This window comes from Streptomyces sp. SL06, assembly GCF_058244745.1.
Genome location: NZ_JBSYOT010000002.1, coordinates 6,049,032 through 6,275,157 on the forward strand (window position 1 = coordinate 6,049,032; position 226,126 = coordinate 6,275,157).

At 72.2% G+C, this 226,126-nt stretch carries 196 protein-coding genes, 3 rRNA genes, 16 pseudogenes and 3 riboswitches (2 of these 218 only partly in view); of the genes and pseudogenes, 114 read left to right on the forward strand and 101 right to left on the reverse strand.

The window, feature by feature from the left end:
* Nucleotides 1–238 (reverse strand): annotated as a pseudogene (locus AC4IHM_RS27785) (nitrate reductase) (its annotated part extends 95 nt beyond the left edge of the window); the annotation flags it as partial.
* A 153-nt stretch (nt 239–391) separates the two neighbouring features.
* On the opposite strand from AC4IHM_RS27785, the gene AC4IHM_RS27790 reads away from it, so the two are divergent.
* The 5 genes from AC4IHM_RS27790 (at nt 392) to AC4IHM_RS27810 (ending at nt 3,612) form a co-directional block, all read left to right on the forward strand.
* The gene (locus AC4IHM_RS27790) at nt 392–856 is read left to right on the forward strand and encodes a hypothetical protein (protein ID WP_490869708.1); all 465 of its coding nucleotides are present in this window, start codon (nt 392–394) and stop codon (nt 854–856) included.
* Between the two features lie 116 nt (nt 857–972).
* Nucleotides 973–2,208: a helix-turn-helix domain-containing protein gene (locus AC4IHM_RS27795; RefSeq protein ID WP_490869709.1), complete on the forward strand. Its 1,236-nt coding sequence runs from the start codon at nt 973–975 to the stop codon at nt 2,206–2,208.
* A 107-nt stretch (nt 2,209–2,315) separates the two neighbouring features.
* Entirely contained in the window at nt 2,316–2,543 is a 228-nt protein-coding gene (locus tag AC4IHM_RS27800) for a hypothetical protein (RefSeq protein ID WP_490869710.1), read from the forward strand.
* Nucleotides 2,540–2,884, forward strand: coding sequence for a DUF6415 family natural product biosynthesis protein (locus AC4IHM_RS27805; protein ID WP_490869711.1), 345 nt, complete (start codon nt 2,540–2,542; stop codon nt 2,882–2,884). The genes AC4IHM_RS27800 and AC4IHM_RS27805 overlap by 4 nt, the downstream gene beginning before the upstream one ends.
* Nucleotides 2,881–3,612, forward strand: coding sequence for a hypothetical protein (locus tag AC4IHM_RS27810; RefSeq protein WP_490869712.1), 732 nt, complete (start codon nt 2,881–2,883; stop codon nt 3,610–3,612). The genes AC4IHM_RS27805 and AC4IHM_RS27810 overlap by 4 nt, the downstream gene beginning before the upstream one ends.
* Nucleotides 3,613–4,297: 685 nt before the next feature.
* Here the strand turns inward: AC4IHM_RS27810 and AC4IHM_RS27815 are convergent.
* The gene (locus AC4IHM_RS27815) at nt 4,298–5,509 is read right to left on the reverse strand and encodes an MFS transporter (RefSeq protein ID WP_490869713.1); all 1,212 of its coding nucleotides are present in this window, start codon (nt 5,507–5,509) and stop codon (nt 4,298–4,300) included.
* 131 nt (nt 5,510–5,640) lie between these two features.
* Between AC4IHM_RS27815 and AC4IHM_RS27820 the strand changes: the two genes are divergently transcribed.
* The 10 genes from AC4IHM_RS27820 to AC4IHM_RS27865 all read left to right on the forward strand — a co-directional run bounded on the left by AC4IHM_RS27820 (nt 5,641) and on the right by AC4IHM_RS27865 (nt 14,872).
* Nucleotides 5,641–6,840, forward strand: coding sequence for an ROK family transcriptional regulator (locus AC4IHM_RS27820; protein WP_490869714.1), 1,200 nt, complete (start codon nt 5,641–5,643; stop codon nt 6,838–6,840).
* Nucleotides 6,841–7,188: 348 nt separating this feature from the next.
* A riboswitch (FMN riboswitch) is annotated at nt 7,189–7,319 on the forward strand.
* Between the two features lie 150 nt (nt 7,320–7,469).
* Nucleotides 7,470–8,072: a riboflavin synthase gene (locus tag AC4IHM_RS27825; RefSeq protein WP_490869715.1), complete on the forward strand. Its 603-nt coding sequence runs from the start codon at nt 7,470–7,472 to the stop codon at nt 8,070–8,072.
* A complete protein-coding gene (locus AC4IHM_RS27830) occupies nt 8,069–8,713 on the forward strand; it encodes a nicotinamide mononucleotide transporter family protein (protein ID WP_490869716.1) in 645 nt (214 codons plus the stop codon). Before AC4IHM_RS27825 ends, AC4IHM_RS27830 begins: the two co-directional genes overlap by 4 nt.
* Entirely contained in the window at nt 8,710–9,999 is a 1,290-nt protein-coding gene (locus AC4IHM_RS27835) for a bifunctional 3,4-dihydroxy-2-butanone-4-phosphate synthase/GTP cyclohydrolase II (RefSeq protein ID WP_490869717.1), read from the forward strand. Before AC4IHM_RS27830 ends, AC4IHM_RS27835 begins: the two co-directional genes overlap by 4 nt.
* A gap of 47 nt (nt 10,000–10,046) precedes the next feature.
* A complete protein-coding gene (gene ribH, locus AC4IHM_RS27840) occupies nt 10,047–10,532 on the forward strand; it encodes a 6,7-dimethyl-8-ribityllumazine synthase (RefSeq protein WP_490869718.1) in 486 nt (161 codons plus the stop codon).
* 33 nt (nt 10,533–10,565) lie between these two features.
* Nucleotides 10,566–10,838, forward strand: coding sequence for a phosphoribosyl-ATP diphosphatase (locus AC4IHM_RS27845; RefSeq protein ID WP_490869719.1), 273 nt, complete (start codon nt 10,566–10,568; stop codon nt 10,836–10,838).
* Nucleotides 10,839–10,913: 75 nt separating this feature from the next.
* The gene (hisG, locus tag AC4IHM_RS27850) at nt 10,914–11,771 is read left to right on the forward strand and encodes an ATP phosphoribosyltransferase (RefSeq protein WP_490869720.1); all 858 of its coding nucleotides are present in this window, start codon (nt 10,914–10,916) and stop codon (nt 11,769–11,771) included.
* A 20-nt stretch (nt 11,772–11,791) separates the two neighbouring features.
* The gene (locus AC4IHM_RS27855; RefSeq protein ID WP_490869721.1) at nt 11,792–12,259 is read left to right on the forward strand and encodes a PH domain-containing protein; all 468 of its coding nucleotides are present in this window, start codon (nt 11,792–11,794) and stop codon (nt 12,257–12,259) included.
* A gap of 247 nt (nt 12,260–12,506) precedes the next feature.
* Nucleotides 12,507–13,838: a hemolysin family protein gene (locus AC4IHM_RS27860; protein WP_490869722.1), complete on the forward strand. Its 1,332-nt coding sequence runs from the start codon at nt 12,507–12,509 to the stop codon at nt 13,836–13,838.
* Nucleotides 13,835–14,872 (forward strand): hemolysin family protein, encoded by a 1,038-nt coding sequence (locus AC4IHM_RS27865; RefSeq protein WP_490869723.1) that lies wholly within the window; start codon nt 13,835–13,837, stop codon nt 14,870–14,872. The genes AC4IHM_RS27860 and AC4IHM_RS27865 overlap by 4 nt, the downstream gene beginning before the upstream one ends.
* A 26-nt stretch (nt 14,873–14,898) precedes the next feature.
* Here the strand turns inward: AC4IHM_RS27865 and AC4IHM_RS27870 are convergent, their stop codons facing one another.
* A complete protein-coding gene (locus tag AC4IHM_RS27870; protein WP_490870961.1) occupies nt 14,899–16,755 on the reverse strand; it encodes an AAA family ATPase in 1,857 nt (618 codons plus the stop codon).
* A 447-nt stretch (nt 16,756–17,202) separates the two neighbouring features.
* Nucleotides 17,203–17,805: a uridine kinase family protein gene (locus AC4IHM_RS27875; RefSeq protein ID WP_490870962.1), complete on the reverse strand. Its 603-nt coding sequence runs from the start codon at nt 17,803–17,805 to the stop codon at nt 17,203–17,205.
* 200 nt (nt 17,806–18,005) lie between these two features.
* On the opposite strand from AC4IHM_RS27875, the gene AC4IHM_RS27880 reads away from it, so the two are divergent.
* The 3 genes from AC4IHM_RS27880 to AC4IHM_RS27890 all read left to right on the forward strand — a co-directional run bounded on the left by AC4IHM_RS27880 (nt 18,006) and on the right by AC4IHM_RS27890 (nt 20,452).
* Nucleotides 18,006–19,403 carry a C39 family peptidase gene (locus tag AC4IHM_RS27880; protein WP_490869724.1) on the forward strand — a complete coding sequence of 466 codons (1,398 nt, stop codon included), beginning with the start codon at nt 18,006–18,008 and terminating at the stop codon, nt 19,401–19,403.
* A 166-nt stretch (nt 19,404–19,569) separates the two neighbouring features.
* The gene (locus AC4IHM_RS27885) at nt 19,570–19,710 is read left to right on the forward strand and encodes an SCO1431 family membrane protein (protein WP_490869725.1); all 141 of its coding nucleotides are present in this window, start codon (nt 19,570–19,572) and stop codon (nt 19,708–19,710) included.
* 82 nt (nt 19,711–19,792) lie between these two features.
* Nucleotides 19,793–20,452: a TetR/AcrR family transcriptional regulator gene (locus AC4IHM_RS27890; protein ID WP_490869726.1), complete on the forward strand. Its 660-nt coding sequence runs from the start codon at nt 19,793–19,795 to the stop codon at nt 20,450–20,452.
* An 87-nt stretch (nt 20,453–20,539) separates the two neighbouring features.
* Here AC4IHM_RS27890 and AC4IHM_RS27895 read toward each other — a convergent pair whose 3' ends face one another.
* Entirely contained in the window at nt 20,540–21,784 is a 1,245-nt protein-coding gene (locus AC4IHM_RS27895) for a glycoside hydrolase family 18 protein (protein ID WP_490869727.1), read from the reverse strand.
* A 359-nt stretch (nt 21,785–22,143) separates the two neighbouring features.
* Between AC4IHM_RS27895 and AC4IHM_RS27900 the strand changes: the two genes are divergently transcribed.
* Nucleotides 22,144–23,316 carry an acyl-CoA dehydrogenase family protein gene (locus tag AC4IHM_RS27900; protein WP_490869728.1) on the forward strand — a complete coding sequence of 391 codons (1,173 nt, stop codon included), beginning with the start codon at nt 22,144–22,146 and terminating at the stop codon, nt 23,314–23,316.
* Here the strand turns inward: AC4IHM_RS27900 and AC4IHM_RS27905 are convergent.
* Nucleotides 23,279–23,560 (reverse strand): hypothetical protein, encoded by a 282-nt coding sequence (locus tag AC4IHM_RS27905; protein ID WP_490869729.1) that lies wholly within the window; start codon nt 23,558–23,560, stop codon nt 23,279–23,281. The genes AC4IHM_RS27900 and AC4IHM_RS27905 overlap by 38 nt on opposite strands.
* A 235-nt stretch (nt 23,561–23,795) precedes the next feature.
* On the reverse strand, nt 23,796–24,233 hold the full coding sequence (locus AC4IHM_RS27910) for a hypothetical protein (protein ID WP_490869730.1): 438 nt from the start codon (nt 24,231–24,233) through the stop codon (nt 23,796–23,798).
* 267 nt (nt 24,234–24,500) lie between these two features.
* Between AC4IHM_RS27910 and AC4IHM_RS27915 the strand changes: the two genes are divergently transcribed.
* The 4 genes from AC4IHM_RS27915 (at nt 24,501) to fxsA (ending at nt 28,688) form a co-directional block, all read left to right on the forward strand.
* Complete coding sequence (locus tag AC4IHM_RS27915; RefSeq protein ID WP_030867874.1) at nt 24,501–24,941, forward strand: Lrp/AsnC family transcriptional regulator; 441 nt, start codon at nt 24,501–24,503, stop codon at nt 24,939–24,941.
* A gap of 100 nt (nt 24,942–25,041) precedes the next feature.
* A complete protein-coding gene (locus AC4IHM_RS27920) occupies nt 25,042–26,646 on the forward strand; it encodes an amidohydrolase (RefSeq protein ID WP_490869731.1) in 1,605 nt (534 codons plus the stop codon).
* A gap of 526 nt (nt 26,647–27,172) precedes the next feature.
* On the forward strand, nt 27,173–28,069 hold the full coding sequence (locus AC4IHM_RS27925) for a polyprenol monophosphomannose synthase (protein WP_490869732.1): 897 nt from the start codon (nt 27,173–27,175) through the stop codon (nt 28,067–28,069).
* A gap of 46 nt (nt 28,070–28,115) precedes the next feature.
* A complete protein-coding gene (gene fxsA / locus AC4IHM_RS27930; RefSeq protein ID WP_490869733.1) occupies nt 28,116–28,688 on the forward strand; it encodes an FxsA family membrane protein in 573 nt (190 codons plus the stop codon).
* Nucleotides 28,689–28,786: 98 nt separating this feature from the next.
* Here the strand turns inward: fxsA and AC4IHM_RS27935 are convergent, their stop codons facing one another.
* The 4 genes from AC4IHM_RS27935 to yczE all read right to left on the reverse strand — a co-directional run bounded on the left by AC4IHM_RS27935 (nt 28,787) and on the right by yczE (nt 32,293).
* Nucleotides 28,787–29,161, reverse strand: coding sequence for an RNA polymerase-binding protein RbpA (locus tag AC4IHM_RS27935; protein ID WP_003977404.1), 375 nt, complete (start codon nt 29,159–29,161; stop codon nt 28,787–28,789).
* Between the two features lie 277 nt (nt 29,162–29,438).
* The gene (locus tag AC4IHM_RS27940; RefSeq protein ID WP_490869734.1) at nt 29,439–30,785 is read right to left on the reverse strand and encodes an MFS transporter; all 1,347 of its coding nucleotides are present in this window, start codon (nt 30,783–30,785) and stop codon (nt 29,439–29,441) included.
* A gap of 81 nt (nt 30,786–30,866) precedes the next feature.
* Nucleotides 30,867–31,634, reverse strand: coding sequence for a glycerophosphodiester phosphodiesterase family protein (locus AC4IHM_RS27945; protein ID WP_490869735.1), 768 nt, complete (start codon nt 31,632–31,634; stop codon nt 30,867–30,869).
* Nucleotides 31,631–32,293, reverse strand: coding sequence for a membrane protein YczE (gene yczE / locus AC4IHM_RS27950; RefSeq protein WP_490869736.1), 663 nt, complete (start codon nt 32,291–32,293; stop codon nt 31,631–31,633). The genes AC4IHM_RS27945 and yczE overlap by 4 nt, the downstream gene beginning before the upstream one ends.
* Before the next feature lie 101 nt (nt 32,294–32,394).
* Here yczE and AC4IHM_RS27955 point away from each other — a divergent pair, with 101 nt between their 5' ends.
* Nucleotides 32,395–33,894 (forward strand): SCO1417 family PLP biosynthesis transcription factor, encoded by a 1,500-nt coding sequence (locus tag AC4IHM_RS27955; protein WP_490869737.1) that lies wholly within the window; start codon nt 32,395–32,397, stop codon nt 33,892–33,894.
* Nucleotides 33,895–33,958: 64 nt separating this feature from the next.
* Here AC4IHM_RS27955 and AC4IHM_RS27960 read toward each other — a convergent pair whose 3' ends face one another.
* Together AC4IHM_RS27960 and AC4IHM_RS27965 are read right to left on the reverse strand one after the other, a co-directional pair.
* A complete protein-coding gene (locus AC4IHM_RS27960) occupies nt 33,959–35,785 on the reverse strand; it encodes a hypothetical protein (protein WP_490869738.1) in 1,827 nt (608 codons plus the stop codon).
* Nucleotides 35,786–35,837: 52 nt separating this feature from the next.
* Nucleotides 35,838–36,032 (reverse strand): hypothetical protein, encoded by a 195-nt coding sequence (locus tag AC4IHM_RS27965; RefSeq protein ID WP_490869739.1) that lies wholly within the window; start codon nt 36,030–36,032, stop codon nt 35,838–35,840.
* A 340-nt stretch (nt 36,033–36,372) separates the two neighbouring features.
* Between AC4IHM_RS27965 and AC4IHM_RS27970 the strand changes: the two genes are divergently transcribed.
* The 4 genes and pseudogenes from AC4IHM_RS27970 to AC4IHM_RS27985 all read left to right on the forward strand — a co-directional run.
* Nucleotides 36,373–36,765: an ankyrin repeat domain-containing protein gene (locus tag AC4IHM_RS27970; RefSeq protein ID WP_490869740.1), complete on the forward strand. Its 393-nt coding sequence runs from the start codon at nt 36,373–36,375 to the stop codon at nt 36,763–36,765.
* 334 nt (nt 36,766–37,099) lie between these two features.
* On the forward strand, nt 37,100–38,518 hold the full coding sequence (locus AC4IHM_RS27975; protein ID WP_490869741.1) for a HEAT repeat domain-containing protein: 1,419 nt from the start codon (nt 37,100–37,102) through the stop codon (nt 38,516–38,518).
* Nucleotides 38,519–38,740: 222 nt separating this feature from the next.
* On the forward strand, nt 38,741–39,880 hold the full coding sequence (locus AC4IHM_RS27980) for a glycosyltransferase family 4 protein (RefSeq protein WP_490869742.1): 1,140 nt from the start codon (nt 38,741–38,743) through the stop codon (nt 39,878–39,880).
* Nucleotides 39,877–41,013: pseudogene (locus tag AC4IHM_RS27985) on the forward strand (glycosyltransferase); the annotation flags it as partial. The gene AC4IHM_RS27980 and the pseudogene AC4IHM_RS27985, both read left to right, overlap by 4 nt.
* 15 nt (nt 41,014–41,028) lie before the next feature.
* On the opposite strand, the pseudogene AC4IHM_RS27990 reads toward AC4IHM_RS27985, so the two are convergent.
* Nucleotides 41,029–41,319: pseudogene (locus AC4IHM_RS27990) on the reverse strand (MFS transporter); the annotation flags it as partial.
* A gap of 265 nt (nt 41,320–41,584) precedes the next feature.
* Between AC4IHM_RS27990 and AC4IHM_RS27995 the strand changes: the two are divergent.
* The 4 genes from AC4IHM_RS27995 (at nt 41,585) to AC4IHM_RS28010 (ending at nt 49,576) form a co-directional block, all read left to right on the forward strand.
* Nucleotides 41,585–42,280 carry a GntR family transcriptional regulator gene (locus AC4IHM_RS27995; RefSeq protein ID WP_490869743.1) on the forward strand — a complete coding sequence of 232 codons (696 nt, stop codon included), beginning with the start codon at nt 41,585–41,587 and terminating at the stop codon, nt 42,278–42,280.
* A gap of 79 nt (nt 42,281–42,359) precedes the next feature.
* Entirely contained in the window at nt 42,360–43,886 is a 1,527-nt protein-coding gene (locus AC4IHM_RS28000) for a hypothetical protein (RefSeq protein ID WP_490869744.1), read from the forward strand.
* A gap of 82 nt (nt 43,887–43,968) precedes the next feature.
* Nucleotides 43,969–44,850, forward strand: coding sequence for a hypothetical protein (locus tag AC4IHM_RS28005; protein ID WP_490869745.1), 882 nt, complete (start codon nt 43,969–43,971; stop codon nt 44,848–44,850).
* 73 nt (nt 44,851–44,923) lie between these two features.
* Complete coding sequence (locus AC4IHM_RS28010; protein WP_490869746.1) at nt 44,924–49,576, forward strand: hypothetical protein; 4,653 nt, start codon at nt 44,924–44,926, stop codon at nt 49,574–49,576.
* Here AC4IHM_RS28010 and AC4IHM_RS28015 read toward each other — a convergent pair.
* The 5 genes from AC4IHM_RS28015 to AC4IHM_RS28035 all read right to left on the reverse strand — a co-directional run bounded on the left by AC4IHM_RS28015 (nt 49,565) and on the right by AC4IHM_RS28035 (nt 56,512).
* Nucleotides 49,565–50,686, reverse strand: coding sequence for an aromatic ring-hydroxylating oxygenase subunit alpha (locus AC4IHM_RS28015; protein WP_490869747.1), 1,122 nt, complete (start codon nt 50,684–50,686; stop codon nt 49,565–49,567). The two genes, AC4IHM_RS28010 and AC4IHM_RS28015, sit on opposite strands and share 12 nt — an antisense overlap.
* A complete protein-coding gene (solA, locus tag AC4IHM_RS28020; RefSeq protein WP_490869748.1) occupies nt 50,683–51,852 on the reverse strand; it encodes an N-methyl-L-tryptophan oxidase in 1,170 nt (389 codons plus the stop codon). Before solA ends, AC4IHM_RS28015 begins: the two co-directional genes overlap by 4 nt.
* Nucleotides 51,853–51,933: 81 nt before the next feature.
* The gene (locus tag AC4IHM_RS28025; RefSeq protein ID WP_490869749.1) at nt 51,934–54,387 is read right to left on the reverse strand and encodes a GcvT family protein; all 2,454 of its coding nucleotides are present in this window, start codon (nt 54,385–54,387) and stop codon (nt 51,934–51,936) included.
* Nucleotides 54,384–55,469, reverse strand: coding sequence for an S-(hydroxymethyl)mycothiol dehydrogenase (locus AC4IHM_RS28030; protein ID WP_490869750.1), 1,086 nt, complete (start codon nt 55,467–55,469; stop codon nt 54,384–54,386). Before AC4IHM_RS28030 ends, AC4IHM_RS28025 begins: the two co-directional genes overlap by 4 nt.
* A gap of 218 nt (nt 55,470–55,687) precedes the next feature.
* A complete protein-coding gene (locus AC4IHM_RS28035; protein WP_490869751.1) occupies nt 55,688–56,512 on the reverse strand; it encodes an IclR family transcriptional regulator in 825 nt (274 codons plus the stop codon).
* Between the two features lie 234 nt (nt 56,513–56,746).
* On the opposite strand from AC4IHM_RS28035, the gene AC4IHM_RS28040 reads away from it, so the two are divergent.
* Together AC4IHM_RS28040 and AC4IHM_RS28045 are read left to right on the forward strand one after the other, a co-directional pair.
* Nucleotides 56,747–57,070 (forward strand): bifunctional 3-phenylpropionate/cinnamic acid dioxygenase ferredoxin subunit, encoded by a 324-nt coding sequence (locus AC4IHM_RS28040; protein WP_490869752.1) that lies wholly within the window; start codon nt 56,747–56,749, stop codon nt 57,068–57,070.
* Nucleotides 57,067–58,275, forward strand: a complete 1,209-nt coding sequence (locus AC4IHM_RS28045; RefSeq protein WP_490869753.1) for an NAD(P)/FAD-dependent oxidoreductase — start codon at nt 57,067–57,069, stop codon at nt 58,273–58,275. Before AC4IHM_RS28040 ends, AC4IHM_RS28045 begins: the two co-directional genes overlap by 4 nt.
* A 42-nt stretch (nt 58,276–58,317) precedes the next feature.
* On the opposite strand, the gene AC4IHM_RS28050 is transcribed toward AC4IHM_RS28045, so the two are convergent.
* Complete coding sequence (locus AC4IHM_RS28050; RefSeq protein WP_490869754.1) at nt 58,318–58,869, reverse strand: hypothetical protein; 552 nt, start codon at nt 58,867–58,869, stop codon at nt 58,318–58,320.
* Nucleotides 58,870–59,290: 421 nt separating this feature from the next.
* On the opposite strand from AC4IHM_RS28050, the gene AC4IHM_RS28055 reads away from it, so the two are divergent.
* The 6 genes and pseudogenes from AC4IHM_RS28055 to AC4IHM_RS28080 all read left to right on the forward strand — a co-directional run.
* Complete coding sequence (locus tag AC4IHM_RS28055; protein WP_490869755.1) at nt 59,291–62,065, forward strand: nitrate- and nitrite sensing domain-containing protein; 2,775 nt, start codon at nt 59,291–59,293, stop codon at nt 62,063–62,065.
* Entirely contained in the window at nt 62,062–62,496 is a 435-nt protein-coding gene (locus AC4IHM_RS28060) for a roadblock/LC7 domain-containing protein (protein WP_490869756.1), read from the forward strand. Before AC4IHM_RS28055 ends, AC4IHM_RS28060 begins: the two co-directional genes overlap by 4 nt.
* Before the next feature lie 10 nt (nt 62,497–62,506).
* Nucleotides 62,507–62,902 (forward strand): DUF742 domain-containing protein, encoded by a 396-nt coding sequence (locus AC4IHM_RS28065; protein WP_490869757.1) that lies wholly within the window; start codon nt 62,507–62,509, stop codon nt 62,900–62,902.
* Between the two features lie 94 nt (nt 62,903–62,996).
* Complete coding sequence (locus AC4IHM_RS28070; RefSeq protein WP_490869758.1) at nt 62,997–63,602, forward strand: GTP-binding protein; 606 nt, start codon at nt 62,997–62,999, stop codon at nt 63,600–63,602.
* A gap of 115 nt (nt 63,603–63,717) precedes the next feature.
* Nucleotides 63,718–64,528 (forward strand): annotated as a pseudogene (locus AC4IHM_RS28075) (M15 family metallopeptidase).
* A gap of 200 nt (nt 64,529–64,728) precedes the next feature.
* A pseudogene (locus tag AC4IHM_RS28080) lies at nt 64,729–65,112 on the forward strand (NUDIX domain-containing protein); the annotation flags it as partial.
* Here AC4IHM_RS28080 and AC4IHM_RS28085 read toward each other — a convergent pair.
* Nucleotides 65,103–67,481 (reverse strand): glycoside hydrolase family 31 protein, encoded by a 2,379-nt coding sequence (locus AC4IHM_RS28085; protein ID WP_490869759.1) that lies wholly within the window; start codon nt 67,479–67,481, stop codon nt 65,103–65,105. The pseudogene AC4IHM_RS28080 and the gene AC4IHM_RS28085 overlap by 10 nt on opposite strands.
* A gap of 213 nt (nt 67,482–67,694) precedes the next feature.
* On the opposite strand from AC4IHM_RS28085, the pseudogene AC4IHM_RS28090 reads away from it, so the two are divergent.
* A pseudogene (locus AC4IHM_RS28090) lies at nt 67,695–69,672 on the forward strand (acetoacetate--CoA ligase).
* Between the two features lie 120 nt (nt 69,673–69,792).
* A complete protein-coding gene (locus tag AC4IHM_RS28095; RefSeq protein ID WP_490869760.1) occupies nt 69,793–70,683 on the forward strand; it encodes a DUF8829 domain-containing protein in 891 nt (296 codons plus the stop codon).
* Nucleotides 70,684–70,741: 58 nt separating this feature from the next.
* Here AC4IHM_RS28095 and ptsP read toward each other — a convergent pair whose 3' ends face one another.
* Both ptsP and AC4IHM_RS28105 read right to left on the reverse strand, forming a co-directional pair.
* Entirely contained in the window at nt 70,742–72,412 is a 1,671-nt protein-coding gene (ptsP, locus tag AC4IHM_RS28100; protein WP_490869761.1) for a phosphoenolpyruvate--protein phosphotransferase, read from the reverse strand.
* A 77-nt stretch (nt 72,413–72,489) separates the two neighbouring features.
* On the reverse strand, nt 72,490–72,939 hold the full coding sequence (locus tag AC4IHM_RS28105; RefSeq protein WP_490869762.1) for a PTS sugar transporter subunit IIA: 450 nt from the start codon (nt 72,937–72,939) through the stop codon (nt 72,490–72,492).
* Nucleotides 72,940–73,500: 561 nt separating this feature from the next.
* On the opposite strand from AC4IHM_RS28105, the gene AC4IHM_RS28110 reads away from it, so the two are divergent.
* The 13 genes from AC4IHM_RS28110 (at nt 73,501) to AC4IHM_RS28170 (ending at nt 88,890) form a co-directional block, all read left to right on the forward strand.
* A 16S ribosomal RNA gene (locus tag AC4IHM_RS28110) occupies nt 73,501–75,027 on the forward strand.
* Between the two features lie 277 nt (nt 75,028–75,304).
* Nucleotides 75,305–78,427: ribosomal RNA gene (locus AC4IHM_RS28115) — 23S ribosomal RNA — on the forward strand.
* 85 nt (nt 78,428–78,512) lie between these two features.
* Nucleotides 78,513–78,629: ribosomal RNA gene (gene rrf / locus AC4IHM_RS28120) — 5S ribosomal RNA — on the forward strand.
* The 16S, 23S and 5S rRNA genes sit together here, the layout of an rRNA operon.
* A 109-nt stretch (nt 78,630–78,738) precedes the next feature.
* Nucleotides 78,739–79,347 (forward strand): cardiolipin synthase ClsA, encoded by a 609-nt coding sequence (gene clsA, locus AC4IHM_RS28125; protein WP_490869763.1) that lies wholly within the window; start codon nt 78,739–78,741, stop codon nt 79,345–79,347.
* Between the two features lie 113 nt (nt 79,348–79,460).
* Nucleotides 79,461–81,956, forward strand: coding sequence for a sugar phosphate nucleotidyltransferase (locus AC4IHM_RS28130; RefSeq protein ID WP_490869764.1), 2,496 nt, complete (start codon nt 79,461–79,463; stop codon nt 81,954–81,956).
* 98 nt (nt 81,957–82,054) lie between these two features.
* A complete protein-coding gene (locus AC4IHM_RS28135) occupies nt 82,055–82,960 on the forward strand; it encodes a DUF881 domain-containing protein (RefSeq protein WP_490869765.1) in 906 nt (301 codons plus the stop codon).
* Nucleotides 82,957–83,289 carry a small basic family protein gene (locus tag AC4IHM_RS28140; RefSeq protein ID WP_003977440.1) on the forward strand — a complete coding sequence of 111 codons (333 nt, stop codon included), beginning with the start codon at nt 82,957–82,959 and terminating at the stop codon, nt 83,287–83,289. The genes AC4IHM_RS28135 and AC4IHM_RS28140 overlap by 4 nt, the downstream gene beginning before the upstream one ends.
* 5 nt (nt 83,290–83,294) lie before the next feature.
* Nucleotides 83,295–84,167 carry a DUF881 domain-containing protein gene (locus AC4IHM_RS28145; protein ID WP_490869766.1) on the forward strand — a complete coding sequence of 291 codons (873 nt, stop codon included), beginning with the start codon at nt 83,295–83,297 and terminating at the stop codon, nt 84,165–84,167.
* Nucleotides 84,168–84,228: 61 nt separating this feature from the next.
* Nucleotides 84,229–85,188, forward strand: coding sequence for a zinc-ribbon and FHA domain-containing protein (locus AC4IHM_RS28150; RefSeq protein ID WP_490869767.1), 960 nt, complete (start codon nt 84,229–84,231; stop codon nt 85,186–85,188).
* 43 nt (nt 85,189–85,231) lie between these two features.
* A complete protein-coding gene (ftsR, locus tag AC4IHM_RS28155) occupies nt 85,232–85,969 on the forward strand; it encodes a transcriptional regulator FtsR (protein WP_490869768.1) in 738 nt (245 codons plus the stop codon).
* Between the two features lie 84 nt (nt 85,970–86,053).
* Nucleotides 86,054–86,527 carry a bifunctional nuclease family protein gene (locus AC4IHM_RS28160; protein ID WP_052838788.1) on the forward strand — a complete coding sequence of 158 codons (474 nt, stop codon included), beginning with the start codon at nt 86,054–86,056 and terminating at the stop codon, nt 86,525–86,527.
* 181 nt (nt 86,528–86,708) lie between these two features.
* A complete protein-coding gene (locus tag AC4IHM_RS28165; RefSeq protein ID WP_490869769.1) occupies nt 86,709–87,392 on the forward strand; it encodes a MerR family transcriptional regulator in 684 nt (227 codons plus the stop codon).
* 52 nt (nt 87,393–87,444) lie between these two features.
* Entirely contained in the window at nt 87,445–88,890 is a 1,446-nt protein-coding gene (locus AC4IHM_RS28170) for a DNA polymerase IV (RefSeq protein ID WP_490869770.1), read from the forward strand.
* 236 nt (nt 88,891–89,126) lie between these two features.
* On the opposite strand, the gene AC4IHM_RS28175 is transcribed toward AC4IHM_RS28170, so the two are convergent.
* Complete coding sequence (locus AC4IHM_RS28175) at nt 89,127–89,504, reverse strand: PRC-barrel domain-containing protein (protein WP_490869771.1); 378 nt, start codon at nt 89,502–89,504, stop codon at nt 89,127–89,129.
* A gap of 138 nt (nt 89,505–89,642) precedes the next feature.
* A riboswitch (glycine riboswitch) is annotated at nt 89,643–89,738 on the forward strand.
* Nucleotides 89,739–89,914: 176 nt separating this feature from the next.
* Here AC4IHM_RS28175 and gcvP point away from each other — a divergent pair.
* The gene (gene gcvP, locus AC4IHM_RS28180; RefSeq protein ID WP_490869772.1) at nt 89,915–92,800 is read left to right on the forward strand and encodes an aminomethyl-transferring glycine dehydrogenase; all 2,886 of its coding nucleotides are present in this window, start codon (nt 89,915–89,917) and stop codon (nt 92,798–92,800) included.
* A 25-nt stretch (nt 92,801–92,825) separates the two neighbouring features.
* Here the strand turns inward: gcvP and AC4IHM_RS28185 are convergent, their stop codons facing one another.
* From AC4IHM_RS28185 to AC4IHM_RS28195, 3 genes are all read right to left on the reverse strand, one after another.
* On the reverse strand, nt 92,826–93,245 hold the full coding sequence (locus AC4IHM_RS28185) for a TOBE domain-containing protein (protein ID WP_490869773.1): 420 nt from the start codon (nt 93,243–93,245) through the stop codon (nt 92,826–92,828).
* A gap of 188 nt (nt 93,246–93,433) precedes the next feature.
* The gene (locus AC4IHM_RS28190) at nt 93,434–93,637 is read right to left on the reverse strand and encodes a DUF5999 family protein (RefSeq protein WP_311584508.1); all 204 of its coding nucleotides are present in this window, start codon (nt 93,635–93,637) and stop codon (nt 93,434–93,436) included.
* Nucleotides 93,638–93,910: 273 nt separating this feature from the next.
* Complete coding sequence (locus AC4IHM_RS28195) at nt 93,911–94,495, reverse strand: hypothetical protein (protein WP_490869774.1); 585 nt, start codon at nt 94,493–94,495, stop codon at nt 93,911–93,913.
* A gap of 548 nt (nt 94,496–95,043) precedes the next feature.
* Between AC4IHM_RS28195 and AC4IHM_RS28200 the strand changes: the two genes are divergently transcribed.
* Nucleotides 95,044–96,561 carry a glutamate-cysteine ligase family protein gene (locus tag AC4IHM_RS28200; protein ID WP_490869775.1) on the forward strand — a complete coding sequence of 506 codons (1,518 nt, stop codon included), beginning with the start codon at nt 95,044–95,046 and terminating at the stop codon, nt 96,559–96,561.
* 386 nt (nt 96,562–96,947) lie between these two features.
* Nucleotides 96,948–97,772, forward strand: coding sequence for a CPBP family intramembrane glutamic endopeptidase (locus AC4IHM_RS28205; protein ID WP_490869776.1), 825 nt, complete (start codon nt 96,948–96,950; stop codon nt 97,770–97,772).
* Nucleotides 97,773–97,818: 46 nt separating this feature from the next.
* Here the strand turns inward: AC4IHM_RS28205 and AC4IHM_RS28210 are convergent, their stop codons facing one another.
* Nucleotides 97,819–98,628: a PhzF family phenazine biosynthesis protein gene (locus tag AC4IHM_RS28210; protein ID WP_490869777.1), complete on the reverse strand. Its 810-nt coding sequence runs from the start codon at nt 98,626–98,628 to the stop codon at nt 97,819–97,821.
* Between the two features lie 149 nt (nt 98,629–98,777).
* The gene (locus AC4IHM_RS28215; protein WP_490869778.1) at nt 98,778–99,284 is read right to left on the reverse strand and encodes a MarR family winged helix-turn-helix transcriptional regulator; all 507 of its coding nucleotides are present in this window, start codon (nt 99,282–99,284) and stop codon (nt 98,778–98,780) included.
* Between the two features lie 90 nt (nt 99,285–99,374).
* Between AC4IHM_RS28215 and AC4IHM_RS28220 the strand changes: the two genes are divergently transcribed.
* The 3 genes from AC4IHM_RS28220 to AC4IHM_RS28230 are packed head-to-tail and all read left to right on the forward strand — an operon-like array spanning nt 99,375 to nt 101,277.
* A complete protein-coding gene (locus AC4IHM_RS28220) occupies nt 99,375–100,028 on the forward strand; it encodes an SDR family NAD(P)-dependent oxidoreductase (protein ID WP_490869779.1) in 654 nt (217 codons plus the stop codon).
* Nucleotides 100,025–100,219, forward strand: a complete 195-nt coding sequence (locus AC4IHM_RS28225; RefSeq protein ID WP_490869780.1) for a hypothetical protein — start codon at nt 100,025–100,027, stop codon at nt 100,217–100,219. Before AC4IHM_RS28220 ends, AC4IHM_RS28225 begins: the two co-directional genes overlap by 4 nt.
* The gene (locus AC4IHM_RS28230; protein ID WP_490869781.1) at nt 100,216–101,277 is read left to right on the forward strand and encodes an aldo/keto reductase; all 1,062 of its coding nucleotides are present in this window, start codon (nt 100,216–100,218) and stop codon (nt 101,275–101,277) included. The genes AC4IHM_RS28225 and AC4IHM_RS28230 overlap by 4 nt, the downstream gene beginning before the upstream one ends.
* Before the next feature lie 123 nt (nt 101,278–101,400).
* On the opposite strand, the pseudogene AC4IHM_RS28235 reads toward AC4IHM_RS28230, so the two are convergent.
* Nucleotides 101,401–102,414, reverse strand: a pseudogene (locus tag AC4IHM_RS28235) (aminoglycoside phosphotransferase family protein); the annotation flags it as partial.
* Nucleotides 102,415–102,541: 127 nt separating this feature from the next.
* Here AC4IHM_RS28235 and AC4IHM_RS28240 point away from each other — a divergent pair.
* The 4 genes from AC4IHM_RS28240 (at nt 102,542) to AC4IHM_RS28255 (ending at nt 106,170) form a co-directional block, all read left to right on the forward strand.
* Nucleotides 102,542–103,192 (forward strand): PadR family transcriptional regulator, encoded by a 651-nt coding sequence (locus AC4IHM_RS28240; protein WP_490869782.1) that lies wholly within the window; start codon nt 102,542–102,544, stop codon nt 103,190–103,192.
* 213 nt (nt 103,193–103,405) lie between these two features.
* The gene (locus AC4IHM_RS28245) at nt 103,406–103,945 is read left to right on the forward strand and encodes a Clp protease N-terminal domain-containing protein (RefSeq protein WP_490869783.1); all 540 of its coding nucleotides are present in this window, start codon (nt 103,406–103,408) and stop codon (nt 103,943–103,945) included.
* 90 nt (nt 103,946–104,035) lie between these two features.
* Nucleotides 104,036–105,040, forward strand: a complete 1,005-nt coding sequence (locus tag AC4IHM_RS28250; protein ID WP_490870963.1) for an EamA family transporter — start codon at nt 104,036–104,038, stop codon at nt 105,038–105,040.
* A 188-nt stretch (nt 105,041–105,228) separates the two neighbouring features.
* Nucleotides 105,229–106,170, forward strand: coding sequence for a DMT family transporter (locus AC4IHM_RS28255; protein ID WP_490869784.1), 942 nt, complete (start codon nt 105,229–105,231; stop codon nt 106,168–106,170).
* Nucleotides 106,171–106,223: 53 nt separating this feature from the next.
* Here the strand turns inward: AC4IHM_RS28255 and AC4IHM_RS28260 are convergent, their stop codons facing one another.
* Both AC4IHM_RS28260 and AC4IHM_RS28265 read right to left on the reverse strand, forming a co-directional pair.
* A complete protein-coding gene (locus AC4IHM_RS28260; RefSeq protein WP_490870964.1) occupies nt 106,224–106,865 on the reverse strand; it encodes an FMN-binding negative transcriptional regulator in 642 nt (213 codons plus the stop codon).
* Nucleotides 106,865–107,550: pseudogene (locus tag AC4IHM_RS28265) on the reverse strand (pyridoxamine 5'-phosphate oxidase family protein). Before AC4IHM_RS28265 ends, AC4IHM_RS28260 begins: the two are co-directional and overlap by 1 nt.
* Nucleotides 107,551–107,585: 35 nt before the next feature.
* Here AC4IHM_RS28265 and AC4IHM_RS28270 point away from each other — a divergent pair.
* On the forward strand, nt 107,586–108,923 hold the full coding sequence (locus AC4IHM_RS28270) for an aminotransferase class I/II-fold pyridoxal phosphate-dependent enzyme (protein ID WP_490869785.1): 1,338 nt from the start codon (nt 107,586–107,588) through the stop codon (nt 108,921–108,923).
* Between the two features lie 128 nt (nt 108,924–109,051).
* On the opposite strand, the pseudogene AC4IHM_RS28275 reads toward AC4IHM_RS28270, so the two are convergent.
* Nucleotides 109,052–110,031 (reverse strand): annotated as a pseudogene (locus AC4IHM_RS28275) (DMT family transporter).
* Between the two features lie 74 nt (nt 110,032–110,105).
* Between AC4IHM_RS28275 and AC4IHM_RS28280 the strand changes: the two are divergent.
* Nucleotides 110,106–111,017, forward strand: coding sequence for a LysR family transcriptional regulator (locus tag AC4IHM_RS28280; RefSeq protein WP_490869786.1), 912 nt, complete (start codon nt 110,106–110,108; stop codon nt 111,015–111,017).
* Nucleotides 111,018–111,022: 5 nt separating this feature from the next.
* Here AC4IHM_RS28280 and AC4IHM_RS28285 read toward each other — a convergent pair whose 3' ends face one another.
* Together AC4IHM_RS28285 and AC4IHM_RS28290 are read right to left on the reverse strand one after the other, a co-directional pair.
* Nucleotides 111,023–111,490, reverse strand: coding sequence for a pyridoxamine 5'-phosphate oxidase family protein (locus AC4IHM_RS28285; RefSeq protein WP_490870965.1), 468 nt, complete (start codon nt 111,488–111,490; stop codon nt 111,023–111,025).
* A 2-nt stretch (nt 111,491–111,492) separates the two neighbouring features.
* Entirely contained in the window at nt 111,493–111,993 is a 501-nt protein-coding gene (locus tag AC4IHM_RS28290; RefSeq protein WP_490869787.1) for a Rieske (2Fe-2S) protein, read from the reverse strand.
* A gap of 183 nt (nt 111,994–112,176) precedes the next feature.
* On the opposite strand from AC4IHM_RS28290, the gene AC4IHM_RS28295 reads away from it, so the two are divergent.
* Together AC4IHM_RS28295 and AC4IHM_RS28300 are read left to right on the forward strand one after the other, a co-directional pair.
* Nucleotides 112,177–112,932, forward strand: coding sequence for a HipA family kinase (locus AC4IHM_RS28295; protein WP_490869788.1), 756 nt, complete (start codon nt 112,177–112,179; stop codon nt 112,930–112,932).
* Nucleotides 112,929–113,312 carry a DUF3037 domain-containing protein gene (locus AC4IHM_RS28300; protein ID WP_490869789.1) on the forward strand — a complete coding sequence of 128 codons (384 nt, stop codon included), beginning with the start codon at nt 112,929–112,931 and terminating at the stop codon, nt 113,310–113,312. Before AC4IHM_RS28295 ends, AC4IHM_RS28300 begins: the two co-directional genes overlap by 4 nt.
* An 18-nt stretch (nt 113,313–113,330) precedes the next feature.
* Here AC4IHM_RS28300 and AC4IHM_RS28305 read toward each other — a convergent pair whose 3' ends face one another.
* Nucleotides 113,331–113,780, reverse strand: coding sequence for an excalibur calcium-binding protein (locus AC4IHM_RS28305; protein ID WP_490869790.1), 450 nt, complete (start codon nt 113,778–113,780; stop codon nt 113,331–113,333).
* 414 nt (nt 113,781–114,194) lie between these two features.
* Here AC4IHM_RS28305 and fabG point away from each other — a divergent pair, with 414 nt between their 5' ends.
* The 5 genes from fabG (at nt 114,195) to AC4IHM_RS28330 (ending at nt 118,958) form a co-directional block, all read left to right on the forward strand.
* Complete coding sequence (gene fabG, locus AC4IHM_RS28310) at nt 114,195–114,956, forward strand: 3-oxoacyl-ACP reductase FabG (RefSeq protein WP_490869791.1); 762 nt, start codon at nt 114,195–114,197, stop codon at nt 114,954–114,956.
* 11 nt (nt 114,957–114,967) lie between these two features.
* Nucleotides 114,968–115,720, forward strand: coding sequence for an SDR family oxidoreductase (locus AC4IHM_RS28315; protein ID WP_490869792.1), 753 nt, complete (start codon nt 114,968–114,970; stop codon nt 115,718–115,720).
* Nucleotides 115,721–115,929: 209 nt separating this feature from the next.
* Entirely contained in the window at nt 115,930–117,537 is a 1,608-nt protein-coding gene (locus AC4IHM_RS28320) for an ABC transporter substrate-binding protein (RefSeq protein ID WP_490869793.1), read from the forward strand.
* 73 nt (nt 117,538–117,610) lie between these two features.
* A complete protein-coding gene (gene ung, locus AC4IHM_RS28325; RefSeq protein ID WP_490869794.1) occupies nt 117,611–118,294 on the forward strand; it encodes a uracil-DNA glycosylase in 684 nt (227 codons plus the stop codon).
* A gap of 121 nt (nt 118,295–118,415) precedes the next feature.
* Nucleotides 118,416–118,958 (forward strand): hypothetical protein, encoded by a 543-nt coding sequence (locus AC4IHM_RS28330; RefSeq protein ID WP_490870966.1) that lies wholly within the window; start codon nt 118,416–118,418, stop codon nt 118,956–118,958.
* 642 nt (nt 118,959–119,600) lie between these two features.
* Here AC4IHM_RS28330 and AC4IHM_RS28335 read toward each other — a convergent pair.
* Nucleotides 119,601–120,113 (reverse strand): DinB family protein, encoded by a 513-nt coding sequence (locus tag AC4IHM_RS28335; protein WP_490869795.1) that lies wholly within the window; start codon nt 120,111–120,113, stop codon nt 119,601–119,603.
* Nucleotides 120,114–120,268: 155 nt separating this feature from the next.
* On the opposite strand from AC4IHM_RS28335, the gene AC4IHM_RS28340 reads away from it, so the two are divergent.
* Nucleotides 120,269–121,174 (forward strand): Gfo/Idh/MocA family protein, encoded by a 906-nt coding sequence (locus AC4IHM_RS28340; RefSeq protein WP_490869796.1) that lies wholly within the window; start codon nt 120,269–120,271, stop codon nt 121,172–121,174.
* Here AC4IHM_RS28340 and lnt read toward each other — a convergent pair.
* Nucleotides 121,098–122,672 (reverse strand): apolipoprotein N-acyltransferase, encoded by a 1,575-nt coding sequence (gene lnt / locus AC4IHM_RS28345; protein ID WP_490869797.1) that lies wholly within the window; start codon nt 122,670–122,672, stop codon nt 121,098–121,100. The two genes, AC4IHM_RS28340 and lnt, sit on opposite strands and share 77 nt — an antisense overlap.
* A 170-nt stretch (nt 122,673–122,842) precedes the next feature.
* On the opposite strand from lnt, the gene AC4IHM_RS28350 reads away from it, so the two are divergent.
* Nucleotides 122,843–123,583 carry an SDR family oxidoreductase gene (locus AC4IHM_RS28350; protein ID WP_490869798.1) on the forward strand — a complete coding sequence of 247 codons (741 nt, stop codon included), beginning with the start codon at nt 122,843–122,845 and terminating at the stop codon, nt 123,581–123,583.
* A gap of 24 nt (nt 123,584–123,607) precedes the next feature.
* Here the strand turns inward: AC4IHM_RS28350 and AC4IHM_RS28355 are convergent, their stop codons facing one another.
* The 3 genes from AC4IHM_RS28355 to AC4IHM_RS28365 all read right to left on the reverse strand — a co-directional run bounded on the left by AC4IHM_RS28355 (nt 123,608) and on the right by AC4IHM_RS28365 (nt 125,667).
* Entirely contained in the window at nt 123,608–123,787 is a 180-nt protein-coding gene (locus AC4IHM_RS28355) for a hypothetical protein (protein WP_490869799.1), read from the reverse strand.
* A 63-nt stretch (nt 123,788–123,850) separates the two neighbouring features.
* Nucleotides 123,851–124,726: an undecaprenyl-diphosphate phosphatase gene (locus AC4IHM_RS28360; protein ID WP_490869800.1), complete on the reverse strand. Its 876-nt coding sequence runs from the start codon at nt 124,724–124,726 to the stop codon at nt 123,851–123,853.
* Between the two features lie 161 nt (nt 124,727–124,887).
* Entirely contained in the window at nt 124,888–125,667 is a 780-nt protein-coding gene (locus AC4IHM_RS28365; RefSeq protein ID WP_490869801.1) for a TVP38/TMEM64 family protein, read from the reverse strand.
* A gap of 386 nt (nt 125,668–126,053) precedes the next feature.
* Between AC4IHM_RS28365 and tuf the strand changes: the two genes are divergently transcribed.
* Both tuf and AC4IHM_RS28375 read left to right on the forward strand, forming a co-directional pair.
* Nucleotides 126,054–127,223 carry an elongation factor Tu gene (gene tuf, locus AC4IHM_RS28370; RefSeq protein ID WP_490869802.1) on the forward strand — a complete coding sequence of 390 codons (1,170 nt, stop codon included), beginning with the start codon at nt 126,054–126,056 and terminating at the stop codon, nt 127,221–127,223.
* A gap of 99 nt (nt 127,224–127,322) precedes the next feature.
* On the forward strand, nt 127,323–128,168 hold the full coding sequence (locus AC4IHM_RS28375) for a spermidine synthase (protein WP_490869803.1): 846 nt from the start codon (nt 127,323–127,325) through the stop codon (nt 128,166–128,168).
* 22 nt (nt 128,169–128,190) lie between these two features.
* Here AC4IHM_RS28375 and AC4IHM_RS28380 read toward each other — a convergent pair whose 3' ends face one another.
* Both AC4IHM_RS28380 and AC4IHM_RS28385 read right to left on the reverse strand, forming a co-directional pair.
* Nucleotides 128,191–129,210, reverse strand: a complete 1,020-nt coding sequence (locus AC4IHM_RS28380; protein WP_490869804.1) for a DUF8017 domain-containing protein — start codon at nt 129,208–129,210, stop codon at nt 128,191–128,193.
* Between the two features lie 101 nt (nt 129,211–129,311).
* Entirely contained in the window at nt 129,312–130,283 is a 972-nt protein-coding gene (locus AC4IHM_RS28385; protein WP_490869805.1) for a DUF8017 domain-containing protein, read from the reverse strand.
* Nucleotides 130,284–130,381: 98 nt separating this feature from the next.
* Between AC4IHM_RS28385 and AC4IHM_RS28390 the strand changes: the two genes are divergently transcribed.
* Both AC4IHM_RS28390 and AC4IHM_RS28395 read left to right on the forward strand, forming a co-directional pair.
* The gene (locus tag AC4IHM_RS28390) at nt 130,382–130,819 is read left to right on the forward strand and encodes a DUF4442 domain-containing protein (RefSeq protein ID WP_490870967.1); all 438 of its coding nucleotides are present in this window, start codon (nt 130,382–130,384) and stop codon (nt 130,817–130,819) included.
* A 142-nt stretch (nt 130,820–130,961) separates the two neighbouring features.
* Nucleotides 130,962–131,606: a DedA family protein gene (locus AC4IHM_RS28395; RefSeq protein ID WP_490869806.1), complete on the forward strand. Its 645-nt coding sequence runs from the start codon at nt 130,962–130,964 to the stop codon at nt 131,604–131,606.
* 62 nt (nt 131,607–131,668) lie between these two features.
* On the opposite strand, the gene AC4IHM_RS28400 is transcribed toward AC4IHM_RS28395, so the two are convergent.
* Nucleotides 131,669–132,205, reverse strand: coding sequence for a gamma carbonic anhydrase family protein (locus tag AC4IHM_RS28400; RefSeq protein ID WP_490870968.1), 537 nt, complete (start codon nt 132,203–132,205; stop codon nt 131,669–131,671).
* A 107-nt stretch (nt 132,206–132,312) separates the two neighbouring features.
* On the opposite strand from AC4IHM_RS28400, the gene AC4IHM_RS28405 reads away from it, so the two are divergent.
* Nucleotides 132,313–133,077, forward strand: coding sequence for an acyltransferase (locus tag AC4IHM_RS28405; RefSeq protein WP_490870969.1), 765 nt, complete (start codon nt 132,313–132,315; stop codon nt 133,075–133,077).
* 39 nt (nt 133,078–133,116) lie between these two features.
* On the opposite strand, the gene AC4IHM_RS28410 is transcribed toward AC4IHM_RS28405, so the two are convergent.
* Nucleotides 133,117–133,848 carry a TioE family transcriptional regulator gene (locus tag AC4IHM_RS28410; protein WP_490869807.1) on the reverse strand — a complete coding sequence of 244 codons (732 nt, stop codon included), beginning with the start codon at nt 133,846–133,848 and terminating at the stop codon, nt 133,117–133,119.
* Nucleotides 133,849–133,916: 68 nt separating this feature from the next.
* On the opposite strand from AC4IHM_RS28410, the gene AC4IHM_RS28415 reads away from it, so the two are divergent.
* Complete coding sequence (locus tag AC4IHM_RS28415; RefSeq protein WP_490869808.1) at nt 133,917–135,125, forward strand: erythromycin esterase family protein; 1,209 nt, start codon at nt 133,917–133,919, stop codon at nt 135,123–135,125.
* A gap of 73 nt (nt 135,126–135,198) precedes the next feature.
* Nucleotides 135,199–135,757 (forward strand): annotated as a pseudogene (locus tag AC4IHM_RS28420) (YbaK/EbsC family protein).
* A 4-nt stretch (nt 135,758–135,761) separates the two neighbouring features.
* Here the strand turns inward: AC4IHM_RS28420 and AC4IHM_RS28425 are convergent.
* Complete coding sequence (locus AC4IHM_RS28425) at nt 135,762–136,841, reverse strand: cation diffusion facilitator family transporter (protein ID WP_490869809.1); 1,080 nt, start codon at nt 136,839–136,841, stop codon at nt 135,762–135,764.
* A 68-nt stretch (nt 136,842–136,909) separates the two neighbouring features.
* On the opposite strand from AC4IHM_RS28425, the gene AC4IHM_RS28430 reads away from it, so the two are divergent.
* Entirely contained in the window at nt 136,910–137,269 is a 360-nt protein-coding gene (locus AC4IHM_RS28430; protein WP_490869810.1) for an ArsR/SmtB family transcription factor, read from the forward strand.
* Nucleotides 137,270–137,280: 11 nt separating this feature from the next.
* Here AC4IHM_RS28430 and AC4IHM_RS28435 read toward each other — a convergent pair whose 3' ends face one another.
* Both AC4IHM_RS28435 and AC4IHM_RS28440 read right to left on the reverse strand, forming a co-directional pair.
* Nucleotides 137,281–138,504 carry a 4-hydroxybenzoate 3-monooxygenase gene (locus AC4IHM_RS28435; RefSeq protein ID WP_490869811.1) on the reverse strand — a complete coding sequence of 408 codons (1,224 nt, stop codon included), beginning with the start codon at nt 138,502–138,504 and terminating at the stop codon, nt 137,281–137,283.
* A gap of 75 nt (nt 138,505–138,579) precedes the next feature.
* Nucleotides 138,580–138,987: a CoA-binding protein gene (locus AC4IHM_RS28440; protein WP_490869812.1), complete on the reverse strand. Its 408-nt coding sequence runs from the start codon at nt 138,985–138,987 to the stop codon at nt 138,580–138,582.
* Between the two features lie 162 nt (nt 138,988–139,149).
* Here AC4IHM_RS28440 and AC4IHM_RS28445 point away from each other — a divergent pair, with 162 nt between their 5' ends.
* The 6 genes and pseudogenes from AC4IHM_RS28445 to AC4IHM_RS28470 all read left to right on the forward strand — a co-directional run.
* Nucleotides 139,150–139,866, forward strand: coding sequence for a hypothetical protein (locus AC4IHM_RS28445; RefSeq protein ID WP_490869813.1), 717 nt, complete (start codon nt 139,150–139,152; stop codon nt 139,864–139,866).
* A gap of 103 nt (nt 139,867–139,969) precedes the next feature.
* Complete coding sequence (locus tag AC4IHM_RS28450) at nt 139,970–140,596, forward strand: YigZ family protein (protein ID WP_490869814.1); 627 nt, start codon at nt 139,970–139,972, stop codon at nt 140,594–140,596.
* 105 nt (nt 140,597–140,701) lie between these two features.
* Complete coding sequence (locus AC4IHM_RS28455) at nt 140,702–141,865, forward strand: exonuclease SbcCD subunit D (RefSeq protein ID WP_490869815.1); 1,164 nt, start codon at nt 140,702–140,704, stop codon at nt 141,863–141,865.
* Nucleotides 141,862–144,855, forward strand: a complete 2,994-nt coding sequence (locus AC4IHM_RS28460) for an AAA family ATPase (protein ID WP_490869816.1) — start codon at nt 141,862–141,864, stop codon at nt 144,853–144,855. The genes AC4IHM_RS28455 and AC4IHM_RS28460 overlap by 4 nt, the downstream gene beginning before the upstream one ends.
* A gap of 98 nt (nt 144,856–144,953) precedes the next feature.
* Nucleotides 144,954–145,472, forward strand: a complete 519-nt coding sequence (locus tag AC4IHM_RS28465; RefSeq protein ID WP_490869817.1) for an immunity 21 family protein — start codon at nt 144,954–144,956, stop codon at nt 145,470–145,472.
* A 92-nt stretch (nt 145,473–145,564) separates the two neighbouring features.
* Nucleotides 145,565–145,812: pseudogene (locus tag AC4IHM_RS28470) on the forward strand (SDR family oxidoreductase); the annotation flags it as partial.
* Nucleotides 145,813–145,819: 7 nt separating this feature from the next.
* Here AC4IHM_RS28470 and AC4IHM_RS28475 read toward each other — a convergent pair.
* From AC4IHM_RS28475 to AC4IHM_RS28490, 4 genes and pseudogenes are all read right to left on the reverse strand, one after another.
* Entirely contained in the window at nt 145,820–147,508 is a 1,689-nt protein-coding gene (locus AC4IHM_RS28475) for a DUF885 domain-containing protein (protein ID WP_490869818.1), read from the reverse strand.
* Nucleotides 147,509–147,586: 78 nt separating this feature from the next.
* Nucleotides 147,587–147,937, reverse strand: a pseudogene (locus AC4IHM_RS28480) (Lrp/AsnC ligand binding domain-containing protein); the annotation flags it as partial.
* 67 nt (nt 147,938–148,004) lie between these two features.
* Entirely contained in the window at nt 148,005–149,381 is a 1,377-nt protein-coding gene (locus tag AC4IHM_RS28485; RefSeq protein WP_490869819.1) for a GNAT family N-acetyltransferase, read from the reverse strand.
* Nucleotides 149,382–149,644: 263 nt separating this feature from the next.
* Nucleotides 149,645–151,231 (reverse strand): alkaline phosphatase D family protein, encoded by a 1,587-nt coding sequence (locus tag AC4IHM_RS28490; RefSeq protein WP_490869820.1) that lies wholly within the window; start codon nt 151,229–151,231, stop codon nt 149,645–149,647.
* Nucleotides 151,232–151,884: 653 nt separating this feature from the next.
* Here AC4IHM_RS28490 and AC4IHM_RS28495 point away from each other — a divergent pair.
* A complete protein-coding gene (locus AC4IHM_RS28495; RefSeq protein ID WP_490869821.1) occupies nt 151,885–152,772 on the forward strand; it encodes an RNA polymerase sigma-70 factor in 888 nt (295 codons plus the stop codon).
* 156 nt (nt 152,773–152,928) lie between these two features.
* Nucleotides 152,929–153,690: a GntR family transcriptional regulator gene (locus AC4IHM_RS28500; protein WP_490869822.1), complete on the forward strand. Its 762-nt coding sequence runs from the start codon at nt 152,929–152,931 to the stop codon at nt 153,688–153,690.
* 49 nt (nt 153,691–153,739) lie between these two features.
* On the opposite strand, the gene AC4IHM_RS28505 is transcribed toward AC4IHM_RS28500, so the two are convergent.
* The 3 genes from AC4IHM_RS28505 to AC4IHM_RS28515 all read right to left on the reverse strand — a co-directional run bounded on the left by AC4IHM_RS28505 (nt 153,740) and on the right by AC4IHM_RS28515 (nt 156,826).
* Nucleotides 153,740–154,894, reverse strand: a complete 1,155-nt coding sequence (locus AC4IHM_RS28505; RefSeq protein WP_490869823.1) for an ROK family transcriptional regulator — start codon at nt 154,892–154,894, stop codon at nt 153,740–153,742.
* 100 nt (nt 154,895–154,994) lie between these two features.
* Nucleotides 154,995–155,657: a response regulator transcription factor gene (locus AC4IHM_RS28510; protein WP_490869824.1), complete on the reverse strand. Its 663-nt coding sequence runs from the start codon at nt 155,655–155,657 to the stop codon at nt 154,995–154,997.
* 14 nt (nt 155,658–155,671) lie between these two features.
* Nucleotides 155,672–156,826 (reverse strand): sensor histidine kinase, encoded by a 1,155-nt coding sequence (locus tag AC4IHM_RS28515; RefSeq protein ID WP_490869825.1) that lies wholly within the window; start codon nt 156,824–156,826, stop codon nt 155,672–155,674.
* Between the two features lie 108 nt (nt 156,827–156,934).
* Between AC4IHM_RS28515 and AC4IHM_RS28520 the strand changes: the two genes are divergently transcribed.
* The 3 genes from AC4IHM_RS28520 to AC4IHM_RS28530 are packed head-to-tail and all read left to right on the forward strand — an operon-like array spanning nt 156,935 to nt 159,061.
* Nucleotides 156,935–157,855, forward strand: a complete 921-nt coding sequence (locus AC4IHM_RS28520; protein ID WP_490869826.1) for an ATP-binding cassette domain-containing protein — start codon at nt 156,935–156,937, stop codon at nt 157,853–157,855.
* Nucleotides 157,856–157,857: 2 nt separating this feature from the next.
* Entirely contained in the window at nt 157,858–158,583 is a 726-nt protein-coding gene (locus tag AC4IHM_RS28525; RefSeq protein WP_490869827.1) for an ABC transporter permease, read from the forward strand.
* A 58-nt stretch (nt 158,584–158,641) separates the two neighbouring features.
* Entirely contained in the window at nt 158,642–159,061 is a 420-nt protein-coding gene (locus tag AC4IHM_RS28530; RefSeq protein ID WP_490869828.1) for a hypothetical protein, read from the forward strand.
* Nucleotides 159,062–159,339: 278 nt separating this feature from the next.
* On the opposite strand, the gene AC4IHM_RS28535 is transcribed toward AC4IHM_RS28530, so the two are convergent.
* From AC4IHM_RS28535 to AC4IHM_RS28565, 7 genes are all read right to left on the reverse strand, one after another.
* Nucleotides 159,340–159,675 (reverse strand): ATP-dependent nuclease, encoded by a 336-nt coding sequence (locus tag AC4IHM_RS28535; protein ID WP_490869829.1) that lies wholly within the window; start codon nt 159,673–159,675, stop codon nt 159,340–159,342.
* 691 nt (nt 159,676–160,366) lie between these two features.
* A complete protein-coding gene (locus AC4IHM_RS28540) occupies nt 160,367–161,104 on the reverse strand; it encodes an ATP-binding protein (protein ID WP_490869830.1) in 738 nt (245 codons plus the stop codon).
* 179 nt (nt 161,105–161,283) lie between these two features.
* Nucleotides 161,284–161,889 (reverse strand): dTMP kinase, encoded by a 606-nt coding sequence (gene tmk, locus AC4IHM_RS28545; RefSeq protein ID WP_490869831.1) that lies wholly within the window; start codon nt 161,887–161,889, stop codon nt 161,284–161,286.
* Nucleotides 161,890–161,902: 13 nt separating this feature from the next.
* The gene (locus AC4IHM_RS28550) at nt 161,903–162,493 is read right to left on the reverse strand and encodes a 3'-5' exonuclease (RefSeq protein WP_490869832.1); all 591 of its coding nucleotides are present in this window, start codon (nt 162,491–162,493) and stop codon (nt 161,903–161,905) included.
* Nucleotides 162,486–163,643 (reverse strand): radical SAM protein, encoded by a 1,158-nt coding sequence (locus AC4IHM_RS28555; RefSeq protein WP_490869833.1) that lies wholly within the window; start codon nt 163,641–163,643, stop codon nt 162,486–162,488. Before AC4IHM_RS28555 ends, AC4IHM_RS28550 begins: the two co-directional genes overlap by 8 nt.
* A 133-nt stretch (nt 163,644–163,776) precedes the next feature.
* Complete coding sequence (locus AC4IHM_RS28560; RefSeq protein ID WP_490869834.1) at nt 163,777–164,664, reverse strand: helix-turn-helix domain-containing protein; 888 nt, start codon at nt 164,662–164,664, stop codon at nt 163,777–163,779.
* A complete protein-coding gene (locus AC4IHM_RS28565) occupies nt 164,627–164,848 on the reverse strand; it encodes a DUF6879 family protein (protein ID WP_490869835.1) in 222 nt (73 codons plus the stop codon). The genes AC4IHM_RS28560 and AC4IHM_RS28565 overlap by 38 nt, the downstream gene beginning before the upstream one ends.
* An 18-nt stretch (nt 164,849–164,866) precedes the next feature.
* On the opposite strand from AC4IHM_RS28565, the gene AC4IHM_RS28570 reads away from it, so the two are divergent.
* From AC4IHM_RS28570 to AC4IHM_RS28580, 3 genes are all read left to right on the forward strand, one after another.
* A complete protein-coding gene (locus tag AC4IHM_RS28570) occupies nt 164,867–165,637 on the forward strand; it encodes a transposase (RefSeq protein ID WP_490869836.1) in 771 nt (256 codons plus the stop codon).
* A 118-nt stretch (nt 165,638–165,755) separates the two neighbouring features.
* Nucleotides 165,756–165,977: a recombinase gene (locus AC4IHM_RS28575; protein ID WP_490869837.1), complete on the forward strand. Its 222-nt coding sequence runs from the start codon at nt 165,756–165,758 to the stop codon at nt 165,975–165,977.
* A complete protein-coding gene (locus AC4IHM_RS28580; protein WP_490869838.1) occupies nt 165,977–167,023 on the forward strand; it encodes a hypothetical protein in 1,047 nt (348 codons plus the stop codon). The genes AC4IHM_RS28575 and AC4IHM_RS28580 overlap by 1 nt, the downstream gene beginning before the upstream one ends.
* Before the next feature lie 32 nt (nt 167,024–167,055).
* Here AC4IHM_RS28580 and AC4IHM_RS28585 read toward each other — a convergent pair.
* The 9 genes and pseudogenes from AC4IHM_RS28585 to bioB form a co-directional block, all read right to left on the reverse strand.
* A pseudogene (locus AC4IHM_RS28585) lies at nt 167,056–167,223 on the reverse strand (uracil-DNA glycosylase family protein); the annotation flags it as partial.
* Nucleotides 167,220–168,662: an adenylosuccinate lyase gene (gene purB, locus AC4IHM_RS28590; RefSeq protein ID WP_490869839.1), complete on the reverse strand. Its 1,443-nt coding sequence runs from the start codon at nt 168,660–168,662 to the stop codon at nt 167,220–167,222. The pseudogene AC4IHM_RS28585 and the gene purB, both read right to left, overlap by 4 nt.
* An 85-nt stretch (nt 168,663–168,747) precedes the next feature.
* Complete coding sequence (locus tag AC4IHM_RS28595; protein ID WP_490869840.1) at nt 168,748–169,530, reverse strand: SGNH/GDSL hydrolase family protein; 783 nt, start codon at nt 169,528–169,530, stop codon at nt 168,748–168,750.
* A gap of 348 nt (nt 169,531–169,878) precedes the next feature.
* A complete protein-coding gene (locus AC4IHM_RS28600; protein ID WP_490869841.1) occupies nt 169,879–170,892 on the reverse strand; it encodes a hemolysin family protein in 1,014 nt (337 codons plus the stop codon).
* The gene (locus tag AC4IHM_RS28605) at nt 170,889–172,289 is read right to left on the reverse strand and encodes a hemolysin family protein (protein ID WP_490869842.1); all 1,401 of its coding nucleotides are present in this window, start codon (nt 172,287–172,289) and stop codon (nt 170,889–170,891) included. Before AC4IHM_RS28605 ends, AC4IHM_RS28600 begins: the two co-directional genes overlap by 4 nt.
* 92 nt (nt 172,290–172,381) lie before the next feature.
* Nucleotides 172,382–172,807, reverse strand: a complete 426-nt coding sequence (locus AC4IHM_RS28610) for a GNAT family N-acetyltransferase (protein ID WP_490869843.1) — start codon at nt 172,805–172,807, stop codon at nt 172,382–172,384.
* Nucleotides 172,808–172,896: 89 nt separating this feature from the next.
* The gene (gene bioD, locus AC4IHM_RS28615; protein ID WP_490869844.1) at nt 172,897–173,613 is read right to left on the reverse strand and encodes a dethiobiotin synthase; all 717 of its coding nucleotides are present in this window, start codon (nt 173,611–173,613) and stop codon (nt 172,897–172,899) included.
* Nucleotide 173,614: 1 nt separating this feature from the next.
* The gene (locus AC4IHM_RS28620; RefSeq protein ID WP_490869845.1) at nt 173,615–174,901 is read right to left on the reverse strand and encodes an adenosylmethionine--8-amino-7-oxononanoate transaminase; all 1,287 of its coding nucleotides are present in this window, start codon (nt 174,899–174,901) and stop codon (nt 173,615–173,617) included.
* Nucleotides 174,894–176,102, reverse strand: a complete 1,209-nt coding sequence (gene bioB, locus AC4IHM_RS28625) for a biotin synthase BioB (RefSeq protein ID WP_490869846.1) — start codon at nt 176,100–176,102, stop codon at nt 174,894–174,896. The genes AC4IHM_RS28620 and bioB overlap by 8 nt, the downstream gene beginning before the upstream one ends.
* A gap of 150 nt (nt 176,103–176,252) precedes the next feature.
* Here bioB and AC4IHM_RS28630 point away from each other — a divergent pair, with 150 nt between their 5' ends.
* Nucleotides 176,253–177,380 carry an 8-amino-7-oxononanoate synthase gene (locus tag AC4IHM_RS28630; RefSeq protein WP_490869847.1) on the forward strand — a complete coding sequence of 376 codons (1,128 nt, stop codon included), beginning with the start codon at nt 176,253–176,255 and terminating at the stop codon, nt 177,378–177,380.
* 43 nt (nt 177,381–177,423) lie between these two features.
* Here AC4IHM_RS28630 and AC4IHM_RS28635 read toward each other — a convergent pair whose 3' ends face one another.
* Nucleotides 177,424–177,666, reverse strand: a complete 243-nt coding sequence (locus AC4IHM_RS28635) for a DUF397 domain-containing protein (RefSeq protein WP_490869848.1) — start codon at nt 177,664–177,666, stop codon at nt 177,424–177,426.
* A 9-nt stretch (nt 177,667–177,675) separates the two neighbouring features.
* Nucleotides 177,676–178,536 (reverse strand): helix-turn-helix domain-containing protein, encoded by an 861-nt coding sequence (locus AC4IHM_RS28640; RefSeq protein ID WP_490869849.1) that lies wholly within the window; start codon nt 178,534–178,536, stop codon nt 177,676–177,678.
* A 213-nt stretch (nt 178,537–178,749) separates the two neighbouring features.
* On the opposite strand from AC4IHM_RS28640, the gene AC4IHM_RS28645 reads away from it, so the two are divergent.
* A complete protein-coding gene (locus AC4IHM_RS28645; RefSeq protein WP_490869850.1) occupies nt 178,750–179,259 on the forward strand; it encodes an ATP-binding protein in 510 nt (169 codons plus the stop codon).
* Between the two features lie 77 nt (nt 179,260–179,336).
* Here AC4IHM_RS28645 and AC4IHM_RS28650 read toward each other — a convergent pair whose 3' ends face one another.
* Nucleotides 179,337–179,810 (reverse strand): C40 family peptidase, encoded by a 474-nt coding sequence (locus AC4IHM_RS28650; RefSeq protein ID WP_490869851.1) that lies wholly within the window; start codon nt 179,808–179,810, stop codon nt 179,337–179,339.
* A gap of 3 nt (nt 179,811–179,813) precedes the next feature.
* Nucleotides 179,814–179,958: riboswitch (cyclic di-AMP (ydaO/yuaA leader) on the reverse strand.
* A gap of 519 nt (nt 179,959–180,477) precedes the next feature.
* On the opposite strand from AC4IHM_RS28650, the gene AC4IHM_RS28655 reads away from it, so the two are divergent.
* Nucleotides 180,478–182,085, forward strand: a complete 1,608-nt coding sequence (locus AC4IHM_RS28655; protein WP_490869852.1) for an alpha/beta hydrolase — start codon at nt 180,478–180,480, stop codon at nt 182,083–182,085.
* A gap of 37 nt (nt 182,086–182,122) precedes the next feature.
* On the opposite strand, the gene AC4IHM_RS28660 is transcribed toward AC4IHM_RS28655, so the two are convergent.
* The 3 genes from AC4IHM_RS28660 to AC4IHM_RS28670 all read right to left on the reverse strand — a co-directional run bounded on the left by AC4IHM_RS28660 (nt 182,123) and on the right by AC4IHM_RS28670 (nt 185,599).
* Nucleotides 182,123–183,151, reverse strand: coding sequence for an NAD-dependent epimerase/dehydratase family protein (locus tag AC4IHM_RS28660; protein WP_490869853.1), 1,029 nt, complete (start codon nt 183,149–183,151; stop codon nt 182,123–182,125).
* Between the two features lie 67 nt (nt 183,152–183,218).
* Nucleotides 183,219–183,941 (reverse strand): lysophospholipid acyltransferase family protein, encoded by a 723-nt coding sequence (locus AC4IHM_RS28665; RefSeq protein WP_490869854.1) that lies wholly within the window; start codon nt 183,939–183,941, stop codon nt 183,219–183,221.
* A 143-nt stretch (nt 183,942–184,084) separates the two neighbouring features.
* Nucleotides 184,085–185,599 (reverse strand): MFS transporter, encoded by a 1,515-nt coding sequence (locus AC4IHM_RS28670; protein WP_490869855.1) that lies wholly within the window; start codon nt 185,597–185,599, stop codon nt 184,085–184,087.
* A gap of 141 nt (nt 185,600–185,740) precedes the next feature.
* Between AC4IHM_RS28670 and AC4IHM_RS28675 the strand changes: the two genes are divergently transcribed.
* A complete protein-coding gene (locus AC4IHM_RS28675; protein WP_490869856.1) occupies nt 185,741–186,196 on the forward strand; it encodes an RpiB/LacA/LacB family sugar-phosphate isomerase in 456 nt (151 codons plus the stop codon).
* A gap of 9 nt (nt 186,197–186,205) precedes the next feature.
* Here the strand turns inward: AC4IHM_RS28675 and rocD are convergent, their stop codons facing one another.
* The 3 genes from rocD to AC4IHM_RS28690 form a co-directional block, all read right to left on the reverse strand.
* Nucleotides 186,206–187,426: an ornithine--oxo-acid transaminase gene (gene rocD, locus AC4IHM_RS28680; RefSeq protein WP_490869857.1), complete on the reverse strand. Its 1,221-nt coding sequence runs from the start codon at nt 187,424–187,426 to the stop codon at nt 186,206–186,208.
* Nucleotides 187,423–188,280, reverse strand: coding sequence for a dimethylargininase (ddaH, locus tag AC4IHM_RS28685; protein ID WP_490869858.1), 858 nt, complete (start codon nt 188,278–188,280; stop codon nt 187,423–187,425). The genes rocD and ddaH overlap by 4 nt, the downstream gene beginning before the upstream one ends.
* A gap of 126 nt (nt 188,281–188,406) precedes the next feature.
* Entirely contained in the window at nt 188,407–188,922 is a 516-nt protein-coding gene (locus AC4IHM_RS28690) for an Lrp/AsnC family transcriptional regulator (RefSeq protein WP_490869859.1), read from the reverse strand.
* A gap of 77 nt (nt 188,923–188,999) precedes the next feature.
* Here AC4IHM_RS28690 and AC4IHM_RS28695 point away from each other — a divergent pair, with 77 nt between their 5' ends.
* Genes AC4IHM_RS28695 through AC4IHM_RS28710 form a run of 4 tightly spaced genes read left to right on the forward strand, consistent with a single transcriptional unit; the run spans nt 189,000 to nt 193,177 of the window.
* Nucleotides 189,000–189,758: a LytR/AlgR family response regulator transcription factor gene (locus AC4IHM_RS28695; protein WP_490869860.1), complete on the forward strand. Its 759-nt coding sequence runs from the start codon at nt 189,000–189,002 to the stop codon at nt 189,756–189,758.
* A gap of 2 nt (nt 189,759–189,760) precedes the next feature.
* Complete coding sequence (locus tag AC4IHM_RS28700) at nt 189,761–190,120, forward strand: hypothetical protein (protein WP_490869861.1); 360 nt, start codon at nt 189,761–189,763, stop codon at nt 190,118–190,120.
* A gap of 37 nt (nt 190,121–190,157) precedes the next feature.
* On the forward strand, nt 190,158–191,963 hold the full coding sequence (locus tag AC4IHM_RS28705; RefSeq protein WP_490869862.1) for a sodium/solute symporter: 1,806 nt from the start codon (nt 190,158–190,160) through the stop codon (nt 191,961–191,963).
* Between the two features lie 8 nt (nt 191,964–191,971).
* Complete coding sequence (locus AC4IHM_RS28710) at nt 191,972–193,177, forward strand: sensor histidine kinase (RefSeq protein WP_490870970.1); 1,206 nt, start codon at nt 191,972–191,974, stop codon at nt 193,175–193,177.
* Nucleotides 193,178–193,201: 24 nt separating this feature from the next.
* Here AC4IHM_RS28710 and AC4IHM_RS28715 read toward each other — a convergent pair whose 3' ends face one another.
* The 5 genes from AC4IHM_RS28715 to AC4IHM_RS28735 form a co-directional block, all read right to left on the reverse strand.
* On the reverse strand, nt 193,202–193,372 hold the full coding sequence (locus AC4IHM_RS28715; protein WP_016325678.1) for a hypothetical protein: 171 nt from the start codon (nt 193,370–193,372) through the stop codon (nt 193,202–193,204).
* Between the two features lie 173 nt (nt 193,373–193,545).
* The gene (locus tag AC4IHM_RS28720; protein WP_490869863.1) at nt 193,546–194,496 is read right to left on the reverse strand and encodes a cytochrome c oxidase assembly protein; all 951 of its coding nucleotides are present in this window, start codon (nt 194,494–194,496) and stop codon (nt 193,546–193,548) included.
* 115 nt (nt 194,497–194,611) lie between these two features.
* Nucleotides 194,612–195,637 (reverse strand): 6-phosphofructokinase, encoded by a 1,026-nt coding sequence (locus AC4IHM_RS28725; protein ID WP_490869864.1) that lies wholly within the window; start codon nt 195,635–195,637, stop codon nt 194,612–194,614.
* Between the two features lie 164 nt (nt 195,638–195,801).
* Nucleotides 195,802–196,530, reverse strand: a complete 729-nt coding sequence (locus tag AC4IHM_RS28730) for a type 1 glutamine amidotransferase (protein ID WP_490869865.1) — start codon at nt 196,528–196,530, stop codon at nt 195,802–195,804.
* A 23-nt stretch (nt 196,531–196,553) separates the two neighbouring features.
* Nucleotides 196,554–197,792, reverse strand: a complete 1,239-nt coding sequence (locus AC4IHM_RS28735; RefSeq protein ID WP_490869866.1) for a Mur ligase family protein — start codon at nt 197,790–197,792, stop codon at nt 196,554–196,556.
* A 169-nt stretch (nt 197,793–197,961) separates the two neighbouring features.
* On the opposite strand from AC4IHM_RS28735, the gene def reads away from it, so the two are divergent.
* Nucleotides 197,962–198,501, forward strand: coding sequence for a peptide deformylase (gene def / locus AC4IHM_RS28740; RefSeq protein ID WP_490869867.1), 540 nt, complete (start codon nt 197,962–197,964; stop codon nt 198,499–198,501).
* Nucleotides 198,502–198,522: 21 nt separating this feature from the next.
* On the opposite strand, the gene AC4IHM_RS28745 is transcribed toward def, so the two are convergent.
* The gene (locus tag AC4IHM_RS28745; protein ID WP_490869868.1) at nt 198,523–199,185 is read right to left on the reverse strand and encodes a TetR/AcrR family transcriptional regulator; all 663 of its coding nucleotides are present in this window, start codon (nt 199,183–199,185) and stop codon (nt 198,523–198,525) included.
* 168 nt (nt 199,186–199,353) lie between these two features.
* Here AC4IHM_RS28745 and AC4IHM_RS28750 point away from each other — a divergent pair, with 168 nt between their 5' ends.
* Nucleotides 199,354–200,580 carry an acyl-CoA dehydrogenase family protein gene (locus AC4IHM_RS28750; protein WP_490869869.1) on the forward strand — a complete coding sequence of 409 codons (1,227 nt, stop codon included), beginning with the start codon at nt 199,354–199,356 and terminating at the stop codon, nt 200,578–200,580.
* A 123-nt stretch (nt 200,581–200,703) separates the two neighbouring features.
* Here AC4IHM_RS28750 and AC4IHM_RS28755 read toward each other — a convergent pair whose 3' ends face one another.
* The 6 genes from AC4IHM_RS28755 to AC4IHM_RS28780 form a co-directional block, all read right to left on the reverse strand.
* Complete coding sequence (locus AC4IHM_RS28755) at nt 200,704–201,918, reverse strand: cytochrome P450 (protein ID WP_490869870.1); 1,215 nt, start codon at nt 201,916–201,918, stop codon at nt 200,704–200,706.
* 317 nt (nt 201,919–202,235) lie between these two features.
* Nucleotides 202,236–202,472 carry a DUF6213 family protein gene (locus tag AC4IHM_RS28760; protein WP_490869871.1) on the reverse strand — a complete coding sequence of 79 codons (237 nt, stop codon included), beginning with the start codon at nt 202,470–202,472 and terminating at the stop codon, nt 202,236–202,238.
* A 25-nt stretch (nt 202,473–202,497) separates the two neighbouring features.
* Nucleotides 202,498–203,883 carry an NADP-dependent succinic semialdehyde dehydrogenase gene (locus tag AC4IHM_RS28765; RefSeq protein WP_490869872.1) on the reverse strand — a complete coding sequence of 462 codons (1,386 nt, stop codon included), beginning with the start codon at nt 203,881–203,883 and terminating at the stop codon, nt 202,498–202,500.
* Nucleotides 203,884–203,995: 112 nt separating this feature from the next.
* Nucleotides 203,996–204,457 (reverse strand): NUDIX hydrolase, encoded by a 462-nt coding sequence (locus AC4IHM_RS28770; protein WP_490869873.1) that lies wholly within the window; start codon nt 204,455–204,457, stop codon nt 203,996–203,998.
* Nucleotides 204,454–205,992, reverse strand: coding sequence for an ATP-dependent DNA ligase (locus AC4IHM_RS28775; RefSeq protein WP_490869874.1), 1,539 nt, complete (start codon nt 205,990–205,992; stop codon nt 204,454–204,456). Before AC4IHM_RS28775 ends, AC4IHM_RS28770 begins: the two co-directional genes overlap by 4 nt.
* A gap of 147 nt (nt 205,993–206,139) precedes the next feature.
* Nucleotides 206,140–207,123, reverse strand: a complete 984-nt coding sequence (locus AC4IHM_RS28780) for an NAD(P)/FAD-dependent oxidoreductase (protein ID WP_490869875.1) — start codon at nt 207,121–207,123, stop codon at nt 206,140–206,142.
* 76 nt (nt 207,124–207,199) lie between these two features.
* Here AC4IHM_RS28780 and AC4IHM_RS28785 point away from each other — a divergent pair, with 76 nt between their 5' ends.
* The 6 genes from AC4IHM_RS28785 to AC4IHM_RS28810 all read left to right on the forward strand — a co-directional run bounded on the left by AC4IHM_RS28785 (nt 207,200) and on the right by AC4IHM_RS28810 (nt 212,520).
* Complete coding sequence (locus AC4IHM_RS28785) at nt 207,200–207,778, forward strand: helix-turn-helix domain-containing protein (RefSeq protein WP_490869876.1); 579 nt, start codon at nt 207,200–207,202, stop codon at nt 207,776–207,778.
* A gap of 128 nt (nt 207,779–207,906) precedes the next feature.
* A complete protein-coding gene (locus tag AC4IHM_RS28790; RefSeq protein WP_490869877.1) occupies nt 207,907–208,878 on the forward strand; it encodes an NADPH:quinone oxidoreductase family protein in 972 nt (323 codons plus the stop codon).
* On the forward strand, nt 208,875–210,056 hold the full coding sequence (locus AC4IHM_RS28795; RefSeq protein WP_490869878.1) for an acyl-CoA dehydrogenase family protein: 1,182 nt from the start codon (nt 208,875–208,877) through the stop codon (nt 210,054–210,056). The genes AC4IHM_RS28790 and AC4IHM_RS28795 overlap by 4 nt, the downstream gene beginning before the upstream one ends.
* Nucleotides 210,053–211,141 carry an acyl-CoA dehydrogenase family protein gene (locus AC4IHM_RS28800; protein WP_490869879.1) on the forward strand — a complete coding sequence of 363 codons (1,089 nt, stop codon included), beginning with the start codon at nt 210,053–210,055 and terminating at the stop codon, nt 211,139–211,141. The genes AC4IHM_RS28795 and AC4IHM_RS28800 overlap by 4 nt, the downstream gene beginning before the upstream one ends.
* Nucleotides 211,142–211,347: 206 nt before the next feature.
* Complete coding sequence (locus AC4IHM_RS28805; RefSeq protein ID WP_490869880.1) at nt 211,348–212,211, forward strand: phosphatidylinositol-specific phospholipase C/glycerophosphodiester phosphodiesterase family protein; 864 nt, start codon at nt 211,348–211,350, stop codon at nt 212,209–212,211.
* A gap of 114 nt (nt 212,212–212,325) precedes the next feature.
* Nucleotides 212,326–212,520 carry a hypothetical protein gene (locus AC4IHM_RS28810; RefSeq protein ID WP_490869881.1) on the forward strand — a complete coding sequence of 65 codons (195 nt, stop codon included), beginning with the start codon at nt 212,326–212,328 and terminating at the stop codon, nt 212,518–212,520.
* Between the two features lie 27 nt (nt 212,521–212,547).
* Here the strand turns inward: AC4IHM_RS28810 and AC4IHM_RS28815 are convergent, their stop codons facing one another.
* The 9 genes and pseudogenes from AC4IHM_RS28815 to AC4IHM_RS28855 form a co-directional block, all read right to left on the reverse strand.
* On the reverse strand, nt 212,548–212,916 hold the full coding sequence (locus AC4IHM_RS28815; RefSeq protein WP_490869882.1) for a DUF779 domain-containing protein: 369 nt from the start codon (nt 212,914–212,916) through the stop codon (nt 212,548–212,550).
* Nucleotides 212,917–212,971: 55 nt separating this feature from the next.
* Nucleotides 212,972–213,361, reverse strand: a complete 390-nt coding sequence (locus AC4IHM_RS28820) for a luciferase domain-containing protein (protein ID WP_490869883.1) — start codon at nt 213,359–213,361, stop codon at nt 212,972–212,974.
* 113 nt (nt 213,362–213,474) lie between these two features.
* On the reverse strand, nt 213,475–214,563 hold the full coding sequence (locus tag AC4IHM_RS28825; protein ID WP_490869884.1) for a lytic polysaccharide monooxygenase auxiliary activity family 9 protein: 1,089 nt from the start codon (nt 214,561–214,563) through the stop codon (nt 213,475–213,477).
* Nucleotides 214,564–214,791: 228 nt separating this feature from the next.
* Nucleotides 214,792–215,571, reverse strand: a pseudogene (locus tag AC4IHM_RS28830) (GH12 family glycosyl hydrolase domain-containing protein); the annotation flags it as partial.
* A 215-nt stretch (nt 215,572–215,786) separates the two neighbouring features.
* Nucleotides 215,787–216,812 (reverse strand): LacI family DNA-binding transcriptional regulator, encoded by a 1,026-nt coding sequence (locus AC4IHM_RS28835; protein ID WP_490869885.1) that lies wholly within the window; start codon nt 216,810–216,812, stop codon nt 215,787–215,789.
* Nucleotides 216,813–216,885: 73 nt separating this feature from the next.
* Nucleotides 216,886–218,877: a hypothetical protein gene (locus AC4IHM_RS28840; RefSeq protein ID WP_490869886.1), complete on the reverse strand. Its 1,992-nt coding sequence runs from the start codon at nt 218,875–218,877 to the stop codon at nt 216,886–216,888.
* Nucleotides 218,874–222,726: pseudogene (locus AC4IHM_RS28845) on the reverse strand (vWA domain-containing protein). Before AC4IHM_RS28845 ends, AC4IHM_RS28840 begins: the two are co-directional and overlap by 4 nt.
* A 5-nt stretch (nt 222,727–222,731) precedes the next feature.
* Nucleotides 222,732–223,901 (reverse strand): ATP-binding protein, encoded by a 1,170-nt coding sequence (locus tag AC4IHM_RS28850; RefSeq protein ID WP_490869887.1) that lies wholly within the window; start codon nt 223,899–223,901, stop codon nt 222,732–222,734.
* A gap of 56 nt (nt 223,902–223,957) precedes the next feature.
* Nucleotides 223,958–226,126, reverse strand: a pseudogene (locus tag AC4IHM_RS28855) (hypothetical protein) (it continues 3,025 nt past the right edge of the window).

Sequence of the window (226,126 nt, forward strand, 5' to 3'; positions counted from 1 at the left end):
GGGCCGGGGCGAAGGCGCGCAGCGCGTGGTAGCCGGTGATGACGACCACGGTGCCGAGCGCGATGCCGCTGAGGGAGAAGGTGTCGGTGAACTCCATGCTGACGTTGCCGACGCCGATGATGATGCCCGCGGCGGCCGGCACCAGGTTGAGCGGATTGCGCAGGTCCACCTTGGCGTTGATCCAGATCTGGGCGCCGAGCAGGCCGATCATGCCGTAGAGGATGACCGTGATGCCGCCGAAGCGGGCCGCGCGGAAGCTCTCGCTACCGAGGCGAACAAACGCGGCGACGCCGTGTCGACCCTCGCGCGTGATGTGCAGGTGCTGCGGCAGCAGGTGCAATCCGAGGGGAAGACGCCGGCGGCACCGGACCCGGCGAGTGCGGTCGAGGACTTGCCCGACCGTGCCGAGGTGCCGGTGCCGGTGCCGGTGCCGATCCCGGGCCCGGCCGGTCCGCGCGGGCCGAAGGGGGAGCCGGGAGAGGACGCCCCGTCGCCGTCACCTGGCCCGCCCGGTCCGGCGGGCGAGGGCGGCGACGAGGGTGCGCCGGGCGAGCCGGGGGCGACGGTCACCGGTCCGCCCGGTCCGCCCGGTCCGCCCGGTCCGATCGGTCTGCAGGGGCCGCAGGGGCCGCAGGGGCCGGCCGGGCCAGCGGGCCCGGCGGGGAAGGACGGGGCCGACGGCAAGGACGGTCGCGACGGGCAGACGTGCCCGGACGGGTACAGCTTGCAGGCGCCGCCCGACGATCCCGACGCGCTCGTCTGCCGCCGCACCGGCGCACCGCAGCCCGAACAGCCCGACCCGGGCCTGTCGGCGGGCCCGCTCGCGCTGCCCGCCGAACGCCGCCGCATCGTATGAACATCACGCCCCTGTCTGGCCACTGGCCGGGCAGGGGCGCTTTCGCCGTTCCCGGGGGCAGGCGTTGACGCCCGCCATACTCTGGCGATAGGCACCCCTCACCCGAACGGAGCGCCATGGACACGTCCGACGAACTCAGCAGCGGCGAGCGAATCCGGATGCTCCGCGAGTCCCGCGGGCTCACCCGCGCCGCCCTCGCGCAGATGTGTGGCCGCGGCCCCGACTGGCTCAAGAAGATCGAGTCAGGCGAGCGTGAGCTGCGCTCCCACGACATGCTGATGCGGCTCGGCGCTGCCCTGCAGCTCTCCGACCTGTCCGCGATCGCCGGCAGCAGCGGCCCCTCGCAGCCCGTACCGTCCGGCCGGCTCGCACACCCCGTACTGCCCGACGTTTGGGCCGCCGTCATGAACCGGCCCATGTCCATCGCTCCGCCGACTGCCCGCTACACCGACCCGGCCGTGTTGCAGGGGCGCGTCGACCAGTCTTGGCGCCTGTGGCACACCTCCGAGCACAACCGCACCGAGGTCGGCGCACTGCTGCCCGACCTGATCCGCGACGCCGAAGCAGCGGTCCGCGCCCTCGACGGAGCCGAGCGGCGGGCCGCCCTGGTCGCCCTGTCCGACGTATACCGGCTCACCGGCCAGGCCACCGCCTACGTCGCCCCCGCCGAACTCGCGTGGGTGGTGGCCGACCGGGCGCTCACCGCCGCGCAGGACGCCGACCAGCCGGCCGCGATAGCTGCCGCCGCCTGGAATTTGGGCAACATCCTGCGGGAGACGGCGTATCCCGACGAGGCGCTGCGCGTCGTTGTCGAGGCCGCCGAACTGATCCGCCCCCACCTCGACGACGCCCCCGACGACTGGCGGGGCATCTACGGCGCGCTGCAGCTGCACGCCGCGGTGACCGAGGCCCGTGAGGGGCACGACGGGACGGCGTGGCGGTACTGGGACAAGGGCGACCACGTCGCAAAGTCCCTGCCCGCAACCTACGTGCACCCGTCGACCGTGTTCGGCCGCGCCAACGTCGATTTCCACGCCGTGAGCGTGGCCTGCGATCTCCGCAAGAGCGCTCGAGCGATCGGCCTCGCCGACGACATCGACCCCGATGCCATGCCGTCGATAGAGCGCCGCGCCCGGCTGTGGGTCGAGGTTGCCCGCGGGCACCTGCAGCGCGGCGAGCGCACAGCCGCACTCAAGACGATGCAGATGGCGTACGAGATCGGCGCCGAGACCGTCGCGTACACCCCGTCGGCCCGCTCGGTTGCCGCCGACCTCTGGCGGCACGCACCGCGGGCGATGCGGCCCGAGGCGAGCCGGCTCGCTGAGGCGATCGGTGTGCCGACGGCGAGTTGAGGAGTTGAGCAAGGGGGACAGGCTGGGACAGGGGGACAGACTGTCCCCGTTACCGGTCGGTAGTGGCTCTACGGTGACCCTCCACCGACTACCGCCCGGGGGTCCCCATGTGCAGCCTTGCCCGCTTACACGCGTCGCTGCGCCGCGACGAGCCGCCCACCCGCGATGCCACAACCGGCGAGATCCGCGTGCCCGTCGCCCTCTACGACCTCGACGAGCACCGGAGCGACGCCCCGCTCGTCATGTCCCGCGCCGAGGCCGAAGCCTTGTTCGCACACCTGCGCGCCGCGCTCGTGCCCGCGCAGCCGGCCAGGGCGACGGAGGCCGCGCGGTGAGCACAACGCAACAGTCCGTCGACGCCGACGAGGTCACCAGACTGATCGCCGAAGCGCTCAGCGCGACCGGCATCCTGCCGCCCATGGCCCGGCTTGAGGAACTCGACCAGGCGCTGCGCACCGAGATCGAGCGGCTCGTGCCGGTCGTGCAGCGGCAGGCCGATGCCGCGCCGCTGCGCTCCCGCGAGTGGTACGCCCTCATTCAGGCAGCCGACCACGCCGAGGACGCGCTGAAGTATCAGATCGGGGCAGCGCCGCTCGCCGGTGCGATCCACGTCGGTGAACTCGCCCGCCGGGTGTGCGAGCTGCGCAACGCGGCAGCGGGGGGTGCCGCGCGGTGAACTGCACGATCTGCGATCTGCCGATCGAGGACGGGCAGCCGTTCAGGCGGCACGCGCGCCGCGATCTGCAGGGGCGCGCCCTGCCGGCCACGCACACCCACAAGGCATGCCGCGAACGGCCGCGAACGGTCCCGTTCATCGCCCAGTGGTCGGGGGAGATCATGCCCGAGCCGCTCGTCGCGCTGCGCCTGTTCGGCGGGGTCCGCTACGCCGGCGAGCAGCCCGACGACCGAGACGACCGCGGGGTGCTGTGGAAGCGAACCGTCGACCGCTCGGGCTCCGGGAAACCGCTGTACGGCAAGGTGCACGGCGGACGGCAGCGGCGCGCCATGGCGGAGCTGCTGTGCCAGGTGTGCGGCGAGCCGGCCGACCAGGACGACCGGGGCGTGCTGTGGCTGCTCGAAGACGACCGGGCCGACTACCCGACGTGGCCCGAGGACCTGCTGACGACGCATCCGCCGACGTGCCTGCGCTGTGTCCGGGCCGCGCGGCAGCAGTGCCCGCACCTGTGGGCGGGCAGCGTCGCCGTGCGGGTGAAGGCGTCCGAGGTGTGCGCGGTGTACGGCAACCGGTACACGCCGAGCCGGCTCGGGCCGATCGTCGCAGAGAAGGGGCCGATCACCTTCGAGTCGCCGCTACTGTCGTACGTGGTCGCGGCGCAGCTCGTGCGGTCGCTGTACGCGTGCACGTTCGTGAGCCTCGACGACGAACTCGCGGTGCACCCATGAGACGGGCGCCCGGCGGGTGTGAGCGTTCCCCCCGTCGATCCCCGCCGGGCGTCCTCACGACGTGATGCGCACGAGTTCTTCCACAGGCACGCCGATCGCGCAGGCGATACGCCGCACGGTCCGCAAGGTGGGGTTCGCCGGCCGGCCTCAACGTCCTGATAGTGGGCCCGGTTCATCGGCACGGAGAGAAACACGCGCTCTTGGGTGAGGCCGTGCTGCTCGCTGACGTCGCGGATACGGCGGCCGATACGCTGCGCTTCGCGTGACGAATATGCCCTCTGCACTCATTGACCCTGAGTCAGGGGGAGAATGGATCCCGCTCCCCTCGGCACGGGTGCGGTACCGCCGTCACCGATCCCGTGCCCCACACAGGGGGAGGTGACAGCCGCGGCCCCGGTCTCTCGTCTCCGCAAAAGACGGACCGGGGCCGCTGCACGTTCAGGGCGCGCATACCTGCACGTCACACGCGGTGTGCTTTTGAATGAGCGTCATGCAGCTTCCAGCGCACGCCGAGGTCCATGGTGAGGTTTCGCTCTCTCTGTACGTGAGGACTGTCCGGACCATTGTCGGGGGTACCGGACGGTCCTCCGACGCGCACCCCCCCCCGCTGACCAGTGCGTTCCCGGCCGCCGCCGGGGGCGCGGCCCGGCGGGAGTGCCGCGCCCGGCGTCGTGGACCGACGCCTTCAGGACTGGCGGTCGGGCACTTCCGCGTTCGACGCACTGATCCTCGGGCGGTTCCGGTCACCGGCGCGCAGCACCCTCGCGAACACCACCAGGCAGGACGCCAGCACGGTCACCAGAGCGAACGACACCACCAGGCTGGTCGCCTCGGCCAGACCGCCGATCGCGCTCGGCGCGATCAGACCGGAGGTGTAGGTGATGGTGGCGACGCCCGCGATGGCCAGGCTGGGGTTGGAGCCGGCGCGGCCGGCGGCGGCGAAGCACAGCGGGACGACCACGGCGATCCCGAGGCCCATCAGCGCGAAGCCCGCCATTGCCGCCGCCGGACGGTCCGCGACGACGACGAGCAGACCGCCGAGGGTGGCCAGCACACCGCTCACCCGCACCGTGCGTACCGCGCCGAAGCGGTCCACCACCTTGTCGCCGACGAGCCTGGCCACCGCCATGGTGAGCGTGAATCCCGTCGTGCACGCCGCCGCCAGACCGGCCGAGGTCTCCAGCTCGCCGCGCAGATAGACCGCCGACCAGTCCAGGCTCGCGCCCTCCGCGAACACCGCGCAGAACCCGACCGCGCCGATCAGCAGCGCCGACCTCGGCGGCAGTGCGAACCGCGGCGGCGGATCCTCGTCCTCGGCGGGCTGGAGGTCCAGCACCCAGGTGCAGGCGACCAGGCCCGCCAGGGTCAGCACCGCGGCGGCCAGGGCGTGGTGCAGCCGGGCGTCCGTGCCCAGGTGGGCGGCGAGCGTGCCGGCCGCCGAGCCGATCAGGGCGCCCACGCTCCACAGCCCGTGCAGGCCGGACATGATCGAACGGTCGAGACGGTTCTCGACCTCGACGCCGAGCGCGTTCATCGCCACGTCCGACATGCCCGCGGTGGCACCGAAGGCGAACAGGGCGAGGCACAGGGTGAGCAGGTTCGGCGCGAGGGAGGGCAGCACCAGCGCCAGCGTCCACAGGGCCAGCAGACCGCGCAGGGCGGTGCGGGCGCCGAAACGGTGGCTGACGCTGCCGGCCAGCGGCATGGCGAGCGACGCGCCGAGCGCCGGGAACGCGAGCGCCAGTCCCAACTGGCCCGCGCTCACCGCGGCGTGGTCCTGGATCCACGGCACGCGGGTCGCGAACGAGCCGGTGACGGCGCCGTGCACGGCGAACACGGCCGCCACGGCGTACCGGGCGCGCCGCACCTCGCGTTGTCCGTACACCACTGTGCTCATTTCGAAACCCCCCGTCGGGTCCGCCGCCCCGCTCGACGCCATTGCGTCGCGTAAACTATCAGGAACCCTGCCTGATAGATAGGCGATTATCGGCGCGGGCCCCCGCGCCGCCGATCTGGAAGGATCCCGGCATGCCCGCATCCCCGAGCACAGTCCGGGCCATCAACGACCGGCTCGCCCTCCATCTGCTCCAGCGGGAGGGCCCGTTGACGGCAGGACGGTTGAAACAACTGACCGGCCTGTCCCGGCCCACCGTGGCCGACCTCGTCGAACGCCTCACCGCCTCCGGTCTGGTCGAGGTCGTGGGGGAGTCGGGCGAGCAGCGCCGCGGCCCGAACGCCAAGCTGTACGGCATCGTCGCGGGCCGCGCCCATCTCGCCGCCCTCGACGTGCGCACCGAGGGCGTCGCCGTGCTGGTGTCCGACCTGCTCGGCCGGGTGCTCGCCGAGGGGTCCGTGCCGATCGGCGACGACACCGGCACCGGTCCCGCGGTGGAGCAGGCGGTGAGCCTGGTCGAGCGGGCGGCGAAGGAGGCCGGCGCCGACCGGCTGCACACCGTCGGCATCGGCGCGCCCGGCCTGATCGACCCGGCCGGCGGCGAACTCCGCGACTCCTCCGGCCTGCCCGAGTGGCACCGCCGGCTGATGGCCGCGTTGCGGGAGAAGTTCCCCGAGGCGCGCATCGGCGTCGAGAACGAGACGAACCTCGCCGCGCTGGCCGAGCAGCGCGACGGGGTGGCCCGGGACCGGGACACGTTCGTCCTGCTGTGGCTCGGCCTCGGCATCGGCGCCGCCGTCGTCCTCGACGGCACGCTGCGCAGGGGCGTGTCCGGCGGTGCGGGCGAGATCGGCTTCATGCCGGTGCCGGGCACCTCGGGGCTGCCGTCCGCCACCGACTGCGACGGCGGCTTCCACTCCGTGGCCGGGGCGGCGGCGGTGACCGCCCTCGCGGCGCAGCACGGGCTGACGGCGCCCCCCGGCGGCCCCGGACCGCACGCGGCCCGGCTGGTCCTGGAGGCGGTACGCCGGTCGGCCCCCGGGGGAGACCCGGCCGCCGAGGGCTTCCTGGACGCGCTGGCCGACCGGGTCGTCCTGGGCGCCGCCGCCGTCGTCTCCGTCCTCGACCCCGGTTGCCTGGTGCTGGCCGGCGAGATCGGCCGGGCCGGCGCCGACGCCCTCGCCACCCGCGTCCAGCACCGCCTCACCCGGATGTCGCCGCTCGCCACCGAGGTGCGGCCCAGCGCACTGGGCGGCGGCGCCGTGCTCCGCGGCGCGCTTCTGACCGCCCGCGACCGCGCCCAGGACGACCTGTTCGGACCACCGGAGCGGTAGCCCGCGGCGGCATCCGACCGGGTCCGCGGGCCGGGCGCGGCTCCGCGGAGGGCAGCCCCGACCACGGGTGGGCGCGATGGGGTGGCCCGGCGGCGGGCAAGGGCCGTCGTCACCGCCGCCGGGCCGGTCTCGCCGCGGGGCATCTCTCCACGGAAGTTGCGCAGACCCTAAAGAGGACTAGACCATTAAGTCAATAGGTATGAACCAACCTCAAGAGCCGTGACGGGCCCACGAGTTGGAACCCCGTCCGGTGGCGGCCGGATTCGCCGGGGCGCTCTGTGATCCACCCCACACCCGCTGCCCCTATGAGTGCCGAGCAGGCGTGGCACACTGGCCCTGTACCAGAAGCAGCGCACTCCGGGGTCGGTGAAAGTCCGAACCGGCGGTTACAGTCCGCGACCCGGTCGCTTCCAGCGGCCGGTTGACCAGGTGAAATTCCTGGACCGACGGTTAAAGTCCGGATGGGAGGCAGTGCGCGGCGGGCGAGCACAGGTGCGCGCCGCCGATTTCTGGGCTCGCCCCTCGCGGGCAGGGCCCGTCCGGCGTCGCCCCCCGGAGCCTCGTCCGTGAGTTCTGTCGCTCTCGACAGCCCCGGAGTCCGTGCCCGAAGAGGCAGGAGGACCCGGGAAGTGTTCACCGGAATCGTCGAAGAGCTGGGCGAGGTCACCGCTGTCGAGACCCTCGACGACGCCTGTCGCTTCCGCCTGCGCGGCCCCGCGGTCACCGAAGGGGCACGGCACGGCGACTCCATCGCCGTCAACGGCGTCTGCCTCACCGTCGTCGACCACGAGGGAGACGAGTTCACCGCCGACGTGATGGCCGAGACCCTCAACCGCTCCAGCCTGGGCGCCCTCACCGTCGGCTCCCGCGTCAACCTGGAACGCCCCACCGCAGTCGGCGCCCGCCTCGGCGGCCACATCGTGCAGGGGCACGTCGACGGCACCGGCGAGATCCTGGAGCGCGAGCCCTCCGAGCACTGGGAACTCGTCAGGATCTCCCTGCCCGCCGAACTCGCCCGCTACGTCGTGGAGAAGGGCTCCGTCACCGTCGACGGCATCAGCCTCACCGTCGTCGACGCCGGCCCCGACTTCTTCACCGTCAGCCTCATCCCCACCACCCTCGCCCTGACCACCCTCGGCCTCAAACAGCCCGGCGACCCGGTCAACCTCGAGGTGGACATCATCGCCAAGTACGTCGAGCGGCTCCTCACCGTCCAGGGGGGCAGCAGGTGAACTGGCTCAACTCCGAGGCGTTCACGCTCTTCGACCAGCACATCAAGTGGTCGGACATGACCGGCAACGTGATCGGCCTGCTCGGCCTCGCACTCGGCTGGCGCCGCTCGATCTGGACCTGGCCCGTCCAGTTTGTCTCCGGGCTGGTCCTCTTCGCCGCCTTCTCCACCGCCCACCTCTCCGGCAGCGCCGGCAAGCAGATCGTCGTCATGGTGGTCGCCGCCTGGGGCTTTTGGCAGTGGAACCGCGGGCGGCGGCAGACCCAGGACGGCACCATCGCCGTCCGGTTCGCCACCTGGCGCGAACGCGGCGTCCTGCTCGGCGCCGCCGCCCTCGGCACCCTCGCGGTCGGCGGCCTGTTCACCGCCTTCCCCACCCTGTCCTGGGACCCCTGGCCGGACGCGTACATCTTCGTCGGCACCGTCGTCGCCATGTACGCCCAGGCGCGCGGCATGGTCGAGTTCTGGTTCGCCTGGCTGCTGGTCGACCTGGTCGGCGTCCCGCTGAACTTCGCCAACGGCTTCGCCTTCTCCGGTTTCGTCTACGTCCTCTACGGCGCGCTCGTCCTGTGGGGCCTGCGCGACTGGTGGCTGCGCTCCCGCGAGGCGACGCGGCCCGTCCTGGAAGGAGCGCCCGCATGAGCACGGCACCCATCCTCTACAGCTCCGACGGCATCGACGACCTCACCCTCGACCCCGTCGAACAGGCCGTCGCCGACATCGCCGCCGGCCGCCCGGTCGTGGTCGTCGACGACGAGAACCGCGAGAACGAGGGCGATCTCGTCATCGCCGCCGAGAAGGCGACCGAGGAGATCGTCGCCTTCATGATGAGCGAGTGCCGCGGTCTGATCTGCGCCCCCATGGAGGGCGACGAACTGGACCGGCTCCGGCTCCCGCAGATGGTCGACGACAACACCGAGTCGATGAAGACCGCCTTCACCGTCTCCGTGGACGCCACCGCCGCCCACGGCGTGAGCACCGGCATCTCGGCCGCCGACCGCGCCACCACCCTGCGGCTCCTGGCGGGCGGCACCGCCGAACCCACCGACCTGGTCCGCCCCGGCCACGTCTTCCCGCTGCGCGCCCGCCCCGGCGGCGTGCTCGTGCGCGACGGCCACACCGAGGCCGCCGTGGACCTGGCCCGCCTCGCCGGCCTGCGCCCGGCCGGCGCCATCGTCGAGATCGCCGGCGAGGACGGCCGCATGCTGCGGCTGCCCGAGCTGATCCCGTTCGCCCGCAAGCACGGCCTGACGATCATCTCCATCGAGGACCTCGTCGCCCACCGCCGCGCCGAGGAGCCCACCGTCCGCCGCGAGGCCGTGGTCCGGCTGCCCACCCGGCACGGCGAGTTCACGGCGTACGGCTACCGCTCCACCGCCGACGGCGTCGAGCACGTCGCCCTCGTGCACGGCGACATCGGCGACGGCACCAACGTCCTGGTGCGCGTCCACTCCGAGTGCCTCACCGGCGACGTCTTCGGCTCCCAGCGCTGCGACTGCGGGCCGCAACTGGACGCCTCCCTCGACCGCGTCCAGGCCGAGGGCAGGGGAGTCGTGGTCTACCTGCGCGGCCACGAGGGACGCGGCATCGGCCTGATGTCCAAGCTGCGCGCCTACGAACTCCAGGAGCGGGGCCGGGACACCCTCGACGCCAACCTGGAACTCGGCCTGCCCGCCGACGCCCGCGACTACGGCGCCGGCGCCCAGATCCTCACCGACCTCGGCGTGCGGACCGTACGCCTCATGACCAACAACCCCGACAAGAGCGACGCGCTCGTCCGGCACGGCATCGAGGTCATTGGCCGCGAGCCGATGCCCGTCCAGGCCGGCGAGCACAACCTCCGCTACCTGCGCACCAAGCGGGACCGGATGGGACACGACCTGCCCTGGCTGGACACGACCCCCGTGTCCACCTGCGGCAACCAGTAGGCCGGCAAGTACAGCAAGCCCAGCGGGCAAGGGATTCGAGGAGAGACGTGAGCGGCAAGGGCGCACCGGAACTGTCCGTACGCAATGTGGGCGATCTCAGGGTCGCCGTCGTCGCGGCGCAGTGGCACGACAAGGTGATGGACGCACTGGTGGACGGCGCCCTGCGCGCCCTGCGTGAACTGGGCATCGACGAGCCGACCCTGCTCCGGGTCCCCGGCAGCTTCGAGCTGCCGGTGGTCGCCAAGGCCCTCGCGGGCCGCGGCTACGACGCGATCGTCGCCCTCGGCGTCGTCATCCGCGGCGGCACCCCCCACTTCGACTACGTGTGCCAGGGCGTCACCCAGGGCCTCACCCAGGTCTCCGTCGAGACCGGCGTCCCCATCGGCTTCGGCGTCCTCACCTGCGACACCGAGGAACAGGCCCTCGACCGGGCCGGACTGGAGGGCTCCCGCGAGGACAAGGGGCACGAGGCGGTGACCGCGGCCGTCGCCACCGCGGCCACGCTTCGCTCAGTATCCGAACCGTGGCGCTAGCCCGCCCGGCACACGCGTAAAGTGGGGCCCACCATGTCCAAGAAGACGTTCGAGGAGCTGTTCACCGAGCTCCAGCACAAGGCCGCCAACGGCGATCCCGCCACCTCCCGCACCGCCGAACTGGTCGACAAGGGCGTCCATGCCATCGGCAAGAAGGTCGTCGAGGAGGCCGCGGAGGTCTGGATGGCCGCGGAGCACGAGGGCAAGGACGCCGCCGCCGAGGAGATCTCGCAGCTGCTCTACCACGTCCAGGTGATGATGGTCGCCCGCGGCATCTCCCTGGACAACGTCTACGCCCACCTGTAGAGAACGGCTCGTACAGAGCCCAGCTTTCCCCTCACCCCCCTTCACGCACCCCTTCACGCAAAGGAAGCCGACCTCATGCTGCGCATCGCCGTCCCCAACAAGGGTTCCCTGTCAGGCCCCGCGGGGGAGATGCTGCATGAGGCCGGCTACCAGCAGCGCCGCGAGGCCAAGGAACTGCGGATCGTCGACCCGGCGAACGAGGTCGAGTTCTTCTACCTGCGCCCCCGCGACATCGCGATCTACGTCTCCTCCGGCAGGCTCGACATCGGCATCACCGGCCGCGACCTGCTGATCGACTCCGGCGCCGACGCCGAGGAGATCCTCCCGCTCGGCTTCGCCCGCTCCACCTTCCGCTTCGCCGCCAAGCCGGGCACCGCGCGGGGCGTCGAGGACCTCAAGGGCAGGACGGTCGCCACCTCCTACGAGGGCATCGTCGCCGGACACCTGGCCGACCAGGGCGTCGACGCCTCCGTCGTACACCTCGACGGCGCCGTCGAGACCGCCATCGAACTCGGCGTCGCCGAGGTCATCGCGGACATCGTCGAGACCGGGACCTCCCTGCGCAACGCGGGCCTGGAGGTCTTCGGCGAGCCCATCACGAAGTCCGAGGCCATCGTGATCCGCCGCTCCGGCGCGGAGCCCGACGCGACCACCGAGCCCAAGGTCCAGCAGTTCCTGCGCCGCCTCCAGGGCGTCCTGGTGGCCCGCACCTACGTGATGATGGACTACGACTGCCGTGTCGAGCAGTTGGAGAAGGCCGTGGCGCTCACCCCCGGCCTGGAGTCGCCGACCGTCTCCCCGCTGCACAACGAGGGCTGGGTCGCCGTCCGCGCGATGGTCCCGGCCAAGGAGGCCCAGCGGATCATGGACGACCTGTACGACATCGGCGCTCGGGCCATCCTGACCACGGCCATCCACGCCTGCCGTCTGTGAGCACCACCCGGAGCGACGCCATGCCAGAGACCACGCCGGACCCGCCCGCCCTGCCCGTCACCCTCCGGCCCGGCCGCACCCGGGCCGTCCTGACCGGCCTCGCCGTCGTCACCTTCGTGACCATCACGGCGGTCGGGATGCTGCTGAGCGGCCTCGGCACCGGGGAACGCCTCAGCTTCGTGGCCACCGCCCTCGCCCTGGCCGGCGTGCTCCTCCTGCTGGCCCGGCCCCGGGTCGTCGCCGACGAGACGGGCGTCACCGTCGTCAACCTCACCACCCGTCGGCACCTGGCCTGGCCCGAGATCCTCCGGGTCAACCTCCGCCACGGCGACCCCTGGGTGTTCCTCGACCTCAGCGACGGCACCAGCCTGCCCGCGCTCGGCATCCAGCCGGGCATCGCCAGGCAGCACGCCATCGCCGACGCGCGCGTCCTGCGTGCCCTCGTCGAGGCCCGCTCCGGCGCGGGCCCCGAGGTCTCGCGCCCCTGACCGAAAGCGCCCCGATGTCCGTCTCCGGGACCTGCCGGGGACGGCACGGGGCCATCGCCCCTGCCGCGGGCACCCTTTTCGTGATTAATCTGGGAACGCTGACGCGGCCCTCGCGTCCGCGCCCTGTCGCTCCGCCCGGTGCGCGGGGCTTCCTGCTACCCGAGGAGTGACTCCCTCCGGCGATGGACGGATCGTCCTGCAGTACCTGCGCCGCCCCTTGCTGTGACACCCCACAGGCGGCGGCATCATGACCATCCCCCTGCTGCTCCTGGCAGCCGCGCTCCTGCTGATCCTCGCCAACGGCTTCTTCGTCGCGGCCGAGTTCGGCCTGGTGACCGTCGAACGACAGGACGCCGAGCAGGCCGCCGCCGACGGCGACCGGCGCGCCCGGCGCGTCGTCGAGTCCCTCAAGGAGCTGTCCTTCCAGCTCTCCGGCACCCAGCTGGGCATCACCATCACCTCCCTCGTCGTCGGCATGCTCGCCGAACCGGCGCTCGCCCAGCTCCTGGACGGCCCGTTCGCGGCGGTCGGCGTTCCCGACGGAGCCGTTTCCGGTGTGTCCGTCGTCGTCGGCATGCTGCTGGCCTCGGCGGTGCAGATGGTGATCGGCGAACTGGTGCCCAAGAACTGGGCGGTGTCCAAGCCCCTCCAGGTCGCGCGCTTCGTCGCGGGCCCGCAGCACGCCTTCGCCCGGCTGTTCCACCCGGTGATCGCCGCGCTGAACGCCGTGGCCAACCGCCTGGTGCGGGCACTGGGCATCGAACCCGCCGAAGAACTGGCCTCCGCCCGCACCCCCGGCGAACTGGTCTCCCTGGCCCGGCACTCCGCCCGCGCCGGCGCCCTGGAACAGGACACCGCCGACCTCTTCGTACGGACCCTGTCGCTGGGCGAACTGACCACGCAGCACGTCATGACCCCGCGCGTGAAGGTCAGCGCCCTGCACTCCTCGGCCACCGCCGAGGACGTGGTCAACCTGACCCGCGCCACCGGTCTGTCCCGCTTCCCCGTCTACCGGGAGAAGATCGACGAGATCGTCGGCATGGTCCACCTCAAGGACGCCCTCGCGGTCCCCGCGAACGACCGGCTGCGCACCCCCGTCGGCCGGATCGCCCGCCCCGCGCTGCTCGTCCCCGAGACCCTGCCCGTACGACCGCTGCTCACCCGCCTGCGCAGCGAGCAGCCCATCGCGGTCGTCGTCGACGAGTACGGCGGCACGGCCGGCGTCGTCACCCTGGAGGACATCGTCGAGGAGATCGTCGGCGAGGTCCGCGACGAACACGACGGCCTGGACGTGCCCGAACTCGCCCCCGCCCCGCCCGAGGAGGGCCGCCCCGCCTGGGACGTCGAGGGCAGTTGCCGGGTCGACGCCCTGCGGCGCATCGGCCTCCAGGCGCCCGAGGGACCGTACGAGACCGTGGCCGGACTGGTCGCCGACCTGCTCGGCCGCATCCCGGCCGTCGGCGACCGGGCGGAGCTGCCCGGCTGGCGGCTCTCCGTGCGCCAGGTCGGCCACTACCGCGCCGAACGGATACGACTGGTGCGGACGGCGCCGGTCTCCGTGCTGGAGGCCGCCCGATGAGTGTCCTGCAACTCCTGTTCGCCGCGCTGCTCGTGCTCGCCAACGGCTTCTTCGTCGGCGCCGAGTTCGCACTCGTCTCCGTGCGCCGCAGCCAGGTCGAGCCGCTCGGCACCGCCCGCGCCCGCCAGGTGCTGTACGGCCTGGAGCGGCTGCCGCAGATGATGGCCGCCGCCCAGTTCGGCATCACCGTCTGCTCGCTGACGCTCGGCGCGGTCGCCGAGCCGACCGTCGCCCACCTCCTGGAGCCGGTCTTCGAGTGGGTCCGGCTGCCGCACGGCGTCATCCACCCGCTCGGCTATGTGATCGCGCTGGCCGCCGTGGTCTTCTGCCACCTCGTCATCGGCGAGATGGTCCCGAAGAACCTCGCCATGGCCGCGCCCGAGAAGGCCGCGCTGTGGCTCAGCCCCGGGCTGGTCGCCTTCGCCCGCCTGTGCAGGCCGATCACCGCCGCACTCGGCGCCTGCGCGCAGGGCATCCTCCGGCTGTTCCACGTCGAGCCGAAGGACGAGGTCGAGGCCGTCTTCACCAGTGAACAGCTCAACCGGCTGGTGGAGGACGCCGGTCAGGCCGGCCTCCTCGACCCGGAGGAGCAGGAACGCCTGGAGGACGCCCTGGAACTGGGCTCCCGCCCGGTGACGGACGTGCTCCTCGGGCGCGACTGCCTCGTGACGGTCAGCCCCTCGGTCACACCGGGGGAGATCGTCGCCCTCACCGCCCGCACCGGGTACTCGCGCTTCCCGGTCGCGGCCGGGCAGGGCGCCTTCATGGGCTACCTCCACGTCAAGGACGTCCTCGACCTGGAGGAGTCCGACCGGGCCGTCCCGCAGCACCTGTGGCGCCCGATGACGACGCTGCGCCCCGAACTGCCCCTGGACGACGCCCTCACGGTGATGCGCCGGGCCGCGACCCACCTGGCCCAGGTCACGGACGCGTCCGGGAAGGTACTGGGCCTGGTCGCCCTGGAGGACGTGCTGGAACTACTGGTCGGCGAGGTCAGGGACCCGGCCCACCGGGAGGTGACCCTGGCGACGTGATCCCGGCCGCGGGCGGTGCCGGGCCCTCACAGGCCCGGAGGATCCTGCGGCCCGCGGCCCGACAGGACCTCGCCGTACGCCTGCATCAGGTCCGGCAGCCGCAACGTCGCCAGGTCGTCCCGGGTCAGCACCCCCGGATACACCGACAACCGCAGATCCCGGTACGCACAGCTCTTCTCGTACAGCGTCCGCAGGAACCGCCCGTTGCCCAACTCGTCGATCCACCCCTGGTCCACCACGTGCCCGGCGATCGACCGCAGCTCGTCGAGCGCCTCCTCGTCCCACACGTCGCCGTTCTCGGCCGCCAGGACCTCACCGATCGAGGTGAGTTCCAGCGGCCGGTACGACGGGAAGTCGACGCGGGTGGTGAAGCGGGAGGACAGCCCGGGGTTGGCGCCCAGCAGCCGGTCCATGCCCTCCGGATAGCCGGCCAGGATCACCACCAGGTGGTCGCGGTTGTCCTCGGCCCGCTTCAGCAGCACCTGGAGCGCCTCGTCGCCGTACGCGTCGCCCTTGTTGTAACCGGTGTTGGACAGGGAGTACGCCTCGTCGACGAAGAGGACGCCGCCGAGCGCCGAGTCGATCAGCTCGTTCGCCTTCACGGCGGTCTGGCCGAGGTACTCGCCGACCAGGTCGGCCCGCTGCGCCTCCACGAGGTGGTCGCCGCCGAGCAGGCCGAGGGCGTAGAAGACCCGGCCCAGGATGCGCGCCACGGTGGTCTTGCCGGTGCCGGAGGGGCCGGAGAAGACGAAGTGACGTTTGGGCGGCTGCACCGGGAGGCCCTGCCCGGCCCGCAGCCGCGCCATGTTCAGCTGCGCCGACAGGGCCTTGACCTGCCGCTTCACCGGCTCCAGCCCCACCATGCGCTCCAGCTCGGCGAGCGCCTCCTCCAGTAACGCGGGGTCGGTGGGTCCGGTCGGCAGGGTCGGGTCCGGTCCGTTGGTCCTCTCGCGCACCGACGATCCGCTCAGCGAGGGCAGCGGGGCGGCCGGCGGGGGACCGGGCGCGGAGAGCTTGAGGTCGTGCTCCTCGGTGCCGAAGAGCGGGTCGAGCCCGTCCAGGCCGTCCGGTCCCAGTCCGGACTGCGCGAGTCCCGCGAGGTCGGTGGAGTCGTCGTAGCCGTCGCTCTCGGCGATCGCCGCCAGCCGGGCCGAGGTGTCCATGAACGCGGGATCGACACGGTGCACGGCCCGGTACAGGGGGAGCGCCGCGGCGCTGCGGCCCGTCCCCTCGTGGGCCCGCGCCAGCCAGTAGCGCAGCTCCTTGCGCTGCGGCTGCTCGCTGCGGCAGCGCATGAGGGCCGCCGAGAGCAGCGGCTCGGCCTGCCCGTACATCTCCAGGCGGACCCGGGCCATGCCGCTGAACAGACCGGCCTCGATGCCCAGCAGGGGGTCGCCGAGCAGCGGGTCGGTGTGCCGGACGAGCTGCTCCCAGTCCTTGACGAGGTAGGCGCGGCAGGCGTGCAGGAAGCGGACCTGGGGGTCGGTGTCCACGGGCGGCAGCCCGGCCAGGGCCCGGTCCAGCTCCGGGACATGGCGGCCGTCCAGCCAGTGGGAGGCGTGCGCCAGCAGCAGGTCCCGGGGATTCTCCAGCACGGGCTGCACCCACCAGCCCAGCCAGTACCAGGAGTTGAGCGTCCTGCGATGGCGGGAGCGCTGCTCGCCGAAGCGCTCGCGGTGCCGGAACATCTTCAGCAGCGCGTTCGTGGTGTCGACGCGCAGCGCGTGCAGTCCCAGCCAGCCGTCGGCCATCCCGGGATCCACGCGCACCGCGGTGCGGAACTCCTCCTCCGCCTGTGGGTAGGCCCCCATGGTGTAGGCGTCCACGCCGCGCAGCCAGGCGAGGTCGGCCGGGGCCTGCGGGCCCTGCGTGCCGAAGTCCATCCCGTCCCCCACCTGCCGTGCCCCCGTCGGTATGCCGCCGAGCCGCTGCCCGTCGGCCGCCTCGGCCAACGGCTGTGCCGAGGACCGGAGTTGCCAGGTGCGCGCGGCAACCGCCCGTGGTCGCACCGATGGCATCGTACCCGCGGTGGTCTTTCCTCCGAAGAGTGCCGGGAGGGTCGTTCGACGAGGTGGGAGCGGGCGGGGCGCGCGACGGGGCGGTGACCGAGCGTGATCGGTTGGCGCCGCCGGGCGGCCGGGAAACGCGCTCAGGGCAGAACGAAGCCCCCGATCACGGGGGAACAACCGGGGGCTTCGCGTCTGCCGGCGACCTCGAACGGCCGCACATTCAGAACGTAAGACCTGTACGGCCCCTGGGTCAAGCGCAGTTGGGGCCGGCTGCCCGGTTGCCGGATCGCGATCTTCACAAGTTCAGCACATTGCGGAAGGTCAGTCACCCTGGGTGAGAAAGCGGCACTCGGAGTCGGTTCCCGCGGGTCCCGGCAGCACCTCGTAACCCGGCCCGCTCTCCCGCACCAGAAGGTGCGCGTGGGGGCGCGAGGGGTCGTCGGCGAAGTGCAGGCGCTCGGCCGGGATCCATCCGTCCCAGAACGTCCGCTGCTCCGCTCCGTCGCGCGCCCGGCCGCGTGCCCACGCCTCCTCGCGGGGCAGCTCCATCCACAGCAGCCGGGCCAGGTGCGGGCGCAGTGCCGCCCGGCCGGCCCCGACGCCCTCGACCAGGACCACCGGCGCGGCCGGCAGCGGGCGCGGCGCTCCGAAACGCCGGGCCCGCCAGTCGTAGGGGGCGTAATGCGCCGTCTCGCCGCGCCGCAGAGGCTCGATCACCTGGGTGAGCAGCCGGCCGGTCCAGCCGAAGAGTTCGCCGTGACTGGCGATGTCGTCGAGGTGCAGCACCGGCACGCCGCCCAGCCGGGCCGCCAGCCGCCCGGCGAACGTGGACTTCCCGGAACCGGCGGGCCCGTCCACACCGACCAGGCGCACGGGCCCGCACGAAGGGGGAAGCCGGCGGAACCGGGCTGCGAGGTCGTGGATGACGCATCCTGGACAAACGAAGAGAAGAACACCGATCCCGCGAAGCCTAACCCCACCCACCCCGCACGCCACTGGTCCACACCAATATTCATGGCGTGGCGCAGGCAGAAAGTGCTGGCAGGAGCGGGCGTCGGCGGCCATAGTTGGCGCACGACCGTGCAAGGAGCCGCCCGACTCGGACACCTGGGGGTCTTCCGCCCATGAGCAGAGCTGAACAGCCGTCCCGCAGAACCGTCCTGGCCGCGGCCGTCACCGCCGCCGTGGCGGCCGGCGCGGTCTCGGCCACCGCCAAAGCCGCGCCGGACCCGAGCGCCGGCGGTGGCACTGCGGATCCCGACCGAGCCCCCGACCGAGCCCCCGCCCGGCAGGCCGACTACTGCGCCTGGACCACGTTCAGCGACTGGCGGCGCGGCAGCGCCCGAGGGGCCCGCCCCGTCGCGGGCACCCGGCCCGGTGTGGTGATCGGCGCCCCGGCGGGCACCACCGACTACACCGACCCGCACACCGACACCACCGCCACCTGGGAGTACGCGACCTGGACCTCGCCCGTCCACCGGCTCGCCGTACCCTCGACGGAGATCATCGCCTCCTGGAACGCGCACACCCCGAGCGGCACCTGGATCCAGGTCGAACTCAAGGCCACCTACTCCGACGGCACGGACACACCGTGGTACGTGATGGGCCGCTGGGCGTCCGGCGACGGCGACCAGGACATCAGGCGGACCTCGGTCGACGGCCAGCGCGACGGCACGAGCAGCGTCTGGACGGACACCCTCGCCATCGACGACGCGTCCACGGGCCTGCGCCTCGCCTCCTGCCGGCTCAGGCTCACCCTCCACCGCCGCCCCGGCACGAGGGCCACACCCACCGTCTGGCGGCTGGGCGCGATGGGCTCCGACGTCCCCGACCGCTTCACCGTGCCGGCCTCCACCCCGGGCCTCGCCCAGGAGCTGCGTGTCCCGCGCTACTCGCAGGAGATCCACAAGGGCCAGTACCCCGAGTACGACAACGGCGGCGAGGCCTGGTGCAGCCCCACCTCCTCGCAGATGATCGTCGAGTACTGGGGCGGTCGCCTCACCGAGGACCAGCTCGCCTGGGTCGACCCCTCCTACGCCGACCCACAGGTCTGCCACGCCGCCAGGTACACGTACGACCACCAGTACGACGGCTGCGGCAACTGGCCCTTCAACGCCGCCTACGCGGCCACCTTCAAGGACCTCCAGGGCGTGGTCACCCGCCTCGGTTCGCTCACCGACCTGGAGACACTGATCGCGGCGGGCATCCCGGCCATCACGTCCCAGTCCTTCCTGAAGGAGGAGCTGACGGGCGCGGGATACGGCACCTCGGGCCACCTGATGACCGTGATCGGCTTCACCGCCGACGGCGACGTGATCGCCAACGACCCCGCCTCCGACGACAACGAGGCCGTGCGCCGCGTCTACCAGCGGCGCGAGTGGGAGAACATCTGGCTCAGGACGAAGCGGTACAACGCCGAGGGCAAGGTCGCCTCCGGCACCGGCGGCGTCTGCTACCTGTACTTCCCGGCCCACCCGAACCCCCGCCAGCGCAAGGCCCTCGCGGCGGTGGGCGTGCGCTGACCCGCACCACGACGACGGCCCCCGGCGACGCGCACCGCGCACCGCCGGGGGCCGTCCGCTGTGACCGACATCTCGGCCGCGAAAGCCGCTCACGGTGGCAAGGTGGACAGGGTTACCGGGAGGGGAGCCGGGGGAGTCCGCCCAACGTCGAGATCAGCGAGATGCCATGACCGCACACACCGCCGCCGCAGCCCGTGCCCGCACCGGCGGACCCAAGGACGACGGCCCGAAGATCCTCGAACACGTCATGGGCTGGACCCTCGTCGTGGTGGTCGCGATGCTCGTGGTGCAGCTGGGTCTTCTATGACGTGATCCGCGAGTGACCTGTCCCACGTTTCGACCTGCCATACTGCGGATGTCCCGCTGCCCGTAGGAGACCAGGGTCGAAATTGAATATCAGTCAACAGCGTGCCGACGCCCGTCCCCGGGCGCGCGGCACCGAGCGCTCGCTCGCACGCCGCGCCGAACTCATCGCCATCGGGCGGAGGTTGTTCGCCGACACGTCGTACGACGCGCTCTCGATGGACGACATCGCCCGCCAGGCGCATGTCGCCAAGGGGCTGATCTACTACTACTTCCAGTCAAAACGGGGCTACTACCTGGCGATCATCCAGGACTCCGTCGCCGATCTCGTCACCACCGCCGCACGCGGCACCGAACTGCCGCAGGTGGACCGCGTCCACCGCACCATCGACGGCTATCTGCGCTACGCCGAGCACAACCAGGCCGCCTACCGCACGATCGTCAGCGGCGGGGTCGGCTTCGACGCGGAGGTGCACGCCATCCGGGACGGGGTGCGCGAGGCCATCGTCGCCACCATCGCCGAAGGGGCGTACGGCCGTTCAGAGATCGGACCGCTGGCCCGCATGGGCCTGCTCGCCTGGGTGTGCAGCGTCGAGGGCGCCACCCTGGACTGGATCGGCCGCCCCGCACTGCCCCGCGAGACCATGCGCGACCTGCTGGTGAGGTCGCTCGGCGGTACCCTGCGCGCCATCGAGGAGCTGGACCCCGCCTACCCGGCCCCGGCCCCCGCCCGCCGGGACACCTGACGAGGAAAGACACGACGGCGCAGGACGAGGAGGACGAGGGGGCGGAGGCCCGGTCGGCCTCCGCCCCACGTCCCCGCGTGCATCGGGTCAGTCGATCGCCCGGATCAGCTCACCGTCCGCGGTGTCGCCACTCAGCTCCCAGAGGAACGTGCCCCCCAGACCCTGCTCGTCCTTGTAGGCCATCTTGGTCGCGATGGTCTGCGGAGTGTCGTAACTCCACCAGTCGCTCCCGCACTTGGCGTACGCGGTGCCCGCCACCGTGCCGGTCGCCGGGCAACTGCCCTTCAGCACCTTGTAGTCCTCGATGCCGTCCTCGTACGTGCCCTTCGCCGGGCCGGTCGCGCTGCCGCCGGGCTCCGACTGGGTGACGCCGGTCCAGCCGCGGCCGTAGAAGCCGATGCCGAGCAGCAGCTTCGAGGACGGGACGCCGAGGCCCTTGAGCTTCGCGATCGTCGCCGACGTGTCGTAACCCTCCAACGGGATACCGGAGTAGGAGGTCAGCGGCGAGTGCGGCGCGGTCGGTCCTGTGGTGTCCCAGGCGCCGAAGAAGTCGTACGTCATCGGGTTGTACCAGTCGACGTACTCGGCGGCGCCCGCGTAGTCGGCGGCGTCGATCTTGCCGCCCGCCGTCGCGTCGGCCGGGATCGCCGCGGTGACCAGGTTCTCGGAGCCGAACTTGGCGCGCAGGGCGCTCATCAGCTTCGGGAACGCGTCCGGGTCGCTGGTGTCGCAGCTCAGGCCGCAGGCGCCCGGGTACTCCCAGTCGATGTCGATGCCGTCGAAGACATCGGCCCACTGCGAGTTCTCGACCAGGTCGTAGCAGGACTGGGCGAACGCCTCCGGGTCCTGTGCGGCCTCCGTGAAGCCGCCGGACCAGGTCCAGCCGCCGAAGGACCAAAGGATCTTGAGGTCGGGGTGCTTCTGCTTCAGCTTCAGCAGCTGGTTGAAGTTGCCGCGCAGCGGCTGGTCCCAGGTGTCGGCGACCCCGTCGACGGACTCGGCCTCGGTGTACGCGCGGTCGGTCGCCGCGTAGGCGTCGCCCATCGCGCACCTGCCGCCGGTGACGTTGCCGAACGCGTAGTTGATGTGGGTGAGTTCGGCGCCGGAACCGGAGGTCTCGATGTTCTTGACGTAGTACTGGCGGTCGTAGGTGCCCCATTCGGTGAAGTAACCGACGACCTTGGAGCCGGCCGCGGCCGAAGCGGGGGGCGCCTCGGGCGCGGCCGTGGCCGGGCCGGCGCCGGCCAGCAGTCCCGCGCCGAGGGCGGCGGAACACAGTGCGGCGAGGAGTGCCCGCACGGGGCGGACACGGGAGAGGTGCGGGACGTGCATCGGGTGTCTCCTCGTGGGGGGAAGAGGGAACGCGCGCCGATTGGCATGAACGCGGTGAGGCGTTCGGTCCGTCACCGTAGGAGGACTAGACCAGTGAGGTCAATGGTTCGGACCATTTTCGGCCCCCGGGCATCGGAATCCGGTCCGCCGGCACCGGTCGTGGCCCTTCCCCGAAGTAAGCGCTCGTTAACTGGTGACTCCATGCCTCCGATCGGGCATACTCACAGCGCACAGCCGCTGGTCAGCCGCTTCCGCGACCCGGGAGTGCGAGCATCGACCAGGCCCGAACGACCCGGCGGAACCGCCTCCACCCAAGGCTCGCGTCCGCCGATGTGCCCGACAGGGAGGAGAGCGTCGCCATGCCCGACCGCGCCCCGCAGCCGGTGGACCGGCAACTGCCCACGGACGAGGCCCGGGAGCTGATCTCGCTCGTCCGCGACATCGCGCAGCGTGAGATCGCCCCGAACGCGGCCGAGGAGGAGGACGCCGGACGCTTCCCGCGCGAGGTCTTCGCCCTGCTCTCCGCGTCCGGACTGCTCGGCCTGCCCTACGACGCCCAGTTCGGCGGCGGCGAGCAGCCGTACGAGGTCTATCTGCAAGTGCTGGAGGAACTGGCCGCGGCCCGGCTCACCGTCGGCCTCGGCGTCAGCGTGCACACCCTCGCCTCCTACGCGCTCGCCGCCCACGGCACCAAGGAGCAGCAGCTCGAACACCTGCCCGCGATGCTCGGCGACGGTCTGCTCGGCGCCTACTGCCTCTCCGAACCCGCCTCCGGCTCGGACGCCGCCTCGCTGCGCACCAAGGCCGTGCGGGAGGGCGACGACTGGGTGATCACCGGCACCAAGGCGTGGATCACCCACGGCGGCATCGCCGACTTCTACACCGTCATGGCGCGCACGGGGGAGGAGGGGCCGCGCGGGATCACCGCCTTCCTGGTGCCCGGCGACGCCGAGGGGGTGAGCGCCGCGGTGCCGGAGAAGAAGATGGGCCTGAAGGGCTCGCCCACCGCGCAGGTCCACTTCGACGGCGTGCGGGTCCCCGACGCCCGCCGCCTCGGCGACGAGGGCCAGGGCTTCGCGATCGCCCTGTCCGCGCTGGAGTCCGGGCGGCTCGGCATCGCGGCCTGCGCGATCGGCGTGGCCCAGGCGGCGCTGGACGAGGCGTTGTCCTACGCCACCGAGCGGCGGCAGTTCGGCAAGCCGATCTCCGACTTCCAGGGGCTGCGCTTCATGCTCGCCGACATGGCCACCCAGATCGAGGCCGGCCGCGCGCTGTATCTGACGGCAGCGCGGTTGCGCGACGCCGGGCTGCCGTTCGCCAAGCAGGCCGCCATGGCCAAGCTGCACTGCACCGACACGGCCATGCGGGTCACCACCGACGCCGTGCAGATCCTCGGCGGCTACGGCTACACCGCGGACTTCCCGGCCGAGCGGTACATGCGCGAGGCCAAGGTGCTGCAGATCGTCGAGGGCACCAATCAGATCCAGCGGATGGTCATCGCCCGTCACCTCGCGGGTCCCGAGGAACGGTGAAGTCACCGGAGACGCGGAAGTCACCGGTGGTGAAGAAGTCCTCGAGGTCGCGCGGGGGTTCCGCGAGCCTGACCCACTCCGGGTCGTGGCGGCCGGGCAGGGTGCGGCCGCGGTCGGCCCAGGTCCGCATCAGCTCACGGTAGATCGGCGGGTCGGGGATCTGCGGGGCCGGTGGAACCGGCCCCGCGGGCACCGGGACGAACACGCGGCGCCGACTCCCGGCCGCCGAGTACGTGGTGGTCATACCAGGGCAACGCGGCAGAGGGCGGACAGGTCACCGGCCCGCCCAATCGGGCGTCAGTTCGTGGGCATCCACCGCCGGTCCGCCGTTGCCGCACCCGGTCCGGCATCCCGGCCCGCACGGGGCGGCATGTACCGGCCCGTGCCACGGCCTCCTGCGTGTCGTGGCACGGACGGGACTGCGGGAGCCGGGGGTGGGGCGATCGGGTGACGCCCCGGAAGGGGGGCGCCCGGGTGTCTCAGGCCGCTTCGTGCCGCATCGTCGGCATCCGCATCGGGCGCGAGCCCGGACCGCCGACGTGGGAGAAGGGCTGGGTCCGCCAGTCGAGGCTCCCCGGGAGCGTCAACAGCAGGGCGGTGTCCTGCTCGTGGGGCTTGGACGACTCGTCCGCGGAGCGGGCCTCGGTGGCCCGGCGGCCGGTGCCGGCGCAGACCGTGAGCCCGAACGGGTTCCACGGCGAGGCGCACAGCGCGTGCTCCGGCAGGACCTCCTCGTCCGCCAGCAGTGCGATGGGCTGCGCGCAGTCCGGGCAGATCACCCGGTACATCTCGAAGGTGTCGTAGGCGTCGAGTTCCTCGTCGTCGAAGGCGTCGGGTTCGACGCCCTCCGGTACGGGCTCGACGATCTGCTGCTGCCGCCTGGGTGCGGTACGACCAGGGCGCTTAAGACTCTGCATGGGATTCTCCCCCTCGGGCTGGGCCGTGAAGGCACTGCGGCCTCGACCACAGCAAGCACTTCCCGTCCCCCCTCCGGGGTAATCACGAGAGCATCACGGAGACTGTTCGAAGAGTGTGGTCTTCGTCACATGCCGTGCGCGGATGCCCCGTGCGACGGGTTTGTCCCCGCCCTGCCCCGGACCGACCCACCGTCACATCACGAACCGGGCATGACCTGGACCGCTCAGGTATCCGAGGAGTTCAGCCGCACTGTAGGTTCTTGCGTCATGGAGGAGCTGGACCGACAGATCGTGCAGCTGCTCGTCAAGGACGGGCGAATGAGCTACACAGACCTGGGCAAGGCCACGGGCCTGTCCACGTCGGCCGTGCACCAGCGGGTGCGGCGGCTGGAACAGCGGGGCGTCATCCGCGGTTACGCCGCGGTCGTCGACCCGGAAGCCGTCGGGCTGCCGATGACCGCCTTCATCTCGGTGAAACCGTTCGACCCCAGCGCCCCCGACGACATCGCGGACCGCCTGGCCGGCGTCCCCGAGATCGAGGCCTGCCACAGCGTGGCGGGCGACGAGAACTACATCCTCAAGGTGCGCGTGTCCACCCCGCACGAGCTGGAGGAACTGCTCGCCCGGGTGCGCTCCCTCGCCGGGGTGTCGACCCGGACCACCGTGGTGCTGTCCACGCCGTACGAGGCCCGGCCGCCGCGGATCTGACCGGCGGCCCCGGGCCCGGCGCCCCGAACGGCCCGCCCCGCCCCGCGAAAGGCCCGCCCCGGGCGCCGGGCGGTCCCCGCGAGGGGCGAGACTGGTGTCCATGAGCGAGTCCACCACCCCGTCCACGACCGTCCTGCTGCGCCGCGGCGAGGTCCACAGTCCCGCCGACCCCTTCGCGACGGCCATGGTCGTCGAACGCGGCCAGGTCGCCTGGGTCGGCTCCGAGGGCGCCGCGGACGCGTTCACGGACGGGGTGGACGAGGTGATCGACCTGGACGGCGCGCTGGTCACCCCGGCGTTCACCGACGCACATGTGCACACCACGGCCACGGGCCTCGCCCGCACCGGCCTGGACCTGTCCGACGCCCCCACGCGCGAGCGCGCCCTCGCCCTCGTACGGGACTTCGCCGCGGCCCGCCCGCACGACCGCGTCCTCCTCGGCCACGGCTGGGACGCCTCCCGCTGGCCCGACGGCCTGCCGCCGACCCGCGCCGAACTGGACGAGGCCACCGGCGGACGGCCCCTCTACCTCAGCCGTATCGACGTCCACTCGGCCGTCGTCACCACCGCCCTGCTCGACCTGGTGCCCGGTGACACCGCCCGCGAGGACGGCCCGCTCACCGGCGACGCCCACCACGCCGTACGCGCCACCGCCCTCGCGGCCGTCACCCCCGCCCAGCGCACCGAGGCCCAGCGCGCCGCCCTCGCGCACGCCGCCTCGCTCGGCATCGGAACCGTTCACGAATGCGCAGGCCCGGAGATCTCCTCCGAGGACGACTTCACCGGCCTGCTGCGCCTGGCGGCCGGGGGGCACGGGCCCCGGGTGATCGGCTACTGGGCCGAGCAGAACGTCGACAAGGCCCGGGAACTGGGCGCGGCCGGAGCCGCCGGCGACCTCTTCGCCGACGGCGCCCTCGGCTCGCACACCGCCTGCCTGCACCGGCCCTACGCCGACGCCGGCCACACCGGCACCGCCCACCTGGACGCCGCCGCCGTCGCCGCGCACGTCGTCGCCTGCACCGAGGCCGGTCTCCAGGCGGGCTTCCACGCCATCGGAGACGCCGCCGTGACCACCGTCGTGGAGGGCGTGCGCGCCGCCGCCGACAAGCTCGGCCCCGCCCGCCTCCGCGCCGCCCGGCACCGCGTCGAGCACGCCGAGATGCTCACCCCCGAGACCGTGGCGGCCTTCGCCGAACTGGGCCTGACCGCCTCCGTCCAGCCGGCCTTCGACGCGCTCTGGGGCGGTACGGACGGCATGTACGCGCGGCGGCTCGGCGTCGAGCGGGCCCGCACCCTCAATCCCTTCGCGGCCCTGCTGCGCGCCGGTGTCCCGCTCGCCTTCGGCTCCGACAGCCCGGTCACGCCCCTCGACCCCTGGGGCACCGTCCGCGCCGCGGCCTTCCACCGCACGCCGGAGCACCGCGTCTCCGTGCGGGCGGCGTTCACCGCGCACACGCGCGGCGGCTGGCGGGCGGTCGGACGCGACGACGCGGGCGTCCTGGTGCCGGGCGCGCCCGCGGACTACGCCGTGTGGCGCACCGGCGAACTCGTGGTCCAGGCCCCCGACGACCGGGTGGCCCGCTGGTCGACCGACCCCCGCTCCGGCACCCCCGGCCTGCCCGATCTGACTCCGGGCCGGGACCTGCCCGTCTGTCTGCGCACCGTGGTGGGCGGCCGCACGGTCTTCGTACGGCCGGGCGAGTGATCTCGACGGCCGACGGGGCGATGATCTTCGCCCGGCCACGACCTGCGCGTCCTCCGCGCTGACCTGGGCATTGAGGAGAAAGCCGCAGGTCGAACGGCTGTTGACAGGCGACTGCGGGGGGCCGGTAGGTTCGGCCGAGTCCACCACCGGACGCCCGACCGGGGAATCTTCCGCGCACGTGTCGCGGCGCCGCTGAGTCAGGGACGCTGCCCCGCACCGGGGCAGCGCCACTGGGAGCCAGGCTCAGCGCTCGCACCGCGACGAGGGAACGTTCCGGCCGGTCGGGAGGTGTGACCCGGGTGGGGCCCGGACGCTCAGTAGACAACGGCTTTCGGTCGATCCGCAGCCAGCGGGTCCCAGGTCGGCCCGAAGGGCGCCGGGCCCCCATCCGCCGTACGAACGGCCTTAATCGGCCATCCCTGCCCCGGCCCCGGGGAAACGACCCCACCGCCCGCACGTCCCGTCATGTCGCCGCAGGCCGCGGCCATTATGGTGGTGCCCTGTGTACGGACACGAAGGGGCAGTGGTGAACGACGGCGACGGGACGCCCGCGGCAGCGGAGCGCGGGAGGCGGTTCGGCCCCCTGGGCACGGCCCTGGTGATCATCCCGACCTACAACGAGGCGGAGAACGTCAAGGCGATCGTCGAGCGCGTGCGCGAGGCGGTCCCCGAGGCGCACGTTCTCGTGGCCGACGACAACAGCCCCGACGGCACCGGCAAGATCGCCGACGAACTGGCCGTCGGGGACGACCACGTCCAGGTCATGCACCGCAAGGGCAAGGAGGGCCTCGGCGCCGCCTATCTCGCGGGCTTCCGCTGGGGCCTGGAGCACGGTTACGGCGTGCTGATCGAGATGGACGCCGACGGCTCCCACCAGCCCGAGGAACTGCCCCGCCTGCTCACCGCCCTCAAGGGTGCCGACCTGGTGCTCGGCTCCCGGTGGGTGCCCGGCGGCCGGGTGGTCAACTGGCCCAAGTCCCGCGAGTTCATCTCCCGGGGCGGCAGCATGTACTCGCGGCTGGCGCTGGACCTGCCGCTGCGCGACGTCACCGGCGGCTACCGCGCCTTCCGCCGCGAGACCCTGGAGGGGCTCGGCCTGGACGAGGTCTCCTCCCAGGGCTACTGCTTCCAGGTGGACCTCGCCCGCCGGGCGATCAAGGCCGGGTACCACGTCGTCGAGGTGCCGATCACGTTCGTCGAGCGCGAACTCGGCGACTCCAAGATGAGCCGCGACATCCTCGTGGAGGCGCTCTGGCGGGTCACCACGTGGGGGGTGGGGGAGCGGGTCGGCAAGGTCCTGGGCCGCGACCGGCAGCCCGACAGGACGCCCGGTGAGCCGAGCGGCGGCACGCCCGACTCGCCGGTCGGCGAGCCGGCCGCGACGGGCGACAAGTCGACACAGGCGTCGGACAGGAACGCCTGATCATCCCCTTATGCCGCGCTGAGCCGGAGCCAGGCACACTGGGAGTATGACGACTGGCGCTCAGACCCCCAGGCCCCCCGCCCGGCCTCCGCGCTCCCGGCTGCGCACCTTCCTGCCGCTGGGCTTCGCCGCGTGGCTCGTACTGGAGATCTGGCTGCTGACCGTGGTCGCGGGGGCCTCCAGCGGCCTCGTGGTCTTCCTGCTGCTGGTCGCGGGCGTGGTCCTCGGCTCCCTGGTGATCAAGCGGGCGGGCCGCCGGGCCTTCCGCAATCTCACGGAGACCCTGCAACAGCAGCAGTCCGGCGGCGAGCCCGAGACCCGCGCCAACAGCGAGGGCAACGGCCTGATGATGCTGGGCGGGCTGCTGCTGATCCTCCCCGGCCTGATCTCCGACGCGCTGGGCCTGCTCATGCTGCTGCCCCCGGTGCAGAAGGCCGTGAGCCGCTACGCGGAGCGGACGGTGCGGCGCAAGCTCGGCGAGGCCGGTCCGGGCACCCTGGGCGACGCCTTCCGCCAGGCCCGCATGCACCGCCCGGACGGCAAGGTCGTCCAGGGCGAGGTCATACGCGACGACCCGGACGACGCCCCGCAGGACCCCCGCCCTCCGCTGACCCGCTGACCCGGAAGCGGGCACGGACACCCCAAAACCGCGGGTGCCGTACGTGAAGCTCACGTACGGCACCCGCGGTGTTCGGTTGTGCTGCCTACGGTTTCCCGCTACGCACTCTTGCGGCTGTCTCGCGGATGTACCGCGATGTTCATCGCGCCGGAGCGCAGAACGGCCAGCCGCTCCTCAAGGACCTCTTCGAGTTCCTCGCGGGTGCGCCGTTCCATCAGCATGTCCCAGTGTGTACGCGCGGGCTTGGCCTTCTTTTCCTCGGGGCCGTCGCCGTCCACCAGGAGTGCCTGGGCTCCACAGACCTTGCACTCCCACTCCGGCGGGATCTCCGCCTCGACCGAGAAGGGCATTTCGAACCGATGCCCCTTCTCGCATGCGTACTCCACGGCCTGGCGCGGGGCCAGGTCGATGCCGCGGTCCGTCTCGTAGCTGGTCACCACGAGGCGCGTGCCGCGAAGAGCTCGCTCACTCATGAATCGTGCCTCCCGGGCTTGTCGCCCACAGGACAGGTGTCGCTGTCGTCGTCATCCGGTCAACGTCCGGGCGGCGGTAAAGATTCCCGTTCCGACTCCCGATCCGGGCCCTGCGTCGCCGTCGCAGCCGCAGCCTTGCAACCAGTGCAGTACCCGCCGACGTCCGGTTTGTCACCTCCACTGACGGATGTGACAAAGCGTTTCGGCGCCTTTGACGCGCAGTAACGGTACGCCTGGCAGGCCAAACGCGTACACTACAGCCCTTTCGCGCCGAGTGCTAAATCCTTTCGGGCACCGGGTTGCCCGCGTCGCGGATCGCACGCCCCACCGGGACCCGCGCGAGCAGCCCGAAACCGATGACGAAGAAGGCCACCAGCGAGATGATCGCGTCCCGGTAGCTCCCGGTCAGCTGGTAGGTGAGCCCGAACAGCAGCGGCCCGAGCCAGCTCATCCCGCGGTCGCTCATCTCGTACGCCGAGAAGTACTCCGCCTCCTTGCCCCGCGGGACCAGGTGCGAGAACAGGGAGCGGGACAGCGCCTGGCTGCCGCCCAGCACGAGGCCGATCCCGGAGGCCAGCACGAAGAACCACACCGGCGCCCCGGCCGGCAGGAAGTACCCGGCCGCGAGCGTCAGCGTCCAGGCGACCAGCGACCCGAGGATCGTGCGCTTCGCCCCGTACGTCCTGGCCAGCCGGCCCAGCGCCAGCGCGCCCGCCACCGCCAGCACCTGGACCAGCAGTACGGCCACGATGAGCGTGGACTGTCCGAGGCCCAGTTCCTCGGATCCGTAGACCGAGGCCTGGGAGATCACCGTCTGGATGCCGTCGTTGTAGACCAGGTACGCCAGCAGGAAGGCCAGGGTCAGCGGACGGCGGCGCATGTCGCGGACGGTCACCGCGAGCTGCCGGAACCCGGGTAGGGCCGCCTCCCGCGCGGGGACGCGGCGGTCGCGCAGCCGGCGCAGCGGGATGAGCGCGAAGGCGCCCCACCACAGCCCCGCCGACGCGAGGCACACGCGGACCGCGGCGCTCTCGGTCAGCCCGAAGGAGTCGTGGGCCGTGTAGAGGACCAGATTCGCGATCAGCACCAGGGCCCCGGCCGCGTATCCGAAGGCCCAGCCGCGCGAGGAGACCGCGTCGCGTTCCTCGGGCGGGGCGATCTGGGGCAGGTAGGAGTTGTACAGCATCATCGCCACGGACTGCGCGGCATTGGCGACGACCAGGAGCAGGCCGCCCAGCAGATAGCGGTCGCCGTCGAGGAAGAACATGGCGGTCGTGGCCGCGGCCCCGGTGTACGCCGCGGCGGCCAGCAGCGGCTTCTTGCGGCCCGAGCGGTCGGCGGCGGCCCCCACCAGGGGCATCACCAGCACCGCGAGGATCACCGACAGGGACACCGAGTACGCGAAGAACGAGCCGGCGCGCACCGGTATGCCCAAGGGGTGGACGTAGCCGTCCGCGTCCGCCGCCGCCTTGGCCACCGACGTCAGATAGGGCCCCAGGAACACGGTGACCACGCTCGTCGAGTAGACCGAGCACGCCCAGTCGTAGTAGTACCAGCCGCGCTGTTCTCGCCGCCGGTCGTCGGCCCCGTCGGCCGCGTCCGTCCGCAGGGTTTCGGTGCCCACCCGTGCCCTCGCCTCCCCGTGAGCGCGCGACGCCCCGGCGGGCCCGGCCGCGGTCCCGGACGGTCCGAGTCTCGGACGGTCTCAGACCCAGACGCCGCGGTCCTCCATGACCTTGCGCAGTGTGTCGATGTGATCGGTCATGATGCCATCCACTCCCAGGTCCAGGAGCCGGTGCATGCGGCCGGGATCGTTCACCGTCCAGACGTGCACCTGGAGCCCGCGCGCGTGGGCGGCGCGCACGAAGCGGCGGTCCACCACCGGGACGCCCGACTGCGCCTCGGGCACCTGTGCCGCCACCGCCGAGCGGCGCACCGCGGCCGGCACGCCCCAGGAGCGCAGCCGCAGACCGAGGACGCCGCGGGTGCCGTACGAGGTGGCCAGGCGCGGGCCCGCCAGCCGCTGGGCGCGGACCACGCGGGCCTCGGAGAAGGAGCCGACGCAGATCCGGTCCCAGGCGTCGGTCCGCTCGATCAGGTCCAGCAGCGGCAGCAGCGCGGGCTCCGCCTTCACGTCGATGTTCCAGCGCACCCCGGGGAAGGCCTCCAGGAGTTCCTCGAAGAGCGGGACCGGTTCGGCGCCCGCCACGCGCGCGTGGCGCACGTCCTCCCACGGCAGGTCGGCGATCCGCCCGGCCCCGTCGGTCACCCGGTCCAGGGTCGGGTCGTGGAAGGCGACGAGCTTCCCGTCCCGCGTGGCGTGCACATCGGTCTCGATGTACCGGTAGCCCGCCTCGACCGCGCGCCGGAACTGGCGCAGCGTGTTCTCCAGGCCGTCCGCCGCGCCGCCCCGGTGGGCGAAGGCGATCGGACCGGGATGGTCCAGGTAGGGATGGCGTATCGGGGTGGTCACCGACGCAGTATCGCGCGCCGAGGCCGACCGGCGGCAACCACCGTGCTGCCGCCGGGTGCCGGGGGAACGGCGAACAGGCGCAGGAACACCTGGGCGAGCGGACCGATCGACAGGGCGTACAGCAGGGTTCCGACACCGACGGTGCCGCCGAGGGCGAAGCCGGTCGCCACGACGGTGATCTCGACGGCCGTGCGCACCAGGCGCACGGACAGCCCCGTGCGCTGGTTCAGCCCGGTCATCAGGCCGTCGCGCGGGCCGGGACCGAACCGGGCCGCGATGTACAGTCCGGTCGCCGCCCCGTTGAGGACGATCCCCGCCACCAGCACGGCGATGCGCGGCCCCGGGCCCTGGGCTTCGGGGACCAGGGACAGGGCCACGTCCATCGCGGCCCCGATCACCAGCACGTTGGAGACCGTGCCGAGGCCCGGTCGCTGGCGCAGCGGGATCCACAGCAGCAGTACCGCCGCGCCCACGGCGGTCAGCACCACGCCCATCGACAGACCGGTGTGCGCCGCGAGGCCCTGGTGCAGCACGTTCCACGGCTCAAGGCCGAGCCCCGACCTGACCAGCAGCGCCGAACTCGCGCCGTACAGCACGAGGCCGCCGTAGAGCTGTGCCAGTCGCCGTACGAGATGCCGCTGCCCCGATCGCGTGGACAAGATGGTCCCCCTCTGTGGTGGTAGTGGCCTGCCACATGACACCCTGTGGCTTGAGAAGCATGGCCAACCATGGCCAATTCGGGGAAGGTGGACTGATTTTTATGGCGCAGTGGACCTCGGCCGTGGGAGCGGGCCAACTCGCCCGGCTGCTCGGCTCCCAGCAGGACCGCCCGGCCGGGCCCGGGACCCGCCGTCCGCCCGCCTACCGTGCGCTCGCCGACGGCGTCCGGCTCCTGGTGCTCGAAGGGCGCGTGCCGGTCGCGGCCCGGCTGCCCGCCGAACGCGAACTGGCCCTCGCCCTGACCGTCAGCCGCACCACCGTCGCCGCCGCCTACGAGGCTCTGCGCGCCGAAGGCTTCCTGGAGTCACGGCGCGGCGCGGGCAGCTGGACCGCCGTACCGGCCGGGAACCCCTTGCCGGCCCGCGGCCTGGAGCCGCTGCCGCCCGAGGCGCTGGGCTCGATGATCGACCTGGGCTGCGCGGCCCTTCCCGCGCCCGAGCCCTGGCTGACCCGGGCCGTCCAGGGCGCCCTGGAGGAACTGCCCCCCTACGCGCACACCCACGGCGACTACCCGGCCGGACTGCCCGCGCTGCGCGCGATGATCGCCGAGCGCTATACCGCGCGCGGGATCCCGACCATGCCCGAGCAGGTCATGGTGACCACGGGCGCGATGGGCGCGATCGACGCCATCTGCCACCTGTTCGGCGGGCGCGGCGAGCGCATCGCCGTGGAGTCGCCCTCGTACGCCAACATCCTCCAGCTGATGCGGGAGGCCGGTGCCCGGCTGGTCCCCGTCGCGATGGCCGAGGGACTCACCGGCTGGGACGTGGACCGCTGGCGCCAGGTACTGCGCGATGCCGCACCGCGCATCGCCTACGTCGTCGCCGACTTCCACAACCCCACCGGCGCGCTCGCCGACGAGGACCAGCGGCGGCGGCTGGTGGACGCGGCCCGGTCGGCGGGCACGGTGCTCGTGGCCGACGAGACGATGAGCGAACTGTGGCTGGAGGACGAGGTGGAGATGCCGCGTCCCGTGTGCGCCTTCGACCCGGCCGGCTCCACGGTCGTCACCGTCGGCTCCGCGAGCAAGGCCTTCTGGGCCGGGATGCGCATCGGCTGGGTCCGCGCCGCGCCCGACGTGATCCGCAGCCTGGTCGCCGCGCGCGCGTACGCCGACCTGGGCACGCCCGTGCTGGAGCAGCTCGCCGTGAACTGGCTGTTCAGCACCGGCGGCTGGCGGCAGGCCGTCCAGGTGCGGCGCGAGCAGGCCCGGGAGAACCGGGACGCGCTGGTGACCGCGGTACGGCGGGAGCTGCCGGACTGGGAGTTCGAGGTTCCGCGGGGCGGGCTCACCCTGTGGGTGCGGACCGGGGGCCTGTCGGGCTCGCGGCTCGCCGAGGCGGGGGAGCGGGTGGGGGTACGGGTCCCGTCCGGGCCGCGGTTCGGGGTGGACGGCGCCTTCGAGGGCTATGTCCGGCTGCCGTTCACCGTCAGCGGCGCGGTGGCCGAGGAGGCGGCCGTACGACTGGCCGCGGCTGCCCGGCTGGTGGAGAAGGGAGGCGTCGGGGGCGGCGAGGCGCCGCGGACGTTCGTGGCGTAGCCGGAGGGCGGGGCGCCTCGCGGCCCGGGGCGGAACGGTGGGGCGTGCCGCCCCGGCCCCGGGGTCAGGAGGTCTCCGCCGCGACCGCCTTCGCCGGCACCGGCCCGGTCGGGACCGACTCGGCCGCCGCCTCCATCGCGACCGGCACCGGCTCGGCCTGCGCCGTGGCCTCGTCAGGTCCGGGCCCGGCCGCCGCGGGGACGCCGTTCTTCTCGTTCTGCCCGAACTCCCGGGTCTCCTCCGGCTCCCCCGTCTCCTCCTCGGTCCTCTCCTGGGCCTTCTTCTCGGTCTTCTTCTCGGTCTTCTTCTCGATCGAGACGGCCTCCGGCTCCTCCTCCGCCTGCGCCTCCGGGGGAACCGGTGCCCGTTCCCCGTCGGCCGGCGTCGTGCGCGGTGGGAGCAGTTCGAGCACCGCACGCCGGTGGGCGTCGCTCGTCGCGTCGTCGTAGGGGTCCGGCGTGGCGGGGACCTGGAGGCGGTGCACCGGACCGGCGCCCAGGCGGGCGTATCCCCGGCCGGGCGGCACCTGGTCGACGGGCGTGGTGTGCGGGGGAGCGCCCAGCACGGCCGTCAGCTCGTCCACCGTGGCCGGGCCGAGGACAACACGCGCGCGCGTGTGCTGCCGTACGGCGTCGCCCAGGCCGTCCAGGGCGTCCAGCTGGTCGGCGACGACCACCGTCACGTTCGCGGCGCGGCCGTGCCGCAGCGGGACCTGGAGCAGGGTCTGCGGGTCCCTGCGGCCCTCCGCTGCGGCGAGGTGCGTGAACGCGCCGGGACGGTCCAGGAAGACCCACAGCGGCCGACGGGTGTCCTCGGGCGCGGGCCGGCCGTCCTGACGGGCCCGGTTGACGGCGATCAGACGGCGTTCCGTCTCGGCGGCGGCCCACTCCAGGCTGGTCAGCGCCCCGGTGAGGCCGCACTCGACGGCCAGGACGCCGTCCCGGCCCACCAGGCAGGCGTAATCGCCGGTGCCGCCGCCGTCGACGATCAGCAGATCGCCGTGGTTCAGCACCTGGAGGGCGATCGAGCGCAGCAGGGTCGACGTGCCGGTGCCGGGCTGCCCCAGGACCAGCAGATGCGGCTCGGTCGAGCGGATGCCGGTGCGCCAGACCACCGGCGGCACGTCCCGCCGCTGCGCACCGTGGGTGAGCGGGAGGGTGCGCCGGACCCGGGTCGGGTCGGTGAAGCCCAGGACGGTCTCGCCGGGCGCCGTGACGAAGCGCTGGGCGGCGATGTCGGTGGGCAGCGCCGCGAGCACGTCGACGCAGAGGTGGTTGGCCTCCTCGTCCCAGGTGAAGTGGTACTCCCGGCTCCGCCCCGACTTCGCGGTGAGCAGGTGCTCGATCCTGGCCCTGGCCTCGGGCTCCCCGTCGGTGAAATACGCCGGGTAGCGGATCACCAGGTGGAAGAAGCGGCCGTCGTCGTCGAACTCGTACACCGGGAACGCCTTCTCCCACGCGCCCCCGTGGGCGTACAGGGGGTCGGGATCCTCGGCGAGCGAGAAGTACGGGACCAGCGCCTCGTAGAGCGACTGGAGGCGCCTGGCCTGGGAGTCGTCGGGGCCCTCGGGCGCCGACGGGGTGCGGTCCCTGCCCTGCCAGGCCGCCGCCGCCATCAGCACGACGACGGCGAGCAGCGGGCCGTACGGCACGAGGGCCACGACCAGGACCACCGAGGCCACCAGGAACAGCAGCGCGCCGCGCCGGTCCTTGGGCGTCTGGGTCCATCTGCGCCGCGCCGCCGCGGCCAGTCGGCGCAGACCGCGGGCGATCGTGATCAGCGGCTGGAGGACGTTGGTGGCGCCGTCGGCCGCCGTCCGGGCCAGCTCCCGGCTCCGGGCGAGCTGCGCGCCGCCGTTGCTCAGAATGCGGGGGAGGGGCCGCCGGGCCACTGCTGCCTCCTGGAAGTGCGTGGGTGCGGATGTCGGGCGGGAAGGGGGACCGTCAGAACGTGATTCCGCCGAGGAGGCCCGCCAGGCTCTCGCCGCCCGCCTTGATGCTCGGGGCAATGGCCGTACTCGCGAGATAGAACCCGAACAGGACCGCGACCAGCGCGTGCGAGGCCTTGAGGCCGTCCTTGCGGAAGAAGATGAAGACGACGATGCCGAGCAGGACCACGCCTGAGATCGAGAGGATCATGTGAGTTCTCCTGGTTTGCGGGGACAGTCACCATGAGTACTTCCAGGATCACAGGATGTATCCATACGATAAAAGGTGCAAATGGTGGAAATTCTGGGGAATTGACCCACTTGCTCGGGTGGCCGGTGGGCCGGTTGAGCAGCCCTGTTGCGTCCCGCGGTGTCCGTGCCGATCTTTGCCCCGGGCGCGTCGGCCCAGGGGCGGCGCGAGCCAGTACCCTGGCGATTCACTCGCACGGCCGCACCGCTCGCGGCCGTGCGCACACGTAGTCCCCAACGTCCGAGGTCTCGGCGATGCCCCGAGACGCTCGAAACGTTCGTAGTGAGAGGTGGTCCGGCCGATGAGTGAAGCCCCCGACCCCGAGGTCGTGGAGCTGGCGACCAAGATCTTCGATCTGGCCCGGCAGGGGCGGACCGAGGAGCTGGTGGCGTACGTGGACGCCGGCGTCCCGGCCAACCTCACCAACGACCGCGGTGACTGCCTCGTCATGCTCGCCGCCTACCACGGCCACGCCGACGCGGTGCGCGCGCTGCTGGCGCGCGGCGCCGACGCCGACCGCGTCAACGACCGGGGCCAGACCCCGCTCGCCGGGGCCGCCTTCAAGGGTGAGACGGAAGTGACCAAGGCGCTTCTGGAGGCCGGCGCGGATCCCGCCGCCGGTACCCCGTCGGCCGTCGACACCGCGCGGATGTTCGCCCGCACGGAGCTTTTGGAGCTGTTCGCCGCCCAGTGACCGGACGCGGGCCCGGGGCACCGACGGGTCTGCTCCACACTTTCTGACCAGGCAAAACACAAAAAACGGGGGAGGCGGTACCGGGCCGCCGATATTTCGGTCGCGGCAGATGTGACCGCCGGGTCATCATGACGACGTGATTCACGGACACGATGGCCGGGCAGATGTCGCCGCACCGCGCGGGCCGTGAACACGGCCCGCAGGGCCATCGACGAGAGGCAGAGAGACATGGTCTTCAGCAAGCAAGAGACGGCGGGCGCTCCGACGTGTTGGCGCACAGCCAGGTAACGCGTGTTCCCCGGTTGCGTCGACGCTTGATGTGAGGCTGTTTCCCATGTTCGATCCGGTCATAGCGCCCAGCGGTACGCTGCTCGGCCTGCTCCAGCGGGGTCGCGGTGACGGCACGCTGCACGCGCTCACCGCTCCGCGGGCCGAAGCGCTCGCGGCACTGAACCACTGTGTGCTGCACGATCCCCGCCACGACTGGCAGGTGGAGAACCGCTCCCTCTACTACGCCCGCCTCTATCTCGACCTGAACGGGGAGCTGGACGCGATCGCCGCGCACCTCTTCGACCCCGAGGACGTGCTCGACGGCGACGAGTCGCGCACCGGGCTGGCCCTCGCGGTCCTCGGCCACCTCGCCTCCTACGGCAGGCTGGACGCGCTCGAACTGCTGCGCCGCTACGCCGCCCACGGCGTCAACTGGGAGTGGGCCCTGGACGAGCTGGCGCTGCGCGACGACGACGCCGGTCTGCGCGCCCTCGCCGCGCCCGTCCTGGCGCGCTTCCCGCACGACCCCGAGGGCGAGGCGGAGCTTGCCGTCGCCGTGCGGGACGCCTTCGAACCCCGGCCCTGGCGCCTGTGGGCCGACGACCCCCGCGAATCGATCGCCACGCGCGTGCGTGCCGCCCAGGAGGCGGGGTGCTTCGACCGCTGGCAGCGGCAGATGAACCCCACCGGACCCCGGCCCGGCTGGAGCGTGCGGGCCGTGTTCGAGTGGGCCGAGCAGGGCGTCGGGCGCGGCGCCGCGCTCCATGTGCCGGCCGCCCGCTGCCTCACGGCCGTCGCCGGCCCCGGGGACCGCCCCGAGATCGTCGAGGCCGCGCGGTCCGGCACCGAGGGCGCCCGCTGCACCGCCCTGCGCTATCTCGCCGACGGCGACGACCCGGACGCCCTCGACCTGATCGAGGCCGCCGTCTCCGGCGGCCCGGCCCCGGTCGTGGAGGCCGCCGTCGCCGCCTACGAACGCATGCGCGGCCTCGCCGCCGTCGACCGGGCGCGCGGCTGGGTGCACCGGCCCGACGCCCTGGGCGCCGCCGCCGGACGGGTGCTCGCCTGCCGGGGCGCGGCGCAGGACCGCGACCTCGTCCTCGCCGCGGTGCGGGAGGCCGTACGCTGCGAGGGCCCCGACGCGCCGACCCTGTGGACCCTCGTCGACGGCACCGGACGGCTCGGCATCGCCTGCGCCGCCCCCGTACTGCGCCACATCTACCGCGAGACCGCCTCCTCCCACCTGCGCGGCCGGGCCGCCCGCGCGCTGGCCGCCACCGATCCCTCCTTCGCCGCGGGCTTCGCCGTCGAGTGCCTGTGGGACTGCGAGGAGACCACCCGCGAACTGGCCGCCCGCCACGCCGAGACCGGCGACAACCGCGTCGTCGAACGGCTGCGCAGGCTCGCCGCCGATCCGGCCGAGGAGGACGAGGTCCAGACGGCCGTACGCAGCCGCTTCGGACCGGACGCGCCCGCCGTGTGAGCGGTCGGCGCCGGCTCGAACGGGCCGGCTGGGACAAGGGTTTCCGGTGGGTGTGCGCCGTGCCCGGCAGGCCCTGCGTGTGAACGGCGGATGACCCGCGGGGCAGGCCGACATGGCCGTGGCGGGGCCCGCGCGGGCGGGCGGGGCAACGCTCATGGGACGTTCCCCGGCCGGAAAGATCGACGTTGAAGCGAGCACGTCCGGCGCGGCGACAACACCGGTATGCGTGTCGTCATCGTGACCGAATCCTTTCCCCCCGATGTGAACGGCGTGGCCCACTGCGCGCTCCAGACCGCCCGGCACCTCGTCCACCGCGGCCACGACTGCGTCGTCGTCGCCCCGGCCACCGCCACCGCCACCGTCACCGGCGACGAGGCGGACACGTCCGCCCCGTGCCCCCTCGTCCACGTCCCCTCCCTCCCACTTCCCGGCTACCCCCAGGTCCGCGTCGCCCTGCCCAGCCGCCGCGTGGCCGCCGCGATCGCCGGGCACCGAGCCGACATCGTCCACCTGGCGAGCCCCTTCGTCCTCGGCGTGCGGGGCATGGCCGCCGCCGCCCGGCTCGGCGTCCCCGCCGTGGCCGTCTACCAGACCGACCTCGCCGGATACGCCCGTACATACATGGGGGCGGGCGAGGCCACCGCCTGGCGGCGCATCCGCTCCGTGCACGCCGCCGCCGACCTCACCCTCGCCCCCTCCGGCGCCGCCCTGCGCGACCTCAAGGCCCACGGCGTGCCCCGGGTCGGCCTGTGGCCGCGCGGCGTGGACACCGTCCGCTTCCGGCCCGACCGGCGTGACGAGGAACTGCGCCGCGAACTCGCCCCGGGCGGCGAGCTGATCGTCGGCTACGTCGGTCGCCTCGCCCCCGAGAAGCGGGTGGAGCTGCTGTCCGACGCCTGCGCCCTGGACGGCGTACGCGTCGTGGTCGTCGGAGACGGGCCCAGCCGGACCGGCCTCGAACAGGCGCTGCCCGGCGCGGTCTTCCTCGGCCGCCGCACCGGCGACGACCTCGCCCGGGTCTTCGCCTCACTGGACGTCTTCGTGCACACCGGCCCCTTCGAGACGTTCTGCCAGACCGTGCAGGAGGCCATGGCGAGCGGCGTACCGGTCGTCGCGCCCGCCGCGGGCGGTCCGCTGGACCTCGTCGCCCCCGGCCGCACCGGGCTGCTCGTCCCGCCGCACGACGCCGCCGCCGTGCGGGACGCCGTGTGGTCCCTGTCCGCCGACCCCGTGCTGAGGGCCGCGTACGGGGCGGCGGGGCGGGCGACCGTCGAGGGGCGCACCTGGGCGGCCGTCGGCGACCGGCTGATCGGGCACTACACGGACGTGCTCGCCTCCCGGAAGGCGGTGCTGGCGGCATGAGCGCGCTGCGGATCGTCCGCCTCGCCAACTTCGTCGCGCCCTCGTCCGGCGGACTGCGCACCGCGCTGCGCGAGCTGGGCAAGGGCTTCCGCGCGGCCGGACACGACCCCGTCCTCGTCGTCCCCGGCGCCCACCCCGACGACCGGGAGACCGAACAGGGCCGGGTGATCACCCTGGCGGGGCCCCTGCTGCCGGGCACCGGCGGATACCGCGTCCTGACCGACAGACGGCGCGTGGCCGCGCTGCTGGAGGAACTGGCACCCGACCGCCTGGAGGTGTCCGACCGCACCACGCTGCGCTGGACCGGCACATGGGCCAGGCGGGCCAGGGTCCCCGCGGTCATGGTCTCCCACGAGAGCACCGACGGTGTGCTGCGCACCTGGGGGCTGCCCGAGCGGACGGCCAGGCGCACCGCCGACGCCCTCAACATCCGTACGGCACACACCTAGGCGCGCGTGGTGTGCACCACGGAGTACGCCGAGCGGGAGTTCGTCCGCGTCGGGGCGCGCAACGTCGTACGGGCGCCCCTGGGCGTCGACCTGACCGGGCGGCACCCGGCGCTGCGCGATCCGGGACTGCGCGCCCGGTACGCGCGCGTGGACGAGACGCTGCTGGTGACGTGCTCCCGGCTGTCCGTGGAGAAGCGGCCCGGTACGGCGCTCGACGCGCTGGCTGCGCTGCGGCGGCGCGGGCGGCGGGCGGTGCTGGTGGTGGCCGGTCAGGGGCCGTTGCGTGCGCGGCTCGAACAGCGGGCGGGGGAGCGGGGGCTGCCGGTGACCTTCCTCGGCCACGTCACCGACCGCGGGCTGCTCGGCGCGCTCCAGGCGTCCGCCGACGTGTGCCTGGCGCCCGGACCGGCCGAGACCTTCGGGCTGGCCGCGCTGGAGGCGATGGCGTGCGGCACGCCCGTGGTGGCGAGCGCGTCGTCGGCGCTGCCGGAGGTGATCGGCTCCGCCGGGGCCGTCGCCGCCGACCACGGCGAGGCCTTCGCGGACGCCGTGGAACTGCTCCTCGCGCGCCGGGAGGCGGACCGGCGGGAGACGGCACGCGCGCGTGCGGAGTGCTTCGGCTGGGACGTGGCCGTCGGCGCGTTCCTCGCCGCGCACGACGCGGCGGCCCCCACGCGTCCCGTGCCGGCGGAGCCCGGAGTTGGGCGCGAAGCCGCAGGCCACCGTGAACACGGCGTAGGTGATCACGGTGAGCAGCAGCGCCCTGACCCGCCCGACGCGGTCTGCGAGGACACCCGCGAGGGCCCCGCCGACCGCCGAGACGACCAGCGTGACCGTGGTGAGCAGGCCGGTCTGGCCGCTGTCCAGGCCGAAGTAGGCGGCCAGCGCGACCATGGTCAGCGGCAGCGTGAAGTAGTCGTACGAGTCGAGCGCGTAGCCGCCGAACGCACCCCCGAAGGCGCGGCGGCCCCGCGGGCCGAGGGCGCGCAGTCAGCCGAACGGGCCGTCGTCCCAGGCGCGTTCGCCGGTGCCGGGAGGAATGTCGGTGGGCAGGGCCTGCGGTGGAGGGGACGAACTCATGGGCACCTCGCAGTGGGAGGACGGAGGGTGCTGGACGAGAGTGAGCCGTTCGGTGCGGCGGCGGCGCGGTGGGCGGTGGGGGCGCCGGCGGCACTGAAGGCACGGTAGGGGATCGTTCAACGATCCCTCAATACCCATGTTGTTTCGTTCTGGTGTCTGCGGTTGAATTCCGGGCATGGCAGAGCAGCTGACGGGACTGGCCGACGATCGCGCCCTGCTCGGGCGGACCAGCACCGCCGAGCGGGTCTCGGACATCCTCAGAAGTCGGATCGCCGAAGGCTACTTCCCGCCCGGGACCCGCCTGTCGGAGGACAGCATCGGCGGCGCGCTCGGCGTCTCCCGCAACACGCTGCGCGAGTCGTTCCGGCTGCTCACCCACGAACGCCTGCTCGTCCACGAGCTGAACCGGGGCGTCTTCGTCCGGGTCCTGACCGTCGAGGACGTGGAGGACATCTACCGCACCCGCGCCCTCGTCGAGTGCGCCGTCGTCAGAGGTCTCGGAGAGCCGCCGTACGGCCTGGACGCGGTCGCCGGGGCCGTCGAGGAGGGGCGGCTGGCGGCCCGCGAGGGTGACTGGAAAGCGGTCGGTACGGCCAACATCCACTTCCACCGGGAACTGGTGGCCCTCGCCGGCAGCGAACGCACGGACGAGCTGATGCGCAGCGTCTTCGCCGAACTGCGCCTCGCCTTCCACGTCGTGGACGACCCGCGGCGCCTGCACGAGCCCTACATCGCGCGGAACGCGGAGATCCTGGAAACCCTGGAGAGCGGCGGCCGGGAGAAGGCCGAGCGGCTGCTCGCGGTCTACCTGGAGAACTCGCTGCGGCGCGTCGTCGAGGTCTACCTGCGGCGGGTCGGCGACGACGGGTGAACCCCGGCGACGCCTGCCGCGTCGGGGCGCATCTGCGTCGTTTGGGTCGTTGTCGGACCGAGGACCTAGTCTGTGCACCGTGACTTCGCCTGCATCGACGGACAGCGTTCCGCCCCAGCTCAGCGCGGGGCCGCGCCCCGCCCAGGGACCGGCCGCCGACGAGGGACTGGCGCGGCGCCTGCGCGCGCTCGCCTGCACCGCCCCGCTGCACGACCTCGACGCGCGCAAGGCCAACCTCGCCGGTGAGTACTCGGTGTACGGCATGGCGGAAATCGCCCTCGCCGCCATCGACCTCGTCACGCTGAACATGGACTTCGACACGGGCGCCGACCACGACCAGATAGTGGCCAGGCTGATCTCGCGCGTCGCCGCCCAGGCCCCGGCACGGCCCGCCGCCGAGCACGAGCGGGTGGCCCGCTGGGTCCTGGAGAATCTGATCAACGTCGGCAGCGTGGACCGCGGCTTCCGCGCGGTGTACGGCACGTTCGGGCCGGACGGCGCCTATGTGCGGCGCGACTACGACTTCAAGCTGCTCGAAGAGGTCCCCGGGCCCGGCGGCACCGTCTATCTGCGCACCACGGACGAGGCGGTCAACGTCCTCGTCGGAGCCCTGGACACCGATGTCACCAGCGCCCAGATCGCCGCCGAGGTCAAGCTGGAGGTGCTGATCAGCCGCGGCCGCCTCGCCGACGCCCAACTCGCCGCCGAACAGGCCAGGTACCGGACCGTGCAGTACTCCGAGACCCTGCGCAGGGCCCTGGACGCCACCCGGCGCAACGTCCGCGCGGTGGACTGGCTCAGCGCCGTCCCCGACATGATCGCCGAGGCCCTTGACCACGTCGCCGACCGGTATCGCCACGAGAACGCGATCCTGACCAACATCCGCAGGGCCCGCGACGAGTCCGAGGACCCCGAGCACAAGCGCCGCACGGCCGAGCTGGTCGACATCGTCAAGGACTGCATCCGCCGCCACACCCAGCTCCAGTCCCGCCTCCTGGAGGCCGGCCCGCTCTTCCGCGCCGAGCAGGACCGGCAGGCCTTCGGCACGCCCCTGACGACCTCGGGCCTGGACCTGTACGGCCATCTCGTCGCCCCCGTCCTGCCGTTGCCCCTGGAGGGGGCGCTCCGCGTCACCGACGCCTTCTTCGCGCGCGGCACCGGTCTGCGCACGCCGGTCTCGGTCCGGGTCGGCGACCTCGTCGACATCCTCCTGACCCCGCCCGTGGAACGGGAGCACCTGGGCGCCGAGATGCCGGAGCCCGACCTGATCGCCACCCCGGACGACAGCCGCTTCAGCGAGGAGCAGCTCGCCGCGGCCATGGAGCTGCTCGACCTGCCGCACGACGCCCCGCGCCGGCTTTCGGGACTGCTGGCCGACGCCCGCGCCCGGGACGCCGAACTGCCCTACCTCGTCGCCCTGCTGGCCGTCCACGCGGCCAGCCCGCCGGTCGGCACCGCCTACCGGCAGGGCGAGCCGAAGCTGCTGTTCGCCGTGGACGACGGCACCGAGCTGGACGACCCCGAGTTCGGCGGCGCCGACCTCGTCGTCGGCACGGCGCTGCTGGACGCGGCGGGGATGGCCGCGGACCGGACGGAGGCGGCATGAGGACCCGACAGCACCGGCACCGCGGACGAGACCACCGGCACCAGCACCAGCACCAGCACCAGCACAGCGAGGAGTACCGACCGTGACCGAGCACGTCGACCGGAGCGAACCGGAGGCGGGTGCCGCGCCGGCCACCGCCGCCGTCACGCCCGCCGACGCCGCCGACGCGGCGCGGCTCGTCGCCTTCGGCCTCCAGCCCAAGCTGCCGCCCGCCCGCGACCAGGAGTACGCCGACCTGCTGCGCCGGTACCGCGAGGACCCGCCCTTCGCACGGCTCGCCGACGCAGTGGCGGCCGGCCTCGGACTGATCGTGCTGGAGGTGTCCGCGCGCGCGGGAATGGCCGTGACCGCCGCCGAGGACTCCGTGTTCGCCGTCCGCATGGGCGACTACGCGCGGCGCGCCGCCACCGACTCAGGCGACCGCTTCCTGCACGGCCTCGCCCACCTCGCCGTCGCCGCCATGGCCTACCCGCGCCCCGAGGACCTCGCCGACGACGGCTACATCGGCCGCGTCACGGTCAACGGCGTGGACGCCTTCGTCCGCCAGGCCTGCCGCAGGCTGGAGGAGCGCGCGGACCAGCGCGGCGAGAACACCGATCCGGCCACCGACGCCCCCGGCCTGGAGGCCGCCTGGCGGATCTGGGCCCGGCGCAGCTCGACCGGTGCCACCAAGGACGCGCGCAGACTCCCCGGCTCCACCACCGGCATCGTCGGCAAGGCCGCCGCCTTCCTCACCGAGTCCGGCTTCCTCCAGCGCACCGGCGACGACAGCGGCGGCACCTACCGCACGACCGCGCGCTACCAGCTCCAGGTCCGCGACATGGCGGGCAGCGCCGCCATGGCCGAGCTGCTGGAACTGGGCGTCGTCCCGGTGACCGACGGCACCGCGACACTGCTGCCCGCCGAGGAGACGGACGACCTGGAACTGGTCGCCGACGCCGGACTCCCGTTCCACTCGTCCTGATCCACGCCACCGCACCACGCCACCACGCCCCGCACCACGCCCCCGACTTCACGAAGACTTACGAGAGTCCGCCATGTACGAGCTGTCCCGGGTCCGCCTCTACTCCATCGGACCCGCCGGTGCGCGCTACGCCGACACCGTGCTTGACCTGCGCGGTGTGGGCGAGCCCGTGCCCGACCCCGCGCCCACGCAGGCGGAGTTCTTCGAGGAGGAGCCCGTCGGACCGCCGCGCCGGCCCGCCCCCGCCGGCGTGCTCTTCCTGGAGAACGGCGGCGGCAAGTCCGTCCTGCTCAAGCTGATCTTCTCGGTGATGCTGCCCGGCCACCGCAACACCCTGGGCGGCGCCAGCTCCGGCGTGCTGCGCAAGTTCCTGCTCGCCGACGACTGCGGACACGTGGCGCTGGAGTGGCAGCATGTGCAGACCGGCGAGTGCGTCGTCGTCGGCAAGGCCAGCGAGTGGCGCGGGCGCCAGGTCTCCAACGACCCGCGCAAGTTCGCCGAGGCCTGGTACTCCTTCCGACCCGGCCCCGGACTGACCCTGGACAACCTGCCCGTCGCCGAGGCCACCGCCGTCCGCCCGCCCGTCGAGGGCGTCTCCGGCGCCCGGGGCCGGCGGCGCACCATGAAGGGCTTCCGGGACGCGATCACCGAGGCCGGGAAGGCCTACCCGCACCTGGAGGTGCACTGGGAGGAGATCCACGACCGCTGGGTCGAGCACCTCACGGACCTCGGCCTCGACCCCGAACTCTTCCGCTACCAGCGCGAGATGAACGCCGACGAGGGCGAGGCCGCCGGCCTCTTCGCGGTCAAGAAGGACTCCGACTTCACCGACCTGCTGCTGCGCGCCGTCACCGACACCCGCGACACCGACGGACTCGCCGACCTGGTCGGCGGCTTCGGCAACAAGCTGGGCCGGCGCGCCGAGCTGATCGCCGAACGCGACTTCACCGCCGGCTCCGTCGACCTCCTCGGCCGGATCGTCGAGGCCGCCGAGGCCCGCACCCGCGCCCGGGACGTCCACACCGCAGCCGAACGCCGCACCAGGACCCTGGCCCGCAGGCTCTCCGCCCGCGGCGCCCGGGAGCGGCTGCGGGCCGGCGATCTCGCCCAGCGGGTCACCGCCGCGGCGTACGCCGTCACGCACGCCGAGTCGGCCCGGGACCGCAGCGCCCTCATCGCCGCCGAACTGGCCTACCGGCACGCCTCGCTCGCCCTGACCGCCGCCGAGAAGTCGGCCGCCGCGCAAAAGCGTGAACTCGCCGACGCGCGCACCCTGCACTCCGCCTGGCAGGCCGCCGAGGCCGTCCTGCGCCACCGCGCCGCCGCCGACCGCGTCGCCCGCGTGTCCGCCGCCATCCAGGAGGCCGAGCGGGACGCGGCCCCCGCACTCGCCGCCCGCGCCAGGGCCGCCGTCGAACTCGTCCGCGCCCTGCACGCGGCGGCCGGGAAGGCCGAGCACCACGCCAACGAGGGGGAGGAGCGGTCCGCCGCCCTCCAGGAGGTCAGCGACACCGCCCACCGGGACGCCACCACCGCCGCCACCGAGGCGCAGCGGGCCCGCAGCGAGGCCGGACACCTGCGCCAGCGCCTCACCGAGGTCGAGCAGGAGACCGCCGAGGCGGTCCGCGCCGGCTGGCTCGACGACAGCGCGCCCGACGCCGATCCCGCCCGCGCCGCCCTCGCGGCCAGCGACGCCGAGAAGACGACCGTCGCGGCCTGGGACACCGCCCGCGAGGCGGCACGCCGGGCCACCGAGCACGCGCGCGAGGCCGCCGCCGCGGAGAGCCGCGCCGAACTGACGGCGGCCCGCGCCGCCGACGCGGCCACCGCGGCCGAACGCGCCCACGAGGCCGAGCGCCGCACCGCCGAGGCCCTGGCCGCCGAGGAACGGCTCGCCGACCTGCTCGGCCTGGCCACCGGGACCCGGCCGGGCATCCCCCAGCCCCGCCGGGACACGGAACGCGACGGCCGCACCACCGCTCCCCGGGCGCCGGAAGGGGCCCTGACATCCGAGGAACTCGACCGCTTCGCCGACGAACTGCGCGAACTGCTCGACGACACCGTCTCCTGCGCCGAACGCCAGCTGTTCGAACTGCGCACCGCCGCCGCCGACGACTCCCGCATCCTCGGCGCCCTCGGCGACGGCGGACTGCTGCCGCCGGGCCCGGACGTGCTGGCCACCGTGGAGTTCCTCGGCGAGCACGGCATCCCCGCCCTGCCCGGCTGGCGCTACCTCGCGCAGGCCGTCGACCCCGCCGACCACGCGCGCGTGCTGGCCGCCCGGCCCGAACTGGTCGACGGCGTGATCATCACCGACCCCGACTCGCACACCCGCGCACGCGACGCCCTCGGCGACGCCGCCCTGCTGCCGCGCTCCGCCGTGGCCGTGGGCACCGCCGCCGCCCTGCTCGCCCCCACCCCGGCGCCCGGCTCCGGCACCGGGGACGTCTTCCTCGTACCGCCGAACCCCGCCATGCACGACGAGCACGCCGCCGACGAGGAGCGGCACGCGCTGCGCGCGCGGGCGACGGAGCGGGACGAGGAGATCCGCGCCCTCGCCGCCCGCCTCGGCAAGGACCGGGAACTGGCGGCCCGGCTCGCCTCCTGGCGCACCGGCTGCCCCGCCGGAAGCCTCACCGAACTGGCGGCCGCCGCCGAGGAGGCACGCGCCTTCGCCGCGGAGACCGAGGCCGAGCTGACCGAGGCGCGCACCGTGCGGGCCGAGGCCGACGAGAGCGCCGCCGAGGCCGTGGGTGTCCGGGACGAGCGGCAGGAGGCCGCGCAGAAGGCCCGGCGCGCCGCCGACGCCCTCGCCGGACTCGCCTTCCGGCTGCGCGAGCGGGCCGGCTGGCAGGCCAGGCTCCGGGAACTCGCCGACGAGGCCGCCGAGTCCGAGGCCCGCGCCCAGTCCTGCCTGGACCGGGCCCGCGCCGCCGACGAGGACCGGCGCGCCGCCCAGCGCGCCGCCGACGACGCCCGCCGCACCGCACGGGCACTGCGCGCCGAACGCTCCGAGATCGCGGGCGCCCCCGACGACGTACCCGAGGACGGCACCGGCACTCCGCAGCCGTCCCTGCCCGCCCTGCGCGAGGCCTACCGCGCCGCCTCCCAGCTCTACGAGAAGGTCGGCGTCGGCGCCGACCTGCGCGCCGAGCAGGCCCGAGCGGAGAGCGACGAGAGCGCGGGACGCGCGGAGCTGGACCGGCTGAGCAACAAGGTCCGCACCCGGGCCGGGCAACTGCTGGAGTCGCCCGACGGCTCGGACGGACCCTCCCGGCAGGCCGCCGCGGCCCGCGCCGAGGAGCTGGTGCAGCTCCTGGAGACCCGGATGTCGAGCGCGAGCGAACAACTCGGCCGGCTGCGCGGCGAGGCCGAACGGCACGCGCCCGAGGACAGCGACGCCCACACCGAACTCCCCGCGGAACTCCACCCGCGCGACGCCGAACACGCCCAGACCCTGCTGCGCACGGCCACCGCCGAACTCGCCTCCCGCACCGGGGAACTCACCCGGGCCCGCGACGCCCACGGCGAACTGCTCGACGCGCACCGCGCCGCCGAGGACGCGGCAGGCGGCTTCGACGAGATCGCCGCCATGCTCCGCGACCTGCTGCGCGAGCAGGCCGTGGAGGAGGAGCCGGAGGAGCACGAGCCCTACCCGGGTTCGGTGGAGGAGGCCCGCAGGGCCGCCGCCGAGGCCCGCCGCTCCCTGCGCGGCTGCGCCGCCGACCTGTCCGCCGCCGAGACCGCCGTGCGCGAGGCGAGCGACATCCTCGTCCGGCACGCCAACTCCACCCGCTACGAGCAGGTCCGCACCCCCGCGCGCCAGCAGATCCGCGAACTGCCCGCCGCCGCGCTGCCCGAGCACGCGGCCAAGTGGGCGGACGCCTTCGCGCCCCGGCTCCGCGTCCTCACCGACGAACTCGCGCAACTGGAGCGCAACCGCGACTCGATCGTGGACCGGCTGCGCGGCCTGGTCGAGTCGGCCCTCGCCACCCTCCGCTCCGCCCAGCGGCTCTCCCGGCTGCCGGAAGGCCTCGGCGAGTGGTCCGGGCAGGAGTTCCTGCGCATCCGCTTCGAGGAACCCGACCAGGCCACCCTCACCGAACGGCTCGGCGAAGTCGTCGACGAGGCCACCCGCGCGGCCGTGAAGAAGAACTCCGACCTGCGCCGCGACGGCATGTCCCTGCTGCTGCGCGGTGTCGCCGCCGCCCTCGCGCCCAAGGGCGTCGCCGTGGAGATCCTCAAGCCCGACGCCGTGCTGCGCGCCGAGCGCGTCCCTGTCGGGCAGATGGGCGACGTCTTCTCCGGCGGCCAGTTGCTCACCGCGGCCATCGCCCTGTACTGCACGATGGCCGCCCTGCGCGGCAACGACCGGGGCCGCGACCGGCACCGCCACGCGGGCACCCTGTTCCTCGACAATCCCATCGGCCGCGCCAACGCCACCTACCTGCTGGAACTCCAGCGGGCCGTCTCCGACGCGCTCGGCGTGCAGCTCCTTTACACCACCGGTCTGTTCGACACGACCGCGCTCGCGGAGTTCCCGCTGGTCATCCGGCTGCGCAATGACGCCGATCTCAGGGCGGGCCTGAAGTACATCAGCGTGGAGGAGCATCTGCGGCCGGGGCTCCCGCAGCCGACACCGGCCGCCGAGGGGGAGGGCGAGGCGGTGCACAGCGAGATCACGGCGACCCGGATGTACAAACGCCCCGCCCAGTCACCCGCCTAGCCGCTCCAGCAGCCACTCGTGGAAGATCCCGATGTGGTGCTCGGTCGGCACCAGCACCCCGCCCGCGCGGTAGGCCCGGGACGCCATGGCCGGCTGGGTCCGCTCGCAGGCATCGAAGTCCTGCGAGTTGACCCGGTGGAACAGCTCGACCGACTTCGACAGGTCGGCCCCCGACGCCACGACCTCGGGCGCGTACAGCCAGTCGCACTCGACGACCGTGCGGTCCTCGGCGAGCGGGAACATGCGGTGCAGGATCACATGGTCCGGGACGAGGTTGACGAAGACCGTCGGCTTCACGGTGATGGCGTAGTAGCGGCGGTCCTGCTCCGGCGACACCTCGGGCAGCCTGCCGAAGCCCTCGCTGCCGTCCACGGTGAAGCCCCGCACCCCGTCCCCGAACCCGGCGCCGTGGCCCACGTAGTACTGCGCCGCGTAGCCGTCGGCGAACTCCGGTAGCACCTCGGTGAGTTCGGGGTGGATGGTCGCGCAGTGGTAGCACTCCATGAAGTTCTCGACGATGAGCTTCCAGTTGGCCCGCACGTCGTACCTGACGCGCCGGCCGAGGGCCAGCTTTTCGGTCCCGTACTGCTCGATCGCGGCCGGATCGCCGAGCCGTTCGACGGCCGCGCCGCGCACCGTCTCCTCGAAGGAGGGCGGCTCGTCGGCCAGGCACACCCAGGCGTAGCCGAGCCACTCGCGCAGGGCGACCGCGACCAGGCCGTACGCGGAACGGTCGATGTCCGGCATGCTCGTCAGATGGGGCGCGGCCACCAGCCTGCCGTCGAGGCCGTACGTCCACGCGTGGTAGGGGCACTGGAGGGTGCGGCGCACCTCGCCGGACTCCGCCAGGCACAGCCGGGCCCCGCGGTGCCGGCAGATGTTGAGGAAGGCACGCAGGTCGCCCGCGCGGGTGCGGGTGACGACGACGCTCTCGCGGCCCACCTGCACGGTGCGGAAGGCCCCGGGCCGCTCCAGGTCCGCGCCGCGCACGGCGCAGAACCACATCGACTCGAAGACGTGCCGCTGCTCCTCGCGGAAGATCTCCGGATCGGTGTAGTAGTGGCCCGGCAGGGTCGCGATGAGGCTGGGGGAGGGGGGAGTCGTCGTCATGTGCGTGCTCCTCCGGCGGGCGCGGCGGTCGGGCGGGCAGGGTCGAAGAGGGCGATGGGGTGCGCGGTCGCGCCGGTCAGCGCCAAGTCGGCGAGGATCTCCCCGACGACGGGCACGAACTTGAACCCGTGCCCGGAGAAACCGCAGGCCACCGTGACCGATCCGGGGTGCGCGGGATGCCGGGCGATGACGAAGTGCTCATCGGGCGTGGTGGTGTACATGCAGGTCACGGCCTTCAGAAAGGTCCCGGGCAGAGCGGGGACACGGCCGGACATGTGATCCGCCATGGCCTGGATCTCGTGGTCGTGCACGGTCCGGTCGATGGTCTCGGGAGTGGTGGCCCGGCCCTTGCGGAAGAAGGCGACCTTGGCACCGCCGTCGGGGCCGTCGATGGCCGGGAAGCCGTAGACCTGGACGCCGGCCGTGTCCTCCCAGATGTAGATCGGCTGGTGCGCGGGGAGGAAGGGCCGGACCCCGCCCCTCGGCCGGAACCAGTACATGACCTGCCGCTCGACCGTGAACGGCACCCCGAGGTCGGCGAGCAGCCGCGGTGCCCACGCACCCGGGCAGAGCACCAGCTGGGAGGCGGTGTAGGTGTTCTCGGCGGTGTGCACCCGCACGCCGTCCCGGTACGGCTCCCAGCGCGTCATCGGCTCGTCGAAGTGCAGGTCGGCGCCCTGCCGGGTGGCGAGCTGGAGATGGGCGGCGACGGTGTTCTCGGGGCGCAGGAGCCCGGCCCTGGCCTCGTGGAGCGCGACCTCGTCGTCCTCGGGCGTGAGCGTCGGGAAGCGGCGGCGGATCTCCCGGGCGTCCAGCATCTCGTGCGGCAGGTCCCACTCGCGCGCCGAGCGCAGTGAGCCGGAGACGGTCCACGAGTCGGGGCGGCCGACCATCACCCCGCCGCACAGGAGGGCGATCTCCCGGCCGGTGGCCCGCTCCAGGTCCTCGTACAGCTCGTAGGCGCGCAGGAGCAGCGGCACGTACGCCGGGTCCTCGAAGTACGACTGCCGGGTGATGCGGGAACCGCCGTGGCTGGAGCCCCGGTTGTGCACCGGGCCGAACTTCTCCAGGCCGAGCACGCGGGCGCCCCGGGCGGACAGGTGATGGGCGGCGGCGCTGCCCATGCCGCCCAGACCGATGACGATCACGTCGTACGTGGGGGACAACAGGGACCTCCTGGGGGATGTCGGTTCGATCAGGTCGTGGGAGATCGGCGGTGCTCACCGGCATGATCCGAACGACACCCCCTAGCGGCGGATGCGGGTCATCTTCGGATCGAACAGGGGCTCGTCGGCGACCGTGGCGGGCATCTTCTCGCCGAAGTACTCCACGTGCACGCCGGTACCGGTGGCCAGGCCGGCCGGCAGCCAGGCGTACGCGACGCAGCGGCCGAGCGTGTAGCCGTACGAGGCGCTGGTCACGTAACCGGCGGGCGCGCCGTCGACATGGACCGGTTCCTTGCCCATGACCACCGCGGCGGGGTCGTCGAGGAGGAGCGGCGTCAGGCGCCGGACCGGCTCGCCCGCGTGCTCCAGCGCGGCCCGGCCGACGAAGTCCGCCTTGTCCATGCGGACCGCGAAGCCGACCCCCGCCTCCTGGGGACGGTGCTCGACGGTCATGTCGGTGCCCCAGGCCCGGTACCCCTTCTCCAGGCGCAGGGAGTCGAGGGCCGAACGCCCGGCCGCGACCACCCCGAGGTCGCGGCCGGCCTCCCAGAGCGTGTCCCAGAGCCGCAGTCCCAGATCGGCGGTGGTGTACAGCTCCCAGCCGAGTTCACCGACGTAGCTCAGCCGCAGGGCCGTGACCGGGACATGGCCGAGGTAGGTCTGCCTGGCGCGGAAGTAGCCGAACGCCTCGTGCGAGAAGTCGTCCGGGGTCAGCGGCTGGACGAGGTCGCGGGCGAGCGGGCCCCAGACGCCGACGCAGCAGGTGCCGGAGGTGATGTCCCTGACGTGGACGCCGTCCGGGGCGTGGCGCAGCAGGTGGTCGAGGTCGGCGGGCGAGTTGGCGCCGACCTGGAAGCGGTCGGGGGCGAGACGGGCGACGGTGAGGTCGGAGCGGATGCCGCCGGTCTCGTCGAGGAGGAGGGTGTAGGTGACCGCGCCGGGCTTCTTGCGGAGGTTGTTGCTGGTCATGCGGTCCAGGAAGGCGAGGGCCCCGGCGCCGGTGACCTCCAGGCGGCGCAGCGGGGTCATGTCGTAGAGGGCGACCCTCTCGCGGGTGGCCCGTGCCTCCGCCGCCGCGATCGGCGACCAGTGGCGGGCCGACCAGGCGTCGCGGCCGGGCAGGCGCAGCCCTTCGGCAAGCGGGGCGTTCGCCTCGTACCAGTGCGGGCGCTCCCAGCCGCCGCCCTCCAGGAAGTGGGCGCCGAGTGCCCGCTGCCGGGTGTGGAACGGGCTGACCCTGAGCGGGCGCGGCCGGTCCATCGGCTGGAGCGGGTGCAGCACGTCGTACACCTCGACGAACTGCCGCGCACCGCGTTCCCGCACATATGCCGGTGACCGCTGCGCCTCCTCGAACCGCGTGAGGTCGCACTCGTGTACGTCGAGCGAGGGCCGCCCGTCGACCATCCACTCGGCGACGGCCCTGGCGACACCGGCGGAGTGCGTGACCCAGACCGCCTCCGCCAGCCAGAAGCCCCGCAGGGTGCGGGACTCGCCGAGGACCGGCATGCCGTCCGGGGTGAAGGAGAAGACGCCGTTGAACCCCGACTCGATCCCGGCCGCGTGCAGGCCGGGCATGAGCCGGCGGCACTCCTGCCAGCTGGGCGCCCAGTCGTCCGGGGTGAAGGGGTACGACGAGGGCATGGCCATGTTCCGGGCGAGCGCCTCGTCGTAGGCGGGGACGGTGAACGGGTCGACGGGCAGCGGACGGTGGGCGTAGGAGCCGATGCCGAGGCGGTCGGTGTGCTCGCGGAAGTACAGGTCGCGGTCCTGGAAGCGCAGGATCGGCCTCGACGCCTCCGCCGTGGCGCCGCTCAGCTCGGGCAGCGGCCCGGTCCTCGCGTACTGGTGGGCCAGCGGTTGCAGCGGGACGTCGACGCCGGCCATGCGGCCGACGACCGGCCCCCAGAAACCGGCCGCGGAGACGACGTGGTCGGCGGGGAAGGTGCCGCGGTCCGTGACGACCGCGGTGACCCTGCCGTCCCGCCGCTCGATGCCGGTGACCGTGTGCCGGCCGAGGAAGCGGGCGCCCCGTGCGGTGGCGCGGTCCAGTTGGGCGCGGGAGGCGTGCAGGGCGCGGGCCAGACCGTCCCCGGGGGTGTGGAAGCCGCCGAGCACCACCGACTCGTCGAGGAGCGGCCAGAGTTCCTTGCAGCGCGCGGCGTCGACGATCTCCCCGGCCACGCCCCAGACGGCGGCGTGTCCTGCCCTGCGGCGCAGGTCGGCGAGGCGTTCGGGGGTGGTGGCCAGCTCCAGGCCGCCGACCTGCTGGAAACACGGCACGCCGGACGACTTCAGGGAGGTGAACTTCTCGACGGTGTACCGGGCGAAGGCCGTGAGGGTGCGGGAGGGGCTGGTCCGGAAGACGAGGCCGGGCGCGTGCGAGGTGGAGCCGCCGGGGGCGGGCAGCGGGCCCTGGTCGAGGACGGTGACGTTGCGCCAGCCGCGCGCGGTCAGCTCGTCGGCGAGCGAGCAGCCGACGATGCCGGCCCCGATGACGACGACACGGGGGGAGGCGTGGGAGTCCGGGGCGCTCACAGGACCACCACCGAGCGCAGCACCTCGCCGCGGCGCATCTTGGCGAACGCCTCCTCCACCCGGTCGAGCGTCGTCGTCTCGGAGACGAAGGCGCCCAGGTCCAGCAGCCCGTACAGATACTGGTCGATCAGGAACGGGAAGTCGCGGCTCGGCAGACAGTCGCCGTACCAGGACGACTTGACCGCGCCGCCGCGCGAGAACACGTCGAGGAGCGGCAGTTCGACCGTCGCCCGCGGGGTGGGCACCCCGACCTGGACCAGCACGCCCGCGTGGTCGCGCATGTAGAACGCCTGGCGGAACGTCTCCGCGCTGCCCACGGCGTCGATCGCGATGTCCACGCCGTGGCCGTCGGTGAGGGCGCGCACCGCCTCGACCGGGTCCGTGCCCCGCGAGTCGACGGTGTGTGTGGCACCGAACCGCTCCGCGCGGTCCAGTTTCCCGCCGTCGACGTCGATCGCGATGATCTTCATTGCGCCGTTCAGGGCGGCGCCCGCGATCGCCGCGTCGCCGACGCCCCCGCAGCCGATCACCGCGACGGAGTCGCCGCGGCCGACGTTGCCGGTGTTGACGGCGGCGCCGTAACCGGCCATCACCCCGCAGCCGATCAGGCCGGCCGCCTCGGGCCGGGCGGCCGGGTCGACCCGTACCGCCTGGCCGGCCGCGACCAGCGTCTTCTCGGCGAAGGCGCCGATGCCGAGCGCGCCGGTCAGCGGGGTGCCGTCCAGCAGGGTCATCGGCCGGGCCGCGGTGCGGGATTCGAAGCAGTACCAGGGGCGGCCGCGGCGGCAGGAACGGCAGCCCCCGCAGGGCGCCCGCCAGGCCAGGACCACGTAGTCGCCCGGTGCGAGGCCGCTGACGCCCTCGCCGACCGTCTCGATCGTGCCGGCCGCCTCATGGCCGAGCAGGAACGGGAAGCCGTCCGTGATCGCGCCCTCCCGGTAGTGCAGATCCGTGTGGCAGACCCCGCAGGCCTGTACCGCGACGAGCACCTCGCCGGGCCCCGGGTCCGGGACGACGATCGTCTGCACCTCGACGGGTGCGCCCCTCTTCACAGCGACTACGGCACGGACCTCGTGTGGCACGACAAGCTCCTCTGCTGTTGCGCATTGCACGATGGGTTGCGCGATGAGGAACATAGTGGGAACGCCGACAAGTGGCCGTCAAGAGGTACGGGTTAACCCTTGGCAAAAGGAACGCGAAGGCCGAAATCAGCCGGACACACGACGGCGCGGGACCGCTGGACCCCGGCCGGAGTCCCGGTCCCGCGCCGTGCGGCGTACGCCGCCCCGCCCGCGCCGCGTCAGTCGCCGCAGCCCATGCGGCGCGACAGCTCGACGCCCGCCGCCAGGGTGCGCTTGGCCAGATCCGTGAGCCGGTCCGGCGTCAGCCGGTACACCGGCCCCGAGACGCTGAGCGAGGCGATCACCTTGCCTTCGTGGGAACGCACCGGCGCCGCCACCGCGGCCAGTCCGATCTCCAGCTCCTCCCGCGTGATCGCGTAGCCCTGCCCGGCCACGGCCTCCAACTCGCCGCGCAGCACCGCCGCGCCGGTGACGGTGTGCTCGGTGAACCGGTGCAGCGGGCGGGCCAGCAGACCCTCGCGCAAGGTGGGCGGCAGATGGGCGAGCAGCACCTTGCCGCTGGCGGTGGCGTGCAGCGGAGTGCGCCGGCCGAGCCAGTTCTGCGCGGTCACGGAGGCGGTGCCGCGGGCCTGCATGACGTTGACCGCCGCGTCGTCGTCCAGCACGGCGATGTTCGCCGTCTCGCCGAGTTCGTCGGCGAGTTCGCGGCAGACGGGCACGCCCTCCTGTGAGATGTCCAGCCGCACTGCCGCCGCCCCCGCGAGGCGCAGTACGCCGGCACCCAGGTAGTACTTGCCGCGCTCCTTCTCCTGTGCCACCAGACCGCGGTTCTCCAACACGCCGAGCAGGCGGAACGCGGTGGACTTGTGCACCTCCAGCTCGTCGGCGATCTCGGTGACGCCCGCCTCCCCGTGCCGGGCGAGGATCTCCAGCACGCTCACGGCGCGGTCCACCGACTGCACGGAGTTCGCGGCGCCTCGGCCGCCCTGCCTGTTCTCCACGTGGTCCTCACCATGGTCGGGCTGCTTCTGTGTGCGGGTCATGGCTCAAGTCTCACCACCTGGCGGCCCCGTTCGGGCCGCGTCTGCGGGAACCCCTTGACGCCGTGGGCACCCGCCCCGGATTCTGTTGCGCATAGCGCTCTCCAGTGCGCCATGTGAAACATCATGTTACCGAAGCGTCCGGATCCCGGAAGGGTGCGCGCGTCCCGTGCCGGGCCCACCCGCCCGGAGGGGCACGCCGCCCCGCCGCGGGGTTCCGGACCGAGAGGGGAGCCCATGATTCCCGTCTGCCGCATCGAAGACCTCCCCAGGGGCGAGTCCGCCCGCGTCGGGACCAGCCCGCCGATCGCCGTCTTCCACACCGACGACGGCGCTCTCTACGCCATCGACGACACATGCAGCCACCAGGACGCCTCCCTCTCCGCGGGCTGGCTGGAGGGATGCCTGATCGAATGCCCGCTGCACGCCGCCTCGTTCGACCTCCGCACCGGCCTGCCCACCTGTCTCCCGGCCCGCAGGCCCGTGCGCACCCACCGGGTCACCGTCGACGACGGCCTCGTCCACGTCCATCTCACCGCGGAGGAGGGAAACGCCGCATGAGGACCGTGACTGTCGTCGGCGCCTCGCTGTCCGGCCTGTACGCCGCCCGGGAACTGCGGGCCCAGGGGTTCGACGGCCGGCTGGTGATCGTCGGCGACGAACCCCACCGCCCCTACGACCGGCCGCCCCTGTCCAAGGGCTTCCTCACCGGACCGGCCGACGAGGACCGACTTGCGCTCACCGACGCCGAGGAGACCGCGGAACTGGACGCCGAATGGCTGCTCGGCGTCCGCGCCCGTGGCCTGGACGCGCGTGGCCGCAGCGTGCTGCTCGACGACGGCCGCACCGTGTCCACCGACGGAGTCGTCGTCGCCACCGGCGCCTCGGCCAGGCGTCTGGGCGGCGACCGCCTGGCCGGCGTCCACACCCTGCGCACCCTGGACGACGCCCGCGCCCTGCGCGGTGAACTCACCCGCGGCCCACGCCGGGTGGTCGTGGTCGGCGGCGGCTTCATCGGAGCGGAGACCGCCTCCTCGTGCGCCGCCCTCGGCCACGCCGTCACCGTCGTCGAGGCCGCCGCGCTCCCGCTCGTGCCCCAACTCGGCGCCGAGCTGGCCGCCGTGTGCGCCACGCTGCACCACCGGGGCGGCGTCGGCCTGGTCACCGGCGCGTCCGTGGCCGCGCTGCGCGGCACGTCCGCCGTCACCGCGGTGGTGCTCACCGACGGCCGGACCCTGCCCGCCGACGTGGTGATCGTCGGCATCGGTGCCACACCCAACACCGCCTGGCTGGCGGGCTCGTCCCTGGTCCTGAACGACGGCGTCCTGTGCGACGACGGCTGCGTGACCTCCCTGCCGCAGGTGGTCGCCGTCGGCGACGTGGCCCGCGTCGGCGGCACACGCGCGGAGCACTGGACCTCCGCCACACGGCAGCCGCGGGCCGCCGTGGCCAACCTGCTCGCCGGGCACACGGCGCTGAGCGCGCGGTCGGTGCCGTACTTCTGGTCGGACCAGTACGGCGCCCGCCTTCAGTTCGCCGGCCGGCGCCGCGAGGGCGACACCGTCCGCGTCACCGAGGGCGGGGTCGTCGACGGGGCTCCGGCTGAGGGCGGCCTGATCGCCCGGTACGAACGGGACGGCCGTACGACCGCGGTGCTCGCCGTGGACCGGCCCCGATCCTTCATGCGGGCCCGGCGCGAACTCGCCCGCGAGGCCCGGGAAACGCGGCCACCGGCCGAGCCGGCCGTGCGGGCGAGCGCGCGGTGAGGCACGGCCCCCGCCGGTGCCCGCTCGCTCAGGGGTGGGACATCAGGGGTGGGACAGCTGCCCCGCGCCGCCCCGCCGGCGTATCCGTGCCCGACCGCGCTCGGCGGACCGGGCCTGCCGCCTGGCCGCACGACGCTCGCGCCGCATGGCCCGCGCGGTACTGCTCGGCACCGACACCACCCCGTGCCGCTGGTTCCAGACCTGCCGCGTCACCCAAACGTCCAGCACGCCCCAGGTGGCCACCACCGTGCCCGCCACGCTGGCGAGCACCATCGGGAACGCAAGCCAGGACTCCGCCAGCGTGGACAGGAAGGCCACCACCGCCAATATCAGCGTCACGGCGACGACCAGGACCGCGCGCACGGCCGCCGTACGCACCGGATCCGGCAGCCGGCGCCGCCGCGCGGGCTCCTCCGTCCACAACGGCCGGTAGCCCGGCGGCTGCTCCCGCGCCTCCGGCCGCTCCCGTGCCGACGCGTCCCGCCCGCCCGTCGGAATGTCGCGAACCGGTACCTCCGGGACCGATCGCGCGGACGACCCGGCCGTCCCTGCGTCCTCGGGCGCCCTGTGCCGCTCCGCCGTGCCCATCAACATGTCACTCCCCACCGCCGGCAGACAGCTCGACCGTGTCCCACGACACGGCTCCCCTCTGGTTGCCCGGCTTGCTCCGCTTTACGCCACCCGGAGGCGGGATGCGGCTCCTGTGGCCGATTCCGCCTCGATCTCCCGTAGTGAAAGACGCATTACGGGTTCCCAAGATTCCCGAAAACGCACGCAGTCGAAGAATTTCGGCCAACCCGCCCGACGGGCCCGAAGATCACCCTCCCGCGCCCGTCCCCGGATCCCGGGAGGCAATCTCCCGCAATCACCGGACAACTCACCATAGTCGGCCTCCTGTGCGGAGGTTCGGCCTCCGGACGGGTCTTCGAGTTACCTGTGGGTCGGTAGTAGGCTCGCGCCGTTTGTTGACGTACATGTGCGCCCCCTGCCGGTGGGGGTCGAGCTGGGGGAGGCCATGCGCTTTCGCGGGAAGTCGATCCGCCGGAAGATCGTGGCGCTGCTTCTCGTGCCGCTGGTGTCCTTCACCGCGATCTGGGCCTTTGCCACGGTACTGACGGGACGTGAGGCGGCACGGCTGTTCAGCGTCTCGACCGTCGTCGAGGAGATCGGCTACCCGGTCGAGGACGCCGTCCGCGTCCTCCAGCAGGAACGCCGCCAGACCCTCGTCCACCTCGCCGACCCGCGCGCCTCCGACGGCCTCGCGGCCCTGCAGCGCAGCCGTACCGCCACCGACGACGCCGTCGCCGAGATCCGCCGCAACGCCGCGAACGGCGACGTGCGCGACGCACTGGGCCAGGCCGGGGAAGTGCGCCTCACCGCCGTACTGGACGCCCTGGACGGCATCGACTCCCTGCGGCGCAGCGTCGAGGACGGCACCGTCGACCGCGCGCAGGCGCTCGGCCTCTACAACCGCCTGGTCGACCCCTGCCACGATCTGCTCGCCAACCTCCACGTCGTCGACGACGTGGGCCTGGACAAGCAGTACCGCGCCCTCGTCAACATCTCCCGCGCCCGCGAACTGCTCTCCCGCGAGGACGCCCAGCTCGGCTCCGCCCTGATCACCGGCCGGCTCACCCGCGGCGAGATCCGGGACGTCTCCGACCTCGTGGCGCAGCGCACCATGATGTACGACATCAACCTGCCGCTGCTGCCCTCCGCCGAACGCGGCCGCTATGAGCGCTTCTGGAAGAACGCCTCCTCCGCACCCCTGCGGACCGCCGAGGAAGCGGCGGTCGCCGCCGAGTCCGACCTGCCCCGCGGCGTCACCGCCAAGAGCTGGGACACCGCCGCCGGCAGCGTCCTCCAGGAACTCGGCGACCTCGACGACCAGGCGGCCGACAGCTACCAGGACCGGGTGGACCCGGTCGCCACGAACGTCATCGCCAAGGTCGTCGTCGCCGGCGCGCTCGGGCTGATCGCCCTGCTGTACTCCGTCTTCCTGTCCGTACGCGTGGGCCGTTCCCTCATCCGCGACCTCAAGCAGTTGCGCCTTGAGGCCCACGAGGCGTCCGGCGTCCGGCTGCCCAGCGTGATGCGCCGCCTCTCGGCCGGCGAAGAGGTGGACGTTGAGACCGAGGTGCCGCGCCTGGAGTACGACAAGAACGAGATCGGCGAGGTCGGCCAGGCCCTCAACACCCTCCAGCGGGCCGCCGTGGAGGCCGCCGTCAAACAGGCCGAACTCCGCGCGGGTGTCTCCGAGGTCTTCGTCAACCTCGCGCGCCGCAGCCAGGTGCTGCTGCACAAGCAGCTCACCCTGCTCGACACCATGGAGCGCAGGACCGAGGACACCGAGGAACTCGCCGACCTGTTCCGTCTCGACCACCTGACGACCCGTATGCGCCGGCACGCCGAGGGCCTGGTCATCCTCTCCGGCGCCGCCCCCTCCCGGCAGTGGCGCAAGCCCGTGCAGCTCATGGATGTGGTGCGTGCCGCCGTCGCCGAGGTGGAGGACTACGAGCGCATCGAGGTGCGCAGGCTGCCGCGTGTCGCCGTGACCGGACCGGCCGTCGCCGACCTCACCCACCTCGTGGCCGAACTCCTGGAGAACGCCACGGTCTTCTCGCCGCCGCACACCGCGGTGCAGGTCCTGGGCGAGCGCGTCGCCAACGGCTTCACCCTGGAGATCCACGACCGGGGCCTGGGCATGTCCGCCGAATCCCTCCTCGACGCCAACCTCCGGCTCGCCGAGACACCCGAGTTCGAGCTGTCCGACACCGACCGGCTCGGCCTGTTCGTGGTCAGCCGGCTCGCCCAGCGGCAGAACGTCCGGGTGTCGCTTCAGCCCTCCCCCTACGGCGGCACCACCGCCGTCGTCTTCGTGCCCGACGCCCTGCTCACGGACGACGCCCCGGACACCAACGGCGTCGGCTTCCGCCTCGACCGGCCCCAGCAGCTCAAGGAGAAGGAGCGGGAGGAGAGCCGTCGGTCCGCCCTCTCCCAGGTGCCCGCCCGGCTCCCGGAGCGGCCGGCCCCGCTGCTGGACGGCCCGGTCGAACTGGAGGCGCCCGTCGACCTGGACGCCGTCGACGACCGCGAGGGCGAACGAGGCGGCCTGTTCCGCCCGCGCCGCTCGCTCGTCGCGGCGGACGACGACCGGGTGGGCCGCCGCGGCGAACGGCGGCGCCGCGAGCCCGAGCCCGACCACGAGTCGCCCCGGGGGAAGGACGAGGCGGGCACGCCGGCCGCGCTGCCCCGCCGCCGGACCCCCAAGCTGGTCAGTTCGCACGGGCGCCCGGTGCCCGAACGGGCCGCTGCCCGCAACAGCGCGGACGAGACGCCTCCGGCGGACACGGACCGCACGGAGAACCCCTCCGCACCACAGGCACGACCCGGCGAACCGCCCGTCCTGCCCACCCGCCGCCGTCGAGGCGACCGCCCCGACGGCCCTGCACGCGACCGTGCGGACGAGGGCGCCGGCAGCCCCGCCGCAGGTCGCGACGACGGCGGGAACGCGGACGCCGACGCCGAGCCCACGGAGCCCGGCGCGCTGCCCCGGCGCGTACGGCAGGCCAACCTGGCCCCCCAGCTCAGGCAGGGCCCCTCGCCGTCCGCCGGGGGCCGCTCCGACCCCGCCGAGCGCGACGCCGAGGAAGTACGCAGCCGTATGGCCTCCCTCCAACGCGGCTGGCAACGCGGTCGCGAGGAGAGCGCCGCCGGGGACGACGCCCCCGGCGGCACAGCACCACAAGCACCACCAGCACCACAAGGAACGAAGGGGGACGGTCGATGACCGCACCGAAGGCGACCGGCCACAACGCGACCAAGTCCGGAGAGCTGAACTGGCTCCTCGACGACCTGGTGGACCGTGTGGCGAGCATCCGCAAGGCCGTCGTCCTGTCGGGCGACGGCCTGGCCACCGGAGCGTCCCAGGACCTCACCAGAGAGGACAGCGAGCACCTGGCCGCCGTGGCATCCGGTTTCCACAGCCTCGCCAAGGGTGTGGGCCGCCACTTCGAGGCGGGCGGCGTCCGGCAGACGGTCGTCGAACTCGAGGACGCCTTCCTGTTCGTGACCGCCGCCGGCGACGGCAGTTGCCTCGCCGTCCTGTCGGACGCGGACTCGGACGTCGGCCAGGTCGCCTACGAGATGACCCTCCTCGTCAAGCGGGTCGGCGTCCACCTGGCCACCGTCCCGCGCACCGAGCTGCCCTCGGGTGGGTAAGTGGGATGACATGAGCGCAGACGGTCAGGGAAGAAACCACTGGTTCGACGACGAGGCCGGTCCCGTCGTCCGTCCGTACGCCATGACGCGCGGCCGCACGACCAGCGCGGCCCAGCACCGCCTCGACCTGATCGCGGTCGTCGTCACGGAACCCCACGCGGACGACCCGGAGGCGGATGTCACCCTCTCGCCGGAGCACGTGGACATCGTCGGACTGTGCCGGGACACCCCGCAGACGGTGGCCGAACTCGCCGCCGAACTCGACCTGCCCGTCGGGGTCGTACGGGTCCTGGTGGGCGACCTCGTGGACATCGAACTCGTCCATGTGAACCGGCCCGTGCCCCCGGCCGAACTGCCGGACGAGAACATACTGCGCGACGTGATCAGCGGGCTGAGGGCACTGTGAACCGGTCTGCCGGCACAAGAAGCGGCACAAGAAGCGGCACAAGAAGCGGCACGGCAAGTCGCACGGCATGCGGCACGTTAAGGAGAAGAGATCGATGATCTTCGGGCGTTCTCAGCGCGGCAAGCCGCCGGTCGAGCCCGTCACGCTCAAGATCCTGGTGGCCGGCGGCTTCGGCGTCGGCAAGACCACCCTCGTCGGCGCGGTCAGCGAGATCAAGCCGCTGCGCACCGAGGAACTGCTCACCGAGGCCGGGCGGCCCGTCGACGACCTCAGCGGTGTGGAGGGCAAGCACACCACCACGGTCGCCATGGACTTCGGACGGATCACGCTCCGCGAGGACCTGGTGCTGTACCTCTTCGGCACGCCCGGCCAGGAACGGTTCTGGTTCATGTGGGACGAACTCTCCGAGGGCGCCCTGGGTGCCGTCGTCCTGGCCGACACCCGCCGCCTGGAGGACTGCTTCGCCGCCGTCGACTACTTCGAACGCCGCTCCATCCCCTTCGTGGTCGGTGTCAACCGCTTCGAGGGCGCTGCCTGCTACCCCGCCGACACCGTCCGCCAGGCCCTCGACCTCGACGCCGACGTGCCCCTGGTGATGTGCGACGCCCGGGAGCGCGAGTCCGTCAAGGAGGTCCTCATCGGCGTCGTCCAGCACGCGATGACCCAGGCGGCCGACCGCCGACGGGCCGTGCCGACATGAGGACCCGGCCAACGGAGCCCGGGTCGCCGCCCCGGGCCCGGCGGTCACCCCGCGACCACCCGGCCGGCCGGGCCCACTTCCCCCGGGGAACCCGGGACTGATAGACGCAGGGAACATGACACGACTCTCCACCGCGCTCCGCGGTCTGGTCACCGCCTGCGCCGCCCTGCTCGCCGTCACCACCGTCCCCGCCACCGCACAGGCCCGGCCCGAACCGAAGGCCCCCGGGGACTTCGTGGCCCTCAGAGGCGTCGATCCGACGATCATCGAGGAGATGCGCTACGTCACCCCGCACAACTTCGTCGGCGAGCCCGTCGACGGCTACCGGCAGCCCCTGTGCATCCTCACCCGCCCCGCGGCCGAAGCCCTCCACCGGGCCCAGACCCGGCTGCTGCGCCAGGGCTACTCCCTCAAGGTGTACGACTGCTACCGGCCGCAGCGCGCCGTCGACCACTTCGTGCGCTGGGCCGAAGACCTCGACGACCAGGCGATGAAGGCCGAGTTCTACCCGGACGTCGACAAGACCCGTCTGTTCGCCGACGGTTACATCGCGGAGAGGTCGGGCCACAGCCGCGGCTCCACCGTGGACCTCACGATCGTGAAGCTGCCGGCGAAGCCCACCCGGCCCTACCGACCCGGACAGCCCCTGGTGGCCTGCTTCGTGCCGCGGAGCGAGCGCTTCCCCGACAACTCCGTCGACATGGGCACCGGTTTCGACTGCTTCGACACCCTCTCGCACACCCTCGACCCCCGCGTCCAGGGCGTCCAGCGCGCCAACCGGGCGCTGCTCAAGAACACCCTGGAGGACGTTCGGCCTGGACAACCTCCCCGAGGAGTGGTGGCACTTCACGTACAAGCCCGAGCCCCACCCGGACACCTACTTCGACTTCCCGGTCTCCGCGAAGTCGCTCGCCGGCCGTCACTGAGCCGCCTGCCAAAGCCGCCCCCTCCGCGATCGGATACAGTCCGCCGCGTGTCCGAAACTCAAACCTCCGTTCCCAACTCCGCGCCGGGCTCCCACTGTTCGAGCTGCGGATCGCCCTACGGAGAGGGCGTCTCCGGCTGGCCCCGCACCTGCCCCGCGTGCGGCACCGTGGCCTACCGCAACCCGCTGCCGGTCGCGGTCGCCCTCCAGCCCGTGTACGACGGCCAGGGCACCTCCCTGGTCGTCATCACCCGCACCGTGGCACCCGCGCGCGGGGGAGTCGCCCTGCCCGGCGGCTTCATCGACGACCGGGAGGACTGGCGGCAGGCCGTCGTGCGCGAACTCCAGGAGGAGACGGGCATCGACGCGGCGAGCCGCGACGTACGCCTCGCCGACGCCATGAGTTCGCCCGAAGGCCACCTGCTGCTCTTCGGGCTCCTCCCCGAGCGGCCGGCCGAGGGCCTCCCGCCGTACGCCGCCACCGACGAGACCGAGGACCGCCAGCTCCTGCGCAGGGCCGACGAACTCGCCTTCCCCCTCCACACCCGGGCCGTACGGGCCTTCTTCGAGGGCCGCTACATCTGAGCCTGCCGCGGCACGAGCCCGCGCACGCGCACCGGGCAGGACGGCTCGCGCACGCCGTCCTCGCCCTCGCGCTCCACGACCACCCGCAGACCCTCCCAACGGGACACGTACCGCTCGATCTCCGGCTCCGCCCAGCCGTCGCCCCCGTCCGGCACGACCAGCCCGCCCCCGGTCCGCCCCCGCGCGGGCGCCCACACCTCCAGTTCCGGCGCGCCGTCCTCCCCGCGCACCGGAACAACGGCTCCCGCGCGCGCGAACACCGGAATCCGCGCCGCGGGAGCGTCGACGAGAACCTGCCCCGGCCCCTCGTACGCCCGCTCCGTCACCACGTCGTACCAGCGCCCCCGCGGCAGCCGCACCGCACGCCGGTCCGCACCCGGAACGAGCACCGGAGCCACCAGCAGACTGTCGCCCAGCAAGAAGGCGTCCTCGCAGTCCCGCAACGCCCGCTCCTCCGGGGCCGCCCACCACAGCGGACGCACATACGGCGCCCCCGTGCGCCGGGCCAGATGCGCCAGCGTCACGAAGTACGGCGACAGCCGACGCCGCTCGACGAGCGCCACGCGCGCGTGCTCAAGGACCTCGGCCCCGAACTCCCACGGCTCCCGGCGCCCCGCGCGCGGCCCTCCGTGGGTACGGAACAGCGGCAGATAGGCGGCGAGCTGGAACCACCGCAGATACAACTCGGCCGACGGACGCCCGTCGAACCCGCCCACGTCCGGCCCCGAATACGGCACCCCGCACAACCCGAGCCCCATCACCAGCGCCAGCGAGGCCCGCAGCCCCGGCCACCCCGTGGCCACGTCCCCGGACCACGCGCCGCCGTACCGCTGCATACCGGCCCACCCCGAACGCGAGAGCAGGAACGGCCGCTCATCGGGCGTCAGGGACCGCAGCCCCTCGTACCCGGCCCGAGCCATGCACAGCGCGTACACATTGTGCGCCTCCCTGTGATCGCCGCCCCCGCCCTCCAGACAGTGCCGGGCCGACCGGGGCAGCGTCGACTCCCCGAAGGCGGCGTACGACGTGGGCTCGTCCAGGTCGTGCCAGAAACCGGCGAACCCCTGCCCGAGCCGTTCCTCGTAGAGCCCGCCCCACCACGCACGCACACGCGCGTGCGTGAAGTCCGGGAAGACCGCCTCCCCGGGCCGCGCCACACCCCGGACCACCGGCCCGGAGGCGTCCCGCACGAACGCGTCCACGGCCGCCCCGCTCTCGTACACGGCGCTGCCGGGCACGGCCGCGACCGCCGGATCGACGACCGACACCAGCCGGACCCCGTCCCGCCGCAGCTCCTCCGCGAGCACCGGCAGCTTGGGGAACCGCTCCTCGTCCACGGTGAACGCCCGCCGGGCGTCGACGTGCCCGATGCCCAGATGCACCGCGTCCAGCGGCAGATCACGCTCCTGGTAGCCGGCGACGACCTCGCGTACGTCCTGCTCGTCGCCGAAGCCCCACTGCCCGTGATGGTGCCCCAGCGCCCACGAGGGCGGCAGCGCGGGCGCCCCGGTGAGCGAGGCCCAGGCGAGCAGCACGCGCGCGGGGGTGCCCACCATCACCCAGCACCGCAGCGGACCGCCGTCCATCCGCAGCACACTCCGACCCGGCCGGTCATGCCCGGACCCCGCCCCCTCCTCGCCCTCCCGCAACGCCACCGTGCCGTCCCACGAACTGTCGTGGAACACCAGATGCGTCCCCGCGTCGGCCACCACCATCTGCACCGGCATCGTCACCGACAACGGATCCGCCCCCGGCGCGAAGGGCCGGCCGGGAGCCGTGTTCCACAGCCGGTACGTGCCCTCGCGCAACCGGGGACCCGCGGATCGCCCACCGAGCCCGAAGAACCGGGCGTCGGCCGCCACGTGCGACCGCTGCGTCCAGCGGGCCGGCCCGCCACCGACCGGCTCCCACCAACGGGGCGGCAGCTCATGGCGCAGCACCACACCCCCGGGCGTACGGACCTCGATCGCGCCGCGCCGGGACACGGCCACCGTCGCCCGCTCGGCCACCACCCGCCAGCCGCCGTCCTTGTCCGGCTCCAGCACCGCCCGCGGATCCGGCTCCGGGCAACGACCCGCCAACGCGTACGACGGCTCCGGACCGGCCCCGTCCCAGCCCCAGAACACGGCCCCGTTCACGGCGACGAGAACGCGCAGCTCCGAGCGGCCGAACCGCAGGACACCGCCCCCGGGCCCCGGCTCCACCTCCCGCATCGGCCCCGGCACCCGGGCCCGCTCCGCACCCCGCGACGGCAGCCCCGCGGCGTCCGCACGCCGCCTGCGCCACGCCGCCCGTACCGTACGCAACCCCTGCGCGGCCCCCGCGGAACCGAACGCCTTCATCGAACGCACCAGGTCACGACCGTCCATGCTGCTCACCCTGCCATCGACCGCGTCACCCGCGGGCGTCGTTCAACTGCCGTTCACCCATGACCCGACCACATCTTCATGACCCCGATCATGTGAGGTACGCCCTGGTGCGGAAGTCGATCACATGGCATCGTCCGTGTCAGCCGCCCCATGCGCACACCCCAGCCCGTGTGCGCGGGACGCACACCACGCGCACAGTCCGGGAGCCGCCCCATGTCGACCGTGAACCCCCAGCCGCTCTGGCAGCCAGATGCGCAGCGCATCGCCCAGGCACGGATCACCGCATTCCAGACCTGGGCGGCAGAACACCACGCCGCCCCCGCCGAAGGCGGATACGCCGCCCTGCACCGCTGGTCCGTCGACGAGCCGGAAACCTTCTGGAAAGCCGTCACGGAATGGTTCGAACGTCCACTTCTCGACCCCCTACGCGCGCGTACTGGGCGACCGCTCGATGCCCGGCGCCCAGTGGTTCCCCGGCGCCACGCTGAACTACGCCGAACACGCGCTGCGCGCGGCGGCCACCCGCGCGGACGAACCGGCCGTCCTGTACGCCGACGAGACCCATGAACCGACCCCCGTCACCTGGGCCGAGCTGCGCGGGCAGGTCGGCTCGCTCGCCGCCGAACTGCGCGCCCTCGGCGTACGCCCAGGCGACCGCGTCAGCGGCTACCTCCCAAACATCCCGCAGGCCGTGGTCGCCCTCCTCGCCACCGCCGCCGTGGGCGGCGTCTGGACCTCCTGCGCCCCCGACTTCGGCGCCCGCAGCGTCCTGGACCGCTTCCAGCAGGTCGAACCCGTCGTCCTGTTCGCCGTCGACGGCTACCGCTACGGCGGCAAGGAACACGACCGCCGCGACACCGTCGCCGAACTGCGCCGCGAACTGCCCACCCTGCGCGCCGTGATCCACGTCCCGCTCCTCGGCACCGGCGCCCCCGAGGGCGCGCTGGAATGGGAGAGCCTGACAGCCGCGGACACGGAGCCCGTCTACGAGCAGGTGCCCTTCGACCACCCCCTTTGGGTGCTCTACTCCTCCGGCACCACCGGCCTGCCCAAGGCCATCGTCCAGTCCCAGGGCGGCATCCTGGTCGAGCACCTCAAACAGCTCGGCCTGCACTGCGACCTCGGCCCCGGAGACCGCTTCTTCTGGTACACGTCGACCGGCTGGATGATGTGGAACTTCCTCGTCTCCGGCCTGCTCACCGGCACCACGATCGTCCTCTACGACGGCAGCCCCGGCTTCCCCGCCACGGACGCCCAGTGGCGCGTCGCCGAACGCACCGGCGCCACCCTCTTCGGCACCTCCGCCGCCTACGTCATGGCCTGCCGCAAGGCCGGCGTGCACCCCGCTCGCGACCTCGACCTCTCCAGGATCGAGTGCGTCGCCACCACCGGCTCCCCGCTCCCGCCCGACGGCTTCCGCTGGCTGCACGACGAGTTCGCACAGAGCGGTTCGGACCTGTGGATCGCCTCCGTCAGCGGCGGCACCGACGTGTGCTCCTGCTTCGCGGGCGCCGTCCCCACCCTCCCGGTGTACATCGGCGAACTCCAGGCCCCCGGCCTGGGCACCGACCTCCAGTCCTGGGATCCCGCGGGCGAACCCCTGACCGACGAGGTCGGCGAGCTGGTCGTCGCCAACCCCATGCCCTCGATGCCGATCCGCTTCTGGAACGACCCCGACGGCAGCCGCTACCACGACAGCTACTTCGACACCTACCCCGGCGTCTGGCGGCACGGCGACTGGATCACCCTCACCTCCCGCGGATCCGTCGTCATCCACGGCCGCTCCGACTCCACCCTCAACCGGCAGGGCGTCCGCATGGGCTCGGCCGACATCTACGAGGCCGTCGAGCGACTCCCCGAGATCAGGGAATCCCTCGTCATCGGCGTCGAACAGCCCGACGGCGGCTACTGGATGCCCCTGTTCGTGCACCTGGCCCCCGGAGCCGCCCTCGACGAGGCCCTGCTGACCCGCATCAAGCAGACCATCCGCGCCCAGCTCTCCCCGCGCCACGTCCCCGACGAGGTCATCGCGGTACCCGGCATCCCCCACACCCTGACCGGCAAGCGCATCGAGGTCCCGGTCAAGCGCCTCCTCCAGGGCACCCCGCTGGAGAAGGCCGTCAACCCCGGCTCCATCGACAACCTCGACCTGCTCCACTTCTACGAGGACCTCGCCCGCGAACGCACCTGACCAGGACCTCCACGAGCCGGCCGCCCCGAACGCGGCCGGCTCCGCGCGTCCGCCCGACGCCGTTGTCAGTGCCGCCGATTACTGTGAGTGAGCATTGATCGACCGTGCTCAGGGGGAAACATGGCGCACACCGACCAGACCACGCGACGCGTCCTGCACCGCGAAATCGCCGGCACCATCGGACTGCTCACCGACGAACACGACTTCCGCGCCATGCGGCGCTACCGCAGCTTCACCTTCCACGACCACGCCTCCTACCTCCGCCAGGTGGAGGCCCTGCTCAGGGCACGCGCGGCACAGGGCACCCACACCACGGTCGCCCTCTTCGACCCCGAGGAGTACGCCGGCTTCTGCTCGGCGGCGGGCCTCGAACCCGACACCCCCGCCAGCCGCACCCGGTTCACCGCCGAACTCGCCGCCAACGGCCCCACCGTGCCGTACGAGGGCCAGCCCCTCGCCGACCTCCTCCCGGCCCTCGTCGACGAAGCCGTCCGCCAGGCCACCTGGGAGTACACGGCCAACCTGCTCGCCCGCCTCGGCAACTGCGCCACCTGCGGCGAGGACCTCGGCCGAGCCGCCTTCACCCGCGCCTCGCGCCTCCTGTTCCGCGTCCTCGAAACGGCCCCACCCGGCAACCGGCACCTGGTATGCAGCGTCTCGGGCTCCCCGGAGACCCTCGTCTCCGTCCTCCACGCCGACGAGCAGACCGACGGCACCCCGCACGTCGACGAGGCGGAGGCCCTGGAGTTCACCAGCGTCCTCGCCCTCGGCCTGGCCACCCACAGCCCCGGCGGACTCGTCATGCGCGTCAGCCCGACGAGCGGCCCCGACCGCATCCACGGCTGGCGCCTGCGCGGATACGGCCTCGAACCCCTCACCGCCGGTGAGGTCTTCGACGCCTACTGCACCGACGCCGAGTCCGGCGATCTCATCTCCCCGGAGTCCAACGTCGACTACTGCGCACCACCCGACCTCGGAGCCGACGACCTGCCACCGGGACACCACCACTGAACACGTGCGGGGCGCCCCACCCCAAGGTGGAACGCCCCGCACGAATCCCGCCCGGCCGCTACGCGCCCGACAGCACCGACCGAGCGGCGGTCCGCGCCTCCTCGGCACTGTCCGCCGCCCGCGCGGCCACCGCGGCGCGCTCGCACTGCGCCAGCGTGAACTTCGCCAGCGTCGCCCGCACATAGGGCAGCGACGCCGCGCCCATGGACAGGGAGGTGACACCCAGACCGGTCAGCACACACGCCAGCAGCGGATCCGACGCGGCCTCACCACAGACACCGCAGCTCTTGCCCTCGGCCTTCGCCGCCTCGGCGGCCAGCGCGACCAGGTCGAGCAGCGCCGGCTGCCACGGGTCCTGCCACCGGGACACCGCGCCCACCTGACGGTCGGCGGCGAAGGCGTACTGCGCGAGGTCGTTCGTCCCCAGCGACAGGAACTCGACCTCCTGCAGTACCGAGCGCGCCCGCAGAGCGGCGGACGGGATCTCCACCATCGCGCCGAACTTCGCCCGCAGCCCCGCCTCGCGGCACGCGTCCGCGAACGCCTTGGCGTCCGCCCGGTCCGCCACCATCGGCGCCATGACCTCAAGGTGGACCGACGTCCCCTCGGCAGCCTTCGCGAGCGCCGTGAGCTGGGTACGCAGCACGTCCGGGTGGTCCAGCAGCGTCCGCAGACCGCGCACCCCGAGCGCCGGGTTCGGCTCGTCGCCCGGGGTGAGGAAGTCCAGCGGCTTGTCCGCGCCGGCGTCCAGCACCCGCACGACGACCCGGCCCTCCGGGAAGGCCTCGAGCACCTGTCGGTAAGCGGCGACCTGCTTCTCCTGCGACGGTGCGTTCTTGCTGTCGTCGAGGAAGAGGAACTCGGTCCGGAACAGACCGACACCCTCGGCCCCGGCCTCGACCGCGGCGGGCACGTCGGCCGGACCACCGATGTTCGCGAGCAGCGGCACCTTGTGACCGTCCGAGGTCGCACCCGGCCCCGACGACGCGGCCAGCGCCGCCTCGCGCCCGGCGGCCTCGGCCGACAGCCGGGCCGTGGTCTCCTCGCCGGGATTCACGAAGATCTCACCGGTGGCGCCGTCGACGGCGACGACCGTGCCCTCGGCAAGCTCCGTAGCCCCCGGCAGCGCCACCACGGCCGGCACACCGAGCGCCCGCGCGAGGATCGCGCTGTGACTGGTCGGCCCGCCCTCCTCGGTGACGAATCCGAGGACCAGCGCCGGGTCCAGCAGCGCGGTGTCGGCCGGCGCCAGATCCCGCGCGAGCAGCACATAGGGCTCGTCACTGTCCGGAACACCCGGCATCGGCACCCCGAGCAGCCGGGCGACGATACGATTCCGCACGTCGTCGAGGTCCGCCACACGGCCGGCCAGGTACTCACCGGCACCCGCCAACAGCTCGCGATACGCGGCGAAGGCGTCGTACACCGCGCGCTCGGCCGTGCTCCCGGCGGTGATCCGCCGCTCCACGTCCGCCATCAGCTCGGGGTCCTGGGCCATCATGGCCTGCGCCTCGAGCACCGCCTGGGCCTCGCCTCCCGCCAGGTTGCCACGCGCCGTCAGATCGGCGGCCACAGCCTCCACGGCCTTGCGGGCACGCCCCTGCTCACGCTCCGCGTCCTCGGCCTGGATCTGCTTGGCCGGCGGTTCCAGCACCGCCGTACCCATGTGCCGAACCTCGCCGATCGCCACACCGTGGCTCACCCCGACGCCTCGCAGCGTTGTCTCCATCTCACCCGTCCCGATAGAGCGGCGGGCCCCGCCGCCGCGTTGGTTGTCCTACCAGCCGTCATACGACGGCTTCGATGTCACTTCCAGTGAAAGAGACTCTCGCCGGTCTTCACGTCGCCGTCCTCACGGAGGTCGGTGAGGGCCTCGGCCGTCGCCTCCAGAGCCACGACCGGGCAGATCGCCGACTTGCCGGCGGCCTCCACGGCGACCGGGTCCCAACGCACCACGCCCTGGCCGCGCACGACGGTGTCACCCTTGTTCACCAGAAGCTCGAAGCCCTCACCGTTGAGCTGCACGGTGTCGATGCCGAGATGGGTGAGCACACCGTGCCCGCTGTCGTCGACGACGACGAACGCGTGCGGGTGCAGGGAGACGACGACGCCGTCAACAGGAGCGACCGCCTCGGAGGCCTCGCGCACGGGGTCGATGGCAGTACCCGGGCCGACCATGGCCCCGGAGAAGACGGGATCGGGCACTGCGGCCAGTCCGATAACGCGTCCTGCGAGCGGGGACGAGACGGTGGTCATGGGAAGCCTCCCAGGGCGGAGATCTGTACGAGCCGTCGCTGCCTGTCCCGGACGGCACACTGGGCAGCAGCGTATGTCATAGGAAGTACCGGTTCCGCATGAGTGTTCCGATTAGAGGTCTAGACCACAGTCCCCATGGATTTGCACCCGTTCCGCGGCCCCGTGTAGAGTCGCTAGTCCTGTCTGAGGTTGAGCGATGCGAAGCAAGACGTTCTCGCCCCGGCAGTATCCAACTCGTCAGATCCTAACGCTGGATCCCCTTCTGCATGCCCGCAGGATGGTGGTCAGAAGCACCGGGAAAGCCTGCTAGTGTTGGAAACGCAAGACCGAAGGGAAGCGCCCGGAGGAAAGCCTGAGAGATTTTCTCGGGTGAGTACAAAGGAAGCGTCCGTTCCTTGAGAACTCAACAGCGTGCCAAAAGTCAACGCCAGATATGTTGATACCCCGACCTGTATCGGTTGATCCGATCGGGTTGAGGTTCCTTTGAAATACAACAGCGAGGACGCTGTGAACGGTCGGATTATTCCTCCGACGGTTCCGCTCCCGTGATGTTGGAAAGCATTCACGGAGAGTTTGATCCTGGCTCAGGACGAACGCTGGCGGCGTGCTTAACACATGCAAGTCGAACGATGAACCACTTCGGTGGGGATTAGTGGCGAACGGGTGAGTAACACGTGGGCAATCTGCCCTGCACTCTGGGACAAGCCCTGGAAACGGGGTCTAATACCGGATACTGACCTCCACGGGCATCTGTGGGGGTCGAAAGCTCCGGCGGTGCAGGATGAGCCCGCGGCCTATCAGCTTGTTGGTGAGGTAATGGCTCACCAAGGCGACGACGGGTAGCCGGCCTGAGAGGGCGACCGGCCACACTGGGACTGAGACACGGCCCAGACTCCTACGGGAGGCAGCAGTGGGGAATATTGCACAATGGGCGGAAGCCTGATGCAGCGACGCCGCGTGAGGGATGACGGCCTTCGGGTTGTAAACCTCTTTCAGCAGGGAAGAAGCGAAAGTGACGGTACCTGCAGAAGAAGCGCCGGCTAACTACGTGCCAGCAGCCGCGGTAATACGTAGGGCGCAAGCGTTGTCCGGAATTATTGGGCGTAAAGAGCTCGTAGGCGGCTTGTCGCGTCGGTTGTGAAAGCCCGGGGCTTAACCCCGGGTCTGCAGTCGATACGGGCAGGCTAGAGTTCGGTAGGGGAGATCGGAATTCCTGGTGTAGCGGTGAAATGCGCAGATATCAGGAGGAACACCGGTGGCGAAGGCGGATCTCTGGGCCGATACTGACGCTGAGGAGCGAAAGCGTGGGGAGCGAACAGGATTAGATACCCTGGTAGTCCACGCCGTAAACGGTGGGCACTAGGTGTGGGCAACATTCCACGTTGTCCGTGCCGCAGCTAACGCATTAAGTGCCCCGCCTGGGGAGTACGGCCGCAAGGCTAAAACTCAAAGGAATTGACGGGGGCCCGCACAAGCGGCGGAGCATGTGGCTTAATTCGACGCAACGCGAAGAACCTTACCAAGGCTTGACATACACCGGAAACGGCCAGAGATGGTCGCCCCCTTGTGGTCGGTGTACAGGTGGTGCATGGCTGTCGTCAGCTCGTGTCGTGAGATGTTGGGTTAAGTCCCGCAACGAGCGCAACCCTTGTCCCGTGTTGCCAGCAAGCCCTTCGGGGTGTTGGGGACTCACGGGAGACCGCCGGGGTCAACTCGGAGGAAGGTGGGGACGACGTTAAGTCATCATGCCCCTTATGTCTTGGGCTGCACACGTGCTACAATGGCCGGTACAATGAGCTGCGATACCGTGAGGTGGAGCGAATCTCAAAAAGCCGGTCTCAGTTCGGATTGGGGTCTGCAACTCGACCCCATGAAGTCGGAGTCGCTAGTAATCGCAGATCAGCATTGCTGCGGTGAATACGTTCCCGGGCCTTGTACACACCGCCCGTCACGTCACGAAAGTCGGTAACACCCGAAGCCGGTGGCCCAACCCCTTGTGGGAGGGAGCTGTCGAAGGTGGGACTGGCGATTGGGACGAAGTCGTAACAAGGTAGCCGTACCGGAAGGTGCGGCTGGATCACCTCCTTTCTAAGGAGCACATGGCCGACTGCAAGCGCATGTCTTGCACGGTTGCTCATGGGTGGAACGTTGACTATTCGGCACGGTCGGTTTGAAGGATCACTAGTACTGCTTCGGCGTGGAACGTGACTCTGGAGGACGGCCGGTGTCGGGCACGCTGTTGGGTGTCTGAGGGTATGGCCGTGAGGCTGCCTCAGTTGCCGGCCCCAGTGAACTTGCCGTGAGTGGCAGGGTGATGGGTGGTTGGTCGTTGTTTGAGAACTGCACAGTGGACGCGAGCATCTGTGGCCAAGTTTTTAAGGGCGCACGGTGGATGCCTTGGCACCAGGAACCGATGAAGGACGTGGGAGGCCACGATAGGCCCCGGGGAGTCGTCAACCAGGCTTTGATCCGGGGGTGTCCGAATGGGGAAACCCGGCAGTCGTCATGGGCTGTCACCCGCTGCTGAACACATAGGCAGTGTGGAGGGAACGCGGGGAAGTGAAACATCTCAGTACCCGCAGGAAGAGAAAACAACCGTGATTCCGGGAGTAGTGGCGAGCGAAACCGGATGAGGCCAAACCGTATGCGTGTGAGACCCGGCAGGGGTTGCGTGTGCGGGGTTGTGGGATCTCTCTTTTACGGTCTGCCGGCCGTGAGACGAGTCAGAAACCGTTGATGTAGGCGAAGGACATGCGAAAGGTCCGGCGTAGAGGGTAAGACCCCCGTAGTCGAAACATGAGCGGCTCGTTTGAGAGACACCCAAGTAGCACGGGGCCCGAGAAATCCCGTGTGAATCTGGCGGGACCACCCGTTAAGCCTAAATATTCCCTGGTGACCGATAGCGGATAGTACCGTGAGGGAATGGTGAAAAGTACCGCGGGAGCGGAGTGAAATAGTACCTGAAACCGTGTGCCTACAAGCCGTGGGAGCGTCGGACGTCAAGCTTGCTTGGTGTCTCGTGACTGCGTGCCTTTTGAAGAATGAGCCTGCGAGTTTGCGGTGTGTTGCGAGGTTAACCCGGGTGGGGTAGCCGTAGCGAAAGCGAGTCCTAAGAGGGCGTTTGAGTAGCACGCTCAAGACCCGAAGCGGAGTGATCTAGCCATGGGCAGGTTGAAGCGGCTGTAAGAGGTCGTGGAGGACCGAACCCACCAGGGTTGAAAACCTGGGGGATGACCTGTGGTTAGGGGTGAAAGGCCAATCAAACTCCGTGATAGCTGGTTCTCCCCGAAATGCATTTAGGTGCAGCGTCGTGTGTTTCTTGCCGGAGGTAGAGCACTGGATAGGCGATGGGCCCTACCGGGTTACTGACCTTAGCCAAACTCCGAATGCCGGTAAGTGAGAGCGCGGCAGTGAGACTGTGGGGGATAAGCTCCATGGTCGAGAGGGAAACAGCCCAGAGCATCGACTAAGGCCCCTAAGCGTACGCTAAGTGGGAAAGGATGTGGAGTCGCACAGACAACCAGGAGGTTGGCTTAGAAGCAGCCATCCTTGAAAGAGTGCGTAATAGCTCACTGGTCTAGTGATTCCGCGCCGACAATGTAGCGGGGCTCAAGCGTACCGCCGAAGTCGTGTCATTCATACTATAGGGCCAACGCCTGTATGGATGGGTAGGGGAGCGTCGTGTGCCGGGTGAAGCAGCCGTGGAAGCGAGTTGTGGACGGTTCACGAGTGAGAATGCAGGCATGAGTAGCGATACAAACGTGAGAAACGTTTGCGCCGATTGACTAAGGGTTCCTGGGTCAAGCTGATCTGCCCAGGGTAAGTCGGGACCTAAGGCGAGGCCGACAGGCGTAGTCGATGGATAACCGGTTGATATTCCGGTACCCGCTGTAGAGCGTCAAACATCGAGCATCGTGATGCTAAGGCCGTGAAGCCGCCCTGATCTCTTCGGAGTTGAGGGGAGTGGTGGAGCCGCTGAACCGAGCGGTTAGTAGGTGAGTGATGGGGTGACGCAGGAAGGTAGTCCATCCCGGGCGGTGGTTGTCCCGGGGTAAGGGTGTAGCCCGTCATCCAGGTAAATCCGGGTGGCATGTGGGTGAGACCTGATGCCGAGCCGATTGTGGTGAAGTGGATGATCCTATGCTGTCGAGAAAAGCCTCTAGCGAGTTTTATGGCGGCCCGTACCCTAAACCGACTCAGGTGGTCAGGTAGAGAATACCGAGGCGTTCGGGTGAACTATGGTTAAGGAACTCGGCAAAATGCCCCCGTAACTTCGGGAGAAGGGGGGCCACACCTGGTGATGATCTTTACGGTCTGAGCTGGGGGTGGCCGCAGAGACCAGCGAGAAGCGACTGTTTACTAAAAACACAGGTCCGTGCGAAGCCGTAAGGCGATGTATACGGACTGACGCCTGCCCGGTGCTGGAACGTTAAGGGGACCGGTTAGTCATATTTCGGTGTGGCGAAGCTGAGAACTTAAGCGCCAGTAAACGGCGGTGGTAACTATAACCATCCTAAGGTAGCGAAATTCCTTGTCGGGTAAGTTCCGACCTGCACGAATGGCGTAACGACTTCTCGACTGTCTCAACCATAGGCCCGGTGAAATTGCACTACGAGTAAAGATGCTCGTTTCGCGCAGCAGGACGGAAAGACCCCGGGACCTTTACTACAGTTTGATATTGGTGTTCGGTTCGGCTTGTGTAGGATAGCTGGGAGACTGTGAACTTTGGACGCCAGTTCAGGGGGAGTCGTCGTTGAAATACCAGTCTGGTCGTGCTGGATGTCTAACCTGGGTCCGTGATCCGGATCAGGGACAGTGTCTGATGGGTAGTTTAACTGGGGCGGTTGCCTCCTAAAGAGTAACGGAGGCGCCCAAAGGTTCCCTCAGCCTGGTTGGTAATCAGGTGTTGAGTGTAAGTGCACAAGGGAGCTTGACTGTGAGACCGACGGGTCGAGCAGGGACGAAAGTCGGGACTAGTGATCCGGCGGTGGCTTGTGGAAGCGCCGTCGCTCAACGGATAAAAGGTACCCCGGGGATAACAGGCTGATCTTCCCCAAGAGTCCATATCGACGGGATGGTTTGGCACCTCGATGTCGGCTCGTCGCATCCTGGGGCTGGAGTCGGTCCCAAGGGTTGGGCTGTTCGCCCATTAAAGCGGTACGCGAGCTGGGTTTAGAACGTCGTGAGACAGTTCGGTCCCTATCCGCTGTGCGCGTAGGAGTCTTGAGAAGGGCTGTCCCTAGTACGAGAGGACCGGGACGGACGAACCTCTGGTGTGCCAGTTGTCCTGCCAAGGGCATGGCTGGTTGGCTACGTTCGGGAGGGATAACCGCTGAAAGCATCTAAGCGGGAAGCCTGCTTCGAGATGAGGGCTCCCACCCACTTGATGGGGTAAGGCTCCCAGTAGACGACTGGGTTGATAGGCCGGATCTGGAAGCACCGTGAGGTGTGGAGGTGACCGGTACTAATAGGCCGAGGGCTTGTCCTCAGTTGCTCGCGTCCACTGTGTTGGTTCTGAAACCACGAACAATCTGACTGTGTTGGTCACCGGTTGGTTGTCTGTTTCATAGTGTTTCGGTGGTCATGGCGTAGGGGAAACGCCCGGTTACATTTCGAACCCGGAAGCTAAGCCTTACAGCGCCGATGGTACTGCAGGGGGGACCCTGTGGGAGAGTAGGACGCCGCCGAACTCCCTTTGGAGCTCCGGCTCTTGGGCATACAGCCCGAGAGCCGGAGCTTTTTTGCGTTGAGGTAGGGTCGGGGAGCATCATTGGCTCGTTTCCACCAGGAGGCCCCCGCGTGGAGGTCCAGGAGACCCGCGTGCAGACCGACCGGGTCTTCACCATTCCGAACATTCTCAGCATGGCGCGCCTCGCCGGCGTGCCAGTCTTCCTGTGGCTGATCCTCCGGCCCGAGTTCGGCGGTCCGCAGAGCGACGGCTGGGCGCTGTTGGTGCTGGCTCTCAGCGGAGTCAGCGACTACCTGGACGGGAAGCTCGCCCGGCGCTGGAACCAGATCAGCAACCTCGGCCGGCTCCTGGACCCCGCGGCCGACCGGCTCTACATTCTGTCGACGCTGGTCGGCCTCACCTGGCGCGAGATCCTCCCGCTCTGGTTGACCCTTGTACTAGTCGCCAGGGAAGCGGTCCTGCTGGTGATGGTGGTCGTCCTCCGGCGCCACGGCTATCCGCCGCCGCAGGTGAACTTCCTGGGCAAGGCCGCCACGTTCAACCTCATGTATGCCTTCCCGCTGCTGCTGCTCAGTGACGGAAGTGGATGGATCGCGTCACTCGCTGCTGTTTTCGGATGGGCTTTCGCCGGTTGGGGTACAACCCTGTACTGGTGGGCAGGTGTTCTCTACGTGGTACAGGTCCGCCGCCTGGTCCGTGCGGACTCCACAGCCGATTGAACTCGCTGATTGTGCGGCCCCCAGTGGCCGGATGGCCCGCGCTGGAAAAGTGCGGGATCCTGGACGGGTGAAGTCGGCCAAACCGTCGTCTCTCAGAGGAGGACGCTTCCGACATGAAGGCCGTCGTGATGGCTGGAGGCGAAGGCACACGCCTTCGTCCCATGACCTCGAGCATGCCCAAGCCGCTCCTGCCGGTGGCCAACCGGCCGATCATGGAGCACGTTCTGCGGCTGCTCAAAAGGCATGGGCTCAACGAGACCGTCGTCACCGTCCAGTTCCTGGCCTCGTTGGTCAAGAACTACTTCGGTGACGGCGAGGAGCTCGGGATGGAGCTCACCTATGCCAATGAGGAGAAGCCACTCGGTACCGCCGGAAGCGTCAAGAACGCCGAGGAGGCGTTGAAGGACGATGCCTTCCTCGTCATTTCCGGTGACGCCCTGACCGACTTCGACCTCACCGACCTGATCAGCTTCCACAAGGAAAAGGGCGCGCTCGTCACCGTGTGTCTGACACGCGTGCCCAACCCGCTGGAATTCGGCATCACCATCGTCGACGATGAGGGCAAGGTCGAGCGCTTCCTGGAGAAGCCGACCTGGGGGCAGGTCTTCTCGGACACGGTGAACACCGGTATCTACGTCATGGAGCCGGAGGTCTTCGACTACGTCGAGGCCGATGTGTCCGTCGACTGGTCCGGTGATGTCTTCCCTCAGCTGATGAAGGAGGGCAAGCCCGTCTACGGCTACATCGCCGAGGGCTACTGGGAGGATGTCGGCACCCACGAGAGCTATGTGAAGGCGCAGGCCGACGTCCTGGAACGCAAGGTCAACGTCGACATCGACGGCTTCGAGATCTCTCCCGGCGTGTGGGTGGCCGAGGGCGCCGAGGTACACCCCGACGCCGTGCTCCGGGGGCCCCTCTACATCGGCGACTACGCCAAGGTCGAGGCCGATGTCGAGATCCGGGAACACACGGTCGTCGGCTCCAACGTCGTCGTCAAGAGCGGGGCCTTCCTCCACAGAGCCGTCGTGCACGACAACGTGTACGTGGGTCCGCACAGCAACCTGCGGGGCTGTGTCGTGGGCAAGAACACCGACATCATGCGCGCCGCGCGGATCGAGGACGGCGCGGTCATCGGCGACGAGTGCCTGGTCGGTGAAGAATCGATCATCCAGGGGAATGTGCGGGTCTACCCGTTCAAGACCATCGAGGCCGGCGCCTTCGTCAACACCTCGGTCATCTGGGAGTCCCGGGGCCAGGCCCATCTCTTCGGTGCCCGCGGGGTCTCCGGCATCCTCAACGTGGAGATCACGCCGGAACTGGCCGTGCGGCTGGCCGGTGCCTACGCCACGACCCTGAAGAAGGGCTCCACCGTCACCACGGCCCGCGATCACTCCCGCGGAGCGCGGGCACTGAAGCGGGCGGTGATCTCCGCCCTCCAGGCCAGCGCCATCGACGTACGCGACCTGGAGAACGTGCCACTGCCCGTGGCGCGGCAGCAGACCGCGCGCGGAAGTGCCGGCGGGATCATGATCCGGACCACACCCGGGGTGCCGGACTCCGTGGACATCATGTTCTTCGACGGACAGGGCGCCGATCTGTCGCAGGGGAGCCAGCGGAAGCTGGACCGGGTGTTCGCGCGGCAGGAGTACCGGCGGGCCTTCCCCGGCGAGATCGGGGACCTGCACTTCCCGTCCAGCGTGTTCGACTCCTACACCGGGTCCCTGCTGCGGAACGTCGACACCACGGGGATCGCGGAGTCCGGGCTCAAGGTGGTCGTCGATGCCTCCAACGGCAGTGCCGGACTGGTCCTGCCCAGCCTGCTCGGGAAGCTGGGCGTCGACTCGCTGACCATCAACCCCGGTCTCGACGAGTCCAGGCCGACCGAGTCGGCCGACATGCGACGCTCGGGGCTGGTGCGTCTCGGAGAGATCGTGGCGTCCTCGCGGGCCGCGTTCGGCGTGCGGTTCGACCCGGTCGGGGAGCGGCTCTCGCTCGTCGACGAGAAGGGCCGCATCATCGAGGACGACCGCGCGCTGCTGGTGCTGCTCGACCTGATCGCCGCCGAGCGGCGCAGCGGCCGGGTGGCGCTGCCGGTGACGACCACCAGGATCGCCGAGCAGGTCGCGGCGTACCACGGCACGCAGGTCGAGTGGACGACCACCTCTCCCGACGACCTGACGCGGGTCGGGGGCGAGGAAGGGACGATCTTCGGCGGTGACGGCAAGGGTGGCTTCATCGTTCCCGAGTTCAGCAGTGTCTACGACGGTACGGCCGCGTTCGTGCGGCTCATCGGGCTGGTCGCGCGGACACAGCTCACGCTGAGCCAGATCGACGCGCGCATCCCGCGGGCGCATGTCCTCAAGCGTGATCTGGCCACTCCGTGGGCCGTCAAGGGCCTGGTGATGCGGCGGGTCGTCGAGGCGGCCGGGGAACGCTTCGTGGACACCACGGACGGGGTGCGCGTGGTCGAGACCGACGGGCGCTGGGTGATGGTGCTGCCCGACCCGGCCGAGGCGGTCACCCATCTGTGGGCCGAGGGTCCCGACGACGCCTCCGCGCAGGCACTCCTGGACGAGTGGTCCTCGGTGGTGGACAGCGCCGGCCGGTAAAACACACCGCACGCGTGCGTGCCGGACAAGTGTCCCCAAGGGGGCCTGTCCGGCACGCCGGTGGGCCCGTTCGGAGGTAGTGGCGGCGGCGTGCGACGATGTGCGGCATGCCGCAGCAACCCCCCGTTCGGAGCACATTCACGCGGCCCCCGCGCCCCGACGCGTCCATGTCATTGATCACCAATGTGATGGACCACAGCCTCGACGACGGATACGCGGAGGCGGCCGCGCGGAAGAGGGCCGAGGGCGTCGGCGGCATGCCGAGGACCCTGCGGGCCAAGCTCGGACTGGCGGCGGGCCTGGTACTGGCCGCCCTGGTCGTGACGGTCGGCGCGGCCCAGGCGCGGGTCGCGGCTCCCGCCATAGCCAAGGAGCGCGAAGAACTCATCGACCGCATCGAGGGGGAGACCTCGGCGGCCGACAAGCTGGAGAAGAGCGTCGACGAGCTGCGCGACGACGTGAGCGCCCGGCAGCGCGAGGCGCTCGAGAAGAGCGGCGACAGCGACCGGTCCGACCTGGTGGGCGTCCTGTCGGGTGCGGTCGAGGTGCACGGCCCGGGTGTGAAGCTCGTGGTGAACGATGCCAAGGACGCGAGCACGGGCGGTGGCGGGCAGCCGCGCGGCACCTCCGGCTTCTCGGACACCGGCCGGCTCCGGGACCGCGACATGCAGCGCGTGGTCAACGGGCTGTGGGCGTCGGGGGCGGAGGCGGTCTCCATCAACGGGCAGCGCCTGACGGCGCTGTCGGCGATCAGGGCCGCCGGTGACGCGATACTGGTCGACAACAGGCCGCTGGTGCCGCCGTACACGGTGCTCGCGGTGGGCGACGGCGAGCGGCTGAGCAGCGCCTTCCAGGACAGCGCCGACGGGCTGTATCTGCATGCCCTCCAGGAGAGCTATGGCATCCGGACGGCGATCTCCGTCGCGGACGACCTACGGCTGCCGGCCGCACCGAGTGTGATCGTACGAACAGCACAACCGATAACCGAGAAGGGCACATCGTGATCGCCGTACTGGGCCTCGTCGTGGGAGTCGTGGCCGGCCTGTTGGTCCGGCCCGAGGTGCCGGCGGCCGTGGAGCCGTATCTGCCGATCGCCGTCGTGGCGGCGCTCGACGCCGTCTTCGGTGGTCTGCGGGCCATGCTCGACGGCATCTTCGACGACAAGGTCTTCGTGGTGTCGTTCCTGTCGAACGTGGTCGTGGCCGCGCTGATCGTGTTCCTGGGCGACAAGTTGGGCGTCGGGGCCCAGCTGTCCACCGGCGTCGTGGTCGTGCTCGGCATCCGGATCTTCTCCAACGCGGCGGCCATCCGACGCCACGTCTTCCGGGCGTGAGGCGGATGAACGACCACGACGAACAGCCCGCGAACAGGCTGCGCAAGGAGTTGCCCGCCGAGGTGCCGCCGCCGGAGCCCCCGGCCGCGGACGCTGCCGCGGACGACACGCCGACAGGGGGGGCCACCGACGGGAAGCAGGCGGCGCCGTCCGCGTCGACCGGCAGGCAACGGCTGCTCAAAGGGCTGTGGCCGCCCCGTCTCACCCGGGCCCAACTCATCGTCGCCCTGCTCCTGTTCGGCCTCGGATTCGGCCTCGCGGTCCAGGTGGCGTCGAACAGCGACAGCGACAGCGCGCTGCGCGGCGCCCGGCAGGAGGATCTGGTCCGTATCCTCGATGAACTGGACGACCGCACTCAGCGTCTTGAGGACGAGAAGCAGGGCCTGGAGAGGCAGCGGGACGAGCTGGAGAACAGCTCCGACCAGGCCGAGGAGGCCCGCAAGCAGACGCTGGAGAAGGAGCGGCAACTCGGTATTCTCGCGGGCACCGTGGCCGCGCAGGGGCCCGGCATCACGGTGACGGTCGAGGACACGAAGGGGACGGTCGAGGCGGACATGCTGCTCGACGCGATCCAGGAGCTGCGAGCTGCGGGCGCGGAGGCGATCCAGGTGAACGGGGTGCGGGTCGTCGCCGGCACCTACCTCACGGACGCCGACAAGTCCGTGAGCGTCGACGGGAACAAGATCAACGCGCCCTATCGTTTCCAGGTCATCGGCAAGCCGCAGGACCTCGAACCGGCTCTCAACATTCCTGGAGGCGTTGTGCAGACTCTGGAAAAGGAACAGGCCACCGTTACTGTTGAGCGGTCGAGCAAGATCGTCGTGGACGCCTTGCGAGCGGTGAAGCGGCCTGACTACGCTCGGTCGTCCTCGCAGTGAAGCGGCGGTGCATGGGGGTCGTCCGGCGAGGGCATGAGGTTGCGGGGGGTCGGCGCACCGATTGGGTGGTGCGTGGTGGAAACTGTCTGGTGGAGGCGGACGTTGTGAAGATGTCCGGGTCGGCCAGTACGTTCAGTCAGGGTTCGTCCTGCCCCACGGGCGGGTCTGTTTCGGTCAAGGGGAATCGCCCGTGAAGTTGTTTGCGAAGTTGTTCGGCAAGAGCGCGCGAGAGGGCAGCGACAACGCGACCGCTCGCCATCGCGCACAGCCCGACGCGGAGGGCCCACGCCCGATGTTCCGGGACCAGGTGGCCGGCTCGGCCGGTGACATTTCCGGTGGTCAGGGCGCGCCGTCTGTTGACCCTGCGCAGTCCGGCGGCATAGGTTTCGGACAACCGTCAACCTCAGCTACGGGTGGAGGGTTCAGCCCCGATTCGTACGCGTCGAACGCCCCTGGGGCGCAGCCGCGGCAGGAGGATCCGTCCATGTCGGCCCTGGTGTGTACGAGGTGCGGTAACCGCAACGCGGAGAACAGCCGCTTCTGCTCCAACTGCGGCGCGCCGCTGCGGGCCGGGGCGGTTCCGGAGCGTGCGTCCGAGACGACCTCCACGATCTCCATCTCCGGCCTGGAGGCGTACGACTCCGAGGTCACGGGCCAGACGGCGATGCCCGCGCTCTCCCCCGAGGCGCAGGCGGCCGTCGACGCGCTGCCGCCGGGTTCCGCGCTCCTGGTCGTGCGCCGCGGTCCGAACTCGGGCAGCCGCTTCCTGCTGGACGGCGAGCTGACCACCGCCGGACGGCATCCGCAGAGCGACATCTTCCTGGACGACGTGACGGTCTCGCGCCGGCACGTCGAGTTCCGCCGCGGTCCCGACGGTTCGTTCACGGTCGCCGACGTCGGCAGCCTGAACGGCACGTACGTCAACCGTGAGCGCATCGACCAGGTCGCCGTGTCGAACGGTGACGAGGTGCAGATCGGCAAGTACCGGCTGGTGTTCTACGCGAGCCAGCGGGGTTACTGACCCGACCCCGGGCGCCCGTCCGGGCAACCCTCAGGGAAGGTCCATGCTGCAATCACCGAGCGGTGGTGCCACGCCCGGCACCACCGCCGCGGACAGCGGGCTGATGAGCATCGGTGCGGTGCTGAACGCGCTGCGTGACGAGTTCCCCGACATCACCATCTCCAAGATCCGTTTCCTGGAGTCGGAGGGGCTCGTCGAGCCACGCCGGACCCCGGCCGGGTACCGCAAGTTCGGGCCCCACGATGTGGAGCGCCTCGGCCGGGTGCTGCGCATGCAGCGGGACCACTATCTGCCGCTGAAGGTGATCCGGGAGCACCTGGACGCCATGGAGCGCGGCGAGGCCGCGCCGCTGCCGACCCTGGGCAGGCAGCGGGACGGGGAGGCCGTACCGGAGCCCGCCGAGGCGCCGACGGTCGCCCGGATCGGGCGGGACGAGCTGCTCGCCGCGGCCGGTGTCGGCGACCAGGAGCTGAAGGAGTGGGAGTCGTACGGCCTCCTCGCCCCGCTGCCCGACGGGGCGTACGACGCCGAGGCGGTCACCGTGGCGTCGCTGGTGGTCCAGCTGGGGCGGTCCGGGATCGAGCCGCGGCATCTGCGGGTGATGAAGGCGGCCGCCGACCGCGAGGCCGGGCTCGTGGAGCAGGTGGTGGCCCCGCTGAAGCGGCATCGCAACCCTCAGACCAGGGCACATGCGGAAGACCGCACCAAGGAGCTGGCCGGGCTGGCGGTGAAACTGCACGCGGCGCTGGTGCAGACCGCCCTCGGTGTGCGGCTGCCCTGAGACGGGCGGGTCCGAGGACCCGTATCGCCCACCCGATCCCGGCCCGACTACCCAAACGTCCCGGGCACGGCCTAGGGTTGCTGTGTGAACGAGCTCGATGTCGTAGGTGTCCGGGTCGAGATGCCCTCCAACCAACCGATCGTTCTGCTGCGCGAGGTCGGGGGCGACCGTTACCTTCCCATCTGGATCGGGCCTGGGGAGGCGACGGCGATCGCCTTCGCCCAGCAGGGCATGGCCCCCGCACGGCCGCTGACCCACGACCTGTTCAAGGACGTGCTGGAAGCCGTCGGCCAGGAACTCACGGAAGTGCGCATCACGGACCTGCGTGACGGGGTCTTCTACGCCGAGCTGGTATTCGCGAGCGGTGTCGAGGTGAGCGCCAGGCCGTCCGACGCCATAGCGCTGGCCCTGCGCACCGGGACGCCGATCTACGGCAGCGACACGGTGCTCGACGACGCCGGCATCGCCATCCCGGACGAGCAGGAGGACGAGGTGGAGAAGTTCCGCGAGTTCCTCGACCAGATCTCGCCGGAGGACTTCGGGAGCAGCAATCAGTGAGGGCGCGGGGCCGAGGTGCCACGGGGTCCGTTTTGGCACATTCGGCTAGCCTTTCCCCGTGTGAGGGCACGCGAAACCACTCGTAGGGTGATTATCACTCGGCGTGCCGAGTGTGGCGATCGTTGACGCACCCTTGGTGACTGCCTACCTTCGAGGAGGCAGGTCAAGGACGGAGGTCGGCGTGAGAACGAGCGGCGACGGTACGGCTGGGGGTGGCCCCGGGCGCAGTCTCGGGGTGAGCGGTCCGTACCCTCCCCCCAGCTCTCGGCTCCGCGCGAGCGGGGCGTATCCCCAGCACGGTGGCGCGGCCGATCCCGCTGCGCAGCGGTCGGCTGCCGTGCCGAGCAGCAAAGGGGCGACGCCCATGGCGTCCGAGCAGATCGGCTACCGCGGGCCGACGGCCTGCGCAGCCGCCGGTATCACCTACCGGCAGCTCGACTACTGGGCCCGAACCGGCCTCGTCGAGCCCAGCGTGCGGCCCGCGCACGGATCCGGGACACAGCGCCTGTACAGCTTCCGCGACGTGGTCGTGCTGAAGATCGTGAAGCGTTTCCTCGACACCGGCGTGTCCCTGCAGAACATCCGCACCACCGTCCAGCACCTCGGGGAGCGCGGCTTCCGGGACCTGGAGCGGATGACGCTGATGAGCGACGGCGCCACGGTCTACGAGTGCACGTCGCCCGACGAGGTGCACGCCCTGCTCCAGGGCGGCCAGGGCATCTTCGGGATCGCCGTGGGCGTGGTGTGGCGGGACGTCGAGAGCGCGCTGTCCCAGCTGCACGGGGAGCGGATCGACACGGGGGAGACCCTGGTCGGGCACAATCCGGCGGACGAGCTGGCCCGGCGGCGCAACCGGGCGGTCTGACCCGCCGCCGCACACGGGCGCATTGTCAGTGGCGTAGGGCAGCATCGGAGATGTGAGAACCGCGCCCACGATCCTGCATCTCGACATGGATGCCTTCTTCGCCTCGGTGGAGCAGGCGTCCAAGCCGAGCCTGCGCGGGAAGGCGGTCGTCGTGGGTGGCCTCGGACCGCGCGGCGTGGTCGCCACCGCCTCGTACGAGGCGCGGGTCTTCGGCGTCCATTCGGCGATGCCCATGGGCCAGGCCCGGCGGCTGGCGCCCAACGCCGCGTATCTCGTTCCGCGCTTCCAGCTCTACCGGTCGATCAGCGAGCAGGTGATGCGGCTGCTGCGGGAGCTGTCGCCGCTGGTGGAGCCGCTGAGCCTGGACGAGGCCTTCGTGGATCTGGAGGCCGGCGGAGCGGCCCGGGACGCGGAGTCGGCACGGCTGACCGGGGCGAAGCTGCGCGCGGACATCCGCGCCGTCACCGGACTCACCGGATCCGTGGGGCTCGCCGCCTCCAAGATGCTGGCCAAGATCGCCTCCGAGGAGGCCAAGCCCGACGGGCTGGTGCTGATCCCGCCGGGGACGGAGCGGGCCATGCTGGAGCCGATGTCCGTGCGGACGCTGCCCGGGGTGGGACCGGCGACGGGCGACCATCTGCGGCGGGCCGGGATCACCACGGTCGGCGAACTCGCCGAGGCGGGCGAGGACGAGCTGGTTCGGATGGTGGGCAAGGCGCACGGCCACGCCCTGTACGCCATGGCGCTGGCGCTCGACGAGCGGCCCGTGGTGTCCGAGCGGGAGACCAAGTCGGTGTCGGTCGAGGACACCTACGACGTGGACATCCACGACCGGGTGCGGGTCGGCGTGGAGGTGGGGCGGCTGGCCGACCGGTGCGTGCGGCGGCTGCGCGGGTCCGGTCTGTCCGGGCGGACCATCGTCCTCAAGGTGCGCAGATACGACTTCTCCACGCTGACGCGCTCCGAGACCCTGCGCGGGCCCACGGACGACCCGGCGGTGGTGCGGGAGGCCGCCGCCCGGCTGCTGGACTCGGTGGACACCACCGGCGGCGTGCGGCTGCTCGGGGTCGGCGTCAGCGGGCTCGCCGACTACACGCAGGAGGACCTGTTCGCGCAGGCGGCGGGGGACCGGGCCGAGGAACTCGCCGAGGAGCCCGATGCCGAGCCCGTGGCGGCCGAGCAGCCTGCGGCCCCCGCCGAGCGCCGGTGGCCCGCGGGGCACGACGTGCGGCACACGCAGTACGGGCACGGGTGGGTGCAGGGCAGCGGGCTCGGGCGGGTCACCGTGCGGTTCGAGACGCCGTACTCGGCGGTCGGCCGGGTGCGCACCTTTCCGGTGGACGCCCGGGAGCTGACGCCGGCCGATCCGCTGCCGCTGGTCCGGCCCGTGGGGCGAAGACCCGGCGAGGGGGACGGGCAGGCCTGGTCGCGGACGCGGATGCCGGCGGGACCGGCGTGTCGGACGCCGGCGCGCGGACCGGTCCGAGGGGGCCCGTGAGACCGGCGCCAGGCTAGGGGGCGTCGTGTGGATCAGGCCGTGGGAGATCGGCGGTGCTCCTCGGTGCCGGTGAGCGGGGTCCGGTGCGTGCGGCCGCGAGGCGGAGGAGGGAGTCGACGCGGAGCGTCGGCGAGTGACGACAACGCCGCGGACGTGCGTGCCGGGCCCCGTGTCCGCGGCTTGATCCGCACGACACCCCCCAGGACCCGGCGGGCGTGTGTCGTGCGGACGGGGTGTCAGTTCTCCTCGTTGCCCGTGCCCGCGAGCTTGCCGAAGTCGTGGTCGGGGAGCGGATCGGGCGCGGCCACGTCGAGGCCGTAGTGGTGATAGAGCTGGAGTTCCTGCTCCGGCGAGAGGTGGCGGCCGACGCCGAAGTCGGGCGCCTCCTTGATCAGGGACCGGTCGAAGGGCACGCGCAGGGTGCCCTCGACCAGCTCGCTGGGCTCCAGGGGCACGAAGGCGTCCCTGCTGAACAGACCGGTGCGTATCGCCGCCCACTCGGGGACGCCGGTGGCGTCGTCGAGATAGACCTCGTCGACGGTGCCGATCCTGGTGCCGTCACGGTCGAAGGCCTTGCGGCCGATCAGGTTCCGCGGGTCGATGTCAGTACGCACGGGGCCCTCCACTTGGTCGCACTGGGGTCGCACACCAGCCACTGAATCATCCGTAAGTACTACAAAAGAGCACATGGGGGCGGTTGGCCACTCGAAGGCCCGTGCGGCGGCCTCGCTGGTAGGCTGGCAGACGGCTGCTGACCCCGCGCGGGAGAGTCCTCCGAACACCGTCGGAGGCGCCGAAGGAGCAAATCCTCCCCGGAATCTCTCAGGCTCACGTACCGCGCGGACGAGGTCACTCTGGAAAGCAGGGCGGGTGTCGACGGCTTCCGCCCTCACCGACGGTGAAAGCCGGGAGCGCCCTCGGGCCGCCCGGTGAAGCTCTCAGGTTGAGATGACAGAGGGGGAGGCCGTCCGGGTACCCGCGCCGTGGTGCCCCTCGAAGGTCGTCAGACCAGGAGGCCTCCGCAATGACCGCCCATCGCATTCCGCTCTCCGAACTCGAACAGGCAGCGCCGTTCGAGCAGCGCCACATCGGCCCCGACCAGGAGGCCAGGGCCAAGATGCTCGCGCAGGTCGGATACGGTTCGCTCGACGAGCTGACGGCCGCCGCGGTGCCGGACGTGATCAAGAACACCGAGGCGCTCGACCTGCCGGGCGCCCGCTCCGAGGCCGAGGTGCTGGCCGAGCTGCGCTCACTGGCCGACCGCAACCAGGTCCTCGACTCCATGATCGGCCTCGGCTACTACGGCACGTTCACCCCGTCGGTCATCCTGCGCAACGTCATGGAGAACCCCGCCTGGTACACCGCCTACACGCCGTACCAGCCGGAGATCTCCCAGGGCCGCCTGGAGGCCCTGCTGAACTTCCAGACCATGGTCGCCGACCTCACCGGCCTGCCGACCTCCGGCGCCTCGCTGCTCGACGAGGGCACCGCCGCCGCCGAGGCGATGGCGCTCTCCCGCCGCATGGGCGGGAACAAGAAGGGCCTGTTCCTGGTCGACGCGGACGCCCTGCCGCAGACCGTCGCCGTGATCCGGACCCGCGCCGAGCCGACCGGCGTCGAGGTCGTCGTCGCCGACCTGAGCGAGGGCATCCCGGCCGAGGTCGCCGAACGGGAGATCAACGGCGTCCTGATCCAGTACCCCGGCGCCTCCGGTGCCGTACGCGACATCAAGCCGGTCGTCGACCGGGCGCACGAACTCGGCGCGCTCGTCACCGTCGCCGCCGACCTGCTCGCCCTCACCCTGCTCACCTCGCCCGGCGAACTGGGCGCGGACATCGCCATCGGCACGACCCAGCGCTTCGGCGTGCCCATGGGCTTCGGCGGGCCGCACGCCGGCTACATGGCGGTGCGCGAGAAGTTCGCGCGCAGCCTGCCCGGCCGCCTGGTGGGTGTGTCCGTGGACGCCGACGGCAACAAGGCCTACCGCCTCGCCCTGCAGACCCGCGAGCAGCACATCCGCCGCGAGAAGGCCACCAGCAACATCTGCACCGCGCAGGTGCTGCTCGCCGTCATGGCCGGCATGTACGCCGTGTACCACGGACCGGAGGGGCTGCGGGCCATCGCGCGGCGCGCCCACCGGTACGCCTCCCTCGCCGCGGCGGGCCTCGCGGCCGGCGGCGTCGAGATCGTCCACGGCGCCTACTTCGACACGGTCACCGCGCGGGTGCCGGGCCGGGCCGCCGAGGTCGTCCGCGCCGCCCGCGAGAACGGCGTCAACGTACGGCTCGTCGACGCCGACCACGTCTCGTTCGCCTGCGACGAGACCACCACGCGCGCCCAGCTCGGCGGCGTGTGGCACGCCTTCGGCGTCGAGGCCGACATCGAGTCCCTGGACGCGGGGACCGAGGAGACGCTGCCCGAGGCGCTGCTGCGCACCGACGACTTCCTGACCCACCCCGTCTTCCGGCAGTACCGCTCCGAGACCGCGATGCTGCGCTATCTGCGCCGTCTCTCCGACCGGGACTACGCGCTGGACCGGGGCATGATCCCGCTGGGCTCCTGCACCATGAAGCTCAACGCGACCACCGAGATGGAGCCGGTCACCTGGCCCGAGTTCGGTGCGCTGCACCCCTTCGCGCCCGCCGAGCAGGCGCAGGGCTACCTGACGCTCATCCGTGAGCTGGAGGAGCGGCTCGCCGAGGTCACCGGGTACGACAAGGTGTCGCTCCAGCCGAACGCCGGCTCGCAGGGCGAGTTCGCGGGCCTGCTCGCCGTACGCGGCTACCACCGGGCCAACGGCGACGAGCAGCGCACCGTGTGCCTCATCCCGTCCTCCGCGCACGGCACCAACGCCGCCAGCGCCGTGCTGGCCGGCATGAAGGTGGTCGTCGTCAAGACCGCCGAGGACGGCGAGATCGACGTCGAGGATCTGCGCGCCAGGATCGAGCAGCACCGCGAGGAACTGGCCGTGCTGATGATCACCTACCCCTCCACGCACGGCGTCTTCGAGGAGCACGTCGCCGACATCTGCGCCCGGGTGCACGACGCCGGCGGACAGGTCTACGTGGACGGTGCCAACCTCAACGCCCTGGTCGGCCTCGCCAAGCCGGGCCACTTCGGCGGCGACGTCTCGCACCTGAACCTGCACAAGACCTTCTGCATCCCGCACGGCGGCGGCGGTCCCGGCGTCGGCCCCGTGGCCGTACGGTCGCATCTGGCGCCGTACCTGCCGAACCACCCCTTGCAGGCCGCGGCCGGTCCGCAGACGGGTGTCGGTCCGGTCTCGGCGGCGCCGTGGGGCTCGGCGGGCATCCTGCCGATCTCCTGGTCGTACGTCCGGCTGATGGGCGGCGAGGGGCTCAAGCGCGCCACGCAGGTCGCCGTGCTGTCCGCCAACTACATCGCCAAGCGGCTGGAGCCGCACTACCCGGTGCTGTACACCGGTCCGGGCGGTCTTGTCGCGCACGAGTGCATCATCGACCTGCGCCCGCTGACCAGGGCGACCGGCGTCAGCGTCGACGATGTCGCCAAGCGCCTGATCGACTACGGCTTCCACGCGCCGACGATGTCGTTCCCGGTGGCCGGCACGCTGATGATCGAGCCGACCGAGTCCGAGGACCTGGCCGAGCTCGACCGGTTCTGCGAGGCGATGATCGCCATCCGCGCGGAAATCGAGAAGGTCGGCTCCGGCGTCTGGCCCGCCGACGACAACCCGCTGCGGGGCGCCCCGCACACCGCCGGCGCCCTGGGCGGCGAGTGGGACCACGCGTACACGCGCGAGGAGGCCGTCTTCCCGGCCGGTGTGTCCGCCGCCGACAAGTACTGGCCGCCGGTGCGCCGCATCGACCAGGCCTACGGCGACCGGAACCTCGTCTGCTCCTGCCCGCCGCTGGACGCGTACGAGGACTGAGCCTCTCGCGTGTCACGCGGTCGTCTCACGCGGTCGCGATGGAGACCTCCGTCGACTTGATCAGCGCGACGACGGGGATGCCGACGGCCAGCCCCAGGTCGTCGGCGGCGTCCTTGGTGATGACGGCGGTCAGGGCGGCGCCCTCGACGGCGACCTGGACGGCGGCCATCGCGGCGCCGGTGGTGACGGCGGTGACCGTACCCGGCAGCCGGTTGCGGATGGACAGGCCCTCCACGGGCCCGGTGCCGAGGGCGACCTCCGTCGCCTTCACCAGGGCCCGGACGGCGGTCCCGGAGGTGAGGGCGAGATCCTCGGCGGCGTCCCGGGTGATCGCCGCGGTGAAGTCCTGGCCGCCGGACAGGCGGACGCCGACCGTCGCCATGGCCTCGCCCGGGGTGACGGCGGTGACGGTACCGGGGAGCTGGTTGCGGATGCTCAGGCTCATGAGGGCACCGTAGCCCCGCGAGGGGGTTGTGCCGCGTATGGGAGGTTGTGGGGGAGTCCGCGTCACCGTGCCGAGTCCGGCATCGCGTCGCCGGCCCCGGACACGCTTCGGGGCCGGTGCGCGGTGGTGGCCGCGGGCCGGCCCCTCGGTGCGCCGGACGGAGCGGTGTCGCGCCGTCCGGCTCGTGCTCAGGCGGCGGTCATCAGGCCCGCGCCGACGGGGCGGTGCGGGGCGATGGCCTGGCCGTCCGGCAGTAGCTCACCGGTGTCCTCGAAGAGGACGACGCCGTTGCACAGCAGGCTCCATCCCTGCTCCGGGTGGTGCGCCACGAGGCGGGCGGATTCCCGGTCGGCGGAGTCGGCTGAGGGGCACGGTGGCTGATGCTGACACATGAGTCGGGTCTCTCGGTCCGTGGTGATGGGTGAGTTCGCTGTCCGGTCTGTCCCGTGGCGTGAAGCCTCGTTCATGGCCGCCCCCGTTGTCTGAGTCGGTCCGAACCCAGTGTTGCCCTACGGCTCTCGATCCGCAGGTATTTGGCAGCACCGCTTCTCACCTGTTGAGGACGCGTCACCCACGCGGACGGTTCAGCCCAACTGCACTGTCACTTCGGATGGTTCGGCATGGCCGGATAGGGCTAGTCCGCGTGGGTGGGCGAGTCGGACGGGTCAGGCGGGCGAACCCAGCAGCCGGGCCGGCGTCGCCCGGTGGGTGAGGACCGGCAGCAGTTCGGCGACCCGGTGCGGCCGGTGGGCCGCGATGCCGGGGGGCGCCGGTGCCAGCGGTATCAGCAGGTCGGTGGCGGCCGGGTGGCCGGTCGCTGCGTCCGCCGCGCAGTCGCCGTGCAGCCACAGCGTGAGCATGTACAGCCCGGGGACCGACAGCAGCCGCGGCTGGTAGGACTGGGACACCGACTCGGCCTGGCGCAGCGCGTGTTCGGTCGAGGTGACGTAGGGGCCCTCGAAGAAGTGCGAGAACGCCCAGCCGTCGGGGGTCAGCATGGTGTCGGCCGCCGCCACGGACCGGTCGCCGGAGCGGATGAGGAAGCGCCACCCGGCCAGCCGCGTCGCCGTCACCCCCTCCGCGGTGATCCGGTCCAGTACGTGCACGGGCAGCGGCAGTTCGGCGGTGACGGGACCCTTGGCGCCGAGCAGGGCGGGGGTCCGGGCCTCGCGGACCGCGGTGGGCGAGGAGAGGGCGGTGAGGACGGAACGCAGGGCGGGCGCGGGAGCCGGGGGGACACGCAGGGGCATGATGGGTCGCCTCTCATTCGAAGGCACGGTGGCGCGAGGGCGGGGCGGGGCGGACGACGCTGTCAGCTCACGGGGCTGGGGAGGCCGGGGCCCGGGAAACGAGAAGTGGGTGAGGCCTGCCGCGCGTCAACTCGACGGCAGGATCCTTCGACCGTGGGCGCCTGGCCTACTGCCTTGTCCGCGGAGTTTATACGACATGTGTTCAGACTGTGTTTCCGCTAGCCGATTCCGGCAACGAGTACCAGGGTGCATTCGGCCGTCGATATGCGGGAATCCTCCGGATTTCGGACCGGGCGCACGACGATGACCTCGGGGAATGTTCACCAAGCGGTCGGCCAATTGGCGTCGGTGTTTTTCACGAGTTTCCGCATCCGGAAACTGCTCGATGTGTCATGCCCGGTGAATGTGCCGCCGGTCACACCGGCACAGCGTAGCGGGTACCGGGCCGGTGCGGGGACGTTATCGATCGCTTGGGCTGGGCATCATCCCACCTGACCGGCCACCGGCGGCCGGATCTTCGACCGACCGCTCCGAGAAGGGACGCTTCCATGGGGGAGAAGGTCGTGGCGGGTCAGTTCGACCTGTCCGATCGCCAGCGCTACCGCGAGAAGCTCCGGCGGTGCCTGACGGGCCTGGAGCGGCTTCTGGCGGAGAAGCGGTTCGACCGCCCGAAGAACCTGATGGGCCTGGAGATCGAACTCAATCTCGTCGGTACCGACGGCATGCCGAAAATGTTGAATGCGCAAGTCCTCGAACGCATCGCCAGCCGTGACTTCCAAACAGAACTCGCCATGTTCAACCTGGAAGTCAACATTGCTCCCCATCGGCTGGGCGGCCGGGTTTTCGACCGGCTCGCCGAGGAGATCCGCACCTCGCTGGCCTACGCCGACCGCAAGGCGGGTGAGGTCGACGCGGGAATCGCGATGATCGGTATTCTGCCGACCCTGGACCGCGACGACCTGGTCTCCTCCAACCTCTCCGCCGTCGACCGCTACGCCCTGCTCAACGACCAGATCGTGGCCGCGCGCGGCGAGGACTTCACCCTTGACATCGAGGGCGTCGAGCGTCTGACCTGCACCTCCAAGTCCATCGCCCCCGAAGCGGCCTGCACCTCGGTGCAGTTGCACCTCCAGGTCACCCCGGACCGCTTCGCCGACGTGTGGAACGCGGCCCAGGCGGTCACCGCCGCGCAGATCGCCGTCGGCGCCAACGCGCCCTTCCTGTTCGGCCGGGAGCTGTGGCGCGAGTCGCGGCCCCCGTTGTTCCAGCAGTCCACCGACACGCGCCCGCCCGAACTCCAGGCCCAGGGCGTCCGACCGCGCACCTGGTTCGGCGAGCGCTGGGTGACCTCGGCGTACGACCTGTTCGAGGAGAACCGGCGCTACTTCCCGGCGCTGCTCCCGATCTGCGACGACGAGGACCCGCTGGAGGTCCTGGACGCGGGCGGGGTGCCCTCGCTCTCCGAACTCGTCCTGCACAACGGCACCGTGTACCGCTGGAACCGCCCCGTCTACGACATCGCCGACGGTGTCCCGCACCTGCGCGTCGAGAACCGCGTCCTGCCCGCCGGCCCCACCGTCACCGATGTCATCGCCAACGCGGCCTTCTACTACGGCGTCGTGCGCGCGCTCGCCGACGAGCCCCGGCCGGTGTGGACCCGGCTGCCGTTCGAGGCGGCCGCCGCCAACTTCGAGGCCGCGTGCCGCCATGGCATCGACGCCCGCTTCGAATGGCCCCGGCACGGCCGGCTGGGCGGCACCACGGAGGTCGACGCCGCCGTCCTCGTACGCGACGAACTGCTGCCGCTGGCCGAGGCCGGGCTGGACGCGTGGGGGGTGGAACCCGCCGACCGGGACCTGTACCTCGGAGTGATCGACGAGCGGTGCCGACGCCGGGTCAACGGCGCGTCCTGGCAGGCGGCCACCTTCCACCGGGCACTGGAGGCGGGTCTGTCCCGGGACTCCGCGCTGGCCGCCACGACCCGCCGGTACGTCGAGCTGATGCGCGCGGGTGATCCCGTGCACCTTTGGCCGGTGGGCCTGCCGGAGCCGGTACCGCTGGGCTAGCGCCCGCTGTGACGGGTGGCTCGGGGCTGCGGTGGGCGACCGGCTCGGGCCTGCGGTGGCCGACGACGGGCTCGTGCCTGTCGCGACGGGCCGGGCGGGGCTCTTCGCGACGCTCGGGGCCGGTTCTCGTGACGCGCTGGTGTGCGCCAGCCGGGACGGGCCGGCACGCCTGGGATGGGTTGGCGCGCTTCCGGTGCGACGGGCTGGTGTGCGCCGTCGTGTCGGGCCGGTGCGCTTTCCGGCCCGATGGGCTGGGGCTGCTCCGCTCCCGTGGTGACGGGCTGGAGCGCGCCCGCCTGCCCCGTCGTGCCGACTGGGCCGCCCCGCCGCGCGGCGCCTCATACTGATCGGGCAAGCTGTGACGTTCCAGCTGGAGGCAGGTGTGCATGGCGGAGGCGGGCTCGGTGGACGATGCGTTCCCTCAGAAGCAACTCGGCGAGCAGTCTGCCGGGGAACGGCCGTCGCGGCGGATCCTGCGGGACGAGACGCTGCTCGTCCTGGCACTGTCGCTGGGCGCGAGCGGCGTGTCCGCCCTCATCAGCTTCGTCGGCTCCGTCACCCGGCCGGGCGGGCTCAAGGACCAGGCGGCCACCCTCAACTCCTCCGCGGCGCCCGGCCGGCCCTGGCTCGACCTGGCCTGGCAGCTCTTCGGGATCACCACGGCCCTCGTCCCGGTCGCCCTCGTCGCGCACTTCCTGCTGCGTGAGGGGCGGAGCCTGCGCACCCTCGGCTTCGACCGGACCCGCCCGTGGCCGGACCTGGGCCGCGGGGCGGCCGTCGCCGCCGTCATCGGCAGCACCGGTATCGCCTTCTACCTGGCCGCCCGTGGCCTCGGCTTCAACCTCACCGTGGTGCCCGAGGCACTGCCGGGCGTGTGGTGGAAGTACCCCGTCCTGATCCTCTCGGCGGTGCAGAACTCCGTCCTGGAAGAGGTCGTCGTCGTCGCCTACCTGCTGCGCAGGCTCGACCAGCTCGGCTGGGGCGCGGGCGCGTCGCTCGCGGCCAGTTCGGTGCTGCGCGGGTCGTACCACCTCTACCAGGGCATCGGCGGCTTCATCGGCAACACGGTGATGGGCGTCGTGTTCGTGTACCTGTACCGCCGGTGGGGGCGCGTGGGTCCGCTGGTGGTGGCGCACTCGCTGCTCGACATCGGGGCCTTCGTCGGGTACGCGCTGCTGGCCGGGAAGGTGGACTGGCTGCCGACGGCGTGAGCGTGCGGGGGACACGGCAGGCGCTCCCACGCCTGCCTGCCCCGGATCAGGCCAGCAGCTCGCCCTCGATCACCGTCACCGCGTGCCCGCCCAGCAGCGTGCGCTCGCCGCGCAGCCCGGTGCGGACCTTGCCGGAACGGGGCGAGGCCTGGAGCCCGGTGAGGTCGGGGCGGCCGAGGCGCTGGGACCAGAAGGGCGCGAGGGCCGTGTGGGCGCTGCCGGTGACCGGGTCCTCGTCGATGCCGACGTTCGGGAAGAAGCAGCGGGAGACGTAGTCGTAGCCCTGTGCGGGGTCCGCCGCGCGGGCGGTGGCGATGACGCCGCGCCCGGAGCAGGCGCCCAGCGCCTTGTGGTCCGGGGTCAGCCCGCGGACGGTCGCCTCGTCGGCGACCTCGACCAGCAGGTCCCCGATGCCCGGCCCGGTGTCGAGGACGCTGCGGGGCTCGGCGCCCAGGGCCTCGGCGACGCCTGCCGGGGCCTGGACCGGGGTGAGGGGCGCGGTCGGGAAGTCCATGGTGATCGAGCCGTCCGCACCGGGTGTCGCGACCAGCACGCCACTGCGGGTGGCGAACCGCACCGGGCCCTCGTGAGCGCCGGTGCCGCGCAGCACGTGGGCCGTGGCCAGCGTCGCGTGGCCGCACATCGCGACCTCGGTGACCGGCGTGAACCAGCGCAGCGCCCAGTCGGCCTCGCCGCCCGCGGGCAGCCGGTGGGCGAACGCGGTCTCGGCGTGATTGACCTCCAGGGCGACCCGCTGAAGCCGGTCGTCGTCCGGGAAGGCGTCGAGGAGCAGGACTCCGGCCGGGTTGCCGGCGAAGGGCCGGTCGGTGAAGGCGTCGACGATTCGGATGCGCATGCCCCGACGCTAGGCCCTGTCGTCAAGTCGCCGCCCGCCCGGGGGTGTGCGGACGCCGCCGGGATCGCGCCGTTGTCCTGTCGTACTGAACCTTGACCGATCTCACCGAACTCTGTCCGGACGCGCTCCTGCTCGGCGCACGGTCGGCCTCAGTCGTCGGTTCCGGCCGGAGGGTGCCGTTCGAGCGAGGCCGGGGTGGCGCAGTGATCGTGGTGCCCGGTGACGTCGTCGCGGATGCGGGTGAGCAGGTCCCTCAGCAGTTCGCGTTGAGCGGGGGTCAAGGCGGCGAAGAGTGCGTCCTCGGCCGCGTACTGGGCGTCGGATGCCTGGTCGAAGCGGTCGCGTCCGGTGTCGGTGAGGACCACGACGTGGCGGCGCCGGTCGGCCGGGTCGCGTCGGCGTTGCACCAGGTGAGCGGCTTCGAGCGGGTTGAGCAGGGTGACCAGGACGCTGGGCGCGATGCCCATGAGGCGGCCGAGTTCACCCTGGGCGAGGGTGCCTCGGTCGTGGAGCAGGCCGAGGAGTTCGAACTGACGCGGGCTGAGGTCGTGATCGTTGTGGGCCTCGCGCAGTCGCCGCATGGCCTCGGCGCCGAGCAGCGCGAGCATGAGTCCGGGGCGTGAGCGGTGCTCGTCGATCAGCGATTCATCGGCCATACGAATAAAATAGCATCCTGTATCGTTTAGAGTCCTACACGATGTAGGTGTATCGACTACTGAGGAGATGCTATGAGTACGGCTGTGATCGTGGGAGCCGGTCCGGGGCTGGGCAAGGCGATAGCCCGGCGCTTCGGTGCCGAGGGCTTCGACATCGCTCTGGTCGGCCGCACCCGGCAGACGCTGGAGAGGCTGGAGAGCGAGCTGTCCCACGAAGGGCTCCAGGCGCACGGGTTCGTGGCGGACGTCACGGACCAGGACGCCCTGGTGAAGGCGTTCGATGCGATCAAGGGCCGCCTCGGTCCGATCGAGGTCCTGGAGTACTCCCCGGCTCCCAGCAGCCCGTCGGCGGTCGGTGCCACCGACCTGAGCGTGGAAGCGCTGCTTCCCGAGCTGGATGTGTATCTGTTCGGTGGCGTGACGGCCGTGCAGCAGGTGTTGCCCGACATGCTCGCCCGGGGCAGCGGCACGATCCTCGTCAGCACCGGCGCTTCATCGGGACCGGTGATCCACCCGCCGTTCGCGAACATCGCCGCCGCTTCGGGTGCGCTGCGCAACTGGGTGCTGAACCTGAACGCGGCTCTGCGCGACTCCGGCGTGTACGCCGCGCATGTCGCGATCGCGACATGGATTGGCCAGGAAGGACCGGCCAGCACACCTGAGGCGATCTCCGAAACCTACCTGGATCTTTACCGCACCCGGCGAGCGGCCGAAGTGCTCTACACCTCGACGGGTGTGGCGTGACCGGGCGCATCGAGAGCCGCATCGCGCCGGTCGGCGGAGCGGCGCGCGGTGTCGGCACGGTCGTCGCGGCACGCCAGGGGGGCCGCGGCATCTGCGGCGTCCCGCCCGGCATGCGGCAACGCGGCACAGGCGCGATCGTCGCGACCAACGGAAACGGCACGACCTTTCCCGTACAGGAGAAGACCCCGTGAAATACCGCACTTTCGGCCGCAACAACGGCCTTCGCGTCTCCGAACTCGCCCTGGGCACCGGCCTGCTGGGCACCCACGAGGGCATCAGCGGGCTGAGCCGCCCCGGCGAGGGAAGCGACGCCCGCGCCGTGTTCGAGACCTATGTCCAGGCCGGCGGCAACTTCATCGACACCGCCGAGGGCTACCAGGGCGGCGAGTCCGAACGGCTCGTGGGTGAACTGATCGGCAGGGACCGTGAGGACTTCGTCATCGCCTCCAAGTACTCCGTCGGCTCCACCCGCACCGAGGGCCACGCCCGGGTCGGCAACAGCCGCAAGGCGATGATGGCCGCCATCGACGGCACCCTGCGGCGGCTGAAGACCGAGTACGTCGATCTCTACTGGCTCCACGCCCACGACGCCGTCACTCCCATGGAGGAGATCCTGCGCGGTCTTGACGACCTCGTACGGGTGGGCAAGATCCGCTACGGGGGCCTGGGCAACTTCCCCGCCTGGCGCGTCTCGCGCGGGCAGGCGATCGCGGAGCAGCACGGCTGGGCACCCATCGCGGCGATCACCTCCGAGTACGGGGTCGCCGAGCGTGGAGCCGAGCGCGAGATCATCCCCATGGCCGAAGCCCTCGGCATCGGCTTCGGCGCCTGGTCGCCCCTCTCCAGCGGCTTCATCACCGGCACCCACCCCGGCACCGGTGGCAACGAGGCCCGCCTGCTGCACTGGTCCGCCAACAACCGGCCCACCCCGGCCGACTTCGCCGTGCGCGACGCGGTCGCCAAGGTCGCCGAACGGCACGGCGCCACCCCCGCCCAGGTCGGACTCGCATGGGTCCTCCACCGCGCCCACCGCTCGCCCACCGCGCTGGTCCCCATCACCTCCGCACCCACCGCACAGGCGCTCTCCAGCAACCTGCGATCCCTCGATCTCGCCCTCACCGACCAGGACATGACCGAACTCGACACCGCGGGCGGTTTCACCCTCGGAGAACCCCACGTCCACAATCGCGAGGGCGAGAAGTACGTCACCGCGGGTGACCTGATCCGCTCCTTGATTCCTGTCGCCTGAGCATTGGACGGGTCCGTACGACGGGACGACGGTGCATCCCCGGCCTCCCTGCCCGAAGGACGCGGCCGGTCGTCGGAAGGCATACCGCCAACGCAAGGCGATGCTTTGTGAGTCCGTCCTCGGTCAGTTCAGCAGGGCAGCTGTGAACGTCTGGCGGTGGTCCACCAGCCAGGTCTGCATGCGGTCCCAGCGTTCCCATCCACCACGCTCGGCCCACGCCTGGAGATAGACGGGGTCTCCGTTCGCCACGCGGCGGGCGACGAAGGCTCGGCAGGTCTCCGTGGCCTGCTCGACGACGCCGGGCAACTCGGCGCGGTCCCCCGCCGGGAGGCCGTAGCTGTCGGCAAGAATCCGCAGCCGTGCGGTCGCGTCCAGCCCGTTGGGACAGAGAGCGGCCGCGGACTCGGGATCAAGCATGGGCACCCAATAGCGGGCGGTCATGGCGATGTCCCAGAGGGCACGGCCCGGGGCCGCCAAGTCGAAATCGATCAGGGCCGCGGCACGACCGTCGCGGAAGACGACGTTCTCCGGGCACACATCGTTGTGGCACAACATCGTTCCCCCTTCCGGGTCGGCGAGGTCCGGGGGCCACTCGGCACGGGTGTCCACTGCGACGGCCGCGCTGGTCTCATGCAGACGCTGCAGCAGGCTCCCCACCGATGCAAGGGCGGAACTCGTCATCGCCCAGTCCGGGAACGGCGGCAGAGCCACGTCTCCAGGGATGAAAGTCAGTTGCTCACGGCCCTCCGCGGTGACATCGACAGGGGCCGGTGCCGCGTCGAAGCCGTGCTCCTTCAGTGCGAGGAGGTAGGCATGCAGGGCGCGTGCGTTGCGCGGTGCCGGTCGCTCCACCAACTCCCCCCGGCGGAAGACCGCCTCCGCGTTCGCCATGCCGCCGGACAGCGCCTCGTCTTCAGCCGTCATGAGGATCACGCTATCGCCAGACCGACCCCGCGGGGAGGCCCGGCAACTCCAGTGCTCATCGAACCGACCACCGCCGCGGAGCACTCGGCAGGCGCCGTGGACCTCGGCGCCGTAGACGTCCCAGCACCAGCCCCAGACGTTGCCGAGCATGTCGTGGAGCCCCCACGAGTCGGCCTCGGCACGGAAGTGGTAAGCGGGCGTGAGGTCGGCGCACCGGGACCGAGCGTTGCAGTACCGGTCCGCAGGTCACAGCCGTCCTCCCCAAGGACTTGCCAGCCGATACTTTCCGATATATCGTTGAGGCATCGCGACAGATCAACGACTGAATGGAGTGATTGCGATGCGTACCCACGGATACGAGCGTGGACATGGTGGAAACGGCCGCGGAGAGAGCGGCGGCGGCCCCTTCGGGCGTGGCGGGTTCGATGGTCGGCGTGCGGCCTTCGGGTCCTTCGGGCCGGGTGGTCCCGGCGGTCCCGGTGGTCCCTTCGGGCCGGGATTCGGTCACGGAGGGCCCTGGGGCGGCCGAGGGCGCGGCGGACCCAGGGGAAGGGCGCGGCGCGGCGACGTACGGGCGTCGATCCTGGCCCTGCTCAAGGACCGGCCGATGCACGGCTACGAGATGATCCAGGAGATCGCCGAGCGCAGCGGCGGGGCGTGGAAGCCCAGCCCCGGTTCGGTGTACCCCACCCTCCAACTGCTGGAGGACGAGGGCCTGATCGCCAGTGAGAGCGAGGGCGGCAAGAAGCTCTTCGCGCTCACCGAGGCGGGCCGCACCGCGGCCGAGGAAGGCCCGGAAGCACCCTGGGAAGAGGCCTCGCGAGGCGTCGACTGGGAGGCTCTGAACGACATCCGGCAGGCCGGGTTCGGCCTGATGGAGGCGTTCGGCCAGGTCTGGAAGACCGGCAGCAAGGAACAGCGGGAGAAGGCGCTCACCGTCATCGGCGACGCCCGCAAGAAGCTGTACCTGATCCTCGCCGACGAGGACTGACGGCGTACCACCCATGTGACGAGTGCCCCGCGGATCGCTCCGCGGGGCACTCTCGCGTCCCCGCGGCAAGGCGGCGCGCCTCCGCCAGGGCGAAACGGCTTGATCTCATCCGCAAGGAGGAGATTCCGGCCGGGCGGCTCCACTCGCCGTGGGATGGCGAAATGCTCCCCTTCGGGGATGACCCGGTCGCGTGGGACTGATGAGCTGGGAGATGTGCAACCCCGTATCCCCCGGCAGTCGGCCGGCGAGCAGGACGCCCGGCGCCCGGACGGCGTCGACCTCGATGCCCGGTTCAGCGCCGAACTGGCAGCGGCGGTCTCCGGCGCCCGCCGCAGGGCGGTACGGGACGGGGACCGGCAGATCGACACCGCCCATCTGCTGCACTCCCTCCTGGAGTGCGACGCCGAGGCCCGCGCCCTTCTCGGGGAGGGGCCCCGGATCGCCCGGCTGCTCGGCTATCTAGTGCAGCGCAGCATCGGCTACGGCCTGCGCTGGCAGGGCACTGTCGAGGACTCCGGGTCCGTACCCGCCGTGAGCGATGCCGCGGGTTTCTCGCCGCTGGCCGCCTCCGTCGTGGAGGACGCCTGCGCACGCGCCGCGCGGCGCGGGGCCGCACAGGCCTGCGGGGCCGACCTGCTCGCCGCCCTGGTCGCGCACCCGCAGGCGCGGGCCGTCGAGGTTCTCGCCCGCGCCGCCGTCGAGCCGCGCGCCGTGCTCGCCCGGGTGGAGAGCCACTTCGAGCCGACGCCCTGAACCGAACGGCGGGACGGCGGTGCCCCGGAACGTCCAGCCGGTGAGACAGGTGCCATTGGGGGTGACGGTCATGTCGTGCCCTGTCATCATGTGCCGGTGCATACGACTGACAGCACTCGCGGCGGTCGCGGCAAGGGCGCCGGACTCGGCCTGGCACTCGTCTCAGCGGTCGCCTTCGGAGGCTCCGGGGTCGCGGCCAAGCCGTTGATCGAGGCGGGACTCGACCCGCTGCACGTGGTCTGGCTGCGCGTGGCAGGCGCGGCCCTGGTGATGCTGCCGCTCGCCGTGCGCCACCGCGCGCTCGTGCGCCGCCGCCCGGGGCTGCTCGCCGGGTTCGGACTGCTCGCCGTGGCCGGTGTGCAGGCCTGCTACTTCGCCGCGATCTCCCGCATCCCCGTCGGCGTCGCGCTGCTCGTCGAGTACCTGGCGCCCGCCCTGGTCCTCGGCTGGGTGCGGTTCGTGCAACGGCGGCCGGTGACGCGGGCCGCGGCGCTCGGCGTGGTCCTCGCCGTCGGCGGACTCGCCTGCGTGGTGGAGGTCTGGTCCGGGCTCGGCTTCGACGCCCTCGGACTGCTGCTCGCCCTCGGTGCCGCCTGCTGCCAGGTCGGCTACTTCGTCCTGTCCGACCAGGGCGGCGACGCCGGGCAGGAGGCACCCGACCCGCTCGGCGTCATCGCCTACGGCCTCGTCGTCGGGGCCGCCGTGCTGACCGTCGTCGCCCGCCCCTGGTCGATGGACTGGTCCGTCCTCGCCCGCACCGCGCCCATGGACGGCACTCCGGTCGCCGCCGCCCTGCTGCTCGCCTGGATCGTGCTCATCGCCACGGTGCTCGCCTACGTCACCGGCGTGGTCGCCGTGCGCCGTCTGTCGCCCCAGGTCGCGGGCGTCGTGGCGTGCCTCGAAGCGGTCATCGCGACCGTCCTGGCATGGGTGCTGCTCGGCGAGCACCTCTCCGCCCCGCAGATCGTCGGCGGCGTCGTCGTCCTGGCCGGCGCCTTCATCGCGCAGTCCTCGACGCCCGCGAAGGGTGCCGCGGACCCGGTGGCGAGCGGGAGGCCCGAAAGGGAGTTGTCCGGCCGGGGAACGGCGACCTAGGGTGCCGATCATGCATTCCGACACACTCGTCCTTCCGCCCCCGGCCGCCTGAAGGCGGGCCCTGTGGCGAGCCCGGCGCGCCGTCGCCGGGCCGGACGGTGCTGCCCGCAGAAGCAGTCCCCGCGCCCCCGGCCGTTCCGGGGCCGCTCCGACCTTCCGCGCTTCGTGCGCGTCTGCGGAGAGAACTCGTGTCGAATGCCGTCTCCGGCCTGCCCGTCGGGCGTGGCCTCCTCTGTCTGACCGTCGCCGGCCTCGCCTGGGGCACCGCCGGTGCCGCCGCCTCGCTGGTCTACCGGGCCAGCGACATCGGCCCCCTCGCGCTGTCGTTCTGGCGCTGCGCGGCCGGCCTTGTCCTGCTGCTCGCCGTCCGACCGCTGCGCCCGCGCGTGCCCGGGGCCGTGCGTGCGCCGTTCGCCGGCAGGGCACGGCGTGCGCTCGTCACCGGCCTCGGCCTCGCGGTGTTCCAGACCGCCTACTTCGCCGCGGTGCGGTCCACCGGGCTCGCCGTGGCCACCGTCGTCACCCTCGGCGCCGGTCCGGTGCTGATCGCGCTCGGCGCGCGCCTCGCCCTCGGGGAGCGCCTCGGCAGGGGCGGGGCGGCGGCCGTGGCCGGGGCGCTCGCCGGGCTCGCGGTGCTCGTCCTGGGCGGAGGGAGTACGACCGTCCGCCCGGCGGGCGTGCTCCTCGCGCTGCTGTCGGCGGCCGGGTACTCGCTGATGACGCTGCTCACCCGCTGGTGGGGACGCGACGGCGGGGTGGACGCCGCCGGTACGTCCGTCGGGGCGTTCGCCGTCACCAGCCTGTGCCTGCTGCCGCTCGCCCTGGCCGAGGGACTGGTGCCGCGCACCGCCGAACCGCTCCGGCTCCTGTGGCTCCTGGCGTATGTCGCTGCGGTCCCCACCGCCCTCGCCTACGGGCTCTACTTCGCCGGCGCGGCCGTCGTCCGGTCCGCCACCGTCTCGGTGATCATGCTCCTGGAGCCGGTCGGCGCGGCGGCACTCGCCGTCCTGCTGCTCGGGGAGCACCTCACGGCGGCGACCCTGGCCGGCACGCTGCTGATGCTCGGCTCGGTCGCGGGGCTCGCGCTGGCGGAGACCCGGGCGGCGCGGACACGACCGCTGCCGGTGTGACGGCCGGGGCCTCTCGTGGGGAGGGGCCCCTGCCCGGCCCGGGGTGTCCTCGCTCAGGCCCCACCGCGGCGCGACAGATGCTCCCGCGCCGCGGCGTCGCGCGGACCGCCCCGCTCGGCCAGCCCGGCCGCGATCCGCTCCCGGACCTCACCGGGGCGTTTGCCCGCGTACTTGAACTTCGCCCGTACGCCGGTCACCTCAAGGCGCAGCCCGCGGATGCCGGACAGCAGCCTGCCGTACGGCGCCTGGCCGGCCCCGGCCCGCGCGGAGCCGCCCTCCGGCTGGAAGTGGCCGACCTGGCGGTTGAGCAGGGCGGCCTTCTCGGCCGGGTCGTCCACGACACGGGCCCGGCAGCGGAGCTGGACGGCCGCGTAGAGGCTGGTCGGCACGCCGTGCTCGGGCGGGTCGTCCGGGGCGGCCTGCCAGGGGCCGGGGACGTAGACGTAGTCGTCGACCACGCTCAGCAGGACCACGGGGTCCGCCTCCAGGGCGGGCCACAGCGGGTTGGGCCGCGCCAGGTGCGTGACCGCCTCGCCGTACTCGCCGCGGCCGGCGTCGTAGGCGAAGTGGAGGGGCTGGACGTGGGGCGGCTCGCCGGGCGGGCCGTTGACGGCGAGCTGGCCGAAGTCGTGCCCGGCGAGCCAACGCCGCCACTCGGTGTCGTCCCGGGGCGCGTCCCAGGGGTGGATCAGCATCACAGGGCCGCGAGGTAGTCGGGAAGACCGGTGCCGGAGTCCAGGTCCGGGGCGGCGACCGGGGCCTCGTACCCCTTGCGCAGGGGGACGAGGCCGGCCCAGTGGGGGAGGGCGAGGTCCTCCGGCTCGTCGTTCACGCCGCCGGTGCGGAGCTTGGCGGAGACCTCGTCCAGGTCGAGGCGGATCACGGCGGTGGCGGCCAGTTCCTTGCGGTTGGCCGGCCGGCAGTCGTGGGAGCGGCGGGGACGACGTGGTCGACCAGGGCGTCCAGGGCCGTGCGCCGCTCCCGCGGGTCCGTCACCTCGTACGCGGTGCCGTGCACCACCACCGAGCGGTAGTTGAGCGAGTGGTGGAAGGCGGAGCGGGCCAGCACCAGCGCGTCCACGAGCGTCACCGTCAGGCACACCGGCAGCCCCGGGTCGGCCGCGCCGGTCATCCGCAGCGGGCGCGAGCCCGTCGAGCCGTGCACGTAGAGCCGCTCGCCGACCCGGCCGTAGAGCGTCGGCAGTACCACCGGGGCGCCGTCGCGGACGAAGCCGAGATGGCAGACGCAGCCCTCGTCGAGTATCGAGTGCACCAGCTCCTTGTCGTACGAGGCCCGGTCGGGGGAGCGGGTGGGGACGGTGCGGTCGGTGGGCGGATAGGCGGTCGCGGCCCGCGACGGCGTCCGTGGGGTCCCCGGCATGGTGCCCTCCATTGCGCTAGTGCATAATTGGCTTTGTGCTAGGAGAGTATCGGATCACAGGGCGGGGAGCAGCGGAGATTTCCGCGAGCGTCGAGCGTGCGGTGGGCTCGGGAGAGCTGGAGCCGGGACAGCCGTTGCCGCCGATGCGGGAGCTGGCGCAGCGGCTCGGGGTGAACCCGAACACCGTCGCCGCCGCCTACCGCACCCTGCGGGAGCGCGGGGTCATCGAGACCGCCGGACGCCGCGGCAGCCGGGTGCGCGCGAAACCGGCCACCACCGGGCGCGAGTTCATCCGCGTCGAGGTGCCGCTCGGCGTGCGCGACCTGTCCGACGGCAATCCGGACCCGGCCCTGCTGCCCGCGCTGGGCCCGGTGTTCGCCGCGGCGGCCGAACAGGGCGACCGGGAGCCGGTGTTGTACGGGCACGCGCCCGTGGAGCCGGAACTCGCGCGCCTCGCCCGGGGCGAACTGGACGCGGACGGGGTGCCGGACGGGCCCGTGGCCGTCACGTCCGGCTCGCTCGACGCCATGGAACGGGTGCTCGCGGCCCACCTCAGACCGGGCGACGCCGTCGCCGTCGAGGACCCGGGCTGGGGCAGCCTCCTCGACCTCGTTCCGGCGCTCGGCCTGCGCACGGTCGCCGTCGGCGTCGACGACGAGGGACCGCTGCCCGACGACGTGCGCCGGGTGCTCGCGGCCGGTGCCCGCGCCCTGGTCGTCACGGACCGCGCGCAGAACCCGACCGGCGCCGCGGTGAGCGCCACGCGCGCGCGTGCTCTCCGCTCCGTGCTGCGGGAATTTCCGCAGACGCTGCTGATCGAGGACGACCACGGCCACCGCATCGTGGACCTGCCGCTCCACCCCCTCGCCGGTACGACGCACAGCTGGGCCTTCGTCCGCTCGGTCGCCAAGGCCCACGGCCCCGACCTGCGCCTGGCCGTCCTCACCGGGGACACCATCACGCTGGACCGGGTGCGCGGGCGGCAGCGGCTGGGCCCCGGCTGGGTCAGCCGCGTCACCCAGCGGGCCGTGGTCCGGCTGTGGGCGGACGGCGCGGTGGACACGCACGCGGTGGCGGCGGCGTACGGCCGGCGCCGGGACGCGCTCCTCGGCGCCCTCGCGGAACGCGGGATCACCGCGCGCGGACTCAGCGGCCTGAACGTGTGGGTTCCGGTGCCCGACGAGACCGGTGCCGTCGCCCGGCTGCTGCACGCCGGCTGGGCGGTGGCCCCCGGCGCCCGCTTCCGGGTGAGCGCTCCGCCCGGCATCCGGATCACCGTGTCGACACTGACGGCGGACGAGACCGGCCACCTGGCGGCGGCGGTCGCGGCGGCGGTGGGGCCGGGGGCGGGGCCGCCGCGGAGTCACGTCTGAGGCGGTGGGTCGTCGGCGTCCCCTTTGCCGGCCACGTCACCGCTTTCCGGTGCGGGCCGGCGGGGCGCACGCCGAGCGGGCGCGCGCTCGCACCCGCCGCCCGGCCGGGCCGCGGGTCGGGAACCGTCCTAGCTCCTCGCCCCCGCCTCCTGCCGCACCCGGGTCCGGTGCCCCGGCTCCCGTACGGCGCCGTCCGGGACGGTCCGGGGGCCTGACCGGGTCAGTGCCGCGCCGGCCAGGACGATCACCGCGCCGACCGGCGTCGACCAGGACAGCGACTCGCCGAGGAGGGCGACTCCCGCGGCCGTGGCGACGACCGGGACGAAGTAGGTGACCATCTGGGCCGTCGTCGGGCCGATCTCGGAGACCAGGTTGTACTGGACCAGGAAGGCGAGCCCGGTACCGAGGACGCCCAGGGCCGCGATCGCCAGCAGGGGGAGCACCGGGAAGCTGCTCGGCATCGAGGTGAACAGAGGTGTCACGACGGCCAGTTGCAGCGTGGCCAGACCCAGCTGGGCGCCGGTCAGGGAGAGGGCGGAGTGGCTGGAGCCGGCCAGAGTGCGGCGGACGTGGATCCAGCCGACCGGATAGCTGAGCGAGGCCAGCAGGGCCAGCGCCGTGCCCGTGACGTCCAGGCCGTTGAAGCCCTGCCAGACGCCCAGCACCGTCAGGACCCCAAGGAAGCCGATGCCGAGGCCCGCCACCCGGCGCCGTGTCGGCCGGTCCTCGGAGAGGGCGACCAGCGACAGGGCCATGCCCCACAGTGGCGAGGTCGCGTTGCAGATGCCCGCCAGGGACGACGGGATCGTCAGCTCCGAGTAGGCGAACAGGGAGAACGGCAGCGCGTTGAGCAGCAGCCCGGCGACCGTCAGATGTACCCACGTCCGCGCCCCGCGCGGCAGCCGCTCCCGCTTCACCATCATCGCCACGGCACCACCGCCGTGCCGAACACCAGCCGCCCGAGCGTGACCTGGAAGGGGGCGAAGCTCTCGGTGCCCACTTTCATGAAGAGGAAGCTGAAACCCCAGACCAGGGAGAGGAGCCCGAAGCGCAGGCGCCAGTCGAAGACGCGGCGGGGTGCGGGGGCGGACGTGACACTGCTGCTCATGCGGGCAACGATGGTGCAGCCGTCCTCGTAGCACAATCGAGAATTCGCACTCGGTATCTCGTAGCATCGCTTACATGTTGAATCTGGAGCGCCTGCGTACCCTCGACGCCCTCGCCCGGCACGGATCGGTCAGCGGCGCCGCCGTCGGCCTGCACATCACCACCTCGGCCGTCTCCCAGCAGATGGCCAAACTGGAGCGCGAGACCGGCCGGCAACTGCTCGCCAAGAACGGCCGGGGCGTACGGCTCACGGACGCGGGCCGGCTGCTCGCCGAGCACGCGGCCCGCATCCTCTCCCAGGTCGAGCTGGCCCAGGCCGACCTGGAGGCGCAGCGCGGGCAGGTGGCGGGCGAGCTGAGGCTGTCGGCGTTCCCGACGGCCGCCCGGGGGCTGTTCCCCACCGCGCTGGCCGCCCTGCGCGCCGAACACCCCGCGCTGCGCGTCCGCTCCTGCGAGCTGGAGCCGGAACGCGGCATCAGCGGCGTGGTGCGCGGCGAGGGCGACCTGGCCGTCGTGCTCGACTGGTACAACAAGCCGATGCCGCTGCCCGACGGCCTCGTCAAGGCACCGCTCCTGGACGATCCCGCCGATGTGGCGATGCCGGTCGGCCACCGGCTCGCGGGCCGGGACGAGGTGGACCTCACCGAGTTCGCCGAGGACGAGTGGATCACGTGGGGCGAGGGCGAGTTCTGCCACGAGTGGCTGATGTTCACCCTGCGTTCCAAGGGCATCGAGCCGATCATCGGCCACCGCGCCGCCGAGACCCACACCCAGCTCGGCCTGGCCGCCGCCGGGCTCGGCGTGTGCATCGCCCCGCTGCTCGGCCGCCATCCGATGCCCGCCGGAGTCGTCGCCGTGCCGCTGAAGCAGCGGGTGCGCCGGCACGTGTACGTCGTCTGGCGCGCGGACGCCGACCGCCGCCCGTCGATCCGGGCGGCGGTCGGGGCGCTGCGGGCGGCGGCGCGGGAGGTGGGGCAGCCGGGGTGAGCCGGCTAGCGCGACGCCAGTTTGCGGAAGTCCCAGGAGACGACCTTCTCCGGTGTCAGCCGCAGCCAGGCGTGCCGGCCGTCGTGCGGCATCTCCTCCATGCCGAAGTTCTTGCGGGCGAACAGCGTCTCCGGGAAGTCGAGTTCGGCGCACAGCTCGCCGGTGCGGGGCGCCTCGCCCACGAACTCCACCCGGCCGGACAGCTCCGCGCCCCGCAACTCGTCGTACTCCTCGCCGGTGTCGACCACGATCGCCACCCGCGCATCGTGTCGCAGATCCGTCCAGCGACGGCTGCGCACGACCGAGTACAGCCACATCGAGGAACCGTCCCAGACGAACCAGAGTGTGCTCACATGCGGTGCGCCGGCGGCCGAGACGGTCGCCACCCGGCAGGTGCGCTGGGTGCTGAGGAACGTGTCCAGTTCACCGGGCGTCATCATGATCTTCCGGCCCCGGCGCTGAGTGACGGCCACGGTCATCCGACCAGCTGGATCGAGTCTCCGCTGACCGTGATCTCCACGGCGGGCAGCGGTTTGAGGGCCGGACCGCTCTGCACACTGCCGTCGGTGATCGAGAAGTTGCTGTTGTGACAGGGGCAGTTGATGACCCCGTCGGTCACGCTCTTCACCGCGCAGCCCTGGTGGGTGCAGGTGGCGGAGAACGCCTTGAACTCGCCCGCCTCGGGCTGGGTGACCACCACCTTCTGGTCGGCGAAGACCGTCCCGCCGCCCTCGGGGATGTCGGCGGTCGCCGCGAGCGCGGCCCCGGTGTCCTCGCCGCTTCCCGTACCGCCGTCGCCTTCCCCGTCGGACGAGGGGGACGCGGGGGACGCGGGGGCGGTGCCGGCGTCGCCGGACGCGTCGTCGTCCGAGTTCGAGCACGCGGCCAGCACGACGGTGAGCCCCGCCGCTCCGGCCGCCGCCACGACGGTACGACGGGCCGGTCCGGTCGCGGGGTGAAACGATGCGCTGGTCATGCTGGGGTTCCCTTCCGGGGTGGACGCGATGATGATCTGCCGAGAGGTACGGCCCCGTGGTACGTGCTGTTCAGACCGTGCCGAGATGCTTCCCCGTCGGCGGTCGGGCGGGCGTAAAACACGGCTGTCGATTCGCTGTCGGCCGGGCACCGCCCACCCTCACCACGCCGGTAACCTGGGGCGATGCTCAAGGACGTCAGCGCGACCTGCTACATCACCCCGTTGCGCGAGGGCGGCTCGCTGCCGGGACTGATCGAGGCCGACGACCTCGGGACGTACGTCCTGAAGTTCACCGGCGCGGGACAGGGCCGCAAGACGCTCGTCGCCGAGGTGGTCTGCGGTGAACTCGCCCGCCGGCTGGGCTTCCGGGTGCCGCGGCTGGTGACGGTGGACCTCGATCCGGTCCTCGGGCTCGGCGAACCCGACCAGCAGGTGCAGGAACTGCTCAAGTCGAGCGGCGGCACGAACCTCGGCATGGACTTCCTCTCCGGCGCGCTGGGCTTCGACCCGCTGGCCTTCGAGGTGAGCCCCGAGGAGGCCGGGCGGATCGTCTGGTTCGACGCGCTGGTGAACAACGTCGACCGGTCGTGGCGCAACCCCAACCTACTGCGGTGGCGTGGCGAGACATGGCTCATCGACCACGGCGCGACCATGATCTGGCACCACAACTGGCCCGGCGCCGAGGCCTCGGCCGCCCGCCCCTACGCCGCCGCCGACCACGCCCTCGCCCGCTTCGCGCCGGACATCGCCTCGGCCGCCGCCGCGCTCGCGCCCCTGGTCACCGAGGAACTCCTCGCCGAGGTCACCGCCGAGATCCCGGAGACCTGGCTGCTCGACGAACCCGGCTTCGACGCACCCGACGACCTGCGGCGCGCCTATGCCCGGCCGCTGCTCGCGCGGGCCGCGACGATCCACGAACGTGTGAAGGGGGAGCGGTGAGCGACCGTCACGTCTTCGAGTACGCGCTGGTGCGCGTCGTGCCCCGCGTCGAGCGCGGGGAGTGCGTCAACGCCGGGGTGCTCGTGTACTGCCGCGCCAAGTCCTACGTCGGTGCCCGCACCCACCTCGACGAGGGCAGACTGCTGGCCCTCGACCCGCACGTGGACCTGCCCGGCGTGCGGGCCGCGCTGCGTGCCGTCGAGGGTGTGTGCGCCGGTGGGGACGCGGCGGGCCAGGCGGCCCACGACGACCCCGGCCGCCGCTTCCGCTGGCTGATCGCCCCCCGCTCGACCGTCGTACAGCCGGGCCCGGTCCACACCGGCCTCACGACCGACCCGGCGACCGAGACGGAACGCCTCCTCGACCTGCTGGTGCGGTAGGGGCGGTGCCGGTCCGCTTCAGGAGCGGCGGCGTCGTACGACGTAACCCGCGGCGAACGCCGCGCCGGTCACGCAGCCCAGCCCGATGGCCAGGTCGCGGCCGCTCGGTCCGGTGTCCGAGGTGCCGCCCAGTCCGCCCCGCGTGCCGAGTGTCGGTGCGGCGGTGACCGGGGCGGGAGTGGCGGGCGCCGGGGCCGGCGCGGTGGGGGTGGGCAGCGGCCGGGAGGTCGCGGAGATCGTCGGGAGCTGGGCCCGCCGTGGCAGCGCCACGGGGGGCGGGCCGTCGTCCGTCCCCCGGTCCCCGCCGAGCCGGCCGGGCCCGCGCGGATCGCTGTGGGACACGGCCTGGGCGCCTTCCCGGTGGGTGAGGTCCCGGCAGTCCAGGTCCTTGGCGTGTGCGGGGCCGGTCAGCGGCACGATCGCGGCGATCGCGACGGCTATGCCCGCGGCACCGGTACGACGGCGCATGGACGCCTCCTCTCCGGCCACGAATGGCTCGCGCTTCGACGCTAGGCCCTGTCGGCACATTCCCGCCTGTCCGGGGAGACACCTCGCCCACCCACCGGCTCCCGCCACGAGAGTGCTCCGGCGCCCCGCGAGCGCCCGCACCGGACGCCGCCGGGCCCGCCCGCCGGGCGAGGGACGGGAATCCGACGACAGGGCCGGGAGCGCGGCGCGACGGCCCGCGGCGTTGGGCCGATCGGGTTCCCCGCCGCGGCGCCGCGGCGGGGAACCCGGGTAATGGATCACACCGGCCCGGTGTCCCGTTGACACCGGGTGCCAGGGCTTCTAGCGTCACGTCTGCGGAAGGTACTAAGCGGTCGCTCACTTTCGAGTGCACGCTCCGCACGGGCCGCATCCCCAGGACGAGGAGAAGCAGGAATGTCCACCACTGAGCAGCGGGTCGCCGTCGTCACCGGAGCCGCGCGCGGCATCGGTGCCGCCACCGCCGTACGACTGGCCGCCGAGGGCCGCGCCGTCGCCGTCATCGACCTCGACGAGGCCGCCTGCAAGGACACCGTGGAGAAGATCACCGCGGCCGGCGGCAGGGCGCTCGCGGTCGGCTGCAACGTCTCCGACGAGGCGCAGGTCGAGGCGGCCGTCGCGCGGATCACCGAGGAGCTGGGCGCGCCGACGATCCTGGTCAACAACGCGGGCGTGCTGCGCGACAACCTGCTGTTCAAGATGAGCGTCTCCGACTGGGACACCGTCATGAACGTGCATCTGCGCGGCGCCTTCCTGATGTCGAAGGCCTGTCAGAAGCACATGGTGGACGCCGGCTTCGGACGGATCGTCAATCTGTCCTCCTCCTCCGCGCTCGGCAACCGCGGGCAGGTCAACTACTCCGCCGCCAAGGCCGGTCTGCAGGGCTTCACCAAGACCCTCGCCAAGGAACTGGGCAAGTTCGGCGTCACCGCCAACGCCGTCGCCCCCGGCTTCATCGCCACCGAGATGACCAAGGCCACCGCCGACCGCGTCGGCATGGGCTTCGACGACTTCAAGGCGGCCGCCGCCACCCAGATCCCGGTCGCGCGCGTCGGCGAGCCCGACGACATCGCCAACGCCATCGCCTTCTTCACCGGCGAGGCGGCCGGCTTCGTATCCGGCCAGGTGCTGTACGTGGCCGGCGGACCGCTCGACTAGGGAACGCGGACATGACTGAACTCTCCGGCAAGGTCGCGCTCGTCACGGGCGCCAGCCGCGGCATCGGCTACGGAGTCGCCGAGGCGCTCGTCGCGCGCGGCGACCGGGTCTGCATCACCGGCCGCAACGAGGACGCCCTGAAGGAGGCCGTCGAAAGGCTCGGCCCCGACCGGGTCATCGGCGTCGCGGGCAAGGCGCACGACGAAACCCACCAGGCCGTCGCCGTCGAGCGGGTGATGGAGGCCTTCGGCCGCGTCGACTTCCTGGTCAACAACGCCGGTACCAACCCGGTGTTCGGGCCGATCGCCGACCTCGACCTGAACGTGGCGCGGAAGGTCTTCGAGACCAACGTGATCTCGGCGCTCGGCTTCGCCCAGCGCACCTGGCACGCCTGGCAGAAGGACAACGGCGGCGCGATCGTCAACATTGCCTCCGTGGCGGGCCTGTCCCCCTCGCCCTTCATCGCCGCGTACGGCGTCAGCAAGGCCGCGCTGATCAACCTCACCGCGCAGCTCGCGCACGAGTTCGCGCCCGGGGTGCGGGTCAACGCGATCGCCCCGGCCGTCGTGAAGACCAAGTTCGCCGCCGCCCTGTACGAGGGGCGCGAGGAGGAGGCCGCCGCGGGCTATCCGCTGGGCCGCCTCGGCGTGCCCTCCGACATCGGCGGTGCCGCCGCGTTCCTCACCTCGGAGCAGTCCGACTGGGTCACCGGTCAGACGCTCGTGGTCGACGGCGGCATCTTCCTCAACGCCGGCGTGGCCTGAATCCGGCCACCACCGACCCTGAGAACAGATCCCGGACACGGGCGCCGTCGACGAGAACGGCGCCCGTGTCCGTGCTCCGGGAGCACCGCGAAGATGACAACGTAGTCATCCTGAAATGATCAAAACCCCTGCTCAGAAGGGGGGTTCAGGTGGCGTGGCGCTGCGGTATGGTCTGCCGATCCCGGGACGGCGGATCGAGGAGCGTGCGTGTGTTAAACGGGAACCGAGGCCTGCGGCGGGTGGCGGCCATCGTGTCCATGTCGTCGCTGGTCGCCGGATGCGGCGTTCTGTCGCCCGACGGCTCCAAGGACGAGGGGCCGATCGCCGTGGGAACGACCAGCGCTCCCAGCACGCTGGACCCGGCGGCCTCCTGGGACGGCTCCTGGGAGCTGTTCCGCAACGTCTACCAGACGCTGCTCGGTTACCCCAACGGTGCGACCACGCCTCAGCCCGACGCCGCCGAGACGTGCGCGTTCACCGACTCCTCGAACCAGGTGTACCGCTGCGAGCTGCGCGAGGGCCTGACCTTCTCCAACGGGCGCCGGCTGGACGCCCGAGCGGTCAAGTACTCGATCGACCGGATCAAGGACATCAACGTCAACGGCGGTCCCGCCGGCCTGCTGGGCAGCCTCGAACGGGTCCAGGCGCCCAGCGGGCGCGAGGTCGTCTTCCACCTCAACAAGCCCGACGCCACCTTCCCGTTCGTGCTCGCCACACCCGCGATGTCGATCGTCGACCCCGGCGGCTACCCGAAGGACGCCCTGCGCGAGGACGGCAGGGCCGTGGGCTCCGGCCCGTACACGCTCCGGTCGTACGAGGACGGCGAGCGGGCCGACCTGGTCCGCAACGACCGCTACAAGGGCCTCGCCGACCGCCGCAACAACGCGGTGACCATCCGCTACTTCAAGGACTCCGCCGGCATGGTGAAGTCGCTGCGCGACGGCGGGATCCAGGTCACCTACCGAGGCCTCGCGGCCGACAACGTCATCACGCTGCAGAGCGGGGCAGGCAAGGCCGGCGGCAAGGACGGCAAGGACACCCACCTGCAACTGGTCGAGGGCAGTGGTACGGAGATCAGCTACCTCGTCTTCAATCCCCGGGACAGATGGGCGGGCCGCAGGGAAGTACGCCGGGCCGTCGCCCAGGTGCTCGACCGGGCCGTGATCGCCCACAGGATCTACCGGGACACCGTCGACCCCCTGTACTCGATGGTCCCCAAGGGCCTGACCGGTCACACCACGGGCTTCTTCGACAACTACGGCGACCCCAGCATCGCCAAGGCCCGCGGGATGCTCACCGACGCCGGCATCGCCACCCCCGTCCCGCTCACCCTCTGGTACACGACCGACCGCTACGGCTCCGAGACGGCGCGGGAGTTCGACGAGATCAAGCGCCAGCTCGACGCCTCGGGCCTGTTCACGGTCACCCTGAAGAGCCGCCCCTGGAAGACGTACGTCACGGGCTACCAGAAGGGCGAGTACCCGGTCTTCGGACGCGGCTGGTCGCCCGACTTCCCGGACGCGGAGAACTTCATCGCCCCCTTCGTGGGCGAGCAGAACGCGCTCGGCACCCCCTACCCGGCCCCGGAGATCACCGGCGATCTGCTGCCGCGCTCGCGCCGGGAGAGCGACCGCGGCAAGGTGGAGGAGGAGTTCGAGCGGGCGCAGCAGATCCTGGTGGACGACGCACGGCTGCTGCCGCTGTGGCAGGGCAAGCAGTACGTGGCCGCCCACACGGACATCTCGGGTGCGGAGCAGGCCATGGACCCCTCGACGATCATGATGATGTGGCAGCTCCGCCGCAAGACCAGTTGGTAGGCGCGTCGATTGTCAGTGGTCGCCGGTAGGTTCTTCAGCACCGGAAGCGACCGCACAGTGTAAGGAAGTCGACGTGACCGACATCGCCATGCTGCCCGAGTCCTGGCACGAGGTGCTGGGGGGCGAACTGCAGGAGCCCTATTTCAAGGAGCTGATGGAGTTCGTCGAGGAGGAGCGGGCGCAGGGCCCTGTCTATCCCCCGCGCGAGGAGGTCTTCGCCGCGCTCGATGCCACGCCGTACGACCGGGTGAAGGTGCTGGTCCTCGGGCAGGACCCGTACCACGGCGAGGGGCAGGGGCACGGGCTGTGCTTCTCGGTCCGGCCGGGTGTGAAGGTCCCGCCCTCCCTGCGGAACATCTACAAGGAGATGCACGCGGAGCTGGGCACCCCGATCCCGGACAACGGCTATCTGATGCCCTGGGCCGAGCAGGGCGTCCTGTTGCTCAACGCGGTGCTCACGGTCCGGGCCGGTGAGGCGAATTCGCACAAGTCCCGCGGCTGGGAGCTGTTCACCGACGCGGTGATCCGCGCGGTGGCCCGCCGGCCCGACCCGGCGGTGTTCGTGCTGTGGGGCAACTACGCGCAGAAGAAGCTGCCGCTGATCGACGAGACACGGCACGTGGTGGTCAAGGGCGCGCACCCCTCGCCGCTGTCGGCGAAGAAGTTCTTCGGGTCCCGGCCGTTCACGCAGATCAACGAGGCGGTCGCGCGCCAGGGTCACGAGCCGATCGACTGGACCATCCCGAACCTGGGCTGACCGGGCGTGCGGGCCGGTCAGCCATCGCCCGGCCCGCGCGCGTCGCGGTGCCGCCTGACGGGGAATGCGGATGCCTGCGGTTAGCGTCGTCGGGACAGCCGACGAGGGCACGGAGGACGCGGTGGCCAAGGGACAGGAGCAGGCGGCGCCGGATGCCGTGCTGACGCGGATCGGGCAGGTCGTCATGCTGCATCACGCGGGTGACCGCGAGGAGGCCCGGCACCGTTTCCTCGCCCTGTGGGCGGAGATCGGCGAGCACGGGGATCCCCTGCACCGCTGCACACTGGCCCACTACCTGGCCGACACCCAGGACGATCCGGGAGACGAACTGGCCTGGGACCTACGGGCGTTGTCGGCCGCCGAGGAACTCATCGAGGACCGCCCCGCCGAGCCGCACGCAGGCGCGTCCGCCGCGCGCGCCCTCTCCCCCTCGCTCCATCTGAACCTGGCCGTGGACTACGACCGCCTCGGCCACCACGAGGCCGCCCGCCTCCACCTGCGGCGTGCCCGGGGCGCGGCCGAGTCGCTCGCCCCCGGCCGCTACGGAGAGGGCGTGCGCGCGGCGATCGACCGGCTGGAGCGACGCCTGGCCGACGCCGGCCGCACCAAGGACGGGCCCGACCGGCCCGACGGATGGCGCAGGCCACCGCGGCAGCGGCCGTAGGCCCGGCCCCTTCACGCGGCCCGGAGCGGGGCTCAGTCGCCGTACGCCTGCTCGCAGATGCGGGCCTCGGGGCTGCCCGGCCGCCAGCCGCCGTACCGCTTGCCCAGTGAGCACACGTCCGCGTTCTTGCCGGCGTCCTCGCCGGACGGCCGGGGAAGGTCGGGGACCCTGGGGGAGGCTGCCCCGGCCCCCGAGTCCGCTCGGACGTCCCGGGCAGGGCGGGCGCGGGCTGCCCGGGGTGGACACCGGCGGCCGGTGGTTGTCCCTCGGGCGTGCTCCCGGGCTTCACTCCGCGTGGTTCGCCGGATGCCGGGCCCGCGGTGGGGGAGGGGCCGATCAGCTCCAGCGCCTCACGGGCCGGGGCCTGCGCGACCCGCGGCTGGGCCGGGCCCTCCGGACGCGGCGCGGACGAGTGGGCGCCGGCCGCCGACGGGTCGGCCGCGGGCGGACCCTGGACGGTCGTACATCCGGTCAGGGCCGAGAGCGCCACGATTGCCAGAAGCGTTGCGGTGGTCGTCGTTCGATGCACCCGGGCCACTTTGCTGGGTCGGGCCTCCTTCACCATGCCCGGACAAGCGGAGGTTGCCCCGCACGGGTGATCTCCTGCCCCGTACGGAGGCTCCCGCGTCGCCGAAGGTGACGTCATTCTCCGGTGGCGCCGTCGAGGCGTTCGCGGATCAGGTCGGCGTGTCCGTTGTGACGCGCGTACTCCTCGATCATGTGGGTGTGGATCCAGCGCAGGGTGGACCCTTCACCGGTGCGCAGGTGCTTTCCGCGGGTCGGCTCGTCGAGGCCGACGCCGGCCGCATTGCGCCGGGCCGCCTCGATCTCGGCGTGCCAGGTGGCGAGGGCCTCTTCCCAGCTGTCCTCCCCGGTCGCACGGAAGTCGCCGTCCGGGTCCTCGTCGGTGTAGTAGATCGGGCCCGCGTCCTCCCCGGCCAGCACCCGGCGGTACCAGCTCCGCTCCACCTCGGCCATGTGCCGCACCAGCCCCATCAGGGACAACGGCGACGGTGGCACGGCGGCCGTCCTCAGCTGCTCTTCGGTGAGGCCCGCGCACTTCCACGCGAGGGTCTGCCGGTGATAGTCCACCCAGCCCTCCAGCATGGTGCGTTCGTCGGCGTCATGGGCGGGTTCGCGGCGCTCGGTCGTCATGTCGGCATCCTCACCCACGCGGGCCCGCTCCACCACGGGTTTTCACCCGTCCGGCATCTCCCGCCGTCCGCCCGCACTTCCCGCAGGCCCGGCGCCGCGGCCCCCGTATGCTTCCGGGCGGACCCTGGTCGGCGAACGTCAAAGGAGTACACCCCGTGAAGGTCGGCTGCATCGGACTCGGCGACATCGCGCGGAAGGCCTATCTGCCGGTGCTCTCCGCCCTGCCCGGGGTCGAACTGCACCTGGAGACCCGCACCCCGGCGACGCTCGCCCGGGTCGCCGACGGCCTGCGCCTTCCGGGCGGGCAGCGCCACAGCGACCTCGGCTCGCTCCTCGCCCAGGGCCTCGACGCCGCCTTCGTGCACGCCCCGACGGCCGCGCACCCGCAGATCGTGACCAGGCTGCTGGAAGCCGGCGTCCCCACCTACGTCGACAAGCCGCTCGCCTACGAACTCGCCGACTCCGAACGCCTGGTGAACCTCGCCGAGCGGCGCGGGACCGGCCTGGCCGTCGGCTTCAACCGGCGCCACGCCCCCGGGTACTCGCAGTGCGCCGAGCACCCGCGCGAGCTGATCCTCATGCAGAAGAACCGCACGGGCCTGCCCGAGGATCCGCGCACGATGATCCTCGACGACTTCATCCACGTCGTCGACACGCTGCGGTTCCTGGTGCCGGGACCGGTCGACGACGTGACCGTGCGCGCCCGGGTCGAGAACGGCCTGCTCCACCACGTCGTGCTCCAGCTCGCCGGGGACGGCTTCACCGCGCTCGGCGTCATGAACCGGCGCAACGGCTCGGCGGAGGAGATCCTGGAGGTCTCCGGCCAGGACAGCAAGCGCCAGGTCGTCAACCTCGCCGAGGTGATCGACCACAAGGGCCAGCCGACGGTGCGCCGGCGCGGCGACTGGGTGCCGGTGGCCCGGCAGCGCGGCATCGAACAGGCGGTGCTCACCTTCCTCGACGCCGTGCGCGCGGGCACGGTACTCAGCGCCCGGGACGCGCTGGAGACCCATGAGCTGTGCGAGCGGGTGGTACGCGCGGTGTACGAGGGTGCCGCCTGAGCTGCACCGCCCGTACGCCCTCGGTCGCGGCCCACGCCGCCAGGATCAGCAGCGCCGCGTGCACCGTCCAGTCGCCGAGGCGGACGTAGGGTGTGCTGCCGTGCGCGAGCGGGACCTCGTACACCCGTGAGGCGCTCGCGTCGGTGCCGAGCCGGGAGCCGATCCGCGCGCCGCTCGCGTCGTAGACCGCGGAGACGCCGGTCAGGGTCGCGTGCACCATCGGGCGGCCGGTCTCGGCGGCGCGCAGCGCGGCGAGCGAGGCGTGCTGCTCTGGCGCCCAGGTGTGCTGGAAGGTCGACGTCGACGACTGGGCGAGCAGCAGCTCGGCGCCGTCGGCGGCCAGTTGGCGGCTCATGTCGGGAAACGCGCTCTCGAAGCACACCATCGGCCCGATCCGCAGCCCGTCCCCGACCTCCATCACCACCTGCTCGGTGCCCCGCCTGCGGTCCTCGCCCGCCGCCTTGCCGACCGAGGTGGCCCAGCCGAGCAGGGAGCGGGCCGGCACATACTCGCCGAAGGGAACGAGCCGCATCTTGTCGTACCGGTCGCCGGTCGGGCCCCCGGGACCGACGAGCACCGAACTCTTGTGGATGCCGGGCCTGTCGGAGCGCCGGGCGTCCACGTTGACCAGGATGTCCGCGCCGGTCTCCCGCGACAGCGCGGCGAGCCGCCGGGCCAGGTCGGGCCGGTCGGCCAGGTCGAAGCCGACGCTGCTCTCGCCCCAGACGACCAGGTCGAGGTCGCGGCCGGCGAGCCGGCGGGTCAGCCGTTCCTCCCGGTCGAAGCGCCGGTCGGCGCTGCCCGCCCCGGCGACCACGCCGGGCTGCACCACGGCGATCGCGACGTGCCCCTCGGTGTCGGGGCGCGGGGACCAGACCCAGGCCGCGCAGGCGGCGGCGACGACGGCGGCGAGCCCGGCCAGGGCGGGCAACCGGGCCCGGCGCACGGCGACGAGAACGGCGACGGCGACATTGACCGCCACCACCAGGAAGCTGAGCAGCCACACCCCGCCCACCGAGGCGAGCCGCAGCGCGGGGGCCACCTGCCACTGACTGGCGCCGAGCATCCCCCAGGGACCGCCGAGCCCCTGCCAGGAACGGACCAGCTCCGCGGCCAGCCAGCCCGAGGGCAGCACCACGAGCGCCGTCGCGACCCCGCGGGCCGAGGGCGCCCCGCCCAGCAGCCGCCGCACCAGCCAGCCCCACGGCGCCCACAGCGCGCCCAGCAGCGCGGCGATGACGAACGTGAACACATGCAGGTTCGGCAGCAGCCAGTGGTGCATGACCAGGACGAACCCGAACCCGCCGCACCACCCGTCGTACGCCGCCCGCTTCCCGCCCGGCGCGGTACGGGCCAGCAGGATCCACGGGACCAGTGCGATCCAGGCCCACCACCACAGGGCGGGCCCCGGGAAGGCGAACACGGGCAGCGCGCCGGCGAGTACGGCGGCGCCCGAGCGGCGCCACGGGGAGGCGAGCCAGTGGCCGAGCGTCTTCATGGGCGCCTCCCTACCCCGTGATCCATGTCCTGTGCGCTCGCGACGAGGGCGAGTTCAGTTGATCACACCGGACGCCGACGGCGGAGAAGGCGCCGGATGTCCCACGGAGCCTGGTCGGCCCCCACCATCCCGCCTAGGATGATCGATGATCGATCAAATTGGAGGTATTCATGGCGCGGCCCATCACGGTGGTCACCGGTGGCAGCCGGGGAATCGGCGCGGCGACCTGTCTGCGTCTCGCGGCGGACGGGCACGATCTCGTCGTGGGCTACGCGCACGACGCGACGGCGGCCGAGACGGTCGCGGCGGGCGTACGGGAGGCGGGCGGCCGGGCGCTCGCGGTGCGGGCGGACACGGCGGCCGAGGCCGACGTGGAGCGGCTCTTCGACGTGGCGCAGGAGCGGCTCGGGCCGGTGACGGGCCTGGTGAACAACGCGGCCGTGACCGGGCCGCTGGGACGGCTCGCCGACACCGACACCGCGCACCTGCGCCGGGTCCTCGACGTCAATCTGCTGGGCGTGCTGCTGTGCGCCCGGCGCGCCGCGCGGCTCATGACGGCGCGGGGCAACGGCGTGATCGTGAACGTGTCGTCGGGCGCCGCGACCCTCGGCAGCCCGGGGGAGTACGTCCACTACGCGGCGACCAAGGCGGGTGTCGACGCGCTGACGCTGGGCCTGGCCAAGGAACTCGGCCCGGACGGCGTCCGCGTCAACGCCGTCGCGCCCGGCGTCGTCGACACCGGGATGCACGCGGCGATGGGCGATCCCGGCCGGGCGCTTCGGATGGGGCCGGCCGTGCCCCTGGGGCGTGCGGGCCGGGCGGAGGAGATCGCCGCGGCGATCTCCTGGCTGATGTCGCCCGACGCGTCGTACACGACGGGGACCGTGCTTCGGGTGGCGGGCGGGCGCTGACCCGGGGCGGGCGGCGCCGGCGGGTCAGGCGGCCTCGATGACCTCGCCGCGGATCGCGGTCGCCCACTCGACCACCAGCAACTCGTACTCCACACGCTCCTGTGCCGTCAGGCACCCGCCCGCGCGCCGCCACAGCGCACGGATCTGATCGTTCAGCTCCGCGGCGGAACGCGCGGAACCAGGAGTCACGTAATCGGGGGACATGCGGACAAGCCTAGGGGCAAGCACTGACAGTGCGCTACCGGACGGCTACCCGGGCGGGTGCGGTCAGCCCGCCGACTCCGCGGCGTGCGGGCTGAGCGCGCCCGTCGCGACCAGGGCGATGATGACGATGCCGAGCGCGATGCGGTACCAGACGAACGGCATGAAGCTCTTCGTCGAGATGAACTTCATGAACCAGGCGATGACCGCGTATCCGGAGCCGAAGGCGATGACCGTCGCGAAGAGCGTCGGCCCCCAGGCGACATGGTCGCTCTCCATCGCGTCCTTGAGTTCGAACACCCCGGAGGCGAGCACCGCAGGGACGGCGAGCAGGAACGAGTACCGGGCGGCGGCCTCGCGCCGGTAGCCCATGAAGAGGCCGCCGCTGATGGTCGCGCCGGAGCGGGAGACGCCGGGGATGAGGGCCATGGCCTGGCAGAGGCCGTAGATCAGGCCGTCCCGGACACCCAGGTTCTCCAGCTCCTTGCGCTGCTGGGGTGCGCGGTGCCGGCCGCCCCTCTCGTCCCGCGCGGCCATCCGGTCCGCGACGCCGATGACGATGCCGACGACGATCAGCATGGTCGCGGTGACCCGCAGGTCCCGGAACGGCCCCTCGATCTCGTCCTTCAGCGTGAGGCCGAGCACGCCGATCGGGATCGAGCCGACGATCACCAGCCAGCCCATGCGCGCGTCGGGATTGTGGCGCATCGACTTGCTCGTGAGCGAGCGGGTCCACGCCGAGATGATCCGCCCGATGTCCTTGCGGAAGTAGATGAGGACGGCCGCCTCGGTGCCGATCTGCGTGATCGCGGTGAAGGCGGCTCCCGGGTCGTGCCAGCCCGAGAACGCGGCGGTCAGGCGCAGGTGCGCGCTGGAGGACACGGGGAGGAACTCGGTCAGCCCCTGGACGAGTCCGAGGATGAGGGATTCAAACCAAGACATGAAGTTACGAAGTCCAAGTGCCGATCGAGAAACGGGCGAAGGACACGCCGGACCGCCGTACGCGGTGCGCGATGATCAGGACCTGGCGTGCCGAGGGGCAGCGTAGCGCCCCCGGGTGAAATCGAGTCGACAGGGGTGGAGGGCCCCGGTATGACGCCCGGTCACTGTCCGCGCAGCCGGTGCCGCTTGCGCCAGGCCACCACCGCGCCCGCCAGCCCCGGCAGGGCGATGCAGGCCAGCGCGATCAGGAAGGCCGGCGATGTCGGCGTCGAGGCCCGAGCGCCGGCGACGACGTAGGCGGCGGTGTTGGGGATCGACCCGAGCCCGGTCGCCAGCAGGAAGGGCACCAGGCCCATGCGGGAGACGGCCGCGCAGTAGTTGGCGGCGGCGAACGGCACCCCGGGGAACAGGCGCGCGGCCAGCATCGAGCGGAAGCCGTGCCGGCTGAGCTGCCCGTCCGCGGCCCGCAGCCACCTGCCCCGCAGCAGCGGGCGCAGCGCCTCCTGGCCCAGCACGCGGCCGAGGCAGAAGGCGATCCCGGCGCCGAGCACCGTCCCGGCCAGCGCCGAGGCGAGGCCCAGCTGCGATCCGAACAGGGCGCCCGCGGCGAGGTTCAGCAGCGGGCGCGGCACGAAGGCGACGGTGCACAGCCCGTACGCGACCGCGTAGGCGACGGCCGCCGCGGCGCCGCCGAGCTGCGGTGGCCAGCCGTGGGTCAGCATGTGCTGCGGCTGGAACAGCACGACCGCCGTCGCGGCCGAGGCCAGCAGGGCGATCAGCAGGGAGAGCCGGGACCACGGAGAGAGCAGCGCTCTCGTCACGCGGGCGGCGAGGCCGGCCGGTACGACCGGCCCGACGGAGGTGGCGGCGGCGAGCCGCGTCGCGGTGGTCCGGGGAGAGACCGTGGCAGTGCCCCCAGAGCGGTTGGTGGCATCGAGCATCCGGTGACACTAACCGACCCATGTGTGTGATCGCCGTATGGTGCGTCTCACGAACGTCACAGCCGGGCGAATTCCTGCCGTGCCGCGCGGCGTCCACGGGCCCCCGCGGGGCGGGCGGATCCGGAAGACCCCCGAACTCCCGTGCCGTCGAAAACCATTCGACGTGGGACAGGGCGTCGGCGATGATCGGCGTCATGTTCCGGTACGCCTTCCACCTCGCAGCATCCGCGGTCGCGGATGCCCCGAAGGCTGCCGTTCCCTTCTTCACGGCCGCAGCCGACGGCGCCCGAAGCTGACCCTCCCCGGATCGTCCGGCGGACCCCGCAGGGGAGGGTCGGCGGGTCACCGGGGTCCCCATCACCGCCACGAGGCTTCGAGGTAGCGCCATGTCCAAGACGGCGTACGTCCGCACCAAACCACACCTGAACATCGGCACGATGGGCCATGTCGACCACGGCAAGACCACCCTGACCGCCGCCATCACCAAGGTCCTCGCCGAGCGCGGCGGCGGCACGTTCGTGCCGTTCGACCGCATCGACCGCGCCCCCGAGGAGGCGGCGCGCGGCATCACCATCAACATCGCGCACGTCGAGTACGAGACCGACACCCGGCACTACGCGCACGTGGACATGCCGGGTCACGCCGACTACGTGAAGAACATGGTCACCGGCGCCGCCCAGCTCGACGGCGCGATCCTCGTCGTCTCCGCGCTGGACGGGATCATGCCGCAGACCGCCGAACACGTCCTGCTCGCCCGGCAGGTGGGCGTCGACCACATCGTGGTCGCGCTCAACAAGGCCGACGCCGGGGACGAGGAGCTGACCGACCTCGTGGAACTGGAGGTCCGCGAGCTGCTCACCGCGCACGGCTACGGCGGCGACGCGGTGCCCGTCGTACGGGTCTCGGGGCTGAAGGCCCTGGAGGGCGACCCTCGGTGGACGGCGTCCGTGGAGGCGCTGCTCGACGCCGTGGACACGTATGTGCCCATGCCCGAGCGGTATCTGGACGCGCCGTTCCTGCTGCCGGTGGAGAACGTGCTCACCATCACCGGCCGCGGCACCGTCGTCACCGGAGCGGTCGAGCGCGGCACCGTCCGCGTCGGGGACCGGGTCGAGGTGCTCGGCGCGGCGGCCGAGACCGTGGTCACCGGCCTGGAGACCTTCGGCAAGCCGATGCAGGAGGCGCAGGCCGGAGACAATGTGGCGCTGCTGCTGCGCGGTGTCGCCCGTGACACGGTGCGCCGGGGGCACGTGGTCGCCGCACCCGGCAGTGTCGTGCCCGCGCGGCGCTTCACGGCCCGGGTCTATGTGCTGTCGGCGCGCGAGGGCGGGCGCTCCACCCCGGTCGCCACCGGTTACCGGCCGCAGTTCTACATCCGGACCGCGGACGTGGTGGGGGACGTCGACCTCGGCGAGACGGCCGTCGCCCGGCCCGGCGACACGGTCACGATGACGGTGGAGCTGGGACGGGACGTGCCGCTGGAGACAGGGCTCGGATTCGCCGTCCGCGAGGGCGGCAGGACGGTGGGGGCGGGGACGGTGACCGCGGTCGGGTGAAGCGCGCCCGGCCGTGAGTGGGGGACCGCGGGGCCGTGGCGGCCGGTCGCGCGGTTCCCCGCGTCCCTCGCGGCGCCGCCCCGGCCGCACAATGGAGCGGTGAACGAAGCCATACCCGTCAGCCGCGTCACCGACCACGGCACCGCCAAGCTCATGCCCGACGTCGACCGGCGGCGGGCCTGGCTGCTCACCGTGGACGGCGCACCGCAGTCCTACGTCGACCTGGACGAGCCGGAGCACCTGGAGTTCGAGTACACGCGCCGGCTCGGCCACGTCCTGGACACGGTCGCCGAGCCGGGACGCGCGCTGGACGTGCTGCACCTCGGCGGCGGCGCGTTCACCCTGCCCCGGTACCTGGCCGCGACCCGGCCCGGCTCGCGGCAGGATGTCGTGGAGGCCGACCGGGGTCTGCTGGACCTGGTCGCCGAGCACCTGCCGCTCGCGGACGGCGCCGGCGTCACCGTGCACGGTGCGGATGCCCGCGCCTGGCTGGAGGCCGCCCCCGCGGACTCGGCGGACATCCTGGTCGCCAACGTCTTCGGCGGCTCACGGGTGCCCGCGCATCTGACCTCCGTCGACTACGTCCGCGAGGCGGCCCGGGTTCTGCGGGCCGACGGGGTGTACACGGCCAACCTGGCCGACACGGCGCCCTTCCACTTCCTGCGCGGCCAACTGGCCGGGTTCGCCACCGTCTTCGAGGAGCTGGCGCTGATCGCCGAACCGGGGATGCTGCGCGGACGCCGCTTCGGCAACGCGGTCCTCGTCGCCGCGCACCGGCCCCTCGACACCGGGGCACTGGCCCGGCGCACCGCCGCCGACGCCTTCCCGGCCAGGGTCGAACACGGGCCCGCCCTGCGCAAGTTCATCGGCGACGGGCGCCCGGTGCGGGACGCGGACGCCGTGCCGTCGCCCGAGCCGCCCGCGGGGGCGTTCGGCATCGGCTGAGCGGCGCCCGCCGTACCGCGTCCTACGACTCGGTCGGCGCTTCCTCGGTCAGGCGCACGGTGCTCAGGATCTTCTGGACCGTGGCCTCCGGGATCTCGTCGGTGACACCCTTGGGGCCGTACAGGTTCCAGGTGACGAAGTCGCCGGCGCCGTTCTGGAACGCGAAGGTGATCGCCTTGCCCTCGGTGTCGCACTTGCCCTTGCGCGGAGCGCCCTCCGAGTAGGCGGTGATGACGCTGCCCTTGATGCCGGACGCCGTGGTGTAGGGCTTCGGCTTGCCGTACTTCACGCTCTTCTTGTCCGGCTCGGTGTAACCGCCGTAGATCCACCACGGCACTCGCGTCTCGGCCGCCATGTCCGTGTTCTTGGCGCCGCTCTCACCGCGGGTACCGGCGGTGGCGAGAGCGGTGCTCTCCTTGCGGCCGTCCTTGTTCTCGTCGGCCGTGCACCACTCGGACTTCAGGTAGGCCGGGGCGGTGACGCTGGTGCGCTCGGTCTTTCCGTCCTCCTCCCACTCGAAGCCGACGCTGGTGTCGGTGCTGTCGATCTCCCACTCGGCGGGCACGTCGAACATGGTGCCGAAGCGCGGGTTGGCGACGACCTTCCAGCCGTCGACGGTCGCCTTCGCGTCGTCACCACCGCGAGGGTTGTCCTCGGAGGCGGACGCGCTCGGGTCGGCGGACGGGGCGTCGGACTTCTCCGCGGGCGCGCTCGCCGACGGCTTCCTGTCCTTGCCGTTGTCCGCCTGGTCGTCCTTGTCACCGCCCAGGACCAGGAACCCGGTGACACCGGCGGCCACCACCACGGCGAGCGCCGCGACGATCGCGACCAGCTTCGTCCGGTTGCCGCCGCCGCCACCGCCCGGCGGCGGCTGCGGGGCCCCGGCGGGCTGCGGAGCGCCCCACTGCTGCTGGCCGTACGCGCCGGGCTGCTGCTGGTAGCCGGGCTGCTGGTAGGGATTGGGCTGTTGGTACCCCGGCTGCTGGTACGGATTGTTCTGCGGGTTCTGCTCGCCCCCGGGCGGCTGCTGTCCTGGCCACATGGGCAGTCACCCTAGTGCCGCGCAGGACACGATTCGGTCACCGGCCCTTGTCAGGGACGTACCGAAGTGGGGAAAGCGTGCCGCGGAGACGGCCCCGGTGTTCAGGAGTCCGAGGGCGTGTACTCCCTGACGGTGGCGAGGATCTCCCGCACGGTGGCGTCCGGCACCTCGTCGGCGACGCCCGCGACGCCGACGAACGACCAGGAGACGAGGTCGCCGTCGGCGGACTCGAAGGCGAACGTCGTCGCCTTGCCGTCCACGTCGCACTTGTCCCGCTTCTCGACCCCGGACGACCGGGAGGTGGCGACCGTGCCCTTGACGCCGGAGGCGGTGGTGAAGGAGGTCACCCGTCCCGTCGAGACCTTGTCCCGGTCCGGCTGGGTGAAGGCGCCGTAGACCCAGGCCGAGGAGTCCTCGCGGGCGATCTCCTCGGTGCTCCGCGCACCGCTGTTGCCGCGGGTGCCCGCGCTGGCCAGCGGCACGTAGTCGACCGAGCCGTCACGGTCGCCGTCCGACCCGCACCACTTCTCCTCAAGGACGGCCGGGCCCTTCATGGCGACCAGCGGCTTCTCGTCGGGGTCGTCGTCCTCGGTGACGTAGCCGACCCAGTCGCGGGACCGCAGCACCCAGGAGGCCGGTACGTCGAAGGCGATGCCGTAATCGGAGTTGGCGACGACGGTCCAGCCCGCGACGGTCGGCTCGGCGGCGGCGTCCCCGTTGCGCGGATTGTCGGGGGCGGAGGCAGAAGCAGAGGCAGAGGACGGGGACGCGGTGGGGCCGGGCCCGGCGCCGTCGTCCTTGTCACCGCCCAGGAGCACGGCGCCGGTCACGGCGGCGGCCACCACGACGGCCGCGGCGGCGACGATCGCCACCACCTTCGTGCGGCCACCCGGACCCCGGCCGGGCGGACCGGGGGCGGTGACCGTCGGGGCGTTCCAGGGGGCGGGCTGCTGCCCCGGGTACGGCTGGTACCCCTGCCCCGGGTACGGCTGCTGCTGGTGACCGGGCCCCTGGTAGGGGTCGGGTCGCTGCGGGTTCGGTCCGCCGGTGGGTGACTGCTCTCCTGGCCACATGGGCGGCAAGCATACGACGATCATCAAGAATGTCCGGTCCGCGCATCTGGCCCTCCGATGCTACTCATGGGTAACCTGCCGTCATGAGCGCAGACCAGATGTCGATCGGCGAGTTGCTCGCCGCCACGGTGCCGATGGTCAGGACCCTGAACCTCGAGTACCTGGAGACCACTCCGGAGAAGGCCGTACTGGCCCTCCCGGACCAGAGCGAGTACCGCAACCACGTCGGCGGTCCGCACGCCGGAGCCATGTTCACGCTGGGCGAGTCGGCCAGCGGCGCCATCGTGCTGGCCGCCTTCGGCGACCAGCTCTCCCGCGCGGTGCCGCTGCCGGTCACCGCGGAGATCGCCTTCAAGAAGGTCGCCCTCGGTCCGGTCACCGCGACCGCCACACTCGGCCGCCCGGCGGCCGAGGTGGTCGCGGAACTGGACACGGGCAGCCGTCCCGAGTTCCCGGTGACCGTCGCCATCCAGCGCGAGGACGGCGCGGTCACCGGTGAGATGACCGTCGTGTGGACCCTGCGTCCCAACAACTGACGCCTCGTGCGCATCCCGTGCCCCGGCAGGCGACGCCCCGAGACCCGGTAGGCTTCCCGGGTCGCCTCGATCGAGGCGACCCGGGAAGCGGCGGCGAGGCCCACCCGCCCGGCGGCAGATGCGCGAAGCGGAGGGTGGGGCGTTGCACGTCCAGGAGTGGCTCGACACGGTGCCCGCGGCGGCCGTCTACGCCGTGGTCGGACTCGTCATCGGTCTGGAGAGTCTGGGCATCCCGCTGCCCGGCGAGATCATCCTGGTCTCGGCGGCCCTGCTGTCGTCGCAGCACGGCGGGATCGATCCGCTGGTCCTCGGCGCCTGCGCCAGCGCGGGCGCGGTGATCGGCGACTCCATCGGATACGCCATCGGCCGCAAGGGCGGCCGGCCCCTGCTGGCCTGGCTGGGCGGGAAGTTCCCCAAGCACTTCAGCGAGGGGCACATCGCCACCGCCGAGCGGTCCTTCCAGAAGTGGGGCATGTGGGCCGTGTTCTTCGGCCGCTTCGTCGCCCTGCTGCGCATCTTCGCGGGCCCGCTGGCCGGTGTGCTGCGGATGCCGTACTGGAAGTTCCTGATCGCCAACATCCTCGGCGGCATCCTCTGGGCCGGCGGCACCACCGCGGTCATCTACTACGTCGGTGTCGTCGCCGAGTCCTGGCTGAAGCGCTTCTCGTGGCTGGGCCTGGTGGTGGCCGTCGCCATCGGCATCGGGTCGATGCTGGTCGTCAAGCGCAAGGCGGGCAAGGCGCAGCCGGCGGAGGCGGAGGCCCAGCCGGTGACCGCCGGGGAGTGAAGCGCCCCGTCAGGGCCGCGGGGACCGCGCGGGCGCCCACGGACGACCGGCCGCGCACGCCCCTACCGGGCCTCCTCCACCGCTCCCCGGTGCCGCGCGGCCAGCTTCGCGTACATCGTCCCGTTCAGCGTGACCCCCTGCCGCTCCTCCTCCGTCAGCTCCCGCCTCACCTTCGCCGGCACCCCCGCGACCAGCGAGCCCGGCGGCACCCGCATCCCCTGCGGGACCAGGGCCTGCGCCGCCACCAGCGAACCGGCGCCGATCACCGCGCCGTTGAGGACGGTGGCGCCCATGCCGATCAGACAGTCGTCCTCGACGGTGGCGCCGTGCACCACGGCGTTGTGCCCGACGGAGACCCGCTCGCCGACGGTGACGGGGAAGCCGGGGTCGGCGTGGAGCGTGCAGTTGTCCTGGACGTTGCTGTCCGCGCCGACGGAGATCCGCTCGACGTCGCCGCGCAGCACCGCTCCGTACCAGACGCTCGCTCCCTCGTGCAGCGTCACATCGCCGACGACCGAGGAGGTCGGCGCCACGAAGGCCGCCCCCGCCACCTTCGGTTCCTTGCCGTCGATGCCCGTGATCAGCGCCTTCTGCGTCATCATCGCCTCCTGCTCGGGTGATGTACGGCACCGTACGCCACCCGGTGGGGTGAAGATCACAGCACTGCGCGGCCATGGCCGTACCGCACGCCGACTACCGTGAGCGGGTGCCGAAGCGCAAGAACACGTTCTCGTCCTGGTGGAACCGCCTCGCGCAGCGGGCCGTCCACGCGGGCTGGGCCTGGGTGCGGCGCACCGGCTCGGTCACCGCCGCACATCCCGGCCGCTTCCGCTTCGGCGCGCTGGGCACGGGGACCCGGCTCGCCTTCCCGCTCGGCACGGTCTTCGGCGAACCCTGGATCCACGTCGGCGCGCACTGCATCATCGGCGAGCAGGTCACCCTGACCGCCGGGCTCATGCCCGACCTCGACCTCGGCCCCGACCCCATCCTGCGCGTCGGCGACGGGGTCGTCCTCGGCCGCGGCAGCCATGTCATCGCCGACACCACCGTCACCATCGGCAGCGACTGCTACTTCGGCCCGTACGTCTACATCACCTCCACCAACCACTCCTACGACGATCCGCACCAGCCCATCGGCAAGCAGTGGCCGCGGATGGACCCGGTCGAGATCGGCTCGGGCTGCTGGATCGGCACCGGGGCGGTGATCCTGCCCGGCGCGCGAATCGGGCGGAACGTGGTGGTGGCCGCCGGCGCCGTGGTCCGGGGCACGGTCCCCGACCACGCCGTGGTGGCCGGTGCGCCCGCCCGCGTCGTACGCCGCTGGACGCCCGCCGACGGCTGGCAGCCGCCGCTGCGGACCCCGGCCCCGGTGCCGATACCGGACGGGGTCACGCCGGGACAGCTGCGCGAGCTGGCCGAACTGGACGACGAGGCGGTGGCCGCGCTGACCGAGCCGGCGGCCGAGAGCTGAGCCTTTCCCCGTCCAGGACCGTCCTCCCCGGCCGGCGGCTCATCCGCGTCGGCGGAGGTACGCGTCCAGTTCGGCGGCCCCGGCCAGCATCGCCCGCGCGCGGGTGGACAGCCTGCCGTGCCAGTCGCGCAGGGCGGCCTCCAGCGGCTCCAGCCCGCCCGCCGACCGAACCTGGGCGATCAGCGGGGCGATCTGTTCCAGGAGGTAGCCGCCCCGCCTGAGCTGGTGCGCCAGCCGGGCGTCCCGCGTGTCGGCCTCGTCGTAGACGCGGTACCCGGTGTGCGGGTCACGGCGCGGGCGTACCAGCCCCGCGCGCTCCCACTTGCGCAGTGTCGCGGGCCGGATGCCCAACTCCCTGGCCAGCGGCCCGATGAACCGGTCGGCGGGACCGGACCCCGCGCCCGGCCCGGCCGCCGTGCCGGGCTCCAGGTCGCGCAGGGCGCCTTCCACGGCCTGGAGGGTCCGCCGGTCGTCGAGGAGCTGGGCGTGACTCCCGTCGATGAGACGGAACGCCTCGTCGACCGCTCCCTCGTTCACGGCACACATGATCGACGTCGCCGTCCGGTGGCCGTGGCCGGGCACCAGGGCGAGGAACGCGCGCAGGGCCTGGGCGTGCAGCGGTGTGTAGGTGCGGTAGCCATGGGGCGTGCGACCGGCGGCCGCGAGGATGCCGGCCTCCTCGTAGTTCCTGACGGCCTGGGTGGACAGCCGGTGCTCCCGCGCCAGATCGATCGGCCTGAGCCGCCCACCGGTTTGAAGGTTTGTCGCCATGGTCCCGCCCATTACATGCGAAAGTCTTGAGAAGTCTCAACCGAAAGTTCAACGATACCGTTGAATCCATGGCCACCGCTGATATTCAGGACACCGCCCGTGCCGTGGACGCCGCCGCCGTCATGAGACTGTTTCCGGCCCGGCCGGGACTGCTCGCCCTGGGCGAGCCCACCCACGGCGAGGACACTCTGCTGAGCCTGCGCAACGAACTCTTCCGGCAGCTCGTCGAGCAGGAGGGCTACCGGACGATCGCGATCGAGAGCGACTGCCTGATGGGCCTGGCCGTGGACGACCACGTCACCTCGGGCACCGGCACGCTCGACGAGGTCATGGAGCGCGGCTTCAGCCACACCTGGTTCAACGCGTGCGAGGCCAACCGCGAACTCGTGCGCTGGATGCGGGCGTACAACGACGGCCGCCCCGCGTCCGAGCGGCTGCGCTTCGCCGGTTTCGACGGCCCGCTGGAGATGACCGGCGCCGCGAGCCCCCGGCAGGCCCTCACCGCGCTCCACGGCCACCTCTCGGCGCGGGTGGACGCGGACCTGCTCCCCTGCACCGCGGACACCCTCGACCACCTGCTCGGCGCGGACGAGCGGTGGACCGACCCCGCCGCGATGACGGACCCGGCCCGGTCCGTCGGACGATCGGCGGAGGCCGGGGAGCTGCGGCTGCTCGCCGACGACCTGGTGACACTCCTGGACGCCGAGTCGCCGCAGCTGTCCGCGGCCGGCCCGCGGGAGGACTGGGACCGGGCCCGCCTGTACGGGCGCACCGCCACCGGTCTGCTGCGCTACCACTTCTGGACGGCCGACACCTCACCGGGCCGGATGACGTGGCTGGTCCGTCTGCGGGCCCGGATGATGGCCGACAACCTCCTCGCCCTCGCCGAGCGGGGCCCGGCACTGGTCCACGCCCACAACAGTCATCTCCAACGGAACAGGAGCACGATGCGGATGAGCGGCCGGCCGCTTGAGTGGTGGAGCACCGGCGCACTCGTCACCGCCCGGCTGGGCGCGCGGTACGGCTTCCTGGCCACGGCCCTCGGCACGATCCGCCACCGGGGCGTGGACACCCCGCCGCCGGACACCGTCGAAGGACTCCTGTACGCACTGCCGGGGGAGCGCCACATCGTCGACGCACCCCGGCTGGCCGCCGCCCTCGACGGGACGCCGTGCGTCCCCCGCGCGTCCACCTGGTTCGGCTACGCCCCACTCGAACCGGCCCACCTGGCCGACAGCGACGGGATCGCGTTCGTCAGGGACGTCCGGCAGGACTAGGCCGGCCCGAGGGTGCCGCCCGTCCGTCGAGACGGCCGGTCGCGGTGCCGGCCGCTGTTGCTAGCGTGCCGCCATGCACGCACCCATCGGGAACTTCGACAGCGCCACGGCGGCCCCGGACTGCCTGGACGAACTGGCCGGCCCGGTCGCCGACGCCCTGCGCGACTGGCGCGGCAGCGTACCCGCCGACCAGATCGTCTACGTCGACACCGCGCCGGAGTGGGCCGACACGGCCACCTTCGTCGAGCACTACGGCCCCGAACTGCTCGAACAGTCGGCGAACTGCGTGGTGGTCACCGGCAAGCGGGGCGGTGGCGCGACACTCGCCGCCTGCGTGGTGCTCTCCACCACCCGGGTCGAACGTCAACGGTGTCGTACGCCGTCATCTCGGTGCGCGCAAGGCGTCGTTCGCGCCGATGGACACGGCGACCGGCGAGACCGGCATGGAGTACGGCGGCATCACCCCCGTCGGCCTGCCCGCCGACTGGCCCGTACTCGTGGACTCGGCCGTCGTCGAGCTGCCGTACGTCCTCGTCGGCAGCGGGCGCCGGCGCGGCAAGCTGCTGGTGCCGGGCAAGGCCTTCGCGGACCTGCCCGGTGCCGTGGTCCTGGAGGGGCTGGGCGTCGCCTGACCGCTCAGGCGGTGGTGTGGTGGGCGAGCGGGAGATGCGGGTCGGCCGCACCGGGCACCGGCGCCGGGTCGGCGTGGACCAGGGCGGCGGTGAGCCGCGGCACCGCGTGCAGCAGGGCGTGCTCGGCCTCCACGGCGATGCCGTGGGCCTCGCGCACGGTCGCCTCGCCGTCCACGACCAGGGCGACCTCGGCGCGCAGCCGGTGCCCGATCCAGCGCAGCCGCAGCTCACCCACCCCGCGCACGCCGGGCACCTCGCGCAGGACCCGCTCGGCCCGGTCCACCAGCGCCGGGTCGACGGCGTCCATCAGGCGCCGGAACACCTCGCGCGCCGCGTCGCGCAGGACCAGCACGATGGCGGCTGTGATCGCCAACCCCACGAGCGGGTCGGCGAGTTGCCAGCCGAGTGCCGCGCCGCCCGCGCTCAGGAGCACGGCAAGCGAGGTGTAGCCGTCGGTCCTTGCGTGCAGCCCGTCGGCGACCAGCGCGGCCGATCCGATCTCCCGGCCCACCCGGATCCGGTACCGGGCCACCCACTCGTTGCCCGCGAAGCCGACCAGGGCGGCCACCGCGACCGCCGGGACGTGTGCCACCGTGCGCGGGTCCAGCAGCCGGTCCACCGCCGTCCACGCCGCGAGGACCGCGGACGCGGCGATCGTCAGGACGATCACGACGCCGGCCAGATCCTCCGCCCGCCCGAAGCCGTACGTGAAGCGCCGGGTCGCCGCGCGGCGGCCGAGGACGAAGGCGATGCCCAGCGGCACGGCGGTCAGCGCGTCCGCCGTGTTGTGCACCGTGTCGCCGAGCAGGGCGACCGAACCGGAGGCCACCACCACGACCGCCTGCGCCACCGCCGTCGCGCCGAGCACCGCCAGCGACACCCACAGCGCGCGCAGCCCGCGGGCCGAGGACTCCAGGGCCGGGTCCAGCTTGTCGGCACTCTCGTGGGAGTGCGGCGCGAACCGGTGCGCGAGGCGCTGCCACCTGCTGCGGGAGGGCCGGTGGCTGTGGGCGTGGCCGCCGCCGTGCGTGTGGCGGTCGTCGTGGGTGTGGCCGTCGTGGTGGTGCCGGTGCGGGTCGCTCACGGGGTGCCCCTTCCGGTGTTCCGGTGCGGTGGGTGGACGTCCGGCGCCCACGACGCCATTATGTGCGTATGAGCGCACGCATGCACCTGTCACCTGCGGACGATGCGCACCCGCGCACACCCGGCGAGGAGCAGTTCGCGCTCGCCGCCGAAGTCCTCGCCCTGCTCGGCGACCGCACCCGCCTGACCCTGCTGCACGCCCTGACCGGCAGCGAGGCGGACGTCACCACCCTCACCGAGGCGTGCGGGGCGGCCCGGCCCGCGGTCAGTCAGCATCTGGCCCGGCTGCGGCTCGCGGGCCTGGTGAGCACCCGCAAGGAGGGCCGCCGGGTCGTGTACGCGCTGCGCGACGGACACCTGCGCCGCCTGGTCGACGAGGCGCTGAACGTGGCCGACCACCGGCTCGGCGACCGTCCGCTGCACGACTGAACGAAAGCCCCTCAGCCGGGGGGTGGCACACCGAGGTACCGCTCGGCGAAGTCCGCGGCGGCGACCGGCGAGACGAACAGGCGGCGCAGCCGGGCCAGCGCGGCGCCCGCGCGGTACGGGTCGCCCGAGGCCGTGCCGTGGTACACCTCCGCGAGCCACTGGGAGAACTCCTGGTAGTCCCAGGCCCGCGCGAGACACGTGGCCGAGTAGCCGGACAGCCCGGTGTCGTCGCCCCTGCCGAGGTGCGCGACCAGCCCGTCACCGAGGAGGAAGGCGTCGTGCAGGGCGAGGTTCAGCCCCTTGGCGGCGATGGGCGCGGTCAGATGCGCCGCGTCCCCGGCCAGGAAGAGCCGCCCGAAGGCCATGGGCTCGACGACGTAGCCGTGCATGTCCAGGACGCGCCGCTCGATCAGCCGCCCCTCCCTGAGCGGCGGCGCGCCGGCCGCGCCCAGCCGTTCCCGCAGCTCGGCCCAGACCCGCTCGTGCGGCCAGTTCCCCGGGTCGTCGCCCGGCGGACACTGGAGGTAGTAGCGGGTCACCTCGGGGCCGCGCGTCATGTGGCCGGCGAATCCGCGCGGATGCATGCCGAACACGACGCAGTCCGAGGACGGCGGTGCCTCGGCGAGCAGCGCCAGCCAGCCCACGCCGTGGTCGTGGCGTGCGACGCGGACCCGCCCCGGGGGCAGCGCCGCCCGCGTCACCCCGCGCGCACCGTCGCAGCCGGCGATGAAGCCGGCCTCCACGACGCGGCGTTCACCGGAGTCGGGGCACAAGTACGACACCGCCGGGCGGCCGGACTCCAGCCCGTGCAGGCGGACCTCCCGCACGCCGAACCTGATCTCCCCGCCCCGTGCGTCCGCGTACTCCCGGATGAGGTCGCTCACCAACAACTGCTGTGGATAGACGAAGTGGTGACAGCCCGTCAACTCGGTGTAGTCGAGGCGATACCGCTCCCCGGCGAACCGGAACTCGCACTCGGTGTGCGTCTGCGCCCGCTCCAGCAGATTCCGCGCAAGGCCGCGCCGTTCCAGCCCGCGTACGGCCCACTCCTCGATGACCCCGGCGCGGGGCCGCCGCTCGACCACGCCACGTGTCTCGGTCTCCAGGACCAGGCAGTCCACGCCCGCGGCGCGCAGAATGCCGCCGACGGTGAGCCCGGCCGGACCCGCACCCACGATCACCACCGAAAAGCGTTGCGTGGAAACCGAGTTGGGGCGGGGGGAGGGTACGGTCACGCGCACATTATGTCGGTACCCACGGCCTGCGGTCCGCGGACGGGAGCGGCCGGTGGCCGGTGGTGCGGTGCCGGGTCAGCCGAGGCGTGGGATCTCGATCGCCGGGCAGCGGTCCATCACCATCTCCAGGCCCGCGGCCCGGGTCCGTCCGTAGGCCGCCCCGTCGACGACGCCCAGCTGGAACCACACCGCCCCGGCACCCTTCGCGACCGCCTCGTCGGCGACCGCTCCGGCCAGGTCACTGTTGACGAAGACATCGACGACATCCACGTCGAAGGGGATGTCCGCGAGGGAGGCGTACCCCTGCTCGCCGTGCACCGTCTCCGCCTTGGGATGCACGGGCACGACGCGCTTGCCGAACCGCCGCAGCACTTCGGCGACGCCGTACGCCGCGCGCTGCCGGTTGGAGGACAGGCCCACCACGGCCCAGGTGTCGCCCAGCTCGGTGAGGATCTTGCGGACGGTTGCGTCGTCGCCGTACACCGGCGGCCTCCTCGCACTCGTGGCCCTCGTGGGACGACCCTGCGTGTCGCGCCCTTCGGTGGGAACAACGGACGGCGGCGTGCCGGGATTCCCCGGCGGGCGGGGGAGTGCGGTGAGCGCGTCCCCCGTGCGCCGCCGCGCCACCCCGCCTACGCTCACCCCGTGCTGCACATCATCGACGCCCGGACCGGAGAGACCACCCCCGCCGCCCCCGCCCGGCGGGCCCCGACCCGCGTCGAGGCGCACCCGCCGGGGCACGACACCACCGCGCTGCGCGTGCTGCTCGTCGCCGACCTCCTGGTCCGCGCCCTGGAACTGGACGGCACACCCGCGTGGGCGCTGCTGAGCGGCCCGCGGGAAACGGCCCGGCTGCGGGAGGAGGCGGACGCCCTCGGCATCCGGCCCTTCGAGGACGGCGGAGTCGCCGGCTCGGGACCTGGCACCGGCCACACCGTCCACGTCGTGTCCGAGGGCGGGGCCGCCCCGGACGGGCCAACGGTCGCCGTGGCCCCCGTGACCCCGGCCGGCCAGGACCCCGCCGACCCCGACGCCCTGCGCCTCACCCTGCTGGAACGGCACCACCACGCGCGCGTGGAACTCGACGCGACCGCGCTGGACGACGCGCGGGACACCCTCGCGCGCTGGCGCCGCGCGGTCGCCGGCTGGGCGCGGCAGCCGTCGCGTCCGGTACCCGGCGAGGTGCGCGACCGGCTGCGGGCCGCCTGGGAGGACGACCTGGACGCCCCCGGCGTACTGCGCGTCCTGCGCCGGGTGGAGACCGATCCCGGCCTTGCGGACGGCGCACGCTTCGAGACCTACGCCCACGCCGACCGGTTCCTCGGCCTCCATCTCACCCGGGACCTCGGCGCCCCGGTGTGATCGCGCGCCCCGGGCCCGGCACACCGCGCCCCCGGTCGTCGTCCCGCCGTACGCGAGGCCGGCCCGCCCCGAGGGCGGCGCCGACTGCGCATAGGCTGGCCGGATGCAGGACGAGTACCGCACGGTCGCCCGCGCGGGTGTGCACGAAACCGAGATCAACCGTTCCCGCTTCCTGTGCGCCCTCGCCCCGGCCGCCACCGAACAGGAGGCCCAGGCCTTCGTCGCGCGCGTACGCAAGGAGCACGCGGACGCCACCCACAACTGCTGGGCGTACGTCGTCGGAGCCGACGCCGCCGTCCAGAAGGCCAGTGACGACGGCGAACCCGGCGGCACCGCGGGCGTCCCCATGCTCCAGATGCTGCTGCGCCGCGACATGCGGTACGTCGTCGCCGTCGTCACCCGCTACTACGGCGGCGTCAAGCTCGGCGCGGGCGGCCTGATCCGCGCCTACGGCGGCGCCGTCGGCGAGGCCCTGGACGACCTCGGCACGCTCACCCGCCGCCGGTTCCGCCTCGCCACGGTGACCGTCGACCACCAGCGGGCCGGCAGGCTCCAGAACGACCTGCGCACGAGCGGGCGCACGGTGCGCGACGTGCGGTACGCCGAGGCCGTCACCATCGAGATCGGCCTGCCGGAGGCGGACGTGGACACCTTCCGCTCCTGGCTCGCGGACGCCACCGCCGGGTCGGCCGGATTCGAACTCGGCGGAGAGGCGTACGGGGACGCGTGACAAGACGGACAACACGGCGGTAACGGGCGTTCGCGGGGCGGATGCGAGGGGCGAAACGGGAGTAACCACCCGGGCTGTCGGACCCTCCCGTTAGTCTCGGGGACCATGCGACTGCTGCACACTTCCGACTGGCATCTGGGCCGGGCGTTCCACCGGGTGAACATGCTCGGCGCCCAGGCCGGGTTCATCGGCCACCTCGTCGCGACCGTGCGCGAGCACGATGTCGACGCCGTGGTCGTGTCGGGAGACGTGTACGACCGGGCGGTGCCGCCGCTCGCCGCCGTCGAGCTGTTCGACGACGCCCTGCGCCGGCTCGCCGACCTCGGCGTGCCCACGGTGATGATCTCCGGCAACCACGACTCGGCCCGCCGCCTCGGCGTGGGCGCCGCGCTCATCGACCGCGCGGGCATCCACCTGCGCACCGACCCCGCGGGCTGCGGGACCCCGGTGATGCTGGCGGACACCCACGGCGACGTGGCCTTCTACGGGCTGCCGTATCTCGAACCGGCCCTGGTGAAGACCGAGTTCGGCGTGGAGCGGGCGGGCCACGAGGCCGTGCTCGCCGCCGCCATGGACCGGGTCAGGACCGACCTCGCCGCACGCGTGCGCGGCACCCGCTCCGTCGTCCTCGCGCACGCCTTCGTCACCGGCGGCGAGCAGAGCGACAGCGAGCGCGACATCACCGTCGGCGGGGTCGCCGCCGTGCCCCGCGGTGTCTTCGACGGCGTCGACTACGTGGCGCTCGGACACCTGCACGGCAGCCAGACCCTCACCGAACGCGTCCGCTACTCCGGCTCCCCGCTGCCGTACTCCTTCTCGGAGGCGGCGCACCGCAAGAGCATGTGGCTCGTCGACCTCGACGCCGACGGCTCGGTCACCGCCGAGCGCGTCGACTGCCCGGTGCCGCGCCCCCTGGCCCGGCTGCGCGGCACCCTCGACGACCTGCTCGCCGACCCCGCACTGACCCGGCACGAGGAGGCCTGGGTCGAGGCGACCCTCACCGACCCGGTCCGCCCGGCCGAGCCCATGGCCCGGCTCACCGAACGCTTCCCGCACACGCTCAGCCTCGTCTTCGACCCCGAACGGGCCCCGGACGAACCGGGCGTGTCCTACGCCAGGCGCCTGGCCGGCCGCAGCGACCAGCAGATCGCGGAGGACTTCGTGGCGCATGTGCGCGGCGCCGGGCCCGACGGTCACGAACAGAGCGTCCTGCGGGACGCCTTCGACGCGGTGCGCGCGGACGAGACCGTACGGGAGGCGGCCCGGTGAGACTGCACCGACTGGACATCACCGCCTTCGGGCCCTTCGGGGCCACGCAGAGCGTCGACTTCGACGACCTGTCGGCCGCCGGACTGTTCCTGCTGCACGGGCCCACCGGCGCCGGCAAGACCTCCGTCCTCGACGCCGTCTGCTACGCGCTGTACGGCTCGGTCCCGGGCGCCCGGCAGAGCGGGCAGGGCATGACGCTGCGCAGCGACCACGCGGCCGTCGGCACCCGTACCGAGGTGCGCCTCGAACTCACCGTGGCCGAGCGCCGGTTGGAGATCACCCGGCAGCCGCCCCGGGAACGGCCGAAGTTGCGCGGCAGGGGCACGACCGTCGACAAGGCCCAGACCTGGCTGCGCGAGTACGACGCGACGACCGGCGCCTGGAAGGACCTCAGCCGCTCCCACCAGGAGATCGGCGAGGAGATCACCCAACTGCTCGGCATGAGCCGCGAGCAGTTCTGCCAGGTCGTGCTCCTTCCCCAGGGCGACTTCGCGCGCTTCCTGCGCGCCGACGCGGAGGCGCGGGGCAAGCTGCTCGGGCGGCTCTTCGACACCCGGCGGTTCGCCGAGGTCGAGAAACTCCTCGCCGACCGGCGCCGCACGACCGACGCCCAGGTGCGCGAGGGCGACGCCGCCCTGCTGGCCGACGCCCACCGGATGCAGCAGGCCGCGGGCGACGCCATGGAACTGCCCCGGCCGGCGCCGGGCGAACCGGGCCTGGCCGAGGCCGTCCTCGCCGCCGCCGCCGTCGCCCGCGGTACGGCCCGCGAACTGCTGGACATCGCCGACTGCCGGCTCACCGCCACCGAGTCCGCCCAGGCAGCCGCCGAACGCGCACTGGCCGACGCCCGGGAACTGGAGCGGCTGCAACGGCGGTTCGCCGAGGCCCGGGAGCGGGCCGCGCGCCTCGCGGAGCGGGCCGAAGCCCACCGCGCCGCACAGGAGCGCATGGAGCGGGCCCGCAAGGCCGAAGCGGTGGCGCCCGCACTGGAGCTGCGGGACGCCGCCGAGGCCGAACACCGGCGGGCGGCCGCCTCGGAGGCACGCGCGCGTGCCCCGCTGCCGCAGACCCACGCCGGTGCGGGTGCCGCCGGACTGGCCGCCGCCGCGCGCCGGGCCGCCGAGGAACTGGGCGGGCTCGACTCGGCCCGGCGGGCCGAACAGCGCCTCGACGAACTGCTGGAGGAGCGGGACGGACTGGACCGCCAGGAGAGCGCCGACGAGGAGGTCCGGCACGAGGCGGAGACCTGGCTCGCCGACTGGGAGGCCACCCGCACCGCACTGCGGACCCGCGTCGACTCGGCGCAGGAGGCCGCGACCCGCGCCGAACAACTCGCCGTACAGCGCGACCCCGCACAGCGGCGGCTGACCGCGGCCCGGCAACGGGACCGGCACACCGGCGAGGCCGAGCAGGCGCGGCGGGAGGCACTCGACTCGGCCGAACGCGCCGTCGAAGCCCACGCCCACTGGCTCGACCTCAAGGAACAGCGGCTGAAGGGCATCGCCGCCGAACTCGCCGCCCAACTCACCGACGGCACACCGTGCGCCGTCTGCGGCGCCACCGAACACCCCGCCCCCGCGCGCAGGATCGCCGGGCACGTCGACCGGGAGGCCGAGGAGCAGGCCCTCGCCGACTACCAGGACGCCGACGAGCGGCGGGCACGGGCCGAACGCCGCCTCGGGTCCGTACGGGAGGCCCTCGCCGCCGCCACCGCGGAGGCCGGGGACACGCCCACCGCCCGGCTGGCCGAAGAGACGGAGGACCTGGAGCGCCGGTACGCGCGTGCGCGGGCACTCGCCTCCGGGCTGCAACCCGCGCAGGAGGAGCTGCGCCGGGCGGAGCGCGAGCACGAACAGCGCGTCGCCGACCGGCAGCAGGCCGCCGTCCGGACCGCCTCCCGGATCGCGGCCCGCGACCGGCTGGAGAGCGAACGGGCCGCACTGGAGGACGAGTTGACGCGGGCCCGGGGTACCGCCGAGAGCGTGGCCGAGCGGGCCGGACAACTGGAGCGCCGGGCCGAGCTGCTCACCCGGGCCGCCGACACCGCCCGGATCGCCGAGGACACGGCCCAGCGGCTCAAGGACGCCGACGCCCGCCTCGCCGACGCCGCCTTCCGCGCCGGCTTCGACACCCCGCAGGACGCGGCCGCCGCCCTCCTCGACGACACCGCCCACCGCGAGCTGCAACGACGGCTCGACGCCCGGCAGTCCGAGGAGGCCGCCGTCCGCGCGGTGCTCGCCGAGGCCGACACCGCGGCCGCGGCCCGGCGGCCACCCGCCGACCTCGCCGCGGCGGAACGGGCCGCCGCCGACGCGGGCCGGCGCCTGCGCGAGGCATCCTCGGCACGCGACGCCGCCGCCCGGCGCTGCGCCGAACTGGACCGGCTGTCCGCGCACGCCGCCGCCTCGGTACGCCGGCTCGCCCCGCTGCGCGAGGAACACGGGCGCGTCGCCCGCCTCGCCTCGCTCGCCGCGGGCACCTCGGCGGACAACGAACGCCGGATGCGCCTGGAGTCGTACGTCCTGGCGGCCCGCCTCGAACAGGTCGCCGCCGCGGCGACCGCGCGGCTGCGGCGCATGTCCTCCGGCCGCTACACCCTCGTCCACTCCGACGACCGCACCGGGCGCGGTCGCAGCGGCCTCGGCCTGCACGTCGTGGACGCCTGGACCGGCCGCGAGCGCGACACGGCCACGCTGTCCGGCGGCGAGACGTTCTTCGCCTCCCTCGCCCTCGCGCTCGGCCTCGCCGATGTCGTCACCGACGAGGCCGGCGGCGTCCGCCTGGACACCCTCTTCATCGACGAGGGCTTCGGCAGCCTCGACGAACAGACCCTCGACGAGGTACTCAACGTCCTCGACACACTGCGCGAACGCGACCGCAGCGTGGGCATCGTCAGCCATGTCGCCGACCTGCGGCGGCGGATCCACGCCCAACTCGAGGTCGTCAAGGGGCGGTCGGGGTCGGTGCTGCGGCAGCGGGCCGCCGGCTGAGGGGCCCCGGGAGCCGCGGCGGACCGGTGGTCGAAGGCGGCCCCCGTCCCCCGGACGCGGCCGACGACCGCCGTCGGCGTGCGTGTAGGTTCTGCCGCATGGTGCGATACGCGGAGCCGGGCGCGGTGGAGTGGGTGGAGTCGGGCGGCGGTCCGCTCATAGCGGTCCCGGAGACGGTCCTGCCGTTCTGGACCGGCGCCGACGGCGAGGAGACGGCCTCCGACTACGACCGCGCCTGCGAGGTCGACGGCTACGTCGGACTCCTCCCGGTCGGCGACTCCACGGCCCTGGTGCTCGGCGACGAACCCGCCTCCACCGCCTATCTGCCCGAGCACACCGCCTTCGTCCGCTGGTGCGCCGCGGACTCCGAGGACGAGGCACTGTCCGGCGTCTCCGCCGCTCTCGACACCGCCGAGTGGGAGCCCGAGGTGTCCTGGCGCGTCCCCGGCCCTGTGCTCCTGTTCGACGCGGCCTGGCCCGGCACCGACTCGGACCGCGCCGACCACGTGCGGGTCGCCCTGGACCCCGGCCGGTACGCGGTCCGCGCGGCCGAGGTGCGCCCCGGACCCGAGACCTGGCTGAACGTCGTACAACTACGACGCCTCGCGGACGGCTGACCGCCGCGAAAACGGCATGCGCGGCGCCGCCCGACCGCAGGCTCGCCGCGTACGGGGCGAGCGTCGTCCACCTGCACCACCACGTCCCGCACGACGCCGCCATGCTTGACGCGCACTGGAAGGCCGACACCCGCTCGGTGCTGCTGCCAGGCGTACGCCTACGCCCTGCGGAAGGGCGCCCCGGACTCCCTCACACGCTCCCTGTCGACCACCCTCGCCGAGCACGCGACCACCGTGAACACGGTCGACCCCGGCCCGCCTCATCGCGTGGCCCGCCACGGACGAGGCGGGCCGGGTCACCGGTCAGGTGATCGACTCGGAGGGTGGTTTCCGCAGGTGAGCCGGGATCAGAGCCGGGACAGCTCGTCCACCAGGTCGTCCAGGCCCAGTGAGCCCTGGGAGAGCGCGGCCATGTGCCAGGCCTTCAGGTCGAAGGCGTCGCCGTGCCGCTCCCGGGCCTTCTCCCGGCCCAGCAGCCACGCCCGCTCACCGAGCTTGTAGCCGATCGCCTGGCCCGGGATCGTCAGATACCGGGTCAGCTCGCTCTCCACGAAGTCCGCCGGACGGCTGCTGTGCGCGCCGAAGAACTCCTGCGCCAGCTCCGGCGTCCACCGCTCGCCCGGATGGAACGGGGAGTCCGCCGGGATCTCCAGCTCCAGGTGCATGCCGATGTCCACGACGACCCGGGCGGCCCGCATCATCTGCGCGTCCAGATAGCCGAGCCGCTGCTCCGCGTCCGTGAGGAAGCCCAGCTCGTCCATCAGCCGCTCCGCGTACAGCGCCCAGCCCTCGGCGTTGGCGCTGACCATGCCGACGGAGGCCTGGTAGCGGGAGAGGCTCTCCGCGACGTGCGCCCACTGGGCGAGCTGGAGGTGGTGGCCCGGGACGCCCTCGTGGTACCAGGTCGAGACCAGGTCGTAGACCGGGAAACTGGTCTGGCCCATCGTCGGCAGCCAGGTGCGGCCGGGACGGGAGAAGTCCTCCGACGGCGACGTGTAGTAGGGCGCCGCCGCGCTGCCGGGCGGGGCGATGCGCGACTCCACCCTCCGCACCCGCTCGGCGAGTTCGAAGTGCGTGCCGTCCAACTGCTCGATCGCCTGGTCCATCAGGCCCTGCAGCCAGTCGCGGACCTCGTCGACCCCCTCGATGTGCTTGCCGTGCTCGTCGAGGTGGGCCAGCGCCACCCAGGGGGTCTCGGCGCCCGGCAGGACCTTCTCCGCCTCCTGCCTCATCTCGGCGAGCAGCCGGTGGTACTCGGCCCACCCGTACGCGTACGCCTCGTCCAGGTCCAGGTCCGTGCCGTTGTAATAGCGCGACCAGCGGGCGTAGCGCTCCCGGCCCACCGTGTTCGGCGCGCCCTCGATCGCCGGGGCGTACACGTCGCGCATCCAGTCCCGCAGTTCCACCACGGAGGCGGTCGCCGCGCGGGCCGCCTCCTCCAGCTCCGGGCGCAGCCCCTCGGGGCCGTCGGCGGCGAAGTCCTCGAACCAGCCGCGTCCCTCGCCCGTGTCCGCCCACTCACCGAGCTGTTCGACGAAGGTGGCGGTCGGACGCGGAGCCGCGTACAGCTTGCGGTCAAGACCCAGGGCCAGGGACTCGCGGTAACCCGCGAGCGCCCCCGGCACCGCGCGCAGCCGCTCGGCGATCCGGGCCCAGTCCTCGTCCGTCCGCGTCGGCGTGACCGTGAAGACCTCCCGCACCGAATGGGGGGCGGTGCCCATGTTGCCGACCGAACGCAAGCCCTCGTCCGCCTCGTGCACCGCGAGTTCGGCGGTGAGGCGTTCGCGCAGCAGCCGGGCGCAGCGCCGCTCCACGTCGCTGTCCCCGCCGGGCCGGCGCTCCGCCTCGGCCAGCCGGGCCAGGGTGGCCCGCGCCAGCTCGGCGAGGGCCTCCTGCCCCGCGGGCGAGAAGTCGGGCAGGCGGCCGGAACTCTCGGCGACGCCGAGAAAGGTACCGGTGACCGGGTCGAGGGCGATGAGATCGTCGACGTAGGCGTCGGCGACCTCGCGGGGCAGCAGGCTCTTGGTCTCTGACATGCGGACATCCTCATACGGATACCGGTGCCGCGTCAGCCGGGCGGATCCGGCCCGACGGCGCGTCCGGCCGGATTTCGCTCAGGGCGTGGCCGGGGGCGGGGCCGCGCGCACGGCCGGTGGCAGCAGGGGACCGCACTCCCACTGCTGGAAGATCAGCCGTGTCTCGACGCGGGCCACCTCCCGCCGGGACGTGAACTCGTCGAGGACCAGCCGCTGGAGGTCCGCCATGTCCGCCACCGCGACATGGACGAGATAGTCGTCGGGCCCGGTGAGATGGACGACGGTGCGTGACTCGGGCAGCGCCCGGATCCGTTCCACGAACGGGCCGACCAGCTCCCGCCGGTGCGGGCGCACCTGCACCGACAGAAGCGCCTGGAGGACGCCGACGACCTGTGGGCCGACCTCGACCGGGCCCTGGAGGAGGGGACCGCCGAGGCCGTCCCGTCGCCGCGGGCGCTGTCGCGGACCGAGTGAGACGCGACGGCGCCCCGCGCTCTCACTCCTTGCCGATCCGCTCCCCGTGCGGCAGCCGTGCCCCGGAACGGGCCCCGGCGTCCAGGCGGGCCGTGATGACCAGGGTCCCCTCCTCGATCTGGTAGTCGAGGGGCAGGCCCAGGCCGCGCATCGCGGCGACCATGCCGGTGTTGGACGCCTGCGTCACGGCGTACACGCTCTCGCAGCCGGCCTCCACCGCCATCGCCACGAGCCGTCCGAGGAGTTCGCCGCCGATGCCCCGGCGCTGCCACCCGTCCTCGACGAGCAGCGCGACCTCCGTCTCGTCCCCGTCCCACAGCAGATGACCGAGCCCGACGATCCGCCCCGAGGCCGTCTGCACGGCGAGGGTACGGCCGAAGCGGGGGCTGAGCAGGTGGTTCAGATACCGGCCGGCGTCCCTGACCGGGCCGTGGTAGCGCATCCCGAGCGTCTCGTCCGAGCACCGCTCGTGCATCGCCTTCGCCGCCGGAACGTCACGGGTGTCGGCCCGGCGGACCATGATGTCGCTCCCCTCCTGGAGCGTCAGCACGTCCCGGCCGTGCGGGACACGCGGACCGAGCCGGGCGTCCAGCTCGACCAGCGCCCGCGCGCGGGCGAACTCGGCCGGGGTGAACGGCAGATACGGCCGCTCCACAGTGATCACCCCGCCCTCCGGGGCGCGCAGCCGCAGCACGGTGTCCTCGAAGGTCCCTTCCGGCGGCACCTCGTCCGCCGTACGTCCCCCGACGGCCGCGGGCAGTGAGCGAATGGTGCACCGGCCGAGCAACTGGCGGAGCGCCAGGGGCAGTTCCGCCGCGTCCAGGGCCGTACGGACCGCCAGCGCCAGTACCCGGGTCGGCGCGTCCACCAGGTCGTGGGCGTCCGCCCGCTCGGTCCAGGTGTGGGTGCCGCCCGCCGCCGTCACCACGTCGGTCAGTTCGGACCCGGTCAGCCCGCCAGGGGCGCGGAGCAGGAACTCGTCCACCGTGCCCTCGGCCAGCGGGTGCGTCTGCAGGCTCAGGATGTCGATCCGCCGGTCGGCGAGGGCCGCGCACAGGACGGCCAGCGACCCCGGCGCGTCCCGCACCGTCGTCCGCATCCGCCACAGCGCGCTCTCCTCGGCGTCGGCTCCGGCACCCGCCCGGGACACGGCCTCGGCGTCCGCGTCCGACACCGCCCCGCCCCGGTCGGACGCCCCGGCACGCCGCTCGTCCGCGGAGGGCCGGGCGCCGGTATCGCCCGCCGGCGGTGCCTGTCCGTGGCGCCGTGACCACCGGGTGTGGAAGCCCGCCGTGGCGATCAGGGTGGCCACCGACGCGAGCAGCATGGCGGGCACCGCCGGGCCGTGTTCGACGACGCGGGTCACGGCGGCCGTCACATCAGACAGGTCTCGACTCATGAAGCCACTGTGAAGGAATGGTGTTGCGTGATCACGAACGCCCTGTGACCGATGGGTAAAGATGCCTTCCGGGACATTTGCTGATCTTTCGGCGACGGATCACGGCCTGCCCGGACCGCGTCACGGGCAAACCGTGAAACCGGCCACTGGCAATCGGCCTGACCAGCAAAAACGGTGCCGCCGCGCGGGGGAGTCGGCGATCCCCGGCCGCGCACCGGGGGATGACGCCGATGCGCGGCACACCGGACAGGCTAATGGACGGACTACTGGCCGACCCGGCCCGGACGCAGCACCTTTGTGAACAGCACGGTGCCGTCCTGCTCGCGCAGCCGCACCGTCATCTCGGCGCTGTCGCCGTCGATGTCGACCTCGCCGAAGAACTGGTAGCCCTCGGCGGGCGAGACGTTCGACGCGGTCGGCGCCTTCACGAACACCCGCTCCGGGCCGAAGGTGCCGTCCAGGTCGCTCGCCGGGAACGCGCCCGCGTTGAGCGGCCCGGACACGAACTCCCAGAACGGCTCGAAGTCGGTGAACGCCGCGCGCGAGGGCTGGTAGTGCTGGGCCGAGGTGTGGTGCACGTCGGCGGTCAGCCACACCGTGCCGGTGATCCGCCGGTGCTTGACGAAGCGCAGCAGTTCGGCGATCTGCAACTCGCGTCCCAGCGGCGCGCCGGGGTCGCCCTGCGCCACCGCCTCGATGTTGGCCCCGCCCTCGGTGGCGTCGGGCACGATCAGCCCGATCGGCAGGTCGGCCGCGATCACCTTCCACACCGCACGCGACCTCGCCAACTCCCGCTTGAGCCACTCCAACTGCTCGCGGCCCAGGATGCCCTGCGGGTCCACGCTCTGGTCGTCGGGGGAGTTGGCGTTGCGGTACGTGCGCATGTCCAGCACGAACACGTCCAGCAGGGGCCCCTGACGGAGCACCCGCTGCACGCGTCCCTCCCGTGTGCCGGGGCGCAGGGTGGAGACCGGGAAGTACTCGCCGAACGCGCGCCGGGCCCGAGCGGCCAGTACGTCCACACTCTTCTCCGTGTAGCGGTCGTCCGTGTCCGCGATCACCTGGCCCGGGTACCAGTTGTTGCGCACCTCGTGGTCGTCCCACTGGATGATCGAGGGAACCCGGGAGTTGAAGCGCCGCAGGTTCTCGTCGAGCAGGTTGTAGCGGAAGTTGCCGCGGAACTCGGCGAGGGTCTCGGCGACCTTGGACTTCTCCGCGGTGGTGACGTTCCGCCAGATGCCGCCGTCGGGCAGCGCGGCCGTCTCCTCGATGGGGCCGTCGGCGTAGATGTTGTCGCCGCTGCACAGGAAGAAGTCCGGGTCCAGGGCGCCCATGGCGTCGTAGATCCGGTAGCCGCCGAGGTCGGGGTTGATGCCCCAGCCCTGCCCCGCCAGGTCGCCGGACCACACGAAGCGCACGCCCGCGCGCCGGCGGACCGGCACCGTGCGGAAGGTGCCGGGGACCGGCTCGCCGGTGCGGCGCGGGTCGTCCGGGTCGGCGAGCAGCACGCGGTAGTGGATCTGCTCGCCCGGCGGCAGGCCGTTGAGCCCGGTCGTGCCGGTGAAGTCCGTGTCCGCGCCGAGCAGCGGGCCGTGCCATCTGCGCGGGTTGCGGAACGACTCCGTCGCGGAGGTCTCGACGATCATCCGGGCCGGCCGGTCGGAGCGCACCCACACCAGACCGGAGTCGGAGGTCACGTCTCCCGCCTGCACACCCCAGCCCGCCCCCGGCCGCCCGGAACGCGCGAACGCCGGTGCCGCCCCGAGGGCGGTGGGCAGGGTCAGGGCCGCCGAGGCGGCGAGTGAGCCGCGCAGCACGCTGCGGCGACCGGGCAACGGACGGTGTGACATGGATGCGCCTCCGGGGACGGGACCCGGCCGGTGGTCCGGCCGGTGCGCAGCCAGACCTACTGGCACGGCGCGGCGACCACGGAAACTCCGCGTGAACAGCCGTGCGGACGCCTCACCCGGGGGCGCCAGGGGCCTGCCGGTGCGGCTACGCCCGACCGCCTGCGTCCGGACGGGCAGGGGAGGGGCCCGCCGGTGTCCCGCGTCCGATCGCCCGCGTCCGGTTCCCTGACCGTCCGGGACCCGACCGCACCAGGCGGGCGCGCGGGATGGGGTGCTTGGCGCGTACGCCCTGCCGGGACGGGAGCAGCCGGTCCCGGTTGCCCACGCCACGGTGACGGGGGCGCCGGGGAGGTCGTCGGTGAACCGCACGTTCCGTCCGGCCCCGTGCTGGGCAGCCGCTCGACCAGGGGGAGCGGCAGACTCCGGGCGCACCAGCTTCACTCGGCCGAGTTCCAGGGCCGGAGAGCGTCGCGGACATGTGGCTCCTCCGGAAACACGCGGTCGGGAACGCGCGAACGATGACGGCGGTCGCGCAGACAGCCTGTCAGCAAGTGTTGCCGACGGGTAGACCCCGTTGCGGCCCGTCCGCAGCCGACGCCGGGCGCGGACGAATCCGCCTGGACACCGCCGGACCCGTCCGCTGGGATGGAACGGTGACCACCGAAACCGCGACCGATGTCTTCGAAGAGCACCGCCCCGTTCTCCTGGGGGTCGCCTACCGCATGCTGGGCCGCCTGGCCGACGCGGAGGACGTGGTCCAGGAGGCGTGGCTGCGCTGGTCCGCCGCCGACCGGTCCGCCGTGCGCGAACCCCGCGGTTACCTGGTGCGCGTCACCACCCGCCTCGCCGTCGACCGGCTGCGCCAGATCAAGTCGCGGGGCGAGACCTACGTCGGCCCGTGGCTGCCCGAGCCCTACGTCACCGACTTCGGGGACACCGCGCCGGACACCGCCGAGCGGGCCGTCCTCGCCGACTCCGTGTCCCTCGCCGTCCTCGTCGTCCTGGAGTCGCTGTCACCGCTGGAGCGGGCGGTGTTCGTGCTCAGGGAGGCGTTCGGCTACCCGTACGCCGAGATCGCCGCCATGCTGGAGCGCGGGGAGGCGGCGGTACGCCAACTCGCCGGACGCGCCCGCAAACACGTCGAGGAGCGACGGCCCCGCTATGACGTTGACCCGGTCCGGCGCCGTGACCTCACCGAACGGTTCCTCGCCGCCGCGACCGGCGGTGACCTGGCCGGGCTGATGGAACTGCTCGCGCCGGACGTGCGCCTGGTGGGCGACAGCGGCGGCAAGTCCAAGGCCCCGCTGCGCGTGCTGGAGAGCGCCGACAAGGTGGCCCGCTTCCTGCAAGGCGTCGCGCGCAAGGGCATCCCGGACTTCTCCCACCGCTTCCTGGAGATCAACGGCGGTCCGGCCCTGCTGGCCCTGTCGGCCGGCCGGCCCGACTCCGTCTTCCAGCTCGACGTGGCCGACGGACGCGTCCAGGCGGTGTACATCATCCGCAACCCCGACAAGCTGCGCCTCCTGGCCGCCCATGCCTAGCCGCGTGCCGTCCCGCGACAGGGGCCGGGACCGTCCGTCGCGGGATTGGTCTTGACCAAGGGAACGGGCCGTTTTATCGTCGCAGACAACTGCAACAACCTTTAATAAACAAGGGCGCCAAAAAGCCGCCGGACCACGGCGATTGCGGAGGACAGGGTGGGGACCACGCAGTTGGAATCGGTGCCGGAACCGAAGTACCTGCATCTCAGGACCGTGCTCAGCGAGGCCCTGGACTCGGAGTTCTCGGTGGGCGAGATCCTGCCCAACGAGCGTGACCTGGCCGCCCGCTTCGGCGTCGCCCGCGCGACGCTCCGCCAGGCCCTGGAACAGCTCGAACTGGAAGGCAGGCTCCAGCGCCGCCGCGGCGTCGGTACGACCGTCGCCCCGCCGCGCGTCGGCGTGGCCGTCGGCACCCGGCGGCACGACTGGCCCGGCACGGCCGGCGACGCCTGGCAGCCCGCCGACTGCGTCCTGGCGGCCCCGCCCGCGTCCGTCGCCGACGCCCTGGGGACCGGCCGCGACGAGCCCGTCCACACCGTCCGCCGCTCCCGGGTGACCCACGGCCAGCCCGTCGCCGCGGAGCTGCTGTACGTCCCGCCGTCCTCGGTGCCCGACCTCACCGCCATCGACGCGCCCTCCGGCGCCGCACGCGCGCGTGCCGTGCTGCGCGAACTGCAGCGCGGGGAACTGGAGCGGCAGGAGAGCGCCGTGGAGCTGGGATCGGCAGGCGCCGACGACGCGAAGGAGCTGGACCGGCTCCCGGGCGCGCCCGTCCTCGTGGTCACCACCCGCTACCTCGCCGAGGGCCGCACCGCCGCGCTCGCCGTGGCCACCTACCGCGCGGACACCTGCCGGCTGACGTTCGGGGACTCCGGCGACGTGGAGATACACCACGGTCCGCCGGCCCAGGCCTCCTGACCGGCCCGCGCCACCGGCGACGACGCCACCCGCACCCGCCCCCGCCGGGTCAGCGGCGCGCCGTCGCCCCCTCGACGGCGAACAGCTCCTCCTCCACATGGTCGAGGGCCAGCCGCAGCGCACCCGTCGCCACGGCGGCCTCGCCGAGCAGCGACAGGGTCACCCGGGGCGGGCGCAGACAGTAGCGGGCCAGCTCCCGGCGCAACGGCTCCAGTACGCCGTCCAGCCCGGCCGCCCAGCCGCCGATGACGACCAGCTCCGGATCCAGGGCGAGCACCAGCGCCGCCACGTCGTGCACCAGCCGCTGGATGAAACGCTCGACGGCCGCGGTGGCCCGCTGATCGCCCTCGCGGGCCTCGGCGAAGACCTTCGCGACCGCCTGCTCGTCCAGCGGGTGCAACGGCTGGCCGGTGGTGGACAGCAGCGTCTCGGGCGTCACGTCCCGGCCCAGCAGATGCAGCGCGCCGATCTCCCCGGCCGCCCCTCCGTACCCGCGGTGCAGCCGCCCGCCGATCAGCGCCCCCGCCCCCGGACTCAGCCCGGCCAGCACGAACACGACATCGTCGGACCCGGTCGCGGCACCCTTCCAGTGCTCTGCGACGGCCGCCGCGTTCGCGTCGTTCTCGACCAGCACGGGGCACTTGAAGGACCGGCTGAGCCGCTCGCCCAGGCTCAGTCCCGTCCACCCGGGCAGCGCGGTGCCCAGCCGGACCGTGCCGTCCGCCTCGACGATCCCGGGCGTGGCCGCCCCCACCGCCCGCAGCGAGCCGCGCGCGACACCGGCCCGGCGCAGCAGTTCGGCGACGGCGGTGCGCAGCCGCTCCAGCCGCTCGTCGGCCGGGGCCGTCTCGCCGACATCCTTGGCCTGGGCGCCGATCACCCGGCCGTCCAGGTCGGACAGGAGCACGGCGACACGGTGGGGCCCGATCTCCAGGCCCAGCAGGTGCCCGGCCTCCGCCCGGAACCGGAACCGCCGCGCGGGCCGGCCCTGGCGCCGGGCGGCGCTCCCGTCGGCCGCCGTCTCGACGACGAGACCGCCCTCGATCAGCCCTTCGACGACGCCCTCGACGGTCGGCCTGGACAGCCCCGTCACCCGGGTGATCTCGGTCAGCGTCGCGCAGTCCGTGGTGCGCAACGCGTGGAGCACCACGGCGGAGTTGATTCTCCGCAGCAGCGACGGGTCCCCGCCGGTCAGGCCTGCCAAGGTCCGTCCTCCCAGCTCGTGCGCGTGTTGGCCGGATGGTACTCGGACCGGTCCGCCCCGGCGAGTTCCGGACCGCACGTTCACGGCGAGCGCGAGCACCTCAACCGGGCGCCACGAACCCCGACTCGTACGCCGTGATCACCGCCTGGGTGCGGTCCCGGGCCCCCAGCTTCGCCAGCACCGCGCTCACATGCGACTTCACCGTCTCCGTGCCGACCACCAGCCGGGCGGCGATCTCCGCGTTCGACAGGCCGCGCGCCATCAGCCGCAGCACCTCGCCCTCCCGCTCGGTCAGCCGCGCCCGCTCCAACTCGGCGCGGGCCGCGCGGTTCCCGCCGTCGTCGCCGTACCGGGCGGCCAGCCGCCGCACCGAGGCGGGGAACAGCAGGGACTCGCCCGCGGCGATCAGCCGCACCGCGTGCACGATCTCAGCCGGCCGGGCCCGCTTGAGCAGGAAACCGTCGGCGCCCGCGCGCAGCGCCTCGTACACGTACTCGTCGTTCTCGAAGGTGGTCACGACCAGGATCTTCGGCGGGTCGGCCACCGTCCGCAGCAGCGCGCGGGTGGCCTCGATGCCGTCCAGCAGCGGCATCCGGACGTCCATGGCGACCACGTCCGGCCGCACCTGGCGCACCAGCGGGATGACCGCCGCCCCGTCCGCGGCCTCCCCGACCACCTCGATGTCCGGCTGCGCCTCCAGCACGGCGCGCAGACCGGCGCGCACCAGGGGTTCGTCGTCCACGAGGAGCACGCTGACCGGCATCCGCCCAGCGTAGATCAGCGCAGCGGCAGTTCGACGCGCACCCGCCAGTGCCCGGCGCCGTCCGGCCCCGTGTCCGCCCGCCCGCCCAGCAGCGCGGCACGCTCGCGTATGCCGCGCAGTCCGCTGCCGCGGCCGGGCGCTGCCGCGTCGTCCGGCAGCGGATTGCGCACAACGAGGGTGAGCGCGCCGTCCGCGACCCCGACGCGGACCAGGGCCGGTACCGCCCCCGCGTGCCGCAGCACATTGGTCAGCGCCTCCTGGAGGATGCGGTAGCCCTCACGCGAGACCGGGCCCGGCAGCGTCTCCAGCGGTCCCGTGAACTCGGCTTCGACCTCGGCCCCGGAGGCGCGGGCCGCCTCCAGCAGCCGATCGGCGTCCGTGAGGTCAGGTCCGGTGCTCACGGGCCGTTCCGTCTCCCGCAGCACGCCGAGCACCCGTTCGAGGTCCGTCAGGGCCGCTCTGCCCGTCTCCTCGATCGCCGTCAGGGCCCGGTCGGTGAACTCGGGGCTGTTCGCCGCGCGGGCGGCCCCCGCCTGGACGACGGCCACCGTGAGGGCGTGACCGATGGAGTCGTGCAGCTCGCGCGCGATACGGGTGCGTTCGAGGAGTTGCCCGGTGCGCTCCTCCAGGGCCGCGAGGCGCTCGGCGGCCGAGGGGCCGAGCAACTGCCGCGCGACGACGGTGACCAGCTCGCCCAGGCCGACCACCAGCGCGTACAGCGCGACCAGCGGTACCGGTGCCAACACGCCGTACGCCCAGCACGGCGTCCCCGCCGGCGCGGGCAGGTCCTCGCTCGCGTGCCCCACGACGCGCGAGGCCAGGGCGTACGACAGGATCGGCAGCCAGATCGTGGCGTACGCGGTCACCCCGCCCAGCAGCGTCCGCGCTTCCAGCCACAGCACGGTCCGCCACCGGTCCCGCCAGGCCGTTGCGGGCCGCGCGGAGAAGCCGGGCTCCGCCTCGTCCGGCGTCAGCAGCAGCCGCGCCTGCACCCCCTCGCCCACGCGCACCGCCGGAATCAGACCCAAGGGGACCAGCATGATCAACGGCGCCCAGGGCAGCCCCGGTTCGACCCACATCCACATGCTGAGGGCCGCCATCGGCACCCACAGGTGCAGCAACCGCGTGTACGTCCTCCCGCGTACCAGCGGGCGCAGCAGGCGAACCATCCCGGCATCGTGTCATCCGGCACCGACAGCGGGGCTCCCCCGCACGGGGGAGGCACGACCCACCGGCGGGGGAGGACACGGCGCGGTACGTTCGGCGACGCTGCCGTCATGACCAGCATCGACCTCCGCAACCTCACCAAGGAGTACGGCACCCGACGAGCCGTCGCGGACCTCACCGTGACCGTGCGCCCCGGCCGTGTCACCGGCTTCCTCGGCCCGAACGGCGCCGGGAAGTCCACCACCATGCGGCTCGTCCTGGGCCTCGACCGGCCGACGTCCGGGACGGCGACCGTCGGCGGCCGGCCCTACACCGCCCTCGACGAACCGCTGCGGCACGTCGGAGCGCTGCTCGACGCGCACGCCCCGCACGGCTCGCGCACCGCCCGGGACCATCTGCGCGTCCTGGCCGCGAGCAACCGCGTTCCGCCGCGCCGGGTCGACGAGGTGCTGGAGGAGACGGGCATCGCGTCGGTCGGCCGCCGCCGGGTGCGGACGTACTCCCTGGGCATGCGGCAACGTCTGGGCATCGCCGCCGCCCTGCTGGGCGACCCGGAGGCGGTGATGCTGGACGAGCCCTCCAACGGGCTGGACCCCGAGGGCATCATCTGGATCCGCGGACTGCTGCGCCGGCTCGCCGCCGAGGGGCGCACGGTGCTGGTCTCCAGCCATCTGATGAACGAGACCGCGTCCTACGCCGACCACCTGGTCGTCCTCGGCCGGGGCCGCCTGCTCGCCGACACCCCGATGCGGGAGTTCATCGACGCGCGCGTGCGGCCCCGGGTGCGTGTCCGCACGTCGGACGCCACCGCCCTGAAGGCCGCCCTGGCCCGGCACGGCCACGACGCCGTGGAGGACGACGACGGCCACTGGAGCGTGCACCACGCGCGCGTGGACGACATCGGGCGTGTCCTGTCCGGTGCGGGGGTGCCGATCCTCGAACTGTCCTCGCACGAGGGCACCCTGGAACAGGCCTACCTCGACCTGACCGCCGCCGAGAGCGAGTTCACCGCACAGCCCCAGGAGGCCTGACCATGTCCCTCGCGCCCGTAATCCGCTCGGAGGCGCTCAAGGTCCGCACCCTGCGCTCGCTGTGCTGGACGCTGCCGGCCCTGTTCGCGCTCGTCACGGCCTTCTCCGCGTTGGCCGGTTCCGGTGCCCCGGAGCCGGACTCCGACCCGCTGTTCACCGCCCTGTTCGGCGTCCTGATCGGCCAGATCGCCGCCATCGCCTTCGGGACCACGGCCGTGTCGTCCGAGTACCGGGGCAACGCGATCCGGGTCTCCCTGGCGGCCGTTCCGCGGCGCGGACGCTGGTTCGCGGCGAAGCTGACGGTCGTCGCCGTACCGGTCCTGGTGGTGGGCACGGTCACCGCGCTCGCCGCCCTCCTCGTCGACCGCGCGGTGACCGGCTCCCCGGCGGTGGACGGACTCACCCTCGCCGAGCAGGCGCGCGGGGTCGTGGGGTGCGGGATCTATCTGACGCTGATGGCCCTGCTCGCGGCCGGACTCACCGCGCTGCTTCGCAGTGGCACGGCCGCCCTGGCCATCCTGATCCCGTTCATCCTCATCGTCTCCTTCGTCATCGGGGACGCGGCCGGCGGCGCCGTCGACCTCCTGCCGGACAGGGCCGGGCAGATCGTCCTGCACCGGACGTACGACGGCACACTGGGCCCCTGGACCGGGCTCGCGGTGACCGCGCTGTGGGCGACGGCCGCCGTCCTCGCCGGTGCCTGGCGGCTGTGCCGCCGCGACGCGTGACGCAGACGGCCGGCTGACGGCCCGCCAATTGTCGGTGGGGGCCGGTTTACTGGAGGGCATGAACATCGCGCGGCACATCTCCCTCATCGACGAGCTGTGCCTCCGGCCCTTCCCGGCGGACGCGGCGGCTCCCGGTCACTTCGTGGCGGTGCTGGAGAGCAGCCACGGCCTGCGCGACGCCGACGGGACGGAGCGGGCGCGGACCGTCGACCAGTACGAGAGTGACCGGGACGCCCTCTGCGAACGCCTCGCCGCGCGCTGGGGGGAGACGGACCCCTGGAATCTGCAGACGGTCCTGCTGCGGACCGAGGCGGAGGACATACCCGCGCCGTGGGCCGACCTCAGCGCCCGCGCGCGCGTGGCCCACCTCTGGGAGGCGGGGGACACCGGCCGCTGGCTCGCGGTGGCCGTCGCCGACCGGGACGAGACGGACGAGGTGCAACTGCTGGCCGTGGTCACGCGGGAGGCTCCGCCGTGACCCCGGTTATGCGTGCGCGGCGAGCCGCAGCCGCGCATACTCCTCGGCCATCGCCGACGCCGTCCAGTGCGCGTTCAGCCCTTTGAACATTTCAATAACTACCCATTTGTAATAAAATTGATCTTGTGAGCAAGATTAATTCAGAACCAAATTCGCCTGTGAGGGTCGGCCCTTATTCGCATCTCTGATACGGATGAAGAGCGGGCACCTGGCATCGATCGGCAGTTGCGGACAGTGCACCCGCTTATTTCCTCACGGGATGCCGTTCTCACACGCGACTACATCGACAACGGGTTGGTGTCAACGTCCAAGGCTGCGATGTAGTGCGCGCGCTGAGTTTTCGTCAGACCGTCATAGGATGCGTGGAGTTCGGCTTCTTGACCTTCCCGACCGTGAGATAGGTCGGACTCATCAAAGTACCTTGTCGCCCGACGGTTTAGAGGCGCGGTTGCAAGTCGCAGTGCTTCGATCACATTGGATTTTCCAGAGTTGTTCTCGCCGACGAGAAGGGTGATTCCTGGTTGAAACTCGACTTCCGCGTCATAACAGGATCGGAAGTTCTTGAGACGGAGACTCCGCAAGTACATCCCCGGCTCTTTTTTCTCGTCACTCATAAATAGTTCCTCATATATTCCATGTCTACTATTCTAAAAAAAAGCCTCCTTCTGTACCATGTGTCACATAAGGAAGCCTTGGCACCTTGACACACAACTCCCTGGCTGCGCAGGTGAACTGACGGGTAATACGACAGCACCTGACACAATCGAACAGAGGTGCGAAGTCGATGAAGCGGCACCCGATCCGGTACGCGCCAACAAAGTACGCCCCGCGACCATCGTCACGGGGCGTTCTTTGTTCTCTGGAGTTGTCACTTGCTCCCCCCCCTCTACCGCGCGCCGAACCACTGCCCGTAGGTCAGCCCGACCAAGCTTCCGCGGATCACGCGCTAGACCGATGCCTCCCCTCTCGCCACCTGCCATACCGAAGCCAGCACTCAAGTTGAGGACGTGAAGCGTGTGGCTCCGTCGGCCCAGGAAGCTGCAACCGGTGGAGTGGCCACGCTCGCGTGGTCGTCCTGAACCAGTGAGACTGCTGCATGCGGAAGATGCAGCGATGGCACGCGAACAGCGGCAGTTCTGCGTCTCGGACGACCATGTCCCCGACGTGAGCCACTGGAACACCGAGCGCTTCGCAGCGGAAGCAGGTTCCTTGGTACCAGTCGAACAGTCCCCATATCTGTTGCGGCTTCATCAGGCACCAACTCGCTCTTGATCGAGCCGACCAACCCGCAGCCGGCCACGGTCCTTAGATTGCATCGTTCCCCCGCGACGCGACCATCGCCGAAATCGTCGTCTCCAACAGGTGGTCGAACAGCGCAGTACGCGCCTGGTCTTCAACCGGTCCCGGTGATGCCCGGATGCCGGTTGGTAGGACGATCGGGGGGTGTAGTTGGTTGAAGGAGGACGACTCCACGGGCGCACCGATGGGCAGCTCAGCCCAGACGACCTTCCCGCCGACCGGTGAACGGTAGACGTTCCACTGCTTCGCCAGCACATCAACGAGGAGCAGGCCGCGCCCACTTGTCTCTTCAAGAGTTGGGTTCTTCTGTACGGGAGCCGCTTCTGCTCTGTCCCAGACCTCGGCGTAGAGGCTGGCACCGATGGCACGGAGCTGTATCCCGACGACGTGCTCAGGCTTGATCTGGCACGGCTTGGGCTTGAGGTCGGTGATCCCGCTGACCCTGACGGCGTTGGTGACGAGTTCGCTCATGATGAGCGTCGTTGTGTCGGCGTGCTCTTCGAGCTGCCATCGCGTCAGCATGTGACGGACGAACATGCGTGAGTACGCAACAGCCGCAGGGATGGCGGTCAATGGGAGCGTTGCAACGAGCAGCGGGATTGGGTTCACGGTGTCTTTGGCGGTCACATCGGCCCGCCGTCCTTGATGGTCAGCGACCATGACGAGACTTCCTTCTCCGGAGGAGCGGCGATCCACACCCACCGCCGGTGTCTTGCTGAAGCAGTTCTTTGGTGGCTTGGTCATCCAGATCAGGAAGTGCCCGGACGTAGCTGTAGATCGGAGGCTTCATCGCTCTGCGCTCCGCAGGAACGGGGTGCAAGGGCTGGCGACGGACGCGGAGCCAACGCCGCCAGCCCTGCTGCTTTCATGGGGTGCTGAGCCACCAACTGGTTCGCTCAGCGGAGAGAACCACGACGCGTGAGTCACACACGAGGGGCGGCGAAGAAGGTCGTCAGTCGATCTCGAATGACCTTGGCCGCCTGCTCGGGTGGTCGCTGGTTGCAGTCAACGCGCAGGACATCGAAACCGGCCTGGATCAAACGCTCGGTCGCTTGCCGGTAGAAGTGAACCTCTGCGTGACTGCTGCCTGGCGAGAGCTGGAAGCGGTTATGTGGTCCACGCTCCGTTAGCCGCTCTGAGATCACCTCGGGGTCGGCTTCGAGGATCACCGCCAGATCGGGGCGGTCAGCTTCGGCGTTGAGTTGCCAGAGGAATGACGGATCAACACCGTCGAAGCGCTGCATCACCAGACCAGAGGGGATGTACCGATCGCTGATGACCGTCCGGCCATCCTCAAGGTGCGGCCGTACTTCCGTCTCGACGTGGTGGTACCGGTCGGCCGCGTACAGACACGCGAGGGCGTGACCGGTGACCGTCTCCGTCAACTGACGGCAGAGATCGCCTATCGGTCCCTTCGACGGCTCGGCCGTCACATGGACGTTCTCACCTTCGGCTACGAGCATGTGCGCCAGGTGGCGAACGATCGTGGACTTCCCGGCACCGCTGGGGCCGTCAACCGTGACGAACATGCCTCGCTCTTGGCTAGAAAAGGGTCGCAGCTTCATCCCTGCCACCCCCTGGCGGTTGGTCACGTAGGTCATCCAGCGACCGCGGAATGCTGTTGGTCGTCGCGAGCATCTGGAACAACCGTGCCGTGACAAGCGCGTCGTACGTGGCGCGGTGAGGCCTCAGTTCTGGCGACAGCCCCTCAGAGAGCTTGAACGCCTCGACCAGCGACCCCAGTCGGTGACTCATCTGGTCGGGCACGAAACGGCGGGCCAGCTTGAGCGTGTCGAAGACTTCCGGGCACTCCCACCCCGTGAGCTTGCGTCGAAGCACGCCAACGTCCACGTGGGCGTTGTGAGCCACCAGCGCCGGGTGGGACAAGGCCAGCAGTACGTCAACCTTGATGTCCTCGAACAACGGCGCGTCGGCGACGGCCTCGTTGGTGATGCCGTGAATCCGTCGGGCCATGGGCGTGATCGGCTGATCCGGTCGAACCAACCAGCTCACCGGTTCCCCAATAACCCCACCGACGATCGGCACTACGGCCAACTCCACCAGGTCCGGCGGCTGCTGTCCGTTGCCCTCCACGTCCACGACGACGTAGTTCAGGTTCGTCCAGTCAGTCATCTTGCTTCGGTTCCTTCCATCCGATATCCGCCCGACCATGCCGCCGGTCGTGGTGGGGATGGCGAACATCGTGCACCTGGAAACCGAGGGCGTGTTGGAGGTAGTAGCGCGGCTGTTCCTCGGCGAGTCCGGCGACGACAGCCGCCCGCTCCGTGATGTCCACGACCACCAAGCCGCTGGCGTCAGACAAGCCGGAAGCGACTTCCCGTATCTTCTGCGCACTTGGCACGCGGTGGGCGCCCTTGCAGAGGCTGAGCTGTGCGAGCGGGCAGATGTCGCACAGTTCACGGATGCCGTAGTGGCCGTTGTAGTCGGCCTCGCCATGGGCGAACGACACGGCGCACGAGGTCTTGCGGAACAACGACTCGCAGCCGGCGAACGTTGAGAGGACACGCTTTTCCAGCGTCTCCGGCACGATCTTGCGCCGGGCGGTTTCGTCGTACGGCTCGGGCAGGTTGTTCGCCTTGTAGTAGTCGGCGATCTGACCCCGGTAGAACAGGCCGGTGAAAACCGTGGCGTCAGCGTGATAACTCAGCTCGTACGCCCGGTCGAGATGTTCCGGTGAGTCGTTGAGACCTGGCACCAGCGGTCGCCAGTACAGAACCGTCCGATAGCTGCGGTCGAGCGGTTCACTCATGAGCTTGAGCGACTGGGCTGCCACGCTGGACGGGTACGGCTCGATGTCCTTGTTATCGATCCCCGAGTACGTGAACAGCAGCGTCACCTTGACGTGCCGGAGCTGGTTGAGTCGCTCGACATCGTCGGCCTTCATGGCGTGCCGGGTGATGACCAACACGTGGTTGCGCAGCTCGCGCTTGTCGAGGTCTTCTAGCACCGCGAAGGTGTGTGGCCGGACGTTGGGGAGGAACGGGTCTGTGGCCCGGTTGAAGACCTGAACCGGCGTCACGTGCGGCTGGAAGTACCGGTGATTGACCAGTTCTTCGACGGCCTGGGTGTCGCTCATGAGGGCACGCGGTTGCCGCTGATCCCACAGGCCGTAGGTGTGCCGGATGCAGTAGGCGCAGTCCAGCGGACACCCCTGGATGTGGTTCAGGCTGAGGCCGCTCTTTCGGTACTCGACCACGTCGCGGGCGCGCTCAGGAAGTCGGTCGATCTGCTCTCTGGTGAGCAGTGGTACGAAGGTGGACACCTAGCTCTCCCAAATCCCGAAGGGGTAAAGACGGTTGACCGTCTTTCAGGGAGCGTAGGGGCGCGAGAGAGGTGCGCATAGAAAGTTTCTTGGTATTTCTAGCAACTCCACGAACGAGCGAAGGGCGCAGAAATCACGAGCCATCTTCGGGGGAGTTCGGCACAAGATCGTCAATGACGCGCGTGATGATCGCTCGCGCGGCGCGGCCGTAGCTGGCAACGGCGGCGAGCTGGTCGAAGACACCGCCGTACAGCTCGATCTCTTGGGGCTGGGCGAGGTTCAGCTCTGCTGAGTACGTCTCGACCATCACGCGGTCGTTGTCCAGAATCCAGAAGCCATGCCACGGGGCAACGACGTACTGCGTCTCGAACGCGATGATGCCGAGCCGTACGTTGGGCAGGGCCGACAGAGAGACAAGTCGGTCTAGCTGTCCGAGCGTGATTTCTGGTGATGCCAGCCGAAAGTGCAGCGCTGCTTCGGTAAGAACGAAGTGGAATCGCTTATCCGGCCGGTACAGGATTTCTTGGCGCTGGGCACGTGCCCGCACGGCTTCGTTGATGTCGTTGGGTGCCTGGAACATCGTGATGCCCTGGACAAGCCGTGCTCGCGCATACTCAGCCGTTTGCAACAGGCCCGGGATAACGGTGGCTTCAAAGACGCGGAACAACTTGGTGCGAGCGTCCAGATCGGCAATCTCGTTCTGATGAGTACTGAGACCCGTCTTAAACTGTCGCTGCCACTCGGCATGCTGGACTTCGAGGGTGTGCAGCGAAGCAAGAAGCGCCTCAGCTTCGCCCACGCTGTCGGTCGCTTGCGTCCAGCCGGTGATGTCTTCATCGGTCGGTGTCTGTCGGCCGTTCTCCAGCTTCGACACCTTGGATGGTGGCCATGCCAACGACTCCGCGAGCTGCTTGCCGGTCAGACCGGCTTGTTGCCGCAGTTCACGGAGTCGCTTGCCCAGCGCGTTACGTGCCTCGTGGACGTTAGTCGCGCCGGTTGTGTTGTTCGGAGGCAAAGTCATCCCGTCGTCTGGCGTGGTGCCAGGCGGCGTCACGCCAGTAGTTGTGCTCCACGATCACGGCCGGATCTTCGATCAGCTCGCCACCAAGGAAACGGTCAGCATCATCGAAGTGCATCCGGACCAGCTTACTGCTGTCGAACAACCAGTAGTCGTGGTTAAGGGTTGTCCCGTAACCGCTGGCCACGGGTGAGATGATCTTGTCGTGTCTGGTGTGATCACGGCGTCGGAGCCCTCCTGGATAGTCCCGTTCACCGGGCTGAGCTCGCGTCAGTTCGGCAAGCTGATCACAGCCCTGCGCCGGGAGGGTGCAGACCCGGTGCGCAAGGGCCGACCCTGGAGCCTGCCGCTGGAGGACCGGGTCCTGCTGGTCGCCGCGTACTGGCGAACGAACCTCACCATGCGCCAACTGGCTCCGCTGTTCGGGGTGTCGAAGTCGGCTGCGGACCGCATCATCGACCACCTGGGCCCGGCGCTCGCGCTCCAGCAGCGCAAGCGGTTCCGCAAGGACACCGTGCTCATCGTGGACGGCACCCTGGTCCCCACCCGCGACCACCAGGTTGCCGAGCAGTCGAAGAACTACCGGTACTCCACCAACCACCAGGTCGTTATCGACGCCGACACCCGGCTCGTCGTCGCCGTCGGCCGGCCACTGCCCGGCAACCGCAACGACTGCAAGGCATGGGAGATCTCGGGCGCGAAAGCCGCCGTCGGCCGCACCACCGTCATCGCCGACGGCGGCTACCGCGGCACCGGCCTGGTCATCCCACACCGCCGCCAACCCGGCCAGGCAAACCTCCCGGCCTGGAAGGAGGAACACAACGCCTCCCACCGAAAAGTCCGCGCCCGAGTCGAGCACGCCTTCGCCCGCATGAAGACCTGGAAGATCCTCCGCGACTGCCGCCTGAAAGGCGACGGCGTCCACCACGCCATGCTCGGCATCGCCCGCCTACACAACCTGATCGTCGCTGGGTGACGGGCAAACGGCCAGGTCATCGGCCCGTCCGAGATCATTTACGGGACAACCCTTAGGCTCCTGCGCACGCCCTTACGGCACCCCGTGCCAACACGAACACGCCTGCATCCGCTGCCCGATGCTCCAGGTCAACCCGAAAATGCTCACGCGTCTGGATGAATTGGAGGAAGATCTTCAGGTCAGGCGAAGGCGGGCGGAGGCCGAGAAGTGGCTCGGTGAGATCGACGGCATCGACCTGACGCTGACCTTTCTTCGCGCCAAGCGCGACGAGGCCCTGCGGCTCACTCGCCGCGGCCCTGTCGATCTCGGCTTGCCCGATCCACGACCTCCGGAGGCGTGATGACCACCCCAACTAACCCGCTAACACCCCAGACCGTGCAGCGGCTGGCCTTCATCCGCTTCCTCCACGAGCAGGGCGTGACGCAGTCTCGGCAGCCTCAGCCCCTCGCAGCAACCGCTGTGCTGTCCTTTCATGACGCAGTCGAACTGTTCCTTGTTCTTGCGGGGGAGCACCTCCAGGTCGGCCTTCCTACGCAGATCAACTTCTCTCAGTACTGGGAGAAGCTCGCGGCTGGCTTGCCGCCCAACTCGCAACTGCCGAGCAAGAAAGCCATGGAGCGGATGAATAAGCTCCGGGTCAACCTCAAGCACCATGGTGCCGTTCCATCCCCGACGGACATTGACCAGGTTCGCGCGGACGTGCTGACCTTCTTCACCGACGCCACCCCAATGATCTTTGGGGGCGCGTTCACACAGATCGACATGATTGACCTCGTGTCGCGGCCCCAGACCGTGAAATTCCTGCAATTCGCGCAGTCCTGTGCAGATAAAGGAGATTTGCCGCAGACGATGGCGGCGCTTTCGATTGCGTTCACGGAGCTCATCGAGCACTACACCGAGACTCGGCGGTCGGCCTACAGGCCACCGTTCCGGTTCGGTGATGTCAAAGACTACCGTGACGAGAGTCGCAGGATCGGTGGGGACAGAGAGGCCAAGAAGCTACGCCTGACTGATCTCTTGAGTCATATCAAGGACATCTCAAAGCAGTTGTCGAGTGTCACAAAGACGACTAAGGAGATGCAGCGGGCAATGCGAGTAACTGCGCTTGGGATCGACTACACCCGGTATGCGCGATTTGATGTCCTGACGCCTCAGGTCGGGCGCTACATGGGTGGAAACGCCAGATTCTTCGTGGAAGAAGGGCACAAGTTGCTTACCCACGAGGACTATCAGTTCGCCCGCCTGTTCGTGATCGAATCCGCAATGCAGGCAGCCAAGGCAGACGCTGTGCTCCAGCGCAGGCTTGACCATCGCGCGGCCTCTCCGGCCGGCTGGGGCCAGGCAGAGGAGCGAGACTGGGAAGGGCCCGACCCCTTCGGGAACTAGGTCGTCACTCGTCCGGGTGAAGTGCAGAGAAGCAGCACCGGCCAGAAGCGGTTGCCCGGACGGGCGAAGTGGTGGCCCGTCGCCGCCGTCATCAGGCCGGGGTTGATTCCGCAGAACAGCACATGGAGGCCGTCCGCGACGACGTCCGGCACGAGACGGTCGCGGGCGGTCTGCAGCTCGGCCCGGGTGAAGGGTGTCAGAGGATCGCTCCGGGGGTGTAGCCCGCGGCTGCCGGGTGCTGCTTGACGATCTCCTCGATCCGGCCGACGACGGCACCGACCTGAGCGGCGGCGGCGCCCGTGAAGGAGAGCTTGTCGGCCATCAGGGCCTCAAGCGCGGCACGGTCGAGCGGGACGCGCTCGTCGGCGGCGAGCTTGTCGAGGAGTTCGTTGCGCTCGGCGCCCTGCTCGCGCATCGCCAGTGCGGAGGCGACGGCGTTCTCCTTGATGGCCTCGTGCGCGACCTCGCGGCCCACCCCGGCCCGCACCGCGCCCATCAGCACCTTGGTGGTGGCGAGGAACGGCAGGTAGCGGTCCAGCTCCCGGGCCACGACGGCCGGGAAGGCGCCGAACTCGTCGAGCACGGTCAGGAAGGTCTCCAGCAGCCCGTCCAGCGCGAAGAAAGCGTCGGGGAGAGCCACCCGGCGCACCACCGAGCAGGAGACGTTGCCCTCGTTCCACTGGTCGCCCGCCAGCTCGCCGGTCATCGAGGCGTAGCCGCGCAGGATCACCATCAGGCCGTTGACGCGCTCGCAGGAGCGGGTGTTCATCTTGTGCGGCATCGCGGAGGAGCCGACCTGGCCGGGCTTGAAGCCCTCCGTGACCAGCTCGTGCCCGGCCATCAGCCGGATCGTCTTCGCCAGCGAGGACGGCGCCGCAGCGAGCTGCACCAGCGCGGTGACGACCTCGTAGTCCAGCGAGCGCGGGTAGACCTGGCCGACCGAGGTGAACGCCTGCGAGAAGCCGAGGTGCCCGGCGATCCGCTGCTCCAGCTCCGCGAGCCCGCCGGCGTCCCCGCCGAGCAGGTCCAGCATGTCCTGGGCGGTGCCGACCGGGCCCTTGATGCCGCGCAGCGGGTAGCGGCCGAGCAGCTCCTCCACCCGGCCGTACGCGACCAGCAGCTCGTCGGCGGCGGTGGCGAACCGCTTGCCCAGGGTGGTGGCCTGCGCGGCGACGTTGTGGGAGCGGCCCGCCATGACCAGCTCGCCGTACTCGCCGGCCAGCTTGCCCAGCCGGGCCAGGACGGCCACCGAACGGTCGCGGACCAGCTCCAGGGAGAGCCGGATCTGCAACTGCTCGACGTTCTCCGTCAGGTCGCGCGAGGTCATGCCCTTGTGCACGTGCTCGTGCCCGGCGAGGTCGTTGAACTCCTCGATCCGCGCCTTCACATCGTGCCGCGTGACCTTCTCGCGCTCGGCGATCGAGGCCAGGTCGATCCGGTCGAGGACGCGCTCGTAGTCGGCGATCGCGGCGTCGGGCACCTCGATGCCCAGGTCCTTCTGGGCCCGCAGCACGGCGAGCCAGAGCTGCCGCTCCAGCTTCACCTTCTGCTCGGGCGACCACAGGGTGGCCAGCTCGACGGAGGCGTAGCGTCCGGCGAGGACGTTCGGGATACGGGGCTTGGCGGGAGCGGAAGTCACGTGACCGGATTCTACTGGCGGTTCGTGCAGGCCGGTGCCACGGGGTTCTTCGTCGGAACCTACGAAGGCCGCGTGACCTGGGGAATCACGGCGTCAGGCCCTCGTACGGCACCAGTTCCGGGCGCTTGGGGGGCAGGCCGTCGCCGGACGAGCGGCCCGTCAGCCTGCGGCCTATCCAGGGCAGCAGATGCTGCCGGGCGAACCGGAGATCCTCGGTCCGGCGGGTGACCCAGCCCGGTGGCGGCGTCGGCGGGATCGGCGCGTGCCACTGCGGGTCCTCGGGCTCGTGGCCGAGCGCCTGCCACACCGCCTCCGCGACCCTTCGGTGCCCGTCGGCCGTCAGGTGCAGCCGGTCCATGTCCCACATGCGCGGGTCGGCCAGCGACTCGGCCGAGTACAGGTCGACGACCACGGCGCCATGTTGCTCGGAGAGGTCGTCGATGATGGCGAACAGGGCCTCCATCCGGGGCCGGAAGCGCTCCAGTACCGGGCCCTGGCGACCCGGGCTGCGCATCAGCACGAGCTGCTCGCAGTGCGGGGCGAGCCGTTCCACGGCCTGCGTCAGCAGGTCCCGTACCCGGGCCATGTCGCACTTGGGGCGCAGGGTGTCGTTGAGCCCGCCGACCAGGGTGATCACGTCGGCTCCCATGGCCGCCGCCACATCGACCTGCTCGTCGACGATCTGTCCGATCAGCTTGCCGCGCACCGCGAGGTTCGCGTACCGGAAGCCGGGGGAGCGGGCGGCCATCCGCGCGGCGAGGAGGTCGGCCCAGCCCCGGTAGGAGCCGTCGGGCAACAGGTCCGACATGCCCTCGGTGAAGGAGTCGCCGACGGCGACGAGGCTGGTGTGGGTGGGGTTCGTCTGCATGGCGACAGAAATGGTAGCCCCTACACATACCCGCCGGTCGGTCCCCCTCCGCCAAGCCTGCCTGCCCGCCCACCGGTCGGTCCCCCGCCGCCCACGCCCTGCCGTCCGCCGGTCACCCGCTGCCGCTCGACCACCCGCCCGCCGCCTGCCACGCTGCCGCTCGCTCGGCCGCCGTCCGCGCCCCCGGCCGCTCAGTCGCCGCCCGCGTCACTCCCGCCGCTCGGCCGCCGCTTGCCGCGCTCGTCAGCGCCGTCACGTCCGTCACAGGGCCCACGTCCGTCACCGGCGCACGTCCGACCCCACTACCACCCAGGCTCGCCCGCTGCCCTCACGCCTCCGGTGCCGTCCTCACGCCTGCTGCCCGAACAGTTCCCGCAGGACGTCCTCCATGGTCACCAGACCCGCCAGCCGCCCGTCGGAGCCGAGTACGGCCGCCAGGTGGGTGCGGCTGCGGCGCATCGCCGTGAGTACGTCGTCCAGCGGGGTGCTCTCCCGCACCCGGGCGATGGGCCGCATGTCGCGCGGCAGGAACGGCTGGTTCCGCGGCGAGGCGTCCAGGGCGTCCTTCACATGCAGGTAGCCGACGATCCGCCGCCCGTCGTCCACCACGGGGAAGCGGGAGTACCCGGACTGCGCCGACAGCCGCTCCAACTCCTCCGGAGTGATGCCCACGTGCGCCTGCACGACGCGTTCCAGCGGCAGCACCACGTCCCGCACCGGCCGCCGGCCCAGCTCCAGGGCGTCGTGCAGCCGCTCCTGGGCCCGGTCGTCGATCAGTCCGGCCTCGCCCGCGTCCTTGACGATCTCGGCCAGCTCCGCGTCCGTGAAGGTGGCCGTGACCTCGTTCTTCGCCTCGACCCTGAGCAGCTTGAGCAGCGCGTTCGCGATGGTGTTGACCGTGAAGATCACCGGACGCAGCGCCCGCGACAGCGTCACCAGCGGTGGCCCGAGCAACAGCACGCTGCGCACCGGCTCGGCCAGCGCGACGTTCTTCGGCACCATCTCGCCGAGCAGCATGTGCAGATACGTCGCCAGCGCCAGCGCGATCACGAAGGACACCGCGTGCCCCGCACCCGAGGGCACACCCACCGCGTCGAACAGCGGCTCCAGCAGGTGCGCGATCGCCGGCTCCGCGACGATGCCGAGGACCAGCGTGCACAGGGTGATGCCGAGCTGCGCCGCGGCCAGCAGCGCCGACACGTGCTCAAGACCCCACAGCACACGCTTCGCCCGGCGGTCGCCCGCCTCCGCGTGCGGCTCCACCTGGCTGCGGCGCACCGAGATCAGCGCGAACTCGGCGCCCACGAAGAACGCGTTGACGACGAGCGTCGCCAGACCGATCAGCAGTTGTACGGCGATCACCGGCCGGCCTCCCCTTCGTCGTCCCTTTCGTCGTCCTCGTCCTCGTCCTCGTCCTCGTCCTCGTCGGCGTCGGCGTCGGCGGCGTGCGCGTCGTCGGCCGGCGCGTGCAGCAGCACCCGGGCGGCCCTGTGCCCCCTGGCGTCCACGACGTCCAGCCGCCAGCCGGCCACCTCCAGACTGTCGCCGACGCCGGGGATGCGCCCCAGTTCGGCCGCCACCAGCCCGGCGACCGTCTCGTACGGCCCCTCCGGCACCCGAAGGCCCAGCCGCGCGAGCCGGGCCACGCGTGCCGAGCCGTCGGCCCAGTACAGGGCGTGGCCCTGTTCGTCGGTGCCGGCCGGGTCCAGCTCGGGGGTCTCGTGCGGATCGTGCTCGTCCCGCACCTCGCCGACGACCTCCTCGACGATGTCCTCCAGCGTGGCCACGCCCGCCGTCCCGCCGTACTCGTCGATGACGACGGCCATCGTGCGCCGCCCGGAGAGCCGGTCGAGGAGGCGGTCCACGGTCAGTGACTCCGGGACGAGCAGCGGCTCGCGCATCAGCTCGGCCACCGGCATGCCGGACCGCCGCTCGGCGGGCACCGCGAGGACATCCTTGACATGTGCCGTGCCCACCACGGCGTCGAGCGTGTCCTGGTAGACGGGGAACCGGGACAGCCCGGTCGCCCGCGTCGCGTTCGCCACGTCCTCGCACGTCGCCCCGGACTCCAGGGCGACGACCCGGACGCGCGGGGTCATCACGTTCTCGGCCGTCAGGTCGGCGAGGTTCAGGGTCCGTACGAACAACTCGGCGGTGTCGGCCTCAAGCGCGCCCTCCTTGGCCGAGTGCCGGGCCAGCGCCGCCAGCTCCTGCGGCCCGCGCGCGGACGCCAGCTCCTCGGCGGGCTCCACGCCGAAGCGGCGCACGATCCGGTTGGCCGTGTTGTTCAGATGGGCGATGAAGGGCCGGAAGGCCGCGCTGAACCAGCGCTGCGGACCGCCCACCCGTTTGGCCACGGCCAGCGGCGAGGAGATGGCCCAGTTCTTCGGCACCAGCTCGCCGACGATCATCAGGAAGACCGTCGACAGGGCCGTGCCCAGCACCAGCGCCACCGAGGAGGCCGCCGAACGCGGCACCCCCACGGCCCTCAGCGGCCCTCCGATCAGCGCGGCGACCGACGGCTCCGCGAGCATGCCGACCACCAGATTGGTGACCGTGATGCCGAGCTGCGCCCCGGACAGCTGGAAGGTCAGGTTCCGTACGCCCTTCAGGGCGCCGGCCGCGCCTCGCTCGCCGCGCGCCGCCGCCCGCTCCAGTTCGCCGCGCTCGACGGTGGTCAGCGAGAACTCGGCAGCGACGAAGGCGCCGCACGCGAGCGAGAGCAGGATCGCCACCAGCAGCAGGAGCACTTCGGTCATCGGGTCACCTCGGATCCATGATCAGCCAGGGCGGGGAGGTGCGCGCGATGTCGTGCGCCGGGGGACTCGCTCATGCGCCGGTGCTCAACCTTTCAGTCGGTGAGGGGCTTCACCCAGCGTCGCCACTGCTCCTGCGGCTCGTACCCGGCGGCCCGCCAGGCATGCTGGGCCCGCTCGTTGCGCCGCAGCACCATCGCGTCGACCCGTCGTCCGCCCAGGGCGGCGAAGCGCCGTTCGGCGGCTGCCAGCAGGGCGGTGGCGACGCCCTGCCGGCGGTGGTCGGGGTGGACGGCCAGCCGGTAGGCGGAGCATCGCCATCCGTCGAAGCCGGCTATGACGGTTCCGGCCAGGAGGCCGTCGCGTTCGGCGAGGAGCAGGGCGCCGGGGTCTCGTGCGAGGAGCCGGGCCACTCCGTCGTGGTCGTCGCTGATACTCGTACCCTCTGCGGCCTCGCGCCAGAAGTCCAGCACGGTGTCGATGTCCGAGTGGGCGGCGCGGCGGATCTGGAGATCGATCATGTGCTGAGGTAAGCAGACCGCCGGTCCGTCCGGCGAACGGGTTCTCGTCCCCGCCGGCCGAGCCGCCCGGCGGCGGCCCGGCCGGTTGCTCAGAGGGCCTCCCGGGCCCGGAACGCGTCCGCGTTCCACGTGCCCTCCAGCCGGGGCGCCAGCCAGTGCGGTGCCGTGGAGCGGAAGGCGGCCGGGGGGAGGGCGGCCGCTCCGGCGGGGACGGCGCCGAGGAGAGGGGCGCCGGACACGTCCGGCAGGTCCGCGAGGTTGCAGCGTGCGGCGAGGTCGGGGGCGCCTGGCCAACTGCCGATGACCACTCCCGGCAGCTCAAGCCCCCGGGCGCGCAGCTCACGCGCCGTCAGCTCCGTGGTGTTCAGTGTGCCAAGCCCCGCCGACGCCACCAGCAGCACCGGCGCGCCCAGCAGCCCGGCGACGTCCGCCAGTGTCCCGCCGGCCGCGTCGAAGCGTACGAGCAGTCCGCCCGCCCCCTCGACAAGCACCAGGTCGTGCTCGGTGGCCAGCTTCTCCGCGGCCTGCGCCACCTCCCGCGGGCGCACCGGCGCCCGGCCGGCCCGGCGCGCGGCGGTGCCCGGTGCCAACGGCTCGGGGAAGCGGGCGACCTCGGCCGCCGTCACCGCGCCGGCGAGGCGCGCCACCTCCCGGGCGTCCCCGGCACCGGCCGGCCCGACGCCCGTCTGCGCGGCCTTCAGCACGGCCACCGACCGCCCGCGCGCCAGCGCCGTCGCGGCGACGGCGGCGGTCACGACCGTCTTGCCGACCTCCGTGCCCGTGCCCGTGATCACCAGTACCGGCATGTCACCCCTCCCGCGCCGCCGCGCACACCGCGCGGGCGATCCGTGCCACGTCCGCGTCGCCCGTGACGTACGGCGGCATGGTGTAGACCAGGTCGCGGAACGGCCGCAGCCAGACGCCCTCGCGCACCGCCGCCCGTGTCGCCGCCCGCAGGTCGACGGCGTGGTCGAGCTGCACCACCCCGATCGCGCCGAGCACGCGTACGTCGCTCACACCCGGCAGCCCGGCGGCGGGCGCGAGCCCCTCGCGCAGACCCGCCTCGATCCGTTTGACCTCCGCGAGCCAGTCCTGTCCGAGCAGCAGCCCGATCGACGCGCACGCCACGGCCGCCGCCAGCGGATTGCCCATGAACGTCGGCCCGTGCGCGAGCACCGGCACCTCTCCGCGCGAGATGCCCTCGGCCACCCGCGACGTGCACAGCGTGGCCGCCATCGTCAGATAGCCGCCGGTCAGCGCCTTGCCCACGCACATCACATCAGGCGTCACCGCCGCGTGCTCCGCCGCGAACAGCGCGCCGGTGCGCCCGAACCCGGTCGCGATCTCGTCGAACACCAGCAGCACGTCGTGCGCGTCGCACGCCTCGCGCAGCACCCGCAGATACCCGGGGGAGTGGAACCGCATCCCGCCCGCGCCCTGCACCACCGGTTCGACGATCACCGCCGCCAGCTCGTCGGCGTGCCGCTCGATCAGCGACCGCAGCCGGTCCGCGTACGCCTCCTCGTACTCCGTAGGCGGCGCGTCCGCGAAGACCTGGCGCGGCAGGACGCCCGTCCACAGCTCGTGCATCCCGCCCTCGGGGTCGCACACCGACATGGGCTGCCAGGTGTCACCGTGGTAGCCGCCGCGCCAGGTCAGCAGCCGCCGCTTGCCGGGACGCCCCAGCGAGCGCCAGTACTGCAGGCACATCTTGACGGCGACCTCGACCGACACCGAACCGGAGTCGGCGAGGAACACGTGCTCCAGGCCCTCGGGTGACATGTCGACAAGGAGCTTCGCCAGTCGCACGGCGGGCTCGTGGGTGAGCCCGCCGAACATCACATGGCTCATCCGGCCCAACTGCTCCCGCGCGGCCTCGTTGAGCACCGGGTGGTTGTAGCCGTGGATCGCCGACCACCAGGACGACATCCCGTCGACCAGTTCCCCCGAGCCGTCTGCCGGGCGCAGCCGCACCCCGCTCGCCGACTCCACGACGAGCGGGTCCTGCCGGCCGGGCATCGGGCCGTAGGGATGCCAGACGTGCCGCCGGTCCAGCTCCAGCAGCTCGGCCACGGCAGGCGCGGGCTCAGGCATTGGGCGCGAGGTCCGTGCCGGCACCGCGGCGGCGTACGGCCACCAGGTCGGTACGGGGCTCACCGGCGGCCGTCACCGGCCCCGGGGCCGCGGCGGCGCCGTGGCCCGCCGCCTCCGACGCGCACCCGTGGCCCGGTTCGGCCGGGCCCGAGCCGCACACCCCGCCGCCCTCGTGCGAACCGCAGCCGCCTGCCGCGGCCCGGTGCTCCGGCAGGGTGACCCGGTCGGCGCCCTCCACCTCGAACCCGGCGTCCGCGATCATCTCCAGGTCGGCCCGGCCCGCCTGGCCCTCGCTCGTGAGGTAGTCGCCGAGGAAGACGGAGTTGGCCAGGTGCAGGGCGAGCGGCTGCATCGTGCGCAGATGGACCTCGCGCCCGCCGGCGATGCGCACCTCCACGTCCGGGCAGACGAACCGCGTCATCGCCAGGATGCGCAGGCACCGCTGCGGGGTGAGGTGCCACTCCCCGGCCAGCGGCGTGCCCTCCATCGGGATCAGGAAGTTGACGGGCACCGAGTCCGGGTCCAGCGCGCGCAGCGCGAGGACGACGTTGACCAGGTCCTCGTCGCTCTCGCCCATGCCCGCGATGAGACCCGAGCAGGCGGACAGACCGGCCGCGTGCGCCTTGCGCACCGTGTCCACCCGGTCGGCGTACGTGTGCGTGGTCGTGATGTCCGCGTACGTCGCCTCGGACGTGTTGAGGTTGTGGTTGTAGGCGTCGGCGCCCGCCTCGCGCAGCCGCTCCGCCTGGCCGTCGGAGAGCAGGCCCAGGCAGGCGCACACCTCGACGGACCCGTCCTGCTCCTTGATGGCCCTGATGGTGTCCGAGACCCGGTCCACGTCCCGGTCGGTCGGACCGCGCCCGCTGGCCACCAGGCAGACCCGCTTGGCGCCCCCGGACACCCCCGCGGCGGCGGCCTCGGCGGCCTGGTCGGGCTTCAGCCAGGTGTACTTGAGGATCTCGGCCCTGGAGCCGAGCCGCTGCGAGCAGTAGGAGCAGTCCTCGGGGCACAGGCCCGACTTCAGGTTGACGAGGTAGTTGAGTTTCACCCGCCGGCCGAACCAGTGACGGCGCACCTTGCCGGCCGCGGCCACCACATCGAGCAGGTCGTCGTCGGAAGTGGCGAGGACGGCAAGGGCCTCCTCGCGGGTCGGCACCTCGCGCCGAAGCCCTTTGTCCACCAGCGTGTTCAGCAGGTCCATGGGAGCCGATCCTGTCCTACGGGCCCGCGCGGGGCCAAGGAGACTTCGCACAACACTGACAGATCGCCGTGTGGGTATCGCCACACCTCGCGGGGGGCGCCGGGCCGCTAATGTCTGTTCACTGCCTACAAAGCTCCCGAGGAGTGGCCCATGGCGTTCGGCTGGATCGACGAGCGGGCGCGAGCGCGCCGCCGGGCCGGACTCGTCCGGACGCTGACGCCCCGTCCGGCCGATTCGCCACTGCTTGACCTTGCGAGCAACGACTATCTCGGTCTGGCCCGGCATCCGGAGGTCACCGAGGGCGCGGTGCGGGCCGCCCGGACCTGGGGCGGCGGCGCGACCGGCTCCCGGCTCGTGACCGGCACGACCGAACTGCACACCGAACTGGAAGGCGAACTGGCCGACTTCTGCGGTTTCGAGGCCGCGCTCGTCCTCTCCTCCGGCTACGCCGCCAACCTCGCCGCGGTCGCCACGCTGGCGCCGCACGGCTGCCTCGTCGTCTCGGACGCGGGCAACCACGCCTCGCTGATCGACGGCTGCCGGCTCGCCCGCGGCACGACCCAGGTGGCGGCGCACGCCGATCCGCAGGCCGTGCGCAAGGCCCTGGCGACGCACGAGGGCCCCGCGCTCGCCGTGTCCGACACGGTCTTCTCGGTCGACGGCGACGCCGCGCCGCTGGCCGCACTCGCCGAGGTGTGCCGGGAGCACGGCGCGGGACTGGTCGTCGACGACGCCCACGGCCTCGGTGTCCTCGGCGACGGCGGCCGGGGCGCCCCGCACGCGGCGGGACTGGCGGGCCGCGAGGAGGTCGTCGCGACGGTCACGCTGTCCAAGTCGCTCGGCAGTCAGGGCGGCGCCGTGCTCGGCCCCGCCCGGGTGATCGACCACCTGGTCAACGCGGCCCGGACGTTCATCTTCGACACCGGGCTCGCCCCCTCGGCGGCGGGCGCGGCCCTGGCGGCGCTCACCCTGCTGCGCCGTGAGCCGGAGCGTGCGGCGCGGGCCCGTGCCGTCGCCGCCGAACTGCACGCGCGCCTGACCGCTGCGGGCCTGGAGGCGGTATCTCCGGACGCCGCCGTCGTCTCGGTGCGCGCCCCCTCCCCGGAGGGGGCCGTACGGTGGGCGGCCGACTGCAGTGCGGCCGGCCTGTCCGTGGGCTGCTTCCGCCCTCCCTCCGTGCCCGACGGCATCTCACGGCTCAGGCTGACCGCTCGCGCGGACCTCTCCGGGGAACAGATCGAACGTGCTGTGCGGGTGATCGGCGAAACGCGACCATGAGTCGGCGGGACACGGTCGTGCGTCGCCCGGCGACCCGCCGGGGTCAGTCCCGGTGGATCGTGGCGGTGAACGACGCCCAACTCCCGGGGGAGAAGAGCAGGGCGGGTCCGGCCGGGTCCTTGGAGTCGCGCACGGCGAGCAGTCCGGCCCAGGGGCCGGCCGCCGGCCGCGCCGTCTCCACGCAGTTGTTCGCCCCGGTGCTGTAGCTGCTGCGCCGCCATCGCACACCGGGCAGATCGGTGCCGGACCGGATGTTCGGGGGACGTGTGGACACGGTGCCTGACATGGTGCCTCCTTACGCGCCTGCCGCGGTCGCGGCAATGAAGTCCAACGAGTCCTCGGGCGAAAGGGCATGGATCAGAAGGGTGTTGAAGGCCTCGGTATAGGCCTCTAGGTCTTCTTTCCGTTCGAGGTGCAAGCTACTCGTCAGGTGGTCGAGAACCACCACGTCCAAGTCAGAAGTGCTCAAGAAGGAGAAGATTACGAAAGGGCCGGTGACACCGATGTGCGCCCCGGCGGCAAACGGCAGGATCTGCAGCCGGACGTGGGGCAGCCGCGCGGCCTCGGCCAGTCGTCCCAGCTGACGGGCCATGACCCCGGGCCCGCCCACCTCCCGGCGCAGCACCGACTCGTCCAGGACCGCGCTCAGCTTCAGCGGCGAGTCTGCCCGCAGCACGTCCTGCCGGGCCAGCCGGACCTCCACCAGCGTGTCCAGCCGTTCCTCCGGCAGCCCGTCCACCGCGGCCCGCGTCACCGCGCGGGCGTACTCCGGTGTCTGGAGAAGGCCGGGGACGACCGTCGTCTCGAGGGTGCGCATCGCGCTCGCCTGGGACTCCAGGCTGATGAAGTCGCGGTACGTCGGCGGCAGCACCCCGCGATAGGCGTGCCACCAGTGGTTGCGGCCCCCCGGGTCGTCGGAGCCCGCCAGCATCACCAGCAGTTCCCGCAACTGCTCGTCGGCCACGCCGTAGGCGTCGAGCAGTGACCGCACGTCGTCCGGTTTCGCGCCGCTCGTCCCGGTCTCGATCCGGCTGACCTTCGACTGGTGCCAGCCCACCAGCCGCGCCGCCTCACCGCTGGTGATGCCCGCGGACGTGCGCAGGGCGCGCAGTTCCGCACCCAGCTTCCGACGGCGCACCACGGGGCCGTGCTGCATGGGCCACTCCCTTACTCCTTATGAGCCGCCCAAATACGCTCTGCCGTCGCAGAGTTCACCGCTTCGAGCGACAGATATATGCATATCTTGGTGGATCGCCGCCCTTCACGGTCCGGTGATGGCACTCTGGCGGCGAAGCACCAGTCCGGGACCGTACTCGAACCATCCGCTCCGTGTCGGACTGCGGTCCCGTGAGAAAGGGACGACCTCGCCATGGCAGACCATCTGGAAGCATCCGTCACTCTGCCGAGCGATCCCGCTTCGGTGGCCGCCGCGCGTACCTACGTGGTCGGCACACTGGTGGAGTGGGGCCTGCCGGCGGACACCGACGTGTCCGAAACCGTGCGGCTCATCGTCTCCGAGCTGACGACCAACGCCGTCCAACACACGTTCGGACAGTCACCCACCTTCACGGTGGACCTCGTCCTCGAACGTGACGAACGACTGCGCATCGGCGTCACCGACAGCCATCCGCGCTTCCCCAAACGCCTGCCGGCCGCCGTCCAGCAGGACAACGGCCGGGGCATGGTGATCATCCGCTGGCTGACGGCGGAGTGCGGCGGCAGGCTGCGAGTCCGGCCCACCCGCGAGGGCGGCAAGACCATCTCCGTCGAGCTGCCCTGGACGCCGCCGGGCCGGCCGGCACCCCCCGAGCCGGCCACCGCCGTGGGCCGGGGAGCGGGGCAGGCGGTGGGGCAAGGGGGTCAGGAGCCCGGCCGGTGAGCCACCGGCCGCACCCTTCGTGCGTGCCGCACCGAGGGGTGACGGCGCGTCGGGACGCCCTCACCCCCGCGGGCGGGCTACTTGACCCGGCCGTACAAGACGCTCCTCGTCCAGATCTTCTGCAGCCGGACCACGTCCCCGGTCTTCGGGGCGTGCCAGATCTTGCCCTGACCGGCGTAGATGCCGACGTGGTAGACACTCCTGCCCGAGTGGAAGAACACCAGGTCCCCGGCCTTGCGGCTGCCGGCGGAGATGTGGCGGGTCTTGTTGTACTGCTGGGCCGCGGTGCGCGGCAGTTGCTTGCCGGCCTTCTTGAACGAGTAGAGCGTCAACCCGGAGCAGTCGAACCTGCCCGGTCCGGTGGCGCCCCACGCGTACGGGGCGCCCTTCTTGGAGGCCGCGATCTTGAGGGCCTTCGTCGCATGGGTCGCCGCGGTCGCCTCGGAGGCGAGACCGGGAACCACGACGGAGCCGCCCACCGCGGCGAGGGTGAGGGCCGAGGCCGTACCGGCACGAGCCATCAGGGACGGGACACGATTGAGCGCGGACATGCGCAACCCTTCGTCAGCCGCCTGTGAAGGATGACCTGTCGGATTCGGGCTGGCGAAGTTGCCCGGCCGCACGAGTGCGGCTTCACCCCAAGGGCTGCGCGGCCCGGTGCCTCTCTCGCGGAGATGACCGTTCCGGCGACCCGTCGTGCTCGGGTCCTCCACTCCTGCCGATCCACTTCCTGTCGACCCGGCGTCCGGACGGCGGCAGGACTCGGCGTCCGCCCGGACCGCCCCGCCGCTGTGGCGGGGGCTTGTCGTCAGTCACGGATCTTGTCTCGCCGAATGGGAAATTCCCAACGGAACGTGGCCTTTGTGTTGTTACTCACCACTCAGCCGTTCGGGTGGACGCCCCCGCGTTCGAACCGCCGTCGAGGACGCCGGCGACCCCCGGACCAGCGGTTAAGCGGTTCGTTCGGCTCCTGGGGTGCGCGGATCGCGCAACCTCGACGGGTCGTGAATCGGAGGTGTTCCTACACCGAAAGGGGGTACGCCTTTTGGTCCGTTTCGGCATCCGGGCAACGGCCGTCCCCCGGGGCCGGGTTCCCGCCGATCGAACGCCCCTCTCCGTTTATCGGGTTGGCAAAGAAGTAGTACTGGCCCTGTTCTCAGGAAACCCACAGCCGAGAGGATCCCCGTACTTGTCGCGAACACGTACGGGGGAGGCCCCTTGAGGAAGAGCAGACTGCGGCGCAGGACGACGGTGTTCGGCTCGGCCGGGGCGCTGGTCACCGCCATGCTGGTGGCCGGCACCGTCTCGGCGCCCGCCGCCGGCGCCGCACCGGCCACCGCTCACGCGTACGGCCACGACCGCGAGGCCCACGGCGCCGCCGTCGCCGCCGCCCGCGCCGCGAGGGCCGGCGTCGACTGGCAGGACTGCCCCGCCGACTGGAACCTGCCGAAGCCGATCCAGTGCGGCTACGTCACGGTGCCGCTCGACTACGCCAAGCCGTACGGCAAGCAGATCAGGCTCGCCGTCGACCGCGTCGCCGCCACCGGCACCAAGTCCGAGCGCCAGGGCGCCCTCGTCTACAACCCCGGCGGACCGGGCGGCTCCGGCCTGCGCTTCCCCACCCGCGTGACCGGAAACAACGCCCTGTGGGCCAACACCGCCAAGGCGTACGACTTCGTCGGCTTCGACCCGCGCGGCGTCGGCAACTCCGCCCCGATCTCCTGCGCCGACCCCCAGGAGTTCGTCAAGGCGCCCAAGGCCGACCCCGTGCCCGACTCCGAGGCCGACAAGCGCGCCCAGCGCAAGCTCGCCCGCGAGTACGCCGAGGGCTGCCGGGAGCGCAGCGGCGAGATGCTCCCGCACATGACCACGCCGAACACCGCGCGCGACCTCAACGTCATCCGCGCCGCACTCGGCGAGCAGAAGCTCAACTACCTCGGCGTCTCCTACGGCACCTACCTCGGCGCGGTCTACGGCACCCTCTTCCCCGACCACGTGCGCCGCATGGTCGTCGACAGCGTCGTCAACCCCTCCCGCGACAAGATCTGGTACCAGGCCAACCTGGGCCAGGACATCGCCTTCGAGCAGCGCTGGCGGGACTGGCAGGACTGGGTCGCGAAGAACGACGCGACCTTCCACCTCGGCGACACCCGCGCCAAGGTCCAGGAGCAGTGGCTCAAGCTGCGCGCCACCGCGAAGAAGGCACCGCTCGGCGGGGTCGTCGGCCCGGCCGAGCTGATCTCCTTCTTCCAGAGCGCCCCGTACTACGACTCCGCGTGGGTGCCGACCGCGACCATCTTCAGCGAGTACGTCGCCGGTGACACCCGGGCGCTCGTCGAAGCGGCCTCCCCGGACCTGTCCGACACCGCGGGCAACGCCGCCGAGGAGAACGGCAACGCCGTCTACACGGCCGTCGAGTGCACCGACGCCAAGTGGCCCACCGACTGGCGCACCTGGGACCGCGACAGCATCCGGCTGCACCGCGACCACCCGTTCATGACCTGGGCCAACACCTGGATGAACCTGCCGTGCGCCACCTGGCCTGCCAAGCAGCGCACCCCGGTGGACGTGAAGACCGGCAGGGGACTTCCGCCGGTGCTGATCGTCCAGTCCGAACGGGACGCGGCCACCCCGTACGCCGGCGCCGTCGAACTGCACCAGCGGCTCAGGGGATCGCGCCTGATCACCGAGCGGGACGCCGGTTCGCACGGCGTCACCGGGCTGGTCAACCCGTGCGTCAACGACCGGGTGGACACCTACCTGCTGACCGGCCGGGTGGACGCCCGGGACGTGACCTGCGCCCCGCACGCCACGCCCACGCCGTAAGGCGCACGGCGGAGAGGTGAACCGGGCGCCGCCCCCGTCATCTCTCCGCCGCCCAGGCGTCCTCCGCCGCGTAGTCGAAGAGGTCGCCGTACGCCTGGAACATCTTCGGGTAGGCCTCCCGCCAGTCCCGGCCGGCCAGCCGCTCCTCGATGAAGGCGACCGTGTCCGGCAGGGTCTCGGCGTATCCGGCCACCGGGCGATAGCCCAACTGCCCCTGCGCCGCGCTCATGTCGCACACCACCGGCGCGGGCACCGACCACGGGGTGTCACCCACGCCGTCCCCCGGCGAGGGACCGTCCACCAGCACGTCCCGGACCGTCACGCCCATCACCGCGTCGATCGCCGCCGCGATCTCCGCGACCGTCGGGGCCTGCGGATCCACGGCGTTCAGAACACGCGTGCCCGGCCGCCGGGCGGCCAGCCGGACCAGCTCGGCGATGTTGCGCACGCTCGCCGGGTGGAAGCGGCTCGCACCGCCGTACGCGAGCACCCGCCGCCGTCTGCCGTCGAGGTTGCGCTTGACGATGTACAGCTCCCGCGGGGTTCGGCAGTACGGACCGTGGATGGCGCCCGCGCGCAGCAGGGTGACGGGCAACCGGTCGCCCGCGGCGAGCAGTTCGCGCTCCAGTGCCGCCTTGCGGGTGCTGTACGAGGTGTCGCCGGGCCGGACGGTGCGCTGCGACTCGGTGACCGGCACCGGGTACCGGGGGAAGCCGTCGGGCTCGGTCTGCGTGTCGAAGTTGCGGCCCCGGTCGTCCTCGTAGACCGACACGCTGGAGATCACCACCGCCGCGCCCACCCGCCCGGCGAGCGAGACCAACTGCCGTGCGTGGCCCTCCCCGTAGGCCACCATGTCCACCACGAGGTCACAGCCCTCGCCGACCGCCGCCGACAGCGCCGCGTCGTCCTCCCGGTCGGCCCGCGCCACCCGCACGTCCCCGGGCCAGGTCTCGTCCCGGCCGCCGTTGCGCGAGAGGGCCGTCACCTCCCAGCCGTCCCGGGCCAGCGCCCCCACGGCCGCCCGCCCGATCTGTCCCGTCGCTCCGATCACCACAGCACGTGTCATACGGCGACCGTAGGCGGGCGCCCGGACGCCCGGCCACACCTTTCTGCCGACGGCAGAGGACGCCCCCCTACCGGTGCGGCAGCCGGGGGAGCCTGCGGCCCTTCGCCGCCCTCGCCGCCTCCTCGGCCTTCACGTCGGCCGCGTACCGGTCGACGTACTCCTGCTCGGACAGGGTGAGGATCGCGTACATGATCTCGTCGGTGACGGCGCGCAGCACGGCCTTCTCGCGCTCCAGCCCGGCGTAGCGGGAGAAGTCCAGGGGCGCGCCGAAGCGGATCACCACGGGGTGCACCTTCGGGATCTTCCGGCCCGGCGGCTGCGCCTCGAAGGTGCCGATCATCGCGCAGGGCACCACCGGCACCCCGGCCCCGAGCGCCATCACCGCGACGCCGACCTTGCCCTTGTAGAGCCGCCCGTCGTGCGAGCGGGTGCCCTCCGGATAGATGCCGAGCAGCTCGCCCCTGCCCAGCACGCCGAGTCCCTCGCGGATCGCCGCCCGGCCCGCCTCCTTGCCGGAGCGGTCGACGGGGATCTGCCCGGCGCTGCGGAAGAAGAACGCGGTCAGCCGGCCCTTGAGACCGGGTCCGGTGAAGTACTCGGCCTTGGCGAGGAAGGTGATGCGGCGCCGGAGCACCGTGGGCATCAGGAAGTGGTCCGCGAAGGATAGGTGGTTGCCCGCGACGATGGCGGCCCCGGACGCCGGCACATGGTCCAGCCCCTCGATCCGGGGGCGGAAGACGAGCCGCAGCAGCGGGCCCAAGAGCACGTACTTGAGGACGTAGTAGAACAAGGCGTCGCTCCTCACCCCGGCGGGACGGCTCGTTCGCCGCTGTTCTCACTGGTCAACCGGCTTGCGCCGGTGTGCCAGTGTAGGTGCGGGCCGGGCCTGTCCGGAACCGGCCGGGCCGGCCCGGTGCGTCGGCCGCGGCGCCGTCAGAACCTCGGCGTCGGGGCCCGCGACTCGACCATCTCCGCGGCCTCCCTCTCGGTCTGCACCGAGGGCGGGGAGCCCGCGAGCGGCTTCCGGGCGGTTTCCTGCATGCAGGCCACGGCCACGACACCGACGAGGGCGGCGGCCATCGCGTAGTAGGCGGGCATCATGTCGGAGCCGGTCACACTGATCAGGGCGGTGATGACCAGTGGCGTCGTACCGCCGAACAGGGACGCCGACAGGTTGTAGCCGACCGAGAGGGACCCGTAGCGGACGTTGGTCGGGAACATCGCCGGGAGCGCCGCCGACATCGTGCCGAGCAGACAGACCAGGGACAGGCCGAGGATCAGCATTCCGGCCGAGACGGCGAGCAGGCCTCCCTCCTGGACCAGCAGGAAGGCCGGCGCGGCCAGGACGAAGAAGCTGACCATGCCGGTCATCAGGACGGGCCTGCGGCCGAAGTGGTCGGACAGCCGGCCCACCTGATTGATGATCAGCATCAGCAGGATCATGGTCGCCACCAGGATCATCAGCCCGTGGCTCTCGCTGTAGTCCAGCTCGTCCGACAGATAGGTCGGCATGTACGACAGCAGCATGTAGTCGATGATGTTGTAGGCGCCCACGAGCGCGATGCACAGCACCAGGGGCCGCCAGTGGCTGCGGAACATCGTGGCGAGGCTGCCCCGGGTGGTGGTCTCCACCGCGGTCGCGGCCTCCGAGATGTGCACGGTGGAGTCCCCGAGCTTCAGGTACGCGGGCGTGTCGTCGAGCCGCAGCCGCAGGTAGACGCCGATCATGCCGAGCGGAGCCGCGGCCAGGAAGGGGACGCGCCAGCCCCAGGAGTCCATGCCGGCACTGCCCAGCACGGTGGTCAGGGCGGTGACGAGAGTGGCGGCGCCGGTGTACCCGGCCAGCGTGCCCAGCTCCAGGAAGCTGCCGAAGAAGCCGCGCCGCTTGTCCGGCGCGTACTCGGCGATGAAGGTGGAGGCGCCGCCGTACTCGCCGCCGGTGGAGAAGCCCTGGAGCAGCCGGAACATGATCAGCAGGAGCGGCGACCAGAAGCCGATCGAGTCGTAGCTGGGGATGAGCCCGATGGCGCCGGTACCGATCGCCATGAGGATCATCGTCAGCGCGAGCACCTTCTTGCGGCCGATCCTGTCCCCCATCGGACCGAAGACCATGCCGCCGATCGGGCGCACCAGGAAGGCCACGGCGAACGTGGCGAACGAGGACAGCAACTGCGCGGTCTCGCTCCCGGACGGGAAGAACACCCGGCCGATCGTCCCCGCCAGGTAGGCGTAGATCCCGAAGTCGAACCACTCCATGGCATTGCCGAGCGAGGCCGCCTTCACCGCTCTCCGGACCGCGGCCTCGTCCGTGATGGTGATGTCCGACCGGCGCAGCCGCGGGTTCTGCCGACGCCTGATGGCCCGGAACAGGGCCGGGTGGCGGCGGATCGCCGACGCGTCGGGTTCTTGGCCGTTCTCGGTGCGGGACGTGGCGGACTCCCTTTCCACGGGCAGCCACCCGGGCGGAGCGCTGCTCGGTCGTGCGTTTCTCGGGTCGTACCGTTCCCCCGATCATGCTGGGTGCGGTCCGGATTCCGGTCATGCGGTTGAGCCGATGAGGTGAGCCGCCCGCGCGAGTACGCTTCCCGCATGCGGATTTCCGTCTCCTCCGACATGGACGAACCCGTGGCCCGCCTCCTCGTCGAAGAGCTGCGCGGGCGCGGCCACGAGGTCAGCACGCACGGCGCCCTGAGCCCCGGCGCGGACCCGCGGTGGGCGGTGTGCTCGGAGCGGGCGGCCCGCGATGTCGCCGACGGCAGCGCCGACCAGGCGGTGGTGTGCTGCTGGACCGGCACGGGCGCGTCGATCGCCGCCAACAAGGTGCCGGGCGTACGGGCGGCCCTGTGCGCCGACGCCCGCGCGGCGGACGGGGCCCGCCGCTGGAACGACGCCAATGTGCTCGCGGGCGGCCTGCGGCTGACCTCGGGGCCGCTGCTGCGGGAGATCCTCGGCGCCTGGTTCGCCGGGGAGGCAGGCAACGGCGCCGAGGACCGGGACAACCTGGCGCACCTGGAGCGGCTCGACCGGGGCCGGGCCGCTCCCTGACACGGGCGCTCAGACGGTCAGGACCTTCTCCAGCGTCCCGAGCGCGCCCTCCAGCTCCTCGGCGGTGACGGTCAGCGGCGGGGCCAGGCGGATCGTGGAACCGTGGGTGTCCTTGACGAGGACGCCCTCGCGCATCAGCCGCTCGCTGATCTCGCGGCCGGTGCCCAGCGCCGGGTCGATGTCGACGCCCGCCCACAGCCCCCGCGCGCGGAAGCCGACGACGCCCCTGCCCACCAGGGCGGTCAGACCCTCGCGCAGCACCTCGCCCAGTCCGGCCGCCCGGCGCTGGAACTCGCCCGTCTCCAGCAGCTCCACCACCGCCGTGCCGACCGCGGCCGCCAGCGGGTTGCCGCCGAACGTCGAACCGTGCTCGCCCGGGTGCAGCACGCCGAGCACCTCACGGCTGCCCACCACCGCCGACACCGGCACGATGCCACCGCCCAGCGCCTTGCCGAGCAGCACCACGTCGGGGACGACCGACTCGTGCTCCACGGCCAGCGTGTGCCCGGTACGGCCCAGCCCCGACTGGATCTCGTCCGCGACGAACAGGCAGCCCGCGCGGCGGGTCAGCTCCCGCACCCCGGCCAGATAGCCGTCGTCCGGGATCAGGACGCCCGCCTCGCCCTGGATCGGCTCGATCAGCACGGCCGCCGTCGTCTCGTCGACCGCCGCCTCCATGGCCGCCAGGTCGTTGTACGGCACGATCCGGAAGCCCGGGGTGAAGGGCCCGAAGCCGGCGCGGGCCGTCTCGTCGGTGGAGAAGCTCACGATCGTCGTCGTACGGCCGTGGAAGTTGTCCGCCGCAACCACGATCGTCGCCCGGTCGGCCGGGACGCCCTTCACGTCGTAGGCCCACTTGCGGGCCACCTTGATGCCGCTCTCCACCGCCTCGGCGCCGGTGTTCATCGGCAGCACCATGTCCGTGCCGGTCAGCGCGGCCAGCCGCTCGGCGAACCCCGCGAGCCGGTCGTTGTGGAAGGCGCGCGAGGTGAGCGTCAGCCGGTCCAGCTGGCGGTGGGCGGCCTCGATCAGGGCCGGGTGGCGGTGGCCGAAGTTGAGCGCCGAGTAGCCGGCCAGCATGTCCAGATAGCGGCGGCCCTCCACGTCCTCCACCCACGCGCCCTGCGCGCGGGCCACGACCACGGGCAGCGGGTGGTAGTTGTGCGCGAGGACGGGCTCCTCCGCGCGGATCAGCTCCTGGGAGCCGCGGGTGCGGGCGGGTGCGGTCATGAGCGGGTCTCCCGGATCTCCTGGGTGCAGCACTTGATGCCGCCGCCGGCCTTGTGGAACTCGGACAGGTCGACCGGTACGGGCACATAGCCGAGGCCGGCCAGCCGGTCGGCGAGTCCCCGGGCCCCGGGCGAGATGAACACGTGCCGCCCGTCGGAGACGGAGTTGAGCCCGAACGCCATGGCGTCCTCACGGGTGGCGATCACCGCGTCCGGATAGAGCCGCTCCAGCACCTCACGGCTGCCGGGGGAGAAGGCCCCGGGGTAGTAGGCGATGTTCCCACCGCTCCCGCTGATCCCACCGGCCTTGTCCGTCCCGTCGTCGAGGACGAACAGCGCCGTGTCCAGGTGGTAGAAGTACGGATCGACCAGCGTCAGCGAGATCACCGGCACGCCGAAGTGCTCCTGGACCTCGCGGTGCGCCTCACGGCTGGTGCGGAAACCGGTGCCGGCCAGGATCCAGCGGCCGGCCGGGACCAGGTCGCCCTCGCCCTCGCAGACCGTCTCGGGATGGTGCACCTCGAAGCCCTCCGCCTTGAACCACGCCTCGAAGGGCACGGACTCGGGACGGCGCTCGGGCGCGTGGAAGAGGGAGCCGAAGACCCGCCCCTGGACGACGACCGCGCAGTTCGCCGCGAAGACCATGTCGGGCAGACCCGGCACCGGCCCCACGGCATCGACGGTGTGGCCGTGGGCGCGGTAGACGTTGACCAGTGCCTGCCACTGGTCGAGGGCGCGGATGACGTCGACGGGCCGGTCGGGGCTCATCCACGGGTTGATGGCGTACTGCACGGCGAAGTGTCTGGGTTCGCAGACGAGAAAGCGCCGTCGGCGCGGTACACGAGAGTCGGACACAGAGGGGTTCCTCCGCTTCCTAACGGGTCGTGACTGAGGGATGACACCACCGTAGAAAGGGAAGCCGACGAACGACAAGTGATCAAAGCTGCGTGTGTACGCACGAATGCTGCGTCTTGGGGCTGGTCAGCGCACATCCGTTGCGTCCGGAGCGGTCCCCTCGGGCGCCGGATGGCTCGCACCGGCCTCCGGGGCGTCCTGGATCAGATGGGACAGCACCATCACACTGATCGTCTTCCGGATGAACGGCTCGGCCCGGATCCGCTCAAGCACCTCCTCGAAGTGCTCCACGTCCCGCGCCCGCACATGCAGCAGCGCGTCCGCCCCGCCGGTCACCGTCATCGCCGCCGTGATCTCCGGATAGCCGCGCGCGACCTCCGCCAGCCGCCTCGGCGGAGCCGCCCCCTCGCAGTACACCTCCACGTACGCCTCGGTGCGCCAGCCCAGCGCGGAGGGCCGCACCGTCGCCGTGAACCCGGTGATCACCCCGGTCTCGCGCAGCCGGTCCACCCGGCGCTTGACCGCCGTCGAGGACAGCCCGACCTCCGCGCCGATCTCGGCGAAGGACGTCCTGGCGTTCGCCATCAGGGCGGTCACGATCTTCCGGTCGAGTTCGTCGAAGGCGGCGGGCCTGCTGTTCATGCCGGCACTGTATCCAGCGGATACGTCCATGTCGGGGACGTGTGCAGGCGTACGGATTGCTCCTACACTCCACCTTCATGCTGCGCGCCCTGGCTGTCGACGACGAAGGCCCCACGCTCGAGGAACTCGTGTACCTGCTCAACGCGGATCCCCGCATCGGAACGGCGGAGGGCGCGAGCGACGCGACCGAGGCGCTGCGCCGCATCAACCGGGCCCTGGAATCGGGCCCCGACGGGCCGGACGCCATCGATGTCGTCTTCCTCGACATCCAGATGCCCGGCCTCGACGGGCTGGACCTCGCCCGGCTGCTGACCGGGTTCGCCCGCCCGCCGCTGGTCGTGTTCGTCACCGCGCACGAGGACTTCGCCGTCCAGGCCTTCGACCTCAAGGCCGTCGACTACGTGCTCAAACCCGTCCGCAGGGAACGGCTCGCCGAGGCGGTCCGCCGCGCCGTCGAACGCCTGGGCACCGCGGCCCCCGCCCCGCGCGTCCCCGTGCACGAACCCGACCCCGACCACGTCACCGTGGAACTCGGCGGCGTCACCCGGTTCGTGCCCGTCGACGACATCACCCATGTCGAGGCCCAGGGCGACTACGCCCGGCTGCACACCGACAAGGGCAGTCACCTCGTCCGCATCCCGCTGTCCACCCTGGAGGAGCGCTGGCGCGCCCGCGGCTTCGTCCGCATCCACCGCCGCCACCTCGTCGCCCTGCACCACATCGGCGAACTGCGCCTGGACGCGGGCACCGTCAGCGTCCTGGTCGGCACCGAGGAACTCCAGGTCAGCCGGCGCCACTCCCGCGAACTGCGGGACCTGCTCATGCGGAGGCCGTGACCATGCCCCAGGACCCCACCGAACGCCGCGTCACCGTCACCGGCCCGCCCAGACGCACCCGGCGGGCCTCCGGCTACTACCGCCCGCGCACCGAGATCGACGAGCAGACCACCCTCGGGCACACCTACGTGCGCTCCCTGATGCGCAGTCAACTGCGCGCCGGACTCACCGCCTTCGCGGTCCTCGGGCTCCTCGTCGCGCCGCTGCCGCTGCTGTTCGCGGCGATGCCCGACGCCCGCCGTCTGGAATGGGCCGTCCTCGGCTTCGGCCTGTACGCCCCGCTGGTCCTGCTCGCCCGCTGGTACGTGCGCCGCGCCGAGCGCAACGAACGCGACTTCGTGCGCCTCGTCGAGGACCGATGAGACCGCCCATACCGACGCCGCCGGGTGACGAGGCGCGATGAACTCCAGCTACGCCATACCCGCCGTCGCCCTCGTCGCCGTCGCCACCGTCCTCGTCGGCGCCTTCGGCCTGCGCATCTCCCGCACCACCTCCGACTTCTACGTCGCCTCCCGCACCGTCGGCCCCCGCCTCAACGCCGCCGCCATCAGCGGCGAGTACCTCTCCGCCGCGTCCTTCCTCGGCATCGCGGGACTGGTCCTCGTCCAGGGCCCCGACATGCTCTGGTACCCGGTCGGCTACACCGCCGGCTATCTGGTCCTGCTGCTCTTCGTCGCCGCCCCGCTGCGCCGCTCCGGCGCCTACACGCTGCCCGACTTCGCCGAGGCCCGGCTCACCTCCCCGGCGGTACGGCGGCTGGCGGGCGCCTTCGTGGTCGGCGTCGGCTGGCTCTACCTGCTGCCCCAGTTGCAGGGCGCCGGACTCACCCTGACCGTGCTGAGCGGGGCGCCCGACTGGCTGGGCGGCGTGATCGTCGCCGTCGTCGTCGCCGCCATAGTCGCCGCCGGCGGCATGCGCAGCATCACCTTCGTCCAGGCCTTCCAGTACTGGCTGAAGCTCACCGCCCTGCTCGTCCCCGCCCTCTTCCTGGTCCTCGCCTGGCAGCGCGACGGAGCACCCGGCCGCCCCTTCGAGGAACCCGCCACCTTCCGCGAGCAGCGCTCCGTCCGGATCGAGGACACCCTCACCCTCAAGCTCGACCGGCCGCTGGCGGTCACCGTCGACGGCACCGTGGACGGCCGCGCCCACGACGGCACCCGGGTCGGCCTGCCCACCGGCACCCATCGCGTCGAGGCCGGCACCCGCCTCACCTTCGCCGAGAACACCCCGGTCCCCTCCGCCGGACAGGGCGCCGACGACGCCCTGTCGCCCTCCCGGGCCGAGAGCCGCACGGAACGCCCGCTGTACGCCACGTACGGCCTGATCCTCGCCACCTTCCTGGGCACCATGGGCCTGCCGCACGTCGTGGTGCGCTTCTACACCAGCCCGCACGGCGTCGCCGCCCGCCGCACCACCGTCGCCGTCCTCGGCCTGATCGGCGCCTTCTACCTGCTGCCGCCCGTCTACGGCGCCCTCGGCCGCCTCTACGCCCCGGAGCTGACCCTCACCGGCGACGCCGACGCCGCCGTACTGCTGCTGCCGGACCGGATGATCGGGGGAGTGGGCGGCGACCTGCTCGGCGCGCTGGTCGCAGGCGGCGCCTTCGCCGCGTTCCTGTCCACCGCGTCGGGGCTGACCATGGCCGTCGCGGGCGTCCTCACCCAGGACGTGCTGCCGTCCCGCGCGGTCCCGCACTTCCGGCTCGGCACCCTCCTGGCCATGGCCGTGCCGCTGGCGGCGAGCGCGCTGGTCGGCGGGCTGCCCGTGGCCGACGCGGTCGGCCTCGCCTTCGCCGTGTCCGCGTCCTCCTTCTGCCCGCTGCTGGTCCTCGGCATCTGGTGGCGGCGGCTCACCCCGCCGGGAGCGGCGGCCGGGATGCTGGTGGGCGGCGGCTCCGCCCTGCTCGCCGTGGCCGCCACCATGGCCGGCTTCCCGGGCGGCGGCGGCGCGCTGCACGCGCTGCTGGCCTGGCCCGCCCTGTGGTCGGTGCCGCTGGGCTTCCTCACCATGGTGCTGGTCTCCCTGGCCACCCCGGGGCGGGTGCCGGCCGGGACGGCGGCGATCCTGGCCCGCTTCCATCTGCCGGAAGAACTCGGCACCGAGGAGCTGCGCGCGGACGACCTGCGCACGGGCCCTTCCCAGGAGCCCCGTCCACCGCAGCCCCGTGCGCAGGCGGGCGGCCCGCGCGAGGAGGCCACCCCGTGAGCGGCTCCATGGGCGGTTTCCTGGCCGGCCTGGTCGTCGCCGTCCTCCCCCTGCTGGCCGCCGGCTTCTGGCTGGGGCGGCGCACCGCCCGCCCGCAGCACCTCGGCGGCCTGGGCACCCCGGTCGAGCACGCCACCTTCCAGACCCTGCACACCGCCTCCCTGGCCACGCCCCCGCTGCGGGCGGGGCTCACCGAGGAGACCGCCGGCAAGTCGGCCCGCAAGCTGCGCTCCCTGCTGGGCACGGACGCGCTGTGCCTGACCGACCTGAAGGAGGTCCTGGTCTGGGACGGCGCCGGCGCCCACCACCGCGCCGAGATCATGGAACGCCTCGCGGGACCGCTGGAGTCCGGCCGCGGCGAGGCCTTCCCGCTCACCTGCGACACCCCCGACTGCGCGGTGCGCTGGGCGGTCGTCGCCCCGCTCACCGTCGACGACCGGGTGCACGGCGCCCTCGTCGCCTGCGCGCCCCGCGAGTCGGCCGTCCTGGTCCGGGCGGCCGGCGAGGTCGCCCGCTGGGTCTCCGTCCAGCTGGAGCTGGCCGACCTCGACCAGTCCCGCACCCGGCTCATCGAGGCCGAGATCAAGGCACTGCGGGCCCAGATCTCCCCGCACTTCATCTTCAACTCGCTCGCGGTGATCGCGTCCTTCGTGCGCACCGACCCCGAGCGCGCCCGCGAGCTGCTCCTGGAGTTCGCCGACTTCACCCGCTACTCGTTCCGCAGGCACGGGGACTTCACCACCCTCGCCGACGAGCTGCACGCCATCGACCACTACCTGGCGCTGGTACGGGCCCGCTTCGGGGACCGCCTCGCCGTCACCCTCCAGGTCGCCCCCGAGGTGCTGCCGGTCGCCCTGCCCTTCCTCTGCCTGCAGCCGCTCGTCGAGAACGCGGTCAAGCACGGCCTGGAGGGCAAGGCCGACCGGTGCCGCATCCAGATCACCGCGCAGGACGCGGGCGCCGAGGCGCTGGTCGTCATCGAGGACGACGGCGCCGGAATGGACCCCGCGCTGCTGCGCCGCATCCTCGCGCGCGAGGTCAGCCCGTCGGGCGGCATCGGGCTGTCCAACGTCGACGACCGCCTCCGCCAGGTCTACGGAGACGACCACGGCCTCGTCATCGAGACCGCCGTCGGCGCGGGCATGAAGATCACGGTCCGGCTGCCGAAGTACCAGCCGGGCGTGCACTCGGCGGGCCGGCTCGGCCGCGAGTGAGTCGTCGGGCGCCCCCCGCGGGGCTCACGCGCTGCGGGTGGCCACCAGTCCCAGGGTGATCAGCCCCAGCACCACCCAGCCGAACCACAGCCAGCCGTTGCTGCCGAGCGCCACCGTGTAGGCCGTCACCGCGACCAGGCCGCCGATGGTGAGCGCCCCCATCGTCTTCGTCGAACTGTCCGTGGAACCGGGCATCGCGACACCCTCCTCTGGTCCGTTCCCCTCCATGGTGCCCTGGTTCTGCCTCGCACGGTGCGTACGGCGAGATGTGGGCCGGATTTCCGGGCACCGGGGCCGTCCGGGACCGCGCCGGGGGAGGGCGCCCCGGCGCGCGGGACGCCGGGGGCCAGTCGGGTGAAACCGCGTGCTCAGCCGCCGTGTGTGTTCAGCGAGGCCAGATAGGCGTTGTACGCCTCGAGTTCCTTGTCGCCGTCGCGGTCGGCGGCCCGGTCGGAGCGCCTGGCCTGGCGCTCCTCCGAGGCGTACCACTGGAACAGCAGCGCCAGCAGCACAAGCACGGACGGGACCTCGCTGAAGGCCCAGGCGATGCCGCCTGCCGCGTTCTGGTCGGTGAGCGCGTCGATGCCCAGGGAGGCCGGCGGGTTCTTGAACGTCTCGACCATCGGCGAGGACGCCATCATCAGCGCGATCCCGAAGAACGCGTGGAAGGGCATGCCCGCGAACAGCTCCAGCATGCGCATCAGGTAGCCGGGCCGGTGCGGGCCCGGGTCCACGCCCATGATCGGCCAGAAGAACACCACCCCGACGGCGAGGAAGTGCACCATCATCGCGACGTGCCCGACCTGGGAGCCCATCAGGAAGTCGAAGAGGGGGGTGAAGTACAGCGCGTACAGGCTCGCGATGAACATCGGGATGGTGAACGCGGGATGCGTGATGATCCGCATGTAGTGGCTGTGCAGCAGCATCAGCAGCAGCTCGCGGGGCCCCTTGCGGCCACGGCCCGCGGGCGGCAGCGCCCGCAGGGCCAGCGTGATCGGGGCGCCGAGCAGCAGCAGGATCGGCGTGACCATGCTGATCACCATGTGCTGGACCATGTGCACGCTGAACATGACCATGCCGTAGTCGTTGAGCGCGGTGCACATCATCAGCCCGACGCTCAGCACACCGGCGACGAAGGACACGGTCCGGCCCACCTGCCACCTGTCGCCGCGCCGCACCAGACGGACCACGCCCCAGCCGTACAGGGCCAGGGCCAGGAGGCAGGCGATGAGGAAGAAGGAGTCGGCCGACCAGGCGAGACCCCGCTCCAGCGTGAACGGCGGCAGATCCGTCGGCATGCCGTGCCCGCTGTGATCCATCCGCCGGCTCCTGTTTCGTGGGGGTTGAGCGCTGTCTGTCCGCACCAGAGTAGAACCGCCCCCGGCCGCGGCTGCGACCGGGGGCGGCCTGTCGTCGTGCGTGGCCCGCGGACCCTCAGAGAACGCACTCCGCTTCCGCGTACCGCGAGTCCGGCACCGTCTTCAGCGTCTCCACGGCCTCGGCCAGCGACACCATCTCGATGTCGGTGCCGCGCAGCGCCGTCATCATCCCGAACTCCCCGCGGTGCACCGCCTCCACGGCGTGCCAGCCGAACCGGGTGGCCAGCACCCGGTCGTACGCCGTCGGTGTGCCGCCGCGCTGGACGTGTCCGAGTATCACCGGCCGGGCCTCCTTGCCGAGCCGCTCCTCCAGCTCGATCGAGAGCTGGCGGGCGATGCCGGCGAAGCGCTCGTGGCCGTAGACGTCCTTGCCGCCCTCGTCGTAGTCCATGGTGCCGGGCTTCGGCTTGGCGCCCTCCGCGGCCACCACGATCGCGAACCGCTTGCCCGCCGAGAAACGCTCGCCGACCTTCGCGGCCAACTCGTCGATGTCGAAGGGCCGCTCCGGTACGACGACGGCGTGGGCGCCGGCCGCCATGCCCGAGTGCAGCGCGATCCAGCCGGTGTGCCGGCCCATGACCTCCACGATCAGCACCCGCTGGTGCGACTCGGCGGTGGTCTTCAGCCGGTCCAGTGCCTCGGTGGCGACGGTGACGGCCGTGTCGAAGCCGAAGGTGACGTCGGTGACCGCTATGTCGTTGTCGATGGTCTTGGGCACGCCCACGATCGGCAGTCCGTTGTCGGACAGCAGCCGGGCCGCCTTCAGCGTGCCCTCGCCGCCGATCGGGATGATCGCGTCGAGGCCGAGTTCCGCGACATGCCCCCTGGCGCGCTCCACGCCGTCCCGCAGATGCTCGGGGCGCACCCGGGAGGAGCCGAGTATGGTGCCGCCGCGGGCCAGGATGCCACTGACCGCGTCGAGGTCGAGCTTGACGTAGTCGCACTCCAGGAGGCCCTTCCAGCCGTCCCGGAAGCCGATGACCTCGTCGCCGTGGTCGACCACGGCACGATGCGCGACGGACCGTATGACGGCGTTCAGGCCGGGGCAGTCACCGCCGGAGGTGAGGACACCAATGCGCATAGCCCGGAATACCTTCTCGAATGGCTCGGGGGCCGGACCGCGCTGTCCGGCTCGATTCCCGCCACCCTAGCGGCATCGGGCGGCGGGACCGAACCGTGCGTCCGCCTGCTGGACGGGCCCGCTCACCTGTGCGGACGGGCCGTCAGACGGGCCGTCCGCACGGGTCAGGCGGGCTGCTGGGCCGCCGCGATGCGCTCGTTGCGCAGCGCCTCGTACCAGCGGTCGTCGGTGGGCGGCAGCGCGTTCACGTCGAGGGCCAGCTTGAGCAGCAGGTCCGCGATCAGCGGGTTGCGGGCCAGCACGGGACCGTGCATGTACGTACCGAAGACCGTGTCGTTGTACGCCCCCTCCGTACCGTCGCCCGTGCCGTTGCCGTTGCCGAAGCGGACCTGGGCGAGCGGTCGGGAGCCGGGGCCGAGGCGGGTGACGCCCTGGTGGTTCTCGAAGCCGGTCAGCGGGGGCAGGCCAAGGCGCGGGTCGATGTCGCCGAGTACGTCGCCCACGCACCGCGCGCCCTCGCCGCGGGTGGAGACCACGTCGAGCAGGCCGAGGCCCGGCTCGCGCTGGCCGAGGTCGTTGATGAACTCGTGGCCGAGGATCTGGTAGCCGGCGCAGACGGAGAAGACGATCGCGCCGTTCTCCACCGCCCGGTGCAGACCGCCGTCGCGGCGCAGCCGCTCGGCCGCGAGCCGCTGCGGGCGGTCCTCGCCGCCGCCGATCAGGTAGATGTCGCCGGAGGTCGGGATCGGCTGGTCGCTGCGCACGTCGAGCCGCGCCACGTCGAGGCCGCGCTGCCTGGCCCGCCGCTCCACGACGAGGGCGTTGCCCTGGTCGCCGTAGGTGCTGAGCAGGTCCGGGTAGATCCAGACGATGCGCAGTTGGTTGTCGCTCACGAAAGTCCCCTGAAGTCTCGCGGTCAGTTGCCGACGCGGCGGCGCAGGTCCTGGAATGCGGTGTAGTTCGCGATGACCTCGACGCGTCCGGGCGGGCACAGCTGCACCGCCTGGTCGAGGTCCTCGCACACCTGGAACTGCTGGTTCGCGACCTCCAGACGCACCGCGAGGTCCAGCTTGCGGTCGCCGACCACGCAGATCGGGTGGCCGGTGAGCCGGGTGTAGTCCACGTCCCACAGCCAGGAGGTGTCGGTGCCGTCGGCGCCGCGCGCGTTCACCGAGAGGATCACCGGGGCCGGCGGCGGGTCGATCAGGGAGAAGGTCTCCAGCCAGCCCGCCGGGTTCTTGGCGAGCAGCAGCCGCAGGTCGCGGCCCTGGAACTGCACCACGTCGTAGCGTCCGGCGACCGCCTGCACCTGGTACATGCGCTCCAGGGCGACCTGCGGCGGCACCCCGAAGACGGCGGCGACGGCAGCCGAGGAGGCGGCGTTGGCCTTGTTGGCGCGGCCCGGCAGCTGGAGGTGGATCGGCCAGGCGGAGCCGTGCGGGTCGAGGACGTGGTCGCCGGACAGCGCCCAGCTGGGCGTGGGGCGCCGGAAGCCGCACTCGCCGCAGAACCAGTCGTCGCCCGGACGCTGCATCACACCGCCGCAGGACGGGCAGGACCAGGCGTCGTCCTTCCACATCTGCCCGGCGGCGACCCAGATCACGTTGGGGGAGGAGGAGGCGGCCCACACCACGAGCGGGTCGTCGGCGTTGGCGACGATCACGGCCTTCGAACCGGCCAGGCCCTCACGCCAGTTCTCGGCGAGCATCCGGGTCTCGGCGGCGCGGTCGAGCTGGTCGCGGGAGAGGTTGAGCAGGGCGATGCACTTCGGGTCGGTGTCCCGGGCGACGCCGGCCAGGTACTTCTCGTCGACCTCGATGACGCCGTAGCGGGCCTCCGAGCCGCCCGCGAGCGCCGAGGTGATGCCGGCCGGCATGTTGGCACCGAGCGCGTTGGACACGACCGGTCCGGCGGCGCCGAGCGCCTCGGCGATCAGCCGGGTGGTGGTGGTCTTGCCGTTCGTCGCCGAGACCAGGGTCACGTCCAGGTTCTGGGCGAGCCGGGCGAGGAGGTCGGGGTCGAGTCTCAGCGCCACCCGGCCGCCGATCACCGAACCGCTGCCGCGCCCCGCGGCGCGCGATGCCGCCGCGACCGCCTTGCCCGCGGTCACGGCGATCTTGGCCCGCGGCGAGAGCGGGTCCGAGTTGCCTGCCATCAGTCCTCGATCCTCCTTGCGTACGCGCCGCGCCTGAAGCCTGCCGGCCACGTGGTGTGGGGCTCAGCCTATCGAGATCCGTTCGCACTCCCGAATCGCGGCACCGGCCACGGGGTTTTGGCGGTGGGCGCGGGCCGCCGGGGGACACAGGGACCTTACTCTGGCCGCCATGCGACACGGCTCCATCCCGGGCGCCCACGGGCGCGTCCGTCCCCTCGGCCTCCTCGGCGACCCCGTCCTGCACGCGCCCTGCGAGGAGGTCACGGACTTCGGCCCGCAACTGGCCTCCCTTGTGGAGGACTTGTTCGCGACCATGTACGCCGCCCAGGGTGTGGGCCTGGCCGCGAACCAGATCGGCGAGGCGGTGCGGGTCTTCGTGTACGACTGCCCGGACGACGAGGACGAGCGCCACCTCGGCCATGTGGTGAACCCGCGGCTCGTCGGGACGGGCGGGGTGGTGGTGCGCGGGCCGGAGGGCTGTCTTTCGCTGCCGGGCCTGGAGGCCGGGACCGAACGCCACGACGAGGCGGTCGTGACGGGCCGCACGGTGACCGGGGAGCCGGTCACCGTGCGCGGGACGGGATTCTTCGCGCGGTGTCTCCAGCACGAGTGCGACCATCTGGAGGGGCGGGTGTACGCCGATCGCCTGACGGGCCGGCGCCACCGCAGGCTGATGCGCCGGGCGGCACGGGCGTCCTGGTCCCGCTGAGCGGCGCCCGGCAGGGGAGCGTCAGAACCCCGGGCCGCCCGCCTTGTCGCCGGCCTCGGCGAGGCGGCCCCACAGCAGGTCGGCCAGGGTGCGGACCAAATCCTCCCGGGGGCAGGGGCGCTCCCCGAGCCACCAGTCGCCGGCGGCGTGCATCATGCCGACGATGCCGTGTCCCCAGACCCGGGCGAGCTGCTGGGTGCCCGGCCCGACGTCGAGGCGCTCCTCGATGACCTGGGCCAGCTCCTCGCCCATGCGGCGCAGCAGCGGCGCCGAGTGCTTGCCGACGTCGAAGCCCTGGTCGGCCTGGTCGGCCTGGTCGACAGGGGTGGCGCTGCCCTCCGCCGGATGCATCAGGAAGCGGTACACCTGCGGGCGTGCCTCGATGGCCGCGAGATAGGTGTCCAGGGTGGCCTCGACGCGTTGCCGCCGCTCCGCCGGGGCGTCCAGGGCGGCCCGCAGCGAGGCGAGGAGGGCATCCGTGTGCCGTCTGGCGAGCGCGGCGTAGAGTCCGCTCTTGTCGCCGAAGTGACGGTAGAGGATCGGCTTGGTGATACCGGCCTCGGCGGCGATGGCGTTCATCGAGGCATGCGGGCCCTCGCGCAGCACCACCCGGTCGGCGGCCTCGAGCAGTTCGCGCCGGCGGTCGGCGGACCGCTGCTGGTCGGTCCGCTGCGTGGTGTCCATGTGCTCTCCCCACCCGTGCTGGTTCGGTGACGCCTGCGCAAAGTAACACTCGCCGGGCACCCGGCATCGAACGGGAGGGCGAGGGGGCCTCGGGAGTTGACTTTCACTACCCACCGGTAACAGACTCGCGTTACCGTAAGTAACACCATGTGCGTCACTGGAGGGGACATGGCCGGGTTCACCATGGAACTCAACGACGAACAGAAGGAGGTCCGGGACTGGCTGCACGGCTTCGCGGCCGACGTCATCCGCCCCGCGGCCGCCGAATGGGACGAGCGTGAGGAGACCCCCTGGCCGGTCATCCAGGAGGCCGCCAAGGTCGGCATCTACTCCCTGGACTTCTACGCACAGCAGTACTTCGACTCCACCGGCCTCGGCATCCCCATGGCGATGGAGGAGCTGTTCTGGGGCGACGCGGGCATCGCCCTGTCGATCGTCGGCACCGGTCTCGCCGCCGTCGGTGTCCTCGCCAACGGCACCGAGGAGCAGATCGGCACCTGGATCCCCCAGATGTACGGCGACGCCGACGACGTCAAGGTCGCCGCGTTCTGCTCCTCCGAGCCGGACGCCGGTTCCGACGTGGCCTCCATGCGCACCCGCGCGGTGTACGACGAGGCCAAGGACGAGTGGGTGCTGGACGGCACCAAGACCTGGGCCACCAACGGCGGCATCGCCAACGTCCACGTGGTGGTCGCGGCCGTCGACCCGGAGCTGGGCTCCAAGGGCCACGCCTCCTTCATCGTCCCGCCGGACACCCCCGGCCTGTCCCAGGGCCAGAAGTTCAAGAAGCACGGCATCCGCGCCTCGCACACCGCCGAGGTCGTCCTGGACCGTGTGCGCGTCCCCGGCTCCTGTCTGCTCGGCGGCAAGGAGAAGCTGGACGCCCGCCTGGCCCGTGCCCGGGAGAAGGCGGGGAAGGGCGGCGAGCGCGTGAAGAACGCCGCGATGGCCACCTTCGAGGCGTCCCGCCCCGCGGTCGGCGCCATGGCCGTGGGCACCGCACGGGCCGCCTACGAGGTCGCCCTCGAATACGCGCAGACGCGCGAGCAGTTCGGCCGCCCGATCATCGACAACCAGGGGGTGGCCTTCCAGCTCGCGGACATGCGGACGTCGATCGACGCGGCACGGCTGCTGGTGTGGCGCGCCTCCTGGATGGCGATCAACGGCAAGCCGTTCACGGCGGCCGAGGGCTCGATGTCCAAGCTGTTCGCGAGCGAGACGGCGAAGAAGGTGACCGCCCAGGCGATCCAGATCCTGGGCGGCAACGGCTACACCCGGGAGTACCCGGTGGAGCGCATGCACCGCGACTCCGCGATCTACACCATCTTCGAGGGGACGAGCGAGATCCAGCGGCTGGTGATCGCCCGGACGCTGGCCGGGATGCCGATCCGCTGACGATGCCTGGGCGGCGTCAGCCGCTCGCTGCCGTACTTCGCCCGCAGCGCCTCGACGGCCTCGTGGTCCGGGACCACGAGGCCATGCGCGAGTGCGAACCGGTCTCCGCCGCCACGAGCCCGCTCACCAGGTCACCGGCAGGGCCTCGGGCCCGCGGATCAGCGCGCCCTTCTTGAAGGGCACCTCCTCGGCCGGCACCGCGAGCCTCAGACCCGGCACCCGGTCCAGGACGGTGTCGACGAGCAGCTCCGACTCCAGCCGGGCCAGCATCCCGCCGGGGCAGTAGTGCGGTCCGGAGCCGAAGGACACGTGCGGGTTGGGGCTCCGGTCGAAGTCGATCGCGTCCGGGTCGGCGAAGACCTCCGGGTCGCGGTTCGCCGCCAGGTACGACACGTAGACCGCGTCGCCCTCCCGGATCCGCACCCCCTTGACCTCCACGTCCTCCAGGGCGATCCGGGACAGCCCGACGGCGTTGCGATGGGGAATCCAGCGCAGCAGCTCGTCGACGGCCCGGGGGCGGATCTCCGGTTCGGCGCGCAGGCGTTCGGCGAGTTCGGGGCGGGTCAGCAGCAGGTGGAACATCTGCCCGCTGTTGTTGGTGACCGCCTCGCCGCCGATCTGCAGCAGCACGGCGAGCCCCACGGCCTCCTCCAGCGCGATCTCGTCCCGGCCCACGGCGGCGCCCAGCAGCGAGGCCACGTCCTGATCGGCGCTGTCCGAGCGGAGTGCGACGAGATCGGCGAAGTAGGCGTTCATCTCGTGCTCGGCCCGCTCGCCGACCTCGGCGCCGTGCGACGAGGACAGGATCAGCCGGGTCCAGGTGTGCATGGCGTGCCGGTCGGCGGCCGGCACTCCCATCAGCTCGCAGATCACCGCGATGGGGAAGGGTCTCAGCACGGCCTCGGTGAGGTCGGCGGGCGGTCCGGCCTCCAGCATGGCGTCGACCAGTCGGTCGAGCATCCCGCGGGACCGCTCCCGCACCCGCTCCACGCCCCGCGCCGTGAAGGCGGCGGCCACCGAGCGGCGCAGCCGGGTGTGGTCGGGCGGGTCCAGGAAGCCGACCGCTCCGCGCGCCGGGACGAAGTGCGGGGCGAGCCGGGTGATCTGCCGGTCGATGACCGCCGCACGGCCGAACCGGGGGTCGTCGGTGACCGTCCGGACGTCGTCGTGTCGGGTCACCAGCCAGGCCCAGCCCTCGCCGTTGGGCAGCGAGACGCGGGTGACCGGGCCCTCGCGCATCAACTCGGCCAGCACCGGGTCGAAGTCGGTACCGGGCAGGTCGACGACCGGCCAGTCCCGCACGGGCGGCGGCGCCGGGGAGATCGTCTCTTCGCTCATGTCCGCCTCATCACTTCGTTGTCTCGCGCTGCGCGGTCCGAGGCCGCTGTACTCGGTGAGCGTGACCCGGCTGCACCGGAGTTCTCCAACAGCCGGAGGGCCGACGGCAGTTGTGCTCCGGCACGGGCACCGAGGGGCTGCGCGAAGTCGCCATGGACCGTGCCTGCTCTCGCCTCGCGGAAGGTTCTCGCCCCCGGGCCGGAAAGTGGTGCACGTCTTCGGGGTGCTCACCCACGATCACTCACCGGGACGGCGTTCTCTCGCCGGGCTGCTCCGTCTCGGGGGCCGGGCCGCGCGGGCGAGGGGCGGGGGAGGCGTCAGGAGGACTGGCCGCTGCTGTGGGCGATGCAGGCCACGTCGATCCGGTCGGCCAGCTTGGCCAGCTCGATGGTGAGGGCCGCCACCGTGTCCTCGTCCAGGTCCTCCTCGCCGCTCTCCACGAGCCGCAGCCATCGCCCGCCCACCGTGCGCAGCAGCTTGCTCACGTCGGACGCGGCGACCTGGAGGGTGCCGCGGTCGTCGACGATCAGAGGCAAAGTCACTTCGCGGTTCACAGAGGGGATCGTAGTCGCGGAAGGCTCACGCTCCGTGCCATACGGTGGTGATGTTGCAGAACTCGCGGATTCCGTGCCCGGACAGCTCACGCCCGTACCCCGACCGCTTGACCCCGCCGAAGGGGAACGCCGGATGGGACGCCGTCATTCCGTTGACGTAGACGCCGCCCGCCTCCAGGTCCCGTACGAAACGGTCCACCTCCGTGTCGTCGCGCGTCCACACGTTTGAACTGAGCCCGAAGTCCGTGTCGTTGGCGATCAGCACCGCCTCGTCCAGGTCCGTCACGCGGTACAGCGTGGCGACCGGGCCGAAGGCCTCCTCTCGGTGGATGCGCATCTCGCGGGTGACGTTGGCCAGCACGGTCGGCGGGTAGTACCAGCCGGGTCCGTCGGGGCGTTCACCGCCGCACAGCACGGTGGCGCCGCCGCGCACCGCGTCGTCCACCAGCCCCGCCAGGTCGTCGCGGCCCTGCTCGCTGGAGAGCGGGCCGACCTCGGTCTCCTCGTCCATCGGGTCGCCGACCTTCAGGGCCTTCATACCGGCGGTGAAGCGCTCCACGAAGGTGTCGTACACGTCCGCGTGCACGATGAACCGCTTGGCGGCGATGCAGGACTGCCCGGCGTTCTGGGTGCGCGCGCCCACCGCGACCTCGGCGGCCCGGTCGACATCGGCGGACGGCATCACGACGAACGGGTCGCTGCCGCCCAGCTCCAGCACCGTCTTCTTGATCATCTCCCCGGCGGTGGAGGCGACCGCGCGGCCGGCCGGCTCGCTGCCGGTGAGGGTCGCGGCCCGCACCCGCTCGTCGCGCAGGATGTCGTCGACGGCGGCCGAACCGATCAGGAGGGTCTGGAAGCAGCCCTCGGGGAAACCGGCCCGATGGAACAGGTCCTCCAGGTACAGCGCCGTCTGCGGCACGTTCGAGGCGTGCTTGAGCAGGCCGACGTTGCCCGCCATCAGCGCGGGCGCCGCGAACCGGATCACCTGCCAGAGCGGGAAGTTCCACGGCATCACCGCGAGCACCGGGCCGAGCGGCCGGTAGCGGACCAGGGCCCGGGAGGCGCCGGAGTCCTTCACATCGGCCTCGGCGGGCTCCTCGTCGGCGAGCAGGTCGGCGGCGTGGTCGGCGTACCAGCGCATCGCCCTGGCGCACTTGGCGGCCTCCGCGCGGGCCTGCCCGACCGGCTTGCCCATCTCGGTGGTGACGACCCTGCCGATCCCGTCGCGGTCCGCCTCCAGGAGGTCGGCGGCACGGTGCAGGAGCCGGGCCCGCTCGCCGAACGGCGTCGTCCGGTAGGTGCGGAAGGTGGCCTCCGCGAGCTGGAGCCGGCGTTCGATCTCCTCCTCGCCCATGGCCTCGTACGTCCTGAGCGTCTCGCCGTTCGCCGGGTTCACCGTCGCGATGGGCATGGCCGACCTCCCTGGTGCGCAATCGTGCTTCGACCCTGGCGTGCGGCACGGGGTGCCGCAACGCGGACAGGTCCTGTCGGAGCGCGTCACTTCTCTCGTCTGCTTCTCGTCGTCAGTGCGAGTGCTCAGCCAGCCGGTCGAGAAACGCGGCCTGCGCCTTCACGATCACCTCGCGCGCCCCGGCCACCGTGAACCACGCCACCCGGTCCAGCTCGGGGAACTCCGCCACGCGCCCCGACCTCGGCGGCCACTCCATGCGGAAGGTGCCGGGGACGACCGTCTCCGGATCGAGGTCGGCCTCGACGGCCCAGACCGTGACGAGCTTCCCGCCCGCCTGGCGCACCTCGCCGAGCGGCAGGGCCGCGCCGTCGGGCGGCGGCAGCCCCAGCTCCTCCCGGAACTCGCGCCGGGCAGCGTCCCAGGCCGGTTCCTCGGGTTCGTACTCGCCCTTGGGAACGGTCCACGCCCCGGCGCCGCGACGCGCGAAGGCGGGGCCGCCCATGTGGCCGAGGAGGACCAGCAGACCCCGGACCGGGTCGTGCCGGTACAGCAGCAGGCCCGCGCTGCGCTTCACGGGGCCACTCCGGGGTGTGCGGCGAGCAGCGTGGCCACGGTGTCCGCGTCCTCGGGGCGCTTGTCCTCGCGGTAGCGGACCACGCGGGCGAAGCGGAGGGTGACGCCGGCCGGGTAGCGGGTGGACCGCTGGAGTCCGTCGTAGGCGATCTCGACGACGAGTTCGGGGCGCACGGTCACGCCCCAGGGGTGCTCCTCGACGGCCAGCCGCCCCAGGCGCTCGGTCTGCCAGGCCAGCAGCGCGTCGGTCATGCCCTTGAAGGTCTTGCCGAGCATGGCGTAGGAGCCGTCGGCGGTGCGGGCGCCCAGGTGGAGGTTGGAGAGCCTGCCGGTGCGGCGGCCGTGGCCCCACTCGGCGGCCAGTACGACCAGGTCGAGCGTGTGGACGGGCTTGACCTTCAGCCAGGACGCGCCGCGGCGGCCCGCGCTGTAGGGGGCGTCGAGTCCCTTGACGACGACGCCCTCGTGGCCGCGCTCCAGCGTCCGGGCGAGGAAGTCCTCGGCGGCCGGCGCCTGCCCGGTCCCCTCCACCAGCGCGCGACGCACCCGCAGGGGCTCGGGGACCAGCCGGGCCAGCTCCGCGTGCCGCGCGGCCAGCGGCAGGTCGAGCAGGTCGTGGCCGTCGACGGACAGCGCGTCGAAGAACACCACGGACACCGGGACCGCCCGCGCGGCCGTGGCCACGTCCGTGCGGGAGCCGACCCGCCCGGCGGTCTCCTGGAAGGAGCGGGGACGCCCGCCCGCGTCCAGGGAGATAGCCTCGCCGTCCAGGACGAAGCGCTCGCCGGGCAGCGCGAGGGCCGCCGCGGTGACCTCGGGGAGCCGGTCGGTGATGTCGTCCAGGGTGCGGGTGTAGAGCCGTACGGCGGCGCCGTCGCGGTGCACCTGGACGCGGATGCCGTCCAGCTTCTCCTCGACGGCCGCGGCGCCCAGCCTGCCGACCGCCTCGGCGACCGAGGACGCGCTGTGCGCCAGCATCGGCAGGACGGGGCGTCCGACGGTGAGCCGGAACCGGTCGAGGGCGCCGGGGCCGTCCGCCAGCAGGGCCTCGGCCACCGTCTGGAGCGACCCCGCGAGCATCACCGCCCGGCGTACGTCCGCCGGGGGCGCGTCCGTCGCCGCGGCCAGCCCCTCGACCGCGGCCGCGTCCAGGGCGCCCTGCCGGACCTCCCCGGTGAGCAGCCCGATCAGGAAGCGCTGCTCGTCCTCGGTGGCCGCGCCCATCAGCTCGCCGACCAGCCGCGTCCGTTCGGCCTGGGAACCGGGGCCGGACACCGCGCCGAGCCGGGTGAGGCGGGCATCCACGTCGCGCACGGTCAGGGTCGGCCCGGCGGCCGGCGCGACCCGGTGGCTCAGCGCCTTCCAGCCGACGCCGATCCGGCCCTGGGGGAGCCGTCCCGCCAGATACGGGATGACGACCGGCACGTCCTCCGGCTCCGCCTCCCGGAACAGCTCCGCGAGCAGGGCGGTCTTCCGGGACCGCGCCGAGGTGGCGGCGACCTCCCGGGACACCTGGGCCAACCGGGCAAGCAGCATGCAGTCATGGTGCACCGGACAGGGCGGGACCACACCCGCGCGCCCTCCACCACCCCGCCGCCGGGAGCCCGCACGGCCCGGACGGAGAACCACCGGGAGTCGGCCGGCCCGACCGGGACGGGGACGGGCCGGTGGCGCGGGCGGGGGTTACCGCGGTGCGGCGGCGTCCAGGTCCGAGATGAGCAGGTCGCCGACGATCGCCGAGGCCGCGCGGTAGCCGCCGCTCGCCGCGTGGACGACCTGTTCGGCGAAGCCCATCGCGTTGCCGGCGGTCCATACGCCGGGCACCGTGGTCCGGCCCGTCGGGTCGACCACGGGGTAGGCGCCGAACGGAGTCTCCTCCAGCTCGGCGCCCAGCCGTTCCAGCAGGCCGGTCTGCGGTACGGCCGTCGGGCCGACGAACACCACCGAGCGGTCGTGCGCCGTCCCGTCCGCCAGCCGGACCCCGGTGAGCCGGTCGTCCTCGACCCGCAGCCCGGCCACCTCGCCGGGCACCACCTCGACCCCGGCCGCGGCGAGCCGGCGCAGGTCGTCGTCGGACAGTTCGGCCTCGGCGACCGTGTGCAGGAAGAGGATCACGTCCTTCGACCAGCCGGACACCATCAGCGCCTGGTGCACGGCGAGCGGGCCGGTGGCGAGGACGCCGAAGCGCTCGTCGCGCACCTCCCAGCCGTGGCAGAACGGGCAGTGCAGCACGTCCCGGCCGAACCGCTCGGCCACGCCCGGCACCTGGGGCAGCTCGTCCTTGAGCCCGGTGGCGACGATCAGCCGCCGGGCGCGGACGGTGCGCCCGCCGGCCAGCTCCACGGCGATGTCCGCGCCCCGGGACACGTCCACCGCCCGGTCGCGGACGAGTTCCACCCCGTACCGCGCGACCTCCTGACGGCCGAGCGCCAGGAACTCGGCGGGGGACATGCCGTCCCGGGTCAGATAGCCCTGCATGTGGTCCGAGGGCGCGTTGCGCGGCTCACCGGCGTCGACGATCAGGGTGCGCAGCCGCGCCCGGCCCAGGACGAGCGCCGCGGACAGCCCCGCCGCGCCACCGCCGACGACCACCACGTCGTACGTCCCGGACCGGTCCCCGGGAGCCTTCACGTCCTTCGGGTCCGGCACGTTCTCGTTCAGGGTCACTGCGACCACCTCCACGCACAAGGTCGCTCGGACACCATGGATTGACAAACTCATTTGCCGGTTCTGCAATAAGTGCATGACGACCGCAGACGATGTCCTCGCCGGAGTCGGACCGAAGCTCCGCCGGATCCGCAAGGAACGGGAGGTGACGCTGGCCGCCCTGTCCGAGGCGACCGGCATCTCCGTGAGCACCCTGTCGCGGCTGGAGTCGGGCCTGCGCAGGCCGAGCCTCGAACTGCTGCTGCCGATCGCCCAGGCCCATCGGGTGCCGCTGGACGAACTGGTCGGCGCCCCGCCGGTCGGCGACCCCCGGGTGCGCGCCAAGCCGGTCGTGCGCCACGGCCGCACCCACTGGCCGCTCACCCACCGGCCGGGCGGACTCCAGGCGTTCAAGGTGCTGGAGCCCCGGCGCAAGGAGGAGCCGGACCCGCGCACCCACGAGGGATACGAGTGGCTCTACGTCCTCTCCGGGCGCCTGCGACTCGTACTCGGCGACCACGACGTGGTGCTGACGGCGGGCGAGGCGGCCGAGTTCGACACCCGGGTGCCGCACTGGTTCGGGTCGACGGGGGAGGGTCCGGTCGAGTTCCTCAGCCTCTTCGGCCCGCAGGGGGAGCGGATGCACGTACGGGCCAGGCCCGCCGCCGGGTCGTGACCGCCGCCCGGTCGGCGTCGTACGGTCGGCCGTGACCGTACGGCTTTCGCGACCTGTTCCCCGATGGGCAAGCGACCGCTTAGTATGCGGGAGACCCGGTCGGACGACGCAGTCGGTGGAGGCCCCGCATGCAGGCATGGCAGGTGCACGAGAACGGCGAGCCGGGCGAGGTGATGCGCCTCGTGGACGTGGCGCCCCCGACGCCCGGCGAGGGCCAGGTCCTGCTGAGGGTCCGCGCCGCGAACATCAACTTCCCGGACGCCCTGCTCTGCCGGGGCCAGTACCAGGTCAGGCCGCCGCTGCCGTTCACGCCCGGCGTGGAGGTCTGCGGCGAGACCGAGGACGGCCGCCGCGTCCTCGCCAACCCCGCCCTCCCGCACGGCGGATTCGCCGAGTACGCCGTCGCGGACGCCCGCGCGCTGCTGCCCGCGCCGGACAGCCTGGACGACGCCGAGGCGGCCGCCCTGCACGTCGGCTACCAGACCGGCTGGTTCGGCCTGCACCGCCGGGCCCGGCTGGAGGCCGGCGAGACCCTGCTCGTCCACGCCGCCGCCGGCGGGGTCGGCAGCGCGGCCGTGCAGCTCGGCAAGGCCGCGGGAGCCACCGTGATCGGCGTCGCCGGCGGCCCGGAGAAGGCGGCCGTCGCCCGTGAACTGGGCTGCGACGTGGTCGTCGACCGGCACAGCGAGGATGTCGTGGCCGCCGTGAAGGAGGCCACCGGCGGCCGGGGCGCCGACGTGATCTACGACCCCGTGGGCGGCCGGGCCTACACCCAGTCCACCAAGGTCGTCGCCTTCGAGGGCCGGATCGTCGTCGTCGGCTTCGCGAGCGGCACGATCCCCACCGCCGCGCTGAACCACGCCCTGGTGAAGAACTACGCGATCCTCGGCCTGCACTGGGGCGCGTACAACACCAAGAACCCCGAGCTGGTCCGGCACTGCCACGCACAGCTCACCGAGCTGGCCGCCCGGGGCGCGATCAAGCCACTGGTGAGCGAGCGGGTGCCGCTCGGCGATGCCGCGGACGCCGTACAACGCGTCGCGGACGGCACGACGACCGGCCGCGTCGCCGTCGTCCCGGAGAAGGGAGCCACCGTATGACCGACGCAGCCGAACTGCGCCGCCGCACCCAGGAGTTGCTGGCCGCGCAGCCACCGGCCGACACGGACCGCCTGGACTTCCTGCGGGCCCGCTTCGACGCCGGACTCGCCTGGGTGCACTACCCGGAGGGCCTCGGCGGTCTCGGCGCCCCCCGCTCCCTCCAGTCCGTCGTCGACGCCGAGTTGGAGGCCGCGGGCGCCCCCGACAACGACCCCCGCCGGATCGGCATCGGCCTCGGGATGGCCGCGCCGACGATCCTCCAGTACGGCACGGACGAGCAGAGGCGCCGTCTGCTGCGCCCGCTGTGGACCGGCGAGGAGGTCTGGTGCCAGCTGTTCAGCGAGCCGGGCGCCGGATCCGACCTCGCCGCGCTCGGCACCCGGGCGGTCCGGGAGGGCGAGGACTGGGTCGTCAACGGGCAGAAGGTGTGGACGTCCAGCGCACACCTCGCCCGCTGGGCCATCCTCATCGCCCGCACCGACCCGGACGTGCCCAAGCACCGCGGCATCACCTACTTCGTGTGCGACATGACCGACCCCGGCGTCGAGGTCCGGCCGCTGCGCCAGATCACCGGCGAGGCCGAGTTCAACGAGGTGTTCCTCACCGATGTCCGCGTCCCCGACTCCCGGCGCCTCGGCGAGGTCGGCGACGGCTGGCGGGTCGCGCAGACCACGCTGAACAACGAGCGCGTCGCCATCGGCGGCAGCTCGATCCCCCGTGAGGGCGGCATGATCGGCAAGGCCGCCGCGACCTGGCGGGAACGCCCCGCACTGCGCACCCACGACCTGCACCAACGGCTGCTCGGCCTGTGGGTCGAGGCCGAGGTCGCCCGCCTCACCGGCGTACGCCTGCGCCAGCAACTGGCGGCCGGCCAGCCCGGTCCCGAGGGCGCCGGCATGAAGCTGAACTTCGCCCGTCTCAACCAGGAGATCAGCGGCCTGGAGGTCGAACTCCTCGGTGAGGAGGGCCTGTTGTACGACGACTGGACCATGCGCCGCCCTGAGCTTGTCGACTTCACCGGCCGCGACGCCGGATACCGCTACCTGCGCTCCAAGGGCAACAGCATCGAGGGCGGGACCAGCGAGGTGCTGCTGAACATCGTCGCCGAGCGCGTCCTCGGCCTGCCGGCCGAACCGCGCACCGACAAGGACGTCGCATGGAAGGACCTCGCCCGATGAGCGCACAGCCGGAACCCGCTCTGCTCTACTCGGAGGAGGAAGAGGCACTCCGCGCCGCCGTCCGGGACCTGCTCACCGACCACTGCGACCCGGCGGACGTCATCGCCCGCACCGAGTCGGACGCCGTGCACGACCTGTCCCTGTGGAAGGCGCTCTCCGACTCGATGGGCCTCGCGGGCCTGCTGATCCCCGAGAAACTGGGCGGACAGGGCGCCACCCACCGGGAAACCGCCGTGGTCCTGGAAGAGTTGGGGCGCTCGGTGGCACCGCTGCCCTACCTCACGAGCGCCGTCGTCGCCACCGAGGCGCTGCTGGCCTGCGAGGCCGGCGAACTGCTCACCGAACTGGCCTCCGCGGCCACCATCGCCGCGCTCGCCGTCGCACTGCACGTCGCGCCGGGCGGCACCGTCGCGCACGCACGACTCGAAGGGGGCCGCTTGCACGGCGAGTTGACCGGCATCGCCGACGCGGCGGTGGCCGGCGTACTGCTGGTGCCCGCGGACGACGGGGGACTGTACGCCGTCCGCGCCGCCGACGCGACCGTCACCCCGCAGATCGCCCTGGACGCGACCCGGCCGCCGGCCCGGGTGACCCTCGACGGCGTGTCCGGGCGCCTGCTCGGCGACGCCGAACCCGCCGTACGGCGTGCCCTGCGGGCCGGTGCCGGGCTGCTCGCGTCCGAGCAACTGGGCCTCGCCGACCGGCTGCTGACCGAGACCGTCGGTTACCTCAAGGAACGCAGGCAGTTCAACCGGCAGGTCGGCGGATTCCAGGCGCTCAAGCACCGGCTCGCCCGGCTGTGGCTGGAGGTCGCCGGCCTGCGCGCCGCCGCCCGCAACGCCGCCGACGCGCTGGCGAGCGGCCAGGACACCGACATGGCCGTCGCCGTGGCCCAGGCCTACGCGGCACCCGTCGCCGTCCGCGCCGCCGAGGAGGCGCTGCAACTGCACGGCGGCATCGGCATGACGTGGGAGCACCCGGTCCACCTGCACCTGAAGCGGGCCAAGGCCGACTCGATCGCCTACGGAACCGCGGGCACCCACCGTGCGGCGCTGGCCGAACTGGTCGATCTGCGGGCCCCCTGACACCCGTACGATCCCGGTCCGGCACGACAGGAGAAGTGCCCGCCCTCTCGGGGGCGGGCACTTCCGCGTGTCTCGCCCGGCCGAACGGCCGCCGACATGAACGACCGGCGGCGGTCCGGCCAACTCCCCGCAGGGCTCTGCTCATTGGCGGCGCCGGGACCCCATACTCACAGGCGTCCCGTACGGCACTTCCAGGGAGGCAGAGCATGGCCCTCACCACCCGACGCAGAGCCCTCACCACCCTCGGCGCCGCCCTCGCGGGCGCGGTCGCCCTGCCCGCAGGCATCGCGCGGGCGAGCGAGGGCGGGCACGGGCCGCGTCCCCTGTGGCACGCCCACGCCCACAACGACTACGAGCACCCCCGTCCCCTCCTCGACGCCCTCGACCACCGCTTCGGCAGTGTCGAGGCCGACATCTACCTGGTCGACGGCGAACTCCTCGTCGCCCACGACCCCGCGGACCTCGACCCGTCCCGCACCCTGGAGGCCCTCTACCTCGACCCCCTCGCCGCCCGCGTCCGCGCCGGCCACGGCCGGGTCTACCGGCAGGACCGCCGCGCCCTGCAACTGCTGATCGACATCAAGACCGAGGGAGCGTCGACGTACGCCGAACTCGACCGCCGTCTGAGCGGCTACCGGCACCTGTTCACCACCTGCTCGCACGGACGGGTACTCCCCGGCGCGGTCACCGCGGTGATCTCCGGCGACCGGGCGGCCCGTGCGCCGATGGAGGCCCAGCGCACCCGGCGGGCCTTCTACGACGGCCGCCTCACCGACCTCGGCAGCACCGCACCGGCCTCCTTCGTCCCGCTCATCAGCGACAACTGGACGCTCAACTTCGCCTGGCGGGGCGTGGGCGCCTTCCCGGCGGCCGAGCGGCGCAGGCTGGCGGACGTCGTCGGCGCGGCGCACGCCCGCGGGCAGCGGGTGCGCTTCTGGGACACGCCCGACGTGGCGGGCCCCGCACGGGACGCGGTGTGGAGCGAACTGCTCGCCGCCGGCGTCGATCACCTCAACACCGATGACCTCGCCGGACTCGAATCGTTCCTCGACGCCCACCGGGGCGCGTAGGCACGATCGGAACACCACTCGTTCGGAGGACAGGTCAGCCGCCCGGACGAACCCTCCGCTACGCCACACTTGCGGCCGAACGCCGCGAAGTGCACGTGGCGGAGGAGGTTGACGATGGCCGTTTCCATCTCTGTGGTGCTGTTGCTGCTGGTTCTGGCGGTGATCTTTCTGCGCAACGGCGGGCTGAAGATCTCGCACGCACTGGTGTGCCTGTTGCTCGGCTTCTATCTGGCAAGCACGAGCATCGCCCCCACCATCAACAGTGGTCTGACCGCGACGGCGGAGATCGTGAGCGGTCTCAGGCCGTAGTCGGTGAGGGCCGCGGGGGCGAGGGGGCTACGCGTCGACGAGACGGGAGCGAATGAGGAAGCGCACCCCCTCGGGTGCCTCCAGCGAGAAGCCGCTGCCCCGCCCCGCGACGACGTCCACCGTCAACCTCGTGTGGCTCCACGCCGCGTACTGGCTCCGTGACATCCAGAACTCCACCGGCTCCGCGACGCCCTCGACGACCAGCTCGCCGAGCAGCACGTCCGCGGCGCCGGTGCGGAACTCGCCGGCCGGGTAGCACATGGGGGCGCTGCCGTCGCAGCAGCCGCCGGACTGGTGGAACATCAGCGGGCCGTGCGCCTCGCGGAGCCGCCTCAGCAGTACGGCGGCGTCGGCGGTGAGTTCGACGCGGGGGGTCTCCTCGTAGGTGTCAGGCATGCCCCGCATGCCAGCACGGCGAAGGTTGCGAGAGGGTTGCGAGGGTCGGCGGGTCTCAGATCTCGCCGGCCGCGGATCGCGGAAGCACCGTGACCCGGTGGAAGTTGCAGCCCGAGGGCAGGTCCGTCAGGGCCCGGGTCTGATGGGCTTTGAGTGCGATGCTCACCAGGCTCAGCAGCAGGTCGACGTCCGCGTCGCAGTCCAGGTGCACGGTCACCCATCGGGAGTCGGGAAGCATGTGGATGGCGCTGGAGCCGCCGAGGTCGTACTGGAAGCGCTGGATGGCCCGGTGGGTGAGGTGGAGGTCGACATCCCGGTCCGAGTGGAAGTGGACGATCTCGTCACCAACGGAGTGCAGCGCCCGTCCGGTTCCACAACTGGCCGTACCCGCGAAGAGGTCGGGCCAGGCTTGCAGCCGCTCAAAGGCGCGCTGGGCCAGAGTCATGGCCCCATCGTCGCCCGAACACCTCGCGGCAACCAGTGGTTGAGCGATTCGTAACCGGCATGTGAGGTCGGCGGTGCCCCTCGGCGGGCACCGCCGGCCCCGTCCCCGAAGTGTCAGGGCGCCACGCAGCCGATCGTGCCCACGGGGAAGTCGTTGCCCGTGGAGGTGGCCGTGAAGCCGAAGGTCACGCTGCCGTCCGGTGGGACGACGCGGTTGTGGTCCACGTTCCGGACCGTGACCGTGCCGTCGGTGCCGCCGGACAGCGAACCGTTCCACACGCCGCCGAGCGTGGTCCCGTTGCCCGGCTGCCACTGCACGGCCCAGCCGTTCAGCGGCTCCGTGCCGTGGTTCATGACCTCCACGGAGCCCTGGAAGCCCCCGCTCCAGGAACTATCCACGGAGTAGACGGCCATGCAGGAGCCGGAGTGCTCGGGCGGCGGCGTGGTCGGGGTCGGCGTCGGGTCCGGAGCCGGGGTGCCGCCGGAGCCGCGGATGCCGGTGACCTCGCCGTTGCCGCCGTCGAAGACCACGTCGGAGCAGGAGAAGAAGTTCTCCTGACTGTCCGAACGCACCCACTGCATGAAGATCAGCGCGTCACCCGAGCGGCCCGGGGGCAGCGCCAGGTCCCAGTAGTAGTGGCCCGAGTCGGTGCCCGGCGAGCCCTGCTGGGCCGGGTCGGTCACCGTCTGGATGAGTTCCAGGTCGTCCCAGCCCAGCTCGGACGTGGGCGACCAGTTGGGCTTGGTCAGATAGACCCGGAAGTCACCCGGGTGGGCCGCCCAGTTGCTGTAGTTCACCTGGATCGTTGCCCCGGACGTCAGATGCGTGCGCGGCCAGTCCGCGCGGGCGGCGTTGTAGCCGGAGAAGTCGTACGGGGAACGGTCGCCGGCACTGCACAGAGTGCCGTCCGGCACATAACCGGGGCCGCGGCCCCCGGCGTTGGAGTCGAGCACGGCGAACCAGTTGTACAGCGCCGTCGCACCGCTCTGGTCGAGGGCGCCGCGACAGGCCGGGTTGGTCGGGTCGAGGGCGCCGGTGCCGGTCCTGGCGTCCAGTTGGCAGAGGTAGGTGCGGGAGCCGGGCATCATCGCCACGCCGTGTGCCTCGGCCCGTCCCTGCCCGAGCAGGAAGGTCACGCCGAGCGCGCTCAGCAGGGTTGCCAGTACCGCCGCCAGGGAGAGGAATCTGCTGCGTCGAGCCATAGGGGGTCTCCTGTTTTCCGGGGCCGGGTCTTCCGTTCACTGATGATCAGTTCATGACAATCGCAATGGCAGTGGGAATGAGCGGGTGCGGGTGGGGACGGGCGGCCGGTGGCCGGGTGGGGCGTGTGATGGAACCCCCGCCCGTCCGGGGGAAGGCGCTTCGACCGGACGGGCGAGGGGGTGTTGGGCCGCGCCCGGCCGCCCCGCCTACGCCGCGGTGCGGGCGGCGCCGGTCTCGACGGTGGAGAAGAAGGAGTTCACGGCCAGTCCGGCGCCGTTGTGCCAGGGCTCGAAGCCGGCCTGAATGCTCGTCAGATACCAGTCGTCCGCGGCGAGTCCGCGCGCGACGGCCGCCCGGACGAAGTCCATCACGTCGAAGCTCCAGCCGCCGATCGCCGAGGGGGCCACGAAGGACAGCACGTCGTTGGAGCCGTTGCCGCCGCTCCACACCTCCCAGCTCCGCCCGCCCACGGCGGCCGTGCCGACGGGGGAGCCGATGGGCTGGATCGGGCCCACCCGGTGGAACCAGATCATGATCTCGGTCCGGTTCACTCCGTCGGTCCGGGGAGCGGGGTCCAGCCAGATGTCGTACGAGGCGTTGTAGACGGCGTCGTCGACGAAGCCGTACGAGATGCCGGAGGGCGCCTCGGCGACGGTGTCGAGCCGGGCGGGGAGGGCTGTGCCCGGCGAACAGGTCGTGTAGTGGCAGCCGTTGAAGACCGACGGATACGACTTCGGCGCCCCGTCGGTCGGCGCCGAGCCGTCGGCCCGGCCGACCTGGAAACCGGTGTCGGTGGCGACGACGCACTGGGTGGCGCCGGAACCCCAGCGGTTGTTCTGGACGACGTACCGGCCCTGGATCGTGGTCGTCCCGAAAGGTTCGCAGATCGTGGTGTCCGCCTGGGCCGGCGCCGCCGCGGTCATGAGCGACGCGAGCACCGCGAGGGTCGCGACCAGGGCGCTCAGGAGGCCGCGCCCGGCTCGGACTTGGGGCCGTAACGTTCGCATGGGGGCCTCTCCGGGTGAGTGGGGGAGGGGGAGGGGCCGGGGCGGGAGCGCTCCCAACTCCCCACTGATGGGAGCGCTCCCACTTACCGGTTGACTGGGGACTTTAGGAGCGGTTCATGTTCCTGACAAGACGGTGCGCGTCGAAGTCGTCGAGGAAATCTCGAAGCCCCAGGTGAAGGGCGCGTCGCCGGGAGCGCTCCCGACCGGCCCTGCGATCAGGCGGACTCCCGGAGCACCAGCTCCGTTCGGAGGATGACGTGCCGCCAGGCCACGGGGGAGTCCTCCATCTCCTCAAGCAGCAGCCGTACCATCGCGCGGCCGATCTCCTCCAACGGCTGCCGGACCGTCGTCAGCGGAGGATCCGTGGGCCGGGTCGGCTGGAAGCCGTCGAAGCCGATCACCGCCACGTCCCGCGGCACCCGCCGGCCCGCGGTGCGCAACGCGTGGAGCGCCCCGGCGGCCATGGTGTCCGAGGCGGCGAAGACCGCGTCGAGTTCCGGGTGCCGGGCGATCAGGTCCGTCATCGCCCGGCGCCCGCTCTCCTCCGTGAAGTCGGCGCCCTCGACGACCAGCGAGGAGTCGGCCGGCACGCCCGCCAGCTCCAGGGCCTCCCGGTATCCGCGCAGCCGGCACTGGGCGACGTACATGTCGAGCGGCCCGCTGATGGTCCCGATGGCCGTCCGGCCGCTGTCCAGCAGGTGGGTGACCGCACCCCGCGCGCCGCCGGTGTTGTCGGCGTCGACGTAGGTGACGCGCTCGTCGCCGGAACGCCGCCCCAGCATGACGGTGGGCAGCCCCGCCTTGGCGAGCATGTCCGGCAGCGGGTCCTCGGCGTGCACGGACATCAGCAGCACGCCGTCGACCCGGCCGCCGCGCGCGTACTCCACGAACCGCCGCCGCTCGGTGTCCGTCCGGACCAGGGTGAGCAGCAGTTGCACCGGGGTGTCCGTGAGGGCGTCGCCGACGGCGTGGACGATCTCGGTGAAGAACGGCTCCCCGAACAGCCGCCAGTCCGTCTCCGTCATCACCAGGGCGACCGCGTCCGCACGGTGCCCCGCCAGCGAACGGGCCGCGAGATTCGGGACGTACCCCAGCTCGGCGATGGCCCGCTGCACGGCGCGGCGCGTCGAATCACGCACACCGGCCGCGTTGTTGACGACCCTTGAGACGGTGCCCCGCCCCACACCGGCGAGGGCGGCCACCTCCTCCAGCGTCGGCGTGCCGGGACGCTGCCTGCCCATGTCCGCCCGCCTTCCCCCGGAGATCATCCGATACTACGGCGGCCCGCCCCGCTCAGCGGGCCGATCGTGCGGGTCACGTCGGCCGATCGGCCCGTGCCCCGCCGTTCGCCGGACCGGCGGGGCGCGCGAGGCCGGTGAGGTCGGCGCCCCACGCGGCGGCGCACAGGGCGCGGTCGACTTCCTCCGTGTAGACGGCGGCGCCGAGCCAGGCGCGGGCGAAACGGGCGGTGTCGGCCGGGAGCAGCCGGCCGAAGGGGTCGCGTGCGCGCTCCGCGGCGGTGGCGTGCAGCTCGGTGAGCAGCTCACCGGCGGTACCGAGGCCGTGCCGGCGCAACCGGGCGGCCTCCGAGTCCCTGCTCCCGGGGAAGGCGAGCACCCGGCGCCCTCCGGAGGCCGCCTGGTGGACCCGGCGCCGCAGCAGATGGACGGGGGCCTCGTCGACGACGGGCGGGGCCGGTGCGGCCGTGGGCGTGTGTGCGGCCGTGGGCGTCGAAGCGGCGGGCAGGTCGGCGCGACGGAGCCGGTCGAGTCCGAGATCGACGCGGGCGCCCGGGTCGGTGGGACGGCTCACGGCCAGCAGCAGGGCGCGTGGGAGCGGGGCCGGAGTGAGCCGGGCGACGACACGCAGCCGGGTGCCCGGCACGGACGCGAGGAGCCGGAGGTTCTCACGGTGGGGCAGCGCGGGGTCGTCGTGGGCTGCGGCGAGCCGGAGGGGCAGGCCGCCGCAGTCGGCCAGCAGGCAGTCGCCCGCCGCCTCCCGGACCGTGCCGACGAGCGTGACATCGAGGAACAGCAGGTCCTGGCCGCTCCTCGGGTCCCGGTCGGTGGCCAGGGCGCGGGCGATCTGCTCGGCCACCGGCACCGCCCACAGCCGCTCCAGAGGCTCGGCCCGCCAGGCGGCGCCGGACGCGCGCACGGCCCGTACGCCTGCCCCCGCGCCCAGGCGGCCCGTCGGGGAGACGGTCGCGCCGGACACGGCGAGCCCGGCGCGGGAGAGTTCACGGTGCGTCAGGGCCGTGTCGCCGAGGCGCACGGCACGGTCCGCCGCCGCCGTGGCTCGGCCGGCGCCGCCCGGAGTCACGTCCGAGACCGTGTACAGCCGGCCCCTGGAGTCCGCGGTCCAGGTGACGGCACCCGCGTACCCGGTCGCCGTGAGAACGGACTCGGCGAAGAGCCCGTACAGGCGCAGCGACCCGTCCGGGGCGTACGGCTGCCGCACGCTGCCGCGCAGGTCGGCGAGTTCCGGCCCGGTGGCGTCGGGGAGGCGGTGCGCGAGGACCAGGACCTCGCGCAGGGCGGCGGTGAGGTCGGCGAGGCGGTAGGCGGGGTCGGCGGCACGGGCCGCGCGCAACGCCGTGACCACGGAGACCGCGCGGCTCGCCGCCCGGGGGAGCCCCGCGAGCCGCGCGGTGTGCGCGGCGCGCAGCAACTCCGCCTGGAGCACGGCGCCGGCACCGTCGGTCCCGGCCTCCAGCACGGCGGCCGCCGTGCCGCGCAGGGCGGCGGCTGCGGCGCGTTGGCCGGGGGTGGCGGCTGCGGGTGGTGGGGCGGGCGGCTGTCCCGTCGGTGCGGGGGCCGTGATCCGTGGCTCTGTGGTCCGTGGCTGTGTGGTCGGTGGCTGTGTGGTCGGTGGCTGGGTGGCGGGTGGTTCCGTGTGTGACGGCTCCGTGTGTGACGGTTCCGGAGGTGAGGGCTTTGTGCGTGACGGCTGCGTGGCCGGCGGTTCCGTGAGCGTCTGTTCTGTGAACGTCGGTTCCGCGAGCGTCGGTTCTGTGGGGTCGGCGACCGGGGCGGCCGATGCCGCGGCGGCCCGGTGGAGGCAGTCGGGCGCGAGCAGGCAGCCGCAGCGGATCGCCTCGGCACTGGTCACCACCCCGTCGGGAGCGTGCAGTTCGAGGTCGGTCTCGTCGTCGACGGCGATGCGCACCACGTCGCCCTCGCGGACCGCCGGACGCCCCGCCACCTTGGTGACACCCGCATCCAGCCGTTTGCGCAACCGGGGCGTCAGCGCCTCGACGAGCTGAGCGGTCACCGAGGGGGCGACCGGCGGAAGGTGCGGGTTCATACGATCTTCTCCCCTACCCAGCGGGCGAGTTCGAGCGGACTGAGCGCCGCGACCGGCATGCCCGCGGCGACGAGCTGACCCGCCACCCCGGTGGAGTACCGGGGACGGCCCGTGTCGTCGAGGCTCGCGCAGCCGAGGACATGGCAGCCGGCCCCGACGAGGGCACGGACCTCGGCGAGCAGCCCGCCCAGCGGACGGCCCTCCTCGAAGTCGCTGACGACCACCACGAGCGTGCGGGACGGCACGGTGACCAGCTCGCGGGCGTGCCGCAGCCCCGCGGCGATGTGGGTGCCGCCGCCCACGCTGACCTCCAGCAGCAGCGAGAGCGGGTCGTCGACGTGGTCGGTGAGGTCGATGACCTCCGTGGAGAAGGCCAGGAAGTGCGTCGACAGCGCGGGCACTCCGGCCAGTACCGAGGCGGTGAGGGCGGCCCAGACCGTGGACGCCTCCATGGACCCCGACACGTCGGTCACCAGGATCAGCCGCCAGTCGGCGGACCTCTTGGCCCGGGTACGGAAGACGGGGTGCTCCGGGAGGACCCGGACCGTGCCGTCCGGAGCGCGGTGCGCGGAGGCCAGATTGGCCCGCAGGGTGCGGGGCAGGTCGAGACCACCGCCGGGACGGCGGCTGGGGCGCGGCAGCACGGTGCCGTGCAGCGCGGGGCGCAGCCGCGTGGCCAGTTGCCGGGTCAGTGCCTCTACCAGGCGCCGTACCAGAGGCCGGAGCGCGGCCAGGCGTGCTTCGGGCAGGCCTCCCGCGTGCCGCAGCACGGTGCGCAGCAGGTCGACGGAGGGGCGCACGCTGTCCGGATCGAGTTCGGCCAGGAACGTCCGCCCGTCCCGACGCCGCCGCTGCCGCCAGGACCTCCTCGCGGATGCCCGGCCCGAACAGCGCCCCCAGCTCCTCGGACCACTCCCGCACACTCGGATACGAAGCCTCCCGGCCACCGCCGTCGCTGCCGCCGGGCCCGGTCAGATCACCCCGGCTGCCCTCGCCCCGGCCGCTGCCGTACAACTCGTCCAGCGCGGTGGCCGCCGCGGTCGCCGGCCTTGACAGCCGGTCGGTACGGCGGCCGAGCACGAGCCGCCAGCGGTCGGCGGGGGCGAGATGGTGATCCGCGGCGGCGAGGGCGCCCGCCTCGCAGGCCGGGGTCGGTTCCACTCCCCGTCCCGGTCCCGGAGCAGGGCGTGGGGGCGGCGGCGGGGCCGAGGGAAGCAACCCGAGCCCGTCGAGAGTGGTCCGTGCCGCGAGGTCCGCGCGGGTCCACAGAGCGAGGGCCGCGGGGTCCAACCCGCCCGTGTCGGAGAGCCGGGAGAGCCGGGAGAGCCGGGCGATGTCCAGGCGTTCCTCGACGGTGGCGAGGAGGCGTTCGCGGGCGGCCGGGCTGAGTGTGTCGAAGCCGCCGCGCAGGGCGGGCAGCCGGTCCAGGAAGTCCCGGTCGGACAACTCGCCGACCCGGTCGAGGAGCGGCTCCAACGCCGGGGCCGCCGACTCCAGCAGCGGCCCGGCGGCCGTCAGCAGCCCCGTCAGCCGGGCGGTGAGCGCGGAACGGGACGCGCGGTCCGCCGCCGCGTCGACCCAGGACGCGACGCGACCGCCGAGTTCGGCCGGGTCCTCGTGCCCGAGGAGCACCCGGACCGCTCCGGCGGCGCCGCGCATCAGGGGAGATCCCTCGTGCGCCAGCCGGGCCAGGGCGTCGGTCAGGCGGACGCCGCCGAACACGTCCGCCCGTCGGGCGAGTTCCAGCAGGGCGTGCGCGTCCGCCGGGTCCTCGGCACCGGTGAGGCCGTCCACCTGGCGAACCGCCGCGGAGGTGAGGAGTTCGGCCACGGCGGTGGCCCGGACCGCGCGGTCCCCGTCGGCGCCGAGCCCCGCGACGTGCCCCGCCCGCAACCGGTCCAACAGGCCGAGACCGCCGAGGAGTTCGGACAGTGTCGCGGCACCGGGCAGTACGTCGGCGGTCTCCGCGAGCCGTGCGTCCGTCAGCTCCGGCAGGCCGCACTCGGCCGCCTGCCGGAGCCCTTCCAGGGTCTGCGCCGCCGTGGGCCCGCCCTCGTCCCGCTCGGCCCGCCACTGCTCGCGCAGGACCCCCTCGGCCGCCTGGGCGGGGGTGACACCGTGCACGCCGACGACCGACAGCATGGCCTCGGTGGCCGGCGTCCAGCGCACCTCCCACCGCGTCGTCAACGTCTCGGCACCGCCCGCACCGACGACGCCCCGCGCCTGCGCGTACGGCACACCGCACACCGTCAGACGGCGCAGCAGCAGGTCGCGTGCGCGGTCGAGGTCGGACCGCAGCGGGTCCAGCCGCAGCTCCCTGGCGGACGCACCCGGCGGCGTGGCCCCCGGCCCCGTACCACCGGACCCGTTGCCCCCGGTCCCACCGGCACCCTGCCCACTGCGATCCTGCCCACTGCGATCCTGCCCACTGCGATCCGGCCCACTGCGATCCGGCCCACTGCGATCCGGTCCATTGCCAACCGGTCCGGGCAGTCCCAGTGCGGACAGTTCGGACTCGACCGCCGGGGCGAGGCCGCTGCGCGGTGCGCCCGGGGCGGGACGGCCACCGCGTGTCCCGACGAGGACCCGCTCCATCGCCCGCGCGACGGCCCGCCCCCTGCCGTACGGCTCGCCCTGCGCGAGCACCGTCTGCACCGCCTCGACCAGCTCCCCCCGGCCCGCCGCGGGCAGCCCCCGCAGCCGCGCCAGGTCCGAGGCCAGCCGTGTGATCTCACGCGCGTCGGCGGGCCCCGACGGATGGCCGAGGCCGCGCAGTTCCGCGCACACCCGTACGGCGGTGCGCGTCAGCGCCTCCTCCAACGCGCCCGGATCACCCCCCGCCCGCAGGACGAGATGCTGCCACTCGGGATCCCGGATGCCCGCGGGATACCCGGACCGCTCGTCAAGGAGCGCGTACGTGTACGGGATGAGGGACGTGGTCCACCCGGCGCCGGTGCCGGGACGGGCGGTGGGGTCCGGCCCGTCTTCGAGGGAGTCGGCGCGCCGGCCGGGACGGTCCCGCCCGGCTGCGTCGGCGGCGGCCCGGGACACCAGCGCCGGGGCGTGGAAGGCGCCCACGACCACGGCGGCCCGCGCCCCGTCCGCGGTGGCGGCGGCCAGGCGGGAGCGCATCCACCCCTCACGCCGCAGATCCAGCTCGGGTACACCCCCCGACGCGACGGCCTCCTCGCGCAGCGCCCACCCGGTCAGGAGCGCGGCACGGCGCAGCGCCTCCGGTGGAGACCCCGGCGCGGTGGCCTCGACGAGACGGTCCCACAGGTCCTCACCGGGCCGTCCGGTGAGCCGCGCCCGGAGCGCGGCGGCGAGCCCCGACCGGTCGGACTCCGCGGCCGAATCCGAGGGCACAGCGGCGGAGGAAGGGGCGGCGGGGGATGTGGCGCGAGTGGCGGGCAGCCGCCCCTCGCGCCACGCCCGGTCGGCCAGCGGCAGGTCGCAGGCGACGACCGGCACGCCGCGCCGGGCGGCCCAGCGCACGGCGGCGAGTTCCGGGGAGAAGTCGGCGAACGGGTAGAACGCCGGCCCCCCGCCCTCCTGTGCCGAGGCGGCGGCCAGGGCGACCGGCGCCCGCGTCTCCTCGTGGCCCAGCCAGGGCAGCCACTCCTGCATCTCGGCGGGAAGCTCGACCAGCAGGACATCCGGAGCGGCCTCGTCCAGCAGCGCCGGCACGGCCGCGGCCAGGGACGGTGCGTGATGCCGTACCCCGATGAGACAGGGCGCCGCGGGATCGGTGAGCGCGGCCACCGCCTCGTCGGGAGACAACGACGGCGGAACGGGCGAGGAGAGCGGGGGCGAGGAGAGCGGGGACGAGGAGGGCGGAGAGAGGGACACGGGAGTCAGTCCTCCAGGACCGTACGCAGGTCCCACAGGGTGCGCCAGGTGGCCGAACCCTGCTCGGCACGGCGCCGGACCGGCCCGTCCCAGTAGCCGCGCAGCCGCGCCGCGTCCGCCGGGTCGTCCTTGCGGACCACGCCGAGGAGGTGACCGGGGAGCAGCCCCAGCACGTCGCGGTCGCCGGGGAAGTACGCAGCGGCCAGCCCGAGCGCGCCCGCGACGGACACGGCTTCCGCGGTACTCATGACGGTGGACGGCCGCTCCACCTCCCAGCCCTCCGCCGAACGCCCCTCGCGCAGGTCGCGGAACGCGACGACGAGCGCCTCCAGCACGGCCTCGTCGACCCGGAACGGCGCGCCGGCCCGCTCGACGGAGGCCCGCGCCTGACTGCGGACCAGGGCCGTTTCGGCGTCGAGGTCCGGAATCGGTCCGACCGTCTCGAAGTTGAAGCGCCGTTTGAGGGCGGCGGACATCTCGGAGACGCCCCTGTCGCGCAGGTTGGCGGTGGCGATGAGGTTGAAACCGGGCGCGGCGTGCGCCAGGGCGTCGTCGGTGCCCGAGAGTTCGGGGACCGCGATGCGCCGTTCGGAGAGCAGCGAGACCAGGGCGTCCTGCACCTCCGGCAGACAGCGGGTCACCTCCTCGACGCGGGCGATACCGCCGCGGGTCATCGCGGTCAGGACCGGAGAGGGCACGAGCGCCGTCCGGCTGGGGCCCTGGGCCAGCAGCAGCGCGTAGTTCCAGCCGTACTTCAGCTGGTCCTCGGTCGTGCCCGCCGTGCCCTGCACGACGAGGCCGCTGGTGCCGCACACGGCCGCCGACAGCAACTCGGACAGCATGGACTTGGCGGTACCGGGCTCGCCGACGAGCAGCAGGCCGCGCTCCCCGGCGAGCGTGACGACGCACCGCTCGACCAGCGCCCGGTCGCCGACGAACTTGCCCTCCACCACCAGTCGGCGCGGCACGCCCTCGGGCGCCTCGGCGTCCTCCGGCAGCCGCAGGGCCCGGCCGTCGCTGCCCATGACGAACGTGACGACGGCCCGGGGCGTGAGCCGCCAGGCGGGCGGGCGCGGCCCGTCGTCGTAGGCGGCGAGGAAGGCCAGTTCGGTGGCGTACCGGTCCTCGGGCGGCACGATCTGGCGGGCGGTGTCGGGGGAGAGGGCGGTGGTCATCGGCGGTTCTTCCGGTGGGCTCGGACAGTGGTCACTGCGATGTGCGGTGCGCCGGGTCACCGGCGGCGGCCCTTCCGCGTGGCGCGCGTGGTGAGTTCCTCGTAGGCGGGGGCGTCCCCGGCGCGCACCCGGTCCCAGGCACGGGCGAACAGCTCGGGCACCGGGAGCAGCGGAACGGCACGGAGCCCGTCGCGCACCGGATAGAGGCCCTCCTTCCACGTCTCCACCGGCAGGGCGGGCGAGTTGAAGTCGTGCCAGCCGCAGGGCAGGAAGAGGGAGCGGCCGGCGCGGGACCGCTTGGCCTCGACGACCAGCTTCGAGGCGACCAGCTCCGTCCGGGCCTTCTTCAGCCGGGCGGGCCGCCAGCCGGTCCAGCGGGCGCAGTTGCGGTCCGTCGGGTCGGGCAGGGCGAGCAGTTGCAGATAGAGCGCCGCCGCGTCCTCGCCCAGGCCGTGGGCCGCCGCGACCTCGGTGACGAGTGCCGGAACACTGACCGTGGGGTCCTGCGCAGGTCCGGTGGGTCCCTCGGGATCCAGCCCGGCGGCGAGGGCCCGGTCGAGTCCGTCGCCCAGGACGGTCCGAAGGGCCTCCGGACCGGCGTCGCGTGCGGCACCCACGAGTCCTGTCAGCAGCCCGAACACGGTGTCGTCCGGTCCGGTGAGGCCGGCCGGGCGCACCAGCACGGTCTCCTGGTCGCCGTACCAGGGACGCAGGACGAGTGCCTGACCGACCCGTGTCGTGCCGTCCGCGTCGGCGCCCCCGGCGGCGGGGAGCCCGTACGCCTTGCGGATCTCGGCGGCGGTGTTGCCGCCCTTCTCCGTCCACCCGATGTCCAGGTCGAGCAGCAGTCCCGGGTCGGTGAGGCGGCGGCGCAGTGCGGCCAGGCCCTCCGGCAGGGCCGCGCGCAACGGGTGGCCGTAGGGCAGGGCGTAGGCGAGCGAGGTGAGGGCGCGGACCGCGCCCGTCAGGGCCTGGCCGCTGGGCACCGCGTGGGGATCCTGCGCGACCAGCAGGCCGTCCTTGTCGGGGCGCTGGACGGTGGTGCGGCTGAGCCAGGCGGTGTGTGCCGGGTTGAGGACGGCCTGGGCCGACCCGGCCGGCAGGCCGTCGAGGGCGGGGGCCAGGTCCTCCGGCACACGGACGACGGAGCCGAGGCGCGCGGCCCACAGCCGTCCCGCCGCCTGCGTGTCGGGCCCCGAACGTCCACAACCCGGCGGGGTCGTCGGGCAGCAGGGCGCCGACGAGCGCCGCCCGGTCCCCGCCGGGGAGCGAGCCCAGCATGTCGTTGCCCGTCTCCAGCTGACGTGGCTTCAGGCCGATCGTGGCGAGCGCGCCGGCGTCGAGTCTCTCCGGCTGCCCGGCGAGGAGCAGCGTGGCCTGAAGCGGCCCCAGACCTCCGTGGGTCGCCGCGGTGAGTGCGGCGGGCGCCTCGGGCTGCCAGGGCGCGGCCCCCTTGTCCCGTGTCAGCCGGGCCACGGCGGTCAGTGCCCCGGCCGGGAGTGCCGGGACATGCCGGGTCTCCTTCTCCAGGGTGAAGTGGGCGACGGCGCCGAAGACGCCGGTCGGATCGTGGTCGAGGGCGAGCCAGTTGACGCGGTCGCGGCCGTAGTCGATGTCCCGGCAGCCGAGGACGACCACCGTGCGGCCGCCCCGTCGCAGCACCTGGCCCGCGCGTGCCTCCCGGTCCCGCTTGTCGTGCGGCTCGCTCAGGACGATCTCCCGCAGGCCGCGCCCGGGGTCGGCGAGCGGCCCCTCGGCGAGCGCTTCGAACAGGAGAAGCAGCGCCTCCCGTTCGGCCTCCGGCGCGGTCGGCGCGGCGGCCCGGTAGGCGAGCGGTCGCAGCACGGACAGGAGGGACGGCCAGAGCATGCCGACGCGGGGGACGGTGTACTCCTCGCCGTGCCAGCCGCCGCCGAGGGTGGCCAGGCGTACGCGGTCGGGCAGCCGCCTGCCGTCGGCGGGCTTTCCCGAGAGCACGTGGTTCACGGCCCGGATCTGCCGGAGCACGCTCCACTGGCCGTCGCTGCCCCACGCTCCCCGCAGGGGGGCCAGGCCGGCGACGGCCGTACGCAGGGTGCGGTCGTCACCGTGCTCGGGGCGGTAGTCCGCGAACATGCCCTCGACACGCTTGCGTTCCGCCTTCGGCCGCTGGACGGGCGGCGTCACGAACCGCGTGGCCGTGTCGGCGATCCAGAGGGTCGTGTGCACCAGGGCCGTCACACCGG

Excerpts from the sequence above, each read along its gene's own strand:
- AC4IHM_RS27795 (WP_490869709.1), top strand. The coding sequence starts at position 973 with ATGGACACGTCCGACGAACTCAGCAGCGGCGAGCGAATCCGGATGCTC.
- AC4IHM_RS27800 (WP_490869710.1), top strand. The coding sequence starts at position 2,316 with ATGTGCAGCCTTGCCCGCTTACACGCGTCGCTGCGCCGCGACGAGCCG.
- AC4IHM_RS27815 (WP_490869713.1), bottom strand. The coding sequence starts at position 5,509 with ATGAGCACAGTGGTGTACGGACAACGCGAGGTGCGGCGCGCCCGGTAC.
- AC4IHM_RS27820 (WP_490869714.1), top strand. The coding sequence starts at position 5,641 with ATGCCCGCATCCCCGAGCACAGTCCGGGCCATCAACGACCGGCTCGCC.
- AC4IHM_RS27835 (WP_490869717.1), top strand. The coding sequence starts at position 8,710 with ATGAGCACGGCACCCATCCTCTACAGCTCCGACGGCATCGACGACCTC.
- AC4IHM_RS27845 (WP_490869719.1), top strand. The coding sequence starts at position 10,566 with ATGTCCAAGAAGACGTTCGAGGAGCTGTTCACCGAGCTCCAGCACAAG.
- hisG (WP_490869720.1), top strand. The coding sequence starts at position 10,914 with ATGCTGCGCATCGCCGTCCCCAACAAGGGTTCCCTGTCAGGCCCCGCG.
- AC4IHM_RS27855 (WP_490869721.1), top strand. The coding sequence starts at position 11,792 with ATGCCAGAGACCACGCCGGACCCGCCCGCCCTGCCCGTCACCCTCCGG.
- AC4IHM_RS27860 (WP_490869722.1), top strand. The coding sequence starts at position 12,507 with ATGACCATCCCCCTGCTGCTCCTGGCAGCCGCGCTCCTGCTGATCCTC.
- AC4IHM_RS27865 (WP_490869723.1), top strand. The coding sequence starts at position 13,835 with ATGAGTGTCCTGCAACTCCTGTTCGCCGCGCTGCTCGTGCTCGCCAAC.
- AC4IHM_RS27870 (WP_490870961.1), bottom strand. The coding sequence starts at position 16,755 with ATGGACTTCGGCACGCAGGGCCCGCAGGCCCCGGCCGACCTCGCCTGG.
- AC4IHM_RS27880 (WP_490869724.1), top strand. The coding sequence starts at position 18,006 with ATGAGCAGAGCTGAACAGCCGTCCCGCAGAACCGTCCTGGCCGCGGCC.
- AC4IHM_RS27885 (WP_490869725.1), top strand. The coding sequence starts at position 19,570 with ATGACCGCACACACCGCCGCCGCAGCCCGTGCCCGCACCGGCGGACCC.
- AC4IHM_RS27895 (WP_490869727.1), bottom strand. The coding sequence starts at position 21,784 with ATGCACGTCCCGCACCTCTCCCGTGTCCGCCCCGTGCGGGCACTCCTC.
- AC4IHM_RS27900 (WP_490869728.1), top strand. The coding sequence starts at position 22,144 with ATGCCCGACCGCGCCCCGCAGCCGGTGGACCGGCAACTGCCCACGGAC.
- AC4IHM_RS27905 (WP_490869729.1), bottom strand. The coding sequence starts at position 23,560 with ATGACCACCACGTACTCGGCGGCCGGGAGTCGGCGCCGCGTGTTCGTC.
- AC4IHM_RS27910 (WP_490869730.1), bottom strand. The coding sequence starts at position 24,233 with ATGCAGAGTCTTAAGCGCCCTGGTCGTACCGCACCCAGGCGGCAGCAG.
- AC4IHM_RS27915 (WP_030867874.1), top strand. The coding sequence starts at position 24,501 with ATGGAGGAGCTGGACCGACAGATCGTGCAGCTGCTCGTCAAGGACGGG.
- AC4IHM_RS27920 (WP_490869731.1), top strand. The coding sequence starts at position 25,042 with ATGAGCGAGTCCACCACCCCGTCCACGACCGTCCTGCTGCGCCGCGGC.
- fxsA (WP_490869733.1), top strand. The coding sequence starts at position 28,116 with ATGACGACTGGCGCTCAGACCCCCAGGCCCCCCGCCCGGCCTCCGCGC.
- AC4IHM_RS27935 (WP_003977404.1), bottom strand. The coding sequence starts at position 29,161 with ATGAGTGAGCGAGCTCTTCGCGGCACGCGCCTCGTGGTGACCAGCTAC.
- AC4IHM_RS27955 (WP_490869737.1), top strand. The coding sequence starts at position 32,395 with ATGGCGCAGTGGACCTCGGCCGTGGGAGCGGGCCAACTCGCCCGGCTG.
- AC4IHM_RS27965 (WP_490869739.1), bottom strand. The coding sequence starts at position 36,032 with ATGATCCTCTCGATCTCAGGCGTGGTCCTGCTCGGCATCGTCGTCTTC.
- AC4IHM_RS27970 (WP_490869740.1), top strand. The coding sequence starts at position 36,373 with ATGAGTGAAGCCCCCGACCCCGAGGTCGTGGAGCTGGCGACCAAGATC.
- AC4IHM_RS27975 (WP_490869741.1), top strand. The coding sequence starts at position 37,100 with ATGTTCGATCCGGTCATAGCGCCCAGCGGTACGCTGCTCGGCCTGCTC.
- AC4IHM_RS27980 (WP_490869742.1), top strand. The coding sequence starts at position 38,741 with ATGCGTGTCGTCATCGTGACCGAATCCTTTCCCCCCGATGTGAACGGC.
- AC4IHM_RS27995 (WP_490869743.1), top strand. The coding sequence starts at position 41,585 with ATGGCAGAGCAGCTGACGGGACTGGCCGACGATCGCGCCCTGCTCGGG.
- AC4IHM_RS28010 (WP_490869746.1), top strand. The coding sequence starts at position 44,924 with ATGTACGAGCTGTCCCGGGTCCGCCTCTACTCCATCGGACCCGCCGGT.
- AC4IHM_RS28015 (WP_490869747.1), bottom strand. The coding sequence starts at position 50,686 with ATGACGACGACTCCCCCCTCCCCCAGCCTCATCGCGACCCTGCCGGGC.
- AC4IHM_RS28035 (WP_490869751.1), bottom strand. The coding sequence starts at position 56,512 with ATGACCCGCACACAGAAGCAGCCCGACCATGGTGAGGACCACGTGGAG.
- AC4IHM_RS28040 (WP_490869752.1), top strand. The coding sequence starts at position 56,747 with ATGATTCCCGTCTGCCGCATCGAAGACCTCCCCAGGGGCGAGTCCGCC.
- AC4IHM_RS28045 (WP_490869753.1), top strand. The coding sequence starts at position 57,067 with ATGAGGACCGTGACTGTCGTCGGCGCCTCGCTGTCCGGCCTGTACGCC.
- AC4IHM_RS28050 (WP_490869754.1), bottom strand. The coding sequence starts at position 58,869 with ATGTTGATGGGCACGGCGGAGCGGCACAGGGCGCCCGAGGACGCAGGG.
- AC4IHM_RS28055 (WP_490869755.1), top strand. The coding sequence starts at position 59,291 with ATGCGCTTTCGCGGGAAGTCGATCCGCCGGAAGATCGTGGCGCTGCTT.
- AC4IHM_RS28060 (WP_490869756.1), top strand. The coding sequence starts at position 62,062 with ATGACCGCACCGAAGGCGACCGGCCACAACGCGACCAAGTCCGGAGAG.
- AC4IHM_RS28065 (WP_490869757.1), top strand. The coding sequence starts at position 62,507 with ATGAGCGCAGACGGTCAGGGAAGAAACCACTGGTTCGACGACGAGGCC.
- AC4IHM_RS28070 (WP_490869758.1), top strand. The coding sequence starts at position 62,997 with ATGATCTTCGGGCGTTCTCAGCGCGGCAAGCCGCCGGTCGAGCCCGTC.
- AC4IHM_RS28085 (WP_490869759.1), bottom strand. The coding sequence starts at position 67,481 with ATGGACGGTCGTGACCTGGTGCGTTCGATGAAGGCGTTCGGTTCCGCG.
- AC4IHM_RS28095 (WP_490869760.1), top strand. The coding sequence starts at position 69,793 with ATGGCGCACACCGACCAGACCACGCGACGCGTCCTGCACCGCGAAATC.
- ptsP (WP_490869761.1), bottom strand. The coding sequence starts at position 72,412 with ATGGAGACAACGCTGCGAGGCGTCGGGGTGAGCCACGGTGTGGCGATC.
- AC4IHM_RS28105 (WP_490869762.1), bottom strand. The coding sequence starts at position 72,939 with ATGACCACCGTCTCGTCCCCGCTCGCAGGACGCGTTATCGGACTGGCC.
- AC4IHM_RS28130 (WP_490869764.1), top strand. The coding sequence starts at position 79,461 with ATGAAGGCCGTCGTGATGGCTGGAGGCGAAGGCACACGCCTTCGTCCC.
- AC4IHM_RS28135 (WP_490869765.1), top strand. The coding sequence starts at position 82,055 with ATGTGCGGCATGCCGCAGCAACCCCCCGTTCGGAGCACATTCACGCGG.
- AC4IHM_RS28145 (WP_490869766.1), top strand. The coding sequence starts at position 83,295 with ATGAACGACCACGACGAACAGCCCGCGAACAGGCTGCGCAAGGAGTTG.
- ftsR (WP_490869768.1), top strand. The coding sequence starts at position 85,232 with ATGCTGCAATCACCGAGCGGTGGTGCCACGCCCGGCACCACCGCCGCG.
- gcvP (WP_490869772.1), top strand. The coding sequence starts at position 89,915 with ATGACCGCCCATCGCATTCCGCTCTCCGAACTCGAACAGGCAGCGCCG.
- AC4IHM_RS28185 (WP_490869773.1), bottom strand. The coding sequence starts at position 93,245 with ATGAGCCTGAGCATCCGCAACCAGCTCCCCGGTACCGTCACCGCCGTC.
- AC4IHM_RS28190 (WP_311584508.1), bottom strand. The coding sequence starts at position 93,637 with ATGTGTCAGCATCAGCCACCGTGCCCCTCAGCCGACTCCGCCGACCGG.
- AC4IHM_RS28195 (WP_490869774.1), bottom strand. The coding sequence starts at position 94,495 with ATGCCCCTGCGTGTCCCCCCGGCTCCCGCGCCCGCCCTGCGTTCCGTC.
- AC4IHM_RS28200 (WP_490869775.1), top strand. The coding sequence starts at position 95,044 with ATGGGGGAGAAGGTCGTGGCGGGTCAGTTCGACCTGTCCGATCGCCAG.
- AC4IHM_RS28205 (WP_490869776.1), top strand. The coding sequence starts at position 96,948 with ATGGCGGAGGCGGGCTCGGTGGACGATGCGTTCCCTCAGAAGCAACTC.
- AC4IHM_RS28210 (WP_490869777.1), bottom strand. The coding sequence starts at position 98,628 with ATGCGCATCCGAATCGTCGACGCCTTCACCGACCGGCCCTTCGCCGGC.
- AC4IHM_RS28215 (WP_490869778.1), bottom strand. The coding sequence starts at position 99,284 with ATGGCCGATGAATCGCTGATCGACGAGCACCGCTCACGCCCCGGACTC.
- AC4IHM_RS28240 (WP_490869782.1), top strand. The coding sequence starts at position 102,542 with ATGCGTACCCACGGATACGAGCGTGGACATGGTGGAAACGGCCGCGGA.
- AC4IHM_RS28260 (WP_490870964.1), bottom strand. The coding sequence starts at position 106,865 with ATGCTGATCCACCCCTGGGACGCGCCCCGGGACGACACCGAGTGGCGG.
- AC4IHM_RS28280 (WP_490869786.1), top strand. The coding sequence starts at position 110,106 with ATGTTGAATCTGGAGCGCCTGCGTACCCTCGACGCCCTCGCCCGGCAC.
- AC4IHM_RS28290 (WP_490869787.1), bottom strand. The coding sequence starts at position 111,993 with ATGACCAGCGCATCGTTTCACCCCGCGACCGGACCGGCCCGTCGTACC.
- AC4IHM_RS28295 (WP_490869788.1), top strand. The coding sequence starts at position 112,177 with ATGCTCAAGGACGTCAGCGCGACCTGCTACATCACCCCGTTGCGCGAG.
- AC4IHM_RS28305 (WP_490869790.1), bottom strand. The coding sequence starts at position 113,780 with ATGCGCCGTCGTACCGGTGCCGCGGGCATAGCCGTCGCGATCGCCGCG.
- fabG (WP_490869791.1), top strand. The coding sequence starts at position 114,195 with ATGTCCACCACTGAGCAGCGGGTCGCCGTCGTCACCGGAGCCGCGCGC.
- AC4IHM_RS28315 (WP_490869792.1), top strand. The coding sequence starts at position 114,968 with ATGACTGAACTCTCCGGCAAGGTCGCGCTCGTCACGGGCGCCAGCCGC.
- AC4IHM_RS28335 (WP_490869795.1), bottom strand. The coding sequence starts at position 120,113 with ATGACGACCGAGCGCCGCGAACCCGCCCATGACGCCGACGAACGCACC.
- lnt (WP_490869797.1), bottom strand. The coding sequence starts at position 122,672 with ATGAAGACGCTCGGCCACTGGCTCGCCTCCCCGTGGCGCCGCTCGGGC.
- AC4IHM_RS28350 (WP_490869798.1), top strand. The coding sequence starts at position 122,843 with ATGGCGCGGCCCATCACGGTGGTCACCGGTGGCAGCCGGGGAATCGGC.
- AC4IHM_RS28355 (WP_490869799.1), bottom strand. The coding sequence starts at position 123,787 with ATGTCCCCCGATTACGTGACTCCTGGTTCCGCGCGTTCCGCCGCGGAG.
- AC4IHM_RS28360 (WP_490869800.1), bottom strand. The coding sequence starts at position 124,726 with ATGTCTTGGTTTGAATCCCTCATCCTCGGACTCGTCCAGGGGCTGACC.
- AC4IHM_RS28365 (WP_490869801.1), bottom strand. The coding sequence starts at position 125,667 with ATGCTCGATGCCACCAACCGCTCTGGGGGCACTGCCACGGTCTCTCCC.
- tuf (WP_490869802.1), top strand. The coding sequence starts at position 126,054 with ATGTCCAAGACGGCGTACGTCCGCACCAAACCACACCTGAACATCGGC.
- AC4IHM_RS28380 (WP_490869804.1), bottom strand. The coding sequence starts at position 129,210 with ATGTGGCCAGGACAGCAGCCGCCCGGGGGCGAGCAGAACCCGCAGAAC.
- AC4IHM_RS28385 (WP_490869805.1), bottom strand. The coding sequence starts at position 130,283 with ATGTGGCCAGGAGAGCAGTCACCCACCGGCGGACCGAACCCGCAGCGA.
- AC4IHM_RS28390 (WP_490870967.1), top strand. The coding sequence starts at position 130,382 with ATGTCGATCGGCGAGTTGCTCGCCGCCACGGTGCCGATGGTCAGGACC.
- AC4IHM_RS28400 (WP_490870968.1), bottom strand. The coding sequence starts at position 132,205 with ATGACGCAGAAGGCGCTGATCACGGGCATCGACGGCAAGGAACCGAAG.
- AC4IHM_RS28410 (WP_490869807.1), bottom strand. The coding sequence starts at position 133,848 with ATGGCGACAAACCTTCAAACCGGTGGGCGGCTCAGGCCGATCGATCTG.
- AC4IHM_RS28415 (WP_490869808.1), top strand. The coding sequence starts at position 133,917 with ATGGCCACCGCTGATATTCAGGACACCGCCCGTGCCGTGGACGCCGCC.
- AC4IHM_RS28430 (WP_490869810.1), top strand. The coding sequence starts at position 136,910 with ATGAGCGCACGCATGCACCTGTCACCTGCGGACGATGCGCACCCGCGC.
- AC4IHM_RS28450 (WP_490869814.1), top strand. The coding sequence starts at position 139,970 with ATGCAGGACGAGTACCGCACGGTCGCCCGCGCGGGTGTGCACGAAACC.
- AC4IHM_RS28455 (WP_490869815.1), top strand. The coding sequence starts at position 140,702 with ATGCGACTGCTGCACACTTCCGACTGGCATCTGGGCCGGGCGTTCCAC.
- AC4IHM_RS28465 (WP_490869817.1), top strand. The coding sequence starts at position 144,954 with ATGGTGCGATACGCGGAGCCGGGCGCGGTGGAGTGGGTGGAGTCGGGC.
- AC4IHM_RS28475 (WP_490869818.1), bottom strand. The coding sequence starts at position 147,508 with ATGTCAGAGACCAAGAGCCTGCTGCCCCGCGAGGTCGCCGACGCCTAC.
- AC4IHM_RS28485 (WP_490869819.1), bottom strand. The coding sequence starts at position 149,381 with ATGAGTCGAGACCTGTCTGATGTGACGGCCGCCGTGACCCGCGTCGTC.
- AC4IHM_RS28490 (WP_490869820.1), bottom strand. The coding sequence starts at position 151,231 with ATGTCACACCGTCCGTTGCCCGGTCGCCGCAGCGTGCTGCGCGGCTCA.
- AC4IHM_RS28510 (WP_490869824.1), bottom strand. The coding sequence starts at position 155,657 with ATGCCGGTCAGCGTGCTCCTCGTGGACGACGAACCCCTGGTGCGCGCC.
- AC4IHM_RS28515 (WP_490869825.1), bottom strand. The coding sequence starts at position 156,826 with ATGGTTCGCCTGCTGCGCCCGCTGGTACGCGGGAGGACGTACACGCGG.
- AC4IHM_RS28520 (WP_490869826.1), top strand. The coding sequence starts at position 156,935 with ATGACCAGCATCGACCTCCGCAACCTCACCAAGGAGTACGGCACCCGA.
- AC4IHM_RS28525 (WP_490869827.1), top strand. The coding sequence starts at position 157,858 with ATGTCCCTCGCGCCCGTAATCCGCTCGGAGGCGCTCAAGGTCCGCACC.
- AC4IHM_RS28530 (WP_490869828.1), top strand. The coding sequence starts at position 158,642 with ATGAACATCGCGCGGCACATCTCCCTCATCGACGAGCTGTGCCTCCGG.
- AC4IHM_RS28535 (WP_490869829.1), bottom strand. The coding sequence starts at position 159,675 with ATGAGTGACGAGAAAAAAGAGCCGGGGATGTACTTGCGGAGTCTCCGT.
- AC4IHM_RS28540 (WP_490869830.1), bottom strand. The coding sequence starts at position 161,104 with ATGACCAAGCCACCAAAGAACTGCTTCAGCAAGACACCGGCGGTGGGT.
- tmk (WP_490869831.1), bottom strand. The coding sequence starts at position 161,889 with ATGTTCGTCACGGTTGACGGCCCCAGCGGTGCCGGGAAGTCCACGATC.
- AC4IHM_RS28550 (WP_490869832.1), bottom strand. The coding sequence starts at position 162,493 with ATGACTGACTGGACGAACCTGAACTACGTCGTCGTGGACGTGGAGGGC.
- AC4IHM_RS28560 (WP_490869834.1), bottom strand. The coding sequence starts at position 164,664 with ATGACTTTGCCTCCGAACAACACAACCGGCGCGACTAACGTCCACGAG.
- AC4IHM_RS28575 (WP_490869837.1), top strand. The coding sequence starts at position 165,756 with ATGCTCCAGGTCAACCCGAAAATGCTCACGCGTCTGGATGAATTGGAG.
- AC4IHM_RS28580 (WP_490869838.1), top strand. The coding sequence starts at position 165,977 with ATGACCACCCCAACTAACCCGCTAACACCCCAGACCGTGCAGCGGCTG.
- AC4IHM_RS28595 (WP_490869840.1), bottom strand. The coding sequence starts at position 169,530 with ATGCAGACGAACCCCACCCACACCAGCCTCGTCGCCGTCGGCGACTCC.
- AC4IHM_RS28605 (WP_490869842.1), bottom strand. The coding sequence starts at position 172,289 with ATGACCGAAGTGCTCCTGCTGCTGGTGGCGATCCTGCTCTCGCTCGCG.
- AC4IHM_RS28610 (WP_490869843.1), bottom strand. The coding sequence starts at position 172,807 with ATGATCGATCTCCAGATCCGCCGCGCCGCCCACTCGGACATCGACACC.
- bioD (WP_490869844.1), bottom strand. The coding sequence starts at position 173,613 with ATGCCGGTACTGGTGATCACGGGCACGGGCACGGAGGTCGGCAAGACG.
- AC4IHM_RS28620 (WP_490869845.1), bottom strand. The coding sequence starts at position 174,901 with ATGCCTGAGCCCGCGCCTGCCGTGGCCGAGCTGCTGGAGCTGGACCGG.
- bioB (WP_490869846.1), bottom strand. The coding sequence starts at position 176,102 with ATGGACCTGCTGAACACGCTGGTGGACAAAGGGCTTCGGCGCGAGGTG.
- AC4IHM_RS28630 (WP_490869847.1), top strand. The coding sequence starts at position 176,253 with ATGGCGTTCGGCTGGATCGACGAGCGGGCGCGAGCGCGCCGCCGGGCC.
- AC4IHM_RS28635 (WP_490869848.1), bottom strand. The coding sequence starts at position 177,666 with ATGTCAGGCACCGTGTCCACACGTCCCCCGAACATCCGGTCCGGCACC.
- AC4IHM_RS28640 (WP_490869849.1), bottom strand. The coding sequence starts at position 178,536 with ATGCAGCACGGCCCCGTGGTGCGCCGTCGGAAGCTGGGTGCGGAACTG.
- AC4IHM_RS28645 (WP_490869850.1), top strand. The coding sequence starts at position 178,750 with ATGGCAGACCATCTGGAAGCATCCGTCACTCTGCCGAGCGATCCCGCT.
- AC4IHM_RS28650 (WP_490869851.1), bottom strand. The coding sequence starts at position 179,810 with ATGTCCGCGCTCAATCGTGTCCCGTCCCTGATGGCTCGTGCCGGTACG.
- AC4IHM_RS28660 (WP_490869853.1), bottom strand. The coding sequence starts at position 183,151 with ATGACACGTGCTGTGGTGATCGGAGCGACGGGACAGATCGGGCGGGCG.
- AC4IHM_RS28675 (WP_490869856.1), top strand. The coding sequence starts at position 185,741 with ATGCGGATTTCCGTCTCCTCCGACATGGACGAACCCGTGGCCCGCCTC.
- rocD (WP_490869857.1), bottom strand. The coding sequence starts at position 187,426 with ATGACCGCACCCGCCCGCACCCGCGGCTCCCAGGAGCTGATCCGCGCG.
- AC4IHM_RS28690 (WP_490869859.1), bottom strand. The coding sequence starts at position 188,922 with ATGAACAGCAGGCCCGCCGCCTTCGACGAACTCGACCGGAAGATCGTG.
- AC4IHM_RS28695 (WP_490869860.1), top strand. The coding sequence starts at position 189,000 with ATGCTGCGCGCCCTGGCTGTCGACGACGAAGGCCCCACGCTCGAGGAA.
- AC4IHM_RS28700 (WP_490869861.1), top strand. The coding sequence starts at position 189,761 with ATGCCCCAGGACCCCACCGAACGCCGCGTCACCGTCACCGGCCCGCCC.
- AC4IHM_RS28705 (WP_490869862.1), top strand. The coding sequence starts at position 190,158 with ATGAACTCCAGCTACGCCATACCCGCCGTCGCCCTCGTCGCCGTCGCC.
- AC4IHM_RS28710 (WP_490870970.1), top strand. The coding sequence starts at position 191,972 with ATGGGCGGTTTCCTGGCCGGCCTGGTCGTCGCCGTCCTCCCCCTGCTG.
- AC4IHM_RS28715 (WP_016325678.1), bottom strand. The coding sequence starts at position 193,372 with ATGCCCGGTTCCACGGACAGTTCGACGAAGACGATGGGGGCGCTCACC.
- AC4IHM_RS28720 (WP_490869863.1), bottom strand. The coding sequence starts at position 194,496 with ATGGATCACAGCGGGCACGGCATGCCGACGGATCTGCCGCCGTTCACG.
- AC4IHM_RS28725 (WP_490869864.1), bottom strand. The coding sequence starts at position 195,637 with ATGCGCATTGGTGTCCTCACCTCCGGCGGTGACTGCCCCGGCCTGAAC.
- AC4IHM_RS28735 (WP_490869866.1), bottom strand. The coding sequence starts at position 197,792 with ATGGCAGGCAACTCGGACCCGCTCTCGCCGCGGGCCAAGATCGCCGTG.
- def (WP_490869867.1), top strand. The coding sequence starts at position 197,962 with ATGCGACACGGCTCCATCCCGGGCGCCCACGGGCGCGTCCGTCCCCTC.
- AC4IHM_RS28745 (WP_490869868.1), bottom strand. The coding sequence starts at position 199,185 with ATGGACACCACGCAGCGGACCGACCAGCAGCGGTCCGCCGACCGCCGG.
- AC4IHM_RS28750 (WP_490869869.1), top strand. The coding sequence starts at position 199,354 with ATGGCCGGGTTCACCATGGAACTCAACGACGAACAGAAGGAGGTCCGG.
- AC4IHM_RS28755 (WP_490869870.1), bottom strand. The coding sequence starts at position 201,918 with ATGAGCGAAGAGACGATCTCCCCGGCGCCGCCGCCCGTGCGGGACTGG.
- AC4IHM_RS28765 (WP_490869872.1), bottom strand. The coding sequence starts at position 203,883 with ATGCCCATCGCGACGGTGAACCCGGCGAACGGCGAGACGCTCAGGACG.
- AC4IHM_RS28775 (WP_490869874.1), bottom strand. The coding sequence starts at position 205,992 with ATGCTGCTTGCCCGGTTGGCCCAGGTGTCCCGGGAGGTCGCCGCCACC.
- AC4IHM_RS28785 (WP_490869876.1), top strand. The coding sequence starts at position 207,200 with ATGACGACCGCAGACGATGTCCTCGCCGGAGTCGGACCGAAGCTCCGC.
- AC4IHM_RS28790 (WP_490869877.1), top strand. The coding sequence starts at position 207,907 with ATGCAGGCATGGCAGGTGCACGAGAACGGCGAGCCGGGCGAGGTGATG.
- AC4IHM_RS28795 (WP_490869878.1), top strand. The coding sequence starts at position 208,875 with ATGACCGACGCAGCCGAACTGCGCCGCCGCACCCAGGAGTTGCTGGCC.
- AC4IHM_RS28800 (WP_490869879.1), top strand. The coding sequence starts at position 210,053 with ATGAGCGCACAGCCGGAACCCGCTCTGCTCTACTCGGAGGAGGAAGAG.
- AC4IHM_RS28805 (WP_490869880.1), top strand. The coding sequence starts at position 211,348 with ATGGCCCTCACCACCCGACGCAGAGCCCTCACCACCCTCGGCGCCGCC.
- AC4IHM_RS28810 (WP_490869881.1), top strand. The coding sequence starts at position 212,326 with ATGGCCGTTTCCATCTCTGTGGTGCTGTTGCTGCTGGTTCTGGCGGTG.
- AC4IHM_RS28815 (WP_490869882.1), bottom strand. The coding sequence starts at position 212,916 with ATGCCTGACACCTACGAGGAGACCCCCCGCGTCGAACTCACCGCCGAC.
- AC4IHM_RS28820 (WP_490869883.1), bottom strand. The coding sequence starts at position 213,361 with ATGACTCTGGCCCAGCGCGCCTTTGAGCGGCTGCAAGCCTGGCCCGAC.
- AC4IHM_RS28825 (WP_490869884.1), bottom strand. The coding sequence starts at position 214,563 with ATGGCTCGACGCAGCAGATTCCTCTCCCTGGCGGCGGTACTGGCAACC.
- AC4IHM_RS28835 (WP_490869885.1), bottom strand. The coding sequence starts at position 216,812 with ATGGGCAGGCAGCGTCCCGGCACGCCGACGCTGGAGGAGGTGGCCGCC.
- AC4IHM_RS28840 (WP_490869886.1), bottom strand. The coding sequence starts at position 218,877 with ATGAACCCGCACCTTCCGCCGGTCGCCCCCTCGGTGACCGCTCAGCTC.
- AC4IHM_RS28850 (WP_490869887.1), bottom strand. The coding sequence starts at position 223,901 with ATGACCACCGCCCTCTCCCCCGACACCGCCCGCCAGATCGTGCCGCCC.